Origin of the sequence: Rathayibacter sp. AY1E6, assembly GCF_002931115.1 — a bacterium.
Lineage (GTDB): Bacteria > Actinomycetota > Actinomycetes > Actinomycetales > Microbacteriaceae > Rathayibacter.
Genome location: NZ_PSVK01000002.1, coordinates 114,177 through 342,437 on the forward strand (window position 1 = coordinate 114,177; position 228,261 = coordinate 342,437).

A 228,261-nucleotide genomic window follows, 5' to 3' on the forward strand; every position below is an offset into this window, starting at 1 on the left:
CGGAGGGCCTGGTCGAGGTCGGCGCGGAGGTCGTCGACGTTCTCGAGTCCCACCGACAGGCGCACCAGGCCCGGAGTGACGCCGGCGGTCAGCTGCTGCTCGGGCGAGAGCTGCGAGTGCGTGGTCGACGCGGGGTGGATGACGAGCGAGCGGACGTCGCCGATGTTGGCCAGGTGCGAGAACAGCTCCAGCGAGTCGACGAAGGCCCGGCCGGCGTCCACTCCGCCCTTGAGCTCGAACGAGAGCACCGCGCCCACGCCCTTCGGCGCGTAGCGGTTGGCCGCGGCGTACCAGGGCGAGGTGGGCAGGCCCGAGTAGTTCACCGAGGCGATGTCGGAGTGGTTCTCGAGGTACTCCGCGATCTCCTGCGCGTTCTGCACGTGGCGCTCGATCCGGAGCGAGAGGGTCTCGATGCCCTGGATGAGCTGCCAGGCGCTCGCCGGGGCGATCGAGGCGCCGAGGTCGCGCAGCAGCTGCACGCGGGCCTTGATGATGTAGGCGAGGGAGTCGCCGACCGCGGCGGTGTAGACGGCGCCGTGGTACGACTCGTCCGGCGTGGTGAGGCCGGGGAAGCGCTCAGCGTTCGCGGTCCACGAGAAGCGGCCGCCGTCGACGATCGCTCCGCCGATGACCGTGCCGTGGCCGCCGAGGAACTTCGTCGCCGAGTGCACGATGATGTCCGCGCCGTGCTCGAAGGGGCGGATCAGGTAGGGCGTCGCGATGGTGTTGTCGACGATCAGGGGCACGCCGGCGTCGTGCGCGACATCGGCCACGGTGCGGATGTCGAGGATGTTGATCTTGGGGTTGCCGACGGTCTCGGCGAAGAACAGCTTCGTGTTCGGACGGACGGCGCGGCGCCACTCCTCGCGGTCGTCCTGGTTCTCGACGAAGGTCGTCTCGATGCCGAGCTTGGCGAGGGTGTACTTGAAGAGGTTGTAGGTGCCGCCGTAGATCGAGGACGACGAGACGATGTGGTCGCCGGCCTGGGCGATGTTCAGCACTGCCGCGGTCTCGGCGGCCTGGCCCGAGGCGAGCAGCAGGGCGCCGGAGCCGCCCTCGAGGGCGGTGAGCCGCTCCTCCACGACCGCCTGCGTCGGGTTCTGGATGCGGGTGTAGATGTTCCCGAACTCGGCCAGCGCGAACAGGTTCTGGGCGTGCTCCGCGTTGTCGAAGACGTAGGAGGTGGTCTGGTAGATCGGCGTCGCGCGGGCCTTGGTCACCGGGTCCGGCGCGGCGCCCGAGTGGATCTGCTTGGTCTCGAACTGCCACTTCTCGGAGTCGGTCATGGTGCTTCCCATCGGATCGTCGGGGTCGGGGACGGGGCCGTTCTCCGTCGCGACGAGCGTACGCGGGGGCCCGCCGGGCGGCCAGGACCGCCGACACACGGGGTAACGGCCGTCAGCGCCGCTCGGGCTGCCGGTCGCGCTTGGCGCCCGTGGGGTCGGCACGGTCCGGGCGCCGGGGCCTCTCGTCGGCCGCCGGGGCGAAGAGCCAGACCGCGCGGGGCTCGACCAGCCGGTGGAAGACGGTGCGGGTCCAGCCCAGTGAGAGCGCGACCGAGACCGCGATGCAGAACACGATCATCAGCGCGAGGGCGAGCGTGCTCTCCGTCTGCGAGAGGATCCCGGACTCCCGCAGCGGATAGAGGACGAAGCTGTGGAGGAGGTAGACGTACATCGTCGACTGCCCCCAGGCGGTGAGCGGGGTGCGGCGGCGGGGCACCAGCGCGAAGAGCGCGAGCGAGAGCACGACCGCTCCGGCCATCAGGGCCAGCCGCACCAGCCCGGCCCACCACTGGGTCTCGCCGAGGGCGTCGTAGGGGCGGTCGTAGAAGAACCAGTAGCGCAGGTCCGCCGCTCGGAACGCCTCGATGTTGACGGTCATGACGACCGCCGTGATCGCGAAGAGGACGACGGCGAGGATCCGGGCGAGGAGCACCCGCGACGGCGGCTGATCGAGCCAGCGGTCGACGGCGGAGCGGCCGCCGGGGGCGAAGCCGCGCAGGCGCCAGCCGAACACGAAGAACGGCAGGATCCCGATCGCGCGTGCGAGCGAGAAGGTCGAGTCGATGTTGTCGTAGTAGCTGACCCCGACCGCGAGCACCACGCTGATCAGCAGCGGCCAGCGCAGCAGCGCCAGGTAGGGGAGGACGAGGCGGAAGATGCCCAGCGCGAGCAGGAACCACAGCGTCCAGCTCGGCTTCGTCGGGTTGAACTCCTGCTTCCCCTCGACCAGGAACTGCACCAGGGTCCAGATCGTCTCCATGATCAGGTAGGGCAGGAGGATGTCGGTCAGCACCCGCCGCATCGCGCGCCCGCTCGGGGCGCCGCTCTTGGAGAAGTAGCCCGAGATGATCGCGAACGCCGGCATGTGGAAGGCGTAGATCGTCAGGTAGACGATGAGCGAGGTGTCGGAGTTGGCCGTCAGCCTCTGGACGCCGTGCCCGATCACGACGAGGGTCACGCAGACGAAGCGCGCGTTGTCCCAGAGGGGAACGCGGCGCTTCGGGGTGACGGCTGTCCCGGCGGTCGCGGGAACCGGGTCGGCGGGCGGCACGCGGCCAGACTAGCGTTGGGCTGCGACGACGGAGTCGAGGGTGTCCGAGGCTTGACGGAAGGGGACGGGCGTGGATCGACGCGTTGTCGTGACAGGAGCGAGTTCAGGGATCGGGGCGGCCACGGTCCGCCTGTTCCGCGAGCACGGCTGGGAGGTCGTCGCCGTCGCGCGCCGGCGCGACCGGCTGGAGGCGCTCGCCGCCGAGACCGGCGCCGGGTACTTCGCCGCCGACCTCACCGACGCCGCCCAGGTCGACGCTCTGCGCGACCACCTCGCCTCCTCCGGGCCCGTGCACGCCCTCGTGAACAACGCGGGCGGCGCGCTCGGACTCGACTCGGTCGAGAGGTCCGACCCCGAGGACTGGCGCCGCATGTTCGAGATCAACGTGCTCTCGGTGAAGCTCGTGACCAGCGCGCTGCTCCCGCTGCTGCGCGCCGGGATCCGGGGGAGCGGCACCTCCGCGGACATCGTGACGGTCACCTCGATCGCCGGCCACGTCGCCTACGAGGGCGGAGGCGGGTACAACGCCGCCAAGCACGCCGCGCACGCGCTGGTCGCCGTGCTGCGGCTCGAGCTGGCCGGCGAGCCGATCCGCGTGATCGAGATCGCGCCGGGGATGGTGCACACGGACGAGTTCTCGCTGGTCCGCTTCGGCGGCGACCGGGAGCGCGCCGACGCGGTCTACGCCGAGGTCCCCGACCCGCTCGTCGCGGAGGACGTCGCCGCTGCGATCGTCTCCTCGGTGGAGCTCCCCGCCCACGTCAACCTCGACCTGGTGACCATCAAGCCGGTCGCGCAGGCGGCCCCGCACAAGGTCGCGAAGGGACCCCTGGCCGCGCGCGCCTGACCGATGTGACGCGGAGGCCCGCGACGGCCTAGCCTGTCCCTCATGGTTTCCGACGCCGACGACTCCGCCGCCCTCCTCGCCGCCACGGAGAAGGAGGTGCTCGGCTGGCTCGAGTTCGGCGACGCCGCTCGGCACCTGGCCGACGACGTGGTCGCGTCGGGCTACCGGCCGGAGCTGGTCGTCGCCATCGCGCGCGGCGGTCTGCTCCTCGCGGGCGCCGTGGCCTACGCGCTCGGCATCAAGAGCTGCGGCGCGCTGAACGTCGAGTTCTACACCGGCGTCGAGGCGCGCCTGGCGGAGCCCGTGGTGCTGCCGCCGCTGCTCGACGAGGCGTCCGTGCGCGGCAAGCGCATCCTCCTGGTCGACGACGTCTCCGACTCCGGCCACACCCTCGCCCTCTCGGTGAAGCTCATCCGCGCGATGGGTGCCGAGGTGCGCACCGTGACCCTCTACACGAAGCCGCGCACGGTGCTCGAGCCCGATTTCTTCTGGCGCCGCACCCCGCGCTGGATCGTCTTCCCCTGGTCGGCTCTGCCCCCGGTGGACGGAGCCCTCGCCGAGGACGACGAGTGAGCGTCCACCTCATCGGCGGCGGAGGCGGCGTCGAGCACGACCAGCAGCTGTACGGGGCGTTCCTCGCGGAGGCGCGCGCCCACGCGGTCGACGCCGGCCGGATCGAGGGCCCGCGCATCGCGATCGTCGTCGTCCACGACGGGCTGGGCCCCGAGGCCTACGCCGGCTACGCGGCACTGCTCGCGACGGTCGGCCCACTCGACGCGTTCGCCGTGATGAAGCCGGAGGGCGGCCGGATCGATCCCGCGGTCTTCGACGACGTCGACGGGATCTTCGTCGGCGGAGGCCTGACCCCGGCCTACCGCGACGCGCTCGAGGCCTGCTTCCCGCGGCTGCGCGATCTCGTCTCCTCCGGGGTGCCGTACGCCGGCTACTCGGCGGGAGCCGCCGTCGCGGCCGATCGCGCCCTCGTCGGCGGCCACCGGATCGGCGGCGTCGCCGTCGTCCCTGAGGGTGCGGCGGAGGAGCTCGACGAGGTCACGGTGCTCGAGGGCATCGGCCTCATCGACGTGACGGTCGACGTGCATGCGGCGCAGTGGGGGACCCTCGGCCGCCTGGTCGCGGCCGTCGAGGCGGGCCTGGTCGACGGCGGCGTCGCGCTCGACGAGTCCACCGTGCTGATCGTCGGGACCGGCGCGCTCCGCGTCGGCGGCGCCGGCTCGGTGTGGCGCGTGAGCGGCAGCGACGCCGGAGTCGTCGTCGCGACGCTCGCGGCGGGCTGACCGGGTGGACCTCGCGGAGCTCGCGGCCTCGGGACTGATCGACAGGGGCTGGGCGGAGGCGCTCACCCCCGTCGCCGGGGACATCGCCGCGATGGGCGACTTCCTCCGCGGCGAGGTCGCGGCCGGCCGGCCCTACCTCCCCGCGGGCCGCGACGTGCTCCGCGCCTTCGCCGCACCGCTCGCGGACGTGCGCGTCCTCATCGTCGGACAGGACCCGTACCCGACGCCCGGGCACCCGATCGGGCTGTCCTTCGCGGTCGAGCGCCACGTGCGCCCGCTGCCGAGGAGCCTGCAGAACATCCACCGCGAGCTCCGGGACGACCTCGGCGTCGAGCCGCCCGAGCACGGCGACCTCAGCGGCTGGACCTCGAGCGGCGTGATGCTGCTCAACCGGGTCCTCACCGTCGCCCCCGGCTCTCCCGCCTCGCACCGCGGGAAGGGCTGGGAGGCGGTCACCGAGCACGCGATCCGCACGCTGGCCGCCCGGGACGCGCCTCTCGTCGCGATCCTCTGGGGCCGCGACGCCGCGTCGCTCCGCCCGATGCTGGGGGAGGCCGGAGTGATCGAGAGCGCGCACCCCAGCCCGCTGTCGGCCTCGCGCGGCTTCTTCGGCTCCCGGCCGTTCAGCCGCGCCAACGCCCTCCTGGAGGAGCGCGGCGCGGAGCCGGTCGACTGGAGCGCTCTCGCGTGACCGGGCGCTCGCCCGCGGGGCGGCTACGCTGGCCCGGATCGATGGGCGGAGCCGAAGGGGAGCCGGATGCTTGAGGAAGAGTACGAGAGCCGGCGCGTCCTGCCGCCGCACCTGCGGAAGGCGCCGCCTCCCGAGCCCGGCTTCTCGTTCGAGATCCGCGACGCCCGCGACGCCGACCTCCCGGACATCCGCGAGATCTACAACCACTACGTGCGCAACACGGTGGTGACCTTCGACGAGGACGACTCGACGCTGAAGGAGTGGCGGACGAAGTTCTCCCGCAACCAGAAGCTCGGGCTGCCCTTCATCGTGGCCGTCTCGCCGTCGGGCCAGATCCTCGGCTACGCGATGGTGTCGCCGTGGTCCTCCAAGCGGGCGTACCGCTTCACCGTGGAGAACTCGATCTACCTGCGGGCGGCCTCCACCGGCAAGGGCCTCGGCCGGGCGCTGATGGCCGAGCTCCTCGAGCGCGCGAAGGCCGTGGGGATCCGTCAGATCATGGCCGTCATCGCCGACAAGGGCGCGGAGGCGTCGTTGGCGATGCACGCGCAGTTCGGATTCGTCGAGGTCGGCCGGATGGGCCGCGTCGGCTTCAAGTTCGAGCGCTGGCTCAGCACCGTCCTGCTGCAGAAGACCCTCAAGTAGGGCCGACCCGCCCCTGCGAATGCGCCTCATCGACAGGTGCCGGGGAGCGCGCCGTCCCTACACTGGACGGCATGGAATGGCTCGTCCCGCTCATCGTCGTCGTCGCGCTCGTCGTCATCCTCGGGGTCTACCTCTGGGCGACGTACAACTCGCTGGTCACCCTCAACGTCCGCGTGGACGAGGCGTGGAGCGACATCACCGTCCAGCTGAAGCGCCGCGCGGATCTGATCCCCAACGTGATCGACTCCGTGAAGGGCTACGCCTCGCACGAGCGCCAGGTCTTCGAGTCGGTGACGCAGGCTCGCGCCGAGACGCTGCAGGCCCAGGGCCCGGCGGAGGCGTCGGTCGCCGAGGACCACATGCAGAGCGCGCTGAAGTCGATCTTCGCGGTCGCGGAGGCGTACCCCCAGCTGCAGGCGAGCCAGAACTTCCTCCAGCTGCAGGGCGAGCTGGTCGACACCGAGGACAAGATCCAGTCGGCCCGGCGCTTCTACAACGGCGGCGTGCGCGAGATGAACACCAAGGTGAAGGTCTTCCCGAACACGCTCTTCTCGCGTCGGCTCGGCTTCTCGGAGCGCGAGTTCTTCGAGGTCGGCGATCTCGCCGCGATCTCGGAGCCCCCGCGCGTCCAGTTCTAGGCAGCCGCCGTGTACAGCGCGATCGCCCGCAACAAGCGCAACACGGTCCTGATCCTCGTCCTGTTCCTGGCGATCATCGGCGGCCTGGGCGCCCTGGCTGCAGCGGTCTACCGCAGCACGACGATCGTCGTGGTGGTGCTCGTGATCGCCGCCGGGTACGCGTTCTTCCAGTACTTCTTCGCCGCTCGCCAGGCGGTCGCGCTCAGCGGCGGCGTGGCGGTGGAGAAGGCGGACGAGCCGAGGCTGTTCCGCATCGTCGAGAACCTCTCGATCGCGACGGGCACGCCGATGCCGAAGGTGTACCTGATCGACGACCCGGCGCCGAACGCGTTCGCGACCGGCCGTGACCCCGAGCACGCCGTCGTGGCTGCGACGACGGGCCTGCTCGCGATCATGGACGACGCCGAGCTGGAGGGCGTGATGGCCCACGAGCTGGGCCACGTCCGCAACTACGACATCCGCGTCTCGATGATCGTCTTCGGTCTCGTCGTCGCGGTGGGCTTCCTCTCGGACGCCTTCCTCCGCCTGGCCTTCTTCGGGCGGGGCGGCAACGGCAACGGCGGGGGCAACCCGGCGCTCCTGATCGTCGGGCTGGTGTCGATGGTCCTCGCGCCGATCGTCGCCTCGGTCGTGCAGCTCTCGATCTCCCGCCAGCGCGAGTACCTCGCCGACGCCACCGGTGCGCTGACGACCCGCCACCCCGACGCCCTCGCCCGCGCCCTGCTGAAGCTCGAGTCCGCGGGCCGGCCGATGCAGCGGCAGAACAGCTCGATGGCGCACCTCTGGATCGCCGACCCGTCGAAGCCGGGAGTGGTCGCGCGCCTCTTCGCGACCCATCCGCCGATCGCGGACCGCGTCGCCCGCCTCTCCGAGATGGGCTCGCGCTTCTAGCAGGCCGATCCGGCCGACGCCCCGTCGACGATCGCCGCCCGCCCGGATCCCGCCCCTGGCAGCGGGGCACGCGCCACCGCGCCTGACGGGACGTCATCCGGTCGGAGCCGCGAGCGGACCGCCGTCGACGGTCGTCAGGTACTCGGCGAAGACCGGCGCCGGGTCGATGCCGCTCGCGGCCGCGTCGACCAGCGCCCGCCGGACCAGGGCGAGGACGACGGTGGCCAGGACGGCCGCCCGGTGCGGGGATGTGCGGCCGAGCCCCATCCGCTCCGCGAGGAACGGCGTCAGCGCCTCCTCGCCGTCGTGCAGCGACTGCGCCCAGACGGCGCGCATCGCCGAGGTCTCGGTGAGCAGGGGGATCAGCCGGAGGGTGCGGTCGAGCTGGGGACCGGAGGCCGCCGCGGCGAAGGCGTGTCCGAGCGCCGCGTTCAGCGGCTCGGCGGCCGGGCGCTCGAGGAGGGCGCGTCCCATCGCGGCGATCGCGGCGGCGAGCACCGGGCGCACGCAGTCCTCCTTCCCGCCGAGGTACCGGTGGAAGGTCCGGAGGGAGACGCCGGCCGCGTGGGCGAGCTCGCCCGTGCCGACCCCGACGACGCTCCCGCGCTCGAGCAGACGGGCGACGCAGCGCTCCGAGAGCGCCAGCGCCAGGACGCCGCCGGGCGCGCTCACGCGATCCTCCTCAGTGCTGCGGCGAGGGCGGCCGCGAGGTCGCCGCGACCGACGACCTCGACGGCGTCGAGGCCCTGCCAGGCCGCCGCCTCGACCAGCAGTGCGGCGAGCCGCTCCGGCGTGTCGGCCGGGGCCCCCGGCTCGAGCCAGGCGGCCTGCACGAGGAGGACCCGGCGCTTGCGCTCGCTCTTGAGGTCGACCCGGGCAGCGATCACGTCGTCGAGGAGCACGGGGAGGACGTAGTAGCCGTGGACCCGCTGCTCGGCCGGGGTGTAGATCTCGATCCGGTAGCGGAAGCCGAAGAACAGCTCGGCCCTCGGCCGGTGCCAGACCACGGGGTCGAACGGCGAGAGGAGCGCGTCCGCCCGGAGCGTGCGGGGGCGTCGGGCGTCGACGTGCCGCCAGAGCGGCACGGATCGCCCGCCCCGCTCCCAGCCGCGCACCTCGACGCGCTCGAGCTCGCCCGCCTCGACCAGCTCGTCGATCGCGACGCGCGTGGGGGACTGGAGCAGCCGGTGGTAGTCGGCCAGGTCGCCGAGGGTGCCGATCCCGTGGGCCCGGGCCGCCCGGCGCACGAGCTCGCGGACGGCGTCGGGGAGGGGCACGTCGGCATCGAGCACCGCGCTCGGGAGGAGCCGCTCGGCGAGACCGTAGGAGCGCTCGAAGCGCGTGCGCCCCGCCGTCACCACCTCGCCCCAGCGGAACAGGACCTCGAGGCCGCGCTTGATGTCGGACCAGCCCCACCAGGGGCCCGTGCGGACGTTGGCCTCGTGCTCGATCTCGGAGGCGCGGAGGGGACCGTCGGCGAGCGCGGCGCGGAGCCAGTCGAGGGTGGCGCGGTTCTCGTGGGCCCAGCCCTCGTGCTCGGGCAGGCGGACCCGGCGGTAGTGCTCCATCCGCCAGCGGTAGAGCGGGAGATCCTCGCGGCGGACGAGGGCGGCCTCGTGTGCCCAGTACTCGACGTAGGGGCCGTCGGGGGAGAAGGCCGCGGCGTCGAGGAGGGAGCGCTCGTAGGGGCCGAGCCGCGCGAGCAGCGGCAGGTAGTGGCTCCGCTCGAAGACGTTCACCGAGTCGAGCTGGAGCGGGCGGATCCGGTCCACGGCGGCGCGCACCCGGCGCGCGTCGACCCGGGACGGACGGGGGCCGAACCCCTGCGCCGCCAGGGCGATGCGGCGCGCCAGCGCGGGGGAGAGCTGCTCGGTCATGGTCCGCCCACGCTAGCGAACGCCCCCGACATCGCCGTCCCCGATTCGCCCCCGGCGTTCGCCCGGCATTCACCGCCGCGCTCCCTCGCCGACTCGCGGCGCTCCTACCGTGCCCGAGGCCGTCCCACCGGGGCGGCCCACCCGACTCCTGGAGGACCCTTGACCATTCAGCGCCTGTCGCGCACCGCCGCGGTCGCCGCCGCCGGCACCGCCCTCGTCTTCACACTCTCGGCCTGCTCCGGCGGCGCCACCGCCTCGTCCGACGGCGGCGGCGCGGACGCGGCGTCCGCCACGTCCGCCGCGGACCTCGGCGGGCTGGACGCCCTGGTCGAGGCCGCGAAGGCCGAGGGCGAGCTCAACGTCATCGCCCTGCCCGACACCTGGGCGAACTACGGCGAGCTGATCAGCGGCTTCGAGGACGAGTACGGCATCACCGTGAACTCCGCCGACCCCGACGTCTCCTCCGCGGAGGAGATCAGCACGGCGGAGAACCTCGCCGGGCAGGACACCGCTCCCGACGTGTTCGACCTCGGGCCGGCCGTCGCTCTGGCGAACACGGACGTGTTCGCGCCGTACAAGGTCGAGTCCTGGGACGACATCCCCGAGGGGAACAAGGAGGAGTCGGGCCTCTGGGTCAACGACTACACCGGCCTGATGTCGATCGGGTTCGACGCGGCCGCGGTGCCTGCGCCCACGTCGCTCGAGGACCTCCTCGGCGCCGACTACCGCGGCTCGGTTGCGATCAACGGCGACCCGACCCAGGCGGGAGCCGCCGCGGCCGCAGTGCAGCTCGCGGCTCTCCAGTCCGGCGGCTCCGCCGACGACGTCCAGGCGGGGATCGACTTCTTCGAGAAGCTGAACGACGCCGCCAACTTCCTGCCGCTGGACCCGACCGACGCCACCATCGCCTCGGGCGAGACCCCGGTCGTCTTCGACTGGAGCTACAACAACCTCGCCGCCGGGAAGGCGAACGAGGGCACCCGCGAGTGGACGACGACCGTCCTCCCGGGCTCCGCCGTCGGCAGCTACTACAACCAGGCGGTCAACGCCGACGCTCCGCACCCCGCGGCCGCGCGGCTCTGGCAGGAGTACCTCTACTCCGACGCCGCGCAGAACCTCTACCTCGCCGCCGGCGCCTACCCGGTGCGCCTGGCCGCGATGACCGAGGCCGGCACGGTCGACCACGACGCGCTCGACGCCGTCGGCGCCGCTCCCTCCGACCTCGTCCAGTTCACGGAGGAGCAGACCGAGGCGGCCTCGTCGCTCCTCGCCGAGAAGTGGGCCGCGGCGATCCAGTGACCACCGCTCCCGCCGAGGCCGTCTCCGGGGCGTCCGCGCCCCGGGGACGGCGCGGCACCCCGGCCGTGCTGGGCGTCGCCCCCTTCGCGCTCTACGTCCTGCTGTTCCTGGCCGTCCCCACGGTCCTCGCCGTGGCGACCGGATTCACGGACGGAGACGGCCGCTTCACCACGGCTAACGTGCTCGCGCTCGGGGATCCCGTCGTGCTGTCCGCCTTCGGCGCGTCGCTCGGGCTCTCGGCCGTGACCGCCGTCGTCGGCGCGGTGCTGGGCGCGGTCGTGTGCCTGGCCCTGCTCGGCTCCGATCCGCGCGGGGCGCTCCGGACCGTCGTCGATGCGGCGGCGAGCGTCCTCGCGCAGTTCGGCGGTGTGATGCTCGCGTTCGCCTTCATCGCGACGATCGGCGTGCAGGGGCTGGTGACCACCCTCCTCGCGGGAGCGGGCGTCGACCTCTACGCCGACGGCGTGTGGCTCTACCAGCTTCCCGGGCTCGTTCTCCCCTACCTCTACTTCCAGGTGCCCCTGATGGTGCTCACGTTCCTGCCCGCGCTCGAGGGTCTGCGCCCGGAGTGGGCCGAGGCGAACGCCGTGCTCGGCGGGGGCCGGCTCGGCTACTGGCTGCACGTCGCCCTCCCGGTGCTGGCGCCGTCGTTCTTCGGCTGCGTGCTGCTGCTGTTCGCGAACGCGTTCTCCTCCTTCGCCACCGCGGCGGCGCTGATCAGCCAGGGCGCGCAGATCGTCCCGCTGCAGATCCGCGCCGCGCTGGTCAGCGAGACGGTGCTGGGCCGCGAGAACCTCGCGGGCGCCCTCGCGCTCGGGATGCTCGCGGTGATGGTGGTCCTGATGTCCGGGTACGCGCTGCTGCAGCGCCGGGCCCGGCGGTGGCAGCGATGAGGCCCGCGCGGCTCCTGTCCGGGGCGGTGCTCGTGATCACCGGGCTGGTGTTCGCCGTTCCGATCGTCGCGATGGCGGAGTTCACGCTCCGCGGCGCCGGCGGCCACGACCTCTCGCACTGGACGGCGATCCTCGACCCGGAGAACGAGCGCGCCTACCGCTCGCTGTTCCAGGGGATCGGAAACTCACTGGTCCTCGCCGTCGTCACCGCCCTCATCGTCCTGGTCCTGCTGGTGCCGACGATGCTGCTCGTCGAGATCCGGCTCCCGCGCCTGCGCCGGGCTCTGGAGCTGGTCTGCCTGCTCCCGCTGACCGTGCCCGCCATCGTCCTCGTCGTCGGCCTCGCGCCGGTCTACTCCGTGGTCACCGAGCTCGCCGGCTCCGCGCCGTGGACGCTCGCTCTCGCCTACGGGGTGCTGGTCCTGCCCTACGCCTACCGCGCCTTGGCGGCGGACCTCGCCGGTCTCGACGCCGTGACGCTCTCGGAGGCGGCCCGCTCGCTCGGCGCGGGCCCGCTCGCGGTGCTCGGGAGGGTCCTCCTGCCGAACCTGCGCCGGGGCCTGGTCGCGGCCGCGCTGATCACCGTCGCAGTCGTTCTCGGCGAGTACACGATCGCCTCGCTCCTCAGCCGCACCACCCTCCAGACCGGCCTGGTGCAGGTGTCGAAGTCCGACGCCTACGTCGCCGTGATCTTCTCGCTGCTCTCGCTCCTCTTCGCCTTCGCCCTCCTGCTCGGGATCGGCCGCCTCGCGCGGATCGGCCTGCCGACGGGCCGGGCGCGCTCCTCGAAAGGCTCCTCGTGACCGCTCCCACCCTTCCCGGCGCCCGCGTGCGCTTCGTCGACGTGGAGCGGCACTACGGCTCCGCGCGAGCGCTCGACGGCGTCTCGTTCGACGTGGCCCCGGGTGAGTTCATCGCGCTGCTCGGCCCCTCCGGCTGCGGCAAGACCACAGCCCTGCGCGCCCTCAGCGGTCTCGAGCGGATCGACGCGGGGCGGATCCTCGTCGACGAGGAGGACGTCGCCCACGTCCCCGTCGCGAAGCGCGACATGGGCATGGTCTTCCAGTCGTACTCGCTCTTCCCGCACCTGCGGGCGCGCGAGAACGTCGAGTTCGGGTTGCGCGCCCGGGGAGTCGGGGCGCGCGAGCGCCGAGCGGCCGCGGGGGAGGCGCTGGAGGTCGTGGGCCTCGGCGCCCTCGGCGACCGCTACGCGCACGAGCTCTCCGGCGGCCAGCAGCAGCGGGTGGCGCTCGCGCGCGCCCTCGTCACGCGGCCGCGGGTGCTGCTGCTGGACGAGCCTCTGTCGGCCCTGGACGCGAAGGTCCGCGTCCAGCTGCGCGACGAGATCAAGCGCCTGCAGTCCGAGATCGGCATCACCACGTTCTTCGTCACGCACGATCAGGAGGAGGCGCTCGCCGTCGCCGACCGCGTCGCGGTGATGAACGCCGGGCGGATCGAGCAGCTGGGTGCACCGGAGGACCTCTACGCGCGCCCGGCGACCGCCTTCACGGCCCGCTTCGTCGGCCTCTCGACGGTGGTCGCGGGGACGGTCTCGTCGGGATCGGTCCTCGCGCTCGGCGTGCGCCTGCCGCTCGTCGACGCGGCGGCGGCCGACGGTCCCGTGTCGGTGTTCCTCCGCCCCGAGGACCTCGCCGTCGTGGCCGACGGCGCTCCCGACTCCCTGCCCGGAGTCGTCCTCGCCTCGAGCTTCCTGGGGCCGGTGCGGCGCTCGACCGTCCGGCTGTCGACGGGCGAGGAGGTCACCGTCCAGCACGCGTCGGGGCACCGCCTCGAGCCGGGGGAGCGGGTCGGCGTGCTGCCCGCGCGGCGCCCGGTCGCGGTCGGTCCGGCACCGGAGCAGGCGGCGGTCGGCGCCGCCGCATGAGCACTCCCCGGGGATACCGCGCGGGGTATGCGCCGGGGCCTAGTCTGGGCAGATGAGACTCGGCAGGTCCCGCCGCACCTCCGGCCCGCGCGCCGTCCAGCCCGCCGCGCCCGTCGCCCCGGCCGCCCCCTCCCGGCCCGCTCCCGTCGCCGATTCGGCCTTCGTGAGCGACGGGATGCGCATCGCCGGCGCCTGGGCCTGGCGCGTCCTCGTCGTGGTCGCGGCGCTCGCGGTGCTGGTGCTGCTCGTCATCGAGCTGCGGCTGATCGTCATCCCGCTCCTGCTCGCGATCGTGATCGCCGCCCTGCTCGTGCCGTTCTCGAGCTTCCTCCAGCGCCACCGCTGGCCCAAGTGGGCCGCCGTCGTCCTGGCGGAGCTGGGGATCGTCGTGGTGATCGGCGGGCTCCTCTTCCTCGTCGTCACCCAGGTCTACTCCGGCTTCGACGATCTCAGCCGGCAGACGGTGCAGTCCTACGACGACTTCAAGGCCTTCCTCCTCGAGTCGCCGCTCCACCTCACCGAGACCGACATCAACCAGTACGCGCAGCAGGCGCTCACGGCCCTGCAGCAGGACTCGGGGATGCTGGTCAGCGGCGCGCTCAGCGTCGGCTCGACCGTCGGCCACCTGCTGACGGGCGTGCTGCTCACCCTCTTCTCGACGCTGTTCATCCTCATCGACGGGCCGAACATCTGGAGCTGGGTCGTCCGCCTCTTCCCGCGCCGCGCCCGCGGAGCCGTCGACGGCGCCGGTCGCGCAGGGTGGGTGACGCTGACCAACTTCGTGAAGGTGCAGATCCTGGTCGCCTTCGTCGACGCGGTCGGCATCGGCCTCGGCTCCTTCCTCCTCGGCGTCCCGCTGGCCATCCCGATCGGCGTGCTCGTCTTCCTCGGCTCCTTCGTGCCGGTCATCGGCGCCGTGGTGACCGGGGCGCTGGCCGTCTTCATCGCGCTGGTCTACAACGGACCGCTGATCGCGCTCTTCCTGCTGATCGTCGTCCTCGCGGTGCAGCAGCTCGAGGGCCACATCCTCCAGCCGCTGATCATGGGGTCGGCGGTCAAGGTCCACCCGCTGGCCGTCGTGCTCGCGGTGGCAGGAGGCTCGATCATCGGCGGCATCGCCGGCGCCTTCTTCGCGGTGCCCGTCGTGGCCACGCTCAACGTCATGGTCAAGTACGTCGCGAGCGGAGCCTGGCGCTCGCCGACCCGAACCCCCGAGAGAGTTGCCGCAGAGCATGCAGACTAGCCGCGTCGTCGGACCCGCCCTCCACGAGTTCGAGGCGGCCCGCGCCGTCCTCGCCCCCGTCATCGCCGCCACCCCCATGGAGACGAGCACCTTCCTCGCGCAGGTCCTCGGCTCGCCCGTGTTCCTCAAGTGCGAGAACCTCCAGCGCACCGGCTCCTACAAGATCCGCGGAGCGGTGTTCCGGATGTCGCGGCTCACCCCGGAGGAGCGGGCCCGCGGAGTCGTGGCGGCCTCGGCCGGCAACCACGCGCAGGGCGTCGCCTACGCGGCACGGGAGCTGGGGATCAAGGCCACGATCTTCATGCCGATCGGCGTCGCGCTGCCCAAGCTCGCGGCCACCCGTGACTACGGCGCTGACGTGGTGCTGAGCGGGCACATCTTCAACGAGGCGCTCGCGGCGGCGGCGGAGTTCGCCGAGCGCACCGGCGCGGTCTTCGTTCCTCCCTACGACCACCCCGACGTGATCACCGGGCAGGGCACGGTCGGCCTCGAGATCCTCGAGCAGGCCCCCGCCGTCGAGACCATCGTGGTGCCCATCGGCGGCGGCGGCCTCATCGCCGGGGTCGCATCGGCGGCCAAGCAGAAGGCGGCCGAGGAGGGGCGCACGCTCCGCGTCATCGGCGTGCAGGCGGCCAACGCGGCGCCGTACCCCCTCTCGCTCGCGAGCGGCGAGCCGACCGCGATCACGATCTCTCCGACGATCGCCGACGGCATCGCCGTGGCGAAGCCGGGGCAGCTGAACTTCGCGATCGTCCGCGAGATGGTGGACGAGGTCGTCACCGTCGAGGACGACGACATCGCCCGGGCTCTGCTGGTGCTGCTGGAGCGGGCGAAGCTCGTGGTGGAGCCCGCGGGCGCGGTGGGCATCGCGGCGATCCTGACGGGGAAGATCCGCAACGCCGGAGCGACCGCGGTCATCCTGTCGGGCGGCAACATCGATCCGCTGATGATGGAGCGGGTGATCAGCCGGGGCCTGGCCGCGTCGGAGCGCTACCTCAAGATGAGCATCGGGCTGCCGGATCGTCCGGGGCAGCTGTCGCGCATCGCGGAGCTCATCTCGGAGGCGAACGCGAACGTGGTCGAGGTTCTGCACACCCGGCACGGCCGGGGCCTGCAGATCAGCGAGGTCGAGATCGAGATCAGCGTCGAGACCCGCGGCCCCGAACACGCCGACCGCGTCATCCAGGTCCTCACCGACGCCGGCTACGCCCCCCGCATCTCCCGCAACTGACCGCCTGAGGGCGCCGCGGTTTTCTCCGCAGAGCGGAGGACAAAGCCGGTACCGGCGATCTCGCGCCCTCGCCGTCGCCGCGAAGCCTGCGCGGCGCTCCCGTTCGGAGAGGGCTGATCATGCGTCGCGGCGTTCTCCGCAAGGCGGAGGAGGAAGCGGTACCGGCGGTGTCGCGCCCGACGCTGTCGCCGCGAAGCCGGCGCCCCCGTCTGGAGAGGGCTGATCGTGTGTCGCGGCGTTCTCCGCAAGGCGGAGGAGGAAGCGGTACCGGCGGTGTCGCGCCCGACGCTGTCGCCGCGAAGCCGGCGCCCCCCCGTCTGGAGAGGGCTGATCGTGCGTCGCGGCGTTCTCCGCAAGGCGGAGGAGGAAGCGATACCGGCGGTATCGCGCCCGACGACAACGCCGCGGAGAGCGCCGCGACGTGCGATCAGTGGCCGGACCAGGTCTCGACGTTGGCGACGCGGACCTCGATCTCCCGCCCGTTGGGTGCCGTGAAGCGGGCGGTGTCGCCGACGTTCAGGCCCATGATCGCCGATCCGAGGGGGCTCTGGGGGCTGTAGACGTCGAGGTCGCTCTCGCCCGCCATCTCGCGGTTGCCGAGGAGGAAGCGGGACTCGTCGCCGGCGATCTCGGCGGTGATGATGGTGCCGGCCTCGACGACTCCGTGGCTCTCGGGGGGCGTGCCGATCTCGGCTTCGCGGAGGAGCGAGGTCAGCTGGCGGATGCGGGCCTCGATCTTGCCCTGCTCGTCCTTCGCGGCGTGGTAGCCGCCGTTCTCCTTCAGGTCGCCCTCCTCGCGGGCGACCTCGATGCGCTTGGCGATCTCCTCGCGTCCGTTGGTGGACAGCTCGGTGAGCTCCGCCTCGAGGCGGTCGTACGACTCCTGGGTCATCCAGGTCACCTGTGACTGGTCGGCCATGGTGGGCTCCTGCTCTGCGGGCCGCGCTCGCGGCGCCCGGCAGCACCGTGCGGAGGTGTCCGCGTCCGGCGGTGGGGACGGCCGGCGTCAGGCGGCGGTGGGAATGGCGAGGCCCCGACGAGTCCGTCAGGGCTTCGGGCAAGCCTACGGGAGCCAGCAGGAGGAGATCAAACCTGTGTTCGCGAGCTCGGTGGTGCGGACGGTCTCCGTGTAGGAGCGGAAGCGCTCCGTCGAGGCGGGGTACTCCACGACCAGCCAGCCGACCACGGCGGACTGCTCGTTGAGGGCCTGGACCGCGCAAGCGACCTCGCGGCCGACGGGCGCGGTGAGGTCGAAGGAGACGGTGACGGTGCGGTCGTCGACGACCTGGTGCGCGGTGTCCTGGACGTCCACTCCGCCGCGTGCTCCGTCGAGGCCGGCCCAGACGACCCAGGCGGCGAAGACGGCGACGAAGGCGAGCGCGACACCGCCGAAGAGCCAGCGGTTCCCGCGGCGGGTGCGCGTCGTGCGGCCGTAGCGGGTGGCGAGGGGTCCGGCGGCGCGGACGGCGTCCGGATCGAGCGCGGGCGCGGCGGCTCCCTCGACGCTCTCGGACGTGCGGGCGGCCACGGAACTCCCTGGGTGATGCGTCTACTCTGGACGGGTGGCGCGCGTCCTCCGCGGACGGGAGCGCCGATCCCATTAAACCCCGAGGAATCGAGCGATCGTGTCCCAGGCCGTCGAGGTCTCCGTCGATTCGGAGGTGCCGGACACTCCGCGCCTTCTCGCCGTGCACGCCCATCCTGACGACGAGTCGAGCAAGGGCGCGGCGACGCTGGCCGCCTACGCCTCGCGGGGCGCCGAGGTCATGGTCGTCTCCTGCACCGGAGGCGAGGCCGGCTCCGTGCTGAACGAGGGCCTCGAGGCCCGCGCGCACGCCGAGCGCGACATCGGCGGCCTCCGCCGGTACGAGATGGCGGCCGCTCGCGAGGCGCTCGGCGTCGAGCACGCCTGGCTCGGCTTCGTCGACTCCGGCATGCCCGAGGACGGGAAGGTCGACGCCGCCTCGTTCGCGGGCCTGCCGCTCGCCACGGCCGCCGCTCCGCTCGTGCGCCTGGTCCGCCGGTTCCGGCCGCACGTGATCATCAGCTACGACGAGAACGGCGGCTACCCGCACCCCGACCACATCCGCGCCCACCAGGTCGCCGTCGAGGCGTACGGCGCGGCGGGCCTCGCCGAGGAGTACCGGGGCACGGGCGCTCCGTGGTCGATCTCGAAGCTGTACTACGACCGCGTCTTCAGCGGCCAGAAGCTGCGGGCGATCGCCGAGCACCTGCGCTCGATCGACCCGGAGGACCCGCGCCTGTCGGTCTTCGAGGAGATGAAGCGCTGGAACGAGGACACCCCGTACCTCGCGACCACGCGGGTCGTGATCTCCGGCTTCCACGATCGTCGCGATGCGGCCCTGCTGGCCCACGCCAGCCAGGTCGCTCCGGACAACGCCTTCTTCTTCCTCCCGCACGAGGCGATCGACGCCGCCTGGCCGACCGACGACTTCCAGCTCGTCGAGAGCCGGGTCGACGCGCCGACGCCCGAGACGGATCTCTTCGCCGGTCTCGACCTGGCCGAGCTCGCCCCGGGCCCGACCGCGGTCGTCCCGCCGATCGCTCCCGACCCCGAGCCCTCGGGGGACGCCCCGGTGTCCCCGGAGCCCGACGGCTCCGGCGTCGTCGTCGCCGACGAGGTGCGCGCGTGATCGCCGGGCTGCTCGAGGGCGCCCAGCGCGCCGTCGTCCTCGCCTCCACGACGGTGCCGACCCCGGGTCCCGAGTTCAACGAGGACACGGTCACGCCGGGCCTCTTCGGCTTCATCACGATGCTCGTGATCGCTCTGGCCGCCGTCCTCCTCGCGCTCGACATGGTCCGGCGCGTGCGGCGCACCACCTACACCGCCCAGGTGAAGGAGCGGCTCGACGCCGAGGAGGCGGAGCGCAGCGAGGGCTGAGCCCGGCCCGCACCGGTGGGCCCGGGTCCCGCTAGGCGTTGTAGGCGGGGTGGAGCGAGACGATCAGCGCCGCCGTCCAGTGGCAGAGGAACGCCACGGCCGTGAGCGCGTGGAAGATCTCGTGGAAGCCGAAGACGCCCGGGACCGGGTTGGGCTTCTTGATCCCGTAGATCACGGCGCCCGCGGAGTAGCAGAGCCCGCCGACGAGGACGAGCACCATCATCGTCGCGCTGGCCTCGAAGAGCGGTCCGAGGTACATCACGGCCGCCCAGCCCAGCAGCAGGTAGAGCGGCACGTAGAGCCAGCGCGGTGCGCCGATCCAGAAGACGCGGAAGCCGATCCCGAGCAGCGCCCCCGCCCAGACCAGGACCAGCAGGAGCGTGCCCTGCGCGGGCGGCAGGGCGAGCACCGCCAGCGGCGTGTAGGTGCCGGCGATCAGCAGGAAGATGTTGGCGTGGTCGATCCGCTTGAGGATCATCTTCGTCCGCGGCTTCCAGTCGAAGCGGTGGTACAGAGCGGAGTTGCCGAAGAGCAGGAGCGACGTGGTCGCGAACACCGCGGCCGCCCACTTCGCCGCGGTCCCCTCCGCGACCACGATCAGCACCACTCCGGCGACGATCGCGAGCGGGAAGAGGCCGGCGTGGATCCAGCCGCGCCAGGTGGGCCGGACCTCCGCCGAGGAGTCGTGCTCGATCGCGTCCTCGACGAGGGGGAGGGCGGGCAGGTCCGGGCCGTCCGCTCCGACGGCGTCTCCGCCGCGGACAGTGCGGACGCGGGGATCGGACGGGGGAGGCGTCGGCCGCTGGCTCATGCCGGACAGACTACGACGCCGTCGCGGGCCGACGCCGAGCGCCGCCGGGCTTCGAGGAGCGCCCCGGGTCGACTACCGTGTCACTGTGCCGAAGCCGAGACTGCCTGTGGGAAGGGACCTCCTCTACGGCGTCTACAAGAAGCGCCTCCGCTCGAGCCTTCCCCCCGACTCCCTGCCGAACCACGTCGCGATGATCATCGACGGCAACCGGCGCTGGGCGCGGCAGCGGGCCCTCGAGACCGCCGCGCACGGCCACCGGGCCGGCGCCGCCAAGGTGCACGAGTTCCTGCAGTGGTGCGACGAGCTCGGCGTGCGCCACGTCACCCTCTACCTGCTCTCGCAGGACAACCTCGTCGGCCGCGACAGCAGCGAGCTGACCGAGCTGATCGCGATCATCGCCGACCTCGCCGAGGAGGTCTCCCAGCAGCCCGACTGGCGCGTGCAGCACGTCGGCTCCGACGAGGGCCTCCCGCCCTCGCTCGTGGCCGCGCTCGACACGGCGGAGGCGCGCACCGCCTCCCACACGGGCCTGCACGTCAATCTTGCGGTCGGCTACGGCGGGCGGCACGAGATCGCCCAGGCCGTGCGGAGCATCCTGGAGGAGCACGGCAAGCGCGGCTCCTCCATCGAGGACGTCGCGGGCCTGCTGACCCCGGAGCTCATCGGCGAGCACCTGTACACCAGCGGGCAGCCCGACCCCGATCTGGTCATCCGCACCTCGGGGGAGCAGCGCCTCTCCGACTTCATGCTCTGGCAGAGCGCGCACAGCGAGTTCTACTTCATGGAGGCGCTCGGCCCCGACATCCGCGAGGTCGACTTCCTCCGCGCGCTCCGCGACTACGCCGGACGGCACCGCCGCTTCGGCAGCTGACCTCGCGGCTCCTGCCGCACCACCGACCGGAAGGGCCGGCATGAGCTCGAACGAGGCCACCTCCACCACGACCGCGGACTACCTCGCCGGCTTCGGCGAGGAGACCGGGTACCTCGACTTCGGCCGGGTGGGCCCGCTCTCGGCGACCGTCGCCGCCGAGCAGGAGGCGGCCGTCGAGCTGCTGGTGCGCGCGCGCAGCGGCACCCTCGACGAGCTGTTCCGGCAGGACGAGCGCGTCCGGGAGGCGGCGGCGGCGCTCGTGCGCGTCCCCGCCGACCGCGTCGTCTTCCAGCCCAACACCTCGACCGGCCTCCTGCACGCGCTGTTCGGCGCCTCGGGCGCGGTGCTGCTGTCGGCCGCGGAGTTCCCGAGCCTGCCGTTCGCGGCGGTGCGCTCGGCGCAGGCTCTCGGCTCGGTGGAGCCCCGCTGGCTGCGGACCGAGCAGGGACGGGTGACGCCGGAGGCCGTCCGCGAGCAGCTCACGGACGACGTGACGACCGTCGCGGTGAGCCTGGTCGACTCCCGCACCGGCTACCTCGCGGACGTCGCGGCGATCCGCGACGTGATCGGCGACCGGATGCTCGTCCTCGACGCGATCCAGGGCTTCGGCGTCGTCGACGCGCCCTACGAGCTGGCGGACGTGGTCGTCACCGGCGGCCAGAAGTGGCTCCGCGCCGGCTGGGGGACGGGCTTCCTCGCGCTCAGCGAGCGGGCGCTGTCGCGGCTGACCCCGGTGCTCTCCGGCTGGACGGGATCGGAGCAGGCGGAGCCGTGGGACGAGGTGGCTCCGCCGCGCGGCGACGCCCGCGCCTTCAGCATCAGCAACCCGGACCCGATCGCCCAGGCCCGGCTCGCGTCGGCGCTGGAGGAGGTCGCCGCGGTCGGGCAGTCGACGATCGCCGCGCTCGTGGCGGAGCGGGTCAGCGCGATCGTCGACCTCGCGGACGAGTTCGGACTGGCGGTCGCGGGCTCCCGCGGCGAGCACGAGCGCGCAGGCATCGTGGTCGTCGAGCCGGAGCCGGAGGAACTGGCCCCGCTGGCAGCCTCCCTCGCCGCGCACGGCGTGACCGCGCGCCTGCGTCCGAGCACCGTCCGCTTCAGCGCGCACGCCGGCACCACCGACGCGACCCTCGCGCTGCTCCGCGCCGCCCTGATCTCGTCGGCCACGAGCATCGACTACTAGGCCGGATTCCGCGCGTTCACACACTGGTTACACATTCGTAGCGGTGAGAAGCACACGGATGTCATTCGCCGGGTTAGGTTCGAGTCATCAGGTACAGCGCCTGGTCGAGACGGCCACAGAAGTACGGCTCGACATCGCGCAGACGCCGAAGGGACACTGCGCGGTGCACGACACGCACCGATGAGGCCGGCTCGAGGACATGAGCCGGGGGCTCCGGCCCCCGGAGTGTGGAGAGTCGTCGTGACAGTTCCCCAGGGCATGGATCCGCAGACCGGGACGCAGGGCGGCGTCCACCGCCGTGTCCAGCACGGCTCCTCGGATCCGGCCGATCAGCTCCTCCGCACCTACGTCCTGGACACCTCGGTGCTGCTGTCGGATCCGTCCTCGATGTTCCGGTTCGCGGAGCACGCCGTCGTGCTGCCGATCGTCGTCGTCAGCGAGCTCGAGGGCAAGCGCAACGATCCCGAGATCGGCTACTTCGCCCGGCAGGCCCTGCGCCGCCTCGACGAGCTGCGCGTGCAGCACGAGCGCCTCGACTTCCCCATCGCCGTCGGCCGCGGCGGCACGCTCCGCGTCGAGCTCAACCACTCGAACATGTCGGTGCTGCCGAGCGGGCTCCAGATGGGCGACAACGACGCGAGAATCCTCGCCGTCGCGCTCAACCTGCAGAGCGAGGGCGCCGTGGTCACCGTCGTGTCCAAGGACATGCCGATGCGCGTGAAGGCCGCCTCCATCGGCCTCGCCGCGGAGGAGTACCTGGCCGAGCAGGCCCCCGAGTCCGGTTGGACCGGCATGGACGACGTGACGCTCGGCGGCGACGCGATGAGCGAGCTCTACGACCGCGAGCGGCTCTTCACGGACGTCGTGGCCGACATCCCGGTCAACACCGGGCTCGTCGTCCACTCCGACCGCGGCTCCGCTCTCGCGAGGGTCACCGGCAAGCGGCAGATCACGCTGGTCCGCGGCGACAAGGACGTGTTCGGCCTGCACGGGCGGTCGGCGGAGCAGCGGCTCGCGATCGACCTGCTGCTCGACCCGGAGGTCGGCATCGTCTCGCTCGGCGGCCGGGCCGGAACCGGCAAGTCGGCGCTGGCGCTCTGCGCGGGCCTGGAGGCGGTGCTGGAGAAGCGCCAGCACAAGAAGATCATGGTCTTCCGGCCGCTCTACGCGGTGGGCGGCCAGGACCTCGGCTTCCTGCCCGGCGACGCGGCCGAGAAGATGAACCCCTGGGCGCAGGCGGTCTTCGACACGCTCGGGGCGCTGGTGTCGCAGAACGTGCTCGACGAGGTGATCGAGCGCGGGATGCTCGAGGTGCTGCCGCTCACGCACATCCGCGGGCGCTCGCTGCACGACGCGTTCGTGATCGTCGACGAGGCGCAGTCGCTGGAGCGGAACGTCCTGCTCACGGTGCTCTCGCGGGTCGGGCAGAACTCCCGGGTGGTGCTGACCCACGACGTGGCGCAGCGCGACAACCTCCGGGTCGGCCGGCACGACGGGGTCGCCTCCGTGATCGAGACGCTGAAAGGCCACCCGCTGTTCGCGCACGTCACGCTGACCCGCTCCGAGCGCTCGGCGATCGCCGCTCTGGTCACCGAGATGCTGGAGTCGAACGAGCTCGCCTGACGGGCTCGCCGTGCGTCCGGCCCGTGGGATCCGAGGATCCCCTGGCCGGGCGCGTCCCTGCAGGGCACCGGGGCGTAGCGTGGACGGGTGAGCATCCTCGACGATGCGCTCCTCGAGCGCTTCCGCACCCGCGCGGCCGACTACGACGAGCGCAACGCGTTCTGCGCGGACGACCTGGAGGAGCTGCGCTCGATCGGGTACCTGGCGCTGCTCGTCCCCGAGAAGCTCGGCGGTGCCGGCCTCGGCCTGGAGCAGGCGGCCGCCGAGCAGACGCGCCTCGCGACCGCCGCGCCCGCGACCGCGCTCGCCGTCAACATGCACCTGGTCTGGACCGGGATCGCGCGACTCCTGCTCGAGCGGGGCGACGACTCCCTCCGCTCGGTCCTCGTCGACGCCGCGGCGGGTCACGTCTTCGCCTTCGGCAACAGCGAGGCGGGCAACGACCTGGTGCTCTCGGACTCGCTGACGCGGGCGGAGCCGCTCGGGGACGGCGGCTACCGCTTCACCGGCACGAAGGTCTTCACCTCCCTCGCGCCCGCTTGGACGCGGCTCGGCGTGTTCGGCCGCGACGACAGCGGGTCGGAGCCGCGGCTCGTGCACGGCTTCGTGCACCGTGAGCGCCCGGACTCGCCGGTCGCCGGGCTCGAGGTCCGCGACGACTGGGACACGCTCGGCATGCGGGCGACCCAGAGCCGCACGACGGTGCTCGACGGCGTCGTCGTCCCGGCCGAGCGGATGATCCGCTCGCTGCCCGTCGGACCGACCGCCGACCCCTTCGTCTTCGCCGTCTTCGCGGCCTTCGAGCTGCTGATCTCCTCGGTCTACCTCGGTGTCGCGCAGCGCGCGCTCGAGCTCGCCGTCGCCTCCGTCCGCCGACGGACCTCCCTCCGGGCGGGAGGGCGGCCACTGGCGGAGGACCCCGAGGTGCGGCACCGGGTGGCTGAGGCCGGGATGCTGCTCGACGGGCTCGAGGCGCCCCTGCGCACGGCGGCGGCCGACGTGGACGCGCTCGTCGACCGCGGTGCGCGCTGGTTCCCCTCGCTGGTCGGGGTGAAGATCCGCACCACGGAGGGAGCGCTCCGCGTGGTCGAGAGCGCCGTCCGGATCGCGGGCGGGTCGGCGTACCAGCGCAGGTCGGAGCTCGGTCGCCTCTACCGCGACGTGCTCGCCGGGCAGTTCCACCCCTCCGACGACGCGTCGGCGCACGGCGCCTGGGCGTCGCTCCTGCTGGGACCGCTGCCGCCGCACGACTGAGGCCGGGATGGGACCCGCCGCCGCCCGAGCACGCCGGCGGGCCGCCCTGTGGAGAACTCCGACACCCCGAGGGCGTCGCCCCCTAGTCTCGGCGGATGCTCCGCGGATCTCTGCTCGACCGGGCCGCCCTGCTCCTCGGCACCCTGGTGCTCCTCCTGATCGGGGCCCCGCACCTGGGTCGGGCGCCCGGCCTCGTCCCGGTGGCGCTCGCGAGCGTGCCGCTGGTGCTGGCGGACGTGCGCGGGCGCCGGCTCCCGAACGCGGTCACGCTCCCGCTGCTGGTGGTCGGAGCCGTCCTCGCGCCCACGGCGGGGACGCTTCTCGCCGTCCTCGCGACGGTGCTGTGCCTGGGCGTGCTGCATGCGGCGGGCGGGCTGGGCCTCGGCGACGTGAAGCTCCAGGCGGCCCTCGCACCGCCGCTCGCGGCTCTCGGACCCGAGCAGGTCGTCGCCGCGCCCACTGTCGGCTTCGCGGTGGCGGGGCTGTGGGTGCTCGTGCTGCGCGTCCGCGGACGGGTCGCGTTCGGACCGTTCCTGCTCACGGGGTTCTGGCTGGTGCTCTGACGGCCCGCCTCCGCGCCGAGCGCAGGGACGGGCCGTCGGAGGGCCGGGCTCAGCCGGGGTGGGTCATCGACATGACGTCGAGGGCGCTGTCGAGCTGCTCCTCCGTCACCTCGCCGCGCTCGACGAAGCCGAGGTCCACGACCGACTCTCGGACGGTGATCCCCTTGGCGACCGAGTTCTTCGCGACCTTGGCGGCGGCCTCGTAGCCGATCACCTTGTTGAGCGGCGTGACGATCGAGGGGGAGGACTCGGCGAGGGCGCGGGCGTGCTCGACGTCGGCCTCGAGGCCGTCGACGGTCTTGTCGGCGAGCAGCACGGCGGAGTTCGCGAGCAGGCGGATCGACTCCAGCAGCGCCGTCCCCATGACGGGGATCGCGACGTTGAGCTCGAAGGCACCCGAGGCGCCGGCCCAGGCGATGGTGGCGTCGTTGCCGATCACGCGCGCGCAGACCATGAGGACGGCCTCCGGGATCACCGGGTTCACCTTGCCGGGCATGATCGAGGATCCGGGCTGGAGGTCGGGGATCCGCAGCTCTCCGAGGCCGGTGTTGGGGCCGGAGCCCATCCAGCGGAGGTCGTTGTTGATCTTGGTCAGGCTCACCGCGAGCACGCGCAGCGCTCCGGAGGCCTCGACCAGCGAGTCCCGCGCGCCCTGGGCCTCGAAGTGGTTGCGGGCCTCGGTGACGGGAAGGCCCGTCTCCTCCGCGAGACGCGCGATGACCTTCTGCGGGAAGCCGGCGGGGGTGTTGATCCCGGTGCCGACCGCGGTGCCGCCGAGCGGGACCTCGGCGACGCGGGGGAGCGCCGACTGCACGCGCTCGATGCCGAGGCGGATCTGCGCGGCGTAGCCGCCGAACTCCTGGCCGAGCGTGACCGGGGTGGCGTCCATCAGGTGGGTGCGGCCGGCCTTGACGACCTCGGCCCACTGCTCCGCCTTGACCTCGAGCGACTCGGCGAGCTGCTCGAGCGAGGGGATCAGCGACTCGATCAGCGCGCCGGTGACGGCGACGTGGACCGAGGTGGGGAACACGTCGTTGGAGGACTGCGAGGCGTTGACGTGGTCGTTCGGGTGCACGGTGCGTCCGAGGGCCGTGGTCGCCAGCGAGCCCAGCACCTCGTTCATGTTCATGTTGGAGGACGTGCCCGAGCCGGTCTGGTAGACGTCGATCGGGAAGTGTGCGTCGTAGCCGCCCCCGACGACGAGGTCGGCCGCGTCGGCGATCGCCGTGGCGATGTCGGCGTCGAGCACGCCCAGCTCGGCGTTGGCCAGCGCCGCCGCCTTCTTGATGCGGGCGAGGGCCGCGATCTGGGCAGGCTCGAGGCCCGCACCGGAGATCGGGAAGTTCTCGACCGCCCGCTGGGTCTGCGCGGCGTAGAGGGCGTCGCGGGGGACCCGCACCTCGCCCATCGTGTCGTGCTCGATGCGGAAGTCGCCGGAGTCGTCGGTCGGGGAGTGATCCACCACGCTGTGTTCGTCCTTGTCTGATCGGTTGGTGCTGTGCTGTCCGGAGCCGCTCACGCGGGATCCGATCCCACCGCGCTCGGAGCGGCGGCGGAGGAGGCCGAGCCGGAGTCGCGCTCCAGCTCGGAGACGTAGGGGCTGAGCTCGGGCGGATCGATGCCGAGCACGACATCGGACATCACGGTGCCGTCCGAGAGCCGGTAGTTGGCGCCGACGAGAGCGAGCCGCCCGGTCGCGACAGCGTCGGCGATCAGCGGGGAGCGCTGGAGCAGCTCGGCGACCGTGTCGCGCAGGTGCTCGCGGCCGACGGCCAGCGCGTCGGTCGCCGACGGGTCGACGAGCACGCGGCCGTCCGGCTGAGCACCCACGAGGCGGCGCACCGCGGGGATGATCGGCTCGATCAGGTGCTCGATGTGCGGGGGGAGCCGCTCGGCGCCGGGCGCCTGCGACTGGATCGCTGCCCGGACCGCTCCGCACTCGTCGTGGCCGAGCACGAGCAGCACCTTCACGCCGAGGACGGCGACGCCGTACTCCAGCGAGCCGATGATGGAGTCCGCGATCACCTGGCCGGCGTTGCGGACGACGAAGAGGTCGCCGAGCCCCAGGTCGAAGATGATCTCGGCCGCGAGGCGGGAGTCGCTGCAGCCGAAGAGCGCAGCGAGCGGGGCCTGCGCGGCGGCGAGCTCGGCGCGGCGCTCGACGTCCTGGCGGGGGTGGCGGGGCTCGCCGGCGACGAAGCGCTGGTTGCCGCGGAGCATCTCCTTCCAGACCCACGCCGGCGGGCGGGACTCGCGGGGGACGGTGCTGCTGGTTCCGAGGCTCATCGGGACTCCTCCTGGCCGATCTGCGGGGTGATGGCGTCCACGACCAGGCGGATCTCGTCCGTCGGGGCCGTGCCGTAGACGAGGTAGGTGCTGGAGCCCTCCGTCGTCTCGAGTGCGTAGGGCGTGTTGCCGGTGTCGTCGCCGGAGTCGCGGTGGTCGTAGACGGTCCAGTCGCGGCCGTCGATCGTCTCGACGCCGGTCGCCGCCCGGCGGTCGAGCTGCGTCGCGACCCAGGCCGCGTCCGCGTCGAGCCCCTGGCTCAGGCCGATGTAGCCCGCCTTCGGGGTGATCAGGCCGACGTACCAGTAGTCGGTGCCGTTCTCGCGGCGGAGCTCGGCCGCGTTGGCCTTCCAGCCCTCGGGCAGGGAGGGCACGGCGAGCGTCTGCTCCTCGCCCAGCTGGACCTGCGCGGCGACGCGGGGGACGTCGACCGAGGAGAGCTCCACGGTGTCGCCGCGGGGGACGAGCAGGACGATGAGCGCTACCGCGCCGACGGTCGCGAGCAGTGAGAAGACGAGGTTGTTGACCGTCTTGCGCTGACGGTAGAGCCGGGAGTTCTCGGCCTTGCGGGCGGCCGTCTCGGCGGCCGTCTCCGGGCGCCCGAGCTCGGCGACGACCCGCGCAGGCTTCGCGCGGCTCATCCGGCGGCCGCCCCTCCGGAGCGGGCCGCGTCCAGTCGGGCGCGTGCTCCGATCAGCCACTCCTCGCAGCGGGCGGCGAGGGCCTCGCCGCGCTCCCACAGGGCGAGCGAGCGCTCGAGGGTGGAGCTGCCCTGCTCGAGCTCGGACACGACGCGGACGAGCTCGTCGCGCGCCTGCTCGTAGGAGAATCCCGAGACGTCGGAGTCGGTCGCCGGGGCGTCGGGGGAGTCGGGCATGGGTCTGATCCTATCGATCGGGGCTGAGGGGGGACGGGTGGCGCGGCGGGCTCAGGACCGGCCAGCGGGATCGCCGGTGGGCCCCTCGGAGCGGGCGCCGACGGCCCCCTCCGCGAGCGTGAGGACGAGTGCGCCGCCGGCCGGCGCGTCGCCGGGTGCCCGGACGACGTGCCCGGCCGCGTTCTGGACGATCGCGTAGCCGCGGTCGAGGGTGTGCTGGGGGGAGAGGGCGCGCAGGTGGCCGCGCAGGCGCTCGACCTCGAGGTGCGCGCGCTCGAGGCGGCGGTCCACCAGCTCGGCGCCGCGCGCGACCCAGCGGGTCAGCTCCTCGGAGTGCCGGTCGACCAGCACGTGCGGCTGGGCGAGCACCGGCCGCGAGCGCAGCTGCGAGAGCCGGTCGATCTCGTGCGAGACGAGCCCGCTCACGCGGCCGGTCATCCGCAGCCGGGCCTGCTGCACGCGCAGCAGCTCGTCGGAGACGTCGGGCACGACCCTCTTCGCGGCGTCGGTGGGAGTGGAGGCGCGCAGGTCGGCGACGTCGTCGAGCAGCGGGCGGTCGGCCTCGTGGCCGATCGCGCTGACGACCGGAGTGGAGCAGGCGGCGACGGCGCGCACGAGCGCCTCGTCGCTGAAGCCGAGCAGGTTCTGGAAGTCGCCGCCTCCGCGGGCGATCACGATCACGTCGATGCTGTCGTCGGCCTCGAGGGTCCGCAGGGCCGAGAGCACCTCCGGGACCGTCCGGTCGCCCTGCACGGCCGAGTGGACCACCCGGAAGCGCACCGCCGGCCAGCGCAGCTGCGCGTTCCGCAGCACGTCCTTCTCGGCGTCCGAGTCCTTGCCGGTGATGAGGCCCACGCCGTGCGGGAGGAACGGCAGCGGCTTCTTGCGGGAGGCGTCGAACAGCCCCTCCGACGCCAGCTGCCGGCGGAGCCGCTCGAGCTTCTCGAGCAGATCGCCCAGGCCGACGTGGCGCATCTCGAAGACCTGCATCGAGAGCGTGCCGCCCTTGACCCAGTAGTTGGGCTTCACCAGCGCGATGACCCGATCGCCCTGCTTGAGGTCGGCCGGGAGGCGGCTCCTCACCGACGACCAGACGGTGAAGCCGACCGTCGCGTCTCCGGACAGGTCCTTCAGCTTCCCGTAGACGTTGCCGCCGGACGCGCCCCACTGGGTGATCTCGCCCTCGACCCACGCGGTGCCGAGGCGCTCGATCCAGCCCTTGATCTTGCTGGCGAGCAGGCCGACCGGCCAGGGTGCGTCGGCGGTGGGTGGGGCGTCGGTCATCGCTGCCTCTGCTCGGAGGGACGGGGGAGCGGGAGTGCCCTCCCGCGACGACAACGGTACGGGACGGGTCCGACACCGGGACGGCCCGGGCACAGGATGCACCACGTAGAATCAGGGGGTGAGCCAAGTCCCGATCAGCCTGCCCATGCCGCGCATGCCCCGCGCCACAGGGCGTCTGCGCGACGTCCCCGTCGAGGGCCGCAAGCGCGTCCTCCTCGCCGCGCCCCGCGGCTACTGCGCCGGAGTCGACCGCGCGGTCGTCGCCGTCGAGAAGGCCATCGAGCACTACGGTGCCCCGGTCTACGTGCGCAAGCAGATCGTGCACAACGTGCACGTCGTCTCCACGCTCGAGAGCCAGGGCGCCATCTTCGTCGACGAGGTCGACGAGGTGCCCGAGGGATCGCACATCGTCTTCAGCGCGCACGGCGTCTCACCGGCCGTCGTCCAGGGCGCGGCCGACCGCGGTCTCCAGGCGATCGACGCGACCTGCCCCCTGGTGACGAAGGTGCACCGCGAGGCCGTCCGCTTCGCGCGCGACGACTTCGAGATCCTCCTCATCGGCCACGAGGGCCACGAGGAGGTCGAGGGCACCGCGGGCGAGGCTCCCGATCACGTCACCCTCGTCGGCAGCCCCGACGACGTGCCGAACATCGTCGTGAAGGACCCGGACAAGGTCGTCTGGCTCTCGCAGACGACGCTCTCGGTCGACGAGACGATGGAGACGGTGCGCCGCCTCCGCGAGCGCTTCCCCAACCTGCAGGACCCGCCGAGCGACGACATCTGCTACGCCACGCAGAACCGCCAGGTCGCGATCAAGAAGGTCGCCGCGGGCGCCGAGCTGGTCATCGTCGTCGGCTCCGCGAACTCCTCCAACTCCGTGCGCCTCGTCGAGGTCGCCCTCGAGTACGGCGCGAAGGCCGCCTACCGGGTCGACTACGCCAGCGAGATCAAGCAGGAGTGGCTCGAGGGCATCCGCACCGTCGGCGTCACCAGCGGCGCCTCGGTGCCCGAGGTGCTCGTCCAGGAGGTCCTCGACGACCTCGCCGCCGCCGGGTACGGCGACGTCGAGGAGGTCAAGACGGCGGAGGAGGACCTGATGTTCTCGCTCCCCAAGGAGCTGCGCAAGGACGTCGCCGGCAAGCGCGACGCCCGCGGCGTCGGTGGACGCATCAGCGCGGGAGCGGGCGCCTAGAGCGTTCCGGCCCGGACACGGAAGAGGCCGCCCTCCCTCGGGAGCGGCGGCCTCTTCCGTGTGCGGTGGAACGGGGATCGACGCTAGACGTCGGTGCCGGCGCCGCCCTGCGAGCCCGACATGCGCGTGACGTACTCCGCGAACGTCGGGTCGCCCAGGATGGCGATCGCCGCGACGATCAGGGAGAGCAGCACGGTCGCCGCGATCCCGAGGATCGGGACGAGCACGGCGCGCTTGCCGGCGCGGAGCCGCCGGATCGAGATCCACACCGCGAAGGCGACGATCAGCGACTGCGCGAGCGCCACCACGACGCCGAGGATCCGTGCGAGCTCCGGCGACGCGTAGGTGCCGATGCCCTGGGAGCGGTAGAGCTCCTGGAGGGTCGTCGCGAAGCTCGAGGGATCGAGCAGCGTCGGCACGGCGAAGAACACGCCGAGCGCGAGCAGCACGATCGTGAGCAGGCGGTCGACGGGATGCGCGACGGGCTTCGCGGCCGGAGCGGTCGCGGGCCTCGGATCGGTCTCCGACCCCCTCGGGTCGGGGACGACCACGGCGTCCTCCGGCGGCTGCCACGACCAGCCGGGCGGCGCGTACTCGCCGTACTGCGGCTCCGGACGCCTGTCGCCCGGCTGATCGTGTGCGTTCGTCACGGAGCGGTGCCCTACTTCCCGGAGTTCCCGGCCGAGCCGAGCTGACGGGTCGCCTCGGCGACGCGCGCGGCCATCGCGGTCTCGGCGATCTTGCCCCACGAGCGCGGGTCGTAGACCTTCTTGTTGCCGACCTCGCCGTCGACCTTGAGGAAGCCGTCGTAGTTCTTCAGCACGGTGTCCGCGACGGAGCGGCTGAACGCGTACTGCGTGTCGGTGTCGATGTTCATCTTGACGACGCCGTTGCGGACCGCCTCGGCGATCTCCTCGTCGGTCGAGCCCGAGCCGCCGTGGAAGACGAGGTCGAGGGGGAGCGCGCCGGTGCCGTACTTCGCCTGCAGGCCGTCCTGGATCTCGCGGAGCAGCTCCGGGCGCAGGCGGACGTTGCCCGGCTTGTAGACGCCGTGGACGTTGCCGAAGGTCAGGGCGGCCATGTAGCGGCCCTGCTCGCCGAAGCCGAGGGCCTCGACGGTCGCGATCGCGTCGTCGAGCGTGGTGTAGAGGTGCTCGTTGATGTCGTGCGAGACGCCGTCCTCCTCGCCGCCGACGACGCCGATCTCGACCTCGAGGATGGCGTTGATGTTCTTGACGCGCGGGAGGATCTCCTTCGCGATGGCGAGGTTCTCGTCGAGCGGGATCGCGGAGCCGTCCCACATGTGCGACTGGAACAGCGGCTCGCGACCGGCCTTGACCTCCTCCTCGGAGGCGGCGATCAGCGGGTAGACGAAGCCCTCGAGCGCGTTCTGCGGGCAGTGGTCGGTGTGGAGCGCGACCGTGACCGGGTAGTTCTTGGCGACCTCGGTCGCGAACCTCGCGAAGGCGATCGCGCCTGCCGCGCGGTTCTTCACGGTGTGGCCGGCGAAGTAGTCCGCGCCTCCGGTGGTGACCTGGATGATGCCGTCCGAGCCCGCCTCGGTGAGGCCCTGGAGGACCGCGTTGATCGTCTGCGACGACGAGACGTTGAACGCCGGGTAGGCGAAGCCGCCCGCCTTCGCCTTGTCGAGCATCTCTGCGTACTGGTCCGGGGTAGCGACGGGCATGGCATCTCCTTTGACGGATGAACGAAGGGGGGTCGGGCGAGGCCCGCGTCGCGGACGAGTCTAGCGAGGCGCCCCTCCGCGGTCCCTCCGCTCGTGGAGGGCCCTGGACTAGGCTTCGGGCAGGGATGGGGATCCGCTCCGCGGGTCCTGCGACGACGTGCACGAACTCGACGACGAAGGACTCCGCTCTGTGATCGACAACGACTCGCTCTACCTCCACCCCGACCGCAACCTCGGCATGGAGCTCGTCCGCGCCACCGAGGCCGCCGCGATCCGCGCCGTGCCCTTCATCGGCAAGGGCGACAAGAACGCCGCCGACGGCGCAGCGGTCGACGCCATGCGCACCTTCCTCGGGACCGTGAACTTCGACGGAGTCGTCGTGATCGGCGAGGGCGAGAAGGACAACGCGCCCATGCTCTTCAACGGCGAGCACGTCGGCAACGGCTCGGGGCCCGCCGCCGACATCGCCGTCGACCCGATCGACGGCACCTCGCTGACCGCGGCCGGGCGCCAGAACGCGCTCTCGATGATCGCCGTCGCCGACCGCGGCGCGATGTTCGACCCCTCCGCCGTGTTCTACATGGAGAAGATCGTCACCGGGCCCGAGGGCGTCGGGATCATCGACATCCAGCGCCCGATCGGCGAGAACATCCGCGCCCTGGCCCGCGCCAAGCGCAAGCCCGTCGAGGAGATGCGCATCGCGGTGCTGGACCGCCCGCGCCACGCTCAGCTGATCGAGGACATCCGCGCGGCCGGAGCCGGCACGCGCCTCCTGCTCGACGGCGACGTCGCGGGCGGCATCAACGCCGCTCGCCACGACTCCCGACTCGACATGTGCGTCGGCACCGGAGGCACGCCCGAGGGCATCATCACGGCCTGCGCCATCCGCGCGCTCGGCGGAGTGATCCAGGGCATCCTCCGCCCGAAGGACGACGACGAGCGCCAGCGCGCCATCGACGCCGGCCACGACGTCGATCGCGTCCTCCACGCCAACGACCTCGTCCGCAGCGACAACACCTACTTCGTCGCGACCGGAGTGACGAACGGCGGGCTCGTGAAGGGCGTGCGCAAGGAGGGCCACGTCATCACGACGGAGTCCATCGTGCTGCGCTCCCGCTCGGGCACCATCCGCCGCGTGACCGCCCAGCACCTCGCGGAGAAGTGGGTCTAGGCCGTCACGCTCTCTCAGAGACGCCGCACTGCTGCCGAGGCGCCGCCCCGCTGACGGCGCACTCGCCGAGTGCGGCGGCGTCTCGGCGTGCAGGACGCGGAAGGACACCGGCCCCGGTCACCGAGGCGAGCGGGCGGGGCCGCGGCGGGTCTCGAGACGGCTCGCGGGCGCTCCTCCGCCGAGCCGCGGAGGCGGAGCGCCGTCGCGAGCTGCGGTCGTCCGGGTGTCGAGCCGGATGGACGGCGCCGCTCGCGCGCGGCCTGCGCGCCCCCGGTGATCGCTCAGCGTGGGACCGGGGACCCTACGCGCTCCGCTCGGACTCGTCCTCCGCGGCGAGCAGCTCGACGGCGGTGAGGCGGCGCGGCGAGGAGGCGACTCCTCCGACCGGGGTGATGACGCGCGACTCGTCGAGGGAGTCGAACTGGCGCGCGGTGACCAGCACGCGGCTCTCGAGCGAGCCGGCGAAGGCGTTGTAGGAGTCGACCGTCTTCTCGAGCGAGCGGCGCAGGCCCTCGGCGTGGTCGGCGAGGGTGCCGAGACGGGCGTAGAGCGTCTTGCCGAGGTCGAGCAGGCGCTTGGCGTCGTCGGTGAGCACGTCCTGCTGCCAGGTGTAGGCGACGGTCTTCAGCACCGACCACAGGGTCACGGGCGAGGCGAGGGCGACGCGTTTGCGGAACGCGTACTCGAGCAGGCTCGGGTCGGCGTCGAGCGCGCTCGCGAGCAGCGGCTCGCTCGGCACGAACGCGATGACGAACTCGGGGCTCGCCGGGAGCCCGGTCCAGTAGGAGCGGGCGGCCAGCGCGTCCACGTGGCCGCGGAGGGCGCGGACGTGCGCGCGCAGGAGCCCCGCGCGCCGCGCCTCCTCCTCTCCGCCGGCGCCCGCGGGGATCGCGCTCGCCTCCAGGTACGCGTCGAACGGCACTTTGGCGTCCACCGCGATCGCCTTGCCGCCGGGCAGGCGGACCACCATGTCGGCGCGGCCGCGGCCCGCCTCGCCCTCGAGGCCGAACTGCACGTCGAAGTCGACCCGCTGGGTGAGCCCGGCGGCCTCGACGACGTTCCGCAGCTGCGTCTCGCCCCAGGCGCCGCGGCTCGTGGTGGAGCGGAGCGCGGAGGCGAGGGTCTCGGTCGTCGAGCGCAGCTGCTCGCCCGCCGCCCGCTGTCCCTCGAGCTGCTCGGTGATCGCCCCGAACTGGGCGGCGCGCTCGCGCTCGAGCCGGCCGACCGCCTCCTGCATGCCGCGCAGGCTCTCGGCGACGGGGGAGAGGGTCTGCAGGATGCGCGCGTCGTGCCGCTCGCGCTCGGCGACGACGCGCAGCTGCTCCTGGAGCTCGCGGATCTGGTCGCGGGCGGAGCCGAGGTGCTCGCGGTGCTGCTCGACGACGGCCTCGTGCCGCTCCTCCAGGCCCTCCGCGCGGGCGCGGGCCGTCGCGAGGTCGAGGGCGAGGGCGGCGTCGGGCGTGCGGGAGCGGGCGAGGAGGACGGCCACGACTCCCGCGAGGAGCGCGCCGACCACCAGGCCGAGGACGAAGGAGAGATCCATGCCGCCGATGACACCACGCACCTCCGACATCGAGCGATCGACGCGCCACGACCACCGAACGAGGGCCAGGACGCCCTGCGACCGCCTCGTAGACTTCGCGATCATGGGGAATCACCACCGCTCATCGCGCCTGCTCACGGTCGCGCTCGCTCTCGCCGTCGGGCTCGGCACCGCCCTCGTCCCGATCACCTCCGCCTCGGCCGCCGAGGACGCGCCGTCGACCGTCTCGGTCGAGACCGGCGCTCTCGACGCGTCCCTCGACCGCGCCGACCTCGGCGTCCCGGACCAGTCGACGCAGTACAGCGCCGAGGAGACGAAGAGCTTCCGCGCCGGCTTCATCGTCAGCGACGCCCAGTTCTTCGACGGCGACGCGCTGAGCACCGGTCAGGTGCAGTCGCTCCTGAACGAGAAGGGCAGCCGGTGCTCCACCGCCGGCACCGCCCCCTGCCTCAAGAACTTCTCGCAGGCGACGCCGTCCAAGGCGGCGGACGCGATGTGCAGCGCCTACCAGGGCTCCGGCAGCGAGTCGTCGGCCTCGATCTTCGCGCGCGTCGGCCTGGCCTGCGGCATCAACCCGCTCGCCCTGGTCGTGCTCGTGCAGAAGGAGCGGAGCCTCGTCACCGACACGACGCCGAGCCCCGAGGACTACGCCAAGGCGACCGGCTACAACTGCCCGGACACCGCGGCGTGCGACCCCGGCTCGGCGGGCTTCTTCACGCAGGTCTACAGCGCGGCCCGCCAGTTCAAGCGCTACGCCAACCCGCCCGGCTCCGGCTCGAACTTCACCACCTACGCTCCGGGCACGACGCCGAACGTCGCCTACTACCCGAGCACCGCGTGCGGCTCCTCGCCGGTCACCATCCGCAACCAGGCCACGGCCGACCTCTACTACTACACGCCGTACCAGCCCAACGACTACGCGCTCACCGGCTCCGGCAACGCGGCCTGCGCGACCTACGGCAACATCAACTTCTGGTACCTCTTCAGCGACTGGAACCCGAACGGCACCCTGGCCAACGCCGGGATCGCCCCCGCGGGACGCGTCGACGCCCCGCGCATCTCGGGCAGCACCCTGAGCGTGTCCGGCTGGGCCGTCGATCCGACGACGCAGCAGGCCGCGCTGACCACGACGGTCACGGTGACGGGCCCCGACGGCACCCGCACGGTCCGCACGCAGACCGCGAACGGCGACCGCGGTGACATCCCGGGCGAGTACTCCGTCGCCGGCCGCGCCCACGGCTTCGGCGCCACCACGCCCGTCTCGGCACCCGGCACCTACCAGGTCTGCGTCTCCGCCGACTCCGTCGACTGGAACCGCTGGCTCGGCACGGGCGACTCCCGGGGCCCCGGCCGGAAGGATCTCGGCTGCTCGTCCGTGAGCACGTCGGCCGGGATCGACGTCTCGCGCCTGGCCGGCACGGACCGCCAGGGCACCGCCGTCGCGATCTCGAAGGCCGTCTTCCGCACGAACGTCCCGGTCGTCTACATCGCGACCGGCGCCAACTTCCCCGACGCCCTGAGCGCCGCCCCTGCCGCGGCCAAGCAGGGCGGTCCGCTGCTCCTGGTCGACCGGGACTCGATGTCGCAGCCCGTTCGCGACGAGCTCAGCCGGCTCAAGCCGGCGAGGATCGTCGTGGTCGGCTCCGCACTGAGCGTCGGCGACGGCCTGCTGAACCAGCTGAGGTCCTACTCGCCGACGGTGGACCGCATCGGAGGGAAGGACCGCTACGACACGTCCAGGCTCATCATCCAGAGCGCGTTCTCGGGCGGCTCGACGCGGGCCTGGCTCGCCACGGGCGAGAAGTTCCCCGACGCGCTCGGCGCGAGCGCCGCGGCCGGCTCCGTCGACGCGCCCGTCGTCCTCGTGAACGGCACCGGCAGCACGGCCGACGCCGTGACGAAGGGCATCCTCTCGAAGCTCAAGGTGCAGAACCTCACCATCGCGGGCAGCCCCCTGTCGGTGAGCGAGGGGATCAAGAACTCGCTTCCGGTGCCGACGATCACCCGCATCGGCGGAGTCGACCGCTACGACACCTCGGAGCAGCTGAACCGGGCAGCCTTCTCGAGGGCCGAGACCGTGTTCCTGGCGACGGGCGAGAACTTCCCCGACGCCCTCGCCGGAGCCACGGCGGCGGGCTACTCGAACAGCCCGCTGTTCGCCGTGCCGACGAACTGCGTGCCCCGCGCCGTCCTGACCGACATCGCGAAGTCGGGAGCTCAGCGGGTCGTCCTCCTCGGCGGTCCCACCACCCTCTCGGAGGACGTCGCGCGCCTCACCCCCTGCGGCTGATCGCCCGCGGCCCCGCCACTAGCGTGGAGGGATGACCCCGACCGCACCGTCCCCGACCGGCGTCCGACGCCGGCGGGGCGGTGCGGTCGTCGTCGGGGCGCTGGTGGCGCTCCTGCTGGGAGGGTCCGTCGACGGCACGCGCCTCGCCGCGGTGCCGTCCGAGCCGCAGATCGTCCGGCTGTGGACCTTCCTCCAGCCGGGCCCCGTCGCGGCCGACTTCGACCCGGGCGACCTGATCTCCGACGAGGTCTTCTTCGCCGGCGACGCGCTCGGACCGCTCACGGTGCAGGCGTTCCTCGACGCCCGCGTCCCCGACTGCGCGGGCGGGCCGGTGCCGTGCCTGCGCGACTACGCCGAGGACACCGCGGCGATCACGGCCGACGAGCAGTGCGATGCGCTGCCCGCCGGACGCGACGTCCCGGCCGCGGAGATCATCACCTCGGTCGCCGGCGCGTGCGGCGTGAATCCGGCCGTCCTCCTGGTGCTGCTGCAGAAGGAGCAGTCGCTCGTGACCGATCCGGAGCCGAGCGAGCGGCAGTTCCGCAGCGCCACGGGCTACGGCTGCCCGGACACCGCGGACTGCGACACGGACTCCTACGGCTTCGCCGCGCAGGTGTACGGAGCGGCGTGGCAGTTCCAGCGCTACCGGAATCCGGACTCGAGCTTCGACTGGTACCCGGTCGGCGCGGCCGGCGACGTCCGCTACTCCCCGGACGAGTCCTGCGGTACCGCCCCGGTGACGATCGCCAACGCGGCCACGGCGGGTCTCTACTACTACACGCCGTACCAGCCGAACGCGGCGGCGCTCGCGAACCTCTACGGCGAGGGCGACGACTGCTCGGCCTACGGGAACCGGAACTTCTGGCGCATCTTCAGCACCTGGTTCGGCGACCCCCGCGGCTGAGCCGATCGTCTCGAGCCGGCTCGGCATGACGGACGTCAGGCGGCGACGGGGGCCTTCGGGCGCAGGCGCTTCACGGAGACGCCGGCCAGCTCGCCGAGCTCGGCCATGCTCGCGGCGCCGTGCCGCCGGGCCGCGTGCACGACGATCGCGGCGCACGCCTCGGCGTCGGCCGACGCGTCGTGGTGGCGGAAGTCCTCGAAGCCCGCGGCCATGGCGACGACGGGGAGGCGGTAGGAGTCGAGCTCGTACGTCTTGCGGGCGAGCTGCAGCGAGCAGAGGTAGTCGTACTCGGGGTGCTCGAGGGAGGTCGCCGCGCAGGCTGCGCGGATGACGCCCATGTCGAAGCCGGCGTTGTGCGCGACGAACACGTCCTCGCCGGCGAAGGCCGCCAGGTCGGCGAACTGGTCGACCCAGGAGGCGGCGGCGTGCACGTCGTGCTTGCGGATGCCGTGGATCCGCGTGTTCCACTCGAGGAAGTCGTCGTACCCCAACGGCGGGCGGATGAGCCAGCCGGCGCGGTCGACGACGCGGCCGTCGCGGACCTTGACGAGCCCGACGGAGCAGGCGGAGGCCCCGTGCGAGTTGGCGGTCTCGAAGTCGATGGCGGTGAAGTCGATGGGCACGCTCCAGCCTCTCACGCACCTCCGACGCCGCCGGGAGCGTCGCGCGCGCGTCGCCCCGAGCGGGCGGGAGCACCCGCCGGCCGCGGGCGGGCGCCTCCCGTTCCTCCGCGCCCCGCCCGCCCGGCCCTTCCGCCGCCACGCCGTAGGATGGATGCCCGTGGCTCTCACTATCGCAATCGTCGGTCTCCCCAACGTCGGCAAGTCGACGCTCTTCAACGCACTGACCAAGAACACGGTGCTCGCGGCGAACTACCCGTTCGCGACGATCGAGCCGAACGTGGGTGTGGTGAACCTGCCCGACTCCCGCCTCGAGGTGCTCGCCGGGATCTTCGGCTCCGAGCGCATCCTCCCGGCGCCCGTCTCCTTCGTCGACATCGCCGGCATCGTGCGCGGCGCGTCCGAGGGCGAGGGCCTGGGCAACAAGTTCCTCGCGAACATCCGCGAGGCCGACGCGATCGCGCAGGTCATCCGCGGCTTCGAGGACTCCGACGTCGTCCACGTCGACGGCAAGGTCGACGCCGCCAGCGACATGGAGACGATCAACACCGAGCTGGTCCTCGCCGATCTCCAGACCCTCGAGAAGGCCGAGGCCCGCTACGAGAAGGAGCTCAAGGGGAGGAAGATCGAGCCGATCGTGGTCGAGACCGCGAAGAAGGCGCGCGAGTTCCTCGACCAGGGCAAGCCGCTGTCGGCCTCCTCGATCGATCTGGAGCCGATCCGCGAGCTGGGCCTGCTGACCGCCAAGCCCTTCATCTACGTCTTCAACGTCGACGAGGCCGTACTGACCGACGACGCCCGGAAGGCCGAGCTCGCGGCCCTGGTCGCGCCGGCGAAGGCGATCTTCCTCGACGCGAAGATCGAGTCCGAGCTGATCGACCTCGACGAGGCCGACGCCGCCGAGATGCTCGAGTCGACCGGCCAGACGGAGTCGGGCCTCAACCAGCTCGCGACCATCGGCTTCGACACCCTGGGCCTGCAGACGTACCTCACGGCAGGCCCGAAGGAGACGCGCGCCTGGACCATCGGGAAGGGCTGGACCGCGCCCCAGGCCGCCGGTGTCATCCACACCGACTTCCAGAAGGGCTTCATCAAGGCCGAGATCATCTCGTTCGACGACCTCGTCGAGACCGGCTCGATCGCCGAGGCCCGCGCGAAGGGCAAGGCCCGCATCGAGGGCAAGGACTACGTCATGCAGGACGGCGACGTCGTGGAATTCCGCTTCAACGTGTAGGAAGACCGAGCTCGGCTCGTGGCGCCCGGTTCGCTCGGATCCCCGGATCCGCGAGCCGGGCGCTTCTGCACGGAGGTGCGGGATCGCCGACCCCGGGGGTCCGACACGAGGCCGGTCACGTCCCCGGACGTCCGCTCCGCCCGTCAGTTCAGCACGTCGCCGATCAGCCAGCTCGACAGCCCGACGAGGGTGCAGACGCCGACGACCACCCAGGCGACGGTCCGGCGGACCGAGCGGGAGACCGCCTCCGAGCTGCGGGGAGTGGGACGCAGCGGCGGCGTGTACGCGGGCGGTACGGAGTAGGTCTGAGCCGGCGGGAGGAGTCGGGGGAGGGTGACCGGACGGCCGTCGACCCACTCGGCGGGCAGCTCCGCGGCCTTCGCGGCCTGCAGCGTGAGCTCGACCTTCAGCGGGGATCCGCGGAGGGAGGCGTAGGCGGCGGGGGTGAGGCCGAGGCTCGCGAGGTGGCGGAGGGTCGGGGTGAAATCCGCCGAGAGGGTCGGGGAGAGCTCGCCCACCCGCTCGCCGTCGAGACGGAGCTCGACGAGGTCGCCCGCCGGGTGCAGGGTCACCAGCAGCAGGCCGCGGCCGCTCGCCGGAACGACCGACGAGAGGCGGGCGAAGTGCTCGTCCTCGCGCAGGACCGGCAGGCCCCGCGACCAGGGGAGGATCGAGTGGCGCTCGACGGGCGGCTCGTTGAGCGGCACGAGCAGCTCGGGGGCGACGAGGGCGACGCGGAGGACGGCCCGCAGGCCCTCCTCGCCGCGCTCGACCCGGAGGCGCGCGGTCGTGACCGGGACAGCTCCGCTCGCCACGACCCGGTCGAGAGCGGCCCGGTGGGCGGAGGCGTTCGGCAGGTAGCCGAGGACGCGGCCGCCGACCCGGACCGAGACGGCGTCGAGGCCGGTGGGGTGGTCGGGCTCGGGGATCAGGTCGACCTCGAGGGTCCGCTCGTCGATCTCGCCCTGCTCGAGCGTGCGGCCGATCAGATCGGCGATCTCCTCGATCCGCTCGGCCTCGGCGAGGGCGTCGACGCTCGGGGCGCCGTCGGCGTTCGGGAGGCGGTAGACGACGCGCTCCGTGACGGGGGTGACGGGTGCGTCCCGCACCATCGCGGCACTGTACTGCGCGGAGCGGCGCGCCCCGGTGAACCGCCTGCCGTCCCACCAGCGCATCTCGGCCGCACCGGCCTCGTCGCGGTACCAGCCCGCCGGCGCACCCTCGTCCATCGACCCCCCCCGTTCCTCCGGCGAACGAGTCTACGAGGAGGGCGGGAGCGTCAGAGACCCGGGTCCGTGGCGGCGGGATCCTCGGGGGCGAGCGCGGCCGCGGGCTCTCCCGAAGCGGGGCCGCTCCACGCACCGGACTCGTGCGCTCGAGGGCCGGCGATCCACTCCAGAGCCTCGCGGACGAGCATCCGGACGTGACGCGCGTGGCCGATGGTGACGGGGGCGGGATCCTCGAGAACCTCGAGCAGGCGGTGCAGCACGGCACGGCTCTGCAGTCGTGTCATGGGCCTCACGGTAGGGGCCCGGTCGCTCGGACGGTAGTGCCGATCCGCGACAGCGCACCCGTCTAGGCTCGCCACATGATTCGTCTCGACGGTGCCGTCGTCCTCGTCCTCGGAGCCTCGGGCGGCCTCGGCCGCCTCCTGGCCGATTCGCTGGAGGCGCGCGGTGCCGTCGCGGTGCGCTCGGGGCGCGACTCCGCGGCGCTCGGCGAGGCACCCCTGGTCGCCGACCTGCGCGGGGAGGACGAGCCCCGGCGCGTGGTCGCCGAGGTGCTCGAGCGGCACGGGCGCCTCGACGGCGTCGTCGTGGCCGCGGGCGTCGTGGCCTTCGGGCCGTCCGCCGAGCTCGATCCGGCCGTTCTGGAGGAGCTCGTCGAGGTGAACGCGCTGGCGCCGATCCGGGTGCTGACCGCCGCGCTGCCGTCGCTCGTCGCGTCGGCGGGCGAGGGGCGCGAGCCGTTCGCGCTGACCATCAGCGGCGTGGTGGCGGAGGCTCCGACCGCGGGCCTCGCCGCGTACTCCGCCTCGAAGGCGGCACTGCACTCCTTCGTGAAGGCCTCGGCCCGCGAGTACAAGCGGGCGGGCGTCCTCCTGCTCGACGCGCGCCCCGGCCACACCGAGACCGAGCTGTCCCGGCACCCTCTCGCGGGAGACGCGCCCCGCTTCGGCGCGGGTCTGGCGCCGCAGGACGTGGTCGACCGGCTGCTCGACGCGGTCGAGGGCGGCGAGACCGACCTGCCTCCTGCGGCGTTCACCGGCTGACGCCGTCCCGAGACGAGGCGGAGCCGGTCGATCCTCGCGGGAACGCACCGGATCGAGCACTGCAGCCTCGGTCGCGTACAGCCGTCGTGGTCAGCCTGCGCGTCCGGCGGCCGGGTCCGCGATCGGCGCGGCAGCCTGTCCGACCGTCCTCCCCGCAGACGCGGGGATACCCGCCGTTCACCGGAGCGTCGCACGGGCGCACTAGCGTCCCTCCGTGCCCGACACCGCCGATGACGCCCTCCGTCCCACTCCCGAGCTGCTCCGCACGCTCACGCCCGCCGACGCGCGGGACCTCGTCGTGCTGGACGAGGACGACGACGATCCGGTGCTCCTGCGCCGCGACGGCACGCAGGTCGACACCTGGCGCGAGGGCTACCCCTACGACGAGCGGATGTCGCGCGAGGAGTACGAGGCGGGCAAGCGCCTCCTCCAGATCGAGCTGCTGAAGCTGCAGAACTGGATCAAGAAGCACGGGCGCCGACTCGTGGTCGTGTTCGAGGGGCGCGACGCCGCGGGCAAGGGCGGCACCATCAAGCGCTTCACCGAGCACCTCAACCCGCGCGGAGCCCGCGTGGTCGCGCTCGAGAAGCCGACCGAGCGCGAGGCCGGTCAGTGGTACTTCCAGCGCTACGTCTCGCACCTGCCGGCCGCCGGCGAGATCGTCCTCTTCGACCGCTCCTGGTACAACCGGGCCGGCGTGGAGCGCGTGATGGGCTTCTGCACGCCGGCGCAGTACGACGAGTTCATCCGCCAGACGCCGCTGTTCGAGCGGATGCTCGTCGGCGACGGCACCGACCTGGTGAAGCTGTGGTTCTCGGTCTCGGCGGAGGAGCAGCGCACCCGGTTCACGATCCGCATGATCGACCCCGTGCGCCAGTGGAAGCTCTCGCCGATGGACCTCGCCTCGCTCGACAAGTGGGGCGACTACACCGCGGCCAAGGAGGCGATGATGGCGGCGACCGACACCGCCGACGCTCCCTGGACCATCGTGAAGAGCAACGACAAGAAGCGCGCCCGGCTCGAGGCCATGCGCTACGTCCTGAGCCTCTACGACTACGACGGACGCGACGAGGAGGTCGTGGGCCCGCTGGGTCCGGACCCGCTGATCGTCGGATCGGCCGCGGACGTGTACGAGCGCGGCGAGCACGCCGCGACGAGCTGACCGGGGGGACGGACATGGGGGAGTCGGGGATCGGCGCGGAGCTGCCGGGGGTGCACCTGCGCTGGCTGGCGCTCGACGAGCAGACGCTGGACGCCGAGCGGCTGCTGCCGCTGCTGAGCGACGAGGAGCGCGAGCGCTACGCCGGCACGGTCGCCGCGTCGGCGGCCGAGCGCTTCGTCTTCGGGCGGGTGCTCCTGCGGATGCTCGCGGCCGAGCTCACGGGGACGCGCGCGTCGGAGGTCCGGGTCGTCGCGTGCTGCCCGCGCTGCGGGGGCGCGCATGGCCGGCCGCGGCTGGAGGGACGCGGGATCGCGCTCGAGCTGCTGTCGGTGAGCATCGCGCACTGCGCGGGCGCCGTCGTGGTCGCGGCGAGCAGCGCCGGTGCGGTCGGCGTCGATGTGGAGCCGACGCTGGGCACGCCCGAGCGCGGGGAGCGGATCACGCGCATCGCCGGGGCGCCCTTCGCCACGGGCGGGATGCGCCCCGCCGACCCCGTCCTGCACTGGACCCGGATCGAGGCCGCACTGAAGGCGGACGGTCGCGGGCTCGAGCTCGACCCGCGCCGGGTGCACGTGCACGAGTCGCACCACGCGGCGGAGGCGCGGATCGACGGCGTCCGCTTCCGGCTGGCCGAGCCGCAGCTGGACCCCGCGCTGCGGGTCAGCGTCGCCCTCGGGCCGATGGGGGACGCGGGCGCCGGGCCCATCATCGGCTGGCGGCGCGAGCACGGCGACGCGCTCGCGGACTCGCTGGTGTCAGCGCCGGGACGGTAGCGGCGGCAGCTCCTCGTCGAGGAGCCAGGCGTCGAGCAGGTCGTCCACGCCCTCGCCGAGGACCTCGGTGCAGAGCTCGCGGAACTCCTCGTCGGTGACGGCGGCGGAGGCGTAGCGGGACGTCCACTCCCGCAGCAGCCGGAGGAAGGGCTCGTCGCCGACGGTGAGCCGCAGCGCGTGCAGGGTGAGCGCGCCGCGCTTGTAGACGCGGTCGTCGAAGAGCGCGACCGGCCCCGGATCGGCGAGCACGAGATCCTGCGCCGCAGCCCGCAGCACCGCGTGGTGGCGGCGGGCGCAGGCGTCGGCGGTGGCGCGGCCCGACTCCTCCGACCACAGCCACTCCGCGTAGCAGGCGAACCCCTCGTTGAGCCAGATGTGGCGCCACCGGGCGATGCCCACGCTGTTGCCGAACCACTGGTGCGCGAGCTCGTGCGCGATGAGGCGCTCCGAGCCGCCGCGGCCGTCGGCGTGGTTGGCGCCGAACACCGCCATCGCCTGCGCCTCGAGCGGGATCTCCAGCTCGTCCGCCGTGACGACGACGCAGTAGCGGGCGAAGGGGTAGGGCCCGAACAGCCGCGTGAACAGGGCGAGCATGCGCTCGAGCGGAGCGAAGTCGTGCGCGACCCGAGCGGCCAGGGCGGCGGGGCGGGCGAGGGTCACCGCGACGCCGGCGAGCACGCGCTCCTCGATCGCGTAGCGGCCGATCTGCACCGAGGCGAGGTACGCGGCGCTGGGCTCGCGCTGCTCGTAGAGCCAGGTGCGGCGGCCGGAGCGGGCGCTCGAGTCGATGAGCACCCCGTTCGCGAGCACGGCGTAGCCCTCCTCGGCGGTGACGCGCAGGCGGTAGGGAGCCTTCTCGGCGACGTCGTCGTTGCAGGGGAACCAGGTGGAGGAGCCGGAGGGCTGCGAGGCGACGAGCACCCCGTCCTCCAGCTCCTCCCAGCCGAGCTCGCCCCAGTGGGTGGCGCGGGGGGCGGGGTGGCCGCTGTACTCGATCTCGACGTCGACGCTCTCGCCGGCGGCCAGCGGCTCGGCGGGGGACACCCGCAGCTTGTGCGGCGCCTGCTCGTGGCGGGCGCGGCGTCCGTCGATCCGGACGCGGGACACGCGGAGCCGGGAGAGGTCGAGGGAGAACCGCCGGAGCGGCTGCAGCGCGACGATCCGCAGCACGGCCCGGCCGGCCAGGCGGTTGGAGGCGACGCGGTAGTCGAGGTCGAGGTCGTAGGCCTCGACGCGGTAGCCGGTGTTCCCGATACCGGGGACGTAGGGGTCGCCGGCGGTCTCGAGCCCGGTCAGCGCGGGGCTCACGCGACGGGCGCGTGGTAGTCGGCGACGCGCACCTCGCGCCACGGGCCGATCGGGTTGCCGCTCCAGCGGCTGCCCGCGGGCACGAGCTCCCCCCGCATGACGAGCGAGGCCGGGCCGACCGTGCCGTGCTCGGCGATCCGCGCGGCGGGGAGGATCACGCTGTGCGGGCCCAGGGTGGCGCCGGCGTCGAGGCTCACGAGATCCATGCTCATGATTCGATCATGGAACAGGTGCGTCTGCACGACGCAGCCCCGGTTCACGGTCGCTCCGTCGCCGAGCGAGATCAGATCGGCCTCGGGGAGCCAGTAGCTCTCGCACCAGACGCCGCGTCCGATCCGGGCGCCGAGGCTCCGCAGCCACCAGACCAGCGCGGGAGTGCCCGCGGCGGCGTGGGCGAACCAGGGCGCGGCGACCATCTCGGTGAAGGCGTCGGCCAGCTCGCTCCGCCAGACGAACGAGGACCACAGCGGCTGCTCGCTCGGCTCGACCCGCTGGATCAGGATCCACTTCGCGGCGGTGGAGACGGCCGCGGCGACCGCCCCGGCGGCCAGCAGCACGACGCCTCCCACGAGCGCGGCGAGCACCGCCCCGAGCGTCTGGATCAGCGCGAGCAGTCCGGCTACCACGCCGAGGCCGATCGCGACCGAGACGACCACCGGGACGAAGCGGCCGAGCTCCCACGCGATGCGGGCCGCGCGGAGTCGGCGGGCCGGGCGGAAGGTGCGCGCCGACTCCGCCTCGACGACGGTGCGCCGCAGCCGCACGGGCGGTGAGCCCAGCCACGACGAGCCCGCCTTCGACTTGCGGGGCGCGGAGGAGAGGACGGCGACGAGTCCGCCGGCGGGCACGGTGTGGCCGGGCGCGGCCATGCCGGAGTTGCCGAGGAACGCGCGCTCGCCGATCTCGGCGCGGGCGAGCCGCATCCAGCCGCCGCCGAGCGCGTAGGAGGCGACGAGCGTGTCGTCGGCGAGGAACGCGCCGTCGCGGATGGTCGTCATCGCGGGCAGGAGCAGCACCGTCGAGGCCTCGACGTCGCGTCCGACCTTCGCGCCGAGGAGCCGCAGCCAGACCGGGGTGAACAGGCCCGAGTAGAGCGGGAAGAGCAGGACCCGCGCGGAGTCGAGCAGCCGCTCCGTCGACCAGACCTGCCAGCCGATCCGACCGCGCACGGGGTGGGTGCCGGGCTCGACGCCCCGGCCGAGCAGGCGTACCAGGACGACGACGAGAGCGGCGAGGACGACTCCGGAGACGGCGACGGCGGGCACGAGGGCGGCGAGAGCGGGCCCGAGCGCGGCGCCGAGGCCGGCCGAGCCGCGCACGGCGGCGGTCACGACGGCGAGCCCGGCCGCGAGGGCGAGGACCGGGACCGCCGCGAGGCCGACCGCGGACGCTCCGTACGCCCAGACCCAGCCCGGGCGGCGCGCCGGGCGCTCCGAGGGGAACCCGGCGTTCGCCCTGCCGAGCCGCTGGGCGGGGGATCCTCCCCAGCGCTGCCCGGCCGGCACCCGCCCGAAGACGGCCGATCCCGGCTCGATCTGCGCGTGCTTGCCGATCCGGGCGCCGGGGAGGAGCGTGCTGCGCGCGCCCACCGTGCTGCCGGCGCCGACCCGGACGGCACCGACGCGCAGGACGTCGCCGTCGATCCAGTAGCCGGAGAGGTCGACCTCGGGCTCGATCGCGGCGCCGCGCCCGAGCGTGAGCATCCCGGTCAGCGGAGGGAGGGAGTGCAGGTCGACGTCGTCGGCGATGCGGGCGCCGAGCGCGCGGGCGTAGTAGGCGACCCAGGGCGCGCCCGCGAGGCTCACGGCCTTGAGCTGGAACGCGATCTGCTCGGCCAGCCAGAGCCGGAGGTGCACGCTCCCGCCGCGCGGGTGGTCTCCGGCTCGGATCCCGCGCAGCAGGGTGCGCGCGGCGAGGACGGTGAGCCCCATCCGCCCGAACGGCGTGAGGAAGAGCGCGAACGCGGGGATCAGCGCGGCGAGCGGAGCGGTGGGCAGCCAGCCGAACCCCGGCACCAGGTCGAGCACCGCGGTGACGGTGAGGATCGCAGTGACCCAGCGGGCGCTGCCGACCACGAGCAGCGGTGCGCCGAGGAGGGTCTGCAGCACGCGCATCCTGAGGGGGACCGGCGCGATGCGGTGAGCGGACACCTCCGCAGTGCCGGTCGAGCGGCTCTGGATCTCGGCGGCCATCGCCGCGAGACGCGGGTGGGCGTAGACGTCGGCGACCGTGAACTCGGGGTCGCGCTCGCGGATCCGCGCGACCAGCTGGGCGGCGGCGAGGGAGCCGCCGCCGAGGTCGAAGAAGTTCGCCCGCTCGTCGACCGGCACGCCGAGCACGTCGCGCCAGAGGGCGGCGAGCCACGCCTCCTCGGGGTCGAGGGAGGCGTCCTCGGTCGTGCCCACGGCGAGCGGCCAGGGGAGTGCGGCGCGGTCGACCTTGCCGGAGACGCGGGTCGGCAGCTCCTCGACCACGGCCAGCAGCGGCACGAGGGATGCGGGCAGCTCCTCACGCAGGCGGGCGAGCGCCGCGTCGCGGTCGAGCTCCCGGCCGCCGGCGAGGGCCAGGTAGCCGACGAGGACCTGGTTGCCGGCCGCCGTGGTGCGGACCGCGGCCGCCGCCCCCGAGACTCCGGGGAGCGCCTGCAGCGCCGCCTCGACCTCGCCGAGCTCGATCCGCCGACCGCCGAGCTTCACCTGGTCGTCCGCGCGCCCCTGGAAGATCAGGCCGGCGCTCTCGAAGCGCACCAGGTCGCCGGAGCGGTAGGCCCGCTCCCAGCCCAGGAGCGGTGCCGGCGCGTACTTCTCGGCGTCCTTGACCGGGTCGAGGTAGCGCGCGAGCCCGACCCCGCCGATGACCAGCTCGCCGACCTCGCCCTCGCCGACCCGCTGCCCGTCCGCGTCCACGACGGCGAGCCGCCAGCCGTCCAGCGGCAGCCCGATGCGCACCGGGGGAGGCCCGCCGAGGGGCGCGGCGCAGGCGACGACGGTGGCCTCGGTCGGCCCGTAGGTGTTCCAGACCTCGCGGCCCTCGACGGCCAGGCGCTCGCCGAGCTCCGGCGGGCACGCCTCGCCGCCGAAGATCAGCAGGCGGACGTTCTCGAGCGACTCCGCGGGCCAGAGCGCCGCGAGGGTCGGCACGGTCGAGACCACGGTGATGCCGTGCGTGGTCAGCCAGGGGCCGAGGTCCATGCCGCTGCGGACCAGCGAGCGGGGAGCGGGGACGAGGCAGGCGCCGTGCCGCCAGGCGAGCCACATCTCCTCGCAGGACGCGTCGAACGCGACCGAGAGACCGGCCAGCACCCGGTCCCCGGGGCCGAGCGGCTCCGCCTGGAGGAACAGGCGCGCCTCGGCGTCGACGAAGGCGGCGGCGGAGCGGTGGCTGACCGCCACTCCCTTGGGGGTTCCGGTGGAGCCGGAGGTGAAGATGATCCAGGCGTCGTCCTCGAGCGAGGGCGGCTGCAGCAGAGGGATCGACGCCGTGCTCGGGTGCGGCGCGCTCGCGGTGAACAGGCGCGCGGCCGGCTCGTCGGCGCCGGTGCGCTCGAAGCGGCCGGAGCCGGTGATCACGCCGCGGACGGCGGCCTCGCCGAAGACGAGGCGCGCCCGCTCCTCGGGGTCGTCCGCGTCCACCGGGACGTACGCGGCTCCCGCGGCGAGGACGGCCAGGATCGCGAGGTAGAGCTCGCGGGAGCCGCTGGGCATGCGGATCCCGACGCGGTCGCCGCGTCGGACCCCTGCGGTGGTGAGCTCGCCCGCGAGCTGCACCGTGCGGGCCAACAGCTCCCGGTAGCTGAGCGCTCCGGCCGGGTCCTCCAGCGCGGAGGCGTCCGGGTGGCGCTCCGCGGTGTCGCGGAGGACATCGACCAGCGTGCGGGGAGGAGGGGTGGCCGCTCCGGCGTCGAGCACGTCCTGGGGGCCGGCCGTCTCGGTCACGTCTCGTCTCCGTCCCGGCCGCGCGATCGGGAGCGCGGCGGCCGGGGCGACACCGTAGGGAGGCGGGGTGACGCGGAGGTGAACAGGCGGGGTCGGCCCGCCCGGCTCAGTGCGCCATCGGGAGCGGCGCGTCCGACTCCGCCGGGCGGCGGACGAAGAACGCGGCCACGATCGCGACCGTCGCGATCGACGCGCCCCACAGGAACGCGGAGTGGATGCCGCCGGCGTAGGAGGCGACCTCGTCGGCTCCGCCCTGCGCGAGCTCCGCCGACCGGATCGAGAGGACGGTGACGAACAGCGCCGTGCCCGCCGCGCCGCCCAGCTGCTGCACGGTGCCGATGATCGCGCTGCCGTGCGAGTAGAGCGAGGGGCGCACCGAGCCGAGGCCGGCGGTGAACAGCGGCGTGAAGACGAAGGCGAGGCCCAGGCTGAGGGTGACGTGCAGCGAGAGGACGAACCAGGGCGACGAGTCCGCCGCGAGCAGGGTGTACCCCCACAGTGCGCCGGCGACGACGATCGAGCCGGGCACGAGCAGCACGCGCGGGCCGAAGCGGTCGTAGCCGCGGCCGACGAACGGCGCGAGCAGGCCCATCAGCAGGCCGCCGGGGAGCAGGAGCAGCCCGGTCTCCAGCGGAGTGAGGCCCAGCACGTTCTGCGTGTAGAGGGGCAGCAGGATCAGGGTGCCGAAGAGCGCCGACATGCTGACCGCCATCATCGCGATGACGATGGTGAAGTTCGCGGAGGAGAAGGTCCGGAGGTCCAGCAGGGCCCGGTCGGTGCGCTGCAGCAGCAGCTGGCGCGCGATGAAGCCCGCGAGGCCGAGGCCCGCGACGACGAACGGGATCCACGGCGCGACGACCGCGGCTCCGCCCTCGCCGAGGCTCGACAGGCCGTAGACGAGGCCGCCGAAGCCGAAGACCGAGAGGACGACCGAGAGCGAGTCGATCGGGATGGAGCGGGGCTCGGTGACGTTCTCGACCTTGCGCAGGCCCAGGAGCAGCGCGCCGATCGCGATCGGCAGCACGATCCAGAACATCCAGCGCCAGCCGAGGAAGTTGAGGATGACGCCCGAGATCGTCGGTCCGACGGCCGGAGCCACCGAGATGACGATCGAGATGTTGCCCATCATCCGGCCGCGGATCGCCGGGGGCACCAGCGTCATCACGGTCGTCATCAGCAGCGGCATCATGATGGCCGTGCCGCCGGCCTGCACCACGCGGGCCGCCAGGAGGACCGCGAAGGTCGGGGCGAGCGCGGCGGTGAGCGTGCCGAGGCTGAAGAGGATCATCGCGGCGGCGAAGAGCGTGCGGGTGTGCAGCCGCTGGATCAGGTAGCCCGTGATCGGGATGACGACGGCCATCGTGAGCATGAAGGCGGTCGAGAGCCACTGGCCCACGTGCGCCTCGACGTCGAAGTCGCGCATGAGGTCGGGCAGCGCCACGCTCATGATCGTCTCGTTGAGGATCACGACGAACGCCGACACCAGCAGGAGGCTGATGACCAGGCGGCTGCGCGGCTCGAGGGTCGTGGCGGCGGCGGGTGCGGCGGGCCGCGCGGCGGGAAGGGTGCTGCGCTCGGTCACAGGTGTTCTCCGGTCGTGAGGGGGATCGGTGTGAGGGGCGCATCGACGGCTCGACTCGCGGGCGCGGATGCGGGGTACGGAGGCAGAACAGCGGCGGACGCCCCGGACATTCCCGATCGACGGGGATCCGCTGCGAGAGGTCTCAGGCGAGGGCCGTGGAGAGCGCGGAGGACGCGGCCTCGGCCTCCTCGAGCGTGGCGCCCTCGCCGAAGCTGAACCGCACGGCGGTCCGGGCGACGTCGGGGTCGAGGCCGAGGGCCAGCAGCGCGGGCGAGGGCTCGTCGCGCCCGGCGGCGCACGCCGAGCCGCTCGAGACGACGACGCCGCGCTCCTCCAGCTCGAGGAGCGTCGACTCGCCGCTGCGCCCGGGGACGGCGTACGCGGCGATCGAGGGGAGCCGGTGCGCCGCTGAGCCCAGCGGCACGGCCCGGGGCGCCAGGGCCGCGACCCGCTCGGCGAACGCGTCCCGGACCGCTCCGACCCGCGCCGCGCGGTCCGGATCGAGCAGGCGCACCGCGGTGCCGAGCGCGACCGCGAAGGCCACGTTCTCGGTGCCCGAGCGCCGCTCCCGCTCCTGGCCGCCGCCGTGCAGCAGGGGCTCGAACGGGAGCCGGCTGCGCAGCAGCAGCGCCCCCACGCCCTTCGGCGCCCCGAGCTTGTGCCCGGAGACCGAGACCGCGTCGGCGCCCCAGCCCGCGACGTCCAGCCAGCCGGCGGCCTGGACGGCGTCCACGTGCAGCGGCACGCCCCGCGATCGGCAGAGCGCCGCGATCGCCGGAACGTCCTGCACCGTCCCGATCTCGTTGCTCGCCGCGATCACCGAGACCAGCGCGGTGTCCGGCCGGACCAGCGCGGCGAGCGCGTCGAGGTCGAGCAGGCCGGTCGCGTCGACGGGGGCCGTCGACACCTCGAAGCCGTGCAGGCGCCGGAGGTGGTCGGCCGACTCGACGGTCGCCTCGTGCTCGAGCGCCGAGATCACCAGGTGCCGTCCGCGCGGCGACCCCAGCGCGAGGCCCTTGACCGCCGTGTTGATCGACTCCGTGCCGCCGGAGGTGAAGAGCGTCTCGGAGGCGCGGCCGCCGAGGAAGCGGGCCACGTGAGCGCGCGCCGTCTCCAGCGCGCGCGCCGCGGCGTCGCCGAGCGAGTGGCTGCTCGACGGGTTGCCGTACTCGGCGGTGAGGAACGGCCACATGGCCTCCAGCACCTCGCGGCGCACGGGCGAGGTCGCGGCGTGGTCGAGGTAGATCACTCGACCGCGATGTCCAGGCCGAGGTCGAGCGAGCGGACGCTGTGGGTGAGCGCGCCGACGGAGATCACGTCGACTCCCGCCTCCGCGATCGCGCGCACGGTCGTGAGGTCGACGCCGCCGCTCGCCTCGACCACGGCCCGCCCGCCGATGAGGGCGACGCCCTGGCGGAGCAGCTCGGGGGTGAAGTTGTCGAGCATGATCGTGTCCGCGCCTCCCGCCAGCGCGGGCTCGATCTGGTCGAGCCGGTCGACCTCGACCTCGAGGTGCGCCGTGTGCGGGATCGAGGCGCGCGCGGCCCGCAGGGCCGCGGTCAGGTCGATCCCGCGCGCGGCGAGCACCGCGAGGTGGTTGTCCTTCGCCAGCACCGCGTCCGAGAGCGAGAAGCGGTGGTTGCGGCCGCCGCCGCTGCGGACGGCGTGCCTCTCGAGCGCGCGCAGGCCCGGCGTGGTCTTGCGGGTGTCGACGATGCGGGCGCGCGTCCCCTCCACCGCGGCGACGTACTGCGCCGTCAGGGTGGCGATGCCGCTCATCCGCTGCACGAGGTTGAGCGCGACCCGCTCGCCGCGGAGCACGCCGCCCGCGGGGCCCTCGATCCGGGCGAGGGTCTGCCCGGCCTCGAAGACCGCGCCGTCCTCCACGAGCACCGAGCAGCGGATCCGGGAGTCGACCTGCCGCATCGTGCCGACGAGGACGGCGCCGCCGCTGAGGACGCCGGGCTCGCGGGCCACGAGGGCGGCGCTCGCGGTGGCGTCCGCGGGGAGGAGGGTGTCGGAGGTCAGGTCGCCCCAGGGCGCGTCCTCCTCGAGGGCGAGGGTGACGACGCGGTCGATGCTCTGGCGGGTCAGCACGGAAGGGCCGCCTCTCTGGTGGGGGCGGCGGCGCTCGCCGTCGCGGGGTCGGGGGAGTCGGTGCGGTGGTGGGCGCCGACGGAGTGCGTGCGCGCGAGCGCGGCGTCGATGAGAGCGAGGGCGCAGGTCAGCAGGTTCGCGTCCTCGAGCGTCCTCAGTCCGAGCGGAGCGGGCGAGGCGGAGGCGACGAGCGCGTCGCGCGCCGCTGTGAGCCCCGCCGCGTCCCGGGAGAGGCCGGCTCCCGCCCACATCGCGTCCTGGAGAGCGGTGCGGTCGAGCGTCATCGGGACGACGGCGCGGGGAGGGGCGACCGGGCCGCCGCTCCAGGAGAGGGAGTCGAGGGCGAGCGCCGCGCGGCGCGCGAACACGACGCCCTCGAGCAGGCTGTTGGAGGCGAGGCGGTTCGCGCCGTGGACGCCGGTGCGGGCGACCTCGCCGACCGCGAGCAGCCCGGGGAGGCTGGTGCGCCCGTCCAGGTCGGTCGCGATCCCGCCCATCCAGTAGTGCGCGGCCGGAGTCACGGGCAGCAGGTCGTCGGCGAGCGAGAGCCCGTTCTCGCGGCAGGCCGCCGAGATCGTCGGGAACCTCTTCGCCAGCACCTCGGAGTCGATCGCCCGGGCGTCCAGGTGCACGGGCAGTCCGCCCTGCAGCCGCATCCGCTCCGCGATCGCGCGCGCCACGACGTCGCGCGGCGCCAGCTCGGCCTCGGGGTGCACCCCGGCCAGGAACCGCTCGCCCGCGGCGTCGCGCAGCACCGCGCCCTCGCCGCGCACCGCCTCCGAGACGAGGAAGCCGCCCGGCAGCGCGAGCGTGGTCGGGTGGAACTGGTAGAACTCCAGGTCCGCCGTCTCCGCTCCCGCCCGCAGGGCGGCGGCGAGCCCGTCCCCGGTCGCGACGGACGGATTGGTGGTGTGCCGGTAGAGCTGCCCGGCGCCTCCGGTGGCCAGCACGACCGCGTCGGCCGCCAGGCGCTCGAGCACGCCGTCGTGCAGGACGTCGGCGCCCGTGACCGAGCCGCCCTCCCGCACCAGGTCGACCAGGGCGGCGTGCTCGCGCACCTCGACCGACGAGGCCCGCACCGCCGCCACGAGAGCGGCCTCGATCGCGGCGCCCGTCGCGTCGCCGCCGGCGTGCAGGATCCGCGGACGCGAGTGGGCGCCCTCGAGTCCCCGCGCCAGCTCGCCGCCCTCGCGGTCGAAGCCGACGCCCCACTCCTGCAGCACCGCGACCGCCTCCGGCCCCTCGGCGCAGAGCACCTCGACCGCCGAGCGCACGGCGAGGCCCGCACCGGCGGTGAGCGTGTCCTCCACGTGCAGCGCCACGGAGTCGCCCGGCGCCGTGACCGCGGCGATCCCGCCCTGCGCGGCGCGCGTCGACGACTCCGCCAGCGCGCCCTTAGTGACGAGCAGCACCTCGTGGCGGTGCTGCGCCGTCAGCGCGGCGACCAGCCCGGCGATGCCGCTGCCGACGACGACGACCCGCGCCATGTCAGACCGCCGCCGGCCCGGCGGGCGGAACGGCCGCGAGCATCCGCTCGAGGGCGATGCGCGCCTCGGCCTGCACCGACTCCGCGACCTCGATCCGGTTGAGCACCGTCCCCGCGACCAGTCCCTCGAGCACCCAGGCGAGGTAGCCGGGGTGGATGCGGTACATGGTCGAGCAGGGGCAGACCACGTCGTCGAGGCAGAAGATCGTGTGCTGCGGGTACTGGACGGCGAGGCGCTGCACCAGGTTGATCTCGGTGCCGATCGCGAAGGTCGATCCCGCGGGTGCCGCCTGGATCGCCTTCACGATGTAGTCGGTCGAGCCGTACTCGTCGGCCGCGTCGACGACCGCCATCGGGCACTCCGGGTGCACGATCACGCGCACGCCCGGGTGCTCGGCGCGCGCCTTCGCGATCTGGGCCGTCGTGAAGCGCTTGTGCACCGAGCAGAAGCCGTGCCAGAGGATCACCTGCGCGTCCAGGAGCGTCGCGGTGTCGGAGCCGCCCTGCGGCTTCCGCGGGTTCCACATCGGCATCCGCTCCAGCGGCACGCCCATCGCCTTGGCGGTGTTGCGGCCGAGGTGCTGGTCGGGGAAGAACAGCACCCGCTGCCCGCGCGCGAACGCGTCCTCGAGCACGGTCGCCGCGTTCGAGGAGGTGCAGACCACGCCTCCGTTGCGGCCGCAGAACGCCTTCAGCGCGGCGGAGGAGTTCATGTACGTGACCGGGACGAGCGGCACGCGGCCGCCGGCGTCCGGCTCGGTGCCGTAGAGCTCGGTGAGCTCGGCCCACGCGTCCTCGACGGAGTCGATGTCGGCCATGTCCGCCATCGAGCAGCCGGCCGCCAGGTTCGGGAGGATCACGGCCTGCTCCGGACCGGAGAGGATGTCGGCCGTCTCCGCCATGAAGTGCACGCCGCAGAAGACGATCGCCTCGGCGTCGGGCCGGCTCGTCGCCGCCTTCGCCAGCTGGAACGAGTCGCCCACGTAGTCGGCGTACTGCACCACCTCGTCCCGCTGGTAGAAGTGACCGAGCACGACGACCCGCTCGCCGAGCGTCTCCTTCGCCGCGAGGATGCGGTGGTGCAGCTCGTCGGCGCTCGCCGTCGTGTACTCCTCCGGCAGACGTCCCTGGACCGGGGCGTCGGCCGGGATCGGGTCGGCCTGGGAGGCGCCGGGCCCGTAGGCGGGCAGGCCGAGGTCGAACGACCAGGGGGCCTCCGCGAGCTCGGGCGCGCAGGTGGCGCCGGGCGCGGAGCCGCCCTCGATGAGCCGGATGGTGCTGTCGACGGATGTCACGGTGTTCTCCTCGTGAGGCGGGTGGGGGAGTCGGGCGGCGCGCTCAGACGGGCAGCGGGCCGTTGTCGACGAGCGCCGCCGACTCGTCGTAGCGGTAGAGGCGCGGGGGACGGTGGCGGGTGCCCGTCAGGCGCTCCCCGGTGGGCACCACGGTGCCGGAGCTCTCGATCGTCCGGCGGAAGTTGGCCGGGTCGAGGGGCTTCTGCAGGACGGCCTCGTGGACCTCCCGCAGCTGGGACAGGGTGAAGGCGCCGCCGAGGAAGGCCTGCGCGATGCGGGAGTGCTCCATCTTGTTGCGCAGGCGCCAGAGGGCGTAGTCGACGATCAGTCCGTGGTCGAAGGCGAGCTCGAGCGGCAGATCGGTGCAGAGCCAGGCGACGTTCTCTCCCACGATGGCCTCGTCGGCCTCGGCGGAGCGCACGAGCGCCCAGTAGACGATCGACACGACGCGGTCCTCACCGGGGGAGCGGTCGGTGCCGCCGACGGCGTAGAGCTGCTCGAGGTAGCGCGGAGCCAGGCCCGTGGTCTCGCGGAGAGTGCGGCGGGCCGACTCGGCGAGGTCCTCGTCCGGGTGCAGCGGTCCGCCGGGCAGTGCCCAGAGTCCCTCGAACGGCTCGCGGATGCGCCGGACGACGGGGATCCAGACGGTGCTCGCTCTGGTCTCCGGGTGCGGCCGCAGGGCGAAGATCACCGTCGACACGGCGAGCTGCACGTCCGGCATCCGATGTCCCTACTAAGAGTCGCACCGACTGTAAGTGCTGGGATCACCTTAGTGTCACGAACACCTGAACACCTAGCGGAAGAGGCGACACGCCGCGCAGGGTCCGCCCTCACCGCTAGGCTGACCGCACAACCGAATACCGGGCCGCAATACGCGACGCGGGAGAGCCGACTCCGGTCGGCACCGAAGGAGCAAGCCTCCCCGCCAATCTCTCAGGTCTTGTACCGCGTCGAACTGGCCACTCTGGAAAGCGATCCGCTCGGATCCGCCCATGGTGAAAGCGCTCGACCCCTCGGGGCGGCGCGAATCTCTCAGGCTCCACGACAGAGGGGGAGTTCCCACGGCACTGCTGTGCTCTGCCGCGAACGCGGCGCGAGTCCAGCACTGCGACGAAATGGAGAACTCATGTCCGAGACCCCGACGACCAGCCCCGAAGCCCGCTACTCGCCCCTGCACGAGGTGCACGTCGCCGCCGGCGCGTCCTTCACCGACTTCGCCGGGTGGCAGATGCCGGTCCGCTACTCCGGCGATCTCGCCGAGCACCACGCCGTGCGCACCGCCGCCGGCCTCTTCGACCTCTCGCACATGGCCGAGATCCTCGTCGTCGGCCCCGAGGCGGTCGACGCCCTCGACTACGCGCTGGCGAGCGACATCTCGGCCGTCGCCGCCGGCCGCGCGAAGTACACCCTTCTCCTGGAGCGCACGGGCGGCGTGATCGACGACCTCGTCGTCTACCGCACGGGCGAGGACCGCTTCATGGTCGTCGCGAACGCGGCCAACCGGCACATCGTCGTCGAGACGCTCCGCGACCGCACCGCGATGTTCGAGTGCGAGCTGTTCGACGAGAGCGACGACGTCGCCCTCATCGCGCTGCAGGGCCCGCGCTCGCTCGAGATCCTGCAGAACGTCCAGGGCCTCGCCGTCGAGACCGAGCGGGGAGCGGAGTCGGTGCTCGACACGGACGACGCCGCCCGCCTGCTCGCGGAGCTGCGCTACTACCGCGCCGTGCCCGCGACCTTCGAGGCGCACCCGATCCTGATCGCGCGCACCGGGTACACAGGCGAGGACGGCTTCGAGATCTACGTCTCGCCCGACTCCGCTCCCACGCTCTGGCAGGCTCTCGCCGAGACCGGCGCCGGAGCGGGCCTCGTCCCCGCCGGCCTCGCCGCCCGCGACACCCTCCGCCTCGAGGCGGGCATGCCGCTCTACGGCCACGAACTCTCCCGCGACGTCTTCCCCGCACAGGCCGGCCTCGGCCGCGTCGTCGCCTTCGGGAAGCCGATCGACTTCGTCGGCCGCGCGGCCAGCGAGGAGGGTCCCTCCGGAGACGCTCCTGTGCTCGTCGGGCTCGTCGGCGAGGGCCGCCGCGCCGCCCGTGCCGACTACACCGTCCTCTCCGGCGACGACGAGGTCGGAGTGGTCACCAGCGGCGTCCTCTCGCCGACCCTGGGCGTCCCGATCGCGATGGCCTACGTCGCCCCCGCCTCCGCGCAGCCCGGGACGGCGCTCGCCGTCGACATCCGCGGCACGCGCCTCCCGATGACCGTCACCGAGCTCCCCTTCTACTCGAGAAAGAAGAACTGACATGGCCGTGCCCACCGAGCTGCAGTACACCTCCGACCACGAGTGGATCCGGGTCGACGGAGAGGTCGCGACCGTCGGCATCACCGCCTACGCCGCGGACAAGCTGGGCGACGTCGTCTTCGTCGAGCTCCCCGAGGCGGGAGCCCGCGTCGAGGGCGGCAGCGTCGTCGGCGAGATCGAGTCGACCAAGTCGGTGGGCGAGCTGTTCGCCCCCGTCGACGGCGAGGTCCTCGAGACCAACACGGCCGTCGTCGACAGCCCCGAGCTCGTCAACTCCGACCCGTTCGGCGAGGGGTGGCTGATCCGGGTCCGCTTCGACGCCCTGCCCGACGGCCTCCTCGACTCCGCCGCCTACACCGAGCTGGTCGGCGAGTAGATGGCGGCCACCAGGACCCCCGGCGCCTTCGAGTCCCGCCACATCGGGACCGACGCCGACGCGCAGCGCACCATGCTCGCGGCTCTCGGCTACGACTCCGTGGAGGAGCTCGTCACCGCCGCCGTCCCCGAGTCGATCCACGTCCGCGACCTCCCGCAGGTGCTGCCCGCTCCGGCCACCGAGACGGGGGCGCTCGCCGAGCTGCGCGCCCTCGCCGCGAAGAACACGGTGCGTCGGCCGATGATCGGCCTCGGCTACTACGGCACGCACACCCCCGCCGTGATCAAGCGCAACGTGCTCGAGAACCCCAGCTGGTACACGGCCTACACCCCGTACCAGCCCGAGATCTCGCAGGGGCGCCTGGAGGCGCTGATCAACTTCCAGACGATGGTCTCCGACCTCACCGGCCTCGACACGGCCGGCGCGTCGATGCTCGACGAGGGCACGGCCGTCGTCGAGGCGATGCTGCTCGCGCGCCGCGCCTCGAAGGCGCGCACCGACGTCTTCGTCGTCGACTCCGACGCTCTCCCGCAGACCCTCGCGCTGCTGCGCGGCCGGGCGGAGGCCGTCGGCATCCGCATCGTCGAGCTCCCGCTCTCGCGCACCGCCGCGGAGGAGGTGCCGGAGTGCTTCGGCGCCCTCGTGCAGTACCCCGGCGCGTCCGGGCACCTCTGGGACCCGTCGGCGGTGCTCGCCGCGGTGAAGGCCCACGGCGGCCTGGCCGTCGTCGCCGCCGACCTGCTCGCGCTGACCCTGGTGCGCTCGCCGGGCGAGCTCGGCGCGGACGTCGCGGTCGGCACCACGCAGCGCTTCGGCGTCCCGCTGGGCTTCGGAGGACCGCACGCCGGCTACCTCGCCGTCCGCAAGGGACTCGAGCGCCAGCTGCCCGGCCGCCTCGTCGGCGTCAGCCAGGACGCGGACGGCCACCCCGCCTACCGCCTGTCCCTCCAGGCCCGCGAGCAGCACATCCGCCGCGAGAAGGCGACCTCGAACATCTGCACCGCGCAGGTCCTCCTGGCGGTCATGGCGGCGATGTACGCGGTCTACCACGGGCCGGACGGGCTCGCCGCGATCGCCGAGCGCGTGCACGGCCGGGCCGCGCTCCTCGCGCGCCTTCTCCTCGACCGGGGCCACTCCCTCCGGCACGCCGACTTCTTCGACACCGTCTCGGTCGTCGTGCCCGGCGGCGCGGAGGCGGCGGTCTCCCGCGCCCACCAGGCCGGCTTCGACGTGCGCCTGGTCGACGCCGACACGGTCTCGGTGTCGATCGACGAGACGGTCACCGACCTCGAGGTGATCGCCGTCGCGACCGCCGTCGGGCAGCTGGACTCGTCGTTCGGCTTCCTCGGCGGCTCCGCGCGGAGCATCCCCGCCGAGCTCGACCGCCGCACGCCGTTCCTCGTGCACCCGGTCTTCAGCAGCCACCACAGCGAGACCTCGATGATGCGCTACCTCAAGCGCCTCGCCGACTCGGACTACGCGCTGGACCGCGGCATGATCCCGCTCGGCTCCTGCACCATGAAGCTCAACGCCGCCACCGAGATGGAGGCGGTCAGCTGGCCCGAGTTCGCGGACCTGCACCCGTTCGCCCCCGAGGCGGACGTGCAGGGCTCGCTGGCGCTGATCGACCAGCTGGAGGGGTGGCTCGCCCACCTCACGGGCTACGACTCCGTGTCGCTCCAGCCCAACGCCGGCTCGCAGGGCGAGCTCGCGGGCCTGCTGGCGATCCGCGGCTGGCACCGGTCGAACGGCGACGAGGACCGCACGGTCTGCCTGATCCCCTCGAGCGCCCACGGCACCAACGCCGCGAGCGCGGTCCTCGCCGGCATGCGCGTCGTCGTCGTGGCCTGCGACGAGCTCGGCAACGTCGACCTGGACGACCTCCGGGCGAAGATCGCCGAGCACGCGGGCTCCCTCGCCGCGCTGATGATCACCTACCCGTCGACCCACGGCGTCTACGAGCACGAGGTCGCCGAGATCTGCCGCCTCGTCCACGAGGCCGGCGGACAGGTGTACGTGGACGGCGCGAACCTCAACGCGCTTCTGGGCTTCGCCCGCTTCGGAGACTTCGGCGGCGACGTCTCGCACCTCAACCTGCACAAGACGTTCTGCATCCCGCACGGCGGAGGCGGTCCCGGCGTCGGTCCCGTCGCCGCGAAGGCGCACCTCGCGCCGTTCCTGCCCGGCCACCCGCTCGCGCAGCGGCTCGAGCACGGCGTGGGCACGCAGGGCGAGCGGATCGTCCACGGCGGCGCACCGGTGTCGGCAGCGCCCTACGGCAGCCCCGGCATCCTGCCGATCTCGTGGGCGTACGCCCGGATGATGGGCGAGGAGGGCCTGCGGGCCGCGACCGGGGCGGCCGTCCTCTCGGCCAACTACGTCGCCGCGCGCCTCCGCGAGCACTACCCGGTGCTCTACACGGGGGACAACGGGCTCGTCGCCCACGAGTGCATCCTCGACATCCGTCCGCTGACGGCGGCGACCGGAGTGACCGTGGACGACGTCGCCAAGCGCCTCGTCGACTACGGCTTCCACGCCCCGACCATGAGCTTCCCCGTCGCCGGGACCCTGATGGTCGAGCCGACGGAGAGCGAGGACCTCGCCGAGATCGACCGCTTCATCGACGCGATGATCGGGATCCGGGCCGAGGCCGACCGCGTCGGCGCGGGGGAGTGGCCGGTGGATGACAACCCGCTGCGCGGCGCCCCGCACACCGCGGAGTGCCTGACGGCCGAGGAGTGGACGCACCCCTACAGCCGCGAGCAGGCCGTCTACCCGGTCCGCTCGCTGGTGCGCGGCAAGTACTGGCCGCCGGTCCGCCGGATCGACCAGGCCTACGGCGACCGCAACCTCGTCTGCGCCTGCCCGCCCATCGAGGCCTTCGCCTGATCCGCCCGCACGCGCTCGTCCGCAACCGAGGGTGAGAGAGCAGGAACGGAGCCCCGAGCCCGTCCTGTCATCTCCCACCCTCGGTTGCGGATACCGGTGGTCCCGCACAGGCGCGGAGTGGGGCGCAGTCCTCCCGATCCGGGGGGAACGGCGCACGGCGACTCCGATGCACGAGGGAGCCCGACCGTGGGGAACGCGTGGTGGAGGTGCCGGCACGGCTCGACGGAGTCGCGACGAGCGAGCAGCTCCACCGTGCGGGTGTCACGCCCCGGCAGTGGAGAGCCGCGGCGCGGTCCTGCGGCTCCTCGGATGCGATCGGTCCGACGTCACGTCCGCGGAGCCGGCGGCGCGAACAGCTCGGGCCAGAGGGCGACGGCCAGCGGGTACCCGACGAACGAGACGATGTCGATGATCGAGTGGGCGATCACCAGAGGCAGGGTGCGGCCGAAGCGCTGGTAGAACAGTCCGAACACCAGGCCCATGACCACGTTCCCGATGAAGGGCCCGATGCCCTGGTACAGGTGGTAGCTGCCCCGGAGCAGCGCACTGGTCACCAGGATCCGCCACCGCCCCCAGCCCAGATCGCCCAGGCGGGCGAAGAGGTACCCGATCACGACGACCTCCTCCTGCACTCCCGCCCGGATCGCGGAGAGCACGAGCACCGGCACCGTCCACCAGTACGCGTCCAGCGGCGAGGCCACCACCGCCACGGTGATGCCCAGCGCGCGTCCGACGGCGTACAGCGCGATGCCCGGCGCGCCGATCGCCACCGCGAGGACGGTCCCGGTCCCCAGGTCCGCGAACGGCCGGCGCAGGTCGAGCCCCAGGCGCCCGAGCGGACGGCCCGAGCTCTGCCAGAGCAGGAACGCGCAGAGGGCCACCGGCACCAGGTCGAAGAAGAGCGCGAGCAGCTGGTAGACGAGGTCGAAGCCCGGGCGGTCGCTGAGGGCGCCGTTGATCGTCGCGGTCTGGTCGGCCAGTGCGGTCGAGCGGGTGAGCCGGTTGGCGATGGAGACCACCGAGTAGACCGCGGAGGCACCCAGCGAGAGCCCGAGGACCAGCAGGATCTCGATGCGGATCCGGCGCCGTCCGGGCGCGGATCCTGACAGGTCGGTGGACACTCCGTGCGTCTCCTCTGAAGTCGATGTGTTGCGCGACGGCCGCCCGGTACGCACGTTTCGTGCAGAACAGCGCAAGGATTCCACCTCCCGGTTACCGCTGTGTAACGGTTGCCACATGCTTTTGTGCAGATAGCGGGCGAATACATAGTCTCGTTGAAGGCATCCGCGCGACGGCCACCAGTCTCGTGCGCCGCCGCCGTCGCCACGCGCACGGCACTCCACGCGTCAGGGAAACCACTTCTCGCGCGCCCCCACATCACTGGAGGAATAGTGAACATCAGACGTTACGGATTCGGGGCTCTGGCGCTCGTCGCCGCGAGCACGCTGGTCCTGGCCGGCTGCAGCAGCTCGAACGACTCGGGCGGAGGTGCATCGGGAGGCGACGCCGCCGCGATCATCTCCACGAACGGCTCCGAGCCGCAGAACCCGCTGATCCCGACGAACACCAACGAGGTGGGCGGCGGCAAGATCCTCGACGAGATCTTCGCGGGCCTGGTCTACTACGACGCCAAGGGCGCCCCCGAGAACGACGTCGCCGAGTCCATCGAGTCGGACGACGCGCAGAACTACACGATCACGATCAAGTCGGGCCTGACCTTCACGAACGGCGACCCGGTCACCTCCAGCTCGTTCATCGACGCCTGGAACTACGGCGCCAAGCTGTCGAACAACCAGCTCAGCGCGTCGTTCTTCTCGAACTTCGAGGGCTTCAGCGACACCGAGGACAGCGAGCTCACCGGCCTCAAGGCCGTGGACGACACCACCTTCACCGTCGCGCTCAAGTCCCCGCAGTCGGACTTCCCGATCAGCCTCGGCTACTCGGCGTACTACCCGCTGCCCGCCGCCGCGTTCGACGACATGGCCGCCTTCGGTGAGAACCCGATCGGCAACGGCCCGTACAAGCTCGACGGCGACGACGCGTGGCAGCACGACGTCCAGATCGAGCTCGTCAAGAACGACGAGTACACCGGCCCCCGCGAGGCCCAGAACGGCGGCCTGAAGATCGTCTTCTACGCCACCCAGGACGCCTCCTACGCCGACCTCCTCGGCGGCAACGTCGACGTGATCGACCAGATCCCGGACTCCGCCTTCGGCACCTTCGAGAGCGACCTCGGCGACCGCGCCGTGAACCAGCCCTCGGCCGTGTTCCAGTCCTTCACCATCCCGGGCCGTCTTCCGCACTTCGACGGCGAGGAGGGCCAGCTCCGCCGCCAGGCGATCTCGATGTCCTTCGACCGCAAGGAGATCACCGACGTGATCTTCGAGGGCACCCGCACCCCGGCCTCCGACTTCACCTCCCCGGTGATCGACGGCTACAGCGACGCCCTCTCCGGCGCCGACGTGCTCGAGTACAACCCCGACGAGGCCAAGGCGCTGTGGGCTCAGGCCGACGCGATCAGCCCCTGGGACGGCACCTTCAAGATCGCCTACAACGCCGACGGCGGCCACCAGGGCTGGGTCGACGCGGTGACCAACTCGATCAAGAACACGCTGGGCATCGACGCCGAGGGCGACGCGTACCCGACCTTCGCCGAGGCGCGCACCAAGATCGTCGACCGCTCGATCGAGACCGCGTTCCGGACCGGATGGCAGGCCGACTACCCGAGCCTCTACAACTTCCTCGGACCGCTCTACGTGACCGGCGCCTCGTCCAACGACGGCGACTACTCGAACCCCGAGTTCGACACCCTGCTCCAGCAGGGCCTGTCGGACGCCGACGCCGACGCTGCGAACAAGACGTTCCAGCAGGCCCAGGAGATCCTCCTGAAGGACCTCCCGTCGCTGCCCCTGTGGTACGCGAACGTGACCGGCGGCTACGGCGAGGGCGTGGCGAACGTCGAGTTCGGCTGGAACTCGGTGCCGCTCTACTACGAGATCACCAAGAACTAAGCTCGAACCACTGGGGCGCTTCGCCCGTGCCGTCGGCCACCAGGTCACGGCACGGGCGGAGCGCCCTGTTTCGGTCACAATCGAATGAGGTCCCCATCCATGCGACTCCGGAACCGGCTGGGCTGACATGCTCGCCTACATCGTCCGACGCATCCTGCAAGCCGTCCCCGTGCTCATCGGCACCACGTTCCTCATCTACTTCATGGTCTTCTCCATGCCGGGGAACCCGCTCCTGTCGCTCTTCGGCGACAAGACGCCGAGCCCCGCACTCCTCGCCCGCCTCGAGGAGCAGTACCACCTGAACGAGCCCTTCTTCGTCCAGTACCTGTACTACCTGGGAGGCGTCGTCCGCGGCGACTTCGGCATCTCGTTCTCCGGCCAGTCCGTCAACGAGATCCTCGCCCGCACCTTCCCGGTCACCCTGACGCTCGCCATGATGGCGATCGTCATCGAGATCGTCGTCGCGCTGACCATCGGTCTCATCAGCGGTCTGCGCAAGGGCAGCTTCTTCGACGCGAGCGCGCTGGTCGTCAGCCTCCTGCTCGTGTCGGTGCCGATCTTCGTGCTCTGCTTCATCGCGCAGTCCTTCTTCGCGATCCAGCTGGGATGGTTCCCTCCGACCGTCGGAGCCGACGCGTCGTTCCAGAGGCTGCTGCTGCCCGCGATCGTGCTCGCCCTCTTCGTGGTCGCCTCGGCCATCCGCCTCACGCGCGGCTCGGTCATCGAGACGGCCGGCTCGGACTTCGTCCGCACCGCGTACAGCAAGGGGCTCTCGCGACGCCGCGTCATCCCCGTGCACGTCCTGCGCAACTCGCTCATCCCGGTCACGACGCAGTTCGGAGCCGACTTCGGCCTCCTGATCGTCGGCGCGACCGTGACCGAGGGCATCTTCAACGTTCCCGGAGTCGGGAACACGCTCTATCAGGCGATCATCCGAGGTGAGCGGCCGACCGTCGTCTCCTTCGTCACGGTCATGGTGCTGTTCTACCTCGTGGTGAACATCCTCGTCGACCTGCTCTACGCCGTACTCGACCCGAGGATCCGCTATGCCAAATGAGTCCACCGGCGGCGCGCAGAAGGCCCGCCGCATCGACCACTTCGTGGCCCCGCTCGAGGAGACGCCGATCGCGTCGGTCGACGCCGTCAGCCTCGACGAGAAGCCCAGCAACCTCTGGACCGACGCGTGGCGCGACCTGCGCAAGCGGCCCATGTTCTGGATCTCGGGCGTCCTGATCCTCGTCATCATCGCCGTCGCGCTGTTCCCGGGCCTGTTCACCTCGGTGGACCCCCGCCAGTGCGCGCTCTCGTTCAGCAACCAGGGCCCCGGCGACGGCAGCCTGCTCGGCTACACCAAGCAGGGGTGCGACGTCTTCTCGCGGATCATCCACGGCACGTCCACGTCGCTGACCGTCGGCCTCATCGTGATCGTGATCACGACGGTCTCCGGCGTCATCGGCGGCGCTCTGGCCGGCTTCTTCGGCGGCTGGGTCGACACCGTGATCATGCGCCTCGGCGACATCTTCTTCTCGATCCCCTACATCCTCGCCGCGGTCGTCATCATGTCCGTCTTCTCGGCATACCGGAACGTGTTCGTCATCGCCCTGGCGATCGGCGCGTTCGCCTGGCCGACGACGGCGCGCGTCCTGCGCTCCGAGGTCCTCCGCGTGAAGCAGGCCGACTTCGTCGGCGCCGCCACCGCGACCGGCCTCTCCCGCATGGCGATCCTGTTCCGGCACGTGCTGCCGAACTCGATCGCTCCCGTCATCGTCGTCACGACGATCTCGCTCGGCGCGGCCATCACCGCGGAGGCGACGCTGTCGTTCCTCGGCGTCGGCCTTCCCGGCTCGGTCATGTCGTGGGGCAACGACATCAGCCAGGCCCAGCGCGATCTGCGCACCAACCCGCAGACGCTGATCTACCCGTCGATCGCCCTGACGGTCACGGTGCTGAGCTTCATCCTCCTCGGCGAATCGCTCCGCGACGCGCTCGACCCGAAGGCGAGGGCCCTCCGATGACCGCCACGACACCGAACGCACCGCACGGGCCGCTGCTCGAGGTCACCGACCTCGAGGTCGGCTTCCAGACCGGCAGCGGACTGGTCCCCGCCCTCCGCGGCGTGAGCCTCACGATCGAGCACGGCCAGACCGTCGCGATCGTGGGGGAGTCGGGCTCCGGCAAGTCGACGACCGCCGCCGCGATCATCGGCCTGCTCCCCGGCACCGGCCAGGTCACCGCCGGCTCCGTGCTGTTCGACGGCAAGGACCTCGCGAAGGCGACGAGGACCGAGCTCGAGGACATCCGCGGCCGCCGGATCGGCTACGTCCCGCAGGACCCGATGTCGAACCTGAACCCCGTGTGGTCGGTCGGCTTCCAGGTCGAGGAGACCATCAAGGCCAACGGCCTCGCGACCGGTCGCAAGGAGGTGCGCGCCAAGGCGATCGAGGTCCTGCAGAACGCGGGCCTCGCCGACGCGGAGAAGCGCCTCAAGCAGTTCCCGCACCAGTTCTCGGGCGGCATGCGCCAGCGCGTGCTGATCGGCATCGGCCTGGCCGCGGCTCCCCAGCTGCTGATCGCCGACGAGCCCACCTCGGCGCTCGATGTCACGGTCCAGCGCCGGATCCTCGACCACCTCGAGACGCTGACGAAGACCGACGGCACCGCGCTGCTCTTCATCACGCACGACCTGGGCCTCGCCGCCGAGCGCGCCGAGAAGCTCATCGTCATGTACAAGGGCCGCATCGTCGAGTCCGGCGCCTCGGTGGAGGTGCTGCAGAACCCGCAGCACCCCTACACGCAGCGCCTGATCGCGGCGGCGCCCAGCCTCGCGTCGCGCCGCATCCAGTCGACGGCCGGCCGGGCCGTGGAGTCGGTCCCCGGCGAGTCGGAGGCCGTCCGCGAGGTCGACCTGGTCGGCGCGGGCGCCGCGCACCACGCCGGCGCGGTCGCCTCGGGCGCCCCGATGATCGAGGTCGACGGCCTCACCAAGGTCTTCAAGATCCGCCGCGGCGGCCTGAAGGCCGAGGACTTCACCGCCGTCGACAACGTGTCGTTCTCGATCCCGAAGGGCACCACCACGGCGCTCGTGGGCGAGTCCGGATCGGGCAAGTCGACGATCGCCCGCCTGGTGCTGGGCCTCGAGACGGCGACGTCCGGAGCGATCTCGATCGCCGGCCGACGGACCGAGAAGCTCAAGGGCCGCGACATGCTGGCGCTCCGGCGCTCCATGCAGCCGGTGTTCCAGGACCCGTACGGCTCGCTCGACCCGCTGCACAACATCGGCAACACCATCTCGGAGCCGCTCCGGGTGCACAAGGTCGGCGACCGGACGTCGCAGCGCGAGCGCGTCCTCGAGCTGCTCGACCAGGTGTCCCTCCCGCGCGTGATCGCGAGCCGGTACCCGAACGAGCTCTCCGGCGGCCAGCGCCAGCGCGTGGCGATCGCCCGCGCGCTCGCGCTGAAGCCGGAGATCGTGGTGCTCGACGAGGCCGTGTCGGCTCTGGACGTCCTCGTCCAGGCGCAGATCCTCCGCCTCCTCGCCGACCTGCAGGCCGAGCTCGGGCTGACCTACCTGTTCATCACGCACGACCTGGCGGTGGTCCGCGTGATCGCCGACGACGTCTGCGTGATGCAGAAGGGCAGGATCGTCGAGCACGCCCCGACGGACACCGTGTTCGACTCGCCGCAGCAGGAGTACACCCGCGAGCTGCTCGACGCCATCCCCGGCGCCGGCATCGAGTTCGCGGTCTGACCGACCGTCACCAGGGCCCCGGCCCCGCCTGGAGCGCTCCTCGGAGCCCTCCGGAGCGGGGATCCGGGGCCCTTCGCCGTGCGGACGCCTCGCTGCGGTACGATGGATGGTCCCCCTTTTGCACGAGAACACGAGACGAGTCCGTATCCATGGCAAGTGCCACCCGCTCCGACCTGCGCAACGTCGCGATCGTCGCCCACGTCGACCATGGCAAGACCACGCTGGTCGACGCCATGCTCAAGCAGACGAACTCCTTCGACGCGCACGCCCACGTGGACGAGCGCGCGATGGACTCCAACGAGCTCGAGCGCGAGAAGGGCATCACGATCCTCGCGAAGAACACCGCTGTCTCGTACAGCGGCAAGCACGCGAGCGACGGTCCCATCACCATCAACGTCATCGACACCCCGGGCCACGCCGACTTCGGCGGCGAGGTCGAGCGCGGCCTGTCGATGGTCGACGGCGTCTGCCTCCTCGTCGACGCGTCCGAGGGCCCGCTGCCCCAGACCCGCTTCGTGCTGCGCAAGGCGCTCGAGGCGAAGCTCCCCGTCATCCTCCTGGTCAACAAGACCGACCGCCCCGACGCGCGCATCGACGAGGTCGTCGCCGAGAGCCAGGACCTGCTCCTCGGCCTCGCCTCGGACATGGCCGACGACGTGCCGGACCTCGACCTCGACGCGATCCTCGACGTCCCCGTGGTCTACGCCTCCGGCAAGGCCGGTCGCGCCTCGGCGAACAAGCCCGAGGACGGCACGCTGCCGGACGCCGAGGACCTGGAGCCGCTGTTCGAGGCGATCCTCAAGCACATCCCCGCGCCGACCTACGACGACGACGCGCCCCTCCAGGCCCACGTCACCAACCTCGACGCGTCGCCGTTCCTCGGCCGCCTCGCCCTCCTCCGCGTCTTCAACGGCACGATCAAGAAGGGGCAGACGGTCGCCTGGGTCCACCACGACGGCACCCACACCAACGCGCGCATCACCGAGCTGCTGATCACCAGGGCGCTCGACCGCTACCCGGCCGAGTCCGCGGGCCCCGGCGACATCGTCGCGATCGCGGGCTTCCCCGAGATCACCATCGGCGAGACCATCGCCGACCCCGAGGACATCCGCCCGCTGCCGGCCATCACGGTCGACGACCCGGCGATCTCGATGACGATCGGCACCAACACCTCGCCGCTCGTCGGCAAGGTCAAGGGCCACAAGCTCACGGCGCGCATGGTCAAGGACCGCCTCGACCGCGAGCTCATCGGAAACGTGTCGCTCAAGATCGTCGACATCGGACGCCCCGACTCGTGGGAGGTCCAGGGCCGCGGCGAGCTCGCGCTGGCCATCCTCGTCGAGCAGATGCGCCGCGAGGGCTACGAGCTGACCGTCGGCAAGCCCCAGGTGGTCACCCGCCAGGTCGACGGCAAGACGCACGAGCCCTTCGAGCACCTGACGATCGACGCTCCGGAGGAGTACCTCGGCGCGATCACGCAACTCCTCGCCGCCCGCAAGGGCCGCATGGACGGCATGTCGAACCACGGCACCGGCTGGGTCCGCATGGAGTTCATCGTCCCGTCGCGCGGCCTGATCGGCTTCCGCACCGAGTTCCTCACCACCACCCGCGGCACCGGCATCGCGAACGCGATCCTGCACGGCTACGAGCCGTGGGCCGGCGCGATCGTCACCCGCAACAACGGGTCGATCGTCGCGGACCGCAACGGCGTCGTGACCCCGTTCGCCATCATCGCGCTCCAGGAGCGGATGACCTTCTTCGTGAACCCCACCGAGGAGGTCTACGAGGGCATGGTGATCGGCGAGAACTCGCGCAACGACGACATGGACGTCAACATCACCAAGGAGAAGAAGCTGACCAACATGCGTCAGTCCACCTCCGACACCTTCGAGTCGATGACGCCGTCGCGTCAGCTGACGCTCGAGGAGTGCCTCGAGTTCGCCCGCGAGGACGAGTGCGTCGAGGTCACCCCCGAGGTCGTCCGCATCCGCAAGGTGGAGCTCGATGCGAACGCCCGCGCGCGCATGACGAGCCGCCTCAAGAAGCAGGGCTGAGCCCCGGGCGCCTCGGCGCCCGCCCACGACGAGACCGGCCGGAGCGATGCTCCGGCCGGTCTCGTCGTCTCCGCCCCGGTGCTGCAGCGTGCAGCGCCGATCCCGTCCCTCGCGGTCCGGATCAGCCCGCCGGACTCGGAGAGGGAGAGGGGGTCGAGGACTCCGCCTCGAGCGTCGAGGTGACGAAGGAGACGAACGCCGCCGCGTCGTCCGGCTTCCCCGTGTACTGCTCGCCGTTCACCAGCACGGTGGGCGTCGACTCGAGCTTCGGCAGCGAGGAGTTCGCGAGGGGGAGCGAGGTGGCCCGCTCGGTCGCGGCCTTCACCCAGGGCCGGAACTCGCCCCCGGTCATGCAGGCGAGGACGTCGTCGTTGGTGACGCCCGCTCCGGTCGCCAGCGCCCGCAGAGCGTCGTCGTCGAGGCCCGTCGTCCCCTCCGCCGGCTGCTGCGCGAAGAGCGCCGCGTTCACGGCGAGGAAGCGGTCCGGATCCTCGTCGGCGACGCACGCCGCGGCGTTCGCGGCCCGGCTGGAGTACTCGGAGCCGGCCGAGGAGGAGTCGAGGATCGCCACCGGGTGGATCTCGAGCGTGATCGCCCCCTTCGTCAGCCACGACTGCAGCTGCTCGGCGTTCGCCTTCTCGAACTGCCCGCAGTACGGGCAGAGGTAGTCGACGTAGAGGTCGACGGCGACGACTCCGCCCGCCCGCGTGGCGCTCTCATCGGTCGGGACGGGGGATGCTCCCGGAGCGATCGCCGCGCTCGTCGTCGCCGTCACGGCCGAGCCGTCGCCCGCGAGGACGATGCCGTCGCTGAGCATGTTCGCCGGGCCGGCGCTCGCGACCTCCTGCTGCGACCAGACGTTCCAGCAGACCAGGGCCACGACCGCGAGGAGCCCGACGACCGCTCCGCCCTGCCCGAGCAGCCGGTTCCGGCGCCGCCGGCGCCTCTCGGCTTCGCGGCGCTCCCGCGCCTGCGCTCGGGCGAGCTCCTGGCGCTCGCGCTTGGTCAGGCCGCTTCTCGCACTGTTCCCGGACATCGCCGACGACGCTACGGTCGGAGGCTCCGGCGCGCCGTGGAGTGAGCCCGCCGGATCCTGGGACGGAGTGCGGGTCCTCTCAGGGATCAGGCGAAGAGGCCGGAGCCGAGGAAGTCGGTCTCGTCGCGGGCACCGGGCGGCACCGCGAACACGGCCGAGCCGACGTGCTTCACGTACTCGTTCAGTGCGTCCGTCGCGAGGTTCCGCTGCACGGTGACGAACTGCTCCGGGGAGCGCTGGAACGAGAGGAAGAACAGCCCCGCGTTCAGGCGTCCGAGCTCGTCGTTGCCGTCGACGAAGTTGTAGCCGCGGCGCAGGAGCCGCACCCCGTTGTTCACGCTCGGGTGCGCGAGGCGCACGTGCGACTCCTGATCGATCAGCGGGGCACCCGTGGCGCCGGCCGCTGCGAAGTCGGGCTCCGTGGACTCCGTGCCGCCCGAGAGCGGGGCTCCGGACCCCTTGCTGCGGCCGATGACCCGCTCCTGCTCGCCCAGCTGGCTGCGGTCCCACGTCTCGATGATCATCCGGATCTTCCGCGCGACCAGGTAGCTGCCGCCGACCATCCACGCGGGGCCGTCGGAGGAGGGGACCCAGACGTGCTCCTGGACGGCGTCGGCCTCCTCGGACTTCACGTTCGCCGTGCCGTCCTTGAAGCCGAACAGGTTGCGCGGAGTCGCCTGGGCGGTGGACGTCGAGGAGGTGCGGCCGAAGCCGAGCTGCGACCAGCGGAGCGAGGCCCGGCCGAACGCGATCCGGCTCAGGTTGCGGATGGCGTGCACGGCGACCTGCGGATCGTCGGCGCAGGCCTGGATGCAGAGGTCTCCGCCGCCGGCCGACGGGACGAGCGCGTCGCCGCGGAAGCGGGGCAGGGCCTGCAGCTGCGGAGGCCGGCGGTCGGCGAGGCCGAAGCGGTCGGCGCCGGACTCGTCCGTGAAGAGGGTGGGTCCGAAGCCGACCGTGACGGTGAGCGACGCGGCGTCGAGCCCGAGCGCCTCCCCGGTGTCCTCCGGGGGAGCCGTGTCCGGCCCGTCCACCGCGCCGTTCTCGCCGACCTCGAGGCCCTGGGTCATCCGGGAGGCGGCGAGCGTCCAGTCCTTCAGGAGCTCGACGAGGTCCTCGCGCGTGGTGCCCGCGGCGAGGTCGAACGCGGCGAAGTGCAGCCGGTCCTGCGCGGCGGTGGTGATGCCCGCCTGGTTCGCGCCGAAGAACGGCACGGTGCGCGGGGCGGAGGAGGCCGTCGCGCTCGCGGACGATGTGACGGCCACCGTGCCGCCCACTCCGGCGGCCAGCCCGGCCGTCCCCGCCGAGACGAGGCCGAGCAGCCCGCGCCGCGAGAGGCGGCGGGGTTCGTCGGCGGGCTGCTCGGACTCCGTCGGCCGGGCTCCCTCGTGCTGCTCGGCGTCCACTATGCGGTCGGCTCCTCGACGCCCAGCACCGTGTGGGTCAGCTGCGAGAGCGGCTCGGAGAGAGCGTTGACCGCGTCCGAGAGCTCCTTCTTCTGCTCCGCGGTGAGAGTGGAGTACGCGGCGAAGCCGGAGTCGATCGAGCCGTACTGCGCGAGCAGAGCGTCGAGCTCGGAGAACCGCTGCGTGATCCGTCCGGTGAGGTCGGCGCCCTCGTCGCCGCTGGCGGTCGCGATCGGCTCGACGTTGCCGAACGCCACCTCCGCGCCCTGGACGTTCGCGGCGAAGTCGGTGAGGTCAGTGCTCGACCACCAGTCCTCCTCGCCCGTGATCTTGCCGGCCGCGACCTCGTCGAGCAGGCCGATGGCGCCGTTCGAGATGTCGCCCACCGACACGGTGAAGCCGGGCGCGTTCACGAGGTCGGCCAGGCTCTGCACGTCGTCGACGAGGCCCTGGCCGAACTGGGCGCGCTGCTCGGGGGTGGAGGGCGCCCAGTCGAGGAGCGCGCTCGTGCCGTCGGAGTTGAGGGCACCCTCCGCGGGGGCCCACAGGTCCTTCTCGATGCGGTGGAAGCCGGTCCAGTCCAGGCCCTCGGCGACGGCGTCGACCTCGCGGTAGTCGATGCGCGGGTCGAGGTCGCCGAACGCCTCCGCGGTCGGCTCGATCCGCTCGTAGAAGACGCGGGTCGACGCGAAGAGGCCGCGCGCCTTCTCGTCGTCGCCTGCCTCGTAGGCCTGCGCGAACTCGGCGACCGCGGGGAGCAGCTCGCCCACCTGCGACTTCACGTACGCCACGTAGTTGGTGACCGCCGCCTCCGTCGCCGCCTTCTCGTCCGCCGACTGCGCGGTGGCCTCACCGGTCACGGTGAACTCGCTCAGCCCGACCGGGGCGCCGACCTGCTGGAACTTGCAGGCGGTGTAGTAGGTGCCCGGCTCGAGCTGAGCGACGTAGGAGACGCTCTGGCCCGGGGTCACGTTCTCCTTCTCGCCCACGATCCGCAGCTTGTCCTCGGCCAGGATCTCGAACTCGTTGACGTCCGAGCCGCCGTTGGTCAGTGAGAACGTCACCGCTCCCGCCTCGGCGGTCGCCGTCGACACCTCGCAGGCGTCGTCCCTGATCGCGACGTCGAGCGCGGCGGAGGAGGAGGACGCGGGAGTGTTCGGCACGCAGCCCGCGAGGATCAGCGCCAGGGCGCCGGCGCCGGCGAGGCCGAGGGTGACGCGGGGGAGGGTGGGACGAGCGCGCGAGGACATGCTTCTCCTGGATCGTGGCGAGTGCGCCGGCGGTGCCGGAGCGGGTCAGACGGAGGTGGGAGCGGGAGCGGCGACCGGGGCCGCGCTGCCCCGTCGCGGACCGCGCAGGCGGACCTGGCGGACGAACAGGGCGCCGACGACGACGAGGTAGAGCAGCCAGGCGGCGAACTGCAGAGCGGTCGGCTCGGGCGTGTAGTTGAAGAGGCCGCCGACCACGGCGGTCACGGGCGGCGGGAGGATCGGGCCGAGCGAGAACAGCGGGGTGCCCCAGCCGGGCAGGAGCGACGCCTCCTGCAGGTCGCCGACACCGTAGGAGAGGACGCCGGCCGCGACGAGGATGAGGAAGCCGCCCGTCCAGGTGAAGAAGCGCCCGAGGTCGATCCGGACGAAGCCCCGGAAGATCAGGTACGCGATGACGACCGAGCTGAGGATGCCCAGCATCGCGCCGACCGTGCCGACCCACGCGCTGGATCCCGACCCCGCAGTGCTCGAGGACACGCTCGCCCAGACGAAGAGCGCCGTCTCGATGCCCTCGCGGCCGACGCTGATGAAGCCGAGGACCACGATGCCGAGGGCCGACCCCGCGACGGCGCCGTCGAGCCGGGACTCGAGGTCGCCCTTCATGCTGCGGGCGTTCGCGCCCATCCAGAAGATCATCCAGGTGACCAGGCCGACCGCGAGGATCGAGAGGCCGCCGCCGATGAGCTCCTGAGCCTGGAACGACAGGGTCGAGGGGCCCCAGGTGAGGATCGCACCGGTGACGAGCGAGATCGCGATCGCGGCGGCGATACCGGTCCAGAGCCGCGGCAGCACGTCGCGCCGGCCGAGCTTGGTCAGGTAGGCCACGAGGATGCCGACCACGAGGCCGGCTTCGAGGCCTTCGCGGAGGCCGATGAGGTAGTTTGCGAGCACGCGTGTTCTCTTGGTCGATGGTGGACGAGGAGGGGGCGACTCCCGCCCCGAGTCGATCCGGTCGGCGGGGCTCCGTTGTTCGGTAAGCCTTGCCTAACCCGGGTCGACTGTAGTCCGCTGCCCGGTCGCTGTCCAGAAGCGCCCGCAGCGGAGGCCGCGCAGGACGAGAGGCGGAGAGTGGACGCGGGCCGGGACGCAGCAGCGGAGCGGGTGGTGGCGGTGCACGCCCACCCCGACGACGAGACGATCACCATGGGCGGGACCCTGGCGCGGCTGGTGGCGCAGGGCGCCTCCGTCACCGTCGTCACCGCCACGCGGGGCGAGTGCGGCGAGGTCATCCCCGAGGACCTCGCTCCGCTCGAGGGCTCGGCCGAGCTGGCCGCGCACCGGACGACCGAGCTCGTCGTCGCCCTGACGGCCCTCGGCGTCGCCGACCACCGCTTCCTCGGCGAGGCGGGCGCCCGCGCACCCGGCCTCGCTCCGCGCGTCTACCGGGACTCCGGCATGCAGTGGGGGCCCGGCCGCGTCCCGGTGCCGCTCGAGCCGGTGCATCCCGCGTCCTTCACCGCCGCGCCCGAGGACGAGGAGGTGGCGGATCTCGTCGCCGTCCTCCGGCAGGTCGACGCGGGCGTCGTGCTGTCCTACGACGCGGGCGGCGGCTACGGCCACCCGGACCACGTCCGCACCGCCCGGGTCGCCGAGCGCGCCGCCGAGCTGCTGGGCCTGCGCTTCCTCGCCGTCCTCCCCGACGCGGCCCCGCCCCTCCCCGGGGACGTCGTGATCGAGCTGTCCGCCGAGGACCACGCCCGCAAGCGCGCGGCCCTCGAGGCGCACGCGACGCAGCTGGTGGTCGAGGGCGACGAGGCCCGCCTCTCGAGCGGTCCGCCGTTCACCATCGGCCGCATCGAGCGCTTCCGCCCGGTCGCGCAGGCGGGGCGTCCGGCGCCGCTGCCGGAGGAGCGTCCGACGCTGGGATCGCGGGTGCTGTCGGGCGTCGCCGGAGTCCTGGTCGGCGCGGTGGTCGGAGCGATCACGACCGTCGCCCATCAGAGCACCGTGTCGGTCGGCGGTGTCGTCCTCCCGGTCGGCCTGGCCGCCTCCCTCGCCGGCGTGCTGCTGCTCCTGCTCGGGCTGCGCCTCGTGCTCATCGACCGGTTCGTCGCGTTCTGCACCGCGATGGGCCTGCTCGGGATGATCGGGCTGCTCGCCCTGCGCAGCACCGGCGGATCCGTCCTCGTCCCGGCGAACGGCCTCGGCGTGGCCTGGACCTTCCTCCCCGCCCTCATCGCCCTCGTCGTGATCGCCTGGCCACGGCTGCGGGCGGCCGCTCCCGCCGCCGCCCCGCGGCCCGCGGACGCCGACGCCCCGTCGGCCCCCGTACGATAGAGACACTGTTCGAAGGGACCTGGAGCACCGTGACCTACGTGATCGCACTTCCGTGCGTCGATGTCAAAGACCGCGCCTGCATCGACGAGTGCCCGGTCGACTGCATCTACGAAGGCGAGCGCTCGCTCTACATCCACCCGGACGAGTGCGTGGACTGCGGTGCCTGCGAGCCGGTCTGCCCCGTCGAGGCGATCTACTACGAGGACGACCTCCCCGAGGAGTGGTCCGACTACTACAAGGCCAACGTCGAGTTCTTCGACGAGATCGGCTCCCCGGGCGGAGCCGCCAAGGTCGGCGTGATCGCGAAGGACCACCCGGTCATCGCGGCGCTGCCTCCGCAGAGCCACTGAGGCCGCTCCCGTGGCCCTCGGCGCGCTGCCCGACTACCCCTGGGACCTGATGGCGCCCTTCGCCCGCACGGCGGCGGAGCACCCCGGCGGGATCGTCGACCTGTCGATCGGCTCGCCGGTGGACCCGACGCCCGCCCCGATCCGCGACGCGCTCGCCCGCGCGACGGACTCGCACGCGTACCCCACGACCGTGGGCACCCCCGCTCTGCGCGAGGCGATCGCCGCCTGGTACACGCGGCGGCGCGGAGTCGAGGGCCTCGGGATCGACGAGGTCCTGCCGACGATCGGCTCCAAGGAGCTCGTCGCCTGGCTGCCCTTCCTCCTCGGACTCGGGGAGGGGGACGTGGTCGTGCATCCGCGCGCCGCCTACCCGACGTACGCGATGGGCGCGGCGATCGCCGGCGCCGAGGCGCTCGCCTCCGACGACCCGGCCGAATGGCCCGCGACGACCCGCCTGGTCTGGCTCAACTCTCCCGGCAACCCCGACGGCGCCGTGCTCGACGTGCCAGCCCTGCAGCGCGCCGTCGCGCGTGCCCGTGAGCTGGGGGCCGTGATCGCGGGGGACGAGTGCTACGCCGAGCTCGGCTGGGACGGCCGCTGGGCCGACGAGCCGATCCCGAGCGTCCTCGACCCGCGCGTGGTGGGGGAGGACCGCACCGGGGTCCTCGGCGTCTATTCGTTGAGCAAGCAGTCGAACCTCGCCGGCTACCGCGCCGCCTTCGTCGCCGGGGACCCGGCCCTGATCGCGCGCCTGGTGACCGTCCGCAAGCACGCGGGCATGATCGTGCCCGGTCCGCTGCAGGAGGCGATGATCGTCGCCCTCGCCGACGACGAGCACGTCGCCGCGCAGAAGGAGCGCTACCGCTCCCGCCGAGACCGCCTCCGGCCCGCCCTCGAGTCCGCGGGCTTCCGGATCGACCGCAGCGAGGCCGGACTCTACCTGTGGGCGACCGAGGGCCGCCCGGCCTGGGAGTCCATCGACCGCCTCGCCCGCCTCGGCGTCCTCGCGGGCCCCGGCGTCTTCTACGGGGAGGGCTTCCCCGAGCACGTGCGCCTCTCGCTGACGGCCTCCGACGAGCGGATCGACGCGGCCGTCGAGCGCCTGTCCGGGGGCCTCTGAGGCGTTCGACCCGGCCGATCCTGGCGGGTTCCGACAAGGCCCCGGCCCCAGCGCTGGGCGATGTCACAGTGCCCCCGCTTTGCCCATAGGCTGTATGTGGTTCGGTCGACGGTGCCTCACGAGGCCCCGGCTGCACCACGATCCAGACCCGGCGCCGCCCGCTCCGCGCGAGCGCTTCCGGGGTGCGACCGCGACGACCTGGGAGGCGTTGTGACCGAATCCGGCACGCAGAGCGACGGAACCGCGACGGTGGGCTCCACGGAGCCCGCGACCGGGAGCGCCACGACGCCGCCTCCCGCGCCGGCGGAGCAGGAGCTCCCCGAGAAGGTCACGCTCACCTTCGGCGACCGCACCGCGGACTTCCCGGTCCTGCGCAGCGTCGACGGCTCCTCGAGCATCGACTTCTCGACCCTGTCGAAGCAGACCGGCTTCATGTCGCTCGACTACGGCTTCGTGAACACGGCGGCGACCAAGTCGCAGATCACCTACATCGACGGCGACCAGGGGATCCTCCGCTACCGCGGCTACCCGATCGAGGAGGTGGCCACCAACGCGACCTACCTCGAGGTGGCCTGGCTCCTCATCTACGGCGAGCTGCCGACGGCCGACGAGCTCGCGGGCTTCGACGAGCGCATCCGCCGCCACACGCTCCTCCACGAGGACCTCAAGCGCTTCTTCGACGCGCTCCCGCACAGCGCGCACCCCATGTCGGTGCTCTCGGCCGGGGTCTCGGCTCTGTCGACGTACTACGAGGACAGCTCCAACCCGAAGGATCCGGAGGCGGTGGAGCTCACCACGATCCGCCTCCTGGCGAAGCTGCCCGTGATGGCGGCGTACGCCCACAAGAAGGCGATCGGCCAGGCGTTCCTCTACCCGGACAACTCGCTGAGCTTCGTCGACAACTTCCTCCGCCTCAACTTCGGAACGATGGCCGAGCAGTACCAGGTCGACCCGGTGCTCTCGAAGGCGCTCGACCGCCTCCTGATCCTCCACGAGGACCACGAGCAGAACGCGTCGACGTCGACCGTCCGCCTCGTCGGCTCCACCGAGGCGAACCTCTACGCCTCCGTCTCGGCCGGCATCAACGCCCTGTTCGGCCCTCTGCACGGCGGAGCGAACGAGGCGGTGCTCACCATGCTCGGCCGGATCCGCGAGTCGGGCGAGAGCGTGTCGACGTTCGTCGAGCGGGTGAAGAACAAGGAGGAGGGCGTGCGCCTGATGGGCTTCGGCCACCGGGTGTACAAGAACTACGACCCGCGCGCGAAGCTGGTCAAGGAGAGCGCCTCCGAGGTCCTGCAGGCCCTCGGCGTGAAGGACCCGCTGCTCGACATCGCGATGGAGCTCGAGGCCCTCGCTCTCGAGGACGATTACTTCAAGGAGCGGCGCCTCTACCCGAACGTCGACTTCTACACGGGCGTCATCTACAAGGCGATGGGCTTCCCGACCCGGATGTTCACCGTGCTCTTCGCGATCGGCCGCCTGCCCGGCTGGATCGCCCACTGGCGCGAGATGAACACCGACAAGCAGACCAAGATCGGCCGCCCGCAGCAGCTCTACATGGGGTCACCCGAGCGCCACTGGCCGACCGACCGCTGACCGGTCCCCGAGAGCCCGTCCCCGCCGGGGGCGGGCTCTCGCCGTGCGGCGCACCCGCCTCTCGTCAGCCGTCCGAGGCTCGAACCGCTTCTTCGAGGCGGGACGCAGAGCGGCGTGGTCGCCGCGGACTCGATCAGCACGGGTCGTCCCGGGGTGCCGCCTGCGGGGCCCGGCGGCGCCGGACGCTCGCCCTCAGGCGTGCAGAGCGGCGTTCAGCTCGATGCCGGCGCCGGTGCGGGGGAGGACCTCGACGGCCCCGGTGAGGGAGTTGCGGCGGAAGAGCAGGTTCGGCACGCCCGAGAGCTGCACGGCCTTCACGGTCTGCGGGGCGCCGTCGGCGCGCGGCGCTCCGCCGACCACGACGACCTTGGTGCCGGCGGTCACGTAGAGGCCGGCCTCGACGACGGTGTCGTCGCCGAGGGAGATGCCGATGCCTGAGTTCGCACCCAGCAGCGCCCGCGCGCCGATCGAGACGCGCTGCACTCCTCCGCCCGAGAGGGTGCCCATGATGGAGGCGCCGCCGCCGATGTCCGAGCCGTCGCCGACCACGACGCCCTGCGAGATGCGCCCCTCGACCATCGAGCTGCCGAGGGTCCCGGCGTTGAAGTTGACGAAGCCCTCGTGCATCACCGTCGTGCCGGGTGCCAGGTGCGCGCCGAGGCGGACGCGCGAGGTGTCTGCGATGCGCACCTTCGCGGGGGTGACGTAGTCGGTCAGCCGCGGGAACTTGTCGATGCCGGTGGCCTGGATGCCGTGGCGCCGGAGCGAGGGGCGCAGGCGGGTGAACGACTCCGGCGAGACCGGACCGGCGTTCGTCCACACCACTTTCGGCAGGTGGGCGAAGACGCCGTCGAGGTTCACCTCGTTCGGGCGGACCAGGAGGTGCGAGAGCAGGTGCAGCCGCAGGTAGGCGTCGGACGTGGAGGCGGGCGGCGCCTGCACGTCGATCTGCAGCGTGACCACGTCGATGCGGACCTCGCGGCGCGGATCCTCGCCGGCCTGCTCCTCGAACTCCGCCGGCACGATCCAGGGGTCGCGGCCGGCCGGGATGGTGCCGAGGCGCGGCTCCGGGAACCAGGTGTCGAGGACGGTGCCGTCGGCGGCCACGGTGGCGAGCCCGTATCCCCAGGCGGAGGCGGGCGCGGAGGAGTCTGCGGAGTGCTCGAGGGTCATGCCGATCAGGGTAGCGCGGAGCGTCCGGCCGCTACCCTGGGGCGCATGGCCGATCCGACCACCGCCCCTCCGCTCGACCTGCGCACCGATCCGGTCGCACTGACGCGGATCCTCTGCGACATCCCGTCCGTCTCGGGCGACGAGCTCGAGATCGCGGACGCGGTGCAGTGGGCGCTCGAGCAGTACGACCACCTCGAGGTCATCCGCGACGGCCACACCGTCGTGGCGCGGACGAACCTCGGCCTCGCCCAGCGCGTCGTGATCGCCGGGCACCTCGACACGGTGCCGGTCAACGGCAACCTGCCCGTCGTCGCCGAGACGATCGACGGCGTCGAGCACCTGGTCGGCCGCGGGACCGTCGACATGAAGGCCGGAGTGGCGGTGCAGCTCGTCCTCGCCGCCGAGCTCTCCGATCCGGCCGTCGACATCACCTGGATGTGGTACGACAACGAGGAGGTCGCAGCGGACCTCAACGGCCTCGGCCGTCTCTCCCGGCACCGCCCCGACCTCTTCTCCGCCGACTTCGCCGTGCTCGGCGAGCCGACCAGCGGAGCAGTGGAGGGCGGCTGCAACGGGACGCTCCGGGTCGACGTGGTCACCCGCGGCGTCCGCGCCCACTCCGCCCGCAGCTGGGTCGGCGAGAACGCGATCCACGCGGCGGCGCCGATCCTCGACCGCCTCGCCGCCTACGTACCGCGCGAGGTCGAGGTCGAGGGCCTCGTGTACCGCGAGGGCGTCAACGCCGTGCGCGTCACCGGCGGGGTCGCGGGCAACGTGATCCCGGACCTCTGCACGGTGCAGGTCAACTACCGCTTCGCCCCCGACCGGTCCGGGGAGGAGGCGCTCGCCCACCTCGAGGAGCTCTTCGAGGGGTTCGAGGTGACGGTGGACGATCTGGCCGAGGGCGCCCGCCCGGGGCTGGACGCACCTCTGGCCCAGGCCTTCCTCGCGGCCGTCGGAGCCGAGGCGAAGCCCAAGTACGGCTGGACCGACGTCGCGCGGTTCTCCGCCATGGGCATCCCGGCTGTCAACTACGGACCGGGCGACCCGCTCCGGGCCCACGCCGACGACGAGCGCGTGGCGGTGCGCGAGATCACCGAGTGCGCCGAGGGCCTCCGCCGCTGGCTGACCGCGTCCTCGTGAGCGCGAGCGCCACGGCCGTCCCCGTCCGACTCCGCCTCCGCCTGCGCCTGGTCCCGTGGTGGGCGCGGGTCCTCCTGGTGTACATCGCGACCCGCGTGGTCACGACGGTGATCCTGTTGCAGTTCGCCGCGCACCAGCTCGCGAACCCGTGGACCGGACCCTCCCCGTCCTACTCGGCCTTCGCGTCGATGTGGGACGGCCGCTGGTACGAGATCATCGCGGCCACCGGGTACCCCGGCTTCCTGCCGATCACGCAGGACGGCCACGTGGGAGAGAACGCCTGGGCCTTCATGCCGCTCTACCCGGGCGTCGTGAAGGCGCTGATGGCGCTCACCGGCCTCACCTGGGCTCCGGCCGCCGTGACCGTCTCCGTCCTGTGCGGAGCCGGAGCCTGCCTCGTCCTGTACCGCCTCTTCCGGCACTCCCTCGGCGAGTCGCAGTCGCTGACGGCGGTGCTGCTGTTCTGCGTGGCGCCGACCTCGCCGCTGATGCAGCTCGCCTACGCGGAGTCGATGGCGATGCTGCTGACCGCGGTCACGCTCCTCCTCCTGGTGCGGCGGCGCTGGCTCGCGGTCGTGCCCGTCGTGCTGCTGCTGGGCCTGACGCGGCCGAGCGGGCTCGCCTTCGCCGCCGCGCTCGGCCTGTACGTCGTCTACCGGTTCGTCCGGCGCCGCACGGAGCCGTTCCCGCGGTCGGAGTGGCTGCCGGCCGTGGGCCTGACGGCGTGGGGGCTCGTGGTCGGCTTCCTCTGGCCCGCCGTGGCGTGGGCCGTCACCGGGTCGATGACCGCGTACACCGACACCGAGCTGGCGTGGCGTGCGGTCTACATCGGCTACCAGGAGCTGCTCCCGCTGACCCCGTGGTTCCAGGGCGGCGCCTGGTGGGGCTCGTGGTGGTTCGGGGCTCCGGCCGTCGGCGTCGTGCTGGTGGTGCTCCTCCTGGCGGCGTTCGTCGGGATCCTCGCCGCACCGTGGACACGGAGGCTGGATCTCTTCAGCCGGGCCTGGGTCGCCGGGTACGGCGTCTACCTGCTGGCGTTCTTCTTCCCGCAGTCGAGCACCTTCCGGCTGCTGGGCCCGATGTTCCCGCTCGTCGGAGCGCTGGCGGTGCCGCGCTCGCCGGTCTTCCGGGTCGCGCTGGTCCTGCTCGGGATCGGCGGCCAGATCGTCTGGATCTCGATCTGCTGGGCCGTCGCCGGATCGGACTGGACTCCGCCGTGATCGTGCCGCGCGCCCGCCCGGCGCGGTGCTCCTCCGGGGACTCCCGACTCCCGCACGGGTATGCTCGTCGGAATGTCTCCCCTCACGCCAGCCGGTGAGCCGCGACACGCGTCGCCCCTCCTCCGGCCGACCCGCCGGCGAGCCGCGGCGACACCCGCCCGCTCCCCGCTGACGACCGCCTCCGCCTCCTCGACGGACCGCGGGCCTCTCGCGTGAGCGCCACCGCGATCGCGCCGGAGACGGAGGACGCCTCTCCGTCCCGCTCCCGCTGGGGTCTGCTCCGGAGGATCCCGTGGTGGATCCAGGTGCTCCTGGTCTTCGCCGTGTCCCGCGTCGTCACGACCGTGATCATGCTCCGTGTCGGCGCCGTGCGTCAGGGCGTCGAGTGGACGGGACTCCGCGACACCTACGTCCGATTCGCGACGACGTGGGACGGCGGCTGGTACGAGCGGATCGGGATGACGGGGTACCCGTCGGTCCTGCCGCTCTCGCCGTCCGGAGCCGTGGAGCAGAACCCCTGGGCGTTCATGCCCGTCTACCCGTTCACCGTCCGCGGCCTGATGAACATCACCGGGCTCGACTGGGCGAATGCGGCGGTGCTCGTCGCCCTGGTCTGCAGTGCAGCGGCGTGCCTGGTGATCTACCGGCTGTTCCGCGTCTCGCTCAGCGAGGGCCAGGCGCTGATGGGGATCGTCTTCTTCTGCGTCGCTCCGACGTCCCCGATCCTGCAGATCGGCTACGCGGAGTCCGGCGGCATCCTCCTGACGGCCGTGCTGCTCCTCCTGCTGGTGCGCCGCAAGTGGATCTGGACGTTCCCCGTCGTGCTGGTCGTGGGGCTCCTGCGCCCGAGCGGTCTCGCGATCGCGGCGATGACGGGCCTCTACTTCCTCTACCGCGTCTGGCGGCACGTGCGCGGCACCGAGCCGTTCGCCCGCCGGGAGTTCGCCTTCACGGTCTCCCTCACGGTCTGGTCCCTCGCGGTGGGGTTCGCCTGGCTGCTCATCGCCTGGGCCGTGACCGGCTCCTTCACCGCCTACACCGACACCGAGCTCGCCTGGCGCAGCGTCTTCATCGGCGAGGGCGAGCTCATCCCCTTCACCTCCTGGTTCGCCGGTGGAGGCTGGTGGGGAGGCCTCTGGTTCGGCTCGCCGATCACGGGCATGGGCATCACCGTCGTGGTGGTGCTCGGATTCCTGGCGATCCTGTTCTCGCGGGCCACGCGCAGCCTCGACGTCTTCTCGCGGCTCTGGGTCGGCGGCTACGCGATCTACCTCTTCGCGTTCTTCTACCCGCAGTCGAGCACGTTCCGCATCCTGATGCCGATGTTCCCGCTGGCCGGGGCGCTCGCGGTGCCGCGGTCGACTCTCCTGAGGGTGTTCGTGGTGGCCGCATCGATCGTCGGGCAGATCGTCTGGGTGCTGCTGTGCTGGGTGTTCACCCCGGGCGACTGGTCCCCGCCGTGATCGGCTGACGCCCGACTTCCGGGCGCGGTTCGGAACACCCCCGCGGATGCACGATAATAGGGGGATACGTCACGAAAGGGGAACTCTATGGCGGCCATGAAGCCGAGGACCGGAGACGGACCGATGGAGGCTGTTAAGGAGGGCCGACTCATCGTCGTGCGCGTTCCGCTCGAAGGAGGCGGACGCCTCGTCGTCTCGGTCAACGATGCAGAGGCGAAAGAGCTGCACGACGCGCTCGCGTCGGTGGTGTCTCCCGCCTGATCCGCACCGTCGTGAACGCCCGTCGCACACCGTGCGGCGGGCGTTCCGTCTTTCCTCGGTCGGCCGCGCTCGTCAGGCGCGGCGCTTGTTGGCCTGCAGCAGGCCGTCGCCGATCGGCGAGAGCACGCTGACCACGGCGGGGGAGGCGCAGACCTCGGCCACCAGCGTGCGGAACGCCGTCGCGATCTCGTCGCGCTGCGCGGGGTTGGCCACGCGTCCGCGCCAGAGCGCGTGGGGGACGAGGACCGTCCCGCCCGGACGGACGAGCCGCAGCGCGTGCTCGACGTTCTCGATGACCTGCAGCGGATCGCCGTCGACGAAGACGATGTCGTAGGAGTTCTCGTTCATCCGGGGCAGCACCTCGAGGGCGCGGCCCGGGATGAGCCGCAGCCGGTTGGGCGAGATGCCCGCCTCGTGGAACTGGGCGCGCGCGTGCTGCTGGTGCACGGCCTCGGAGTCGATCGAGGTGAGCATCGCCTCGGGGGCGCCGTCGAGCAGCCACAGGCCGCTCACTCCGGTGCCGGTGCCGATCTCGATGATGGAGGTCGCGCGCGCCGCGGCGGCGACCAGCGCGGCCTGCGCTCCGATCGAGGGGGAGACGGCGTCGATGCCCAGCTCGACCGAGAGCCGGCGGGCCGAGGCGATGGCCTCCGACTCGACGACCGCGTCCTCGGCGTACTTCCAGTTGGCATCCTTGTCGGACACGGGGGCGCTCCTCTGATCGGTGCACCGAGCGGATCGCGCCCGGGCATCGTCAGGGTACGGTGGCGCGCGGGCTCCGCGAGGGAGGCGCGGCGGGTTAGTGTTGTCCTCGTGTTCGGTCTGACGTTCGACAAGCTCCTCATCATCGGGGTCATCGCTGTCTTCGTGCTGGGTCCCGACCGCCTCCCGCACTACGCCGCCCAGCTCGGGCAGCTCGTGCGCAAGGTGCGCGGATTCGCCACGCAGGCCCGGGAGCGCGTCAAGGACGAGATGGGCGACGAGTTCAACGACGTCGACTGGAAGAAGCTCGACCCGCGCCAGTACGATCCCCGCCGCATCATCCGCGACGCCCTGCTCGAGGACGATCCGGCCCCCACCGTGAAGCCGCCCACCGCTGTCGCCGCTCCGGTCGTGCCGGGCGGCACCGGCTCCGCGCAGGACAGCTACTACACGACGATGCAGCGCTCCGTCTCGTCCGGCACGCTCTCGAGCGTCGCGCCGCCGCCGATCGACTCCGAGGCCACCTGAGCCCTGCTCCGCGAGGAGCGTCGGGCGGGCGTCTCGACCGACGCCGCCCGCACGAAGCCGCGCGGAGGCGTCAGCCGACGGCGAGCGGAAGACGACGGCCGGTCAGTCCCCGCGGCCGCGCGGCGAGCGTCGCCGCCAGGGCGTCGATCGCCCGGGCGGCAGGATCCTCCGGATCGCCGACGACGACGGGCACGCCCTCGTCGCCCCCTGCCCGCAGCGCCACGGAGATCGGCAGCGACGCGAGCAGCGGCACCTCGTCGCCCGTCGCAGTGAGCCGACGCGCGACCTCGGCCCCGCCTCCGCTGCCGAAGAGCTCCAGCACCGAGCCGTCGGGCTGCGGAAGCCCCGACATGTTCTCGACCACTCCGACGATGCGCTGACCCGATTGGCGGGCGAGCGCGCCGCTGCGCTCGGCCACGTCGGCGGCCGCCGGCTGCGGGGTGGTGACGATGAGGACCTCCGCATGCGGGAGCAGCTGCCCGATGGAGATCGCCACATCCCCCGTGCCGGGAGGCAGGTCGAGCAGGAGCACGTCGAGGTCGCCGAAGTACACGTCGGTGAGGAACTGGGAGATGGTGCGGTGCAGCATGGGTCCGCGCCAGGAGACGGCCGCCCCCCGGGTGTCGCCCTCGAGGAACATCCCGATCGAGATGACCTTCACGCCGTGCGCCACCGGCGGCAGCATCAGCTCGCCGACGCGGGTGGGCCCCGCGACGCGCCCGTCGTGCATCAGGCCGAGCAGGCCGGGGATGGAGAAGCCGTGCACGTCGGCGTCCACGAGGCCGACCGCGAGCCCCCGCTGAGCGAGGGCGACCGCGAGGTTGGCGGTGACGGTCGACTTGCCGACACCGCCCTTGCCGCTGGTGACCGCGTACACGCGGGTGAGCGAGTCCGGGCCGAAGGGCATGCTCCGGCGGCCGCCCTGGAGGCGCTCGGTGAGGGCGGTGCGCTGCGCCGACGTCATGACTCCGACCACGACGTCGACCGCCGTGACTCCGGGAGCCGAGGTCGCGGCCTCGCGCACGTCGCGCTCGATCGCGGAGGCGGCCGGACAGCCGACGATGGTCAGCCGGATCGCGACGCGGACCGCTCCGTCGGCCCCCGCCTCGACCGACTCGAGCATGTCGAGCTCGGTGATGGGCTTCCGGATCTCCGGATCGACGACGCGGGCCAGCGCCGTCCTGACGGCGGTCTCGATGGCGGCGACGTCAGGCATCGCGCCGCTCGGGCTCCTGCGCCCGATCCTTCTCGAGCTCCTCGAGCAGGCCGCGCAGCTCCGAGCGGATGAAGTCCTTGCTCGCCATGTCGCGGATCGCCAGGCGCAGGGCCACGACCTCGCGCGCGAGGTACTCGGTGTCCGCGAGGTTGCGCTCGGCCCGCTGACGGTCCTGCTCGATCTGCACGCGGTCGCGGTCGTCCTGGCGGTTCTGCGCGAGCAGCAGCAGCGGCGCGGCGTAGGAGGCCTGCAGCGAGAGGATCAGCGTCAGCACCGTGAAGCCGAGGGCCTGCGAGTCGAAGCGCGCGTCCGCGGGCCCGTAGGTGTTGAACATCAGCCAGAAGACGCAGAAGATCGTCATCCCGACCAGGAACCACGGCGTGCCCATGCCGCGGGCGAACGACTCGGTCAGGCGGCCGAAGCGGTCGCTGCTCGGGCGGTTCCGCCGGGAGAGGACGCGGGTGCGCAAGCCCTTCGGAGCGTCCAGGCGCCGGTCCTGCTTGGTGTCCCTAGCCACGCGCGCCCCTCCGTCCCCGTCGTGTCCTGCCTGTCGCCGCGGGTGCCGGCGGCACGAGCGGGACGCCCTGCGTCGCCGTCGTCACCGGCTTCCTCGGTTCGTCGTCGTCGCCGTGGCTGCGCCAGTCGTCGGGGAGGAGGTAGTCGAGGACGTCGTCGATGGTCACGACGCCGACGAGGCGGTGGGACGCGTCGACGACGGGCACCGAGACGAGGTTGTAGCTGGCCAGGATCCGGGCGACCTCGGCCGCCGAGGTCTCGGGCGTGATCGGGTCCATGCTCTGGTCGAGCAGGGTGCCGAGGCGCTCGTGCGGCGGGTAGCGGAGCATCCGCTGGAAGTGCACCATGCCGAGGAAGCGGCCGGTCGGCGGCTCGTAGGGCGGCAGTGTGACGCAGACGGCGGCGCCGAGGGCCGGGGCGAGCTCGTGGCGGCGGATGAGGGCGAGACCCTCGGCGACGGTCGCCTCGGAGGAGACGATGATCGGCTCCGTGGTCATCAGACCGCCGGCGGACTCCGGGGCGTAGGTGAGGAGCATGCGGACGTCGTCCGCCTCCTCGGGCTCCATCAGCTCCAGGAGCGCCTCGCCGCGCTCCTCCGAGAGCTGGGCGATCAGGTCGGCCGCGTCGTCCGGCTGCATCTGGTCGAGGACGTCGGCGGCGCGGTCGTCGTCGAGCCGGCCGAGGATCTCGACCTGCTCGCTCTCGGGCATCTCCTCGAGCACGTCCGCGAGGCGGTCGTCCGAGAGCTCGCCGGCGACCTCGAGCATCCGCTGCTGCGGCAGGTCGAGGAGCGTGCTGGCGAGGTCGGCGGGCTTGAGCTCGGAGAGGCTGGCGACGTACTGCTCGGCGGACTGCGCCTCGGTCGAGACGCTCTCGCGGACCTCGCGCCAGCCGGCGAAGGCGGTCGCGCCCTTGGCGAAGGGGGAGGGGCTGGTCTTGGGCCGGCGGACGAAGAGCTGCGCGAGCTCCCACTCGCCGGGAGCGGCCTCCTCGATCGCGACGTCCTCGACGACCGCGTCACCGGAGCCGTCCACGAAGCTCACCCGGCGGCCGAGGAGCTCGGCGATGACGCGGACCTCGCCGCCCCGCTGCTCGAAGCGGCGCACGTTGATCAGCCCGGTGGTGATGATCTGGCCGCTGCCGATGCTGGTGACCCGGCCGATCGACACGAAGACGCGACGGCGCCCGGGGATCTCGACCACCAGGCCGACCACCCGCGGGGCGTCGTTCTGCCGGTAGACCAGGAGCACGTCGCGGACCTTGCCGACGCGATCGCCGGCCGGGTCGAAGACACTGCATCCGGCCAAGCGCGCGACGAAGACTCTGGCGGAACTCACGGCTACAAACCTAGTCCCGTGCAGCCGGGCGGACGCCGAGCGTTCCCGGCTCGCCCTCGGCCGGTTCTCCGAATCCGTTCAGAGACCTTCAAGTGGCCTGTGCGATTCTGTCCGGGTGACTCAGCAGACGCCGTTCAGCGGCCGAGGGCCGGCCTTCCCCACGATCCCGCGCGGGGAGATCCTCGCCACGTTCGACACGTACCAGGAGGCGCAGGCCGCCGTCGACGTGCTCGCCCGCGCCGACTTCCCGGTGCGCCAGCTCGCCATCATCGGCAATGAGCTCAAGAGCGTCGAGCGGGTGACCGGCAAGCTCACCTGGGGCCGCGTCGCTCTCGCCGGAGCGGCCTCCGGCGCCTGGCTCGGCGTCTTCCTGGGCCTCCTGCTCATCATCTTCTCGCCGACGACGGAGCTCTCCTTCCTCATCGCGGCGGTCCTCCTCGGCGCCGGCTTCGGGATGCTCTTCGGGCTCGCCTCCTACGCCGTGAACCGCCGCCGTCGCGACTTCACCTCGACCATGCAGGTGATCGCGACCAGCTACTCCGTGCTCGTGGACCCCGAGGTGGTCAACCGCGCGCGCAACCTGCTCGACGGCGGCACCTCCCCGGCGGAGGCGCCGCAGACGGCCTGGGCTCCGCCGCCCGCCGCGGTCGGCGACCCGCAGCCGCAGCCCGTCCGCCCCGAGGACGACCCGCGCTGACGATCCTCCACGAAAGCCCCCGGTCCGCCGGGGGCCTTCGTCGTTCCGGGGGCGGGGCGGCTCAGGCGGAGCCGACGGGCGGGAGGACGATGTCGACCGCGAGACCCCGGGGGGAGCGGTTGACCAGGGCGACCGTCCCGCCGGCCGAGAGCACGGTGGTGTGCACCAGGGCCAGTCCGAGACCGCTGCCGCCGGAGGCGAGGGTCCGGGAGTCGTCCGGGCGGGAGAAGCGGTCGAAGGCGACCGGGATGAAGGCGTCGGGCATCCCCGGTCCGTCGTCCGAGACGCTGAGCATCAGGCGCCCGTCCGACTGCGAGAGGGAGGCGACGATCATGCCGCCGCCGTTCATCGCCTGGATCGCGTTCCTCACGAGGTTGTCGATCACCCGGCCTAAGTCCTGGGACGCGACCGCGTAGAGCCGGGCCGGCTCGCGCTCGTCGATCTCGTAGTCGATCTCCACCCCCGACTCCGAGGCGAGCAGACGGGTGCGGTCGACGGCGCCCACCAGCTCGTCGACGAGCTCGGCGAAGGGAGCGGTCGGGCGGACGGTGCGGCTCTCGATGCGCGAGATGTCGAGCAGGGCGGACGCGAGGCGCACGAGCCGGTCGACGCTCTTCTGCGCATCGAGGATGACCCGGTCGACCGCGACCGGATCGTCGACGCGGTGGTGGGCGATCTCGAGCTGCGCGGAGAGCGCGGCGAGGGGAGTGCGGAGCTCGTGGCTCGCATCCGACACCATCTGCTTCTCCCGGGCCAGCGACGCGGTCTGCTTGGTCAGGAACGCGTTCAGCGTCACCGCGAGCTCGTCGATCTCGTCGCGCGTGCCGACGACCGGGAGCTGGTCGCCCTGCCCGGGCTCGGCGGCGATCTGATCCGCGCGCGCCCGCATCCGGCGCACCGGGGCGAGGGCCGCGCCCGTCAGGATCCACGAGGCGAGCCCGAACGTGACGACGAGGAAGATCGCGGCGTAGACGAGCACGTGGGCGAAGTCGTCGAGGACGAGCTGCGACGCGGCCTGATCGCGGGCGGAGGCGACCTGCCAGACGCCGCGATCGCTCTCGATGGCCGTGAAGCGGACCAGGTAGCTGCCGTTCGCCGTCGTCACGTCGGCGTACCGGGGCGAGGTGTCGGCGGGCTCCTCCGCCAGAGCGCTGAGCACCTCGCCGCTCAGGCGCGAGGGCATGGTCGAGGTGCTGACGCTTCCGTCGGGAGCGAGAGCGAGGAACAGCTGGCCCGTCGACGAGCCCTGCGTGCGCGGGACGTTGCCCGCCGAGATGTCGCGGCGCACCTCGTCCTCGATCGACATCAGGATCGTCCGCTCGCTGCGGTCGACGATGCCGGTGACCACCTGGTAGAAGAGCAGCGCCGCGAGCGCGAAGAGGGCGGTCGCCACAGCGACCGTTCCCACGGTGATCCTCGCGCGGATCGAGAGCGCGCCGACCCTGCGGCGTGCCGTGCTCATCCGCGACACGGGCTACTCGACCGGGCGGAGGAAGTAGCCCTTGCCGCGGACGGTCACGATGCTGACGCCCGTGTCCTCGGTCGGGAGCTTCTTGCGCAGGTAGCTGACGTACTGGTCGACGATGTTGTTGTCGACGATCTCGCCGCCGCCCCAGATCTCGGAGAGGATCCGCTGGCGGGTCACGACGGAGCCGACGGGAGTGATGAGGAGCTTGAGGAGCTCGAGCTCCTTCGGGCTGACGTGGATGCGTGAGCCGTCGGCGGTGCGCCGGATGCTCGATCCGTCCACGGTGATGCGTCCGACGTCGATCGAGGTGGACATCAGCGACGGGCTGCGGCGCAGGAGGGCCCGGAGGCGCGCGTTGAGCTCGGTGAACGCGAACGGCTTGGTCAGGTAGTCGTCCGCTCCGGCGTCGAGCCCGAAGACGCGGTCCTCGATCGCGTCCCGCGCGGTCAGCAGCATGATCGGCGTGGGCCGGCCGAGCTCGCGGATCCGGCGGCAGATCTCGAAGCCCGACATCGCCGGCAGCATGACGTCCACGATGGCGGCCGAGAACTCGGCGTTGCTGAACGCGACGAGCGCGTCGATGCCGTTCGTGGTCAGCACGGCCTCGTAGCCGGCGTCTTCGAGGCCGCCGACGAGGGCCTCACCCATGGCTGGATCGTCTTCGACGACAAGGATCTTCACGCGCTCACCCTACGGCCCGGCTCCCAGGAGGACGCACTGCGCGGGCCGTGTGTCGATCGGATGCGGGATCGACCCATCCGATCGGCGCTGGGCGACGAATGAGGAGCAACAGACCGCTCGGGGGCGTGGCGGGAGAGGCGCGATCAGTGGCGCATTTCTACTCTTCTCTCCCCGTCGGCCCGATGATCCTGTTCGCGAAGTTCACCTCTACCGTCACCCGAAGGCGGCACAAAATGCTCAATATTCTTTCCATCTGGGCGCGTCTCGCGCTGTCGGTCCTCCTGTGGATCGTCCTTCTTCCCGTCATGCTCGTCCTGCTGTCGTTCCGCACGGGCAGGAGCGCCTCGCTCCCCGCCCTGCGACCGGTGCCGGTTCCCGCACCGACGGTGGCGATCGACACCCGGAGCACCAGCGGCGCGTACCAGGCCCACTTCCCGGTCGTTCCGGGCTCGACGCCCCGCTCCCATGAGCTCCGGCGTCGTCCGCCCACCGATCCCCGACGCCCGAACAGCCTGCCCCTCTCCGCCAGGAGGGGGCGCGGCTGTTCGTCGTTCCCCGGGTCGATCCCGACTGACCGACAGATGTCGATTTCGGCTCCTCTCGATCGCGAGCCGCGTCAAGCCCTTCGCAGAATCTCAGGGACTGGCAATACAGTGCTCGCACATGGTTCACCGATCGGAAGGAACGCGGATGCTCCGCGCCACGCTCGACACCGCTGGGATCCAGCTCGATTCGACCACGGGATCCCCCGTGCGCCCCGACACCCCGGTCTCGGTGGTCGCGTCGGCGCCTCAGAGCCTGATCTCGCGGATGCTCGGACGCCGCCGCTGCGAAGCCTGCGGAGCGGCCTCGGCCCGTCGCCGCGACGGCTTCTGCTCGGCCGACTGCGCCGGCACCTTCCACCTCTACGAGTGAGCCCGACCGGCCGAGTGCCGGTGGTGAACGTCCCGAAGGCCCGTGATCGACGATCGCGGGCCTTCGTGCTGTCTCGGGAGTGTCGGAGCGCCGGCTGAGGAGCGCCACGGTCGGACTCGGTCGCCCACCGGGTGACGCCGCTCGGTCCGTGATGGAGGGGTGCGCCTCGAGGGGCGTCGAGCACCGGAGCTGAGCGCCCATGTGCGAGGAAGGAGAGCGGAGGACCGCGGGTGTGCCCCCAGTAGGATTCGAACCTACGCCCCTGCCTCCGGAGGGCAGTGCTCTATCCCCTGAGCTATGGGGGCCAGGAGTGCCTGACCACATTAGCACCCGGGCGGGGCGGGCCCCGACGCCGGGAGCGGTCCTCGCGCATGCCACGATGGAGCCATGCTGCGCACCGTCTCCGCCTCGCTGGATCTGCGTCTGAACGGCCCGACCGACCTGATCTTCCTGGTGGCGGCGACGCCCACGGGCGACTCGTTCGAGGACTCCTTCACCGTCCGGCTCGACGGGCAGGAAGTGCCGGTGCGGGAGTTCCCGGCGCGGCACGGCGCCCGCGTGCACCGCGTCGCGGGGAACGAGGGCGACCTGCGGGTCGAGTACCGGGCGCGGGTCGCCGGCCACGGCGCTCCGGACGAGCCGAGCGAGCTCGAACTCGTCGAGTACCTGCGGCCGAGCCGGTACGCCGAGGCGGACGTGCTCGGCGGGATCGCCCGGCGCGAATTCGGGCGGGCCCGGGGCTTCGAGGCGCTGACGGCCGTCGAGGAATGGGTGCACGGCCATGTGTCGTACGTCTACGGGTCGACGGTCGGCACCGGGGGAGCGGCGCAGGTCATCGAGAGCGGCCAGGGCGTGTGCCGGGACTTCGCGCACACGGTCGCCGGGCTGCTCCGCGCTCTCGACATCCCCGCCCGGGTGACGGCGGTCTACGCGCCGGGCCTCGAGCCACGCGACTTCCACGCGGTCACGGAGGCCTGGGTCGGCGGCGCCTGGCACGTCGTGGACGCGACCCGGCTGGCTCCGCGCGGGTCGATGCTGCGCATCTCGTCCGGCCGGGACACGGCCGACACCGCGTTCCTCAGCAGCTACCTGACGGATCTGCGCCTGACCGGGATGAGCGTGGAGGCCTACTGCGACGCGGCGCTCGTCGACGACCACGTCTCGCCGGTGCGCCTGGGCTGACGCCGGGGCTCAGCCGGCGAGGACGCCGATCGCCGACCGCACGAGCGGCTCGGGGTCCCCCGGCTCGACGAAGGAGGCGCTGGACGCCTCGATCCAGTACTCGCCGACGAAGGCGTCCGCGACGCCCCGCCCCTCGGTCACCTGGTAGTAGCCCTCGATCTCCGGCGGCTTGCCGTAGGTGGGGACGGCCTTGCTGGTGGTGAAGAACTCGTTCTTGAGCGCCTCGATCACCGCGGGGTCGAGGTGGGCCACGGCCAGCTGCAGCTCGGCGCCCGAATCGTCGGACCATCCGCAGACCAGGCCGTCGTACTGGGCGATCTCCTCGGAGACGGCAGTGGTCCCGATGCCGTCGTCCGGGGAGAATCCGCCCCACAGGCCCGCGAGCGCCGAGGCCGGGACCAGCTGCTCGCAGGCGAGGGGGATCGGCGTGCCGCTGACGGCGCCGCTCGCGCTCGGCTCCGGGTCGGCCGCGGGGGAGCAGCCGGAGAGGGCCGCCGCGGCGAGGGCGACGAGGAGGAGGGCGGCGGGACGGCGCATGCGTCGCACCCTAGCAACGCCGCCCTGCCGAGCGGCCCAGCGGTGCAGGAGGGACGGGGGGCGCGGGCGCGGCGGCCGGTAGAATCGCTCCCCGTGACTCCCGAACAGCTCGCCGCCTCCCTGCACGCCCTCGTCCTCGACGCCGTGCAGCGACGGGGGAGCGATGCGGGCGTCGAGCTCTCGGACGTCGTGCTGGAGCGCCCGAAGAACCGCGACCACGGCGACTGGGCCTCGAACATCGCGATGAAGCTCGCGAAGCGGGTCGGCGCGAACCCGCGCGAGCTCGCCGCCGAGCTGGCCGAGGGGCTGGGCGCGGTCGAGGGCGTCGCCACGGTCGAGGTCGCCGGTCCCGGCTTCCTCAACGTCCGGCTCCAGGCCGCGGCCGCGGGCGCCCTTGCCGGCGCGATCGTCGAGGCGGGCGAGGCCTACGGCACCGGGTCCGCCTACGCCGGCGTCCGGATGAACCTCGAGTTCGTCTCCGCCAACCCCACCGGCCCCATCCACATCGGCGGGACGCGCTGGGCGGCGGTCGGCGACAGCCTGGCCCGGATGCTCCTCTCGCAGGGCGCCGAGGTGACCCGGGAGTACTACTTCAACGACCACGGCGCGCAGATCGACCGCTTCACGCGGAGCCTCCTCGCCGCCCACCGCGGCGAGCCGACCCCGGAGGACGGCTACGGCGGCGCCTACATCGGCGACATCGCCGAGCGCGTCGCGGCCGCCTACCCGGGCGACCTCGCCGTCCTGCCCGAGGAAGAGCTCGCCGAGACCTTCCGCTCGATCGGCGTCGAGCTGATGTTCGGCGAGATCAAGCAGAGCCTGCACGAGTTCGGCGTCGACTTCGACGTGTACTTCCACGAGAACTCCCTGCACGAGTCGCGTGCCGTCGACCGCGCGATCGAGCGCCTCCGCGAGCTCGGGCACATCTTCGAGGCGGACGGCGCCACCTGGCTGCGGACCACCTCGTTCGGCGACGACCGCGACCGCGTCATCATCAAGAGCGACGGGGAGGCGGCCTACATCGCGGGCGACCTCGCCTACTACCTCGACAAGCGCGAGCGCGGCTTCGATCGGGCGATCATCATGCTCGGCGCCGACCACCACGGCTACATCGGCCGGATGATGGCGATGTGCGCGGCGTTCGGCGACACCCCGGGCGTGAACCTCGAGATCCTGATCGGCCAGCTGGTCAACCTGCTCCGCGACGGCGAGGCGGTCCGGATGTCCAAGCGGGCGGGGACCGTCGTCACGATGGAGGACCTCACGGAGGCCGTCGGCGTGGACGCCGCGCGCTACTCGCTGGTGCGCTCCTCGGCCGACTCGACCCTCGACATCGACCTCGACCTGCTGACCAAGCGGAGCAACGACAACCCCGTCTACTACGTGCAGTACGCCCACGCGCGCACCCGCCAGGTCGCGGCGAAGGCCGCGGCGTCGGGCGTCCCCGTCGAGCCGTTCGCGCCCGAGACGCTGGTGCATCCGACCGAGTCGGCGCTGCTCGGCGGCCTGCAGGAGTTCCCGCGCATCGTGGCGCACGCCGCGGAGCTGCGCGAGCCGCACCGCGTCGCGAGGTACCTCGAGGAGGTCGCCGGCCTCTACCACCGCTGGTACGACAACTGCCGGGTCGTGCCGCAGGGCGAGGACCCGGTCGAGGCCGTGCACTCGACCCGGCTGCGCCTGAACGAGGCGACCGGGCAGGTGCTCCGCAACGGGCTCTCCCTGCTGGGCGTCACGGCCCCGGACCGGATGTGAGCGCGTCGGGGGCGGCGCCGCGGCGCCGGCGCGGGGGACGCGCGGCCGTGGTGGTCGTCGTGGTGCTGGTGCTGCTCGTGGTCGCGGCGGTGGTGGGCGACTCGCTCGCCCGCCGCGCCGTTGCGGACCGCGCCGCCGCGAGCCTCCGCGAGGCGCTCGCACTGCCCGCGGACCGGGCGGTGGACGTCGACGTCGCCGGCTGGGCCGTTCTCCCGCAGCTCGTCTCAGGGCGGCTGGACCGGCTCGACCTGCGCAGCTCGGACGTGACGTTCGGCGAGCTCGACGGCGACGTCGCCGCGACCCTGATCGGGGTGCCGGTGAGCGGCGTCGGAGCGGTCGAGTCGGGCAGCACGACGGTCGCGATCGACGCGGCCTCGGTCTCGCGGCTCGTCACCGAGCGCAGCACCGTTCCTGTCGACGAGGTGACCCTGGACGCTCCGCTCGTGCGCGTGACCGCCTCCGTCGAGGTGCTGGGCCTCCGGCTCGGCGCGGGCGTGGGGATGGAGCTCGCCGCCGTGGACGGCGCCATCCGGCTGACCCCGGCCGAGGTCTCCGCCGCCGGTGCGACCTTCTCGGCGACCGACTTCCGCGACCGCTTCGGCGCCGTCTCCGGCGACCTGCTCGCTCCGTCGTCCGTGTGCATCGCGGACTCGGTACCGCGCGGACTGACGCTGACCGGGGTCGAGGTCGCCGACGAGTCGCTGAACGCGAGCTTCGCGCTCTCTCCGACGTTCCTCAGCGACCCCGCGGAGCAGGAACCGGGCACGTGCGCCTGAGCCCGCGCGGCGCCGCCGCCCCGGACCGGTAGGATCGGAGCCCTGTGCCGGCGTCTTCCGCGGGCCGAACACTGACATCGCTGGCTTCAGGGGTCAATCCGGACCCGCTCGCCCCGCAGTGACGCTCCCACTCTCTCCTGTGAGGTCTCACCCGTGGACACCGTCGACGCCCGCGCCCGCGCCCCCCGGCATCCGCTCGCGCCTGAGTGGCTGCACACGCCCGCCGACCCGAACGCCCTGGCCGACGGCGTGTGGCCGGACAGCGCCGAGCGCGGCGAGGACGGCGGGATCCGGATCGCCGGAGTGCCCGTCGCCGAGCTGGTGCGCGAGCACGGCACTCCTCTCTACGTGGTGGACGAGGCCGACGCCCGCCGCCGGGCCGTCGAGATGCGTGAGGTCTTCGCCCGCGAGCTCGGCCGGATCGGCACCGGCGTCACGGTCTACTACGCGGGCAAGGCGTTCCTCTCGACCGAGGTCGCCCGCTGGATGCGCGACGAGGGCCTGAACCTCGACCTCTCCAGCGGCGGCGAGATGGCAGTGGCCCTCGCCGCCGGGATCGAGCCCGAGCGCTTCGGCCTCCACGGCAACAACAAGTCGCTCCGCGAGATCGACAGGGCCGTCGAGGTGGGCGCGGGCACGATCGTGCTCGACAGCCTCGTCGAGATCGAGCGCGTCGCAGCCGCGGCCGAGCGGCACGGCCGCGTGCAGGCGGTGCGCCTCCGGGTCAACAGCGGAGTGCACGCGCACACCCACGAGTTCCTCGCCACGGCGCACGAGGACCAGAAGTTCGGCCTCGCGCTCGCCGACTGCCCGGCCGCGGTCGCCCGCATCCGCTCCTTCTCCTCCCTGCGGTTCCTCGGGCTGCACTGCCACATCGGATCCCAGATCTTCGGCTCCGCCGGGTTCGCGGAGTCGGCGTCGCGCCTGCTCGACGTCCACGCGGCACTGCTCGCGGACGGGCCCGTGCCGGAGCTCAACCTCGGCGGCGGCTTCGGCATCGCGTACACCAGTGCCGACGACCCGACCCCGATCGCCGAGATCGCGGCCGCCGTCGCCGACGCGGTCGCCGAGCAGTGCTCCGCCCGCGGCGTCCCGGTGCCGCACATCGCGATCGAGCCCGGCCGCTCGCTGATCGGGCCCGCCGGCGTCACCCTCTACGAGGTGGGCACCGTGAAGGACGTGACGGTCGGCTCCGAGGGCTCGACCGCGGTCCGCCGCTACGTCAGCGTCGACGGCGGCATGAGCGACAACGCCCGTCCGGCGCTCTACGGCGCCGACTACACGGCGCGGATCGCCGACCGCTCCTCCTCGGCCGAGCCCGCCCTCGTGCGGGTGGCCGGGAAGCACTGCGAGTCGGGCGACATCGTCGTCCACGACGACTTCCTGCCCGCGGACGTGCGGCCGGGCGACCTGCTCGCCGTCGCCGCGACCGGCGCCTACTGCTGGTCGCTCGCCAGCAACTACAACTACCTCGGGCGCCCCCCGGTGGTCGCCGTCCGCGACGGGCGCTCGCGCGTCCTCGTGCGCGGCGAGACCGAGGAGGACCTCCTCCGCCGCGACGCCGGCATCGAACGAAAGGCCACCTCCCGATGATCGAGTACCGCAGCCTCCGCGTCGCCCTGCTGGGCGCCGGGTCCGTCGGTGCCCAGGTGGCGCGCCTCCTGCTCGACCACGGCGACGAGCTCGCCCAGCGCGTGGGGGCGCCGCTGGAGCTCGTGGGCGTGGCCGTCAGGGACGTGGACGCGCCCCGCACCGCCGACATCCCGAAGCACCTGCTCACCACCGACGCCGAGTCGCTGATCCTGGGCGCCGACATCGTGGTCGAGCTGATCGGCGGGCTCGAGCCCGCCCGCAGCCACATCCTCACGGCGATCTCGTCGGGCGCGGACGTGATCACGGCCAACAAGGCGCTGCTCGCCGCCCACGGCAACGAGCTCTTCGAGGCCGCCGACCAGGTGGGCGCCCAGCTCAACTACGAGGCGGCCGTCGCCGGCGCGATCCCGATCATCCGGCCGCTGCGCGACAGCCTCGCCGGCGACCGGGTCCACCGCATCCTCGGCATCGTCAACGGCACGACCAACTACATCCTCGACCGGATGGACACCGAGCACGCGAGCCTCGAGGACGCGCTCGCCCGCGCGACCGAGCTCGGCTACGCCGAGTCCGACCCGACCGCCGACATCGAGGGCTACGACGCGGCGCAGAAGGCGGCGATCCTCGCCCGCCTCGCGTTCCACACCGACGTCCCGGTCACCCTGGTGCACCGCGAGGGGATCACCGGCATCACGAAGGCGCAGGTCGACCAGGCCCGCGACTCCGGCTATGTGATCAAGCTGCTCGCGATCTGCGAGCGGCTGACCGACGCCAAGACCGGCGTGGAGGGCGTGTCCGCGCGGGTCTACCCCGCGCTCGTGCACCGCTCCCACCCGCTCGCGGCCGTGCACGGGGCCAACAACGCGGTCTTCGTCGAGGCGGAGGCGGCCGGCGACCTGATGTTCTACGGCGCCGGCGCCGGCGGGATCGAGACGGCCTCCGCCGTCCTCGGCGACGTCGTGTCGGCCGCCCGCCGTCACGTCGTCGGCGGCCCCGGCCTGGTGACCAGCGCGAGCTCCGGACTCGCGGTCCTCCCGATCGGACACGTCACGACCCGATACCAGGTCACCCTCGAGGTGCTCGACCGCCCCGGCGTGCTCGCGCAGATCGCGGGCGTCTTCGCCGACCACGGCGTCTCGGTCGAGACCCTGGTGCAGACCCCGCCCAGTGCCGACCCGCTGGAGGAGCAGGGCGGTGCGGAGCGGCGCGAGCCGACCGCTACCCTGGTCATCGGCACGCACGCCGCGGCGGAATCCGATCTGGCGGCCACCGTCACCGCCCTCCATTCGCATGGTTTCGTCGGCGCCGTGACGTCCGTTCTACGAGTTGAAGGAGCCTGAGATGGCCAAGCAGTGGCGCGGAGTCCTGCACGAGTACGCGGACCGCCTCGATGTCACCGAGGCGACCCCGGTCATCACTCTCGGCGAGGGCGGCACGCCGCTCATCCCCGCAGCGGCCCTCTCGGCGCGCACGGGCGCGAAGGTGTGGGTCAAGTACGAGGGCATGAACCCGACCGGCTCCTTCAAGGACCGCGGCATGACCATGGCGATCTCGAAGGCCGTCGAGCACGGCGCGAAGGCCGTCATCTGCGCCTCGACCGGCAACACCTCCGCGTCGGCCGCCGCCTACGCGACGCACGCCGGCATCACCGCGGCCGTCCTGGTGCCGGAGGGCAAGATCGCCCTGGGCAAGCTCAGCCAGGCGATCGCGCACAACGCGCAGCTGCTGCAGGTGCAGGGCAACTTCGACGACTGCCTCGACATCGCCCGCGACCTCGCGAAGAACTACCCGGTCCACCTGGTCAACTCGGTGAACCCGGACCGCATCGCCGGCCAGAAGACCGCGGCCTTCGAGGTCGTCGAGGTGCTGGGCGACGCGCCGGACTTCCACATCGTCCCGGTCGGCAACGCGGGCAACTACACCGCCTACTTCCGCGGCTACTCGGAGGAGCTGGAGCGCGGCGAGTCGACCCGCCTCCCGCGCATGTTCGGCTTCCAGGCCGAGGGCTCCGCTCCGATCGTGCACGGCGCCCCGGTCCGCCACCCCGAGACGATCGCCAGCGCGATCCGGATCGGCAACCCGGCCTCGTGGGAGCTCGCCCTGAACGCGCGCACCGTCAGCGACGGCTACTTCGGCGCGATCAGCGACGAGAAGATCCTCGAGGCGTACCGCATCCTCGCGGGCGAGGTCGGCGTCTTCGTCGAGCCGGCGTCGGCGATCAGCGTCGCGGGGCTCCTCGAGCGCGCCGAGGCCGGAGCGATCCCGAAGGACGCGACCGTCGTCCTGACGGTCACCGGCCACGGGCTCAAGGACCCGCAGTGGGCGCTCCGCACGGCCGACGGCGCGGACATCACGCCGACCGTCGTCCCGGTCGACACCGCCGCGATCGCCGACGTGCTGGGGCTGGCCGGCGCATGACCTCGGCGGTTCCCGTCGGCCGCACCGTCCACGTCAAGGTCCCCGCCACCTCGGCGAACCTGGGCCCCGGCTTCGACACGCTCGGCCTGGCGCTCTCGTTCTACGACGAGCTCGACGTGACGGCCGTCGCGGCCACGGGTGCGCGGGTCACCGTGCACGGGGTCGGCGAGGGAGAGGTGGCGACCGACGAGACGAACCTCGTCGTGCAGGCCATCGCGTACACGTTCGCCGACCAGCGGCAGGAGATGCCCGGCATCGAGGTGATCGCCCGCAACATCATCCCGCACGGCCGCGGGATGGGCTCGTCCGGCGCCGCGATCGTCTCCGGCATCATGGCCGCGAAGGGCCTGCTCGAGGGCGTCGTCGAGCTCGACTCGGACGACCTCCTCCGCATCGCCACCGAGATGGAGGGGCACCCCGACAACGTGGCGCCCGCACTGTTCGGCGGCCTCACCATCGCCTGGGTCGAGCCGCACGCCTCCGGCGCCGACGACTCGCCGCTGCGACCGCGCTCCAAGAAGCTCATGGTCCACCGCGGCGTGTCCCCGGTCGTCTTCGTGCCCGAGCACACCATGTCGACGCGGCTGGCACGCTCGCTGCAGCCGCAGAGCGTGCCGCACGAGGACGCGGTGTTCAACGTCTCGCGCTCCTCGCTCCTGATCGCCGCCCTCATCCAGAGCCCGGAGCTGCTGTTCGCGGCGACCGAGGACAAGCTGCACCAGAACTACCGCGCGGCCGCCATGCCCGAGACCTCAGCGCTGATCGCGCTGCTGCGCTCGAACGGCTACGCCGCCGTCGTCTCGGGTGCCGGACCGAGCGTCCTGGTGCTCTGCAGCGACCCCGCCCAGCGCCTCGCCGCCGCGGATCTGGTGGAGCGGGAGGCCCCCACGCCGTGGCGCGCGCACATGCTGGCCGTCGACTTCAAGGGTGCTACAGTGGGGACCGCATCCCGAGGAACCGCGTAACGAGCGGAATCTGTCCGACGGATCGTCCCGACAACCACGGCCATCACATCGTGTGAAGGGCGCCCCTGCTCCTCTTGCAGACCGGCGCCTGGTCTCCGGGCCCTCTCCTCGCTCTCTGCGGCAGTCGGTCCCGGCGGCCGAGAGCATCGCGTGGATCAGAACACGCGATGGCACCGCACGGTCGATGAGCTCTCCCGGTGAGCACTCGTTCCCGGGGGGAAGGAACCCTCTCCAGTGACAGACGTCAACACCCACGGCTCGACCGTGGACCTCACCGCCGACCTCTCCGGTCTGCGCGTCGCCGAGCTCCAGGCTCTCGCGACGCGGCTCGGCCTCGGCGGCGCCTCCAAGCTCCGCAAGGGCGAGCTGGTCCAGGCCATCTCGGATCTGCGCGCCGCCTCCGCCGAGGACGCGCCCGCCGCGATCGCCGACGCGGTCGCTCCGGACGACGCAGCGGTCGCCCCGGACGTCGACGCCACCGGCGTCGAGGCCGAGCCGGCCGATGTGGCCGAGCAGTCCGCTCCGCAGCCCGGGGCGCCGGCGGAGCTGCCGACGCCCGTCGAGAGCACCGAGGCCGACACGGCCGACGTCCTCGAGCAGGCCGCGCCCACCGTCGACGAGCCCTCCGCGACGGCCGCCGAGTCGGCCCCCGTCGAGCTCGAGCTCCCCGCGGCGGCCGAGCCGGTCGCCGAGCCCGCCGAGCGCGCGCCCCGCCGACGCAGCTCGCGCCGCGCCTCCAGCGGCACCGTCGCCGCCGGCGAGCACCTCAACATCCCCGGCGGGACCGGCGTCGAGTCGCTGATCCCCGACCTCCCCGTCATCGAGCAGGACCGCGACGCCGACCAGGCCGCGAAGCCCGTCATCGACATCGAGCTGCCCAACGCGCCGGAGTCGGACGACTCCTCCCGCGAGGGCGGCCAGCGCGAGCGCCGCGGACGCCGCCGCAGCCGCGGGGGCGCCTCCGAGCAGAGCGAGCAGGCCGAGCAGGCGCCCGCCGAGAACGACGCCGACTCCTCCGACTCCGGCGACCAGCAGGAGCAGCAGGGCGGCGACCAGCAGCAGAACGGCGACCAGCAGGGCACCGGCCGCGGTCGCAACCGCCGCAACCGGAACCGCAACCGCGGGGACGACCGCCAGAACGACGCTCAGCAGAGCCCCGCCGCGCAGTCCCAGCCGCAGAACGGTCAGGGCGCGCGCGCCGCGCAGTCCGAGGGCCAGCAGGCTCCTCAGCAGAACGGCTCCGGACAGCCCCAGAACGGCCAGCAGGCCGAGGGCGAGGACGGCCGCCGCAGCCGCTACCGCGACCGCAAGCGCCGCGGCGGAGCGATCGGCGACGACTTCGAGCCCGAGATCGGCGAGGACGACGTCCTCATTCCGGTCGCCGGCATCCTCGACGTCCTCGACAACTACGCCTTCGTGCGCACCACCGGGTACCTGCCCGGCGTCAGCGACGTCTACGTCTCCCTCGGACAGGTCAAGAAGTACAACCTGCGCAAGGGCGACGCGGTCGTCGGCGCCATCCGCCAGCCCCGCGAGGGCGAGGGCGGCGGCCGCCAGAAGTACAACGCGATCGTCCGCGTCGACTCGATCAACGGCCAGACCGTCGAGGAGGCCGCTGCGCGCGTCGAGTTCCAGAAGCTCACGCCGCTCTACCCGACCGAGCGCCTGCGCCTCGAGACGGAGCCCGGCAAGCTGACCCAGCGGATCATCGACCTGGTCGCCCCGATCGGCAAGGGACAGCGCGGCCTGATCGTCGCGCCGCCCAAGGCCGGCAAGACCATCGTCCTGCAGCAGATCGCCAACGCGATCGTGCAGAACAACCCCGAGGTCCACCTGATGGTCGTCCTGGTCGACGAGCGTCCGGAGGAGGTCACCGACATGCAGCGCACCGTGCGCGGCGAGGTCGTCGCCTCCACCTTCGACCGCCCGGCCGAGGACCACACGACCGTCGCCGAGCTCGCGATCGAGCGCGCGAAGCGCCTGGTCGAGCTGGGCCACGACGTGGTCGTGCTGCTCGACTCCATCACCCGTCTCGGCCGCGCCTACAACGTGACCGCTCCTCCCTCGGGCCGCGTGCTCTCGGGCGGCGTGGACGCCTCGGCGCTGTACCCGCCGAAGAAGTTCTTCGGAGCGGCGCGCAACATCGAGAACGGCGGCTCGCTCACCATCCTCGCGACGGCGCTCATCGAGACCGGCTCGAAGATGGACGAGGTGATCTTCGAGGAGTTCAAGGGCACCGGCAACATGGAGCTCCGCCTCTCCCGTCACCTCGCCGACAAGAGGATCTTCCCCGCCGTCGACGTGAACGCCTCCGGCACGCGCCGCGAGGAGATGCTGCTCAGCGCCGACGAGGTCAAGATCACCTGGAAGCTGCGCCGCGCCCTCGCCGGGCTCGACCAGCAGCAGGCGCTGGAGATCATCCTGTCGCGCCTGAAGGAGACCTCGTCCAACGTCGAGTTCCTCATGCAGGTCTCGAAGTCGGCCGTCGGCCCGGCCACCGCCGGCCACGGCAACGGCCACCACTAGCGCCCCGACGTCCGCGGTCGCCCCTGTCACCGGGGGCGGCCGCGGGCGTTTTCGCGTCCCCGGGCGATGAGCCCGACCCCGACCACCTCCGGAAGCCAGGACCCCATGTTCGAATCCGTCAGCGTCCTCCTCGCCGAGCACGAGGACCTGCAGACGCAGCTCTCCGACCCGGCCCTCCACGCCGATGCCGCCCGCGCCAAGAAGGTCAACCGGCGCTACGCGGAGCTGAGCCAGATCAAGTCGGCCCACTCCGCCTGGATCCAGGCCGGCGAGGACCTCGAGGCCGCGCGCGAGCTCGCCCGCGAGGACGAGGCCTTCGCGGAGGAGGTCCCCGAGCTGGAGGAGTCGCTGCGGGTGGCGCAGGAGAAGCTGCGGCGCCTGCTCATCCCGCGCGACCCCGACGACGGCCGCGACGTCATCATGGAGATCAAGGGCGGCGAGGGCGGAGCCGAGAGCGCGCTGTTCGCAGCCGACCTCCTCCGGATGTACCTCCACTACGCCGAGGCGAAGGGCTGGAAGACGGAGATCCTGGACCGCGACGAGTCCGACCTCGGCGGCTACAAGAACGTGCAGGTCGCGATCAAGAGCAACGCCACCGATCCCTCGCAGGGCGTGTGGGCGCACCTCAAGTACGAGGGCGGCGTGCACCGGGTGCAGCGCGTCCCCGTGACCGAGTCGCAGGGGCGGATCCACACCTCGACCACGGGCGTGCTCGTGTTCCCCGAGGTGGACGCGCCCGAGGAGGTCGCGATCAATCAGAACGACCTGAAGATCGACGTCTACCGCTCCTCCGGTCCCGGCGGGCAGTCCGTCAACACGACCGACTCCGCCGTGCGGATCACCCACCTCCCGACCGGCATCGTCGTGTCGATGCAGAACGAGAAGAGCCAGCTGCAGAACCGCGAGGCGGGCATGCGCGTGCTCCGCGCTCGCATCCTGGCCCGCCAGCAGGAGGAGATCGCCGCGGCGGCTTCGGACGCGCGCAAGACGCAGATCCGCACGATGGACCGCTCCGAGCGCATCCGGACCTACAACTTCCCCGAGAACCGCATCGCCGACCACCGCACCGGCTACAAGGCGTACAACCTCGACGGCGTGATGAACGGCGCGCTCGACCCGGTGGTGGAGAGCGCCATCCAGGCCGACGAGGAGGCCCGCCTGGCCGACATCGGCTCCGAGGAGGCGTGACCCTCGTGACCACCGGCGTCGACGCGCGCACCCTCCTCGCGGACGCGGTCGCCCGCCTCGCCGCCGCCCGCGTCCCCACGCCGGACGTCGATGCGGAGCTGCTTCTCGGGCACCTGCTCGGGCTCGGCCGCGGCCGGCTGCAGGCGCGCCTCATCACGGGGCTGACCGTCGACGACGAGCACGCCGCGGCGTTCGCGAGCGCGATCGAGCGCCGGTCGGCTCGCGAGCCGCTGCAGCACATCACCGGGATCGCGCCGTTCCGCTCGCTCGAGCTCGCGGTCGGACCCGGCGTGTTCGTCCCGCGACCCGAGACCGAGGGCGTCGCGCAGATCGCGATCGACGCGCTCCGTGCGGTCGTCGATCCGGAGCCGATCGCCGTCGACCTCGGCACGGGCAGCGGAGCCCTGGCGCTCGCGCTCGCGCACGAGGTGCCGCACGCGCGCGTGATCGGCGTGGAGAACGCTCCCGAGGCGTTCATCTGGGCCCGCGGCAACCGCGAGCGGCTCGGGCTCGAGAACGCCCGCATCGTCTTCGACGACCTCGCCCGGGCACTTCCCGAGCTGGACGGCACCGTCTCCGTCGTCGTCTCCAACCCGCCCTACATCCCGGCCGCCGCCGTCCCGCGCGACCCGGAGGTGCGCCTGTTCGACCCGCCCTCGGCGCTCTACGGCGGCGAGGACGGCCTGGACGTCGTCCGCTCGCTCTCGGCGACCGCCCTCCGCCTGCTCCGCTCCGGGGGAGTGCTGGTGATGGAGCACGGCGAGCTGCAGGGCGCCGATATCCGCGCCCTGCTCACTGCCGACGGCTGGCGCGGAGCGACCACGCAGCGCGACCTCACCGGCCGCGACCGCGCGACGGTGGCGGTGCGCTGAGGCGCCGCGGAGCTCTGCTAGCCTCAGCGGCGATCCGGTGGCCGCACCGGGCAGGCAGGCTCGGGAGGCTCGCATCGCCGCCGCACGCGATCGGCCGCGCCATGGGCTCCGCCGCCCGCTGCTGATCTTCCTGGCCGTCGTGGTGGTCGCGGCCCTCGTCGTAGTCGCCGTGCGGCTCCTCGAGCGGAGCGACGGAACTGCTCCCGTGGCCTGCGCGCCGTCGTCCGTTTCCGCGTCGCCCGCGCCTGCCATCGGCTCGGTCGACGACTACCTGGGCGGCCGGTCCTACCTCCGCGGCGTCAACGTGTTCGATCTGCAGTCGCGCGTCGACGTCGGAGTCGACTGCACCGCCGGGAATCCGGCCGAGAGCTACGAGTTCCTGGCGGACCGCGGGCTCACCCTGGTCCGGCTCGCGGTGCCCTGGTCGCTCCTGCAGCCGCAGGCCGACGGGGAGAGCACCGACGACGCTCTGGCGAAGGGGCTCGATCCGGCGGCGGTCGCGCTGCTCCGGACCGAGATCGCCGCCATCGGCGCCGCCGGCATGCGGGTCGTGCTCGACCTGCACAACAACGGCACTTATCCGGCGAGCCAGGGCGATCTGCCCGAGGGGACCGTCTGGTTCGGATCCGGGCTCTCGGTATCCCAGGCGCAGAGGGTCTGGACCCTGCTCGCGGCGGAGTTCCAGAACGACGGACGCATCGCCGCCTACGACCTCTTCAACGAGGTGAAGCGGTCGCTGGTCCCCGTCGAGACCTACAAGGCCTACACGCAGGCCGTGGTGTCGGCCGTCCGGGGAACCGGCGATCGGCACACGATCTGGGTCGAGGGGATGCGGGAGGCGACGACGGGCACGGTCGCCGCGATCGCACCCGACGGGCCGTGGATCCAGGACCCGCTGGACCGGACCGTGTACTCGCAGCACTTCTACCCCGGCGGCACGGGCACGACCCTGCGCTCGGACAAGCAGGGCGGCACCGACGAGCATGTCTTCGTGGCGGCGGTGACGACCTTCGGGCAGTGGTGCCGGCGGTACGGGGTGCACTGCTCGGTCGGGGAGGTCGGCTGGCCCAGCGATCAGAGCCTCTCTCTCACCGCGGGCGGCGCGGGCTCCTGGACGGACGTCGGCGAAGCCTTCTACACAGCACCGACTGGCTGTTCCCGCTGATCGAGAACGACGAGCCTCTGGTGGTGGTCGCCGTGGGCGGCACGCCGGAGTCCTCGGCCAAAGCGGCGGAGGCGGTCGCCGCCCGCACGTCCCGGATGACCTGGCTCGCGTACGACGGATTCGACCAGCAGTGGCACGGCATCGGCGAGGAGCGGCCGCTCGCCGAGTCGCTCGCCCGTGCCGATCTCGTCCTGGTCGGGATGGGCATGCCCCGCCAGGAGCGCTGGATCCTGGAGAACCGGGACCTCGCCCCGCGGGCGGCGTTCGCGAACGTGGGGGGGGCTGCCTCGACTACATCGCCGGCACGCAGGCGCTCGCCCCGCGGTGGATGGGCGCCCTGGGCGTGGAGTGGCTGTTCCGCCTGGCGCGCGACCCGCGCCGGCTCGCGGCCCGCTACCTCCTCGAGCCGCTGCAGCTGCTCCGCATCGTCCTGTCCGGCCGGTCCCGCGCGAAGCGGACGCCCGGCCCGTGCGACTCTCCGCGGCCCTCCGGCCGGGTGTCGACCGGAGTCGGTCCGCACTGATCCCCGCCGGCGGGCCGCCTCAGGCCTGAGCGGAGTACTTCTCCTCGGTGGCGGCCTTCGCGGGGCGCCACCAGTCCTCGTTGGCGCGGTACCAGTCGATGGTGGCGGCGAGTCCGGCGTCGAAGTCGGTGTAGCGGGGGCGCCAGTCGAGTTCGGTGCGCAGGCGGGTGGAGTCGATGGCGTAGCGGAGGTCGTGTCCGGCGCGGTCGGTGACGTGGTCGAAGGCGTCCTCGGGCTGTCCGAAGGCGGTGAGGATTCGGATGACGACGTCGAGGTTGCTCTTCTCGCCGTCGGCGCCGATGAGGTAGGTCTCGCCGATCTCGCCGCGGTCGATGATGGCCCAGACGCCGGTGTTGTGGTCGTCGACGTGGATCCAGTCGCGGACGTTGGCGCCGGTGCCGTAGAGCTTGGGGCGGATGCCGTCGATGGCGTTGGTGATCTGGCGGGGGATGAACTTCTCGACGTGCTGGTAGGGGCCGTAGTTGTTGGAGCAGTTGGAGATCGTGGCGCGCACGCCGAAGGAGCGCACCCAGGCGCGCACGAGGAGGTCGCTGGCTGCCTTGGTCGAGGAGTAGGGGCTGGAGGGGTTGTAGGGGGTGTGCTCGGTGAAGCGCGCGGGGTCCTCGAGCTCGAGGTCGCCGTACACCTCGTCCGTCGAGATGTGGTGGTACCGCACGTCGTGCGCGCGCACCGCCTGCAGGAGCGCGAAGGTGCCGATGACGTTCGTCGCGAGGAAGGGCGTCGGGTCGTGCAGCGAGTTGTCGTTGTGCGACTCCGCGGCGAAGTGGACCACCAGATCCGCATCGGCGACCAGCCGGTCCACCAGCTCGGCGTCGGCGACGTCGCCCTCGACCAGCCGCACGCGGTCGGCGACGGGGGCGAGGGAGTCGCGGCTGCCCGCATAGGTGAGCTTGTCGAGCACGGTGATCCGCGCGTCGGGACGCTCGCGCAGGGTGAGGTGGACGAAGTTGCTGCCGATGAAGCCGGCACCGCCGGTGACGAGGATCCGCACGGGTTCTCCTGGAGGTCGGGAAGGTCGGGGGAGGCCGGGCTCAGCGGCCCGCGTTCACGCCTTCGAGGCTGAGCAGGCGGTGGAGGTAGGCGCCGTATCCGCTCTTGACCAGCGGTGCGGCGAGCTCGGCGAGGCGGGCGTCGTCGATCCAGGAGTTGCGCCAGGCGATCTCCTCGATGCAGCCGATCTTGAACCCCTGCCTCTGCTCGATCACGCGCACGAACTCCGTCGCCTCGATCATGGAATCGAAGGTCCCGGTGTCGAGCCAGGCCGTTCCCCGGTCGAGCACCTGGACGTTCAGCCGCCCCGCCTCGAGGTAGCGCTCGTTGATCGTCGAGATCTCGAGCTCGCCGCGGGCCGAGGGCGTGATCGTCTTCGCGATCGCCACGACGTCGTTGTCGTAGAAGTAGAGGCCGGGCACGGCGTAGTTGCTGCGCGGCTGCTCGGGCTTCTCCTCGATGGAGACGGCTCGGAAGTGCTCGTCGAACTCGACGACCCCGTAGGCGCGCGGGTCGGCGACCTGGTAGGCGAAGATGACGGCGCCCTCGATCGTGGTGTTCGCCGCGAGGGCGGTGCCCAGGGCGGTGCCGTGGAAGATGTTGTCGCCCAGGACCAGGGCGACCGACTCGTCGCCGATGAACTCCTCGCCGATCAGGAACGCCTGCGCGAGCCCGTCGGGGGAGGGCTGCACGGCGTACTCGATCCGCATGCCCAGGCTCGACCCGTCGCCCAGCAGGGCGCGGAACTGGTCGTTGTACTCGGGGGTCGTGATCACGAGGACCTCGTCGATCCCGGCCATCATCAGCGTCGACAGTGGGTAGTAGATCATCGGCTTGTCGTAGATCGGCATCAGCTGCTTCGAGATGCCCTTGGTGATCGGCCACAACCGCGACCCCGAACCACCCGCGAGGACGATGCCCCTCATCGGAGCAGCCCCGGGTGAGGAGCTGCGGCGGGGGTCCGCTGCACCGCCGAGGGGAGCGTGAAGATCTGCGGGGAGAGGGTCACGGAGCCGACTCTATCGGCGGCGCCGCGGTGCCTCCGCATGCCGGTGCGGCGGGCGCGGAACCCGTGGCGGGGACTGACGGTCGAGCGACCGCTGCCGACGCGATCCGACTCCGTGAGCGGCGCGCACGCCGCCCCCGCCTCCGTATCGCGCCTCCCACTCGGAGGCCGCCGGGCACGGGGATAACTTCTCCGACGTCCGCGGCTCCGCCTGCCGCGACGGAGAGAGGTACCGCCCTGTGCACGAGGTCATCGACCAGCGGGACTCCGCGCTCCTCCCGTCTCCCGGTCCCTGCCGCCGATCCCCCCTGACGGGGGGAGTCCGCCCGTGCTGACCATCGGGATCGTCGCCCTCGACGCCTGGCACGCGGCTCCGCTCGAGCGCGCCTGGCGCCGCCAGGGACACCGCGTGGTCGTGGTGACCGGTGACCCGGAGGGGTTCAGCGGGGCGGAGCTCCGCCCCAGCGTGCTCGCCCGCTTCCTCGAGCCCGCCGGCCGGAGGGGCGCCGGGTCCGTCGGGCTCGCCGTCGTCACGCGCCGGGCCCGCCGACTGCTCGCCCCGGAGCGGCCCGACCTCGTGGTGGCTCTCCCTGGGACGGCCGTGGAGCTCGCCGGGCTCGCTCCGACGACCGTCCTCCTGGCCGACGACCTCCCGGCGCTCCCGCGCCTCCGGTTCGAGGAGGAGCGCCGCGGTGCTGTCGTCGTCACCCCGACGGAGCGGCTCGCGTCCGCCCTCGCGGGAACGGTCGTGACCCTGGGCCTGCCGGACGCGTCGTTCCCGACACCGTCCGCCCCCGACGGGCCCCTCCGCTTCGCCGCCGTGGGAGCCTCCGGTCTCGACCGGGGCGCCGAGCGGCTCGATCTCCTCGCCCGGCTGGACGGCACCGAGTACGTCACCGTGATCGACGACGGCGGCGGGATCGCCGACGACCTCGCATCGGGGCTGCGCTCCGTCGGCGAGCAGGACCACGACGGCGTCGTCGAGGTGCTCCGCCACTCCCACGCGTACGCCCATCTGACGCCGTCGACGACCGGCGCGGCCGCCGGACTCGACGCGCTGGCGAGCGGGCTGCCGGTCCTCGCGATCGAGTCGAGCGTCCTGGCCGATCTCTGCGCGGCGGGGGCGGGCGTGGTCCTCTCCGACGACGCGACGCGCGAGGAGTACGAGGACGCCCTCCACCGGCTCCGACGCGAGTGGACGGCTCTCTCCCGGGGGGCCGCCGAGCTCGCGCGGGAGCGCCCGTGGTCCGTCGCGGCCGAGGAGATCCTCGCCCTCGCGGAGGGACGCGTCCGTGTCGCCTGAACCGGTCCCGGCTGTCGGCGCCTCCGCCGACGCGATGCTGCCGAACGCCGTCGCCCTGCGCCTGGCCGCCGTGCTGGTGCAGTACACCCTGCGGACGCACGGCGTCCGCAGCCTCGTGGTGAAGGGCGAGGGTCTGCACCGCCAGGGGATCCGCGCGCCGATGACGTCGGCCGACGTCGACCTCTGGGTCGACCCCGAGCGCTTCGACGAGGCTCTCGGGCTGCTCGCCTCGATGGGCTGGCGCCGCCGCGCCGAGGCTCTCAGCTGGACGCTCTTCGTCGACCACTCGATCACGCTCGTCCACCCCTCGTGGCCGTGCGACGTCGACGTCCACCGCTCCTTCCCGGGTGCCTTCGAGGAGGAGCGGATCGTCTTCGACCGCCTCTGGGCGGCCGCCGAGGATCTGCCGCTGAGCGACGAGACCCTGCGGATCCCCGGGCGCGCGCACCACCTCGTGCTGCACGCCCTGCACCAGCTGCGCAGCGCGCGCTCCGCCTCGGCGACCACGGCGCTGGCGGTTCTGAAGGCGCACGGCGCCGGCCTTCCGAGCGAGGAGCGCGAGGCGATCCGCGACGCGGCCGTCGAGCTCGGCGCGCAGACGCCGATGACGGAGCTCCTCACCTCCTGGGGAGTCCCCGCCGCGCCTGAGGAGCGCTACCGGCACGCCCAGACTCTCTGGGACGTGCGCCGCAGCTCCGACCGGCACACCTTCAACTGGCTGCACGCCGTGGCGTCCGCTCCCTGGCGCCTGAAGGGAGGCCTGCTGCTGAGAGCCGCCTTCCCCACCCGCGCGGATCTCGAGGCGAGCCATCCCGAGGCGACGACGATCCGACGTCGGCTCCGGCTCCGGGGGGAGCGGACCCTGCGGGCGCTCCGAGGCCTCCCCTCCGCCCTCACCGGTTTCGCCAGGGTGGCGCTGAGCGGCCGCAGCGAGGAGCAGGGCCCGGCGTCCTCGTTCGATGCGATCGCGGCGACCACGGCGCCGGTGAGCGACCTCCCGGCCTCGTCCGATCCCGCGGCGAGCGCCGTGCATCCGGTGGAGGCCTCCGCCGGGGCGCAGGGTGGCAGCGCGCCGCCGGCCCAGCGCTTCGCCGTCGAGCGCACGGACCGTCAGGTCTACGTGCTCGACCTGTCCCGCCCGTCGGTGCCCCCGATCGTGCTCTCGCTGAGCGCCGCCTCGGTCTTCGAGGCCGTGATCCGGCAGCGCCGACCCCGGGACGAGGTCGTCGACCTCCTCGCCGATCACTACGATGTCGACCGCGGGACGATGGGCCGCGACGTCGACGCCGTCCTGGCCGAACTCGACGTCCGCTTCCCGGGCGCGGTTCCCGACGGGGCGCTCTCATGAGGGCCGCCCGTTCCCGATCCCTGCGGATCCTGCACGTCCTCGACTCCTTCGAGGACGGCGGAGCGCAGCGTGTGGCCCTCTCCCTGGGCGCGTGGAGCCGCGAGCACGGCTGCGAGACCGCCTACTGGGGGCGTCCCGGGCCGCTCAGCGACCGCGCCGCGCAGGAGTCGCCCGTCTTCGTGGTGCCGAGACCGAGACAGGGCTTCGCCGCCGATTTCCGCGGCCTCGCTCTCGCCGTCCGCCGGTTCCGCCCGCACATCCTGCACGCCCACCAGCGCCGCGAGGCTCTGCTGGCCCTCCTCATCGGCGCCGCGCTCGGTGTCCCCGTGGTCGAGCACGCGCACACCGAGCTGCCCGGGATCGACAGGCGAGCGCTCTCCTTCCGCTCCCGGCGGGTGTTCGCCGTCTCCGCCTCCGTGGGGCGGATGGTCGTCGAGGGCTACGGCCGCCCGCAGGATCGCGTCGTGGTCACCGGCAACGCCCCGGCGAACGTCACCGCGGAGCCCGCGAGCGCGCCGGAACTCGCCGAGCCGGTCGTCCGCGTCCTCGGCATCGGGCGGCTCGCGGAGCAGAAGGACCCGGTCCGCTTCCTCGCGGCCGTCGAGGCCCTCGCCCGGGTCCGGCCCGTCACCGGCACCTGGCTCGGCGACGGTCCGATGCTGCCGGTGCTGCGCGAGCGCGCCCGGGGAGCCGGAGTGGTCGACTTCGCCGGTCCGTCGGCGGACGTGACCGGAGCGCTGGACGCGGCGCACCTCCTCCTGTCGACCTCGCGGTGGGAGGGGACTCCGCTCGTGATGCTGGAGGCGATGGCCCGCCGTCGCCCGGTCGTGGCGACCGACGTCGGCGGTGTGGGTGAGCTGCTCGCCGACGGTCGGGGCCTCCTGCTCCCCGCCGACGCCGACGGGGAGCGGATCGCCGAGCTCCTCGCCGCCGCTCTGGAGCGACCCGAGGGGCTCCTGATGCAGGCCGACCGCGCGAAGGCGTGGGTGGACGAGGCCGCCTCGCCCGACGCCGTCTTCGGACCCGTCGTCGCCGCCTACCGCGAGCTCGGGGGCCGACGGTGAGCGGGGGCGTGCACTCGGTGACCGTCGTGGCTCCCTGCTATAACGCAATCGCCCGGCTCGACGGCTTCCTCGCGCGGCTCGCACTCACTCTCGGACCGGGGACGCGGGTCGTCCTCGTCGACGACGCGTCCTCGGACGGCACGGCGGAGGTGCTCGAGAAGTGGGCCGAGGGACGCGAGGACGCCCGGGTCCTGCTCCTCGAGCAGAACGGCGGCGTCGCTGCCGCCCGGAACCGCGCCCTCGACGGCATCGACTCCGAGTTCGTCTGGTTCGTGGACGTCGACGACGAGTGGGACACGGAGATCCTTCGGACCCTCACCGCCGAGGCCGAGCGGACGGCGGCCGACGTCGTCGTCTGCCGGGCGCTCTACCGCACCCGGCAGTCGACCTCCGGACGCGTGATCGACGGGCTCGACCGGCGCGAACTGGTCTCGTCCGAACTCGCTCTCGAGCGGATGGCGTCCGGGCGCCTGCACGGCTTCCTCTGGAACAAGCTCTTCCGCCGCGCCGTCCTGCAGGAGGAGCTCTTCCCGCGCTTGAGCTCCCAGTCCGACTTCGTCGGCGTGCTGCGGGCGGTCCAGGCGTCGGAACGGGTGCTCTTCGTGCCGGAGATCCTCTACTCCTACGTCCACACGGCGTCCTCGATCACCCGTCGGCGCGACCCGGACCTCCGGAACCTCCTGGTCTGCGCCGAGGAGATGCGCGCGGCGCTCGCCCGAACGTTCGAGGAGGTGCCGCGCCCGCTGTCGGACTGGTTCACGACCTGGTTCTACGCCGTCCCCGTCGCGCTCACCCCGATCCGCCAGAACTCCGACGCGGCGCTCGTCGAGACCGGCGTCCGGCTCGGGTCCGAGGCGCTGCGCGACGTCCGCGTGCTCCGCTCCGCGCGGTCGCCGCGGCTGCTCGTCCTGGGGCTGGTGCTCAAGCACGTCCCCGCCGCCTTCACGGCGCTCAGCCGGATCCTCTACGCCGTGCACGACACCCGCCGCCGGCTCTCCGATCGGAGGAGCACCCGGTGGACGACGTGACCGTCCCCGTGCAGGCGGCCGCGACCGGCCCCTTCCGCACACCAGCTCCGTTCCCTCCCTCCCGCACCGACCCCCGAGGAGCACCGGCATGACCTCCTACATCACCGGCCGCATCGAGCGGATGCCGGCCAGCATCACCACGCTCGACGAGGCGGCGGAGGCCGTGCTCGAGCTGTCCCGGAGCGGCCGCGACGAGCTGGTCGTCACGCCGAACACCGACCACTTCGTGCGCTGGAAGCACTCCGGCGAGTTCCGGCGGTACTACGGCCGGGCGTCCCTCGTGGTGCTCGACGGGGCGCCTCTGGTCTGGCTGGCCCGCTCGTACGGTCACCGCACGGCGAGCCGCGTGACGGGCATCGACCTCTTCACCGAGGTCTGCCGTCGCGCGGCGCTCGAGGGCGCGCCGATCGCTCTCATCGGCGGACGCCCCGGAGTCGGCGATCGCGCAGCCGCCGAGCTGCAGCAGCGCTTCGCCGGGCTCCAGGTTCCGGTCGTCGTCTCGCCGGAGCCGGCCGAGCTCGCGGACGACGCCTACCTCGCCCGCCTCTCCTCGACTCTGCGCACGGCCGACGTCCGCATCGTCGCGCTCTGCCTCGGCTCCCCCAAGCAGGAGGAGGTTCGCGAGCGCCTGCTCGCCGTCGGCGGCACGGGAGCGGTGTGCCTCGGCGTCGGCGCCGCCGTGGACTTCCTCGCCGGCGAGATCCCGCGGGCGCCGCTCGTGGTGCAGCGCCTCGGCCTCGAGTGGGCGCACCGGCTCAGCCGGGAGCCCGGCAGGCTCTGGCGGCGCTATCTGGGCGACGCCGTGCGGGTGCTGCCGAGCGTGGTCGCGGCCCTCCGCTACCGGGTGCGCCGTGCCGTCCGCTGAGCACGCGGGCGGCGTCGCCGGCGAGAGGCCGCTGGTCCTGGTCTGGAAGCGCGCGTGGCTGCAGGACTCCGAGACGTTCGTCCGCAATCAGATGCACGGACTCGCGCGCTGGCGCGCCCTCGGAGTGGGCCTCGAGCGCACCGGCTCGGGCGTCCTCCACGACCGCACGGACATCGTCCTGCACGATCCGATCACCCCTCGCGGGCGGCGGTCCCTCCTCCTGCGGTGGCTCGGAGTGTCACGACGGCTCGACGCGATCGTCGATGAGCACCGGCCCGCCCTCATCCATGCGCACTTCCTCATCGACGCCGTCTTCATCGCGCGGTACGCACGGAGGAGGCGCCTCCCGCTCGTCGTGACGGGGCACGGCTACGACGTGACCAGCTGGCCGCTCGCGACCGGAGCTCCGCGCCTGCTCCGCCCCCTCGCCCGAGCTCACCGCGCCCTCGAGGCCCGCGCCGTCTTCCGCACCGCGCTCGCGGTGATCGGGGTCTCCCGCTTCATCACCGACGGGCTCCTGCGCCTGGGGGCGGACCCGCGGCGCACCGGAGTGGGCTACATCGGCGTCCCGACCTCCCGCCCCGAGGCCGCACCGGCTGCGGAGCGCGCGGGAATCGTCTTCGTCGGACGCCTCACCGACAAGAAGGGCGTTCCGGATCTGCTCGAGGCGGTCGCCGCCCTCCCCGGACCAATCCGCGACGTCCCCCTGACCGTCGTCGGCGACGGCCACCTGCGGGGGGCGCTCGTCGAGCAGGCGGCGCGGCTGGGCCTGCAGGTGACCTTCACCGGCTCCCTGCCCCCCGCCGAGGTCGCCCGCATCCTCGCCGGCGCCGCGGTCTTCTGCGCACCGTCGCGGACCGCGGCGACAGGCGACTCCGAGGGCTTCGGCATGGTCTTCCTCGAGGCCGCGCTCGCAGGCGTCCCTGTCGTCTCGTACCGCCACGGCGGCGTCCCGGAGGCGGTCCAGGACGGCGTCACCGGGCTGCTCGTCCCGGAGGGGGACGTGCCCGGCCTGACCGGGGCGCTCACCGCCCTGCTCCGGGACCCGGACCGCGCGGAGCGGATGGGCGCGGCCGGGCGGGAGCGCGTGCTCGCCTCGTTCGACCTCGCCGAGCGGATCCGCGACCTCGAGGACCTCTACGACCGGGCGGCCGGCCGATCGATGCCGACGACGACGGACGGAGATCGCGGATGAGCCGCGCCGAGCACCGCGCCGACGATCCGCGACCGGGCCTCCGTCCGGCCTCCGCCGGGCGGGAGAGGTGAGCCTGCGCCGGAGCACCGTCGACGCGACCGCCTGGACGGCGGTCTCGTTCGCCGTCGCGCTCGTCGTGCAGCTCGGGCAGTTCGCGCTCCTGGCGAGACTGCTGGACCCCTCCGAGATGGGGATCATCGCGATCGTCGCCCTGCTCAACGCGTTCGTCGACATCTTCCTCGGAATGGGGGTCGCCCAGGCGATCATCCAGCGCCGGCGGGCGACCAGCTTCGAGCTCTCGTCGGTCTTCTGGCTCAACCTCTCCGTCGGGCTCCTGGTCACCGTCGCCGTCCTCCTGGGCGCCGCACCGATCGCCTCCCTGCTCGGGTCCGCCGCCGCGGCGCCTGTCCTCACCGTCGCCTCGCTCGTGTTCGTGGGCAGCGCAGCCGGGCAGGTGCCGAGAGCGGTGCTCGAGAAGGGGATCCGGTTCCGAGCGGTCGCCGTGTCCGAGACGATCGCTCTCGTCGGCGGCTTCGCCGTGACGGTCTGCCTCGCGGTCTCGGGCGCGGGGGCGCTCTCCTATGCGTGGGGGCTCGTCGCGACCGCGGCTCTGCGCTCCGTGCTCGCCCTCGTGCAGGCCCGCCGCTGGTTCCGGCTGCGGTTCCGGTTCCGGATCCGCGAGACCGCCCGCTTCCTCTCCTTCGGCGTCTTCCAGACCCTCGACGGCATCGTCAACTACCTGGGCTCGAACGCCGGCTCGCTCGCGATCGGCCGCCTGCTCGGACCGGCCCAGCTGGGCGGGTACACCCTGGGATACAACCTCGCCGTGAACCTCCCCGCGAGGGTCAACCCGATCGTGACGCGGGTGATGTTCCCGGTGTTCTCCTCGATCCAGCACGACCGTGAGCGCGTCGCGCGGAACCACCTCCGCGTCACCGCGGTGCTCAGCATGGCGAGCATCCCGCCGCTGATGCTGGTGGCGCTGCGCTCCGAGGAGATCGTGCGGCTGTTCTACGGACCCGGCTGGGGCTGGATCGCGGGCATGACGAGCGCACTGACGGTGGTGGGCGCGGTGCGGGCGATCGGCAATCCGGTCGGCTTCATCCTGATGGCGATGGACCGGGTGCGGTTCGGGCTGGTCGTGAACATCGTGAAGACCGCGATCACGGTCCCGATGATCGTCGGCGGGGGAGTGCTGTTCGGACTCGACGGCTTGATCGGCGGGCTGCTGCTCTCGAGCGCTCTCGGCTTCGCCGTCACCTGCGCCGTGCTGCGGGTGGTGCTCGGAGTGCGCCTCGGCGCGTTCCTGCGCGCGTGCGCCGCGGGGCCGCTGCTCGCCGCACCGATGGCGATCGTGCTGCTCCTGCTCCGCCTGCTCCCCGAGGGCGCGCCCCTGCGGCTGCTCCCGGTGGAGCTGGCGCTCGCGGGCCTTGTGCTGGGAGCGACCGCCCTCCTGGCGCCGGGGCGCGACATCGCCGAGGCGCGATCGCTCGTCCTGTCGCGACTGCCCGCCCGGCTCCGGCTCGGCTCCGCCGCCCCGGTCGAGGTCGCCGTGGTGCTGGCCGCCGAGGAGCGCTTCGACGGCAGCGGGGGAGCCGTGGCGACCTGGGTCCGCGAGACGGTGTCCCGCTCCTCGCTCCGGATCGCCGTGCACGCGCCGTGGTCGTCGGCGTCACCGGGCGTGGACGTCAGGCCCCATCGTCTGTACCGGCGGATCTACGCGGTTCAGCGGCGCGCGGCACTCCTCCTGGCGCATCGGCGCGACAGCGACCCGGGCGCCGAGCTGCGCCGGCTGTCCTTCGGCGGGCGCTTCTGGCTGCTGGTGCTCGCTCCGTCGCTGCGCCGTGTCCCGACGGTCTGGATCCACAACCGCCCCCGCTACGCCGTGCGCCTGCGCCGCCTGGGCTACCGGGGGCGGATCGTCGCACACCTGCACAACGACCTGCTCGATCACCTGCCACCCGATCCCGCCGCCGCCCGGCGCTACCTCGACGCGGTCGACGAGTGGATCTTCTGCAGCGAGTTCCTGCGCGCCCGGGCGGTCGACCGGTACGGCCTGATCGCCACAGCCGTCCTGTACAACGGGGTCGTCCCTCCGCCCGAGGTCCCGCCGGCGCCGCTCGGCGGTACTGCGGAGGCGGTCTTCGCCGGGAGGCTGGTGGCCGAGAAGGGAGCCCGCGAGGCCGTCGAGATCGTGAGGCGGATGCGGACCGAGCACGGCGCCGATCTGCGGCTGGTCATCGCCGGCGCATCGGGCCTCGGGGACGACGCGACGCCCACCCCGTACGTCCGAGCGCTCGACGAGGCGGTCGCCACCCTGCCCGGCGCCGTGCGCCGGCTCCCGTTCCTCCGGCACGAGGACCTGCTGGAGCTGTTCGGCTCCTCGGCGCTCCTGCTCTACCCCTGCCGCTGGAACGAGCCGTTCGGGATGGTGGTGGTGGAGGCGCTCTCGCGGGGGATCCCCGTCGTGACGGTCGAGCGCGGAGGCCTCCCCGAGATCCTGCGCACCTCCGACGGAGTGGTCGACGGATCCGTCCTCGTCCCGCCGGGCACGGAGGAGGAGGTCGCGGACGCCGTCCTCGCGGAGCTCCCCGCCCTCATCGCCTCGCTGCGCGATCCCCGGCGGCGCGCGGAGGTCGCTGCGGCGTCGCGGCGTCGGGCGGAGGACTTCGGCTGGCCGGGCATCGCCCGCCGCGCGGACGAGCTGCTGGCCCACCCCCGCGGCTGACGCGCGGGACCGCCGCGCGCACGCGGATCGACGTTCCGCGCCAAGCCCGTCGAGGCTCGTGCCGCGCGATTAGTGTCGGCGCGACATGCCACCTGCATCCCCTCTCCCGCCCGCGTCCGCCGACGCCACCGCCTCTCCCGTGCTGCTCGATCCGCCTCCCGCTCCGGACCGGCGACCGCGGACGACCCTTCCGCCGCGAGAGGTCGGCCCGTCGTCCCGGAATCGGCGCGCCGCTCCTCCGCTCCGCCAGACGGAGGCCGCCACCGGCACCTCCGCGGAACGGCTCTGACATGGGCCGCCACGCCGACGACGCCCTCCTCCGCCGCCGGACCGCCTCTCATCCCTCCGTCATCGCCGCGACCCGCGTCACCGACGCTCCGAAGACCCGCGGGCTGCCGTCGCGCGCGTCGGCGGATCCCGCTCAGCGGCGGCACGAGCGGATCGTCCTCGTCTTCCTCGCGGTGCTCCTGGCGCTGAGCGTCGTGCAGCTCTACACCCTGGGCCCCGTCACCGCTCCGGTCGCCTGGAGCCTGCTCTTCCTCCCGTACTCCGTCGCGCGGCTGCGCGGCGGGCGGATCGACCGGTTCGTGGTCGTGGTCCTCCTCGTGATCGCCGGCACCCTCTTCGCGCTCACCTACTCCGGAGCACGCGCGGCCGCGCTGCGCGACGTGGTCTCCGTCGTCTCCTTCCTCACTCCGTACCTGGCCGTCCGCGGGCTCGGCGACGGCGCCTGGCGTGTCGTCGGCCGCGCCCTCGGCTGGGCGGCGCCCGTGTTCCTCCTCCAGGTGACGCTCACGATCCTCTTCCAGCTCGATCCCGTGCAGGAGACCGCCTACCTCCGGTGGCCGGACGCGGTGCTGTTCTCCGACATCTACGTGCGGGACATCTTCACGACGTCCTTCAACAACGTCCTGCAGGAGAAGTCGGGAGGGTTCTTCCTCAACGGCAACATCGCCTCGATGTACATGGCCACGACCGGCGCGCTGGCCTTCGCCGTCTGGAGACGGCAGCGGGGGAGGCTCCTCCTGCTCGTCGCCGTCGCCGGGCTGGTCGGCGCCCTCTTCACGCTGTCCAAGACCGCGATCGTCCTCGCGATCGTCCTGCCCCTGCTGGTCGCCGCTATCCGCGGACTCAAGGGACGCAGCCTCGGTCCGGTCGCCTGGATGATCACCATCCCCTCCGGGATCACGGCCGTGTACGCCGTCGCCGTGTCCTTTCCGCAGCTGGCGGAGGCGGGCCTGCTCACGCTCGGGGCCCGCGGCGACTTCCTGCGCCTGGCTGCGAGCGCGTTCCCCGACAACTGGCTGCTGGGGCTGGGGTACGGCGGATGGCAGGAGCTGTGGCTGGCGCGCGGGTCGCAGTTCACCCAGCACAGCGAGCCGCGCCCGCCTCACAACCTCCTCGTCACCGCGTGGACCAACGGCGGGCTCCTGATCGCGCTCCCCGTCCTCGCGTTCCTCCTCCTCGCCACCGTCGCCGTCGTGCGCCTGCTCCTCCGGGTCGCCCGGAACGAGGCCGTCGCCGTCGGGGCGCTCGCCGTCGCCGTCCTCTGGACGTTCCTGCACGGGATGGCCGACAACACCACCTGGTTCGGCGATCAGCACTCGCTCGCGACGCTCGCCGTCTCCGTGGCGCTCGTGGGCGTCCTGTCGGCGGAGGTCCCCGCGCCGGGCCGAGTGCCTCACGGAAGCGCTCCGGCGGCCTCGGCCGGCACGGGTCGGGCGCCGCTGCGACGGCCGCCGAGCCCCGGCCTCGGGCGGCGCTGACGCGACCGCCGCGCCGCAGCCGGTCCGGACACGGACCGCGCCGGTATCATCGACCCGTTATGGCACGCATCTACGACTGCTCCGTCGACACGGACCTCCTGACCGGCACCCGTCTCGCGCGGACGGCCATCGGCCGCGGCGAGCTCGTGGTGATCCCCACCGACACCGTCTACGGCGTCGCGGCCAACGCGTTCGACGCCGCCGCGGTCCAGCGCCTGCTCGACGCGAAGGGACGGACGAGGCAGTCACCGCCGCCCGTCCTGATCGGGGACGTGGCCGCCCTCGACGCCCTCGCCGAGAACGTGCCGGAGGCGGTGCGCGACCTCGCGCGCGAGTTCTGGCCCGGCGGGCTCACCATCGTCCTGCACGCCCAGCCCTCCCTGGTCTGGGACCTGGGCGAGACGCGCGGGACCGTGGCGCTGCGCATGCCGGACAACCCGGTGACGATCGAGCTCCTCGCCGAGACCGGCCCGCTGGCGGTCTCCTCCGCCAATCGCACGGGGCAGCCCTCGGCCACGACCGCACAGGAGGCGTTCGACCAGCTCGGCGACTCCGTCGACGTCTATCTCGACGCCGGCGCTGCCGGATCGCGCTACAGCGACCGCCCCGCGGGCGCCAGCGAGTCCTCGACGATCATCGACGCGACAGCGCTGAGCTTCGAGGGCGGCACCCTGCGCATCCTGCGCCAGGGCGTCGTGTCGGCCGAGCGGATCCGCGAGGTCGTCGGAGACCTGCTGCCGGATCCGGACGCGCCTCGTGCCGAGACGTCGGAGCCCGACGCCTCCACGGCCGGCGCGGCGCAGGCCGGGTACCAGCAGGAGCCCGCCGAGACCGCGACCGGCAGCGACCCGTACGCCTTCGAGCGGACCCCGACCGCGCGCCCCGACTGGGCCTCCGGCGCCCGCCTGCAGGACGACGCCGCGCCCGGCGACGCCGCGCCCGGCGACTCCGCGCCCGTCGATTCCGCTGATGCGCCGGACACGGGCTCGTCGAGCACGAACGCGCCGACGCCCGGCACCGGCGCCGCCCGCACCGACTCCGCTCCGGGTGAGTAACCGGTGATCACCTTCGCCCTCGTCTCGCTCGCGGTCGCGCTCGTGACCGGAGCGCTGTCGTGGGTCATCTGGAAGCTGAGCCTGAAGTACCGGCTCTACCCGAAGATCCGCGTCAGGGACATGCACACGCGGCCGACCCCCCGCCTGGGCGGCATCGCGATGTTCCTCGGGATCCTCGTCGGCTTCGGCATCGCCTCCCAGCTGCCCTACTTCCGGCTGGTGTTCGCCAATCCCGAGCCGATCCTCGCGATCCTCGGCGCGAGCCTGCTCATCGTCCTCATCGGCGTCGCCGACGACATCTGGGACCTGGACTGGACCACGAAGCTGGCCGGTCAGCTGATCGCCGCCGGCCTGATCGCCTGGAAGGGCGTGCAGATCGTCTCCCTGCCGATCGGCGGCCTGACCGTCGGCTCGCCGTGGATGTCGCTGATCATCACCGTGCTCGCGATCGTCCTGGTCACCAACGCTCTCAACTTCATCGACGGCCTCGACGGCCTCGTGGCGGGCGTCGCCCTGATCGCCAACGGGGTCTTCTTCCTCTACAGCTACCTGCTGGTGCAGCAGACCTCGCCCACCGACTACTTCAACCTGGCCTCGCTCATCGCGGTCCTGCTCGTCGGCGCCTGCGCCGGATTCCTCCCCATCAACTGGCGTCCGGCGCGGATGTTCATGGGCGACAGCGGCGCACTGCTGATCGGGATGCTGATGGCCACCTCCGCGATCGCGGTCACCGGCCAGATCGACCCGGCCCAGCTCGCGGCGAAGGAGCTCCTGCCCGCGTTCATCCCGATCATCCTGCCGTTCGCGATCCTCGTGGTGCCGCTGATGGACTTCGGCCTCGCTGTGATCAGGCGCCTGCGCGCGGGAAAGTCGCCGTTCAGCGCCGACCGGAAGCACCTGCACCACCGCCTGCTCGACATGGGGCACTCCCACCTGCACGCCGTGCTGATCTTCTACGCGTGGACCGCCGTCGTCGCCGTCAGCTGCCTGCTGATGTTCGTGGTCGACGTGCTGTGGGTCCCGCTCGTCTTCCTCGGAGTCGGTCTGCTGGTCTGCACCGTCGTCACGCTCGCCCCGCTCAGCCGCCGCAAGCGGCTCGAGGCGGCGGCGCAGTCCGCGGAGGCCTCACCCGTCCTCGACCCCCTCGACCGCGCGTCCTCGACGGAGCTGCTCCGTCCGCCGGCCGGACTCCCGATCGACCGGGACACGACAGCGCCGACCACGGCGCGGAAGGAAGCATCATGACCGGAGCCTCCCCGGCCACCCCCCGTCCGCAGCCCGCGTCCGTCCCCGTCCTGCGCCGCGCGCTGGTCGTGGGCGGCCTCTTCGTGCTCGCCCTGGCCGTTCTCGGCACCGTCGTCGGCGGGATCGCCGCCGGGGAAGAGGGCGCGATCGGAGCCCTCCTCGGCGCGATCGTCGGCGGCGTGATGGTGCTCCTCACCGCCGCGAGCATCCTCGTCGCCAACCGCCTCGACATCGGCGGATTCTTCGCCGTCGTCCTCGGCACGTGGCTCGCCAAGTTCGTGCTGTTCGTGATCGCCGCCCTGGTCCTGCGCGATCAGCCGTGGCTGAACAGCACCGCGATGTTCGTCACGATCATCGTCGCCGTCCTGGGGTCCCTGGTGATCGACGTCCTCGTCGTCTCGCGCTCGCGCATGCCGAACGTCAGCGACATCGCTCGATGAGGACGAGCCGAACGGTTCCTGAGAGGACCACGATTCGGCTCTCAGGCCGTTCTGTTGCTACAGTAGGGACGAATCCCGCAGGCGAACGTGTCCTCAGATCGTCTCATCGTTGATGGCGGTCGTCGAGCACGATCGCCGTCCGAGCGGAAAACCCCACCTTTCGTCGTCGCGAGAGCGTTGCGTCCGAATGATTCGATTCGGTCGGCTGCAACGTGCCACGCCCCGAATTCCAGGAGCTAGCGCTGTTTGCTAACGCTGTGACCCTGTTGGTCTCGTCCTCGACCGGTGAGAGTGACTTCCACACCCCGTCGATCTCCGAGTTCTTCCCGCCCGGTTTCCTCTTCGAGGGAACCCCTTTCGAGATCAACCGCGTCATGCTGGTCCGCTTCATCGCGGTCATCGCACTGATGCTGTTCTTCTGGCTCGGGACGCGCAAGCTGCGCCTCGTCCCCGGCCGCTTCCAGAACGTCGTCGAGCTCGCGTTCGACTTCGTCCGCGTCACCATCGCCAAGGACATCCTCGGCGAGAAGGACGCGCGCCGGTTCCTCCCGATCCTCGTGACGATCTTCTTCGCGATCATCTCGATGAACCTGACCGGCATCGTCCCGTTCCTGAACATCGCGGGGACCTCCGTGGTGGGCATGCCGCTCTTCCTCGGCCTGGTCGCCTACGTGACGTTCATCTACGCGGGCATCAAGGACCGGGGGATGGGCTTCTTCAAGAACGCCCTGTTCCCGCCCGGAGCGCCGTTCCTGATCTACTTCATCCTCACGCCGATCGAGCTGCTGCAGACGTTCATCATCCGTCCGCTCTCGCTCGCACTGCGGCTCGTGATGAACATGATCGTCGGCCACCTCCTGCTGGTGCTGTGCTTCTCGGCCACGCAGTTCTTCCTCTTCAGCTCCCAGATCGACCCGGGCTTCAAGCTCTTCGGCGTCGTGACCTTCGCCTTCGGCGGTGCGTTCACGCTCTTCGAGCTCCTCGTCGCCGTGCTGCAGGCCTACATCTTCACCCTCCTCGCTGCGGTCTACATCCAGTTGGCCGTCGCCGAGGAGCACTGACCCCACTACTCACGGGCTCCCGCCCGTTCTCACGATCACCCCACTGAAAGGACCCACTCGTGGACTCAGTCACCGTTCTCGCCGAACTCACCGGCAACATCGCGACGGTCGGTTACGGCCTCGCAGCGATCGGCCCCGGCATCGGTGTCGGCATCGTCGCGGGCAAGACCGTCGAGGCCATGGCGCGCCAGCCCGAGATGGCCGGCCGCCTCCAGACCACGATGTTCCTCGGCATCGCGTTCACCGAGGTGCTCGCGCTCATCGGCCTCGCCACCTACTTCATCTTCGCGGCGTAGTCGTGTTCAGCACCGCTGTGAACATCGCTGCGGAAGAAGGTGACGTCCCCGCGGTCATTCTGATCCCGGAGTTCTACGACTTCTTCTGGTCGGGGGTGATCTTCCTCATCCTGCTGTTCTTCTTCTGGAGGCTGGTCCTGCCGCGCCTGCAGAAGATGCTCGACGTGCGCTCCGCCGCGATCGAGGGGAACATCGCGAAGGCCGACGAGGCCCAGCGACAGGCCGAGGCCGCCCTCGAGAAGTACACCGCTCAGCTGGCCGAGGCCCGCGCCGAGGCCGGAGTGATCCGTGAGAAGGCGAACGCCGACGGCAACGCGATCGTGGCGGCGAAGAAGGAGCAGGCGCAGGTCGAGGCCGAGCGCATCCTCCACAACGCGCACGCCCAGATCGAGGCGGACCGTCAGGCCGCCGTGGTCTCGCTCCGCTCCGAAGTCGGAACCCTCGCCATCGACCTCGCCTCCGGCGTGATCGGCGAGAGCCTCAACGACGACGCGAAGGCGTCCGCGATCGTGGACCGCTTCCTCGCCGACCTCGAGGCCTCGGAGAAGGCGAACAACTGATGGGCAGCGCGTCCAGGCAGGCACTCGCATCGGCGAAGGCGGAGCTCTCCGCCCTCGCCGGTCAGGCGTCCCTCGACACGGCCCAGCAGCTCTTCGAGGCCGCACGGGTCATCGACGGCCAGGCGCAGCTGCGCGCGGCCCTCGCCGACCCGAGCGCCGACTCGAGCAGCAAGCAGGCTCTCGTCGCCCGCGTGTTCGGTCCCTTCGGCGAGCCGGCCAAGCGCCTGCTCACCGTGATCGTCGGCCACCGCTGGTCGAGCCCGAGCGACATGGTCGCCGGGGTCGAGGAGGTCGGGGTCCGCGCGATCGCGTCCTCCGCTCCGGAGGGCGTCAACCTCGAGAAGGAGCTCCACTCCTTCGGCGAGGTCGTCGCCTCCGACGCCCAGCTCGAGCTCGCGCTCGGCAGCAAGCTCGCCGCCGCCGACTCGAAGGTCGCGCTCGTGCAGCGCCTCCTCGAGGGCAAGGCCGCGGCCGAGACGCTGGCGATCCTCCGGCAGCTGATCGCGCACCCGCGCGGTCGCCGCATCCCGGAGCTCGTCCGCTTCGCAGCAAGCGTGGTCGCCGACCAGGGCGGGTTCATCCTCGCCACGGTCTCGGTCGCCGCACCGATCGCCCCCGAGCAGCTCGACCGGCTCCGCTCGGCGCTCACGCGCCAGTACAGCCGACCGGTCTCCGTCAACGTCGTGGTCGATCCCTCCCTCCTGGGCGGGATGCGCCTGCACGTCGGCGACGAGGTCATCGACGGAACCGTCTCCGCACGGCTGTCCGACCTGAAGCTCCAGCTCGCGTCCTGACGGGCGCACGTATCCTCAGAGGGCACTGCCCTCGACCCCCGCACCATCCAGGTCAGGCCCCGACGACCTCTTCGGCTCGCACGGACCCAACGAATAGGAATTCCCATGGCAGATATCACCATCAGCCCGGATGAGATCCGCGACGCGCTGAAGGACTTCGTCTCGTCGTACGAGCCGGGCAAGGCCTCCACCACCGAGGTCGGCTACGTCATCGACGCCGCCGACGGCATCGCCCACGTCGAGGGCCTCCCCGGCGTCATGGCCAACGAGCTCATCCGCTTCTCCAACGGCGTCCTGGGCCTGGCCCAGAACCTCGACGAGAACGAGATCGGCGTCGTCGTCCTCGGCGAGTTCTCCGGCATCGAGGAGGGCATGGAGGTCACCCGCACCGGCGAGGTCCTCTCGGTCCCCGTCGGCGACGGCTACCTCGGGCGCGTCGTCGACCCGCTCGGCAACCCGATCGACGGACTCGGCGAGATCGCCTCCGAGGGCCGCCGCGCCCTCGAGCTCCAGGCTCCCGGCGTCATGTCGCGCAAGTCGGTCCACGAGCCGCTGCAGACCGGCATCAAGGCCATCGACGCGATGATCCCGGTCGGCCGCGGCCAGCGCCAGCTCATCATCGGCGACCGCCAGACCGGCAAGACGGCCATCGCGATCGACACGATCATCAACCAGAAGGCCAACTGGGAGTCGGGCGACACGAACAAGCAGGTCCGCTGCATCTACGTCGCGATCGGCCAGAAGGGCTCGACCATCGCCTCGGTGAAGGGCGCGCTCGAGGACGCCGGAGCGATGGAGTACACGACCATCGTCGCGTCCCCGGCCTCCGACCCCGCCGGCTTCAAGTACCTCGCCCCCTACACCGGCTCGGCCATCGGCCAGCACTGGATGTACGGCGGCAAGCACGTCCTGATCATCTTCGACGACCTGTCGAAGCAGGCCGAGGCCTACCGCGCCGTGTCGCTCCTCCTGCGCCGCCCGCCGGGACGCGAGGCGTACCCGGGTGACGTCTTCTACCTGCACTCCCGTCTGCTGGAGCGCTGCGCGAAGCTGTCCGACGAGCTCGGCGCCGGCTCGATGACCGGTCTCCCGATCATCGAGACCAAGGCCAACGACGTCTCGGCCTACATCCCGACCAACGTGATCTCGATCACCGACGGCCAGATCTTCCTCCAGTCCGACCTCTTCAACGCCAACCAGCGTCCCGCGGTCGACGTGGGCATCTCGGTCTCGCGGGTCGGCGGCGACGCGCAGGTCAAGTCGATCAAGAAGGTCTCCGGCACGCTGAAGCTCGAGCTGGCGCAGTACCGCTCGCTCGAGGCCTTCGCGATGTTCGCCTCCGACCTCGACGCCGCCTCGCGCCGTCAGCTCGCCCGCGGCGCCCGCCTGACCGAGCTGCTCAAGCAGCCGCAGTACTCGCCGTACCCCGTCGAGGAGCAGGTCGTCTCGATCTGGGCCGGAACGAACGGCAAGCTCGACGAGGTCCCGGTCCCCGACGTGCTGCGCTTCGAGCGCGAGCTCCTGGACTACCTGGGCCGCAACACCCAGGTGCTGAACACCCTCCGCGACACCAACGTGCTCTCCGACGACACCGTCGCCGAGCTCAACCGTGCCGTCGACGGCTTCAAGCTGGAGTTCCAGACCGGTGAGGGCAAGCCGCTCGCCTCGGTCGGGCGCGAGGAGCACCAGGCCATCGCGTCCGACGAGGTCGGCCAGGAGAAGATCGTCAAGGGCCGTCGCTGACCAGCGGCACCCCGTCGATTCGCCACTTTTAGGACAACAGGAGACACATGGGAGCGCAACTCCGGGTCTACCGGTCGAAGATCCGCTCGGCCCAGACGACCAAGAAGATCACTCGGGCCATGGAGCTGATCTCGGCCTCGCGCATCCAGAAGGCGCAGAACCGCGTCGCTGCCGCGGCGCCGTACTCGAACGCGATCACGCGCGCCGTGTCCGCTGTCGCGACCTACTCGAACGTGGAGCACCCGCTCACGACCGAGCGCGAGAAGCTGGACACGGCCGCGATCGTGATCTTCACCTCCGACCGCGGCCTCGCCGGCGCGTTCTCCTCGAGCGTGCTCAAGGAGGCCGAGGAGCTGGCCGCGCTGCTGCGCAGCGAGGGCAAGGAGGTCGTCTTCTACCTGGTCGGCCGCAAGGCGAACGCGTACTTCTCGTTCCGGAAGCGGGCCAGCGTCCGCGTCTGGACGGGCGGCACCGACCAGCCCGTGTTCGAGACGGCGAAGGAGATCGCGGACGCGGTCGTCGAGTCGTACAACCTCGATGACGAGGAGGGCGGCGTGGACGAGATCCACCTCGTCTACAACCGCTTCGTCAGCATGGTCACCCAGCAGCCGACCGTCGTCCGGCTGCTGCCGCTCGAGGTCGTCGAGGGCGCCGAGGAGCAGAACAGCGAGCTGTACCCGCTCTACGAGTTCGAGCCCGACCCCGAGACGGTCCTCGACCGCCTCCTGCCCGTGTACGTCGAGAGCCGCATCTTCAACGCGATGCTGCAGTCGGCGGCCTCGGAGCACGCGGCACGCCAGAAGGCCATGAAGTCGGCGAGCGACAACGCGGACACGCTGATCAAGACCTACACGCGTCTCGCCAACAACGCCCGCCAGACCGAGATCACGCAGCAGATCGCCGAGATCGTCGGCGGCGCCGACGCCCTGTCCTCCTCCAAGTAAGAGGGCTCCGCTCCACACAGTTTCGACTCCGCCCTCCGGGAGCGGTGAGACCACAGAAGGAAGTAGCAATGACACTGACCGCACCTGAGGCGGCGACCGGGACGTCGGGCGGGGCCATCGGCCGCATCGCCCGCGTCACCGGCCCCGTCGTTGACATCGAGTTCCCCCACGACGCGATCCCCGAGGTCTACAACGCGCTCTACACGCACGTCGAGGTCGAGGGCGTCTCGAGCAAGCTGACCTTCGAGGTCGCGCAGCACCTGGGCGACGACCTCGTCCGGGCCATCTCCCTGAACCCCACCGACGGACTCGTCCGCGGCCAGGAGGTCCACGACACCGGCCTGCCGATCTCGGTCCCGGTCGGCGACGTGACCAAGGGCAAGGTCTTCAACGTGATCGGCGAGGTGCTCAACGCCGACGCCGACGGGAAGATCAACGGCGAGTCGTTCGAGATCACCGAGCGCTGGCCCATCCACCGCAAGCCCCCGCAGTTCGATCAGCTCGAGTCCAAGACCGAGCTGTTCGAGACCGGCATCAAGGTCATCGACCTGCTCACTCCGTACGTGCAGGGCGGCAAGATCGGCCTGTTCGGCGGCGCGGGCGTCGGCAAGACCGTCCTCATCCAGGAGATGATCCAGCGCGTCGCGCAGGACCACGGTGGAGTGTCCGTGTTCGCCGGCGTCGGCGAGCGCACCCGTGAGGGCAACGACCTCATCGCCGAGATGGAGGAGGCGGGCGTCTTCGACAAGACCGCGCTCGTCTTCGGCCAGATGGACGAGCCGCCGGGAACGCGTCTGCGCGTCGCCCTGTCGGCACTGACCATGGCGGAGTACTTCCGCGATGTGCAGAAGCAGGACGTGCTGCTCTTCATCGACAACATCTTCCGCTTCACGCAGGCCGGCTCGGAGGTGTCGACCCTCCTGGGCCGCATGCCCTCCGCGGTGGGCTACCAGCCGAACCTCGCCGACGAGATGGGTGTGCTCCAGGAGCGCATCACCTCGACGCGCGGACACTCGATCACCTCGCTGCAGGCGATCTACGTCCCCGCCGACGACTACACCGACCCGGCGCCGGCGACCACCTTCGCCCACCTCGACGCGACCACCGAGCTCTCCCGTGAGATCGCGTCGAAGGGCCTCTACCCGGCCGTCGACCCGCTCACGTCCACCTCGCGCATCCTCGACCCCCGCTACCTGGGCGCCGACCACTACCGCGTGGCGACGAACGTGAAGCAGATCCTGCAGAAGAACAAGGAGCTGCAGGAGATCATCGCGATCCTCGGTGTCGACGAGCTGTCGGAGGAGGACAAGATCACGGTGTCGCGTGCGCGCCGCATCCAGCAGTTCCTCTCGCAGAACACCTACATGGCGAAGAAGTTCACCGGTGTCGAGGGATCGACCGTCCCGCTGAAGGACACGATCGAGTCGTTCGACGCGATCACCAAGGGCGAGTTCGACCACGTGGCCGAGCAGGCGTTCTTCAACGTCGGCTCGATCTCGGACGTCGAGGAGAAGTGGACCCAGATCCAGAAGGAGAACGGCTGATCATGGCCGGGACCCTGAAGGTCAGCGTCGTGTCCGCGAACGCCGAGGTGTGGTCCGGAGAGGCGAAGCAGCTCACGGCTCGCACGGTCGAGGGCGAGATCGGCATCCTCGCCGGCCACGAGCCGATGCTCGCGATCCTCGCCACCGGCGAGGTGCGCGTCACGGCCCTGGACGGCACGCGTCTCACCGCGCAGGCCGACGACGGCTTCCTGTCCGTCGAGAACGACGTGGTGACCGTGGTCGCCCGTCAGGCATCGCTGGTCTAGTACACCGCCGCTCACCGCGGCACGGAGGGGCCGGACGATCATCGCGATCGTCCGGCCCCTTCGTCGTGCCGCCCGTCCCTCTTCTCCGAAGGAGTCCTGTGCACGTCCTGCTGCCACCGTCCGAGACGAAGCGCGACGGCGGCGACGAGCCGTTCGTGCTCGAGTCGCTCGCCTTCCCCGAGCTCCACGCGAAGCGGCGCGAGTTGGCGGAGGCGCTGATCGCGCTGGCCGGGGACCGCGAGCTCTCTGCCTGGGCGCTGAAGCTCGGTCCGCGTCAGCTCGGCGAGATCGATCGCAACGCGGGGCTCGCGACCGCGGCAGGCCTCCCCGCGGTCGACCGCTTCGACGGGGTGCTCTTCGATGCGCTCGACGCGCGCAGCCTCGATTCCGGTGCACGGGCGGTGCTCGGTCGGACGGCGATCGTGCAGTCCGCGCTCTGGGGGCCGATCCGCGCCCTCGACCTGATCCCTGCCTACCGTCTGTCCCACGACTCCCCTGTGCCGGGGAGGCCGCTCAAGCGCTGGTGGGCGGCGGAGGCCGGGCGGGTGCTGAGCGCGCTCGACGGGCTCGTCCTCGATCTGCGGAGCGAGGCGTACGCGGCCCTCGGACCGGTTCCTGCGGGCGAGGGGCGGTTCTTCGTCCGCGTCCGCTCGCGCGGGGCCGACGGCGTCCTCCGGTCGCTGAACCACTTCAACAAGCAGGGCAAGGGACGCTTCGTCAGGGCGCTGGCGGACGACCGGGTGGCGACGGAGTCGCTCGGCGAGCTCTCGGCGTGGGCGGCCGGGCGCGGGTTCCTGCTCGCCGAGAACCGGCACACGGGAGAGCTCGACCTCGTCGTGCCGGAGTCGTAGGCGTCAGCGTCGGCGCCAGCAGCCGGTGAGGTGGTCGTCGACGACTCCGGCCGTCTGCATCAGCGCGTACGCGGTGGTCGGTCCGACGAAGCGGAGCCCAGCGGCCTTCAGCGCTCGCGCGAGCGCCGTCGACCCGGGCGTCGTCGCAGGGACGTCGGCGGCTCGGACCACCCGGTCCTCGACGTCCGGATCGTGGAAGGACCACACGAGCTCGTCGAGCGCGCCCTCGCCTCTCTGCTCCAGGAGCGCGAGCACGGCCCGGGCGTTGTCCCGGGTGGCGATGATCTTCGCGCGGTTCCGGATGATGCCGCTGTCCTCCATCAGCCGCTCGACATCGGTGTCGTCGTACCGGGCGACGCGGGCCGGATCGAAGCCGTCGAAGGCCTCGCGGAACCTCGGCCGCTTGCGGAGGATCGTGATCCAGGAGAGGCCGGACTGGAACGCCTCGAGGGAGATCTTCTCGAACAGCAGGCGATCTCCGTGCAGCGGGGTGCCCCATTCCTCGTCGTGGTAGCGGCGGTACTCCGGATCCGCGCCGCTCCAGGCGCAGCGGACCAGGCCGTCCTCTCCCTCGACGAGTCCGTCGGCCGTGCTCATCGGTGGGGGATCCCCTCGTGATCGAGAAGCCAGGCTTTCGTGGCGACGCCCTCGCCCGCGCTGAAGCCGGTGATCCGTCCGTCGCTCGCGAGGACGCGGTGGCAGCCCACGATGATCGGCACCGGGTTCGCACCTACCGCTCCGCCGATCGGCCGGCCCGCCCGGGGGCGACCGGCGGCCGTGCCCAGTGCGCCGTAGGAGGTGATCTCCCCGAAGCCCAGAGCCTGGAGCCGCTGCCAGATCTCGAGCTGGAAGGGCGTGCCGCGCAGAGCGACCGGCAGATCGAAAGAGCGGCGGGTCCCGTCGAAGTACTCGTCCAGTTGCTCGACGGCCCGCAGGAGCACCGGGAGGTCCGACTCCGGGAGGTGCTCGTGCGGGAGCAGACCGGCCTGCTCGATGGCGAGCGAGACGATCGCATCGCCGTCGCTGCCCACCTCGATGCGGCCGAGGGGGCTCGTCGTCCGTCGGACGTGAAGGGGAGTCGTTCTCATGCGTCGAGAGTATCCGCGGGACTCCCCACCGACCGGCGGGAATCGGACACCGGTGCAGAACTCGGCCGATCGGTCCCTGTGGAGGGATTCCTGGCCGGAGGGCGCCATCCGAGCGCCGGCGATTCGGTGTCGATGGGACCTCTCCCTCCACAGGCGGCGATCTCGAGATCCTTCCGATGATCCCGAGGGCCGTCGCTCCCGGCGGGTGCGAGGGTCGGCAGGATCGCAGCATGACCTCCTCAGCGATCTTCCTCCACCCCGCTCCCGCCTCGCGTGTCCCGGCCTCACCCGACGACGCCGCCCTGTTCCATGCCGCTCACGGATCCCGGCGGGGTGCGGCGGAGGCGAGCCTCGTGCTCGTCCCGTTCCGGGCCGGCGCGCCGAGCGGCTCGCTCCGCTTCGAGCTGTCGGGTGCGGATCCGTCCCTGATCGCGCGGGCCTGCCTCGGTGCGCTCGGCCGGTTCGGGCGGGTGCGGCGAGCACTCGCGCTGGTGCATCCCGGCGAGGCGGGTCCGGAGTCGTGCGAGGGACTCGTCGCCGCCCTCGAGGAGCGTGCGCGCCGGCTCCCCGGCCTCGCCCTCCGCGTCGCCGTGCTCCCGTCCTCCGGCGGCGACGACGGGCTCGAGGCCGGCGACCGGGACGACCCGCGAGCGGTGGCCGCCGCGGTCGACCGTCTCCTCGACCGCCACCCGCGGGCCGAACTGCCCGACGTGCTGTTGCGCGGTGTCGACGACCTCGTCCGGCGAGCTCTCGCCGGTCCCGATCCCGAGGTCCGGCCGGCGGGCCTGGCTGCGCTCGTCGTGGCCGTGCAGCGCAGCCGCGGTGCGGACCGCGTGTTGCGGTCGGCGCGGAGCGGTGACCCCGGCGCGGCGGGAGCGCTCGCCCCGCTGCTCCGCCGTGCCGCCGTCGTCGCACCCCCGAGTGAGCGAGCCGGAGTGCTCGTCCTCCTCGCCCGGATCCTGGCCGGTGAGGGCCGTGCCGACGAGGCCGGACGGCTCGCCGACGAGGCTGTCGCTCTCGATCCGCACCACGCAGGTGCGCGCCGAGTCGCGGCCGCACTCGCCGCCGATCGTCGGGAGCGCGCCGCGTGAGGGCGCTAGAGCCGCGACCAGGCCTCGGTGAGCACGCTCCGGAGGATCTGCTCGATCTCGTCGAACTCGCGCGGACCGATGGTGAGCGGCGGCGCGAGCTGCACGACGGGATCGCCGCGGTCGTCCGCCCGGCAGTACAGCCCCGCGTCGAAGAGCCCCTTCGAGAGGAATCCGCGCAGCAGCCGCTCCGACTCGTCCTCGTCGAACGTCTCCTTCGTCGCCTTGTCCTTCACCAGCTCGATGCCGAAGAAGTAGCCGTCGCCCCGGACGTCGCCGACGATCGGCAGGTCGAGCAGCTTCTCGAGCGTGGACCGGAAGACGGGCGAGTTCTCTCGCACGCGCTCGTTCAGGCCCTCCTCCTCGAAGATGTCGAGGTTCTCGAGCGCGACCGCGGCCGAGACGGGGTGGCCGCCGAAGGTGTAGCCGTGCGGGAAGACGACCTGACCGTGGCGGAAGGGCTCGTAGATCCGATCGCTGACGATCGTCGCTCCGATGGGGGAGTAGCCGCTGGTCATCCCCTTCGCGCAGGTGATCATGTCCGGCACGTAGCCGTACTCGTCGCAGGCGAACATGTGCCCGATACGGCCGAACGCGCAGATCACCTCATCGGACACCAGCAGCACGTCGTGCTTGTCGCAGATCTCGCGGACCCTCTGGAAGTACCCGGGAGGGGGCGGGAAGCAGCCGCCCGAGTTCTGCACGGGTTCCAGGAACACGGCGGCCACCGTGTCCGGCCCCTCGAACTCGATCATCTCCTCGATGCGGTTCGCCGCCCACAGGCCGAACGCCTCCAGGTCGTCGCCGTGCTCGGGAGCCCGGTAGAAGTTGGTGTTGGGGACACGGAAGCCGCCCGGCACGAGCGGTTCGAACATCGACTTCATCCCGGGGATGCCCGTGATCGCGAGCGCTCCCTGGGGAGTGCCGTGATACGCGACCGAGCGCGAGACGACCTTGTGCTTGCCCGGCTTGCCCTGCAGCTTCCAGTAGTGCTTGGCGAGCTTGAACGCCGTCTCCACGGCCTCGCCGCCGCCGGTCGAGAAGAAGACCCGGTTGAGGTCGCCCGGCGCGTGGTCGGCGAGCCGGTCGGCCAGCTCGATCGCCGAGGGGGTCGCGTAGGACCAGAGCGGGAAGAAGGAGAGCTCGGACGCCTGCTTCGCCGCGGCCTCCGCCAGTCGGCGCCGCCCGTGTCCCGCATTGACGACGAACAGGCCGGACAGGCCGTCGAAGTACTTGCGCCCGGTGCTGTCCCAGATGTGGTGTCCCTCGCCGCGCGTGATGATCGGCACGCCCGCGCCGGAGTCCATAGTCGACTGACGGGTGAAGTGCATCCAGAGGTGGTCCTTCGCCTTCTTCTGCAGGGAGGCGTCGTCGATCCCCCCAGGCGCGTCGGTCCCGCGGACGGGATCGCCCGACTCGAGGCCGGAGGTCGAGAAGGCTGTCTCGGTGGTCATCTTTTACCGCGTTCCCCAGTTGTAGAACTGCTTGTGGAGCTTCAGATAGACGAAGGTCTCGGTCGAGAGCACGCCGGGAAGCGACCGGATCTCCTGGTTGAGCAGGGCGATCAGATCGTCGTCGTTCTCGCACACGACCTCGGCGAGGATGTCGAAGGAGCCGGCCGTCAGCACGACGTAGTCGACGGCGGGGATGGAGGCGAGCCGGTCCGCGACGTCGCGGGTGTCGCCGGTGACGCGCACACCGATCATCGCCTGGCGGTAGAAGCCGAGCTGCATCGGATCCGTCACCGCGACGATCTGCATGACGCCCGACTCGGTGAGCTTCTGCACCCGCTGCCGGACGGCCGCCTCGCTCAGGCCCACGGCCTTGCCGATCTCGGCGTACGAGCGCCGACCGTCGGCCTGCAGCTGCTCGATGATCGCCTTCGACACCTCGTCGAGCTGGACAGGACGCTGAGAGGGCGGGCGAGACGGGGCCATGCGGCGATTCTGGCAGTCCACGAGTGCCCGGGCAAGTGGATCCGCACGTCGGAGCTCGATCCGGCATCGGATCCGGTGGTCTGAGCGTCGACCCGTCTGCGCGACGGACATCGGGCGACAGCGATGGCGGCCGGCTCGGCGGAGGGCCGTCAGCGACTACCATCGGGAGGCGGCCGGGCACCCCTGGAGCCGGCGGTCACGGGCCGTCGGACCGGACGGCCGCAGGCCACGGGGATGCGAGGAGCAGCGATGACGCAGATCGGCCGCAGCCGCGCGTCCGTCACCGTCCCCGTCTCCGCCTGGAGCTCCGACGCACCCTCGGCCGAAGTCACCCTCGGCTGGGCCGCGCGCACCGAGACCGGCCACGTGCGCAGCGCGAACGAGGACAGCTACCTCGCCAAGAGCCCGCTCTTCGCTGTCGCCGACGGGATGGGCGGGCACGCGGCAGGAGAGGTCGCCAGCGACGCGGTCGTGTCGCGCCTGTCCACCGCGGCGCTCGGCGCGACCGTCGGAGCGGAGGAGATCGACCGGGCGCTTCGGGAGGCGGTAGGGGACATCGCCCGGCAGTCGCACACGGCCGACGTCGGCACCGGGACCACGGTCACTGGGATCGCGCTCACGGTGGTCGGGGGAGAGCCCTACTGGTCCGTCTTCAACATCGGCGACTCGCGCGTGTACCTGAGCGTCGCCGGGACCCTCGTGCAGCTCACCGTGGACCACTCCATCGTCCAGGAGCTGGTCGACGCGGGCCTGATCTCCCGCGACGAGGCCGACGTGCATCCGCACAGCAACGTGATCACCCGCGCGGTCGGCTTCCACGAAGCGCCCGTCCCCGACTACCGGCTCGTGCCCGTCCTCGCCGGATCGCGTCTGCTGATCTGCTCGGACGGACTCACGAAGGAGCTGACCGATGCCGGCGTCGGCCACCTGCTCAGCGGCACCGGCTCCGCTCAGGAGGCGGCCGACGCCCTGGTCGACGCCGCGCTGGACAACGGCGGGCGCGACAACGTCACCGTGATCGTCGTCGACGTCCTCGCGGTCACCGGCGACGAGGAGGCCGGCGCGCCGGTCTGACGAGCAGCGCTCCGGCACGGGACGGCCGCGGTGGCGGTGCCGCCGGACCGCCCGCACGCGCCGAACGGCCGTACGACGGTCCTGCGCCTGCCGGTTCGCGTCGGGTTCGGCCGGCTCGGGGCTCCCCGCGCCGGCGCTGGGTACGATGGTGAGTGGAAGGGCGTTCTCGGTGATCTGCAGCACGTGTGGCTCCAACCTCGCTCCCGGGGCGATCCTCTGCGGCGAGTGCGGTTCGTCGGTGGCGGCGCATGCCACGACGGGTGCGTCCCGCCCCTCGTCCTCCGGCGACACGACGGTCCTCGACCCGTCCCGCCGTGCCTGGCTGCCGGGCCTGGCCCCCGGCCGGCACCGGCGTCCCGCCCCCGGCGCTCCGATGGCGCCGCCCTCGCAGGGGCTCGTGCGCCTCAGCTTCGCGACCGGGCAGCACGCGATCGTGACCGGCAACGGCCTGATCGGACGCCAGCCGCTCCCGGACCCCAACGAGACGTTCCGGCACATCCTCGCGATCCCGGATCCGTCGCGATCCCTCTCCAAGACCCACCTCGAGTTCGGCTTCGACGAGGGCGGGCTCTGGGTCAGGGACCGCTGGTCGGCCAACGGGTCCGTGCTGGTCGCGCCGACCCAGGCGCCACTCCCGCTCGAGGCCGGCCGCCGCTACCGCGCGAAGCTCGGCAGCCGGATCCTGCTCTCCTCCGTCGAGATGGCGGTCGAGCGCGTCGACGGGTCCGCCGGCGGCTCGGGACGCCCGCCCCTCACCCGCTGACGGCACGGCCTCCGGGGACCGAATCGGCGGTCGACACGGCCTCCGGGTGCGGAATTCGTGACGATCATGTTTCCGGATGAGCGTTCTCCTCCGTTCGCCGTGACAGGCGGATGAGCGCTGTGCCAGTATTTCCCCACGTTCGGCCCCCGAGGCACGAGCCCCGACGCAGTCAGGAGCCCCCGCCATGACCCGTCCCCTCCCGAGGGATCCCGTCCTCCGCCGGGCCGTCGCCGCGGCACGCTCGCACGAGCGCGAGCGCCGGGCGGTCCTCTCGCGTCGGGCGGTCCTCGGCGGGATCGGCCTCGGAGCGGGTGCCCTCGCCCTGGCCGCCTGCGCCCCGCAGACCCGTGCCGCTCCGACCGCCGCCGCCGACGGATCGGCCGGCGACCCGCGCCTGGTGTGGGACAACTGGCCCGCCTACATGGACGAGGACGACGACGGGAACTACCCCACGCTCCAGGGCTTCGAGGAGCAGACGGGCATCGCGGTGACCTACAACGTCGCCGTCGACGACAACAACTCGTACTACGGCAAGGTGAAGGATCAGCTCGCGCTCGGGCAGTACATCGGCGCCGACACGGTCTGCCTGACGGAGTGGATGGTCTCGCGCCTGGTCCGCCGCGGCTACGTGCAGGAGCTCGACCACGCGAACATCCCGAACATCGCCAACCTCACGCCCTCGCTGGCGAACCCCGACTTCGATCCGGGCCGCCGGCTCTCCCTCCCGTACCAGGCGGGGTTCTCGGGCATCTGCTGGAACAGGGAGAAGCTGCCGAAGGGCCTCTCGAGCATCGAGGAGCTGTGGGATCCGTCGCTCCGCGGCCGCGTCGGCGTGCTGAGCGAGATGCGCGACACGATCGGGCTCATCATGCTCGCTCAGGGGACGGACATCGCCGGCTCCTGGGGCGACGACGAGTACATGAACGCGATCGACGTCTTCCGCGAGCAGGTCGACGCCGGACAGATCCGCAACATCAAGGGGAACGCGTACCTCAACGACCTGCAGAACGAGGACACCCTCGCGGCGATCTGCTGGTCCGGCGACATCACCCTGATCAACGCCGAGGCCGGCGACAAGTGGGAGTTCGCCTTCCCCGACTCGGGCGGCGCGCTCTGGAACGACACCTTCGTGGTCCCGATGGGCTCCGAGCGCAAGGCCAACGCCGAGGCCCTGATGAACTACTACTACGAGCCCGAGGTCGCCGCCGAGGTGGCCGCCTGGGTCAACTACATCACCCCCGTGGATGGAGCGAAGGACGTCATGGAGAGCATCGATCCGGAGCTGGCCGAGAACCAGCTGATCTTCCCCGACGAGGACACGCTCGCGCACGCGCACGTGTTCCGGACCCTGACCGCCGCGGAGGAGAAGGAGTACCAGGCCGAGTTCCAGAAGGTGCTCCTGGGCATCTGATGGCGATCGGGACCTTCGCCGAGAGCGGCGCCGACCTCCAGCTGGTCGGGATCAGCAAGCAGTACCCGGGCTTCACGGCCATCGACTCCCTGGACCTCACCATCCCGGCGGGCTCCTTCTTCGCCCTGCTAGGCCCCTCGGGCTGCGGCAAGACGACGACGCTGCGCTTGGTCGCCGGGCTCGAGGAGCCCTCCGCCGGCCGGATCCTCATCGGCGGGCGGGACGTCACCGAGACGAAGACGTACCAGCGGCCCGTCAACACCGTGTTCCAGTCGTACGCGCTGTTCCCGCACATGTCGATCCTCGAGAACGTCGCCTTCGGCCTGAAGCGGCGGAGGATCGCCGACCCCGTCGGCAAGGCGCACGAGGCGCTCCGCCTGGTCGAGCTCGACCACCTCGCCCAGCGCCGCCCCGCGCAGCTCTCCGGTGGTCAGCAGCAGCGGGTCGCCCTCGCGCGCGCCCTCGTCAACCGGCCCGCCCTGCTCCTGCTCGACGAGCCGCTCGGCGCCCTCGACCTCAAGCTCCGCCGGCAGATGCAGCTGGAGCTCAAGTCGATCCAGGAGGAGGTGGGCCTCACCTTCCTCCACGTCACGCACGACCAGGAGGAGGCCATGACGATGGCCGACACCGTCGCGGTGATGAACAAGGGCAGGATCGAGCAGATGGGCGCGCCGGAGGAGCTCTACGAGCTCCCGCGCACCGCGTTCGTCGCGAACTTCCTCGGCCAGTCCAACCTCTTCACGGGCGAGGTGGTCGGCAGCACCGACCGCGCACTCACCGTCGACGCGGGCGGGCACCGGATCGTCGTGCCCGTCGCCCGCTGCGCCCGCACGAGCGGGGAGATCACGGTCGGCGTCCGCCCCGAGAAGCTCCTGCTGCTGACGCAGGAGCCGTCGGCGGACTCCGGCCGGAACGTGCTCGGGCCCGGCCGCGTGGTCGACGTCTCCTTCAGCGGGGTCAGCACCCAGTACACGATCCGGATGCCGGGCCTGGGCCCGGTGGTCGTCTTCGCGCAGAACATGGTCTTCGGGCCGGTCGTCGGCGAGGGAGCGGAGGTGTGGGTCGGCTTCAGCACCGAGCACGGCTTCGGACTCGCGGACGAACCGGGCTCGGTCCCGCGCTTCGAGGCGGACGACTCCACCAGCGCCATCGCCGTGCAGCGCCGGGGGCTCCTGGCCGGTCGCAGCGGGGGAGCGTAGGCATGGCCTTCGCCGCCTTCGCCACGGGGCAGGCGGATCCTCAGGACGCTCCGGTCCGCCGGCGGTCGACGATCGCGCTGGTCCTGCTGCTGCCGGGCATCGCCTACATGCTGCTGTTCTTCCTGGCGCCGCTGATCTCGCTCGTGCTCACGTCCTTCCAGGCCGAGGTGCCGGACGGGGACATCGGCGAGTACGCCCCCGGGTTCGCCTGGCAGAACTACCTCGTGGTGATGGGCGACTACTGGCCGCACGTGCTCCGCTCCTTCGGCTACGCGCTGATCGCGACGGTGCTCGCGCTGGTGATCAGCTACCCGCTGGCCTACTTCATCGGAGTGAAAGCGCGGCCCTGGCCGCTGCTGCAGAACCTGCTCCTCACGCTGGTGATCGCGCCCTTCTTCATCAGCTTCCTGCTCCGGACGCTGGCGTGGAAGCAGATCCTCGCGGACGAGAGCCCGCTCGTGCAGGCGCTCAAGGCCGTGGCGGTCCTGCCGAGCGACGGCCACCTCACGGGGACGCCGATCGCCGTGATCTTCGGCATCACCTACAACTTCATCCCGTTCATGACGCTGCCGCTGTACACGACGCTCGAGCGCCTCGACGTGCGCTTCCTGGAGGCCGGGTCGGATCTCTACGCGCACCCCGCCTCCGTGTTCTGGAGCGTGACCGTCCCCCTGTCGATGCCGGGCATCGTCTCGGGCACGCTGCTGACGTTCATCCCCGCGGCGGGCGACTACATCAACGCGAGCCGGGACTTCCTCGGCTCGTCGCAGACCTCGATGGTGGGCAACGCGATCGAGGCGAACTTCCTCACGCTCGAGAACTACCCGGCGGCCGCCGCGCTCTCGATCGTGCTGATGGCCGTGATCCTGGTCATCGTCGGCTTCTACGTGAAGCGCAGTGGAACGGAGGACCTCCTGTGACCGCGACGGCCGACCGTCCGCTCGCGAGCGCCCAGGAGGCGCTCGGCGCGCCGCCCCCCGCCCCGATCCGGGGCCGCCGCCGCTTCCGGGGCCTCGGGCTCGGCGTCTACACGGCGCTGGCGCTGCTCTTCCTGCTCATCCCTATCGGTTACACCTTCGTCTTCTCCTTCAACGACTCGGGGAAGAGCAACCTCGCCTGGCGCGGGTTCACCCTCGACAAGTGGGTGTCGGCCTGGACCAGCGAGGAGGTGATGACCGCCTTCGGGAACAGCCTGCTGGTCGGTGTGATCGCCACCGTGCTGGCCACTGCGCTCGGCACCATGATCGCCATCGCGCTCGTGCGGTTCCGCTTCCGGTTCCGGTCGGCGATCAGCCTGCTGCTGTTCCTCCCCATGGCGACTCCGGAGGTGGTGCTCGGAGCCGGCCTCGCCGCGCAGTTCCTCAGCGTGGGCGCCGAGAAGGGGCTGGTCACGATCGTGCTGGCGCACACGATGTTCTGCATCAGCTTCGTCGTGGTCACCGTGAAGGCGCGGGTGGCGAGCCTGGACCCGAAGCTGGAGGAGGCGGGACGCGACCTCTACGCGTCGCCGAACCAGGTCTTCTGGCGGATCACCTTCCCGCTGCTGCTGCCCGGCATCCTCGCCGCGGCGCTGCTCTCGTTCGCGCTGAGCTTCGACGACTTCATCATCACGAACTTCAACTCCGGATCGGTCACCACGTTCCCGAAGTACATCTACATCGCGGCGGCGCGCGGCATCCCGGCGGAGGCGAACGTCATCGCATCGGCGGTGTTCGTCCTGGCGATCCTCGTGGTGGTGATCACGCAGGTCTCCGCGGCGGCCCGGGCGAAGCGCCTCGCGCGCGAGCAGTAGCTCAGGGCGTGCCGGGACGTGCGGTCAGACGTAGGAGGCGCGGATCGCGCCGACCGGGCGCCCGCCGCCCGACACGACCGGGTTCAGCCGCACCAGCACGTCGTTCGCCGCGGTCCGGTCCACCGCGTCCGCCTCGACCAGGAGCTTCAGCGCGACCACGGTCGCGGCGCGGAGGCTCCCGTCGAGGATCTTCAGGGCGACGGTGGTGCCGTCGGGCGAGGCCATCACGAGCACGCCCTCGGCGCCGAGCTTGGCGACCAGGCCCAGGCGCTCGATCACGACGGTGTTGTCCCGGCCCGGGCCGTCGATCGCCCACGCGTTCTCGAGGATCGCGGCCGTGAGGACGCCGGCCTGGCGGTAGAGGCCGAACGGTGAGGCGGGGGAGGAGGACACGATCCGTGAGACGCCCTTCGCCAGCGCGGTCAGAGGAAGGGCGTGCACGGGAGCTCCGCAGCCGTCGATCCCCGAGGCCACGACGCGCTCGCCGGTGAGGCGCTCGATCGTGTCGACGATGTGCTGCTGCAGCGGGTGCGTCCGCTCGAGGTAGTCCTCGGTGCTCCAGCCGTTCTGCACGCAGGCCAGCAGCATCGCCGCGTGCTTGCCCGAGCAGTTCATGTAGAGCGGGTCCGGAGTCGCGCCCGCCCGCAGCAGCTGAGCGCGGGTCCCGGAGTCGCCGGGCCAGTCGGCCGGGCACTGCAGGGCGGTGTGGTCCAGGCCGGCGCGGAAGAGCAGGTTCTGCACCAGCGCCACGTGCTGGGGGATGCCGGCGTGGCTCGCGGTGGCGATGACCGCCTCCCCGCCGTTCAGCTCGACTCCGGCGGTCATCACCGCGAGGGCCTGGAACGGCTTGAGGCAGGAGCGGGGGAAGACGGGAGCCGTCGGGGTGCCGAGGCTGCGGGCGACGCGGCCCTCGGAGTCGAGGAGGACGGCGGAGCCGGCGTGGCGCGACTCGACGAACCCGGATCGCTCGACGACGGCCAGCTCGACGGACTCGGCGACGGTGAAGGTTCCTGCTGGCATCCCCCCATCCTGCCCGATGCGTGGACCGGTCCCGCGTTCCCGGAGACGCCGAAGGCCACCGGGGAGCGCCTCGGCGCCCGCGGTGGCCTTCGGAGGATCGCGCCTAGAGGGTGGCGAACGCGTCGGCGATGACCGACACGGCGTCGTCGAGCAGCTCGTCGGTGAGGGCGAGGCTCGGCAGGAAGCGGACCACGTTGCCGTAGGTGCCGGCGCTCAGCACGAGGACCCCGTGCTGGGCGGCGTAGTCGATGATCGCCTGGACCGCGACGGCGTTCGGCTCCTTCGTGGTGCCGGCGGTGCCGGGCTGCACGAGCTCCATCGCCATCATCGCGCCGATGCCGCGGACGTCGCCGATGATGTCGTAGCGCTCCTGCAGGCCTCGCAGCGCCGCGCCCAGGCGTGCGCCGATCCGATCGGCCTCGGCGAGGAGGCCCTCGCGCTCGATGCGCTCGAAGACCGCGACGGCGGCGGCGGCGGCGACGGGGTTCCCGCCGAAGGTGCCGCCCAGTCCGCCGGCCTGCGCCGAGTCCATGATCTCGGCGCGGCCCGTCACGCCCGCGAGCGGCAGGCCGCCGGCGATGCCCTTGGCCGAGAGGACGAGGTCGGGGACGAGGCCGAGGTGCTCGCTGGCGAACCAGGCGCCGGTGCGGGCCATGCCCGACTGGATCTCGTCGGCGACGAAGACGATGCCGTTGGCCGTGCACCACTCCTGCAGTGCCGGGAGGAAGCCGTCGGCGGGGACCATGAAGCCGCCCTCGCCCTGGATGGGCTCGGCGACGAGGCAGGCCAGGGCGGACGCGCCGACGGTCTTCTCGAGGTACGAGATCGCGCGCTGGGCGGCCTCGGCTCCCGACAGGCCGTCGTGGTACGGGTACGAGCTCGGCGCACGGTGGACGTCGCTGGCGAAGGGTCCGAAGCCCAGGCCGTAGGGCAGCGCCTTGAAGTTCATGGCCATCGTGAGGTTCGTGCGTCCGTGGTACGCGTGGTCGAGCACCGCGACGCCGGGGCGGCCGGTGTGCTTGCGCGCGATCTTGACGGCGTTCTCGACCGCCTCGGCACCGGAGTTGACCAGGACGGTCTTCTTGGCGAAGTCGCCGGGGGTGTGCTGGGCCAGCAGCTCCGCGACGCGGATGTAGGGCTCGTACGGAGTGACGGTGAAGAGGGTGTGCGTGAGGCGCGCGAGCTGCTCCGCGGCGGCCGCGACGACGGAGTCGTCGGTGTGCCCGATCGTCGTCACGCCGATGCCGGCGCCGAGGTCGATGAAGCTGTTGCCGTCGACGTCGACCAGGATCGCGCCGTGCGCGCGGTCGATGTAGACGGGGAGCGCGGTGCCGACGCCGGTGGGCACGACGGCGAGGCGGCGCTCGTGCAGGGCCCGGGATCGCGGCCCGGGGATCTCGGTCGCGACGCGCCGCTCCTGGGGGACTGCGGACGTGGGAACCTGGGGGGCGAGCGTGTCTGTCATGGTCCTCGGAGTCTACCCGCGGGGGTTCCGCGTCCAGAGGTCCAGACCGGCGCGACCGGCCTGATCCACCGCCGTCGAGGAGGAGCCCGATGAAGTCCGAGCACGAGTACGCGGTGTCCGTCGTCTGGGAGGGCGACCGGGGCACCGGCACGAGCGGCTACCGCGAGTACGGGCGCCAGCTGACCGTCACGGCGGAGGGCCCGGCGCCCATCCTCGCCTCGGCCGACACGCCCTTCCGGGGCGACGCCGACCGCTGGAACCCGGAGCAGCTGCTCCTCGCGGCGCTCGCGCAGTGCCACCTCCTCTCCTACCTGCACGTGGCGGTCAAGAACGGAGTCGTCGTCACCGGCTACACGGACGACGCGGTGGGCTCGATGCTGCAGGAGGGGGAGAGCGGCCGCTTCACCTCGGTGACCCTCCGGCCCCGCGTCACTGTCGCCGAGGAGTCGATGGTGGCGATCGCCCAGACGCTGCACGCCGAGGCCTCCCGGCTCTGCTTCATCGCCAACTCCGTGAACTTCCCCGTCGCCCACGAGCCGGAGGCGTCCGCGCGCTGAGGCTCAGCGGCGCTCGTGCGGGAGCGCCCGACGGATGCGCTCGACCGTGGTCGTCGGCGGCGACTCGTTGTACGCACCGGCGAGCTCCTGTCCGGAGAGCGCGTGGACGGCCGCCATCATCTCGTCGGTGGCGTGGCGTCGGGCGCGGCCGGAGTCGGCGGAGCCGTGCCGCGAGAGGTCCAGCGGAGCCCCGAAGCGGACCGTGATCCGGTGCAGGCGCGGCACCCTCGTGCCCACCGGCTGGAGCTCCTGCGTGCCGATCATGCCGACGGGGACCACCGGCGCGCCCGTGGTGAGGGCGAGCCATGCCACTCCGGTGCGGCCCTTGTAGAGGCGCCCGTCGCGGGAGCGGGTGCCCTCGGGGTAGACGGCGAACGCCTCGTCCCGCTCGAGGATCGCCCGGCCGAGGTCCAGCGCCTCCTGAGCGGCCTGGCCGGCGCCGCGCTCGACCGCGACGGCTCCGACGCTCGTGAAGAAGGCGCGAGAGAGGGCGCCCCGCACGCCGGTCCCCGTGAAGTAGTCCGACTTGGCCAGGAACTGCACCGGCCGCGGGGCGAGCAGCGTCAGCACCGGGGAGTCGATGAACGAGAGGTGGTTGGCCGCCAGGATCACGCGTCCCTCGGCCGGGACGTTGTCGCGCCCCTCCACGATCGGCCGGTAGACCAGCCGGCCGACGCCGCCGATGGACAGGCGCGCCAGACGCGCGGAGAGGCCGATCCCCGGGGGAGTCGGCCTCTCCTGGTCGTCGTCGATCCGCATTCCGACGAAGCTACCGGGGCGTCCATGCCGCTCCGGTCATGCGGCGGATCAGCCGAACTGGGCGAGCGCCTCCTCGATGACCGTCGCGGCGTCGTCGATGAGCTCCTCGCTGATGACCACGCTCGGCATGATCCGCAGCACGCTGTCCCAGCTGCCCGCGTCGAGGACGATCACGCCGTTCGTGGTGGCGTGCTTCAGGATCGCGGTGAGCGCCTCCGGGTACTGCTTCTTCGTGCCCGGGTGGACGAGCTCGACGCCCCACATGGCGCCCTTGCCGCGGACCTCGCCCACGACCGCGAAGCGCTCGGCCCAGTCGCCGATCCGCGCCTGCAGCAGGCGCTCGACCCGCTGCGCCTCCTCCAGCAGGCCCTCGGACTCGATCGCCTCGAACGTCGCGAGCGCCGCGGCGGTGGAGACGGGGTTGCCGCCGAACGTGCCGCCGATGCCGCCGGGCTGCACGGCGTCCATGATCTCGGCGCGGCCGGTGACGGCGGCGAGCGGGAAGCCGCCGGCGATGCCCTTGGCCGTCGTGATGAGGTCCGGGACCACGCCGTGGTGCTCGATGGAGTACCAGGTGCCGGTGCGGGCGATGCCGGCCTGGATCTCGTCCGCGACGAAGACGATGCCGTTCTCGGTGCAGAACTCGGACAGGCGGCGGAAGTAGCCCGGCGCCGGGATGATGATGCCGCCGTCGCCCTGGATCGGCTCGACGAAGAGCGCGGCCAGCTCCTGCGCGCCGATGTGGGTGGTGATGTAGTCGATGGTGCGCTCGGCAGCCTCCTCGCCCGTCATGCCCTCGGGGTCGCGGAACGGGTAGCTGATCGGGAGGCTGTAGATCTCTCCCGGGAAGGGGCCCATGCCCGCGCGCTCCGGCCAGGGGCGGTAGGTCATCGCCATCGTGAGGTTGGTGCGGCCGTGGAAGGCGTGGTCGAGCGTCGCGATGGCGCGGCGGCCGGTGAACTTCCGCGCGATCTTGACGGCGTTCTCGACCGCCTCCGCGCCGGAGTTGACCAGGATCGAGTGCTTCTCGAAGTCCCCGGGGGTGATCTCGGCGAGCTTCTCGGCGACCCGGACGTAGTTCTCGTACGGAGTGACGGTGAAGAGGGTGTGCGTCAGCTTCTCGGCCTGCGCGGCGGCCGCCGCGGCGACCGCGGGGTGCGCGTGGCCGATGGTGGTCACTCCGATGCCGCAGCCGAGGTCGATCAGGCGGTTGCCGTCGACGTCGACCAGGACCGCGCCCGACGCGTGGTCCATGTAGATGTTCGCGAGCGTCCCGGCGCCGCGGGAGACGCTGGCGACGCGGCGCTCCTGGAGGGCGACGGAGCGCGGGCCGGGGAGCTCGGTGACGAGCTCTCGGGACTGGGGGACCGAGAATTCACGCATGCCCCGATGGTAGGCCTGGGACCGTTCGAGGACCCGCACTCAGCGCGTTGCGAGGCGCGCCGTGCAGGATGGAGGCGATCCCCGAACGTCCACCGGCCGCCGCCGGTCACGAAAGGTGCCCCTGTGCGCAGAACCCTCGCGATCCTCGCCGTCCTCGGCGCCTCCCTGAGCCTGGCGGCCTGCACCCCCGGGGAGCCGGATGCAGCGCCGTCCGCCTCCGCCACCCCGCTCGGCTGCGCGACCGAGGGCGAGGCGACCGCCGCGGTGCAGACCAGCGGCGACTTCGCCACCAAGCCGGTCACCGTGTTCCCCAGCCCGGTCAGCGTGGACGTCACCGAGCGCTCGGTCGCGATCGAGGGCACCGGCGAGGAGGTCGCCGAGGGCGACACCGTGCTGGTCGACTACACGCTCTACAACGGGACGAGCGGTGCCGAGTTCTCGGCGAGCAGCTACGCGTCCGGTGGCCGCGCGGCCTTCGAGGTCGACACCGACCAGTACCTCGCCGGCCTCGTGAAGGCCGTCAACTGCGCGACCGTCGGCTCGCGCGTCGTCGCCGTCGTTCCCCCGGCCGACGCGTTCGGCGACGCCGGGCAGAGCCAGTTCGGCATCGCCGCGACCGACTCGATCGTCATGGTGATCGACGTCGAGCAGATCGTGCCGACCGCCGCCGACGGCGAGCCGCAGCCCCCGGTCGACGGCCTGCCGACGGTGGCGCTCGCCGAGGACGGGGCGCCCACCGTCACCATCCCCTCGACCGACCCGCCCGCCGACCTGCAGCTCGCCGTCCTCAAGAAGGGGAGCGGCGCGACCGTGGCCGACGGCGATCAGCTGATCGTGCAGTACCAGGGCGTGGTCTGGGGCACCGGCGAGGTGTTCGACCAGAGCTGGGGGAAGCCCGCTCCCGCCGCCTTCGGCACCGGCGACGTGATCGAGGGCTTCAAGGAGGCCGTGGTCGGCCAGACCGTCGGCTCGCAGGTGCTCGTCACCATCCCGCCGTCGAAGGGCTACGGCGACCAGGGCAACCAGAACGCGGGAATCAGCGGGACCGACACCCTCGTCTTCGTGGTCGACATCCTCGCCATCAGCTGACCGGGAGGCGCTGGGTGCTCCGTGCCAGGATGGGCGGATGCGCAGGGTCATCATCCTCGGCTCGACCGGGTCCATCGGCACGCAGGCTCTCGACGTCATCGGCGCGAACCGCGAGCGGTTCGAGGTCGTCGGCCTCGCCGCCGGCTCGAACCGGGCGGCGGTCGCCGAGCAGGCGTCCGCGTTCGGCGTCGAGCACACGGCGTTCGGTGCGGAGGAGGCCGAGCAGCTGATCCGCTCGGTCGACGCGGACGTCGTGCTGAACGGGATCACCGGCTCGGTGGGGCTCGGCCCGACGCTCGCGGCGCTCGAGGAGGGCAGGACGCTCGCTCTCGCCAACAAGGAGTCGCTGATCGTCGGCGGCGAGCTCGTCACCTCGCTCGCCGGTCCCGGCCAGATCGTGCCGGTCGACTCCGAGCACTCCGCGATCGCCCAGGCCCTCCTCGCGGGCGAGCACCGCGAGGTCCGCCGCCTGGTGCTGACCGCGTCCGGCGGGCCGTTCCGGGGACGCGACCGCGCCTCCCTCCGCGACGTCACCCCGGCGCAGGCGCTCGCGCACCCGACCTGGGACATGGGCCTGGTCGTCACGACCAACTCCTCCACCCTGGTCAACAAGGGGCTCGAGGTGATCGAGGCGCACCTGCTCTTCGACGTCCCCTACGACCGGATCGACGTCACCGTGCACCCGCAGTCGGTGATCCACTCGATGGTCGAGTACGTCGACGGCTCGACGATCGCCCAGGCCTCGCCGCCGGACATGCGGCTCCCGATCTCGCTCGGCCTCGACTGGCCGCACCGCGTCGCCGGGGTCGGCGTCCCGCTCGACTGGACCCGCTCCCACTCCTGGACGTTCGAGCCGCTGGACGAGGAGGCGTTCCCCTCGGTCCGGCTCGCGAAGCGCGTCGGGGAGGCGGGCGCCTCCTACCCGGCCGTGTTCAACGCGGCGAACGAGCAGGCCGTGCAGGCGTTCCACGCGGGGCGGATCGGCTACCTCGACATCCTCGAGACGGTGGAGGCGGTGGTCGACGCGCACAGCGTCGACGGCGTGCTGACCCGCGAGTCGCTGGCCGCGGCGGAAGAGTGGGCGCGCCGCACGGCGGACGAGCGGATCGCCGGAGTCTGACCAGGGGTCATCCGGACGGGCTCCGTCCCCGCGGATCCGTGTCGGCGGACGTCGCGCCGCTGATCCGCTCGGCCGCGGAGTTCATCGGATCCGTGCAGGCGCACCCCAGCGTGGACGGGCGGGCCCGGCCTACAGTGTGTCGGTGGAATCCGTGCTGCTCTTCGTCCTCGGCGTCGTCATCATCGCCGTCGGCGTCGCCCTCTCCATCGCCCTGCACGAGGTCGGGCACCTCCTCCCCGCCAAGCTGTTCGGGGTCAAGGTCACGCAGTACATGATCGGGTTCGGGCCGACCCTCTTCTCCCGGCGACGCGGCGAGACGGAGTACGGCGTCAAGGCGATCCCGCTCGGCGGCTACATCGCCATGATCGGCATGTACCCGCCGAAGCACCCGGGGGACCGGCCCACGGAGTCGAGCACAGGCTTCTTCAACGGCCTGGCGTCCTCCGAGGCCCAGCTCGAGGAGCCCCGGCGCGGCGCCTACGCCACGATGATCGACGAGGCCCGTGCCGCCAGCGCCGAGACGATCGGCGACGGCGAGGACCATCGCGCGTTCTACCGGCTCCCCGTGTGGAAGCGCGTGATCGTCATGGCCGGCGGCCCCTTCATGAACCTCGTGATCGCCACGGTCCTCTTCACCGTCCTCCTCTGCGGCATCGGGATCCCGCAGAGCACCAGCACCCTCGCCGCGGTCTCGCAGTGCGTGGTCCCGGAGTCGCAGCGCGCGACCGCGACCTGCACCGCCGACGACCCGCTGGCACCCGGAGCCGCGGCCGGCCTGCTGCCGGGCGACACGATCACGGCGATCGACGGCACTCCGGTGAGCACCTGGAACGACCTGACCCCGATCATCCAGCGCTCCGCGGGCGTCCCGCTCAGCGTGTCCGTCCAGCGCGACGGCGCGCCGCTGACCCTCACGATCACCCCCGCCGAGAACGAGGTCGCGGTGACCGACGCGAACGGCGCCCCCGTCACCGACGCCTCCGGTGCGATCGAGACGCAGACGGTCGGCTTCATCGGCATCTCGCCCACATCGGCCCTCGCGCAGCAGCCGATCACCGCGGTGCCCGAGACGGTCTGGTCGAACATCACCAGCGTCGCCCACGTCATCCTCAACCTGCCGCAGCGCCTCATCGACGTCGCCCAGGCGGCGTTCGGCTCGGAGGCGCGCGACGCCAACGGCCCGATCAGCGTCGTCGGAGTGGGCCGGATCGCGGGCGAGATCGCCGCCTCCGACCAGCTCCCCGTCGTGTCGAAGGTGCAGACGATGGTCGGCGTCCTCGCCTCGCTCAACGTCGCCCTCCTCGTCTTCAACCTGGTGCCGCTGCTCCCCATGGACGGCGGCCACATCGCCGGCGCCCTCTGGGAGGGCCTGCGCCGCCGGATCGCCAAACTCTTCGGACGCCGCGACCCCGGCTCCGTCGACATCGCCCGCCTGCTCCCGCTCACCTACGTCGTCGTCCTCGTCCTCGGCGGCATGAGCGCCCTCCTCATCTACGCCGACATCGTCAAGCCGATCACGCTGTTCTGAGTTGGATTCCACGCCGGTCCTCGCCCGGCGTGGCGCGGTCGGCTTCTCGGGGTGGGGGCGTGGGTGGAGCGGGGTGCGGACGGCTGGAGCCGGTCGCTCGGACGGGATCGGCGGTTCGGCTCGGGAGCGAGGCGACCGCGGATCGTCGTGCGGTCTCGGGCTGAGAGCAGGTGCGGTGGACGGGTTCCGAGGCGCGCAGGAGGGGCGGCGGCTGGGAAGGTGCGGCGAGCGGACGAGGGGTCCCGCGGCGCGCGTACGATGGGGCGCGTGCCAGCAGTGAATCTGGGTCTTCCCAAGGTCCCCATGACCCTCGCCCCCCGCCGCAAGTCCCGCCAGATCAAGGTGGGCAAGGTGCTCGTGGGCGGTGACGCGCAGGTCAGCGTCCAGTCGATGTGCACCACACCGACGACGAACATCAACGCGACCCTCCAGCAGATCGCCGAGCTCACCGCGTCCGGCTGCGACATCGTCCGCGTCGCGGTGCCGAGCCGCGACGACGCGGAGGCGCTGCCGATCATCGCCAAGAAGAGCCAGATCCCGGTCATCGCCGACATCCACTTCCAGCCCAACTACGTCTACGCCGCGATCGACGCCGGCTGCGCCGCGGTCCGCGTGAACCCCGGCAACATCCGCAAGTTCGACGACCAGGTCGGCAAGATCGCCGCCGCCGCGAAGGCCGCCGGCGTCTCGATCCGCATCGGCGTCAACGCCGGCTCGCTCGAGCCGAGCATCCTGCAGAAGTACGGCAAGCCCACCCCCGAGGCCCTCGTCGAGAGCGCCGTCTGGGAGGCCAGCCTCTTCGAGGAGCACGACTTCCACGACTTCAAGATCTCGGTCAAGCACAACGACCCCGTCGTCATGGTGAAGGCCTACCGCCAGCTCGCCGAGCGCGGCGACTGGCCCCTCCACCTCGGCGTCACCGAGGCCGGCCCCGAGTTCCAGGGGACGATCAAGTCCGCCACCGCCTTCGGCATCCTCCTCGGCGAGGGCATCGGCGACACCATCCGCGTGTCCCTCTCGGCCCCGCCCGCGCAGGAGGTCAAGGTCGGCCTGCAGATCCTCCAGTCGCTGAACCTCCGCGAGCGCAAGCTCGAGATCGTCTCCTGCCCCAGCTGCGGCCGCGCGCAGGTCGACGTCTACACGCTCGCCAACGACGTCACCGCCGGCCTCGAGGGCATGAGCGTCCCGCTGCGCGTCGCCGTCATGGGCTGCGTCGTCAACGGACCCGGCGAGGCCCGCGAGGCCGACCTGGGCGTCGCCTCCGGCAACGGCAAGGGCCAGATCTTCGTCAAGGGCGAGGTCATCAAGACCGTCCCCGAGGCCGAGATCGTCCAGACCCTCATCGAGGAGGCCAACCGCCTGGCCGCCGAGATGCCGGCCGACGACACCTCGACCGGAGCCCCGGTCGTCACCGTCGGCGCGAACTGACGACGCGGGGCGGATCGACGTGGTCCGCCCCGCACTGCGCCTCGCGCTCGTGGTCGTCGCCGCCGCGCTCCTCGCCTCCGGTGTCGCCGCGCTCCGCAGCGGCCCGTCCTCCGAGGCCGGCGAGTGCATCGACAGCCGCACCCCGCAGGACCCCTTCGGCTGCGACCGCTGGGTGCTGACCGCGGCAGAGGGGGAGACCCCGTACACGGCCTGGGTCGAGGACGCCCGCGTCCGCCTCCGCTCCGAGAGCGTCGGGGGTGCGCCGACCCTGGTCGTCGGCACCGGCTGCCTCGTGGTCAGCGCCGCCTACCGGATCGACGACGGCGTGCTGATCCCGGGCGACGACGTGACCGGCTCCGACACCTGCTCCGACACGCCGAGCCCCGAGGCCATCCGGCTCCGGGCGCTCCTCTCCGGCCCGATGACGATCGGCGGCACCCCCGACGACGTGCTGCTGGACGGCACGGGCGGAGCGGTCGTCTTCTCGCGGATCCCCGACTGAGGCTCCCGGCGCCCTCGCGAGCCGGGGGAGCGCAGCGGATAGGATCGTCCCTCGTGGTCACCCGTCTCTCGCATCTGTTCGTCCGCACGCTCCGGGAGGATCCCGCCGACGCCGAGGTCGCGGGCCACCGCCTCCTCGTCCGCGCGGGCTACATCCGCCGTCAGGCGCCCGGCGTCTTCGCCTGGCTGCCGCTGGGCCTGCGCGTCAAGCGCCGCATCGAGCGGATCATCCACGAGGAGATGGAGGCGGCCGGCGCCCAGGAGGTGCACTTCCCCGCGCTCCTGCCCCGCGAGCCCTACGAGCTCTCGGGCCGCTGGACCGAGTACGGCGACGGCGTGTTCCGCCTGAAGGACCGCAAGGACGCCGACTACATGCTGGCTCCCACGCACGAGGAGTTCTTCACGCTGCTCGTGAAGGACCTCTACTCCTCCTACAAGGACCTGCCCCTGTCGATCTACCAGATCCAGGACAAGTACCGGGACGAGGCGCGGCCCCGCGCGGGCCTCCTGCGCGGCCGCGAGTTCACGATGAAGGACGCGTACTCCTTCGACTACACCGACGCCGGCCTCGACGCGAGCTACCAGCGCCAGCGCGACGCCTACGAGCGGATCTTCGCCCGCCTGGGCCTGGAGTACGTGATCGTGCAGGCCGACGCCGGAGCGATGGGCGGCTCCCGGAGCGAGGAGTTCCTGCACCCCACCCCCGTCGGCGAGGACACCTTCGTCCGGTCGGCGGGAGGGTACGCGGCGAACGTCGAGGCGTACCGCACGCCCGTCCCCGCGGCGCTGCCCGTCGAGGGCCTGCCCGAGGCGCGCGTCTTCGACTCGCCCGACACCCCGACCATCCAGACCCTGGTCGACCTGGCGAACGCGACGCAGCCCCGCCCCGACGGCCGCGCCTGGACCGCCGCCGACACCCTGAAGAACGTCGTCCTCGCGCTCACCGCGCTCGACGGCACCCGCGAGCTCGTGATCATCGGCCTGCCCGGCGACCGCGACGTCGACCTCAAGCGCGCCGAGGTGGCCTTCGCCCCGGCCGAGGTCGAGGCCGCCACCGCGGAGGACTTCGCGAAGCACCCCGGACTGGTCAAGGGCTACATCGGACCCTGGTCGGCCGAGGGAGCCGTCCTGGGCGAGGAGTCGGCGACCGGCGTCCGCTACCTGCTCGACCCGCGCGTGGTCGACGGCACCGCCTGGATCACCGGGGCCAACGTCTCCGGGCAGCACGTCCTCGACCTGGTCGCCGGCCGCGACTTCCACGGCGACGCCACCGTCGAGGTCGCGGACGTCCGCACCGGCGACGAGGCGCCCGACGGCTCGGGCCCGATCGAGACCGCCCGCGGCATGGAGATCGGCCACGTCTTCCAGCTCGGCCGCAAGTACGCCGACGTCCTCGGGCTGAAGGTGCTCGACGAGAACGGGAAGCTGGTCACCGTCACGATGGGCTCCTACGGCATCGGCGTGACCCGCATCCTCGCCATCATCGCCGAGGCCACCCACGACGACCGCGGACTGCTGTGGCCCGCGAACGTCGCGCCGTTCGACCTGCACGTCATCGCGACCGGCAAGGACGCGGCGGCTCTCGAGCTCGCCGAGTCGGTCGGCGCCTCCCTCGAGGCCGCCGGCCGCGACGTGCTGATCGACGACCGCCCGAAGGTCTCGCCCGGCGTCAAGTTCGGCGACGCCGAGCTGATCGGGGTGCCCGTGATCGTCATCGCGGGGCGAGGAGCGGCAGACGGGATCGTCGAGCTGTGGGACCGCCGGTCCGGCGAGCGCGAGCAGCTCCCGGTCGCCGAGGCGCTCGCCCGGCTGGGCGCCTAGACCCGACACGCCGAGGGCCCCGCCACCGCTTCCCGCGGCAGGCGGGGCCCTCCGTGCCTCGGCAGGAACCGCGGGTGGAACCCCGGGCCGCGTCGGGTACCCTTGAGGGCTGATCCGGGTGAGAGCCCGGCAGGCGAACGACCGCGGTCACCACCGCGGCATCCAAGTGAATAGAGAGAAAGGCCCGCCCGTGGACATCGACCTGAGCGTTCTGCGACTCATGGAGCGCGAGCGCGAGATCCCCTTCGAGGAACTCGTGCAGATCATCGAGCAGGCGATCCTGACCGCCTACCTCAAGCACATCGGCCAGGCCGACGACGCCGACAAGGCCACCGCCGTCGACGCGCGCGTGCACCTCGACCGCAAGACCGGTCACGTCTCGGTCTTCGTGCCCGAGCTCGACGAGGAGGGCGCCGTCGTGGGCGAGGCCGAGGACTCCCCGCGCGACTTCGGCCGCATCGCCGCCTTCGCCGCGAAGCAGGTCATCAACCAGCGCCTGCGCGACATCGCCGACGAGCACGTGCTCGGCGAGTTCAAGGGCCGCGAGGGCGACATCGTCGCCGGCGTCATCCAGCAGGGCCCCAATCCGCGGATGATCCACGTCGACCTCGGCTCCATCGAGGCGATCCTCTCGCCCGAGGAGCAGGTGCCCGGCGAGGACTACAGCCACGGACGCCGCATCCGCGTCTACGTCACGAGCGTCGGCCGCGGACCCAAGGGCCCGTCGGTCCAGGTGTCCCGCACCCACCCGTCGCTGGTGCGCAAGCTGTTCGCCCTCGAGGTCCCCGAGATCGCGTCCGGCGTGGTGGAGATCGTCTCCCTCGCCCGCGAGGCGGGCCACCGCACCAAGATCGCGGTGCGCGCGACCGAGCCCGGCGTGAACGCCAAGGGCGCCTGCATCGGCGAGCTCGGCCAGCGCGTGCGCGCGGTGACCGCCGAGCTCAACAACGAGAAGATCGACATCGTCGACTACTCCTCCGACCTGCCGACCTTCGTCGCCAGCGCGCTCTCGCCCGCCAAGGTGACCAGCGCGTTCGTGATCGACCAGAGCCTCAAGGCCGTCCGCGCGCTCGTCCCCGACTACCAGCTCTCGCTCGCCATCGGCAAGGAGGGCCAGAACGCCCGCCTCGCCGCCAAGCTGACCGGCGCGAAGATCGACATCCAGCCCGATTCGGTGATGGACGGGGAGTGATCCCCGAGCATCGGCCGTGCGGGGGAGCGGTCCCGGAGGGGAGGGAGTAGAGTGGAAGCCGTCAGAACGTGCGTCGGCTGCCGTCTGCGCGCCCCCCGGGCCTCTCTTCTGAGGCTGGTCCTCCACTCGAACGTCCTCGCGGTAGACCCGCGTGCCGTCCGTCCTGGTCGGGGAGCGTGGCTCCACGACACAGCCGACTGCTACGAGCTCGCGGTCAAGCGCCGCGCGTTCGGAAGAGCGTTCCGGACACGCGAGAGCGTGGACGCGAGCGAGCTGGAGCAGTACATCGCACGATCCGACCGGCTCGGCCCCTCGACCGGAGGGGCCGGAGCAGCGCACGATCACACCATAGAGAACAGGCAGAACGGCCCGTGAACTGATCATGAGCGAAGACTGATGAGCGGCTCGAAATGAGACCCGTCCGTTCGTGACGCCTGCCCCCGTCTTGGGTGCAGGCCCAAGACAGGAGAGAAGTGGCAAAACCACGCGTACACGAGATCGCATCCGAACTGGGTGTCGATAGCAAGGTCGCACTTGCGAAGTTGAAGGAGCTCGGCGAGTTCGTCAAGGGCCCGTCCTCGAGCATCGAACCCCCGGTGGCGCGCAAGCTCCGCCAGGCCCTCCAGGGCCAGGGCGGTTCCTCCGCGGGAGCGTCGGCGACCCCGGCCGCCCCCGCCGCCGGCGCCCGTCCCGGGGCCCCGCGCCCCTCCGGCGCGCGTCCGTCCGCGCCCACGCCCGGACCGGCCAAGCCGCCCGCTCCGGCGCCGGCACCGCCGATGTCGGTCGCCGAGCGCCAGGCCCAGGCTCAGGCCGCCCAGGAGGCCGCGGCCGCTCAGCGCGCTCAGGCAGCCAAGGACGCGCCCGCCGAGGCCGCCGCTCCGGCTCCGACCGAGGCCCCCGCGGCTCCGGCCGCCGCCGAGAAGCCGGCGTCCGGCGCGACCCCCGGCGGACCCAAGCCCGTGACCCCGCGTCCGGCTCCCGCCGCGAACACCCCGCGCCCCGGCGGCGCCTCGGGCGGCTCCAACCGCCCCGGCGGCACCCCGCGCCCGGGCAACAACCCGTTCGCCAGCAACCAGGGCATGGGACAGCGTCCCGCCGCCCCGCGCCCCGGCAACAACCCCTTCGCCAGCTCGCAGGGCATGGGATCGCGTCCGACCCCGGGCAACATCCCCCGCCCCGCTGCTCCGCGCCCCGGCGCGCCCCGACCCGGCGGACCCGGCATGGGCCAGCGCCCCGCCGGCTTCGGCCAGCGTCCCGGCGGACCCGGCGGCGGAGCAGGACGTCCCGGCGGTGCCGGTCGTCCGGCCGGCGGCGGCTTCCAGCGCCCCGGCGGCGCTCCCGGTGCCGGTGGCGGCTTCGCCCCGCGTCCCGGTGGCGGCGGCGGCGGTCGCGGTCGCGGCCCCGGCGGTGGAACCGCAGGAGCCTTCGGTCGCGGCGGCGGCAAGAGCAAGGCCCGGAAGTCCAAGCGCACGAAGCGTCAGGAGTTCGAGCTCAGGGAGGCCCCGTCGCTCGGCGGCGTCAGCGTCCCCCGCGGCGACGGCAGGACGGTCATCCGTCTGCGCCGCGGCGCGTCGATCTCGGACTTCGCCGACAAGATCGAGGCCATGACCGGCGTGCCGGTGCCCCCCGGCAACCTGGTCACCGTCCTCTTCGCCCTCGGCGAGATGGCGACGGCGACCGAGTCGCTCGACGAGGCCACCTTCGAGGTGCTCGGCTCCGAGCTCGGCTTCAAGATCCAGGTCGTCTCGCCCGAGGACGAGGACAAGGAGCTCCTCGAGGGCTTCGGTCTCGACCTCGAGCAGGAGCTCGACGACGAGACGGACGAGGACCTCGAGATCCGTCCGCCGGTCGTCACCGTCATGGGTCACGTCGACCACGGAAAGACGCGCCTGCTCGACGCGATCCGCAACGCCAACGTCGTCGCCGGCGAGGCGGGCGGCATCACGCAGCACATCGGTGCGTACCAGGTCGTCGCGGAGCACGAGGGCATCGAGCGCCCGATCACCTTCATCGACACCCCGGGTCACGAGGCGTTCACCGCCATGCGAGCCCGCGGTGCCCAGGTCACGGACATCGCGATCCTCGTGGTCGCGGCGGACGACGGCATCATGCCGCAGACCATCGAGGCGCTGAACCACGCCCAGGCGGCCAACGTGCCGATCGTGGTCGCGGTGAACAAGGTGGACAAGCCCGACGCCAACCCGGCCAAGGTGCGCCAGCAGCTCACCGAGTTCGGGCTCGTCGCCGAGGAGTACGGCGGAGACGTCATGTTCGTCGACGTGTCGGCTCGCGCGGGCACCGGCATCCAGGACCTCCTGGACGCCGTGCTGCTCACCGCGGACGCCGGTCTCGACCTGCGCGCCAACCCCAACAAGGAGGCGCGCGGAGTCGCGATCGAGGCGAAGCTCGACAAGGGACGCGGTGCGGTCGCGACCGTGCTCATCCAGTCGGGAACGCTGCGCGTCGGAGACGCGATCGTCGCCGGAACCGCCTACGGCCGCGTCCGTGCGATGGCGGACGAGAACGGCAACGCCGTCCTCGAAGCCGTGCCGTCGCGTCCGGTGCAGGTGCAGGGACTCTCGTCCGTGCCCCGCGCCGGCGACACCTTCCTCGTCACCGAGGAGGACCGCACGGCCCGTCAGATCGCCGAGAAGCGCGAAGCCGCTCAGCGCAACGCCCTGCTGGCCAAGGCCCGCAAGCGCATCTCGCTCGAGGACTTCACCCGTGCTCTCGAGGAGGGCAAGGTCGAGTCGCTCAACCTCATCATCAAGGGCGACGTGTCCGGTGCCGTCGAGGCGCTGGAGGAGTCGCTCGTCAAGATCGAGGTCGACGACTCGGTGCAGCTGCGCATCATCCACCGCGGTGTCGGTGCGATCACGGAGTCGGACGTCAACCTCGCGACGATCGACAACGCGATCATCGTGGGCTTCAACGTCCGCCCCGACCCGAAGGCCCGCGAGCGCGCTGCTCGAGAAGGAGTGGACATCCGCTTCTACTCGGTCATCTACAACGCGATCGAAGAGGTCGAGAACTCGCTCACGGGCATGCTCAAGCCCGAGTTCGAGGAGGTCCAGTCCGGTGTCGCCGAGATCCGCGAGGTGTTCCGCTCCTCCAAGTTCGGCAACATCGCGGGTGTCATCGTCCGCTCCGGCACGATCACCCGCAACTCGAAGGCGCGCGTCATCCGTGACGGCGTCGTGGTCGGGGACAACCTGGCCATCGAGTCGCTGCGTCGCTTCAAGGACGACGTCACGGAGGTCCGTACGGACTACGAGGCCGGTATCGGACTCGGAAAGTACAACGACATCCAGATCGGCGACGAGATCGAGACGATCGAGATGAAGGAGAAGCCGCGAGGCTGATCCGCTCCACTGGAAGGCCCGGGTCCGCCCGGGCCTTCCGGCGTCTCACGGCGCTGTTCGTGCGGGATCGGGAGGGGACTCTCGTCCTCTCGCGCCCTGCGGGAGGAATCGGGGGCCGCCCGTGTCCCGGAGGTGCGCACCCTCCAGCGTGCGCTTCCGCACCCCCGGGTGCGGGAGACCGACCCCGATCAGGCGCTCCTGTCTCGGTGGGTGCGCCCGCTGAACGAGCAGCTCGCGAGCAGCGCGCCTGCGGGCGACGTCCGGCTCCCGATCCAGCACCTGAGCCTTCCCACCCCGGTCCCCGAGGATCCGGGGGGGCGGACCCGCACCCCCTCCGATCGCGGGCACGGGTGGGGTGCCTCCTCGCGGCTCCTGGCCGGGCCTGGCGGGCGGGCCGCAGGCCCGCGGGAGGGAGCCGCGAGGAGGCACCCCACCCGCGCCGTCGCAGACGCGCAGTCGAGGGGCATCACGCCCCAGAAGCAAGGCCCCCTCGGACGCGACCGGTCGTCCGGGCGGAGAGTGGTTGAATGGCGAGCTGAACGGTTCGCCGAGAGAGATGTGAGGACCAGCCATGGCAGATCCGGCCCGGGCGAGGAAGCTCGCCGAACGTATCCAGGTGATCGTCGCGAAGCGGCTCGAGCGCGGTCTCCGCGACCCGCGCCTCGGCTTCGTCACCATCACCGATGTCCAGGTGACCGGCGACCTGCAGCACGCCTCGGTGTTCTACACGGTCTACGGCACCGACGAGGAGCGCGCCGATTCGGCCGCGGCCCTCAAGGCCGCCACCGGAATGCTCCGCACCGAGGTGGGCAGGAACATCACGTCCCGGCTCACGCCGTCGCTCGAGTTCATCCTCGACGCGGTGCCCGAGAACGCGAAGCACATCGAGGACCTGCTCGCCGCCGCGCGCAGCCAGGACTCGCAGGTGCAGTCGCTCGCCGCTCAGGCGGACTACGCCGGCGAGGCCGACCCCTATGTGAAGCCCCGCGAGGACGACGAGGACTAGGCGCCGAGCCCGAACACCGCGGAGCCCGTGGCGACGTCGACCGATTCCAGGACGACGACGACACGGGCTCCCGGCGTGAGCGGGGCCGGGACGTCGACGGTGATCTCCGGGTCGAGCAGCTGGACCGAGGAGCGGGTGCGCGCCGAGGAGACGACGATCCCGCTGAAGGAGGCTCCTTCGCGGCCGCGGAGGACGGCGGCCTCGACGATCGCGGTCGCCGCACGGGAGGCGGCTCCGGCCCGGCGGTCGCTCGCGGCGAGGAGCGGCGGGAGCAGGGGCAGCGCCTCGCGCAGCTGCGACGGGATCGTTCCGCCCCGGGACACCGCGAGGCAGACGGCGAGGCCGAACCGGTCGACCAGGCGCCGCAGCGGCGCGGTGACGTGCGCGTACGGCGCGGCGAGGGCCGCCTGCGCGGGATGCTCCGGCGGGGCGCCGTCGAAGGCGGTGTAGCCGGCGCCGCGGAACAGGCTCGCCGCGGCGTACATGATGGCGAGCTGGGCGGGGTCGTCGGTGTCGAGGCGGCGCAGGTAGGCGCCGTAGGCCTCCTCCTCGGGCCACGGGACGCCGAGCGCCGCGGCTCGGGAGCGGAAGGCCGCGACGGTGGCGGGGTCGGCCTCGGGCATGGTCCGGAGGATGCCCACCCCCGCGTCGAGCATCATCGTCGCCGCCGCCATGCCGGTCAGCAGCGAGACCTGGGCGTTCCAGCCCTCGACGGCCAGGGGAGCGCGGCGCTCGACCCGGTAGCCGCCGTCGGCGGCGACGATCTCCTCCTCGGGCAGCGTCAGGCTCGCTCCTCCGCGCTCGGCCTCGCGCGCCAGGCGCTCGCGTCCGAACCAGGGGAGGAGGGCGAGGGAGGGGTGCGGATCGCCCGCGTCGACGCTGCGCTGCACGCCCTCGTAGTCGAGCCGGGCCACGCTGCGGACGAGCGCCCGCTCGAGGTGCACCGAGCGCGGCTCCGCCCGCTCGTCGAGGGTCAGCGTCCAGACCAGCGCTCGGCGCGTCTCGTCCGGCAGGAGCGACGCGGTCCCCTCGGAGAGGACCGCGGGGTGCAGCGGGACGCGGCCGTCCGGGAGGTAGTAGGTCTGGCCGCGGCGGCGCGTCTCGGCGTCGAGCGCTCCGCCGGTGCGGACGACCGCGGGCACGTCCGCGATGGCGTAGCGGAGGACGACGCCCTCCGACGTGCGCTCCAGGTGGAGGGCCTGGTCCAGGTCGAGCGCGCCGGGCGGGTCGATCGTCACGAAGGGGAGGTCCGTCCGGTCGACGCGGTCCTCGTCGTCCGCTCCGGCGTCCGCGTGCTCGGCCTCGGCCAGCGCGGCCGGCGGGAACGGGCCGGGCAGGTCGTTCTCGACGCGGACCGCGGCGAGGGCGCGCTGGACGTCCTGGGCGAGGTCGACGTCGAGGGCGCGCTCGACGGCGGCGTCGGGGCGGGGGAGGCGGAGGCGGCGACCGGTCACGGCGCCGACCCTACCCGCCTCCTCCGACGCGGACGGCGGTCGACGGGCCCTCAGGAGCCGGGGAGGAGGTAGCCGTCCTCCGGGCCGCCCGTCGCCAGGCCGTCGGCGAGGAGCCCGGCCAGGGCGCGACCGCGCTGGTCGGCGTCCGGCCAGAGAGACTCCACCTCGGCCGCGGTGACCGGGCCGTGCGCGGCGCGCAGCTCGGCGAGGATGAGGCCGCGGACCTGGCGGTCCGAGCCCTCGAACCGCTTCTGCTTCGCCTTCACGGGCCCGGTGTGCTCGGGGTACCCCTCCGCCCGCCAGCGGCAGAGGTCGCGGATCGGGCACTCGTCGCAGCGCGGAGCGCGGGCGGTGCAGACGATCGCCCCCAGCTCCATCGCGCCCGCGTTGAAGGCCGCCGCCTCGGAGAGCGACTCGGGCAGCAGCGCCGACATCGCAGCGAGGTCGGCCCTCGCGCGGGGCGGGCCGGGCTCCGCCGCTCCGTCGACCGCGCGCGCGAGGACCCGGCGGACGTTGGTGTCGACCACGGGGTGCCGCCTCCCGTAGGCGAACACGGCGATGGCGCGGGCGGTGTAGTCGCCGATGCCGGGCAGCGCGAGGAGGGTCTCGACGTCGTCGGGGACCACGTCGCCGTGCTCCTCGGCGATCGCCACGGCACAGGCGTGCAGGCGCAGGGCCCGCCGCGGATAGCCCAGGGACTGCCAGGCGCGCACCGCCTCGCCGGGAGGGACGGCGGCGAGAGCGGAGGGTGTCGGCCAGCGCTCCAGCCACTCCGCCAGACGCGGGACGACGCGGACCACCGGGGTCTGCTGCAGCATGAACTCGCTGACGAGCGTGCCCCAGGCGGGGAAGCCCTCGCGGCGCCACGGCAGGTCGCGGGCGCTCGTGCGGAACCAGGCGGTGATCGCGTCGGCGAGAGGGTCGGAGGGCATCAGCCCACACTAGGCGGCGGCGCGTATCGTGGGCGGATGACCAGGTGGGCTCCGCAGAAGGCCGATGTGCTCGACGCTCTCGCGGCGGAGGTGCTGCACAACTACGGGCGCGGACGGGTCAAGGTCGGGATCGACGGCGACGACCCCGCGGTGAGCGCGGCGTTCGCGCTCGACCTCGCGGAGGCGCTCCGCCGGGCCGGCAAGGACGCGATCGTCGCGCACCTCGCCGACTTCCGACGTCCCCGCGCCGATCGGGACGACCCCGCCGTGCCCGAGGAGCAGCGCTCCTACGCGGCCGGGTACGACTACGAGCTCCTGCGCCGCGTGCTGCTCGATCCGTTCACCCTCGGCGGCAGCACCGGGTTCGTGCTCGCGGGCTTCGACGCAGTGCGCGACGAGGCGCGGCAGGCGCGCTGGCGGACCGCCGGCCGCGACGCGGTGCTGCTCGTCGACGGCGAGTTCGCCCTCCGGCCGGAGCTGCGCGGAGCGTGGAGCACCAGCATCCGCCTCGACACGCAGGAGCCGCCGGTGGACGCGGCGTACCGCGCCACGACGGACCCGCGCCGGCTGGCGGGGATCCTCGTCGACGTCCGCGATCCGGAGCAGCCCCGGCGCCTCTTCGCCGACTCCTGCTGAGCCTCGGGACGGAGGCCGCCGCCGCGGGCGGCGTCCGTCCGACAGGGCCGCGGGCTCAGACCAGGGCGGCGCGGCGCACGACCTCCGCCGGCGGCACGAAGGCGCCCGCCCGCTCTACCTCGTGCACCAGGTCGACCAGCAGCTGGTTGACCGGTGCCTCGCGCCCGCCGCGGTGAGCGGTGCGGACCACGGCCCCGGCCAGGTGGTCGATCTCGCTCGGCACTCCGCGGCGGACGCTCTGCAGCGTCGACCCGGGGTTCGGCACCTCGCCCATCCGCGCGGCCATCCGGCGGGGGAGCAGCTCGACCAGGGGCAGGGGAGCGGCGGCCAGGGCGCGGACGGACGTGTTCGAGAGTCCCTGCAGCGAGCCGAAGCGGACGCCAGACGCGAAGCCCGTCCGGGCGGCCTCGCGCATCGACCGGGCGAGGACGCGCCGCAGCCCCGGATCGTCGATCGTCTCCTGGACCGAGAGCCCGGTGATCGCGGGCAGGGCGTTGACCTCGTTGATCAGCAGCTTCGTCCACTGCGCCCCGGTGAAGTCGTCGGTGACGGCGGTGGGGACCGCCTCGCCGAGCACGGCGGCGGCCCGTCGCACGTCGTCGTCGGCCGGGCGGCCGGGGACGCCGAGCGTGGTCGTGGCAGGAGCCGTGACGGTGACGCGGCCGGGTTCGAGGTGGCTCGCGGCGAAGAGGGCGAGAGCACCCACGAGCCGGGCGTCGCGCACCTGCCGGGCCGCCGCGGTGAGTCCGTCCAGTCCGTTCTGGACGACGACGACGAGGGTGCCGTCGACCGTGCGGCGGTTGGTGCGCAACGCGTCCTCGGCGTCCTGCGCTTTCGTGCAGACGAAGGCGAGATCGGGCACCAGGTCGAGGGACTCGCCGCAGCGGACCCAGGCGGTGTGCTCGCCCCACGCCCCGTCGAGCCGGATCCCCGACCGGCGGATCGCGGTGAGGTGGTCGCCTCGGGCGGTGACCTCGACGTCGTGCCCGGCGCGGTCGAGAAGGGCGGCGATGGTGCCGCCGACGGCGCCTGCTCCGAGTACTGCGATCCTCATCCGGACAGCCTAGGACGGGCGGGCGAGGGCTCCGGCTCCACCCCGGGGGTACTCCCGATCCGTCCGTGTATCCTCGCACCCGTGCTCGAGACCCCCGCCCCGGCTCCGAACGGGATCCTCCTGCTGGACAAGCCCGGCGGCATCACCAGCCACGACCTCGTCTCGCGGACCCGCCGCCGTGCGGGGACCCGCAAGGTCGGCCACGCCGGGACGCTCGATCCGATGGCGACCGGGCTGATGATCCTCGGTCTCGGCCCCTCGACGCGCCTGCTCACCTACCTCGTCGGCCTCGACAAGCAGTACGAGGCGACGATCCGGCTGGGCTCCTCCACCACCACCGACGACCAGGAGGGCGAGGTGCTCGCCTCGGCGGAGCCCGCCCTCGTCGCGGCCCTCGCCCCGGAGTCGGTGTCCGACGCGATCGCGGCCCTCACCGGAGCGATCGAGCAGGTCCCGAGCACGGTCAGCGCGATCAAGGTGGACGGCCGCCGCGCCTACGCCCGCGCCCGCGACGGCGAGGAGGTCGTGCTCGCCTCCCGCCCCGTGACCGTCTCGGAGTTCGCCGTCCTGGCGAGCCGCCCGGTCGAGGGGTTCCTCGACCTGGACGTGCGCGTCACCTGCTCCTCCGGCACCTACATCCGCGCGCTCGCCCGCGACCTGGGCGCGTCCCTCGGAGTCGGCGGCCACCTGACCGCGCTGCGGCGCACCGCGGTCGGCCCCTTCTCCGTGGCCCAGGCCGGCGAGATCGACGAGCTCGACGTCCCCGCCGCGCTCCTGCCGCCGACGCTCGTGGCGGGCGAGCTGTTCCCCCTGCTGCGCCTCGACGCCCAGGAGGCGGGCGATCTCGCGAACGGCAAGCGCATCCCGGCCCCGGAGGCGGTGGCGGGCGCGAAGGGCCTCCTCGCCGCGGTCGGCCCGGGGGAGCGGCTGATCGGCCTCGCCGAGCGGCGCGGCACCCAGCTCAAGAGCGTCGTCAACTTCCCGACCGAGGACCTGCGGACGGCCGCCTCGTGATCGAGTGGTTCACGATCCTCCAGGTGGGGATCGCCGTCGCGGCCGGCCTGCTCTGCCTCGTGCTCGGGCTGCTCGCCCGCCGTCCCTCGGACGTCTCGGTCGGCGCGACGGCGATCGTCGAGCTGCTGCTGATCGTCCAGCTGGCGGTCGCGATCGTGTCGCCGCTGGTCGGCAACCGCCCGTCGGGGAGCCTGCCGGAGTACTACATCTACCTGATCTCGGCGCTGCTCCTGCCGCTCGCTGCCGGGTTCTGGGCGCTCATCGAGCGGAGCCGCTGGAGCACCGTGATCCTGGGCGTCGCCTGCCTCTCGATCGCGGTCATGGTCTACCGGATGCACCAGATCTGGTTCTTCCAGAGCGCCTGATCGGGCCCGCCACCGGGCCCGGCCCGGCGAGCGCCTAGCATGGACGTGCGATGTCGAAACCAGCCAGCGATGCGTCCGGACGGGCCGCTCACGACCCCTCAGTCCCCTCGGCCCCCGGGAGCGGAGAGCCGAACCGTTCCGCCCGCTCGCGCGGGATCGGCAGCCTCCTGGTCGTGGTCTACGGGATCCTCGCGCTCGCCGCGACGGGGCGCTCCGTCTTCCAGATCATCGACCGGTTCGACGAGGCGCCGCTGGCGTTCTCGCTCTCGGCGCTCTCGGCCGTCGTGTACATCGTCGCGACGGTCGCCCTGATCGTCCCGGGCCGCGCTTGGCAGCGGGTCGCGTGGGTGACGATCACCTTCGAGCTGGTGGGCGTGCTCGTGGTCGGCGCGCTCAGCCTCCTCGCTCCGCAGCTCCTCGGGCTCGCGAGCGCCGACCCGTTCGGGCGCCAGTCGACGGTGTGGGCGGCCTTCGGCGCCGGCTACCTGCTGATCCCGCTCGTCCTGCCCGTGCTCGGCCTCTGGTGGCTCCGCGTGCAGGGGCGGCGCGCGGCCCGGGCGGCCGCCTGATGCGCGTCGAGACCCGCCCCGGCGACCTGGCCGGGATCGGACCCTCCGCCGTCACGATCGGCAAGTTCGACGGCGTCCACTCCGGGCATCGGGCCGTCATCGGCCGGCTGCACGAGCGGGCCCGCGAGCAGGGGCTCGCCGCCGTCGTCGTCACCTTCGACCGCAATCCGCTCAGCGTGATCGCGCCGGAGAAGTGCCCGCCCGTCCTGGTCGGCAACGAGCAGAAGCTCGAGCTCCTCGCGGGGACCGGCGTGGACGCGACGCTGCTGCTCACCTTCGACGAGGCGTTCCGGGCGCTCTCGCCCGAGCAGTTCGTCGAGCAGGTGCTGGTGGAGGCGCTCGAGGCCCGCGTGGTCCTCGTCGGCTCCGACTTCCGCTTCGGCGCCCGGGGAGCGGGCGACGTCGACCTGCTGCGCGTGCTCGGCGGGCAGCACGGATTCGAGGTGGAGCTGATCGACGACGTGCGGCCCGAGGACGGGCGCCGCGTCTCCTCCACCTGGATCCGCGAGCTGCTGGCCGAGGGCGACGTGGAGCACGCGACGCGCCTGCTCGGGCACGAGCCCGTCGTCCGCGGCGTGGTCGTGCACGGAGCGAAGCGCGGCCGCGAGCTGGGCTTCCCGACCGCGAACCTCTCGCCGCAGTCGCAGGGCCTGATCCCGGCCGACGGCGTCTACGCGGGCCGGCTCACCACCGACGGCGTCACGCATCCCGCCGCGATCTCGGTCGGCAGCAACCCGACCTTCGTCGGAGTGCCGCCCAAGCAGGTCGAGGCGTACGTGCTCGATCAGACGCTCGACACCCTCGACCTCTACGACCGCGTGGTCGACGTGGCGTTCGTCGGCCGGATCCGCGGCCAGGTCGCCTACGAGGGCGTCGAGCCCCTCATCCGCCAGATGAACCACGACGTGGTGCAGGTCCGCGAGGTCCTCGGCATCGACTGAGCGGGATGCCGGCCGCCGCCTAGCAGGGGCCGCGGGCCCGCACCAGCGGGAGAGGTCCCGGGGCCATCGGCGTACCGTGGCCGCATGAGCGAAACCCCCTCCGACTCGGCGCGCCCCCTCGCGCTCGTCACCGGCGCGACCGGCTACATCGGCGGCCGGCTGACGCCGCGCCTCCTCGAGGCGGGCTTCCGGGTGCGCGTCCTGGTGCGCGACCCGCGCAAGCTGGTCGACGTGCCGTGGGCGGAGGAGGTCGAGGTCGCCCAGGGCGATCTCGGCGATCCGGAGTCGCTGGAGGCCGCGGTCGAGGGCGTCGACGTCCTCTACTACCTCGTCCACTCGATGGGCTCGGGCAACGACCACGCCCACTTCGAGGAGGTCGAGAGCCGCGCCGCGCAGAACGTCGCCACGGCCGCGAGGTCGGCCGGCGTCGGCCGCATCGTCTACCTCGGCGGCCTGCACCCCGAGGGCCAGGAGCTCTCGAAGCACCTCCGCTCGCGCGCTGAGGTGGGCCGGATCCTGATGGAGTCGGGAGTGCCGACGATCGCCCTGCAGGCGGGCGTGATCATCGGCTCCGGGTCGACCTCGTTCGAGATGGTGCGCCACCTCACCGACGTGCTGCCGTACATGCCCGCGCCGCAGTGGGTGCGCAACTTCATCCAGCCGATCGCCGTGCGCGACGTGCTGCACTACCTGATCGGCTCCGCGTCGCTCGAGGACGCCACGCTCAACCGCACCTTCGACATCGGCGGGCCCGACGTGCTCCGCTACGGCCAGATGATGAACGGCTACGCGGTCGAGGCCGGACTCCCGCAGCGGCCGATCGCGTCCCTGCCGGTGTTCACCCCGTGGCTGGCCTCGCAGTGGGTCAACCTGGTCACGCCGATCCCGCGCTCGCTCGCGGTGCCCATCATCGCCTCGCTGCAGTACGACTGCGTCGTGCACGAGCAGGACATCCGCGCGCTCATCCCCGACCCCGAGGGCGGGCTGACCTCCTACCGCCGCGCCGTCCGGCTCGCGCTGGGAAAGATGCAGGCGGGCGAGATCGAGACGAGCTGGCAGAACGCGGAGGTCGTCGGCGCTCCCAGCGATCCGCTGCCGAGCGACCCGGAGTGGGCCGGCCACACGGTCTACGTGGACCTCAAGGAGCGCCGCACCCCGGCCGACCCGGCCAAGCTCTGGCGCGTCATCGAGGGCATCGGCGGCACCAACGGCTGGTACTCCTTCCCGCTCGCGTGGGTGATCCGCGGCTGGATGGACCGCCTCGTCGGGGGAGTGGGCCTGCAGCGCGGGCGCCGCGACTCCGCGCGCCTGCACGCCGGCGACGCCCTCGACTTCTGGCGCGTCGAGGAGATCGAGCGGCCGAAGCTCCTGCGCCTGCGCGCCGAGATGAAGGTGCCCGGCGGGGCCTGGCTCGAGATGCGCGCCGAGCCCTCCGGAGACGGCGGCTCGGTCTACACGCAGCGCGCGGTGTTCTTCCCGCAGGGCCTCGCGGGCAGGCTCTACTGGTTCGCGATCCTGCCCTTCCACGGCATCATCTTCAACGGCATGGCCAACCGCATCACGGCCACCGCGGCCGACCTGCCGGACTCCGGCGACGAGCGCTCCCCTGGCGGGCGCCGGGTGCAGCGGTGACAATGGAGGGGTCCGGCGGCGGCGAGGCCGCCCGGGACGCCGACGAGAGGAGCACGATGAGCGAACGGTCGAGTACGGACGCGGGGCGCGGACTCCAGCTGGGGAAGGTCCTCTTCATCGGGGACAGCATCATCCAGGCGGGAGCCTGGGGCGAGTGGCTGACGGAGTCGACGGTCGTCGACGAGGGAGTCGGAGGGGCCACCACGGCGGACGTCGTCGCGCGGCTCGCCGAGCTGGTCGCGCAGGAGCCGGACACGGTGGTGCTGCTGATCGGCACCAACGACCTCGCCTGGCACCGCACGACGGAGCACGTCGTGCGCAACATCGAGACGATCGTCGCGACGTTCCGGCGCGACCTCCCGGACGTGCGCATCCTGGTGACCTCGGTCCTGCCGCGCGGACACGAGTTCGCGCCGCAGATCCGCGAGATCAACCGCCACCTGTGGCAGTTCGCGCCCACGGCGCACGCGGGCTACCTCGACCTGTGGCCGGTGCTCGCGGGCGAGGACGGCGGACTGCTCGAGCAGTACTCGCCGGACGGCCTGCACCTCAACGAGGACGGCTACCGCGCCTGGCGCGAGGCTCTGGGCCCGGCGCTCGAGGCGGTCGTGCGGATGCCTCCGCGGACCCGCCCGATCACGCTGCCCTACGACGAGTTCGCGCGGCCGAAGACGGCCTAGCGCAGCACAGTGGAGGGGGAGTCGACCGCAGGGTCGGCTCCCCTTCCGTCATTCCGCGGCCAGGGCGGCCTCGAAGGCCGCGAGGGCGTCCGCGGAGAAGAGGACGAACCGGACCTCGTCGAGTGCGCCGTCCGCGGTCGCCTCGCGGACCGTCTCCACCGCGATGCGCGCCGCGTCGTCCATCGGCCAGCCGTAGACGCCCGCCGAGACGGCCGGGAAGGCGAGCGTCCGCGCACCGAGACCGACGGCGGTGCGCACAGACTCGCGGTAGGCCGAGGCGAGGACGGCGCTGCGGTCCTCCGACCGCGAGTGGACGGGACCGACGGTGTGCACGACCCAGCGGGCGGGGAGGCGGCCGGCGGTCGTGGCGACCGCGGAGCCGGCGGGCAGGCCGTCCGGCAGCTCGGTCCCGCGGAGCCGGCGGCACTCGGCGAGGATCTCCGGTCCGCCCGCGCGGTGGATCGCGCCGTCGACGCCGCCGCCGCCGAGGAGCGACGAGTTCGCCGCGTTCACGATCGCGTCGACGTGCTCGCGGGTGAGGTCGCCGCGCACGGCTCTCAGGGTGGTCACGACTCCTCCTCCAGGCTTCGTCCGAGGGCAGCGATCGCCGCAGGTCCCACGCGGCAGCAGCCGCCGATCAGATCCGCTCCCGCGGCGCGCCAGGAGGCGACCAGCGCGGGGTCGAAGGCCGCGTCGCCTGCCCAGCGACGCTCGACGGCGTCCCACTCCTCGCCGCTGTTCGGGTACACGACGACCAGCTTGCCGGTGACGGAGCGGGCGATGCGGACCGCCTCGGCGACGTCGCCGGGCGGGCAGCAGTTCACTCCCACGCCGACCACCTCCTCGGAGGCGGCGGCGACGGCGAACGCCTCGGCCAGGGGCTCGCCGGCCGCGGTGCGGCCCGAACGGCCGCTCACGCAGATCCAGGCGGGGACCGAGGAGCCCGCGAGGGCCTCCACGACGGCCCGCACCTCCCGCACCGACGGGATGGTCTCGACGGCGAGCAGGTCGGGCCCGGCCGCGGCCAGGGCCTCCAGGCGCGGCCGGTGCCAGGCGGCGAGCTCGCCGACGGTGAGGCCGTCGTCTCCGCGGTACTCGGAGCCGTCGCCGAGGCTCGCACCGAAAGGGCCGACGGAGGCGGCGACCCAGCCGCTCTGCGCGCGCCGGGCCAGGTCGACGCTCTCCCGGAGGGCGCGCTCGGCGAGGCCCGGGGCCAGCCCCGCGGCTGCGAATCCGCTCGCGGACACCTGGTAGCTCGCGGTCACCGCGACCCGGGCGCCCGCCTCGGCGAAGGCGCGGTGCGCGGCGACGACCCGGCCGGGCTCCTCCAGCAGGACCCGGGCGCTCCAGAGAGAGGAGTCCACCCCGGCCCCCTGCTCCTCCAGCTCCGTGCCCAGGCCCCCGTCGAGCAGCAGCGGGCGCACCCGCGCCGCGGCGACGAGGCCGGCGGTCACGAGCGGTTGTTGGAGAGCTCGAAGATCTTCACGAGCTCGGCGATCGCCGCCTCGCGGGCGTCTCCGCCCTCCTCGAACATCGCGGTGATGTGCGTGCGGAGGTGGTTCTCGACGATGAGCTTGTTGAGCGAGCCGAGCGACTTCTGGATCGCGAGGGACTGCGTGACGATGTCGACGCAGTAGTCCTCGTTCTCGATCATCCGCTCGAGGCCGCGCATCTGGCCGCCCAGGATCCGGGCACGGTGCAGCGAGCGCTTCTTGAGGTCCTCGATCACTCCTCCAGCCTACGCGCCGCAGGCGGTACCCGGGCGGGGTATGCGCGCCTACGATCGAGGGGTGAGCACCCGCAAGCCGTCCCGCGCGACCGCCGCCCGCTACCCCTCGCGCGACCGCGCCCGCATGGCGCTCGCGCCCGGGATCCTCGGCGCGATCGTGCTGCTGGCCGGGCTCGCCCTCGTCGGCTCCGACGCCTACGACTTCATCCGCTACCCGGTCGCGATCCTCGCGGCGGTCATCGGCTGGTTCGCGATCCAGGCGCGCGCACTCCTCTGGCTGATCGGGCTCGTCCCCGTGCTCGTGCTGTGGAACCCGGTGCTGCCGTTCGCGTTCCCGGACGCGATCTGGTTCTCGCTGAGCCTCGCCGCGGTCGGCGTCTTCGTGGCGGCGGGTCTCGTGATCCGCGTCCCGACCCCGGAATGACGACGAGCGCGACCGTCCGCGCGGCGGAGCGCCGACCGGACCGCCCCGAGGAGTACACTGGCGCCGCACCCGCACGCCGGGGATGCTGCGACCGGGTCCCAGACCCGTTGCTCGGAGCTCCCGACGGCCACCGGATGCACCGACGCCCGACGCCTCCCCGGAGGCGATCCGGCGGATGCACGGCGACGGCAGCGCGCGGGAACCCCTCCTCCGCCCCCCGTCACACATCGAGGAGGAGCATGGCTCGCAGCGGCCAGCGTCAGTCCGGTCAGACGCGACGAGCGTCGAACGCCGCCGGGAGCCGACCCCGATCGCGCTCGCGCGGCGTGGACAACGCGGGGATCATCCCGATCCTCGCCCGCCGCGTCCGCGAGGTGGAGGCGAAGGCCCAGACCGGCAAGGTCGGGCCGACCAACCGGACGAAGTTCCTGGTGATCGCCCTCCTGATGCGCGAGGAGCGCAAGCGGGTCAAGGTCGATCCCTCGCTCAGCGACGCGCAGCGCGCCGAGGAGATGAAGCGCCTCGACGGCATCGCCACGATCCTGGCCAAGACGGCCGCCCGCGACACCAGCCTGATCGCGCTGCTCGAATCGGAGGCCGGCGTCACGGCGGCCGCGCAGAAGCTCCGCCGCGACTGGCTGCTCGAGGCGGGCGCGGAGCTCAGCCCCGACGAGCTGCTCATCGTGACCGAGCCAGAGCCCAAGCCCGAGGTGCCGGTCAACCAGGTCGTGCCGCAGTCGGTGCGCGCCCGCCAGCTGGCGAACCCCTTCCTTCCGCCGGACTTCTCGATCGCCGAGGCCTCGGCTCCGGCGCCGCGCCGCAGGCTCGACGACTGGGAGCTGCTCGGGCCGCTCTTCAAGGCGTTCGAGTACGGAGCGGGCGGACGGGCCGCGAGCATGGAGCTCCCGGAGCCGCCGAAGCTCGACCGGGTCTCGCCGCGCGGCCGCGAGCTGATGCCGCACCAGGCGCGCTTCATCGAGAGCGCCCGCGAGGGGCACCGCAGCTTCCTGCTCGCCGACGAGCCGGGTCTGGGCAAGACCGCGCAGAGCCTCCTCGCCGCCTCGGTGGTCGGGGCGTACCCGCTGCTCGCGGTGGTGCCGAACGTGGTCAAGATGAACTGGGCGCGCGAGGTCGAGCACTGGACCCCGCAGCGGCGCGCCACGGTCATCCACGGAGACGGCGGCACGCTCGACGCGTTCGCCGACGTGGTCATCGTCAACTACGACATCCTCGACCGGCACATCGGCTGGCTCGGGAGCCTGGGCTTCCGCGGCATGGTCGTCGACGAGGCGCACTTCATCAAGAACCTCCGCTCGCAGCGCTCGCAGAGCGTGCTCGCGCTGGCGTCGAGGATCCGCGAGACCACTCCGGGGCACGATCCGCTGATGATCGCGCTGACCGGCACCCCGCTGATCAACGACGTCGACGACTTCCGCGCCATCTGGCGCTTCCTCGGCTGGATCGACGAGACCAAGCCGGGGCCGGAGCTGATGGGCCGCCTCGAGGAGACGGGCCTCACCCCCGCCGACACGGGCTTCTACCCGGAGGCGCGCGAGGCCGTGATCGACCTCGGCATCGTCCGGCGCAAGAAGATCGACGTCGCCGCCGACCTGCCGTCGAAGCGGATCGTCGATCTGCCCGTCGAGCTGGACGACGACCTCGGCCGCTCCATCCAGAAGGCCGAGCGCGAGCTCGGCGCCCGCATGCTGCAGCGCTTCAGGGCGGTCACCTCCTCGATCACGCACGAGCTCGACGACGACGAGCGCGAGCGGTTCATCCGCATCGTGGCGCAGAGCGAGCTCGAGGAGTCGAAGTCGGCCAAGACCGGCGAGAACGTCTTCACCATGGTGCGCCGGATCGGCCAGGCCAAGGCGGCGCTGGCCGCCGACTACGCCTCGCAGCTGGCCCGCTCGGTGGGCAAGGTCGTCTTCTTCGCGAAGCACATCGACGTGATGGACCAGGCGGAGGACACCTTCGAGAAGCGCGAGCTGACGTCCGTCTCCATCCGCGGCGACCAGACCGCGGCGTTCCGCCAGACGCAGATCGACGCCTTCAACGAGGACCCCGACGTCTCGGTCGCCGTCTGCTCGCTCACCGCGGCGGGAGTCGGCGTGAACCTGCAGGCGTCGTCCAACGTGGTGCTCGCCGAGCTGTCGTGGACCTCGGCCGAGCAGACGCAGGCGATCGACCGCGTGCACCGCATCGGCCAGGAGGAGCCGGTGACGGCGTGGCGGATCATCGCGGCGCACACGATCGACGCGAAGATCGCCGAGCTCATCGACGCCAAGGCCGGTCTCGCCGCCCGCGCGCTCGACGGCGCGGACGCCGAGACGGCCTCGGCCGACACGGTGCAGCTGGACGCCCTCATGCACGTCCTGCGCGAGGCGATCGGCTGAGCGCACCCGGCCGGGCCGGCTGAGAGCTCAGCCGGTCCGGGCGAGCGGTGCGGCGAAGAAGTCCTTCTCGAACGAACTCGACCGCAGGAACGCGTCCCTCATCGCGGCGCGCTCCCTCGGTGAGGCGTCGCGGGCAGCCTGCTCCGTGAACTCGATCGCCCGCTCGGTGGCCGTCGCGAAGACCGGGTCGCCGTAGGTGAGCAGCCAGTCCGCGTAGGGGTGCTCGGGGTGCCCGGAGGCGGCGAGGCGCGACCCGACGTCGGCGTAGAGCCAGAAGCAGGGGAGCAGGGCGGCGACGATCTCGCCGTAGCCGCCGCCCGCGGCGACCGCGAGCAGGTGGTCGGTGTAGCCGCGGGTCACGGGCGCGGGAGCCGCGTCCCGGGTCCCGAGCCGGTCGCGGTGCAGCTGCGCCTCCGCCGCGAGGGCGGACGCCGAGCCCTCGGCCCAGAAGACCTGCTCGGCGGTGGTCGGCGCGCGCTGCGCCGCCACGGCCAGGACGCGGGCGTACTCGGTGAGGTAGAGAGCGTCCTGCTCGAGGTACCACTCGAAGTCCTCCCGCCCGAGGGAGCCGTCGCCGAGGGCCCGCACGAACGGGAGCGCGTCGATCTCGTCGCGGAGGGTCCGGGTCCGCTCCCAGACGTCCGCGCAGAACTCCGGAGGACGTTGCCGGTGGAAGTGGTCGATCGGGCCGTTGCCGGTGCCGACCTCCAGGGCGTCGGCGGCGCGCAGGGCGCCGGTCAGCCACTCCTTGGCCTCCGTCAGCGCCTCGACCAGGGCGTCGGAGGAGGCGTCGCGCCCGGCCAGGAGCGTCGCCATCGCGGACGAGAGCGAGCACCCGGTGCCGTGCGTGTTCGAGGTGGCGACGCGCTCGCCGGGGACCTCGCGCACGAGGCCGTCGGGGGTGACGATCGCGTCCGGGGTGGCGGGGCCGTCGAGGTGGCCGCCCTTCACCAGCACGGCGGCGTCGAGGGCGCGGGCGAGTGCCGCTCCCTGCGCGAGCGCGGCCGGCCAGTCGGAGGCGGTCGGCTCTCCGGCCAGCACGCCCAGCTCGGGGAGGTTCGGCGTCACCAGGTCGGCGCGGCGGAGCAGGTCGCGCACGGCGTCCTCGGCTTCGGGAGCGAGCAGCCGGTGACCGCTGGTCGCGACCATCACCGGATCCACGATCACGACGGGCGGGCGGACCTCGTCGAGCCACTCGGCGACGACTCCGGCGTACTCGGCCGTGGCGAGCATCCCGATCTTCACCGCGTCGATCGTGACGTCGTCGCTCACCGCGTCGAGCTGCTCGCGGAGGAACGCGGCGGGCGGCAGGTGCACGGAGCGGACCCCGTGCGTGTTCTGCGCGACGAGCGCGGTGACGACCGCCATGCCGTAGCCGCCGAGCGCGCTGATCGACTTGAGGTCGGCCTGGACGCCGGCACCGCCGGTCGGATCGGTGCCGGCGATGCTGAGGACACGGGGGACGCGGGCGCCGGTGGTCACCGGTCCCACTCCGCTCGGATCAGGCGGGCGGCCGCTGCTGGGTCGGCGGCCGTGCAGAGCGCCGACACGACCGCGAACCCGGCCGCACCGGCGAGGCGGAGTGGCCCCGCGTCCGCGGCTCCGACTCCGCCGATGGCGACGCAGGGCAGCGCCGTGGCCGCGGCGAGGGCGGCGAACCCGTCGACACCGAGGGGAGCGGGGTGGTCGGGCTTGGTCGCGGTGGGCCGGATGACGCCGACGCCGAGGTAGTCGACCGATCCCGCGGGCAGGGCGCGGACGGCGGCGAGGTGCTCGGGGGTGTTCGCGGTGAGCCCGATCACCGCGTCGGGACCGAGCAGCGAGCGGGCGGCGGTGACGGGGAGGTCGGACTGCCCGAGGTGGACGCCGTGGACGCGGGCGCCCGCGAGGCGGGCGGCGAGGGCGACGTCGACGCGGTCGTCGACCAGCAGGGTCGTGCGCTCGTCGAGGACGGCGGCGACGGCCCGGGTCAGGGCGACGAGCTCGGCGGCGGAGGCGTCGTGATCGCGGATCTGCACGGTCGTGACTCCGCCCCGGACGGCGGCGGCGACCACGGCAGGCACGCCGCGCGGACCGCACTGAGCGGTGTCCGTGACGAGGTGGAGCGAGAGGTCGAGGCTCATGCGATCCGCGCCCCGGCCTCGGCGTCGGCCGGCTGGAGGGCAGCGAGGGCGTCGAGGAGGCCGACGGCGAAGGACCCGGGACCGCTGCTCGCTACGGCGGCCCGCTCGGCGGCGAGGCCCCAGACCGCGGAAGCGCTGACGGCCGCGTCGAGCGGGCGGGCGCCCGCGCCGAGGAACGCCGCCATCACGGCGCCGAGCGCGCAGCCGCCGCCGGTCACGCGGGTCAGCAGCGGGTGGCCCCCGGTGACCCGGACGATCCGCTCGCCGTCGGTGACGAGGTCGACCGCTCCCGAGACGGCGACCACGCCGCCGGTGCGGCGGGCGAGGACGCAAGCGGAGTCGAGCGCCTGCTCGGCGGTGTCGACGGCGTCCACGCCGCGGCCGCCCGCACCGGCTCCCGCGAGGGCGAGGATCTCGGAGGCGTTGCCGCGGATGATCGCGGGCCGCGCCTCGAGCAGCTCCACCGCCAGAGCGGTGCGGACGGGCAGAGGGCCGACGGCGACCGGATCGAGCACCCAGGGGGTGTCGGCGCGTCCGGCCGCGGCGACCGCCTCGCGAGCACCCTCGCGCTGCTCCGCTCCGGGCGTGCCGAGGTTGACGAGCACGGCGGAGGCGAGGCCCGCGAAGACGCCCGCCTCGCCGGGCAGGTCGCACATCGCCGGGCTGGCGCCGAGGGCCAGGAGGCTGTTGGCGGTGAAGCCGGTGACGACCGCGTTCGTGATGCACTGCACCAGGGGCCCGGCGGCGCGGAGCTCGGCGAGATCGCGACCCACGGACGCCGGGTCGGGCGCCGTGTCGGCGGGGAGGGTCGGGTGGACAGGCGTGCGAATGCTCATTCGCGACATCCCTTCGCTAGTACGAACTAGATCAGGTTCAACGGGTCTTCTCTCAGCCCTGGCGGGCACCCCGTGTCACTGCGCACGACCCTAGCAGCGGGCGCGGGCGCGCTCGCTGCTGCAGTGCGAGAGGAGCCAGCGGGCCGTCGTCGCCCCTTCGCCCGGGAGCGGCCGCTCAGCCGGTGAGGATCGTCGAGTCGCCGCGCGGCCCCACCGCGACGCGGAGGCCGATCGGCAGCCGCTCGCGCATCGCGTCGACGTGGCTGATCAGGCCGATCGTCCGACCGCCCGACCGCAGCTCGTCGAGCGTGCTGAGCGCCGTCTCGAGCGTCTCGGCATCGAGCGAGCCGAAGCCCTCGTCGATGAACATGGTCTCGAGCGAGATGCCGCCGGACTGCGCCGTCACCACGTCGGCGAGGCCGAGGGCGAGGGCGAGCGAGGCGAGGAACGTCTCGCCGCCGGAGAGCGAGGCGGGCTGCCGGCGGACGCCGGTGAAGGCGTCGAGCACGTCGATCCCGAGGCCGGAGGCGGCACCGCGGTAGGCGAGCGAGTCGTCGTGGGCGAGCGCGTAGCGGCCGCTGGTCATCGCGTCGAGGCGGAGGTTCGCCGCGGTCACGATCTCCTCCAGGCGTCCGGCGAGGGCGAAGGCCTCGAGGTCCATCCGGCGCGTGTTCTGCCCCCGGCCGGAGACGGTCTCGGCCAGCGCGCGCAGCTCCTCGTGGCGGTGGAGGCGCTCACCCAGCACCGCGAGGCGGCCCGCGGCCGTCGCGGTGAGCTCGGCCAGGCGCTCCGAGCGGTGCTCGAGCACGGAGAGGCCGGCTCGCGCCTCGTCGCGACGGGCGGAGGCCTCGCGCGAGCGCCCCTCGGCGTCGGCGAGGTCGACGGCCGTGCCCGGCAGTCCGCGGAGCTCCGGGTCGGCGAGCACCGCCTCCGTCGCGCTCCGCCGTCGCTCGTGCTCGGCGACGACGGCCTCGGCCCGCGCCCGGTCCCCGCTGGCCAGCGCGGCCGACTCGGCCTCCTCGGCGGTCGTGAAGCCGCGCTCGGCGAGGACCTCGGCGAGCTCCTCCCGGGCGGCGGCGGCGGCCTCGGACCGCGAGACGGCGGCCTCCTCGGCCTCGACCAGGGCGACGGCACGACGGCGCTGGGCGTTCAGCTGCTCGACGCGCGAGGCGACGCTCGTCGCGCCGTCGCGGAAGGCCTCGACGCGCTCCCGCAGCAGCCGCAGCGCTTCAGCGGCGAGGGCGGACTCGTCGGCGCGGGCGCGGTGCTCCTCACGAGCGGCGTCCCGCCCGGTCGTGAGAGCGTCGATCCGGGTGCGCAGCCGGATGCGCTCGCGCCGCAGCTCCTCCATGCGGGCGGCGGCGCGGCGCGCCGAGGCGAGCCGCTCCTCGTGCGCCGGGCGGAGCGACTCCGGATCCGCGTCCTCGCCCACGCGCTCCTCGAGCGCCGCGAGAGCCCGAGCCGCGGCTCCCTCGCGCTCGCGGGCGCCGTCGAGGGCGGCGGCGGCGCGCTCCACCGCGACGCGGGCCCGGTCGAGGTCGTCGGTGCCGACCGTCGTCGGGCCGTCGTGCTCGGCCGGGCGGGGGTGCTCGCACGAGCCGCAGACGGGGCAGGGCTCGCCCGGCTCCAGCCGCTCGGCGAGCTCCCCGGCGAACCCGGCGAACCGGCGCGCGATCAGGGCGGCCTGCTCCGCGGCGCGCTCGCCGTGGACGCGCGCCGCGTCGGCGTAGGCCGTGCCGAGCCGCTGCAGACCCGCCGCAGTGAGATCGCGCTCGAGGGCCGCGGCGATCCTCCGCTCGAGCGCGGCGAGCTCGTCGACGCGCGTGGGGACAACGGCGGCCTCCCCGGCCAGGGACTCCTCCTCGGCGGCGAGCGCGTCGACTCGAGCGGGCAGCTCGCGCAGCTCCGCCTCGATCCCGGCGAGCGCGGTCGCCGCCGCCTGCTCGGCGCGTGCAGACCGCTCGGTGACGCGCTCCGCGTCGGGGAGCCGGCGCTCCTCGGCCAGCGCCTCGGCGAGGGCGCCGAGGACAGCGGCGAGCCGTTCGGCCGTCTCGGCGGCCGGGCCCCCGGACGCGTCCCCGTAGGCGTCGGCCGAGAGGTTGCGCTGGTGCCGGGCGGCCCGCTCCTTCTCGGCGGCTGCCCGGGCGGAGCGGAGCAGCGGCAGCACGCCGTCGGCCCGGCGCGCGCGCTCGATCGCGGCCCGCTGCTGCTCGACGTGCGCCTCGGCGACCACGAGCTCCTCCGCCTCGATGAGGGCGCGCCGGCGCCGCTCCTGGCCCCGGGCGGTGCGCCGGGCCTCGTCGAGAGCGGCGCCTGCGGCCTCGTGCGCCGCGTCGGCCGCGGCGGAGCCGGCCCGGGCCGCCTCGAGCGGAGCGGCGAGCCGCGCCGGCAGCCCGGCGAACCAGGCGGCGTCCGGCAGAGGCGGCTCGGCTCCGTCATCGAGGAGCCGGACGGCCTCGTCCGCGAGCGCCGTCACGGCCGCGCGCTCCTCCTCGAGCCCGACGGCGCTCGCATCGCGCTGCTCGAGCAGTCGGCGGCGGAGCAGATCGAAGCGCTCGGTCGCGAAGAGCGTGCGCAGGAGCCGTTGCCGGTCGTCGTTCTTCGCGAGCAGGAACTCGTGGAAGCGGTTCTGCGCCAGCAGGATCACCTGGAGGAACTGGTCCTTCGTCAGGCCGACGATCCGGCCGATGTCGGCGCCCACCTCCTTCGCGCTCGACGAGAGCCCGACCCAGGTGCCGTCGACCTGCTCCAGCAGCTCGACCTTCGCAGGCTGGGTCGTGGTGCCGGTGCCGCGCCGCTTCGGCCGCTCGTACTCGGGCGAGCGCCGGACGCTGTAGACGCGCCCCGCCGCCTCGAACTCGAGCTCGGCGAAGGTCTCGTCCTCGGGGCCGCTGTGGTCGCTCCGGAGGCGCGAGGCGGTGCCGTCGAAGCGGGGGACCGAGCCGTAGAGCGCGAACGCGATCGCGTCGAGGATCGTCGACTTGCCCGCTCCGGTGCGCCCGGCGATGAGGTACACGCCCACGTCCTCGAGCCGGTCGAAGTCGACGCACTGCTCGGCGCGGAACGGTCCGAGCCCGGCGAAGGCGAGCCGGCGGATCCTCACCGCAGAGCCTCGGCCTCGACGGCAGCGAGCGCGTCGAGGGTGAGGGCGCGCTCGGTGTCCGTGGCGCCGTGGCCGCCGCGGACGTGGGCGAGGAAGTCGTCGACGACCTCGACGTCGCTCCGCCCGCGGATCCGCTCGGCGTACGCGCGCGGCTCGGCCGCGGCGTGCGGCGGCCGGTGCTCGAGCGTCGCGCAGCCGGGGAAGCGCGACTGCAGGCGCGCCATCGCGTCGAGCGGGCGCACGGGATCGGTGAGCACAGCCGAGACCCAGTCGCCCTCCACCTCGGCCAGGGAGGGATCGCGCAGCAGCTGCTCGAGCTCGCCCTCGATCACGCTGAGCCTCCTCGGCACGGGGAGCGGCGACCACTCGACGCCCTCGAGCCCCTCGGGCCCGATCGTCACCAGCCAGGCGCCGCGCGGCTTCGACGCCTCGCCGAACGAGTAGTGCAGCGGCGCTCCGGAGTAGCGCACTCCCGGCAGCAGCTCGGCGCGTCCGTGGATGTGCCCGAGCGCCGCGTAGTCGGCCGCGGCGAAGTGCTCGACCGAGACGTAGTCGAGCCCGCCCGCCGTGATGTCGCGCTCGAGGACCGCGGCCGGGGCTCCGACCGCGAAGCAGTGCGCGAGCACGACCCAGGGACGGCCCGCCGCCTCGGCGGCGGCGCGCACCCGCGCCATCGCGAAGGCGAGCACGTCCTCGTGGCGGCGCAGCTGCTCCTCCGGGTGCCGGTGGCGGTAGAGGGCGGGCTCGAGGAAGGGGATGCCGTGGACGCCGACCTCGAGCCCGGACGCGTCGCGCAGCACGACCGGCTCGGCGTACGCCTCGGGGTCGGTGAGGACGTGGACGCCCGCTCCGCGAAGGAGCCCCGCCTGGAAGCCGAGCCGGGCGGGGGAGTCGTGGTTGCCGCTGGTGAGGACGACCTCGGCGCCGGCCGCGCGGATCGCCTCGAGGGTGCGGGTGAGGAGGGTGTAGTGCTCCGCGGCGGGCACGGCGGAGTCGAAGACGTCGCCGGCGATCAGCACCGCGTCCACGCGCTCGGCCCGCACCGTCTCGACCAGGGCCTCGAGCACGGTCGCGAGCGCCGCCGTCGTGGAGTGCCCGTGGAAGGAGCGGCCGATGTGCCAGTCCGAGGTGTGCAGCAGCTTCACGGTCGTCCTTCCTCTGCGTCGTCCGGGGGAGCGACTCCAGGCTAGTGAGGCCCTCCGACACCGGCGGCGCAGCGGACACCTCCCGTTCACCGGGAGGTGCACAATAGGGCGTCGGTCGAGCAGAGGAGATGGTCGTGAAGCTGCCCCGCGTCCCCGCGACGATCCTGGGTCTGGGCTCGCGCACCCGCGCCGCCGCCGAGGACACCGCTCCCATCCAGCGTCTGCGCCCGGACGACGAGCCGGCCCGCACCAGCACGGTCGACAACGCGATCTACCAGGACGGCCGCCGGGTCGTCTCTCCCGGCAGCATCCCGGAGGCGCTCGCCGCCCTGCAGAAGCTGCCCGACGCGATGGCGTGGATCGGGCTGTACCGGCCGAACGCGGCCGAGCTCGCCGCGCTCGAGGACGAGTTCTCGATGCACCCGCTCGCCCTCGAGGACGCGATCAGCGCGCACCAGAGGCCCAAGCTCGAGCGGTACGGCAGCGACATGTTCGTGGTGCTGCGCGCCGCCAGCTACTCCGACCAGCGCGAGGAGGTCGACTTCGGCGAGCTCCACCTGTTCGTGGGGTCGAACTTCGTCGTCACGGTCCGCCACTCCGAGAAGCCCGACCTCTCGCTGGTGCGGCGGCGGATGGAGGCCGATCCGGAGCTGCTGCGCGTCGGCCCGGTCGCCGTGCTGTACGCGATCCTCGACGCCGTCGTGGATCAGTACTCGCCCGTCGTCGCCGGTCTCGAGAACGACATCGACGAGATCGAGGCGCAGGTCTTCGAGGGCGACCCGGCGGTGTCCCGACGCATCTACGAGCTCAGCCAGGAGGTGCTGGACTTCCAGCGTGCGGTCGCTCCGCTGACCGGCATGCTCGGGCGGCTCGTCACCGACTTCGAGGTGTTCCAGTCGGATGTGGAGCTGCGCCGCTACATCCGCGACGTCGCCGACCACGTCGCGCTCGTCACCGAGCGGGTCGACGGCTTCCGCACCACGCTGCGGGAGATCCTGGCGGTGAACGCGACCCTCGTCGCCCAGCGCCAGAACGAGGACATGAAGAAGCTCGCGGAGGTGGGCAACCAGCAGAACGACGAGGTCAAGCGGATCTCCGCCTGGGCGGCCATCTTCTTCGCGCCGACCATGATCTCGAGCATCTACGGCATGAACTTCGACGTGATGCCCGAGCTGCACGTGGCGTGGGGGTACCCAGCGGCGCTCGCGGCGATGCTCGCCTCGAGCGTGGTGCTGCACCGGCTCTTCAAGCGGTGGGGCTGGCTCTGAGCCCGCGTCCCGCGACGTGTCAACACCGTGACGGTCCCGGAGGCTCCGCGTAGCGTCGCTCGCGGGCCGTCCGGCCCCTGAACGGAGGGACTCCCGATGACTCCGGAGGACACGACCACGACGGCCCCGCGGCCCCGCTCCCTCTGGCGGGCGGGCGCGGCTCCGATCCCCTCCGACGAGTTCGTGCCGGGCGCGCACTACGACGACGTCGTGGTCGGCGCCGGGCTCACCGGGCTGGTCACCGCGCTCCTCCTGCAGCGGACCGGCCGGCGCGTGCTGGTGCTGGAGGCGCGGGAGGTCGGCGCCGTCACGACCGGGAACACGACGGCGAAGCTCAGCCTCCTGCAGGGAGCGCACCTCTCCCGGATCGCGGAGCGCAACATCCCCGCGGTGACCGAGGCCTACGTCGCGGCGAACCTCGCGGGCTTCCGCTGGCTGCTCGACTACTGCGAGGGCGCGGGCGTGCCGGTGCAGAGGCGCACCGCCTACAGCTACGCGCAGACGCCCGAGGGCGTGGACGCCGTCCTGAAGGAGCACACGACCGCGCGCCGCTTCGGCCTCGCGACCCGCCTCGTCGGCGAGCTCGACGTGCCGTTCCCCAGCACGGCGGCCGTCGCCCTCGACGACCAGGCCCAGTTCGACCCGATGGACGTCCTCACGGCGCTCGCCGCCGACTTCCGCGCCGCCGGGGGCACCCTGGTGCAGGGCGTCCGGGCCCTCGGGATGCGAGCGACCGCTCCCGTCCGGGTCCGCACCAGCGCGGGCCCGGTGACCGGGGACCGGGCCTACCTGCTCACGGGGGCGCCGATCCTCGACCGCGGCCTGTACTTCGCCAAGATCGCCGCGCTGCGCTCGTACGCGGTCGCGTTCCGCACCGACGCGCCGATCCCCGACGGCATGTACCTCTCGGTCGACGAGCCGACCCGCTCGGTGCGCGACGCCGAGCGCGACGGCGAGCGGCTCCTCCTGATCGGCGGCAACGGCCACCCCGTGGGGCGCAGGCCCGTCACCTCGGAGGCGGTGGACGACCTGGTCGCCTGGACGCGGCGGTCCTTCCCGGGGGCGGAGCCGGTCGCGCAGTGGAGCGCCCAGGACTACGAGCCGTTCCACCGTGTGCCGTTCGTGGGCTGGCTGCCGCGGGGCCGCGGACGGATCTTCCTGGCGACCGGCTACGACAAGTGGGGGATGACCAACGCGGTGCAGGCCGCGCTGACGCTCGTCGCCGACCTCGAGGGCGGGACGCCGGCCTGGGCGAGGACGCTGCACCGCCGGCCCACGCTGCCGCGGGTGATGGCGGAGGGGCTCGGCGCCGGGCTGGCGGTGGGCGCCTGGTACGCCCGCGGGTGGTCGGCAGCGCTCCGCGCGCCCCGCTCGGCCGGGGTGGTGCCGGCGGAGGGCCAGGGCTCGCTCGCCCGCGACGGCCTGCAGCCCGTCGCGGTCTCCACCGTGGAGGGGCGGCGCTGCGCGGTGTCGGCGGTGTGCCCGCACCTGGGCGGGATCGTCACCTGGAACGACTCGGAGCGCAGCTGGGACTGCCCGCTGCATGGCTCCCGCTTCGCAGCCGACGGGACGGTGCTGGAGGGGCCGGCGGTCGAGCCGCTCGCCCCGCTGGGCTAGGACGGCCGCCGGCTCAGCGGAGCCGACGGCCGAGGCAGGCCCCGCGGAGCAGGCGGCTCAGTCCTCGTCCGCTCCGGGCTCCGCGACCTCGTCGCCGTCCGCGCCCGAGGCGTCGCCGGTCGTGTGCAGATCGGTGTCGCCCGGGATGCTGAAGTCGCTCAGCGGGTCCAGGGGCTTCTTGTCGTCGGTGTCGTCGCTCATGCCTGCCACCCTACGAGCGTCCGGCGAGGCGCTGCACCGCGGCGACCGGGATCGACAGCCACTCCGGCCGGTTGCGCGCCTCGTAGATCGCCTCGTAGACGGCCTTGTCGAGCTCGAACGCGTCGAGCACCGCCCGGTGCGCGGTGACCGCGTCGCCCGCCTGCTCGGCGTAGCCCTCGAGGAACGCGGCACGGCTCGCCGCCGCCCACGCCGCCCTCGAGGCGCCCGGCTCGGCCTGCTCGTGCGCACCCGCCGCGTAGTCGAAGGAGCGCAGCATCCCCGCCACGTCGCGCAGCGCCACGTCGGGAAGACGGCGCTCGTGCATGGGCCGCAGCGGCTCGCCCTCGAAGTCGAGGAGCACCCAGCCGCGATCGGGCACGGACAGGACCTGCCCGAGGTGGTAGTCGCCGTGGATGCGCTGGAGCCTCGGCCACGGCGCGGTCTCGGCGGCGCGGAACACGGCCTCGATCGCCTCCGAGTCCTCCGCGATCACGGGGACCTCGGCCGAGGCGATGCGCAGGCGACGGCGCATGGTCGCGACCATTCGCTCGACGACCTCGGACGTGGTGTCCTCTGTCGGCATGACCTCCGCCAGCGTCGCGTGCACCTCGGCGGTGGCGCGGCCCAGCTCGCGGGCGGGTCCGGTGAAGTCGGAGTCGGCGGCGACCGCCTCGAGGGCGACGCGCCACGCGTCCTGGACCCCGGGGAGGAACTCCTGCGCGAAGGCGAGGTGCCCGAAGGCGCGGCCCGTCTCCTCGCCCTCGTCGTCCCACTCGCCGGTCACGTTGCCGAGCACGGGCGGGACGAGGGCGCTCCCGGCGGCGTTGAGCGCCGACTGCACCGTCACGTCCGGGTTGTCGCCGTGGTGGAGGGCGCGGAAGACCTTGACGATCACCGGGGTCGCGTCGGATCCGTCGTCGGCGGTGGTGCGGACGATCACCGAGGTGTTCGACTGCTCGCCGCTGAGCACCTTCGAGGACGCGAACGCCCCGATCGCGGCACCCGGTTGCCGGTGGCCCTCGGCGCGGGCGCCGCCCTGGGCGCCGTCCTCGTCGGAGCGGCCGCCGTCGGCGATCATCCCGAGCAGGGCGCGGGCGAACACCGGGTCGCGCGGAGCGTCGTACACGTAGTGCGAGTCGTCGGAGTAGACGAGGGCGTCCTCGAGCCCGGGCACCGGAGCCGCGTGGACGGTCACCGGCACCTGGTACAGCACCGGGCTCGTGCCTGCCCGGTCGATGAAGAGGTGGTCCACCACCTCCGCCTCTCCGGGGTGCAGCGACCAGGCGCCGCGGACCTCCAGCTCGGGGCGCCGCCCCTTGCTCGCGTACCACCTCTGGTCCGCCACCCATGCGGCGATGCGGTCGATCGACAGGCCTGCGCTCATGCTCTTCCCTCCGTCGGCACCCCGAACCCTACTGGCCGCGGGCGACGGGCGGAGGGGCTTGCGGCGGGGCGCTCAGGCCAGCTCGAGCACGTCCAGCGTCCAGGCGTACTCGAACGCGATCTCGCGCCAGCGCTCGTAGCGTCCGCTCACTCCGCCGTGTCCCGCGGTCATCTCGGTGCGCAGCAGCGCGGGAGCGCCGACCTCGCGGAGCCTGGCCACCCACTTCGCCGGCTCCACGTAGAGCACCCGGGTGTCGTTGAGGCTCGTCGTCGCGAGGATCCGGGGGTACTGCACGCCCTCGCGGACGTTCTCGTAGGGCGAGTACGACTTCATGTAGGCGTAGACCTCGGCGTCGTGCAGCGGGTCGCCCCACTCGTCCCACTCGATCACCGTGAGCGGGAGCGACGGGTCGAGGATCGAGGTGAGCGCGTCGACGAACGGGACCTGCGCGAGGACGCCGGCGAACGCCTCCGGGGCGAGGTTCGCGACCGCGCCCATCAGCAGGCCGCCGGCCGACCCTCCCTGCGCGACCAGGCGGTCCGGAGTGGTGAAGCCCGCGTCGACCAGATGCCGCGCCGCGGAGACGAAGTCGGTGAAGGTCGTCCGCTTCGCCAGCGTCTTCCCGTTCTCGTACCAGGAGCGGCCCATCTCCCCGCCGCCGCGGACGTGCGCGACGGCGAAGACGACGCCGCGGTCGAGCAGCGAGAGGCGCGCGATCGAGAAGCCCGGGTCGATGCTCGCCTCGTACGAGCCGTAGCCGTAGAGGAGGAGCGGCGCGGGGGCCGAGTCCGGATCGGCGGCGTCGCGGCGCCAGACGAGCGAGAGGGGCACCCGCGTGCCGTCCTCCGCCACGGCCCACTCCCTCCGCTGCACGTAGAGCGCGGGGTCGTAGTCGCCGAGCACCGGCTGCTGCTTGAGCACCGTGCGCTCGCCCGTCGCGACGTCGAGCGCGAGCACGGTCGAGGGGGTGACGAACGAGGTGTAGGCGAGGCGGAGGGAGGGCTGCTCCCACTCCGGGTTCCCCGCCAGGCCCGCGTCGTAGAGCGGCTCGTCGAAGACGATCTCCTCGAGGCGCGCTCCGGCGCCGTCCTCGCGGAGGAGCCCGAGCCGGGTGGCTCCGTCCGCCCGGTAGGAGACGACGACGTGCCCGGCGAAGGCGTCGACGCCCTCGATCCGGCGGCCCTCGCGGTGCGGCACCACCACGCGGCGCTCGCGGGCCCGGGCGTCGGCGTCGAGCGACAGGTCGGCCGGCTCCTCGACGATCTCGAAGTCGAGGGCGCCGTCGTTGTGCACGATCAGCAGGCGGTCGCGTCCGTCGACGACGGCGTGCTCGACCTCGTACTCCACGCCCTCGCGTCGCGGCCACACCGAGCGGAAGGAGCCGGTCGGGTCGGACGCGTCCAGCAGCAGGCACTCGCTCGTGATCTTGCTGCCGATCTCGATGACGAGGAAGCGGCGGCTGCGGGTGAGGCCCACGCCGATCCAGTAGCGCTCGTCGGGCTCGGCGAAGACGACCTCGTCCGGGGTCCCGGCGCCGACCTCGTGCCGCCAGATCGTGTCGGGGCGCCAGGACTCGTCGACGGTCGGGTAGAAGACGAAGCGCGGGTCCGCGCCGAAGGTCGCTCCGCCGCCGGTGCCCTCGATGACGTCCGGCAGGTCCTCGCCGGTCTCGAGGTCGCGGATGCGGAGGGTGTAGCGCTCGTCGCCCTCGACATCGGTGCCGAAGAGCAGCCGTCGGCCGTCGGCCGAGACGTCGAAGCTGCCGAGCGAGAAGAAGTCGTGCCCCTCCGCCTCCGCGTTGCCGTCCAGGACGACCTGCTCGCCCTCGAGCGGACCGCCCTCGGCGATCGACGGCGGCGTCCAGTCGTCCGGCCCGCTGATCGGCGCTCGGCAGTGCACGGCGTACTGGCGGCCCTCGTAGGAGCGCGAGAAGTACCACCAGGAGCCCTCCCGGACGGGGACCGAGAGGTCGGTCTCCTTCGTCCGCGAGCGGATCTCCTCGAACAGGCGCTCGCGCAGCGGAGCGAGAGGAGCCAGCACCGCCTCGGTGTACGCGTTCTCGGCCTCGAGGTGCGCGATCACCTCGGGGCTCTCCTTCTCGCGCAGCCACTCGTAGTGGTCGACCACCACGTCGCCGTGGTGGCGGCGCTCGAGGGGGACGCGGCGGGCGACGGGCGGAACGGGCGCGGTCATCGCTCCAGCCTAGGGCGAGGGCGCCCCTGGCCGCCCCGGGGTGCCGCAGCGGCGCCGGGCGTGATCACAATGGAGCATGGCCAGCGGTGCGGAGAACGAGTCGGCGACGTCCCGGGCGGGCGGTGCGCGGAGAGTGCAGACCGAGGTCGAGCGCAAGTACGACGTCGACGCGGGCACCCGGCTGCCCGACCTGACCGGCACCGGGAGCGTCGCGAGCGTCCGCACCGAGGAGCCGGTGACCCTCCGCGCCGAGTACTTCGACACCGCCGAGCGCGCTCTGTCCCGGGCGCGGATCACGCTGCGCCGCCGCGAGGGCGGATCCGACCAGGGCTGGCACGTCAAGCTGCCCGGCTCCTCCGGCCGCACCGAGATCCACGCGGAGCTCACGGCCTCGCGCACGGTCCCGTCCGCCGTCCGCGAGCCGGTGCTCGGGCAGGTGGGGCGCGCGCCGCTCGAGCCGCTGGCGCTGCTCGAGACGGTCCGCTCGATCACCCGCGCCCTCGACTCCCACGGGCGGGAGCTCGCCGAGATCGCCGACGACCTGGTGACCGCGCGCGACCAGCGCACCGGCCGCGAGCGGCGCTGGAGGGAGTGGGAGGTCGAGCTCGTCGACGTCCCGGGCGACGAGGGCGAGCGGGTCCTCGACGCGATCGAGCAGCGCCTCCTCGCCGCGGGCGCCCGCCCGGCCGCCAGCGCCTCCAAGCTCGCCCGGGCCACCGGCGGCCCGATCGAGGAGACGGTCCCGGATCCGCGGAACGGCGGGGAGGCGGCGCTCGCCGCGGTCCGCTCGCTCCTGCGAGAGCTGCGCGCCGTCGACCCGCGGGTGCGCCTCGAGGCCGACGACGCCCTGCACCGGATGCGCGTGCTCGCGCGCCGGCTCCGGTCCGTCCTCGCCGCCTCCCGCTCCGTGCTCGACCGTGCGGCGACCGACCCCGTGCGGGACGAGCTGCGCTGGCTGGGAGGGGTCCTCGGCGCGGCCCGCGACCAGGAGGTGCTCGCCGAGCGGTTCCGCACCTCCCTGGCGGCCGTCGAGGGCGCCCCGAGCACCCCCACCGCCCTGCTGGAGGAGATCGAGCACCGGCACGCCTCGGCGCTGCGCCGCGTCGACCGCACTCTGCGCGGCGGCCGCTACCTCGCGCTCCTCGCCTCGCTCGACGCCCTGCTCGCGGATCCGCCCCGCACCGCGCGGGCGGGCTCGAGCGCGACGGCGCTGGTGCGCCGCTCCGTCGCGAAGGACCTCGCGCGCATCTCCGCGGCGGGCTCCGCAGCGGCCGGCGGCTCGCTCGAGGCTCGTCACGACCTGCGGAAGGCGGCGAAGCGGCTCCGCTACACCGTGGAGGCGTGGCGGGCGGTCGTCCCCGAGGCCGTCGGCGCCCGGCGCCGCTCGCTCGCCGAGGCGGGAGAGGACCTCGCCGACGCCCTGGGGGAGGAGCGCGACGCGCTCGCCGCCCGTGCGCTGATCCTGGAGGAGGCCGATCGCAGCGGGGAGGGAGCCTTCGCGCTGGGGGTCGTCGCCGCCGAGGAGCGGCACCGCGCCAGGCGGGCCGCGAAGGCCGCGGAGAAGGCGGGGGACCGTCTGGGGTCGCTCTCGCGCTGACCGTGCGGCCCCGCGGTCGCTGTCAAGCCGACGGCCCGGTCACACGGACGAAATCCACGGCGGATAATGTGAATCATGCCTTCCGTCCGTGCTCTTCCGTCACCGCTCCTGCGCCCGCGCCACTTCGACCGCGACGACGTCGTGGTCCATGCCGGCCTGTTCTCGCTGGTGAACTCGAGTACGACGCCCCGTGCGGCCTGGACCGAGGATCTGATCGCCATCGGCGAGGTCCTCGACGCCGCCGAATTCCCCTACCGCCTCATCCGCGGCACCGACGGCTCGCCCTTCCTCGCGGTGGACCGCGTGCTCGGCGCCGAGCTGGCGACGCTGCTGGCGCGCGCCTTCGCGACCGAGCCCTTCTACGCCAAGACGGTCGACAAGCGGGGCACCCCGCCGCAGCTCCTGGCCGAGGGCGTGCTCGCGCCGTATCCGCGCGCCTCCGTCTTCAAGCTCTTCCGCCCGCGCGTCTCCTCCACGGGATCGCTGCGCTACGGCGCCCGTAGCGGCGTCCGCCTCGAGCTGTGGAAGGTGGGCGAGGAGGAGATCATCACTCCCGCCGAGAACGCGCTCATGCGCAACAGCCTCCCCGTCGCCGAAGCCATCGACGCCCACGTCGAGGCGTACGGCCGCACCTGGCCGACGTTCGAGGGCATGTTCGAGCCGCTCGTCAGCGACATCCGCTTCGAGGTCGACATCGTCTTCTCGTGGGTCGACGGCACCGACCTGGAGTTCCAGCGCGCCCGTGCGGCCCGCATGGCGAGCTACGTGGTGGGCGAGGGCGACGACGCTCCGGCGCGCTTCCGTCAGATCGACGAGCTCAAGTACGCCCTGCGCAGCGTCTACATGTACGCGCCGTGGATCCGGCACATCTACATCGTCACCGACTCCCCGCGCCCGCGCTGGCTGGACGAGCACCCGGACGTCACCCTCGTGCGCAGCGAGGACCACTTCCGCGACCTCTCGGTACTGCCGACGCACAACTCCCACGCGGTCGAGAGCCAGTTGCACCGCATCCCGGGGCTGGCGGAGCACTTCCTCTACTCCAACGACGACATGTTCTTCGGGCGCCCGGTCGATCCGTCGATCTTCTTCTCGCCCGGGGGCATCACGAAGTTCATCGAGGCGACGACGCGCATCGGCATGGGCGACTCCAACGCCTCCCGCAGCGGCTTCGAGAACGCGGCCCGCGTCAACCGGCGCCTGCTCCGCGAGCGCTTCGGCGCGATGACGACCCGTCACCTCGAGCACGCCGCCACGCCGCTCCGCAAGACCGTGATGGCCGAGCTCGAGGCCGAGTTCGAGCCGGAGTTCACCGCGACCGCCGCGAGCCGCTTCCGCTCCGCGAGCGACGTCTCCGTCACCAACTCGCTCTACCACTACTACGCGCTGATGACCGGGCGCGCGGTCGTGCAGGAGAACGCCTCGGTGAAGTACGTCGACACGACGATGCACCAGGGGCTGAAGGACATGCGCAAGCTCCTCAAGAACCGCGGAGTCGACTTCTTCTGCCTCAACGACGGCAGCTTCCCCGAGATCTCGGCGGAGGCGCGCACCAAGGCCGTCATCGGGTTCCTCGAGGAGTACTACCCGATCCCGGCTCCGTGGGAGCGCGAGGTCTGACCGTGGGCTGGGCCGTCGGGGGAGCGGTGGCCGGGCTGCTTCTCGGCCTGGCGAGCTCGCTCGTGTTCCCGGGCATCGGAGTGGGAGCGGGCGTCGGCGTGGGCGTCGCGCTGGCCGCGGCGCTGGCGTTCGCCGGATGGCTGTTCGCGCGGGACCGCGCCGGCGGGCGCTGATACCGCCGGCCGTGTCCGAGGACGCGGTCGACGCGGCGCCCGGAGGCGTCAGGGCGACCCCGACGCCCCGTCGCGTCGCTACGCGCTGACGCCCACCCGCTCCACGAGCGGCGGGTAGAGCTCCTCGTCCCGGGCGACCGGAGCCGCCGTCGCCGCGGCGATCTCGACGCCGTGGTCCGCGAGGATCCGCTGCGTCTCGTTCGCCGAGACGTAGGACACCTCGGTCGAGGCGCCGATCGGCACCACCGAGTGCAGCACCGTGCCGTCGTAGACGTGGATCAGGTTGAACGCCTGGGCGCCGTTGCGGGCGCGGGTCGCTCCCACCGGCACGTTGAGGTCCTGGGTGTAGCAGGTGGCCGACGCGACCGAGACCGGGATGCCGGCGAACATCGCCGTCGACGAGTAGTGCAGGTGGCCCGCGATGATGCTGCGGACGTCGGAGCCCTCGAGCACCTCCGCGAGGGCGGGCTGGTCGCGCAGCTCCACGAGGACCGACAGGTCGAGCACGCTCGGCACCGGCGGGTGGTGCAGCGCGAGGATCGTGCCGTGCGGGGCCGGGCTGGAGAGCTCCTCCGCCAGCCAGTCGAGCTGCGCGTCCGAGATCTCCCCGTAGTGGGCGCCGGGCACGGTGGAGTCCAGCGCGATGATCCGCAGCCCGTTCACGTCGTGCACGCGGTCGACCGGCTGCGTGGTCGGGAGCTGGTCGAGCAGCCCCGAGCGGAACGCGCCGCGGTCGTCGTGGTTGCCCATCACCCAGATCACCTCGGCGCCGAGGCGTGCGGCCGCGGGCTCGACGACGGCGCGCAGCTTCGCGTACGCCTCCGGCTCGCCCTTGTCCGCCAGGTCGCCGGTGACGACGATCGCCTCCGGACGTCCGCCGGACGCCTCCAGCTCGTCGAACAGGAGCCGCAGCTGGGCCTCGCTGTCGACGTCGGAGCCGTACAGGCCGCCGTCTCCGGCGATGAAGTGGGTGTCGCTCAGGTGAAGGATGAAGTGGTTGGGCCGGGGGTACTCGGCCTGGCGGAGGGACATGATCCTCGGGTTCCACGATCGGCGGGAGCCGGATCACGCGACCCGGCGTCGGCACTTGCGCACTGCTCCAGCGGAGGCGACCCCGCTGCGATCAGTCCATCATCGCGGGGTGAACTCCGGGCCAACACCGGTCGGCGCGTCATCGAACGGTTCTCCCAGGTTGCCGGTCGCTGCGCGGTCCTCCCGGACCCCGGAGGATCGCCGCGATCAGAGTCGGGCGAGCAGCCGCGCGTAGAACTCGATGGCGCGCTCGAACTGGTCGGCCTCGACCGACTCGTCGACCCCGTGGATCCCGAGCTGCTGCCGCGGGCTGATCTCGAACGGGATGAAGCGGTAGACGTGGTCGCTGATCGCGTGGAAGTGCCGCGCGTCGCTGCCGCCGGTCTGCACGTACGGAGCGACGACCGCCTCCGGGAACGACTCCTGCACGACCGCGCGGAGCAGGTCGTAGGGTCCGCCGTCGCCGCGCTCGCCGGTGGGCGAGACGGGGGAGGGCTCGTGGGCGACCTTCACCTCGACCTCGACCTCGGGGTCGTCGATCACGGCGCGGATGCGCTCGACCACGCCCGCCACCGTGCCTCCGGGGTTGATCCGCACGTTCGCCGTCGCGCTGGCGCTGGAGGCGAGGACGTTCGCGCCGGTGCTGCCGCGCAGCTCGGTGATCGCGACGGTCGTCCGCAGCATCGCGGCCGAGCGGTTGGAGTGGGCGGCGAGCGCGCCGATGACGGCGTCCGGATGCTCGTGGGGCCGGCTGTACCAGACGGCGTGGGCTGCGTCCGCGTGGTCGGCCGCCGCGCGCACCAGCTGGGCGATCGGCTCCGGGAGGGTCGAGGGGAACGGGTTCTCGGTCAGGCGGTGGATCGCCCTCGCGAGCCGCTGGGTGGCGAGCAGCCCGGGCGGGGGCGGCGGAGCGGAGGCGTGGCCGCCGACGTCGCGGCAGGTCAGCTCGAGGTTCATGATCCCGCGCTCGGTGACGCCGATCACGGCGATCGGGGTGGTGACGCCGGGCAGGATGCCGCGCCGCACGTTCCCGCCCTCGTCGAGCACCAGGCGGGGCCGCACCCCGCGCGCGCCCAGCAGGGCGACGACCGAGGGGGCGCCGTCGCCCGCCGTCTCCTCGTTGTGGGTGGAGAGGAGGTACACGTCGTACCGTGGCCGCTCGCCCCGCAGGACGGCCGCCTCGACCGCCTCGAGGAGGGCGACGAGGGAGCCCTTGTCGTCGAGGGCGCCGCGCGCCACGACGGAGGTGCGGCCGTCCGCGGCGACGATCGTCTCGGCCGCGAACGGGTCGTGCGACCACTCCGCCGCCGTCACGCTGACCACGTCGTAGTGGGCCATCAGCACGGCCGACTCGCCCGGCTCCTCACCGCGCCAGCGCCAGAGGAGGGAGTGGCCGGCGACTGTCTCGAAGTCCAGGGCCGCGTGCAGTGCCGGGTAGAGCTCGGCGACGAGCGTGCGGAACGCCTCGAAGCGGCTCCAATCGGTGGCCGTCTCGTCCGAGTGGGACACCGTCTCGACGCGCAGCAGGGCTTGGAAGCGCTCGAGCGCGGTCGTCGTCACGGGGCTAGCCTACGACGGCGGTGCCGGGCTCCCGGCCCCGGCGAGCGGAGGTGCGCGGTGGGACTGCCCGAGGTGTGCGTCGTCTACGTCCTCCGCGAGGGCCCGCGGGGCGCGGAGGTGCTGCTCGGCCGGAAGCGCCGCGGCCTCGGCGAGGGGCGCGTGGTCGCTCCCGGCGGCAAGCTCGAGCCCGGCGAGTCGCCCGTCGCCGCCGCCGTCCGCGAACTGCAGGAGGAGGCCGGGCTCGTCGCCCGAGCGGCCGATCTGGAGCCGCGCGGCGTGCTCGACTACTCCTTCCCGCACCGGCCGGCCTGGAGCCAGCGCTCGCACGTCTTCCTCTGCCGCCGCGTCACCGGCGAGGTCACCGAGTCGAGCGAGCTCGCCGCCGCCTTCGTCCCGGTCGAGGAGGTGCCGTTCGAGCGGATGTGGGATGACGCCCGCCTCTGGCTGCCGGGCGTGCTGCGCGGGGGCGCGCCCGTGCGCCTCCGGGTCGAGTTCGGCGCCGACCTCGCGAGCGTGGCCTCGTGGGGGCCGGCCGACGCTCAGACGAACGTTCCCGCCACCAGCAGCGCCAGCAGCGAGATCACCGAGGCGATCGAGAGCGTCAGCGAGTAGGCGGTGAACGTGCCCCGCACGGTGAGGCCGAGCACGGACTTGAAGAGCCAGAACGCGTTGGCGTTGACCATCCCGAGGAAGAGCGCGCCGGAGCCGGCGGCCAGGGCGATCAGCGCCGGGTTCACGTCGAGCACGGGGATCAGCGGGGCGACGATGCCGACCGCGGTGATCGCGGCCGTCGAGACCGAGCCGATCGCCGCGTGCAGCACGGCCGCGACGACCCAGGTGAGCAGGATCGGCGAGAGGGCCCGCCCGTCGAAGGCGCCGGCGAGCGCGTCGCCGACCCCGGTTCCTCCGACCACGGCGGCGAGGCTGCCGCTGACCCCGGTCAGGACGACGATCGGGCCGCTGCGGGTCAGTGCTCCGCCCAGTGCCGTGGCCACGGCGCCCTTCGGGAGCGTCCGCAGTGCCGTCGCGTAGGCCAGCACCAAGCCGGCCAGCAGCGCGATGTGCGCGTCGCCGAGGAACCGCAGGAGGGGGACGTCGAGCTCGGCCAGCTGGGTGAGCGAGTTCGCGGCGATCAGCACGATGGTGAGGGCGATCGGAGCGACGGCCAGCGCGAGCGGCACCCGCCGCGTCGCGAGCGCCGTGCCTCCCGTGGCCGCGCCCGCCTCGGGCTCGAGAGCGGGCCCCGGGACCGCCCCGCCCTCGAGGTCGCGCTCGTCCCGCCAGCCGCCGCGCTTCACCAGGGCGCTGTACACCAGCACGGTCAGCACGATGGTGACGATGCCCAGCGGGGCGCCGATGGCGACCATCGACGGCAGGGGAGCGCCCGCGATGCCTGCCGTGGCCAGCGCGGCGGCTCCGGGGACGACGAAGACCACGCCCACGATCATCCCGACGATGGAGGAGCCGGCCAGCAGCCCGTAGCCACCGGCACCGAGCCCCCGCGAGGCCAGACGAGTCAGCGGTGCGCTCATCACGACCAGCACGTCGGAGTAGATCGAGGGGAAGGCGACGCCCAGGGTCAGCGCGTAGGCGACCGGGAGCGCGCGCCGACCGAAGCGCTTCACGAGCCAGCGGGCGAGCAGCGGGGCCACGCCCAGCGCCTCCAGGAGCGATCCGAGCAGCAGGCCGAGCGCGATCAGCAGGCCGATGTCGCCGAGGACCGCGCCGAATCCGGACGTCATCGCGGTCACCGTCCCCTCGCCGCCCTGCCCCGAGACGAGGCCGAGCCCGAGGGCCGAGACGAGGAGGGCGATCACCGGCTCGACCTTCAGCACGACGATCAGGACCACGACGGCCACGATCGTGAGCAGGATGAGGAGCGCGGGCCAGTAGTCGGTCATGGGCGGTCCTTCTGTCGAGGAGCGGGAGGGCCCGGAGACCGGGTCGCCGCGAGCCGTCCAGCCCCGGCCGTGGTGCGCCGCCAGACGGACGATCGCGCGGATCCGCGGAGCCGGGAGAACGCCGCGGAGATGCGGCGCGTCAGCGGAACATACCGATCCCCGACCCTGCTCCCCGACGTCGACGACTTCTTTCGTCATGCAGCGTCGCGAACACGAAGGGGCCGGATGCGCACCGTGCTACTTTCACCGGGCAGACGTCCTCGGGGGGAGGACGCAGCCGCATCTCTCCTCCGTGGTCACCCGCATCCGGATGGCCTCCGCCGTCCGACCCGCCAGGCGCCCTCCGTGGGGCGCCGCCGTCAGCGGGCCACACGACAGCGACGCGATCCGGCCCCGCCCGGACGCGCCCGAGCGCAGCAGGAGCACGACCCATGACGGCACAGATCATCGACGCGACCGATCTCGACGAGCTCCGGCGCGTCGGGCAGGAGCTCCGCGAGGGCGCGACCGTCATCGCGCAGACCGACACGAACTACGGCGTGTTCGCCAGCCCCTTCTCGCGCAGCGCCTGCTTCCGCCTCTACGACATGAAGAAGCGGGACGGCGCGAAGCCGCTCACCCTCTTCGTCTCCGCGCCCCGCGACTGGGCGACCTGGGCCTTCGCCCCGGAGACGGCCGACATGGACGCGCTCGTCGCAGCGTTCTGGCCGGGGCCGCTGAACGTCATCCTGCGCCGCAAGCCCGTCGTCCCGGACTGGGTCACCTCGGGCCAGGACACGGTGTCGGTCGTGCACAACCTCAGCGCCCCGATCAACCTGCTCTCGATATTCGCGGGCCTGCCGCTCGCGGCCACCTCCGCCAACATCAGCGGCACGGTGTCGACCGGACTCGTCGACTTCGACCTCGCCGCGGAGCACCTCGGCGGCGACAGCGACTACCTGATCCGCAGCACCACCGCCCCCGACTCCACGATGAGCAGCACGATCGTCTCCCTCGTGGGCGGCGCGTCGATCGTCCGTCAGGGCGACGTGGGCGCCGACGCACTGCGCGTCGTCGTGCCCTCCCTTGTCTGACCTCGGGCGCGGGGACGCCCCGCGCGGCCGCAGCGCCGCCGGGCTGATCACGGTCTACCGGATCGTCTCGCGCGCCTACTTCCACCTGCCCGTGGTCGCGGTGTTCCTGCTGGCGCGGGGCTACCCGATCCTGGCCGTGGCGCTGCTGCTGGCGCTCTACGGAGTGGTGGCGGCGCTCGCCGACGGCCCGCTCTCGCCGCTCACACGCCGCCTGTCCTCGGCGGGCGCGCTCGTCGTCGGCGAGGGCGTGAAGGCACTGGGCCTCGTCGTGATCGTGCTGGACGCGGATCCGGTCGCCGTCGTGATCAGCCAGCTGCTCGCCGGCTGCGGCTTCTCGCTGACGGCCGGGCGGGACGCCGCGCTGGCCTCCTCGCTGCGCGCCGGAGCCGATGCTCGCCGCCAGGAGACGCGGGTGCAGAGCGGAATGTTCCTCGCCTCCTTCGGCGCGGGAGTGCTCGGGGCCGCCTCGCTCGCGCTCTGGGACCGGCTGCCGTTCCTCCTCAGCGCGCTCGTGTCGTGCGCCGCGCTGGCCGTGGTGCTCCTTGCCCGCCTGCCGCTCGGCGCGAGCGCCGCCTCGGGAGTGGCGGCGCGCGCCGTGCGGCCGGCCGTCCTGCCCGCCGCGGTGCGCTTCTGGTCCCTCTACTACTCCGTGAACCGCGCCGTCCTGCTCGCCGCTTACACCTTCGTGATCCCGCTGCTGCTGTTCCAGGAGCTGCGTCTGACGCTGCCCGCGTTCGGCCTGGTGCTCGGCCTCTACACGCTCGCCGGCCTGGCCGCCGCCCGGCTCTCGCCGCTCATCGCCGGCACGCCCCTGGTCTTCCGGCTGACGGCGCTCACCCAGGTGCTGGGCCTCGCCCTGACCACCCTCGGGGTGCTCGGCGCCGCGATCGCCGGCCTGGCCCTGCTCGGGATCGCGGGCGGCTTCGTGCGGCCCGCGACGATGATCGCCCTGGCGCCGGCGATGAACGGGCTCGAGGACGGCGCCCGGGTCGCGGTGATGCGCGGACTGGAGCGCAACCAGGGGATCCTCCAGGCCGTCCTGCTCGTCGGCGCCGGGATACTCGTCCCCCTCACGGGAGGGACCGCGCCGACCCTCATCGTCCTCGTCGTCCTCGCGGTCCTCGCGCAGACGATCGGGGCCGTCTCGATGCGACGACAGGAGAGGAGGGCCGTCACCGCGGAAGCGGAGTGACAGAGGAAGTCCGGGACGAGCCCGCCGGCGGCATCCCTCATCCACGTGCAAGGAGTGAAGCAATGCAGCCCATCTACACGTTCTCCGATTCCGACAGATCGACCCTCCAGCAGTCGCTGCTGGCGGTCGCCATCGACCCCTACAAGGACTACGACCGCTTCCGCGACGCGATCGCCGCGCTGATCGACAGCGGCGACGTCCCGCAGGGCTTCGTCGACGCGCTCGCCCGCATCCGGCGCGAGCGCGACGAGAAGATCACCTACGCGCACCTGATCTCGAACAACCCGGTCGACGACGAGATCCCCTGGCTCGACCAGGACGACGCGCTCGAGGACAAGTACCGCAAGAAGCTGACGTTCGTCGGCGAGGGCCTGCTCGAGCTGCAGTCGCAGTACCTCGGCTCGCCGCTGCTCGCGTACGCCACCCGCAACAACGGCGACTTCTTCCAGGACGTCTACGCCGACAACCGCTTCTCGAACACCCAGACGCAGAAGACCGACGGCGAGCTGTACTGGCACAACGAGCGGACCGCGCACCCGGTGCGCGCCGACTTCATCTCGCTCCTGGGACTGCGCACGCCCGAGACCGACCTCGTCTACACGAAGTACGTCGACGGCCGCGAGATCCTGCGCTTCATCTCACCCGAGAACCAGGCGCTCCTGCGCGAGGCGGTCTACATCACCCCGTTCGACGAGCTCTCGCGCGCCCAGAACAAGAACCAGATCGTGTCGGACCAGCACGCTCTGCTCGAGAACGAGCACAGCTTCCGCTACTACGACACCCGGACGGTGCCGGCCGACCCGGACGACCTGCCGCACCTGTGGGCGCTCTGGCAGTTCCGCGATGCGCTCTCGAAGGTCAGCGAGCAGTACCACCGGATCCGCGACGCGGACCTGCTGATCATCGCGAACCAGGACGGCCTGCACAGCCGTCAGCTCGTCGACGTTCAGGACCGCGACAAGACCCGCTTCCGCTGGCTGCTGAAGACGTACTCGTTCCGCGACGCGGCGACCGCGGACCGCCACTCCGACTACTGGCTCGACGGCGTCCGCGGCCGAGTCACCGACTGAGAGAGAAGGAGAACGACATGACCGATCTGACCAGGAGCACGCCCCCGCACCCGCTCGACTTCCTGCCCGCGACGGCGCCCCTGGAGGTGTCCAGCGACGACGTGACCGACGGCGAGCGGCTCGCCGAGGCCCAGGGGAGCGGCGACACCAGCCCGTCCCTGCGCTGGAGCGCCGGCCCCGAGGGCACGCAGTCGTACGCCGTGACCGTGTTCGACCCCGATGCGCCGACCCTCGGCGGCATCCACCACTGGGTCCTGGTCGACATCCCGAAGGAGGTCACCGAGCTGGCCGCCGGCTCGACGGAAGTGGGGCGCCCGGCGCTCAACGACCTCGGGTCGCTCGCCTACGCCGGTGCGGCCCCGCCGCCCGGTGACCGCCCGCACCGCTACCTCTTCACGGTGCACGCGCTCGGAGTGCCGACGCTGCCGGTCGACGAGTCGACTCCGGCCTCGCTGGTCGGCTTCCATCTGACCGTCAACACGCTCGCGCGAGGCTCGCTCACGGCCCTCGCCTGAGCCGTCCCGTCGGCGCGCGCGGCGCGGACGGGCGCGCACCGGGCACCGGAGTCGATCCGGAGCCCGGTGCGCGTCCGTTCGCGGCATCACCGCCGCGGACGACGGGAGGCGATCCGCTAGGCTTCCGCTCGGCCGGGGCCCCGCCCATGGCGTCTCTGGACACCACGAAAGGGAAAGAATGACCAGCACGACGGTGATCGAATGGCGTGAGCAGGCTCCTGCGGAAGCGGTGGACGCGCTCTACGCCCCCGGTGGACTGGTCGTCTGCGCGACCAAGGTCGGCTACATCCTGATGACGACCGACGGAGCGGGCCTCGAGCGCAAGTTCTCGGCCAAGCAGCGCAACCGCAACAAGCCGGGCGTCGTGCTCTGCTCCAGCATCGAGCAGCTCACCGAGCTCGCCGAGCTCAACGAGGAGGTCCTCGCCTTCTACCAGAAGCACTGGGACCAGGACGTCCTGCTCGGCTGCATCCTCCCGTGGAAGGCCGAGGCCGTCGACCTGATCGACGAGGACGCCCGCGAGCTGGTCCGCGACGGACGGGGCACCAGCTGCTTCGTCATCCGCTTCGGCCGCCCGGCCGAGCAGCTGGTCGCCACCATGTGGGAGCGCGACCGCACCCTCACCTTCGCCAGCTCGGCCAACCCCTCGGGCGTGGGCAACCGCGGCCGCGTCGCGAACATCGGCGAGCGGATCGAGAACGAGGCCGACGTCATCGTCTCGGCCGACTCCTACGTCTCCTCGATCCAGCCGGACAAGGACGAGGACTCCCGCCACGAGCAGGGCGTCATGGTCTCGATGGTGGACGCCTCGGGCGCCCTCATCCCCGTGCAGGGCGGCGAGCGCTCGATCACCCCGGGCCCCGTGCTGATCCGCCGCGGCCTCGACTACGAGCGCATCATGCTGAACCTCGCCGAGCAGTTCAACTCCTGGGACTACCGCCAGGGCGAGTACTACTGATCCGGTGAGGGATCGGATCGACGGCCGGGCCGGGGCGCGCCCCCGGCCCGGCCGTCGTCGTTGCACCGCCAGGACTCCAGCAGGCCGTGAGGGGTCGTCGACCCCTCGCTTCACCGGCGGCCGACGCTCGCCGGCCCCCTCGAGGACCTCGTGATCGACGTCTCCGATGGCGCGGAGCCCCGCGCGCTGCGCGTTCTCGGGTGGGCCGCAGCCGTCTCCCTCCTCCCGATCGGCGTGACGGCGGCGCTGGCGGGACTCGGAGCGCTCGTGGAACCCGGCTTCGCCTCCCTCCTCCTCTTCCTCGCGGCGGTCGGGCTCCTTCCTGGAGCGCTCGTCTTCGTCCTCCCGTGTGCGGCGCTGGCACTTCGGCGATCGACGTCGACACCGTCGCTCGCTCCGGCCCTCGTCCTGGTTCCAGCGTGGCTGGCAGCCCTAATCGTCGTGTCGCCGTCGATAGCGCTCGTGGTCGGCGTGGCCGACGGGCAGCCGAGCGCGAGCAGTGTCCTGCAGGCGGTCGCTCCGGGCCCGGCGCTCCTCGTCGCCGTCCCGCCGAGCATCCTCGCTCTGGGCCTCTCCCTGCTGCTTCTCGCGCTCGGGCGACGGCGGCTCCGCCGGTCCGGTGAGCCACGGCACGAGGAGCGGGCGCCTGGATGGTACGAGTGATCGCGGGCGAGTCCCGCCGTCAGAGCTCCAGCACGTCGCCCGGCTCGAGGGCGTGGTACTCGCCGCCGCCCTCGCGCACCGCCCAGCCGAGCCGGTCGTGGCCGAGCGAGCGCCCCGCCTCCGAGAGCACCTGCTCGTGGGTCGCGAAGGCGTGCCGCGGGGCGAGCTCGAGCACGTAGTCCATCGCCTCAGCGATCTTCATCCACGGTGCTCCCGAGGGAGCAGCGAGGATCTCGACATCGACGCCCTCCGGCACTGTGAACGAGTCGCCGGCGTAGTAGACCCGGCCGTTCACCAGGACGCCCACGTTGTCGATCACGGGGATGCTGCGGTGGATCACCGCGTGACGGGAGCCGAAGAAGCGCAGCTCGAACGGGCCCACCGTCACGACATCGCCGTCGGCGACCGTCTCGACGTCGAAGCCCTCGGCGGCGGCGGCGACCCCGGCCGGGCCGAGGATCCGCAGCGACGGGGCCGCGTCGCGCAGGCGCTGCAGCTGCTCCGGGGTCCAGTGGTCGGCGTGCTCGTGGGTGAGCACCACGGCGACGGTGTCGGTCGTCCCCTCGACGGGCCGGGTGAAGGACCCCGGATCGATCACCAGCCGGGCGCCGTCCTCCTCGATCAGGACGGCGGCGTGCTCGAGTTTCGTCAGTCTCATGCCCCGAGCCAATCGCGTCGGCGAGCGGCGGGCAAGGGCCTGCGGGTCGGCGAGCGGATCGGCGGGCCGCTCGATTTGCACGGATGCTGATCCGTGTGCAACACTCTTCGAGTTGCAAAAACGCGGCCCCATCGTTTAGCGGCCTAGGACGTCGCCCTCTCACGGCGGTAACGCGGGTTCAAATCCCGCTGGGGTCACCACGGCAACACGAGAAGAACCCCCGGTCATCCCGGGGGTTCTTCTCGTTTAACGCTCCGGTGTCCACCCCGGTCCGGCTTTCCCGCCCGCGGCGGTGCCCGGCCGGATCGGCGCTAGGATCGCATCCGCGAAGGGGAGTATCCCGACCTTTCCGCTCCCGTCAGTACGCACCGCCCCTGCGCGGCGCCGGGGCGGGACGGGTGACGCGGACCGACACGGCCGTCCGCTCCCCGGGGAGAGACTTTCGGCCCCTCATCCACTCGGAAGGCCCCCATGCTCGATCTGCCCGTCTGGTTCGTGATCGGCTCGTTCGTCGTCCTGAGCCTGATTCTCGCCGCCGACCTGCTGCTGGTCTACAAGCGCCCGCACGTGCCGAGCCTGAAGGAGTCGGGGCTGTGGGTCGGCTTCTACGTGTCGCTGGCGCTCGTGTTCGCGCTGCTGATGCTGATCCTCGGCGGCGGCGAGCTGGCCGGCCAGTTCGTCGCAGGCTGGCTGACCGAGTACAGCCTCTCGGTCGACAACCTGTTCGTCTTCGTCATCATCATGGGCCGCTTCGCGGTGCCGGCGAAGCTCCAGCAGGAGGTGCTGATGGTGGGCATCATCATCGCGCTGGTCTTCCGCGGCGTCTTCATCCTGCTCGGCGCGCAGCTCATCGAGAGCTTCAGCTGGATCTTCTACCTCTTCGGCGCGTTCCTGGTCTACACGGCCTGGAACCAGGCGTTCGGCGCGGAGGACGAGGACGAGGGCACCGACAACCTGCTCATCCGGCTCCTGCGCCGCCGCGTCAAGATCTCGGACTCGTTCGACGGCTCCAGGATCCGCACCACGATCGACGGCACGCGCCACTTCACGCCGATGCTGATCGTGTTCCTCGCGATCGGCTCGACCGACCTGCTCTTCGCGCTCGACTCGATCCCGGCGATCTTCGGCATCACCGAGAGCCCCTTCATCGTGTTCACCGCGAACGTCTTCGCGCTGATGGGGCTCCGCCAGCTCTACTTCCTGCTCGGCGGGCTGATCGACAAGCTCGAGTACCTCAAGTACGGGATCGCGTTCATCCTCGCCTTCATCGGCGTGAAGCTCGTCCTGCACGCCCTGCACGAGAACGACCTGCCCTTCCTCAACGGGGGCGAGCCGGTGCCGGTGTGGGACATCGACACGATCACCTCGCTCGTGGTCATCGTGCTGAGCATGACCGTGGCGACGCTGGCGAGCCTGGCGAAGATGCGCCGCGAGCACCGCCACATCCAGCTGCACGACGGGCACCCCGAGGTCGTCGCGGACGACGCCCGGTCCTCCGCCGAGGAGAAGTGATCCCGCGATGACGACGACCACGGTCGACCTGCCCCAGGGGGCGCTGCGGCTCGCCGTCAGCAGCAGCACCGACGTCGGCGCCGTCCGCCGCGTCAACGAGGACGCCCTCCTCGCCGACGAGCTGCTCCTGGCAGTCGCGGACGGGATGGGCGGGCACGCACGAGGGGACCTCGCGAGCGCAGCCGCCGTCGAGGCGCTGCGCGAGAACCGGCCGACGAGCCTGGGTCCGGTGGACGCGGTGTTCGACCTGGTGGAGGGCGCCAACACGGCCGTGCGCGCGCTCGACGTGGGCGGTGCGCTCTGCGGCACGACGCTGACCGGGCTGATGCTCGTGCTCCCCGAGCCCGCGGGCCCGGCCCGCTGGGCGCTGTTCAACGTCGGGGACTCCCGCGTCTACCGCTGGGACGGTGCCGAACTCCAGCAGCTGACGGTGGACCACTCCGCCGTGCAGGAGCTCGTCTCGGCCGGCCTGCTCACCCCCGAGTCGGCGGAGTCGCATCCCGACCGCAACATCGTCACCCGCGCCCTCGGCGCCGACGAGGAGGTCGAGACGGACGTCTGGACGCTGCCCGTCGTGCCGCGCGCCAGCTACCTGCTCTGCTCCGACGGGCTGACGAAGGAGCTCTCCGACCAGCGGATCGCCGCCCTGTTCGCCCGCCGCGACTCCGGCGACCCTGCCGACCTCGCTCAGGCGCTCGTGCGTGCGGCGGTCGAGGCCGGCGGACGGGACAACGTCACCGTCGTCGTCGTCGACGCCGTGCTCGACGCCCGCGCCTGAGCCGGGCGACTCCGTGCCGCGCCCGCCCGGGAGGCGGGGGAGCGCGGTGCTATTCTCGGTCCATGCTGAGTGGCCCGCACCTCCTTCCGTGCCGCGACGAGACCTCGAACTGACGGCCTCCCTCGTCGCGGTGCCTCGCCCGGCCGAGCAGCGACTCCAGGAGGAGAAGGAACCGTCATGATCGAGACCACACCCGGCACAGCCGCGCCCGCGTCGAGTGGAGCAGGGACCGGCAGGAGAGCCGAGAAGCCGCGCACCCTCGCCGAGAAGGTCTGGGACGACCACGTCGTCGTCGCGGGCGAGAACGGCGCTCCCGACCTGCTCTACATCGACCTGCACCTGCTGCACGAGGTGACCAGCCCGCAGCCGTTCGACGGCCTGCGTGCCGCGGGGCGCCCGCTGCGCCGGCCGGACCTCACCATCGCCACCGAGGACCACAACACGCCGACCCTCGAGATCGGACGCCCCATCGAGGATCCGATCAGCCGCACCCAGATCGACGCGCTGCGCCGCAACGCCGGCGAGTTCGGCGTCCGCCTGCACTCCCTGGGCGACGTCGAGCAGGGCATCGTGCATGTCGTCGGCCCCCAGTTGGGCCTGACGATGCCCGGCGTCACGGTGGTCTGCGGCGACTCGCACACCTCCACGCACGGCGCGTTCGGCGCGATCGCCTTCGGCATCGGCACGAGCGAGGTCGAGCACGTGATGGCGACGCAGACGCTGCCGCTGCAACCCTTCAAGACGATGGCGATCACGGTCGAGGGCACGCTGAAGGAGGGGGTGACGGCCAAGGACATCATCCTCGCGGTCATCGCCCGCATCGGCACCGGCGGCGGCCAGGGCTACATCCTCGAGTACCGCGGCTCCGCGATCCGCGCGCTCTCGATGGAGGGCCGGATGACGATCTGCAACATGTCGATCGAGGCGGGTGCGCGGGCCGGCATGGTCGCGCCGGACGAGACGACCTTCGCCTACCTGCACGGCCGCCCGCACGCTCCGGCGGGCGAGGACTGGGACGCCGCGGTCGCCTACTGGCGGACGCTGCCGAGCGACGAGGGCGCCGTGTTCGACGCCGAGGTCGTGATCGACGCCGACGCGCTCGAGCCGTTCGTCACCTGGGGCACGAACCCCGGCCAGGGCGTCTCGCTCTCGCAGGCGGTACCGGACCCTGACGTCCTCGACGATCCGAACGAGCGCGCCAGCGCTCTGCGAGCGCTGGAGTACATGGCGCTGGAGCCCGGCACGCCGATGAAGGAGATCCCGGTCGACGTGGTCTTCATGGGCTCCTGCACCAACTCGCGGATCGAGGACCTGCGGGCCTTCGCTGCCGTCGTCGAGGGGCGCACCAAGGCCCCCGGCGTCCGCGTGATGGTCGTCCCCGGCTCCGCCCGGGTGCGGCTCGAGGCCGAGGCCGAGGGGATCGACCGGATCGTCACCGCGTTCGGCGCGGAGTGGCGCTTCGCCGGCTGCTCGATGTGCCTCGGGATGAACACCGACCAGCTCGTCCTGGGGGAGCGCGTGGCCTCCACGTCCAACCGCAACTTCGAGGGTCGTCAGGGCAAGGGGGCGAAGACCCACCTCGTCTCGCCCCTCGTCGCCGCGGCCACGGCCGTGCGCGGCACCCTCTCCAGTCCCTCCGATCTGGAGCCGGTCCGCGAGAGAGCAGGAGTCTGAGCGTGCAGAAGTTCGAGACCGTCACCGCGATCGCCGCGCCCCTGAAGCGCGCCAACGTCGACACCGACCAGATCCTCCCCGGCATCTACCTCCGCCGCATCACGAAGACCGGCTTCGAGGACGCGCTCTTCCACGGCTGGCGGCAGGACGCGGACTTCGTCCTCAACCAGGAGCGCTACCGCGGCGCCGGCATCCTCGTCGCCGGCCCCGACTTCGCCATCGGCTCCAGCCGCGAGCACGCCGTCTGGGCGCTGCGCGACTTCGGCTTCCGGGTCGTCATCTCCCCCCGCTTCGGCGACATCTTCCGGGGCAACGCCGGCAAGCAGGGACTGCTCGCGGCCGTCGTCTCGGAGCCCGACGTCGAGCGGCTGTGGGAGATCATCGAGGGCACCCCGGGAATAGAACCGACGGTGGATCTGGTTGCGCGTACGGTCACCGCCGGTGGCGAGACCTTCGACTTCGAGATCGACGACTACACTCGATGGCGCCTGATCGAGGGCCTGGACGACATCGGCCTGACCCTGCGCGACGAAGCGCTCATTTCCGAATTCGAGACCCGCCGCGAGAGCTGGCGGCCCAAGACATTGCCGGTGAAATAGCGTGAACACACTTCTTCAGGACGCCAAGGCCCTGCAGGACGCCAAGGCGTCGGGAGCACGGGTGGGAATGACGACCGAGCGGATCACCATCAACGGCGGGCGACCGCTGGTGGGCCGGATCGAGCTCAAGGGGGCCAAGAACCTGGTCACCAAGGCGATGGTCGCGGCGCTGCTCGGCGAGACCGCCTCCACCCTCCGCGACGTGCCCGACATCAGCGACGTCCGCGTCGTGAAGGGCCTGCTCGAAGTCCACGGCGTCAAGGTGAAGCAGGGCGCCGAGGTGGGCGAGCTGATCCTCGACCCCTCCAACGTCGAGTCCGCGCACTTCGCCGACATCGACGCGCACGCCGGCTCCAGCCGCATCCCGATCCTCTTCTGCGGCCCGCTGCTGCACCGCCTGGGCGAGGCGTTCATCCCCGACCTCGGCGGCTGCCGCATCGGCGACCGCCCGATCGACTACCACCTCGAGGTCCTCCGCAACTTCGGCGCGGTGATCGAGAAGCTGCCCTCCGGCATCCGGATGTCGGCCCCCGAGGGCCTGCACGGCGCCAAGGTGTCGTTGCCCTACCCGAGCGTCGGAGCGACCGAGCAGGTCCTCCTGACCGCGGTGCGCGCCTCCGGCATCACCGAGCTCTCGGGCGCGGCGATCGAGCCCGAGATCATGGACCTGATCAACATCCTGCAGAAGATGGGCGCCATCATCTCGGTCGACACCGACCGGGTGATCCGCATCGAGGGCGTGGACCGGCTCACCGGCTACTCCCACCGCGCGCTCTTCGACCGCAACGAGGCGGCCTCCTGGGCGGCCGCGGCCCTCGCGACCGACGGCGACATCTTCGTCGGCGGCGCCCGCCAGCAGGAGATGACCACCTTCCTCAACGTCTTCCGCAAGGTCGGCGGCGCGTTCGAGATCGCCGAGGACGGCATCCGCTTCTACCACCCGGGCGGCGAGCTCAAGCCGGTCATCATCGAGACCGACGTGCACCCCGGCTTCATGACGGACTGGCAGCAGCCGCTGGTCGTGGCGCTCACGAAGGCCAAGGGCGTCTCGATCGTGCACGAGACCGTCTACGAGCAGCGCTTCGGCTTCGTCGACGCGCTCGTCGAGATGGGCGCGACCATCCAGATCCACCGCGAGTGCCTCGGCGGGCAGGCCTGCCGCTTCGGGCAGCGCAACTTCATGCACTCGGCCGTGATCTCGGGACCCTCGAAGCTGCACGGCGCCGACATCGTCGTGCCGGATCTGCGCGGCGGCTTCTCGCACCTGATCGCGGCGCTCTCGGCCGAGGGCACCTCGACGGTCTCGAACGTCGGCATCATCAGCCGCGGCTACGAGAACTTCCTCACCAAGCTCGAGCTGCTGGGCGCCGACTTCTCGCTCGACGCGTAGCCGCCCACCGGGACCCCGGTGCCGCGGAGGACGACCGTCCTCAGCGGCCCGGGGTCCTGTCGCGCCCGGGCGCGCCCCACGCGGGCGGTTCCACGTCCTCCTCCAGGCGTCCCCGGATCCGCTTCTCGAGGAGCGCGAGCGTCGTCTCCGGCGCGGGCCGCAGGCCCAGCGGTCCGGGCGACTCGACCAGGACCAGCGTCAGGCGTCCGCGCCGCGTGCCGGCCAGGACGACCTCGAGGGCCTCGCGCGGACGCAGGCCCACCAGCACCCACCGCCGCTCCAGCCGCGCGATCCGCGCCCAGGGCACGACGACGCCCCAGTCGCCGAAGGAGACGGTCAGTCCCCGGCGGCGCGGCACGACCACCGCGTAGGGCCGCAGCGTCGGCAGCGGGAACCGCGGCTCGATACGACGGAGGCCCGCCCCGAGCCGGCCGCGTCCGAGGACCGCGACGCCGCCGGTCGCCTCCGCCTCGACGTGGGCGAGCGGTGCCACCGCCACGCGCCAGAGGGCGTCGACCCCGCCGATCACGAGGGCGACGGCCGCCGAGCCGCCGACGAGGACCGCGAGCGTCAGCAGGAGGCCGTCGCCGAGCGCAGCCGCGTCGCGTCCGGCCTGCGTGGCGAGCAGCACGACTCCCCACACGATCAGGAGCACCAGGCCGGACAGCGCGATCGGCGAGTCGGCGAGTCGGCCGAGCGCTCGGCCGACGGCGTCCCACGGCGACGGGCGGCGACGCGGACGGGGCGTGCCGGTACCGTACCCGGCGGCCGGGCGGCTCCTCCCACCGCGGGGCCCCGCTGCTCCCGGGCGTGGGGACGCGGCCCCTCCGATGCGGGATGCGAGGATGGGCGGGTGTCTGAGCGAAGCCGTCCGTCCATCTTCTGGTTCCTCGCGGCGGCGGTGATCCCCGTGATGACCGCCTCGGTCGACCTGCGGATCCGGAACGGCGACAAGATCCCGAGCACCGGAGCCTTCGTGTTCGCGCCGAACCACTACAGCGAGATCGACCCGATCATCACGGGCTGGACCCTGTGGCGCGCCGGCCGCGCACCGCGCTTCCTCGCCAAGGCCTCGCTGTTCTCGGTGCCCGTGCTCGGCTCGATCCTGCGCGGCTCCGGGCAGATCCCCGTCGAGCGCTCGGGCTCGGTCCGCGGCAGCGAGCCGCTGAAGACCGCCAAGGCTCTCGTGGACGAGGGCCGCTCGGTCATCATCTACCCCGAGGGCACCCTCACCCGCGACCCCGAGCTCTGGCCGATGCGCGGCAAGACGGGAGCGGTGCGGATGGCGCTGCAGTACGGCCTGCCTGTCGTCCCGGTCGCGCACTGGGGCGCGCAGCAGCTGATGGGCCGCTACTCCAAGCGGATCACCCTCTTCCGCCGCAAGCGCGTCGACGTGATCGTCGGCGACCCCGTCGACCTGTCCGCCTTCCGCGGACGCAGCCTCGACTCCGCCACCCTCAACGAGGCCTCCGCGGTCGTGATGGCGGCGATCACCGCCCTGCTCGAGGAGCTGCGCGGCGAGGCGGCGCCCGAGAAGCGCTGGAACCCCTCCGAGCACAACCAGAAGGGCACGGGTCGCTTTGAGTCCGAGAAGTAGGAAGGCGCCCATCCCCGTGCCCCGCCGCGTCGCCGTCCTCGGCGCCGGCAGCTGGGGCACCACGTTCGCGAAGATCCTCGCCGACGGCGGCTCCGACGTCGTGATGTGGGCGCGCCGCGCCGAGCTGGCCCGCGAGATCACCGAGGCCAAGCGCAACAGCGACTACCTCCCCGGCATCAACCTCCCGCGCAACATCCGGGCCACGCCGCGCATCGAGGAGGCGCTGGAGGGCGCGGACCACGTCTACCTCTCCATCCCGTCGCAGTCGCTGCGGAGCAACCTCGAGGCGATCACGCCGTTCCTCACCGAGCGCACGGTGCTGGTGAGCCTGATGAAGGGCGTCGAGAAGGGCACCGGCCAGCGGATGAGCGAGGTGATCGCGCAGATGCTGCCGGTCTCTCTCGACCGGATCGCCGTCGCCTCCGGGCCCAACCTCGCCCTCGAGATCGCCAAGGAGCAGCCGACCGCGGCGGTCATCGCCTCCGAGAGCCTCGTCACCGCGCAGGAGGTGGCTCTCGCGGCGACCAACCGCTACTTCCGCTCCTACGTCAACACCGACGTGATCGGCACCGAGTTCGGCGGCGTGCTGAAGAACCTCATCGCCGTGGCGATCGGCATCGTCGACGGCGTCGGCTACGGCGAGAACACGAAGGCATCGATCATCACGCGCGGTCTCGCCGAGATGACCGACTTCGCGGTCGCGTACGGCGGACGGGCCGAGACGATGGCCGGACTCGCTGGGCTCGGCGACCTCATCGCGACGTCGAGCTCGTCCCTCTCGCGCAACAACACGGCCGGGCGCCTGCTCGGCCAGGGCTACAGCTTCACCGACGTGGTGAAGTCGATGCAGCAGACGGCGGAGGGGCTCGCCTCCGTCGCGCCGGTCCTCGAGCTGGCGCGCGCCAGGGGAGTCGACATGCCCATCGTCGAGCAGGTGTCGCAGGTGCTCGCCGGTACGCTCGATCCGAAGGACATCGCGCCGCACCTGACCACGGATTCGGACGAGCCACAGGGTGAGAGGAACCTCGATGACCAGCAAGCTCCGCGTGGCCGTTCTGTTCGGGGGGCGCTCCAGCGAGCACTCGATCAGCTGCGCAACGGCGGCCGGGGTGCTGCGGGCGATCGACCGTGACCGCTTCGAGGTGATCCCCGTCGGGATCACCTCCGACGGCGCCTTCGTGCTCGAGGAGGACCGTCCTGAGAAGTTCGCTCTCGATGCCGCGTCGCTGCCCCGCGTCGAGGACGACGGCTCCCGTGTGCGCTGGCCGGAGTCGGCCCTCTCGCGTGAGCTCACCGTGACGACCGAGGACGGCGCGACGCGCTCGCTCGGCGAGGTCGACGTGGTTCTGCCGATCCTGCACGGCCCGTGGGGCGAGGACGGCACCGTCCAGGGGATGCTCGAGCTCGTCGGGCTGCCCTACGTCGGCTCGGGCGTGCTCGCGTCGGCGCTCGGCATGGACAAGCACTTCACCAAGACGGTGCTGCGGGCCGCAGGCCTCGCGGTGGCGCCCTGGTACCTCGTGACCGAGGCGGAGTGGCGCGCCGACCCGGGCGACGCCTCCTCGGCCCTCGACGAGCTGGGCCTGCCCGCGTTCGTGAAGCCGGCGCGGGCCGGCTCGAGCGTGGGCGTCAGCCGGATCGACGAGCGCGAGCAGCTCGAGGCCGCGCTGGAGGAGGCGTTCGCGCACGACTCGCGGGTGCTGATCGAGTCGGGCATCGTCGGCCGCGAGGTAGAGATCGGCGTGCTCGGCGGCCGCCGCGGTGCTCCGGCCCGCGCCTCCGTCGCCGGCGAGGTGGTCGTCACCGGCCGCGGCTTCTACGACTTCGAGGCGAAGTACCTCGGGGCGTCCGGCATCGAGCTGGTCTGCCCGGCCGATCTCACCGACGGCGAGCTCTCCGAGATGCGGTCCCTCGCGATCCGCGCCTTCGACGCGATCGGAGCCGAGGGCCTCGCCCGGGTCGACTTCTTCCTCACCGCCGACGGCTTCGTCGTCAACGAGATCAACACCATGCCCGGCTTCACGCCGGTCTCGATGTTCCCGCGCATGTGGGGCGCGAGCGGCGTGGACTACCCGGACCTGATCAGCGAGCTGCTCGACTCGGCGCTCGACCGCGTCCCGGTCGCCGCCCGATGACGTCGGCGCTCGCGCTCCGCGTCGAGGCGGGCGCGGCCGCGGCGCCCTTCGAGCAGATCCGTGAGCAGATCACCGCTCTGATCGCCGCGGGCGAGCTGCCGGTCGGCACGCGGCTGCCGCCGGTGCGCGCGCTGGCCGAGACGCTGGGCGTCGCCGCGGGGACGGTCGCCCGCTCCTACCGGGAGCTGGAGTCGGCGGGCCTGGTCGAGACGCGCGGCCGTGCGGGCACGGTCGTCGCGGGAGGCGTGGACGCGCTGGAGCGCGAGCTGCAGGCCGCGGCCGCCGTGTTCGCGTCCCGCGCGCGCGAGCTGGGGGCGACCTCCGATGGTGCGCTCACCGCAGCGAGTCGAGCCCTCGGCGTCTGACGCTGAAGCTCAGCCGGTGGGCGTGTCCGTCGGATCGAGGGTGTCGGCGTCCGAGACGTCGGTGCACTCGCGCGTCTGCGGGACGTAGGAGACGGCGTTCGCCAGGTCGAGCGCGGCGGAGGATCCGGACGCGCGGCTCTGGTCGACGGTGATCTCCACCGCGGGATCGCGACCGTAGGTGGTCAGCGTGTAGATGTCCTCGTCCTTCTGCGTCTCGTCGATGATCCAGTCGACTCCGCTGACGTTCACGCAGAGGTCCGTCGTCGGGCCGGGCACCTCGACTCCGCAGTGGAGGATGACGGCGGCCGGGGTGCCCCAGGCGGCGGTGCCCTGAGCGTTCGTCTCGCGCTCGGGCTGCTCCGCGACCACGTCGGGCAGGCGCACCGAGACCTCCGCGCAGCCGGTGCTCGTCGCATCGGCGGCGGGCTCGAGGGCGACGCTGGCCGAGCAGCCCGAGAGCAGCAGGACGGCGGCGGCGGCGAGAAGGGGGGAGCGGAGTCGGCGGGGGGACATCGCCGTCAACGCTAGCGTGTGAACCATGGCAGAGGATCGGAGTCCCACCCTGGCCGAGCTCAGCGAGGGCGAGGTGCTCGCGAGGGTGCTGGCCCGGCTCGGCGGCCCGGGCGCGGAGACCCTGGTCGGGCCCGGCGACGACTGCGCGGTGCTGCGCGCTCCCGACGGCCGCTTCGTGGTGACCACGGACATGATGGTGCACGGCCCCGACTTCCGGCTGGCCTGGTCGCGCCCGGCGGACCTGGGCTGGAAGGCGGCGGCCTCGAACCTCGCCGACGTCGCGGCGATGGGGGCCCGTCCCACCGGGCTCGTCGTCGCGCTCGCGGCACCCCAGTCGCTGGGCGTCGACGTGCTGGAGGGGATCGCGGGCGGCCTCGCCGCCGGCTGCGCCGCGATGGCGCCGGGATGCGGAGTCGTCGGGGGAGACCTGTCCGCCTCCGCGACGCTGACGCTCTCGATCACGGCGTTCGGCTCGCTCGACGGACGACCGCCGGTGCTCCGCAGCGGTGCGAGGCCGGGGGACGTGCTCGCCGTGGCCGGTCCGCTGGGACGAGCGGGGCTCGGGCTGCGCCTGCTGTTCGAGCAGGCGCGGCGGGACGGGGAGCCGTCGGCCGACCTCGCCGCCCGGCTCCGCGAGCGGCATCCGTCCCTCCTCGAGGCGCAGCTGCGCCCGACCGCGCCGATCTCCGCGGGCGAGGCCGCGGGCGGGACCGCCACCGCGATGATGGACGTCTCGGACGGCGTGGTGCTCGACGCCCGTCGGATGGCGCGTGCGAGCGGAGTGGCGATCGACCTCGATGCCGCGGCGGTCGACGTGCACGCGCGCGGGCTCACGGGCGTGGAGGGCGTGGACCTCGACCTGGCGAGGGCGCTGGTGCTGGGAGGCGGCGAGGACCACGCGATGCTCGCGTGCTTCCCGCCCGCCGCGGCGCTGCCGGAGGGCTTCGTCCCGCTCGGGGTCGTCCGCGAGGGGGACCCGGAGGTGCGCCTGGGCGGGGTCGCGCTCGAGGGGCGCGGGGGCTGGGACCCGTACCTCGGCTGGGACGGCGCGGCGGGCTGAGGCCGGTCAGCCGGCCGCGGAGGAAGCGGGCGAGACGGGCGACGCCGGTGAAGCCCACCAGATCGTGGTCTCGCCGTAGTCCTTCCTCCGCTCCCGCTCCAGACCCGCGGGCCAGCGCGGCTCCGGGCTGCGGGAGCTCCGCTCCACGACGACCACCGCGTCCTCGCGCAGCAGCGGCAGCACGCCGGCGAGATCGGCGGCGAGGTCGTCCTCGCCGAGGTCGTAGGGCGGGTCGAGGAACACCGTGTCCGTGTTGAGGGCCGGGGACCCGTCGAGGAAGGAGCGGACCGAGCCGGTCACCACCTCGATCCGCGGGGCGGGCCGCTTGTTCTTGGCAGCCGCGGTCACGATCGCCCGTGCGTTCTCGCCCGCGGTCCGGGCGGCCTTCGGGTCGCGCTCGACCAGGACGACCGCGCTCGCTCCGCGGCTGGCCGACTCGAGCCCGAGGGCGCCGGAGCCCGCGTAGAGGTCGACCACCGTCGCGCCGTCGAGGGCGTCCCGGGCCTCGAGGGCCGAGAAGACGGCCTCGCGCACGCGGTCGCTGGTGGGGCGGGTGCCCGCGCGCGGGACCCGGAGGGTGAGCGAGCCGGCGAATCCGGCGATGATCCTGGTCACCGGATCGAGCATAGGGCGGCACCCCTGCCCACGGCGTCCGGCGGCCGCCGCGCGCTCCCGCCTGGCGGCACACTGCGAACTCTCGGAACCTGGACCCTTTTCCCGTCAGGACTGCGACAATCCCTAGCTATGACGTCGCTCGAAGACACCCGCTCCGCTGTCGGCCGCCGAGCGGCTCCCGAGACGCCCCTGACCCGCGAGGAGTTCACGGCGCACTGCGGCGCCGTCCTCGGGAACCTCACCCGCGTGATCGACGGCAAGTCGGCCGAGGTCTCGATGGCGCTGACGGTGTTCCTCGCCGGTGGGCACCTCCTGATGGAGGACGTCCCCGGCACCGGCAAGACGGTCCTGGCGAAGTCGCTGGCGGCCTCGGTCGGCGGCAGCGTCGCGCGCATCCAGTTCACGCCCGACCTGCTCCCCTCCGACGTCACGGGGGTCTCGGTCTACAACCAGGCGACCCGCGACTTCGAGTTCAAGCCGGGCCCGGTCTTCGCGAACATCCTGATCGGCGACGAGATCAACCGGGCCTCGCCCAAGACGCAGTCGGCGCTGCTGGAGTGCATGGAGGAGCGCCAGGTCTCGGTCGACGGCACCACCCACCTCCTCCCGCGCCCCTTCGCCGTGATCGCGACGCAGAACCCGGTCGAGATGGAGGGCACCTACTCGCTGCCCGAGGCCCAGCGCGACCGCTTCATGGCCCGCCTCTCGCTCGGCTACCCCGATGAGCGCGCCGAGCTCGAGATGATCCGCACCCGCGACTCGGCCAGCCCGCTCGAGGAGCTGCGGCCCGTCGTGGGCCTCGCCGAGCTCGAGCGGATGATGGCCTACGTGCGCTCCGTGTACGTCGCACCACCCGTGCAGGAGTACGTGGTGGCGATCATGCAGGCCACGCGGGTCGACCCCGAGCTGCGGCTCGGGGGGAGCCCGCGCGCCACGCTCCAGCTGATCGCCGCCGCGAAGGCTCTCGCCGCCCTCAGCGACCGCGACTTCGTGGTGCCGGACGACGTCGACGCGCTCGCCGTCCCCGTGCTCGGCCACCGCCTCCTGCCCGCCACGCGCCTCCCCGGCCGCTCCGGCGCCGGATCCTCGCACTCGGTCACCGAGATCGTGCAGCGCATCGTCGCGGCCACCCCCGTCCCCTTCGGCAACCGTGGCGACTGAGGCCCGCGCCGCCGAGACGCCGTCGTCCCGTCTCGGCGGTCTGCCCGCGCTCCGCGGGGTCGCGCTGACGCTGCGCGGCTGGGCGCTCGTTCTGCTGGGCGTCGCGGGAGTGGTGATCGCGCCGCTGACAGAGTTCCGCGAGCTGCTGTTCGTCGGCCTGGTGCTGCTGGGCCTGCCCCTGGGCGCGCTCGTCTCCCTGCTCCTGGCGCCGGCGTCGTTCCGAGTGCAGCGCCGCTTCGCTCCCCAGACCGTCGCGGCCGGCGACGTGGTGGAGGTCGACGTGCTGCTCGAGAACCGCGGCCGCGCCGTCCGCAGCGGGGCGCGCGCCCACGACCGGCTCGAGCGCGTGGAGCGCGGGGTCGTCGTCGGCCGGCCGGTCGCCGAGGGCGTCTTCGGGCTGCCGGGCGTCCCGTCGGGCGGCCGCGTGCGCGCCCGCTACCGTCTGCCCGCCGAGCGGCGCGGGATCCACCGCATCGGCCCGCTGCGCCTGGTGCGCGGCGACGGCCTCGGGCTCGCGCTCCGCGAGAGCGTCGTGGGGGCTGCGCAGCCGTTCGTCGTGACTCCGCGGGTCGTGCCGCTCCAGAGCGACGTCCTGGACGCGCACGGAGCAGGCGGATCGAGCCCGGTCGCGCACGCGACGGCCGGCGCCGGCACGGACGACGTGATCCCGCGCGACTACCGCCCGGGGGACGCCATGCGCCGGGTGCACTGGCGGGCGAGCGCCCGCTCCGGTGAGCTCATGGTCCGCCAGGACGAGCAGAACACCGATCCGCACGCGTGGATCCTCCTCGAGACCCGGGCCGAGCGCGTGCTCGAGCGGCGCGGCGACGACCGGCTCGAGTGGGCGGTGTCGATGACGGCCTCCCTCGCCGTGCACCTGCTCGACCGCGGCTTCGAGACCCACCTCGTCGAGACGGGTGCGGACGGCGAGCCGGAGCACTCGGAGGACGAGCGCGAGGTGGCGCACGACGTGCTGCTGCGCCTGGCCGAGCTGGCGCCCTCGCGCGAGTCGGTCGACGCGGTGACCCGGATCTCGGCCGACATGCGCGACACCGGGGGAGTGCGACCGGTCTTCGCCGTCCTCACCCGACTCCTCGAGTCGGACCTCGACGCCCTCGGCTCCCTGGCCGCGCAGTCGCGCCCCGCGATCGCCTTCGTCGTCGCCGGCACCGCTGAGGAGGAGGCGGCTCTCGCCTCGCTCGGCTGGTACGCGGTGTCCGTCGACCCGAGTGCCTCCGTCGAGGAGGCGTGGGCGCAGGCCCTCGCTCTGCGGGTGGTGGCGTGAGCCGCCGCGTCGAGAGCGATCCGCGCGCCGGGTCGGCTCCTCTGAGCGGTCTGCTCTTCCTCGCGATCACGGCCGCCGCCGCCGGGATCGGGCGGCTCCTCGTCGGCGTCGACTGGCTGGTGCTCCTCGCGAGCGCGGTCGCCGTGGTGCTCGGCGTCCCGGCCGCCGCCCGGGCTCTGCGCGTGCACCCCGTCGTCCCGCCGATCCTCGGCACGCTGACGATGGTCGGCGTGCTGACCGCGATGTTCGTGCCCGGTCGGGCCCTGCTGTTCGTGATCCCCACGCCCGGCGCCGTCGCGCAGGCGGAGGCGCTCGCGCAGGGCGGCTTCCAGTCCATCGCCCAGCAGGGGCTCCCGGCCATCGCCGACGACGGCATCTCGTTCCTCCTGATCGGCGGGGTGGTCGTGCTCGCCTGGGCGGCCGACCTGTTCGCCTTCTCCGTCCGCCTCCCCGCCCTGGCCGGTCTGTTCCCTGCGGCGCTGCTCGCGGTGCCGGCGATCGTGGACCCCTCCGAGGTGTCCTGGGCGAGCCTCGTCGTCACTGCGCTCGCCTACGCGGGCGTGCTCGCCGCCACGGCCGCCCCTCGCCGCCCGAGCGGCCCGAGCGCGGCCGCGGCCGTGCTGCCCGCCTTCGCGGCCGTGACCGTCGTCGTCCTGGGCGCGGGAGTCGTCGCCGGGTCGGCGGCAGGCTACGCGCGCACCACCGCCCCCTCGGGCGTCTCCGGCAGCCTCTTCAACGGCGCGATCGACCCGGTGGTCGCTCTCGGCGCGGACCTGCGCCGCCCGAACCCCGTGACCGTGCTGCGCTACGCCACCGACTCCGACCTGCCCGTCTACCTCCGCGTGCTGACCGTCTCGGACTTCGACGGTGACGACTGGGCGCCGAGCGAGACGGAGCAGACCGCTCCGATCGAGGCGCCGATCGCGCCCGAGGGGCTCTCCGAGAGCGTGCCGCGCGAGGCGGAGGAGGTCGACGTCTCGGTGGAGACGCTGCGGAGCCAGTGGCTCCCCGTGCCGTATCCGGTCTCGTCGCTGACGGGCGTCGGCGACGGCTGGCTCCAGGACGTGCAGGACGGCTCGATCCGCGGCGACGCGACGACCCGCTCCGGAGACGACTACCAGGTGCAGGCGCTGCGGCTCGAGCCCGACCCGCAGCAGCTGCTCGCCGCGCCCGCGCCGTCCGGCGTCGACCGGTACCTCTCGCTCCCCGACGACGTGCCCGAGATCGTCCGCACCACCGCCGAGGAGGTCACGGCGGAGGCTCCGACCGCCTACGACCGGGCGCGCGCGCTGCAGACGTACTTCCGCTCGTCTGAGTTCCGCTACTCCGAGGACACCCCCGCGGAGGAGGGCTACGACGGCGACGGAGTCGGCGTGCTCTCGGCGTTCCTGACGACGAAGGAGGGCTACTGCGTCCACTTCGCCTCGGCGATGGCGGTGATGGCGCGCGAGCTCGGGATCCCGTCGCGGCTCGCCATCGGCTACCAGCCCGGCTCCGTCGTGCCCTCCGGCGGCAGCGACCTGACCACCTACCGCGTCCTCTCCTCCGACCTGCACGCCTGGCCCGAGCTGTACTTCGAGGGAGTCGGCTGGCTGCCCTTCGAGCCGACGCCCAGCCGCGGCGCTCCGGCCTCCTACACCCTGCCGAGCGCGACGGCGTCCTCGGGCCCCACCGCCCCGGGCTCGACCGCGACCACCGCGCCCGGTGCGACCAGCGCTCCCGCCGCGACACCCACTCCGACGGCCGCGTCGGCGACGCCGACCCCCGGTGCCGTCGGCGCCTCGAGCACCACGGCGGCTCCCGCGGCCACGCTCTGGGTGCTGCTCCTGCTGCTCGTGCTCGTCCCCTGGCTGATGCGCGCCGTCCAGCGCGCGCTGCGGCGCCGGTCCGCGCGCTCCGGCTCCGTCGAGGCCGCGTGGGCCGAGCTGCTGGCGACCGCCCGCGACCTGGGCGTCCCCGTGGAGGGCACGGAGTCTCCGCGCGCGCAGGAGGCCCGCATGGCTCCCGCCCTCGACCCCGGAGCGGCGGCACGTCTGCAGGGGCTCCGGGAGCGCGTCGAGCGCCGGCGCTACTCGCCGTCCGCGAGCGAGTCGGAGGCGTGGGACGACGCGACCGCCGTGGCCGCCGCGCTCCGCGGCTCCGCGGGTGCCGGTCGTCGGGTGCTCGCGTCGGTCGTGCCGCGCTCGGCGCTGGACCCGGTCGCTCGGCTCGCGCGTCCGAGGTCCGACCTATGATCGCTAGGTGATCCCGGACCCCCTCGACGCCTCGCTCGCGCCGCTGATCGGGCCGCGCACGGCGACCGCGGTCGAGAAGGCCTTCGGGTACCGCACGGTCGGCGAGCTCCTGGGCCACTACCCGCGCCGCTACGCGAAGCGGGGCGAGCTGACGGCGCTCTCGCGTCTCCCCGTGGGAGAGAGCGTGACGATCGTGGCGGAGGTGCGCGAGGTGCGCGAGCGGCCGATGCGCAACCGGCGCGGCACCCTGCTCGAGGTCGTCATCTCGGACGGCTCGGGCACGCTCTCGCTGACGTTCTTCGGACAGCCCTGGCGCGCGGCGAAGCTCCACCGCGGCGTGCGCGGGATCTTCGCGGGCACGGTCTCGATGTTCCGCGACACCCCGCAGCTCACGCATCCCGACTACCGCCTGTTCGACGACGAGGAGGCCGCCGCGACGGAGACGGGAGGCGGTGAGCTCGCGAAGGACTGGGCCGAGCGGCCGATCCCGATCTACCCGGCGACCAGCGCGATCTCGAGCTGGCAGCTCCAGGCCGCGATCGGCGTGCTGCTGGACGGCCTGCGCGACGTGCCCGACCCGATGCCCGAGCAGGTGCGCGCCGGCCGCTCGCTGCTGGGCCTCGGCGAGGCGCTGGAGCTGATCCACCGCCCGCAGCGGGAGGGCGAGGAGGCGCAGGCGCGCGAGACGCTCCGCTTCCACGAGGCGTTCCTCCTGCAGCTCGCCCTGCTCGAGCGCCGGGCCTCGGCGCGCAGCAGCCCCGCGACCGCCCGCGTGCCCGGCCCCGGCGGGCTGCTCGAGCGCTTCGACGCCGCGCTGCCCTTCGCCCTCACCGGCGACCAGACCGCGGTGGGGCACGAGATCGCCGCCGATCTGGCTGCCGAGAGCCCGATGACCCGGCTGGTGCAGGGCGAGGTCGGCTCCGGCAAGACCCTCGTCGCGCTCCGGGCGATGCTCGCCACGGCCGAGAGCGGCGGGCAGGCGGCGCTGCTCGCTCCCACCGAGGTGCTCGCGGGGCAGCACCTCCGCTCGATCGCGAGGACCCTCGGCCCGGAGCTCGCGGCCGAGCTGGTGCCGACCCTCCTCACCGGCGGGCTGGGGGCGGCGCAGCGCCGCGCGGCCCTCCTCCGGATCGTCTCGGGCACGGCGAAGATCGTCGTCGGCACGCACGCCCTCCTCGGCGACGCGGTCTCCTTCTACGACCTGGGCCTCGTCGTGATCGACGAGCAGCACCGCTTCGGCGTGGACCAGCGGGACGCCCTGCGCCGGAAGGGCGCCACCCCGCCGCACGTGCTGGTGCTGACGGCCACGCCCATCCCGCGGACCGTCGCCATGACGGTCTTCGGCGATCTCGACACCTCGACCATCCGCGAGCTGCCCGCCGGGCGCCCCGGCATCACGAGCCACGTGGTCCCGCTCGCCGACCACCCCGCGTGGATCGCGCGGGCGTGGGAGCGCGCCGAGGAGGAGATCCGCTCGGGCCACCAGGTCTACCTCGTCTGCCCGGCGATCGAGCCGGGGGAGCCCGCCGAGGGCGCGCAGCCGCCCGAGGAGGACGCCGCCGCGCCGCTCACGACCGTCGCGGCCACGCTGGAGGGTGCGCGCGCGCATCCGCTGCTCGGGAAGCGGCGGTCGGCCGCGCTGCACGGGCGGATGACGACGGAGGAGAAGGACGCCGTGATGCGCTCCTTCGCCGCGGGGGAGATCGACGTCCTGGTGTCGACGACGGTCATCGAGGTCGGCGTGGACGTGCCGAACGCCTCGATGATGGTCGTGCTCGACGCGGAGCGGTTCGGGGTCTCGCAGCTGCACCAGCTCCGCGGGCGCATCGGGCGCGGCGGCGTCGCGGGGGTGTGCCTGTTCGTGACGGCGGCGGAGGCGGGGACGGTCGCGCGCGAGCGGGTGGAGGCGGTCGCCGCGACGCTCGACGGCTTCGCGCTCGCCGAGGTCGACCTCGAGCTGCGCCGCGAGGGCGACGTGCTGGGCGACTCGCAGTCCGGCGGGCGCTCGTCGCTCCGCCTGCTGCGGGTGGTGCAGGACGCCGACGTGATCGTGGAGGCGCGGGCGCTGGCCGAGCGGCTCCTCGCGGAGGACCCGTCGCTCGCCGCGCACGACCGGCTCCGTGCCGCGCTCGCGCGCCGCGTGCAGGACCGCGACCGGGAGTTCCTCGCCAAGAGCTAGGCGGTGCCCGCCCGCTACTCTGTCGGCATGGCCCGCATCGCCGTCGTCCCCGGCTCCTTCGACCCCGTGACCCTCGGTCATCTCGACGTGATCGAGCGGGCCGCGCGCCTGGTCGACGAGCTGCACGTCGTAGTGGTGCACAACCCCGCCAAGACCGCGCTGCTGCCGATCGCCCAGCGCGTCTCGCTCATCGAGCAGTCGATCGCGGAGGCGGGCGTCGAGGGACGGATCGTCGTCGCGTCGTGGAGCATGGGCCTGCTCGTCGACTACTGCACCGACGTCGGCGCGAGCATCCTGGTGAAGGGCATCCGCTCGCAGGTCGACGTGGCGTACGAGACCCCCATGGCGATCGTGAACCGCAACCTCGCGCACGTCGAGACGGTGTTCCTCCTGCCCGATCCCGCGCACGCCCACGTGTCGAGCTCGCTGGTGAGGCAGGTCTCCTCCCTCGGCGGCGACGTCGCCCCCTACGTGCCGCCCGCGGTCGCCGCGTACCTCGCCGCCGGCTGAGGCGCCGCCGATCGTCCACCCGGGCGATCCCGGGCCGTGGACCCGTGCGCCCGCGGCAGCCGGGAGAATGGACCGGTGAGCGAGACGCGCGTGCAGGCCTGGGCCCTCGACGGCATCCCGGAGGTGACTCCCGGTGACGACCTGCTCGAGCTGATCCTCGCGGCCGTCGCCGCCGCCGCCGAGGAGGACCGGCCCGCGGACGGCGACATCCTCGTGGTCACGAGCAAGATCGTCTCGAAGGCGGAGGGGCGCGTCGTCGCCGCGGCCGACCGCGAGGACGCGATCACGGCCGAGACCGTCCGCGTCGTCGCCACCCGGGCGCACGGCTCCGGCGTCACCCGCATCGTGGAGAACCGCCTCGGGATCGTGCAGGCGGCGGCCGGAGTCGATGCCAGCAACGTCGCGGAGGGGACGGTCCTCCTCCTCCCCGTCGACCCGGACGCCTCGGCGCGGGCCCTCTGCGCGGGCCTCCGGGAGCGGCTCGGCGTGGAGGTGGGCGTGCTCGTCAGCGACACCCTGGGCCGCGCCTGGCGCGTCGGACAGACCGACGCGGCCATCGGAGCCGCGGGCGTCCTCGTGATCGACGACCTCCGCGGCGGGGTCGATGCCCTGGGGCGCACGCTCGGAGTGACCATGCCGGCCGTGGCGGACGAGATCGCCGCGCTCGGCGACCTGGTGAAGGGCAAGGCGAGCGGTCGCCCCGTCGCCGTCGTCCGCGGGCTCGCCCGCCTGGTGACGGGAGTCGAGAGCCCGGGCGCCCGCACGCTGACCCGCACGGGCCCCGACGACATGTTCCGCCTCGGCGCCGACGAGGCCTTCGCCGAGGGCTTCGCGGCCGGAGCCGCCTCGCGCGAGGAGCGCGCGTGACCGGCTGGAGCGCGGTCGTCGTGTTCAAGGGCCGCGGCGGCTCGAAGACGCGCCTCGACGTGCCGGGCCGCGCGGCGCTGGCCGAGGCGTTCCTCCTGGACACGCTCGCCGCCGTGGCCGCCGCGGAGCCGGTGGCGAGCCTTCTCCTGGTCACCTCCGACGCCGGTGCGGCCGACCGCGCACGGGCGGAGCACCCGCAGCTGGTGGTGGTGCCCGACCCGGGGACCCTCGACGCCGCCGTGTCCGGGGGAGCCGAGGCCGCCCTCCACCGCCGGCCGGGCGCCCCGGTTATCGTGCTGACCGGGGACCTGCCCGCCCTGCTGCCGTCGGACCTCTCCGAGGCGCTCGCGACGCGGTCGCTCCCGGCCGTCGTCCCGGACCGCGAGGGGAGCGGCACCACGGCGCTCCTGCTGGCGGCCGGAGCCCTCGTCGCTCCGGCGTTCGGCCCGGGCTCTCTGGCCCGGCACCGCGACGCGGGCTGCGCCGTCGTCGTGCTGCCAGGCTCGTCGACGCTGAGGCTGGACGTCGACACGCTCGCCGATCTCGGAGACGCGGAGGAGGCCGGCGTCGGCCCGCACACCTCCCGAGCGCTGGCCGCAGCGGCCTGACGCGCAGGGAGTCCGAGCCGCGGACGCGATCAGCCGGCGAGCAGCCCCGCCTCGAACGCCGCCGTCAGGCCCGCGTCGATCGCGAGCGGTGCGCCGTCGACCGAGCGGACGGGGATCGCCCGCCGGGTGCTCGACACCAGCCACGCCGCATCGGCACCGGTGAGCGCCGAGACCGGAAGCTCGCGGCGCGACGACGCGAGCCCGCGGCGCTCGCCCAGCGCGAGGACCCGCTCGACCGTCGTGCCGGCGAGCACGCTGCCCGAGAGCGGCGTCGCGAGCACCCCGTCGCCGAGGAGCACCAGGCTCGACGTCGCCCCCTCGAGGAGCAGCCCGTCGCTCGTGCGCCAGACCACGTCGTCGGCGCACCGGGACGCCGCCTCGCGCAGTGCCGCCCGGGTGACGGCGCCCGACGTGGTCTTGACGCCCGGGAGCAGCCACGGCGCGAGCGGACCGCTCGCGTACCCGCGGTCCAGCACGACGACGGCCGCGCCCTTCTCCCGGAGAGCGCTCGAGTCGGGAGTCGGAGCCGCGCGCACGGTGCACCGGGCGGAGTCGCCCGAGCCGTGGGCGGCGATGAAGCGGACCGTCAGGTCGTCGACCCGATCGTGCTCCGCCACGGCGAGGTCGACCGCTCGGGACCAGAGGGGCGCCTCCGGGATCGTCAGCCCGACGGCCCGGGCCGATCCGGCCAGCCTCTCGAGGTGCTCGCCGAGCGCGCGGGGACGTCCGTCGAGGACCGCGACGGTCTCGAAGACCCCGTCGCCGCGGAGGTAGCCCGCCTCGTCGACGCGGACGAGCGGACCCTCCGGGTCGCGGAGGACGACGGCGCCGGAGGTGATCTCGACCAGGACGGGGGTGCTCATCCGCCCATCCTGCCCCCGGCGGAGCCTCAGCGGGGGAGGAGGCCGCTCGCCACGTCGGACGGCTCGACGATCTCGCGCCACGGCTCCGGCCGGAGTCCTGCCGAGCCGAGCACGTCGGCCCCGGCGAGGAGGTCCACGTCGAGACCTGTCAGCTCGCCGATCGCGGCGACCGGCAGCTGGAACGTCCTGAAGCCGCCGAGCGGCACCAGGCCCTCGCGCACGCGCTCCACGAGCTCGCTCTGGTCGAGCAGGTACGCGCTCGTCGCGAGCGTCGATCCGTCCGGGCTCCACGCCGCGATCTTCCAGAAGCGGCGGGGGATGCCCGTACCGCGGTAGACCGGGTCGTCGTCCGCGAGCACGGGCCCGGTGAAGACGCTCAGGCGCGTGCGCCAGGTCTGCGCGTACTCGAGCACCAGGGTCTCGAGCCCGAGCCACAGCTCCTGCGACTGGTTGAAGCCGCTCGCCTGGGGCGCGGCGTTCGTGTAGCAGAAGCTGTCGCGGTTGGCCGCGGCGGCCTCGTCCCGGTCGCCCCAGACGGGGTCGCGGCGGCGGACGAGGTGGCCCCGGTCGAGGTCGTTGCGGGCGTACACCTCCGGCCCGGTCTGCTCGGAGGCGGGGATGCGGTCGTCGAGGTGCCAGTCGTCGCCGCGGCCGAGCTCGACCAGGCGCGCGCCGTCGATGTTCACGGCCGTCGAGACGGCCAGGCGCCGCTCCGGATCCAGCAGCACCTCGAAGTGCGTGTACGGCAGGAGCCGCACCGGGCGCTCGACCCTCAGGCGCGGCGCACCCGCGGGGACGCCGAGGAAGTCCGCGTCGAAGCTCACTCCTCGACCTCCGCCGTCGGAGTCGCCGTGGCTGTCGCTGTCGGGGTCGCCGTGGGCGTCGCCGGGGGAGCCTCGGTCGCGGGGACTCCCGTGCCGGTCGGAGCCGGAGCCGGTGCCTGGGTGGCGGGAGCCGGGACCTGCGAGCCGTTGCTGATCAGCAGGGCGATGTCGGAGTAGCGCGCGACGGTCGTGCCCGCGGCCGGGTCGGTGCCCGCCACCACGCCGGCCGGGAGCGACGAGTCGATGGTCGCCCCCTCCTCGACGTCGAAGCCGAGGTCCTCCAGCGCCTCCGTGGCGTCGTCGACCGAGCGGCCGGAGACGGTCGGCACGGCGATCTGGCGGCCGTTCAGCAGGGCGCTGCTGGGCTCCTCGAAGTCGTCTCCGCCGTACTTCTGGTCGGCGCGGGTCATCACCGAGTTCCAGATGTAGTGGCGGATGTTGGAGGCGTACGGGCGGCTCTCGAGCTCCGAGTTCGGGAAGCGGACCTCGCGCATCGAGGTGTGGCCGTCGATGTTGCCCACCCAGACCACGGTCGCGACGCGCGAGCTCGCGCCGTCCATCCAGGTCGACTCCGCGTTGTCGGTGGTGCCCGTCTTGCCGATGTGCTCGATGCCGTCGTCCGGGTCGGACTGGGCGGCCGTGCCGCCGGTGACGACGCGCTGCAGGGCGTAGTTCGCGACCGCCGTCAGCTCGGGGCTGAGGGCCTGGTTGCAGGTGGAGGTCGGCGGCTGGACGGCGGCGCCGGTCGCGTCGGTGATCGCGTCGATGGCGATCGCGGAGCAGGCGGTGCCGTTGTTGGCGAAGCCGGCGAAGGCGGTGACCATCGAGAGGGGGGAGATGAGCGTGTCCGAGCCGAGGACGGCGGACGGCTTGTAGTCGACCTCGCCGCCGTCGGCCGCCTTCACGCCGAAGCCGACCGCGCGGTCGCGGATCGCGCAGAGGTCGAGCTGCTGCGCCATCGAGACGTAGACGGTGTTGATCGACTGCATCGTGCCGGTCAGCACGCTGTAGCTGCCGTTCTCGCTGTCGTCGTTGTTGACCTCGTAGGAGGTGTCGAGCTCGCCGCCCGGCGCGCAGCTGGCGGGGAAGCCCGAGAAGGTGCGCTCGCGGCCGTTGATCGTCTCGTTCAGGGTGCGTCCGCTCGCGAGCCACTGCGCGAGCGTGAACACCTTGTAGGTCGATCCGACCTGGAACCCGGCGGAGCCGCCGTAGGCCGTGTCGGTATTGAAGTTGACGGCGGAGAAGTTCGCGCCGTTCACGGCGCCGGCCGCGTCGTAGTCCTTGTTCTGCACCATCGCCAGGATCCGGCCGGTGCCGACCTCCATCGAGACGGTCGCGCTGCCGATGTTGGTGTCGAGGGTGGGGACCTTGGGGACGGCGTTGTTCGTCGCGTTGGCCGCGGTGTCCTGCAGGTCGCGGTCGAGCGTCGTGTAGATCTTGTAGCCGCCGCGCTGGAAGTTCGCGAGGCGGGTGTCCGCGTCGTCGCCGAACGCCGGGTCGTTCTGGACGACGCGGGTGATGTAGTCGCAGAAGAAGGCCGCGTTGCCGGCGGTCTGGCAGCCCGTGGGCGTCTGAGTGATCGCGGGGACGACCTCCTCGGCGACGGCGGCGTCGTGGTCGGCCTGCGAGATCTTCCCCTCCTGCAGCATCTGGTCGAGGACGTAGTCGCGGCGGATCTTGTTGTCCGGGATGTTCTCGGGCTGGTCGATCCTGAGGCCGTTGGGGTTGTTGACCGTGGCGATCAGGCTCGCGGCCTGCGCCAGGCTCAGGTCGGCCGCGGTGGTCGAGAAGTAGTACTCGGCCGCCGCCTGGATGCCGTAGACCTGGCCGCCGAAGCCCGCGATGTTGAGGTAGCCGAGGAGGATGTCGTCCTTGCTGTACTTCTTCTCGAGGTCGACGGCGAGCTTCATCTCCTTGAGCTTGCGGCTCGGAGTGGTCGCGGTCGCCTCCTCGTAGGCGGCCTCGGAGGCCGCCTCGTCGGTCGCGCTCAGCGACTCCGCCTTCTGCACGAGGACGTTCTTGACGTACTGCTGAGTGATGGAGGATCCGCCCTGGAGGTCCCCGCCGACGATGTTGCTGAGCACCGCGCGGATCGTGCCCTGCAGGTCGACGCCGCCGTGGTCGTAGAAGCGCGGGTCCTCGGTCGAGACCGCCGCGTCCTTCACGGACTGGCTGACCTGGTCGAAGGCCACCTCCTCGCGGTTCTGCGCGTAGAAGGAGGCGAGCAGCTCGTCCGAGCCGTCGGTGCGCTTGGCGTAGATCTCGGTCTTCTGGGCCAGCTGGCCGAGCTCGAGGTACTCGGGCACCGTCTCGAACAGCCCGATCGGGTTGTTCTCGGCGAGACCGGTGACGGCGAGGGCGGGAGTGACCCCGACCGTGATCAGCAGGCCCCCGGCGAGGCTGGCTCCGACGATCCCGAGGACCCGGGCGAGCACGCCGCCGCGGGCGGTTCCTTGCGCAGACATGGCTACGAGAGTAGGCGACGAGTCTGGATCCGTCGTGCGGCCGCGCTCGGGGGCCCTGATGCCCGCCCTCCCGGCTCCGGGAGCGGCGGCCGCCGGTACGGTGAGCGGGTGACCAGAGCCCGAGCATGACCGCCTCCGCCGACCCCGCCGAGACGCGCCGCCGCGCGGTGC

The 228,261-nt window shown here is 72.7% G+C and carries 208 protein-coding genes, 2 tRNA genes, 2 pseudogenes and 2 riboswitches (2 of these 214 running past the window's edge); of the genes and pseudogenes, 138 read left to right on the plus strand and 74 right to left on the minus strand.

The features are described 5' to 3' along the window. Together C5C46_RS02270 and C5C46_RS02275 are read right to left on the minus strand one after the other, a co-directional pair. On the minus strand, positions 1 to 1,286 hold the 5' portion of the coding sequence (locus C5C46_RS02270) for a bifunctional o-acetylhomoserine/o-acetylserine sulfhydrylase (RefSeq protein WP_104225507.1). 43 nt of this gene lie to the left of the window's left edge; 1,286 of the gene's 1,329 nt are visible here — the first part of the coding sequence; the start codon lies at positions 1,284 to 1,286; its stop codon lies off the left edge, out of view. A gap of 112 nt (positions 1,287 to 1,398) precedes the next feature. Then, positions 1,399 to 2,556 carry an acyltransferase family protein gene (locus tag C5C46_RS02275; RefSeq protein WP_104225508.1) on the minus strand — a complete coding sequence of 386 codons (1,158 nt, stop codon included), beginning with the start codon at positions 2,554 to 2,556 and terminating at the stop codon, positions 1,399 to 1,401. Positions 2,557 to 2,626: 70 nt separating this feature from the next. Here C5C46_RS02275 and C5C46_RS02280 point away from each other — a divergent pair, with 70 nt between their 5' ends. The 7 genes from C5C46_RS02280 (at position 2,627) to C5C46_RS02310 (ending at position 7,563) form a co-directional block, all read left to right on the plus strand. Further along, a complete protein-coding gene (locus tag C5C46_RS02280) occupies positions 2,627 to 3,403 on the plus strand; it encodes an SDR family NAD(P)-dependent oxidoreductase (RefSeq protein ID WP_258059262.1) in 777 nt (258 codons plus the stop codon). Positions 3,404 to 3,445: 42 nt separating this feature from the next. Beyond that, positions 3,446 to 3,976: a phosphoribosyltransferase gene (locus C5C46_RS02285; RefSeq protein ID WP_104224441.1), complete on the plus strand. Its 531-nt coding sequence runs from the start codon at positions 3,446 to 3,448 to the stop codon at positions 3,974 to 3,976. Next, entirely contained in the window at positions 3,973 to 4,698 is a 726-nt protein-coding gene (locus tag C5C46_RS02290; RefSeq protein WP_104224440.1) for a peptidase S51, read from the plus strand. The genes C5C46_RS02285 and C5C46_RS02290 overlap by 4 nt, the downstream gene beginning before the upstream one ends. A 4-nt stretch (positions 4,699 to 4,702) precedes the next feature. Continuing rightward, complete coding sequence (locus C5C46_RS02295; RefSeq protein ID WP_104225510.1) at positions 4,703 to 5,389, plus strand: uracil-DNA glycosylase; 687 nt, start codon at positions 4,703 to 4,705, stop codon at positions 5,387 to 5,389. A 66-nt stretch (positions 5,390 to 5,455) separates the two neighbouring features. Beyond that, positions 5,456 to 6,034, plus strand: a complete 579-nt coding sequence (locus C5C46_RS02300) for a GNAT family N-acetyltransferase (RefSeq protein WP_104224438.1) — start codon at positions 5,456 to 5,458, stop codon at positions 6,032 to 6,034. A gap of 71 nt (positions 6,035 to 6,105) precedes the next feature. Beyond that, entirely contained in the window at positions 6,106 to 6,672 is a 567-nt protein-coding gene (locus C5C46_RS02305) for a LemA family protein (RefSeq protein WP_104225511.1), read from the plus strand. 9 nt (positions 6,673 to 6,681) lie between these two features. Beyond that, complete coding sequence (locus tag C5C46_RS02310; RefSeq protein ID WP_104225512.1) at positions 6,682 to 7,563, plus strand: M48 family metalloprotease; 882 nt, start codon at positions 6,682 to 6,684, stop codon at positions 7,561 to 7,563. Between the two features lie 93 nt (positions 7,564 to 7,656). Here C5C46_RS02310 and C5C46_RS02315 read toward each other — a convergent pair whose 3' ends face one another. Both C5C46_RS02315 and C5C46_RS02320 read right to left on the minus strand, forming a co-directional pair. Next, a complete protein-coding gene (locus C5C46_RS02315) occupies positions 7,657 to 8,235 on the minus strand; it encodes a TetR/AcrR family transcriptional regulator (RefSeq protein WP_104224435.1) in 579 nt (192 codons plus the stop codon). Further along, a complete protein-coding gene (locus C5C46_RS02320; protein ID WP_104225513.1) occupies positions 8,232 to 9,440 on the minus strand; it encodes a winged helix-turn-helix domain-containing protein in 1,209 nt (402 codons plus the stop codon). Before C5C46_RS02320 ends, C5C46_RS02315 begins: the two co-directional genes overlap by 4 nt. A gap of 159 nt (positions 9,441 to 9,599) precedes the next feature. Here C5C46_RS02320 and C5C46_RS02325 point away from each other — a divergent pair, with 159 nt between their 5' ends. From C5C46_RS02325 to ilvA, 6 genes are read left to right on the plus strand one after another with little or no spacing between them, the layout of a single operon-like run. Next, on the plus strand, positions 9,600 to 10,739 hold the full coding sequence (locus tag C5C46_RS02325) for an ABC transporter substrate-binding protein (RefSeq protein WP_104225514.1): 1,140 nt from the start codon (positions 9,600 to 9,602) through the stop codon (positions 10,737 to 10,739). Next, positions 10,736 to 11,632, plus strand: coding sequence for an ABC transporter permease subunit (locus tag C5C46_RS02330; protein WP_104225657.1), 897 nt, complete (start codon positions 10,736 to 10,738; stop codon positions 11,630 to 11,632). Before C5C46_RS02325 ends, C5C46_RS02330 begins: the two co-directional genes overlap by 4 nt. Then, positions 11,629 to 12,435, plus strand: coding sequence for an ABC transporter permease (locus C5C46_RS02335; protein WP_104225515.1), 807 nt, complete (start codon positions 11,629 to 11,631; stop codon positions 12,433 to 12,435). The genes C5C46_RS02330 and C5C46_RS02335 overlap by 4 nt, the downstream gene beginning before the upstream one ends. After that, positions 12,432 to 13,517: an ABC transporter ATP-binding protein gene (locus C5C46_RS02340; RefSeq protein ID WP_104225516.1), complete on the plus strand. Its 1,086-nt coding sequence runs from the start codon at positions 12,432 to 12,434 to the stop codon at positions 13,515 to 13,517. The genes C5C46_RS02335 and C5C46_RS02340 overlap by 4 nt, the downstream gene beginning before the upstream one ends. A gap of 52 nt (positions 13,518 to 13,569) precedes the next feature. Continuing rightward, a complete protein-coding gene (locus tag C5C46_RS02345) occupies positions 13,570 to 14,760 on the plus strand; it encodes an AI-2E family transporter (RefSeq protein WP_104225517.1) in 1,191 nt (396 codons plus the stop codon). Continuing rightward, the gene (gene ilvA, locus C5C46_RS02350) at positions 14,750 to 15,991 is read left to right on the plus strand and encodes a threonine ammonia-lyase (protein WP_104225518.1); all 1,242 of its coding nucleotides are present in this window, start codon (positions 14,750 to 14,752) and stop codon (positions 15,989 to 15,991) included. Before C5C46_RS02345 ends, ilvA begins: the two co-directional genes overlap by 11 nt. Before the next feature lie 427 nt (positions 15,992 to 16,418). On the opposite strand, the gene greA is transcribed toward ilvA, so the two are convergent. Both greA and C5C46_RS02360 read right to left on the minus strand, forming a co-directional pair. Further along, positions 16,419 to 16,910 carry a transcription elongation factor GreA gene (greA, locus tag C5C46_RS02355; protein ID WP_104225519.1) on the minus strand — a complete coding sequence of 164 codons (492 nt, stop codon included), beginning with the start codon at positions 16,908 to 16,910 and terminating at the stop codon, positions 16,419 to 16,421. Positions 16,911 to 17,054: 144 nt separating this feature from the next. Continuing rightward, entirely contained in the window at positions 17,055 to 17,519 is a 465-nt protein-coding gene (locus tag C5C46_RS02360) for a DUF4307 domain-containing protein (protein WP_104224427.1), read from the minus strand. A gap of 97 nt (positions 17,520 to 17,616) precedes the next feature. On the opposite strand from C5C46_RS02360, the gene mca reads away from it, so the two are divergent. Together mca and C5C46_RS02370 are read left to right on the plus strand one after the other, a co-directional pair. Further along, a complete protein-coding gene (mca, locus tag C5C46_RS02365) occupies positions 17,617 to 18,645 on the plus strand; it encodes a mycothiol conjugate amidase Mca (RefSeq protein ID WP_258059264.1) in 1,029 nt (342 codons plus the stop codon). Further along, the gene (locus C5C46_RS02370; protein WP_244230611.1) at positions 18,642 to 18,893 is read left to right on the plus strand and encodes a hypothetical protein; all 252 of its coding nucleotides are present in this window, start codon (positions 18,642 to 18,644) and stop codon (positions 18,891 to 18,893) included. Before mca ends, C5C46_RS02370 begins: the two co-directional genes overlap by 4 nt. A 31-nt stretch (positions 18,894 to 18,924) precedes the next feature. Here C5C46_RS02370 and C5C46_RS02375 read toward each other — a convergent pair whose 3' ends face one another. Further along, complete coding sequence (locus C5C46_RS02375; protein WP_104225520.1) at positions 18,925 to 19,704, minus strand: hemolysin III family protein; 780 nt, start codon at positions 19,702 to 19,704, stop codon at positions 18,925 to 18,927. A gap of 106 nt (positions 19,705 to 19,810) precedes the next feature. Between C5C46_RS02375 and C5C46_RS02380 the strand changes: the two genes are divergently transcribed. From C5C46_RS02380 to C5C46_RS02400, 5 genes are all read left to right on the plus strand, one after another. Further along, entirely contained in the window at positions 19,811 to 20,575 is a 765-nt protein-coding gene (locus C5C46_RS02380; protein ID WP_279630826.1) for an isoprenyl transferase, read from the plus strand. Positions 20,576 to 20,615: 40 nt separating this feature from the next. Beyond that, the gene (locus tag C5C46_RS02385) at positions 20,616 to 21,758 is read left to right on the plus strand and encodes an aminotransferase class V-fold PLP-dependent enzyme (RefSeq protein ID WP_104225521.1); all 1,143 of its coding nucleotides are present in this window, start codon (positions 20,616 to 20,618) and stop codon (positions 21,756 to 21,758) included. Between the two features lie 258 nt (positions 21,759 to 22,016). Further along, a complete protein-coding gene (locus C5C46_RS02390) occupies positions 22,017 to 23,381 on the plus strand; it encodes a PhoH family protein (protein WP_104225522.1) in 1,365 nt (454 codons plus the stop codon). Positions 23,382 to 23,468: 87 nt separating this feature from the next. After that, entirely contained in the window at positions 23,469 to 24,635 is a 1,167-nt protein-coding gene (locus tag C5C46_RS02395) for an acyl-CoA dehydrogenase family protein (protein ID WP_104225523.1), read from the plus strand. Positions 24,636 to 24,730: 95 nt separating this feature from the next. After that, entirely contained in the window at positions 24,731 to 25,198 is a 468-nt protein-coding gene (locus tag C5C46_RS02400; protein WP_104225524.1) for a prepilin peptidase, read from the plus strand. Positions 25,199 to 25,247: 49 nt separating this feature from the next. On the opposite strand, the gene C5C46_RS02405 is transcribed toward C5C46_RS02400, so the two are convergent. From C5C46_RS02405 to xseA, 5 genes are read right to left on the minus strand one after another with little or no spacing between them, the layout of a single operon-like run. Continuing rightward, on the minus strand, positions 25,248 to 26,663 hold the full coding sequence (locus C5C46_RS02405; protein WP_104224420.1) for an aspartate ammonia-lyase: 1,416 nt from the start codon (positions 26,661 to 26,663) through the stop codon (positions 25,248 to 25,250). A gap of 50 nt (positions 26,664 to 26,713) precedes the next feature. Continuing rightward, on the minus strand, positions 26,714 to 27,484 hold the full coding sequence (locus C5C46_RS02410; RefSeq protein ID WP_208543312.1) for a carbonic anhydrase: 771 nt from the start codon (positions 27,482 to 27,484) through the stop codon (positions 26,714 to 26,716). Further along, complete coding sequence (locus C5C46_RS02415) at positions 27,481 to 28,125, minus strand: DUF4245 domain-containing protein (protein WP_104225525.1); 645 nt, start codon at positions 28,123 to 28,125, stop codon at positions 27,481 to 27,483. The genes C5C46_RS02410 and C5C46_RS02415 overlap by 4 nt, the downstream gene beginning before the upstream one ends. Next, positions 28,122 to 28,361, minus strand: coding sequence for an exodeoxyribonuclease VII small subunit (locus C5C46_RS02420; RefSeq protein WP_104224418.1), 240 nt, complete (start codon positions 28,359 to 28,361; stop codon positions 28,122 to 28,124). The genes C5C46_RS02415 and C5C46_RS02420 overlap by 4 nt, the downstream gene beginning before the upstream one ends. Positions 28,362 to 28,412: 51 nt before the next feature. Continuing rightward, a complete protein-coding gene (xseA, locus tag C5C46_RS02425; protein WP_104225526.1) occupies positions 28,413 to 29,645 on the minus strand; it encodes an exodeoxyribonuclease VII large subunit in 1,233 nt (410 codons plus the stop codon). A 145-nt stretch (positions 29,646 to 29,790) separates the two neighbouring features. Here xseA and C5C46_RS02430 point away from each other — a divergent pair, with 145 nt between their 5' ends. Continuing rightward, entirely contained in the window at positions 29,791 to 30,837 is a 1,047-nt protein-coding gene (locus tag C5C46_RS02430) for a 4-hydroxy-3-methylbut-2-enyl diphosphate reductase (protein WP_104225527.1), read from the plus strand. 83 nt (positions 30,838 to 30,920) lie between these two features. Here the strand turns inward: C5C46_RS02430 and C5C46_RS02435 are convergent, their stop codons facing one another. Together C5C46_RS02435 and fbaA are read right to left on the minus strand one after the other, a co-directional pair. Continuing rightward, positions 30,921 to 31,487 carry a DUF6264 family protein gene (locus tag C5C46_RS02435; protein ID WP_104224415.1) on the minus strand — a complete coding sequence of 189 codons (567 nt, stop codon included), beginning with the start codon at positions 31,485 to 31,487 and terminating at the stop codon, positions 30,921 to 30,923. A gap of 11 nt (positions 31,488 to 31,498) precedes the next feature. Then, positions 31,499 to 32,524, minus strand: coding sequence for a class II fructose-bisphosphate aldolase (fbaA, locus tag C5C46_RS02440; RefSeq protein WP_104224414.1), 1,026 nt, complete (start codon positions 32,522 to 32,524; stop codon positions 31,499 to 31,501). Positions 32,525 to 32,762: 238 nt separating this feature from the next. Between fbaA and glpX the strand changes: the two genes are divergently transcribed. Continuing rightward, positions 32,763 to 33,695: a class II fructose-bisphosphatase gene (glpX, locus tag C5C46_RS02445; protein WP_104225661.1), complete on the plus strand. Its 933-nt coding sequence runs from the start codon at positions 32,763 to 32,765 to the stop codon at positions 33,693 to 33,695. A 301-nt stretch (positions 33,696 to 33,996) separates the two neighbouring features. Here the strand turns inward: glpX and C5C46_RS02450 are convergent, their stop codons facing one another. Beyond that, the gene (locus tag C5C46_RS02450; RefSeq protein WP_219812256.1) at positions 33,997 to 35,238 is read right to left on the minus strand and encodes a DNA recombination protein RmuC; all 1,242 of its coding nucleotides are present in this window, start codon (positions 35,236 to 35,238) and stop codon (positions 33,997 to 33,999) included. 103 nt (positions 35,239 to 35,341) lie between these two features. Here C5C46_RS02450 and C5C46_RS02455 point away from each other — a divergent pair, with 103 nt between their 5' ends. After that, positions 35,342 to 37,528 carry a cell wall-binding repeat-containing protein gene (locus C5C46_RS02455; RefSeq protein WP_104225529.1) on the plus strand — a complete coding sequence of 729 codons (2,187 nt, stop codon included), beginning with the start codon at positions 35,342 to 35,344 and terminating at the stop codon, positions 37,526 to 37,528. 31 nt (positions 37,529 to 37,559) lie between these two features. Beyond that, positions 37,560 to 38,432, plus strand: a complete 873-nt coding sequence (locus tag C5C46_RS02460; protein ID WP_104225530.1) for a hemagglutinin — start codon at positions 37,560 to 37,562, stop codon at positions 38,430 to 38,432. Between the two features lie 35 nt (positions 38,433 to 38,467). On the opposite strand, the gene C5C46_RS02465 is transcribed toward C5C46_RS02460, so the two are convergent. Next, on the minus strand, positions 38,468 to 39,055 hold the full coding sequence (locus C5C46_RS02465) for an exonuclease domain-containing protein (RefSeq protein ID WP_104224410.1): 588 nt from the start codon (positions 39,053 to 39,055) through the stop codon (positions 38,468 to 38,470). Positions 39,056 to 39,212: 157 nt separating this feature from the next. Between C5C46_RS02465 and ychF the strand changes: the two genes are divergently transcribed. Then, positions 39,213 to 40,286: a redox-regulated ATPase YchF gene (ychF, locus tag C5C46_RS02470; RefSeq protein ID WP_104222958.1), complete on the plus strand. Its 1,074-nt coding sequence runs from the start codon at positions 39,213 to 39,215 to the stop codon at positions 40,284 to 40,286. Positions 40,287 to 40,429: 143 nt separating this feature from the next. Here the strand turns inward: ychF and C5C46_RS02475 are convergent, their stop codons facing one another. After that, complete coding sequence (locus C5C46_RS02475) at positions 40,430 to 41,515, minus strand: DUF2510 domain-containing protein (RefSeq protein WP_104225531.1); 1,086 nt, start codon at positions 41,513 to 41,515, stop codon at positions 40,430 to 40,432. 50 nt (positions 41,516 to 41,565) lie between these two features. Beyond that, positions 41,566 to 41,799 (minus strand): hypothetical protein, encoded by a 234-nt coding sequence (locus C5C46_RS02480; RefSeq protein WP_104222960.1) that lies wholly within the window; start codon positions 41,797 to 41,799, stop codon positions 41,566 to 41,568. Between the two features lie 75 nt (positions 41,800 to 41,874). On the opposite strand from C5C46_RS02480, the gene C5C46_RS02485 reads away from it, so the two are divergent. The 3 genes from C5C46_RS02485 to C5C46_RS02495 all read left to right on the plus strand — a co-directional run bounded on the left by C5C46_RS02485 (position 41,875) and on the right by C5C46_RS02495 (position 44,493). Then, complete coding sequence (locus C5C46_RS02485; protein ID WP_104225533.1) at positions 41,875 to 42,558, plus strand: SDR family oxidoreductase; 684 nt, start codon at positions 41,875 to 41,877, stop codon at positions 42,556 to 42,558. Between the two features lie 301 nt (positions 42,559 to 42,859). Continuing rightward, positions 42,860 to 43,720, plus strand: coding sequence for a polyphosphate kinase 2 (gene ppk2 / locus C5C46_RS02490; protein WP_258059302.1), 861 nt, complete (start codon positions 42,860 to 42,862; stop codon positions 43,718 to 43,720). Positions 43,721 to 43,734: 14 nt separating this feature from the next. Then, positions 43,735 to 44,493, plus strand: coding sequence for a 4'-phosphopantetheinyl transferase superfamily protein (locus C5C46_RS02495; RefSeq protein ID WP_104222962.1), 759 nt, complete (start codon positions 43,735 to 43,737; stop codon positions 44,491 to 44,493). Here C5C46_RS02495 and C5C46_RS02500 read toward each other — a convergent pair. The 8 genes from C5C46_RS02500 to C5C46_RS02535 all read right to left on the minus strand — a co-directional run bounded on the left by C5C46_RS02500 (position 44,476) and on the right by C5C46_RS02535 (position 56,917). Next, a complete protein-coding gene (locus C5C46_RS02500; RefSeq protein WP_258059266.1) occupies positions 44,476 to 45,801 on the minus strand; it encodes a M1 family metallopeptidase in 1,326 nt (441 codons plus the stop codon). The two genes, C5C46_RS02495 and C5C46_RS02500, sit on opposite strands and share 18 nt — an antisense overlap. Further along, positions 45,798 to 49,736 (minus strand): Pls/PosA family non-ribosomal peptide synthetase, encoded by a 3,939-nt coding sequence (locus C5C46_RS02505; protein ID WP_258059267.1) that lies wholly within the window; start codon positions 49,734 to 49,736, stop codon positions 45,798 to 45,800. The genes C5C46_RS02500 and C5C46_RS02505 overlap by 4 nt, the downstream gene beginning before the upstream one ends. Positions 49,737 to 49,842: 106 nt before the next feature. Further along, complete coding sequence (locus C5C46_RS02510; RefSeq protein WP_104222964.1) at positions 49,843 to 51,318, minus strand: DHA2 family efflux MFS transporter permease subunit; 1,476 nt, start codon at positions 51,316 to 51,318, stop codon at positions 49,843 to 49,845. 142 nt (positions 51,319 to 51,460) lie between these two features. After that, complete coding sequence (locus tag C5C46_RS02515) at positions 51,461 to 52,567, minus strand: cysteine desulfurase family protein (protein WP_104225535.1); 1,107 nt, start codon at positions 52,565 to 52,567, stop codon at positions 51,461 to 51,463. Beyond that, a complete protein-coding gene (gene nadC / locus C5C46_RS02520; protein ID WP_104225536.1) occupies positions 52,564 to 53,415 on the minus strand; it encodes a carboxylating nicotinate-nucleotide diphosphorylase in 852 nt (283 codons plus the stop codon). The genes C5C46_RS02515 and nadC overlap by 4 nt, the downstream gene beginning before the upstream one ends. Then, a complete protein-coding gene (gene nadB / locus C5C46_RS02525) occupies positions 53,409 to 54,902 on the minus strand; it encodes an L-aspartate oxidase (RefSeq protein ID WP_104225537.1) in 1,494 nt (497 codons plus the stop codon). The genes nadC and nadB overlap by 7 nt, the downstream gene beginning before the upstream one ends. A 1-nt stretch (position 54,903) precedes the next feature. Next, positions 54,904 to 56,196 carry a quinolinate synthase NadA gene (nadA, locus tag C5C46_RS02530; RefSeq protein ID WP_104225538.1) on the minus strand — a complete coding sequence of 431 codons (1,293 nt, stop codon included), beginning with the start codon at positions 56,194 to 56,196 and terminating at the stop codon, positions 54,904 to 54,906. A 43-nt stretch (positions 56,197 to 56,239) separates the two neighbouring features. Continuing rightward, positions 56,240 to 56,917 (minus strand): NUDIX domain-containing protein, encoded by a 678-nt coding sequence (locus tag C5C46_RS02535; RefSeq protein WP_104225539.1) that lies wholly within the window; start codon positions 56,915 to 56,917, stop codon positions 56,240 to 56,242. Positions 56,918 to 57,066: 149 nt separating this feature from the next. Continuing rightward, positions 57,067 to 57,154, plus strand: a riboswitch (glycine riboswitch). Between the two features lie 168 nt (positions 57,155 to 57,322). Between C5C46_RS02535 and gcvT the strand changes: the two genes are divergently transcribed. The 3 genes from gcvT to gcvP are packed head-to-tail and all read left to right on the plus strand — an operon-like array spanning position 57,323 to position 61,766. Next, positions 57,323 to 58,501: a glycine cleavage system aminomethyltransferase GcvT gene (gene gcvT / locus C5C46_RS02540; RefSeq protein ID WP_104222970.1), complete on the plus strand. Its 1,179-nt coding sequence runs from the start codon at positions 57,323 to 57,325 to the stop codon at positions 58,499 to 58,501. Position 58,502: 1 nt separating this feature from the next. Next, positions 58,503 to 58,877 (plus strand): glycine cleavage system protein GcvH, encoded by a 375-nt coding sequence (gene gcvH / locus C5C46_RS02545; protein ID WP_104225540.1) that lies wholly within the window; start codon positions 58,503 to 58,505, stop codon positions 58,875 to 58,877. Continuing rightward, entirely contained in the window at positions 58,878 to 61,766 is a 2,889-nt protein-coding gene (gene gcvP / locus C5C46_RS02550; RefSeq protein WP_104225541.1) for an aminomethyl-transferring glycine dehydrogenase, read from the plus strand. A 326-nt stretch (positions 61,767 to 62,092) separates the two neighbouring features. On the opposite strand, the gene C5C46_RS02555 is transcribed toward gcvP, so the two are convergent. Then, entirely contained in the window at positions 62,093 to 62,887 is a 795-nt protein-coding gene (locus tag C5C46_RS02555; protein ID WP_258059269.1) for a CPBP family intramembrane glutamic endopeptidase, read from the minus strand. A 270-nt stretch (positions 62,888 to 63,157) separates the two neighbouring features. Between C5C46_RS02555 and C5C46_RS02560 the strand changes: the two genes are divergently transcribed. The 5 genes from C5C46_RS02560 (at position 63,158) to typA (ending at position 70,579) form a co-directional block, all read left to right on the plus strand. Continuing rightward, positions 63,158 to 64,777 (plus strand): ABC transporter substrate-binding protein, encoded by a 1,620-nt coding sequence (locus C5C46_RS02560; RefSeq protein WP_104225542.1) that lies wholly within the window; start codon positions 63,158 to 63,160, stop codon positions 64,775 to 64,777. A 127-nt stretch (positions 64,778 to 64,904) separates the two neighbouring features. Beyond that, positions 64,905 to 65,834: an ABC transporter permease gene (locus C5C46_RS02565; protein ID WP_104222975.1), complete on the plus strand. Its 930-nt coding sequence runs from the start codon at positions 64,905 to 64,907 to the stop codon at positions 65,832 to 65,834. Then, a complete protein-coding gene (locus C5C46_RS02570) occupies positions 65,824 to 66,792 on the plus strand; it encodes an ABC transporter permease (RefSeq protein ID WP_104222976.1) in 969 nt (322 codons plus the stop codon). Before C5C46_RS02565 ends, C5C46_RS02570 begins: the two co-directional genes overlap by 11 nt. After that, on the plus strand, positions 66,789 to 68,525 hold the full coding sequence (locus C5C46_RS02575; protein WP_104225543.1) for an ABC transporter ATP-binding protein: 1,737 nt from the start codon (positions 66,789 to 66,791) through the stop codon (positions 68,523 to 68,525). Before C5C46_RS02570 ends, C5C46_RS02575 begins: the two co-directional genes overlap by 4 nt. A gap of 149 nt (positions 68,526 to 68,674) precedes the next feature. Then, on the plus strand, positions 68,675 to 70,579 hold the full coding sequence (typA, locus tag C5C46_RS02580) for a translational GTPase TypA (protein WP_104225544.1): 1,905 nt from the start codon (positions 68,675 to 68,677) through the stop codon (positions 70,577 to 70,579). A gap of 121 nt (positions 70,580 to 70,700) precedes the next feature. On the opposite strand, the gene C5C46_RS02585 is transcribed toward typA, so the two are convergent. From C5C46_RS02585 to efeU, 4 genes are all read right to left on the minus strand, one after another. After that, positions 70,701 to 71,615, minus strand: coding sequence for a thioredoxin domain-containing protein (locus C5C46_RS02585; protein WP_104225545.1), 915 nt, complete (start codon positions 71,613 to 71,615; stop codon positions 70,701 to 70,703). An 86-nt stretch (positions 71,616 to 71,701) separates the two neighbouring features. After that, the gene (gene efeB, locus C5C46_RS02590) at positions 71,702 to 73,021 is read right to left on the minus strand and encodes an iron uptake transporter deferrochelatase/peroxidase subunit (RefSeq protein WP_104225546.1); all 1,320 of its coding nucleotides are present in this window, start codon (positions 73,019 to 73,021) and stop codon (positions 71,702 to 71,704) included. Further along, the gene (gene efeO, locus C5C46_RS02595) at positions 73,021 to 74,271 is read right to left on the minus strand and encodes an iron uptake system protein EfeO (RefSeq protein WP_104225547.1); all 1,251 of its coding nucleotides are present in this window, start codon (positions 74,269 to 74,271) and stop codon (positions 73,021 to 73,023) included. Before efeO ends, efeB begins: the two co-directional genes overlap by 1 nt. A gap of 45 nt (positions 74,272 to 74,316) precedes the next feature. Next, positions 74,317 to 75,183, minus strand: a complete 867-nt coding sequence (efeU, locus tag C5C46_RS02600; protein WP_104225548.1) for an iron uptake transporter permease EfeU — start codon at positions 75,181 to 75,183, stop codon at positions 74,317 to 74,319. 177 nt (positions 75,184 to 75,360) lie between these two features. Here efeU and C5C46_RS02605 point away from each other — a divergent pair, with 177 nt between their 5' ends. From C5C46_RS02605 to C5C46_RS02620, 4 genes are all read left to right on the plus strand, one after another. Next, positions 75,361 to 76,569 (plus strand): PIG-L family deacetylase, encoded by a 1,209-nt coding sequence (locus C5C46_RS02605; RefSeq protein ID WP_146078922.1) that lies wholly within the window; start codon positions 75,361 to 75,363, stop codon positions 76,567 to 76,569. A gap of 29 nt (positions 76,570 to 76,598) precedes the next feature. After that, a complete protein-coding gene (fdxA, locus tag C5C46_RS02610; protein WP_104222984.1) occupies positions 76,599 to 76,919 on the plus strand; it encodes a ferredoxin in 321 nt (106 codons plus the stop codon). Positions 76,920 to 76,929: 10 nt separating this feature from the next. Then, positions 76,930 to 78,039: a succinyldiaminopimelate transaminase gene (gene dapC, locus C5C46_RS02615; RefSeq protein ID WP_104225550.1), complete on the plus strand. Its 1,110-nt coding sequence runs from the start codon at positions 76,930 to 76,932 to the stop codon at positions 78,037 to 78,039. A 210-nt stretch (positions 78,040 to 78,249) separates the two neighbouring features. Next, positions 78,250 to 79,635 (plus strand): citrate synthase, encoded by a 1,386-nt coding sequence (locus C5C46_RS02620; RefSeq protein ID WP_258059270.1) that lies wholly within the window; start codon positions 78,250 to 78,252, stop codon positions 79,633 to 79,635. A gap of 192 nt (positions 79,636 to 79,827) precedes the next feature. Here the strand turns inward: C5C46_RS02620 and dapD are convergent, their stop codons facing one another. Further along, positions 79,828 to 80,808, minus strand: a complete 981-nt coding sequence (dapD, locus tag C5C46_RS02625) for a 2,3,4,5-tetrahydropyridine-2,6-dicarboxylate N-succinyltransferase (RefSeq protein ID WP_104225551.1) — start codon at positions 80,806 to 80,808, stop codon at positions 79,828 to 79,830. Between the two features lie 45 nt (positions 80,809 to 80,853). Here dapD and dapE point away from each other — a divergent pair, with 45 nt between their 5' ends. The 4 genes from dapE to C5C46_RS02645 all read left to right on the plus strand — a co-directional run bounded on the left by dapE (position 80,854) and on the right by C5C46_RS02645 (position 84,895). Continuing rightward, positions 80,854 to 81,951, plus strand: coding sequence for a succinyl-diaminopimelate desuccinylase (dapE, locus tag C5C46_RS02630; RefSeq protein WP_104225552.1), 1,098 nt, complete (start codon positions 80,854 to 80,856; stop codon positions 81,949 to 81,951). Further along, positions 81,948 to 83,171 carry a hypothetical protein gene (locus tag C5C46_RS02635; protein WP_258059271.1) on the plus strand — a complete coding sequence of 408 codons (1,224 nt, stop codon included), beginning with the start codon at positions 81,948 to 81,950 and terminating at the stop codon, positions 83,169 to 83,171. The genes dapE and C5C46_RS02635 overlap by 4 nt, the downstream gene beginning before the upstream one ends. A 212-nt stretch (positions 83,172 to 83,383) precedes the next feature. Next, positions 83,384 to 84,634, plus strand: coding sequence for a hypothetical protein (locus C5C46_RS02640; RefSeq protein ID WP_104222988.1), 1,251 nt, complete (start codon positions 83,384 to 83,386; stop codon positions 84,632 to 84,634). A gap of 87 nt (positions 84,635 to 84,721) precedes the next feature. Continuing rightward, a complete protein-coding gene (locus C5C46_RS02645) occupies positions 84,722 to 84,895 on the plus strand; it encodes a DUF3117 domain-containing protein (RefSeq protein ID WP_068208299.1) in 174 nt (57 codons plus the stop codon). 72 nt (positions 84,896 to 84,967) lie between these two features. Here the strand turns inward: C5C46_RS02645 and C5C46_RS02650 are convergent, their stop codons facing one another. After that, on the minus strand, positions 84,968 to 85,600 hold the full coding sequence (locus C5C46_RS02650; RefSeq protein ID WP_104222989.1) for an O-methyltransferase: 633 nt from the start codon (positions 85,598 to 85,600) through the stop codon (positions 84,968 to 84,970). Positions 85,601 to 85,708: 108 nt separating this feature from the next. Between C5C46_RS02650 and C5C46_RS02655 the strand changes: the two genes are divergently transcribed. Further along, the gene (locus C5C46_RS02655) at positions 85,709 to 86,125 is read left to right on the plus strand and encodes a twin-arginine translocase TatA/TatE family subunit (RefSeq protein ID WP_146076468.1); all 417 of its coding nucleotides are present in this window, start codon (positions 85,709 to 85,711) and stop codon (positions 86,123 to 86,125) included. 70 nt (positions 86,126 to 86,195) lie between these two features. Here the strand turns inward: C5C46_RS02655 and C5C46_RS02660 are convergent, their stop codons facing one another. The 3 genes from C5C46_RS02660 to C5C46_RS02670 are packed head-to-tail and all read right to left on the minus strand — an operon-like array spanning position 86,196 to position 89,194. Further along, entirely contained in the window at positions 86,196 to 87,341 is a 1,146-nt protein-coding gene (locus C5C46_RS02660) for an Mrp/NBP35 family ATP-binding protein (protein ID WP_104225553.1), read from the minus strand. Continuing rightward, a complete protein-coding gene (locus C5C46_RS02665) occupies positions 87,334 to 87,858 on the minus strand; it encodes a DUF1003 domain-containing protein (RefSeq protein ID WP_104222991.1) in 525 nt (174 codons plus the stop codon). Before C5C46_RS02665 ends, C5C46_RS02660 begins: the two co-directional genes overlap by 8 nt. Next, positions 87,851 to 89,194: a magnesium transporter MgtE N-terminal domain-containing protein gene (locus C5C46_RS02670; protein WP_104225554.1), complete on the minus strand. Its 1,344-nt coding sequence runs from the start codon at positions 89,192 to 89,194 to the stop codon at positions 87,851 to 87,853. The genes C5C46_RS02665 and C5C46_RS02670 overlap by 8 nt, the downstream gene beginning before the upstream one ends. Before the next feature lie 115 nt (positions 89,195 to 89,309). On the opposite strand from C5C46_RS02670, the gene C5C46_RS02675 reads away from it, so the two are divergent. Beyond that, a complete protein-coding gene (locus tag C5C46_RS02675) occupies positions 89,310 to 89,891 on the plus strand; it encodes a general stress protein (RefSeq protein WP_258059272.1) in 582 nt (193 codons plus the stop codon). Positions 89,892 to 89,952: 61 nt separating this feature from the next. Here C5C46_RS02675 and C5C46_RS02680 read toward each other — a convergent pair whose 3' ends face one another. Both C5C46_RS02680 and C5C46_RS02685 read right to left on the minus strand, forming a co-directional pair. Beyond that, complete coding sequence (locus tag C5C46_RS02680) at positions 89,953 to 91,353, minus strand: cell wall metabolism sensor histidine kinase WalK (protein WP_146078923.1); 1,401 nt, start codon at positions 91,351 to 91,353, stop codon at positions 89,953 to 89,955. Positions 91,354 to 91,365: 12 nt separating this feature from the next. After that, positions 91,366 to 92,040, minus strand: a complete 675-nt coding sequence (locus tag C5C46_RS02685; RefSeq protein ID WP_258059273.1) for a response regulator transcription factor — start codon at positions 92,038 to 92,040, stop codon at positions 91,366 to 91,368. A 690-nt stretch (positions 92,041 to 92,730) separates the two neighbouring features. Between C5C46_RS02685 and C5C46_RS02695 the strand changes: the two genes are divergently transcribed. Beyond that, positions 92,731 to 92,955 carry a hypothetical protein gene (locus C5C46_RS02695; protein ID WP_104222996.1) on the plus strand — a complete coding sequence of 75 codons (225 nt, stop codon included), beginning with the start codon at positions 92,731 to 92,733 and terminating at the stop codon, positions 92,953 to 92,955. Between the two features lie 233 nt (positions 92,956 to 93,188). On the opposite strand, the gene C5C46_RS02700 is transcribed toward C5C46_RS02695, so the two are convergent. After that, positions 93,189 to 93,260 (minus strand) — tRNA-Arg (locus C5C46_RS02700). An 82-nt stretch (positions 93,261 to 93,342) separates the two neighbouring features. On the opposite strand from C5C46_RS02700, the gene C5C46_RS02705 reads away from it, so the two are divergent. After that, the gene (locus C5C46_RS02705; protein WP_104225557.1) at positions 93,343 to 94,137 is read left to right on the plus strand and encodes a transglutaminase family protein; all 795 of its coding nucleotides are present in this window, start codon (positions 93,343 to 93,345) and stop codon (positions 94,135 to 94,137) included. 9 nt (positions 94,138 to 94,146) lie between these two features. Here the strand turns inward: C5C46_RS02705 and C5C46_RS02710 are convergent, their stop codons facing one another. Next, entirely contained in the window at positions 94,147 to 94,674 is a 528-nt protein-coding gene (locus C5C46_RS02710; protein WP_104225558.1) for a hypothetical protein, read from the minus strand. A 93-nt stretch (positions 94,675 to 94,767) separates the two neighbouring features. On the opposite strand from C5C46_RS02710, the gene argS reads away from it, so the two are divergent. The 12 genes and pseudogenes from argS (at position 94,768) to C5C46_RS02765 (ending at position 108,452) form a co-directional block, all read left to right on the plus strand. Then, complete coding sequence (gene argS, locus C5C46_RS02715) at positions 94,768 to 96,426, plus strand: arginine--tRNA ligase (protein ID WP_104225559.1); 1,659 nt, start codon at positions 94,768 to 94,770, stop codon at positions 96,424 to 96,426. Between the two features lie 47 nt (positions 96,427 to 96,473). Then, positions 96,474 to 97,202 carry an LmeA family phospholipid-binding protein gene (locus C5C46_RS02720; protein ID WP_104262485.1) on the plus strand — a complete coding sequence of 243 codons (729 nt, stop codon included), beginning with the start codon at positions 96,474 to 96,476 and terminating at the stop codon, positions 97,200 to 97,202. Positions 97,203 to 97,355: 153 nt separating this feature from the next. Further along, positions 97,356 to 98,795, plus strand: a complete 1,440-nt coding sequence (gene lysA, locus C5C46_RS02725; protein ID WP_104225560.1) for a diaminopimelate decarboxylase — start codon at positions 97,356 to 97,358, stop codon at positions 98,793 to 98,795. Next, entirely contained in the window at positions 98,792 to 100,135 is a 1,344-nt protein-coding gene (locus C5C46_RS02730) for a homoserine dehydrogenase (protein WP_104225561.1), read from the plus strand. The genes lysA and C5C46_RS02730 overlap by 4 nt, the downstream gene beginning before the upstream one ends. Position 100,136: 1 nt before the next feature. Further along, the gene (thrC, locus tag C5C46_RS02735; RefSeq protein WP_104223003.1) at positions 100,137 to 101,213 is read left to right on the plus strand and encodes a threonine synthase; all 1,077 of its coding nucleotides are present in this window, start codon (positions 100,137 to 100,139) and stop codon (positions 101,211 to 101,213) included. Beyond that, the gene (gene thrB / locus C5C46_RS02740; protein ID WP_104225562.1) at positions 101,210 to 102,178 is read left to right on the plus strand and encodes a homoserine kinase; all 969 of its coding nucleotides are present in this window, start codon (positions 101,210 to 101,212) and stop codon (positions 102,176 to 102,178) included. The genes thrC and thrB overlap by 4 nt, the downstream gene beginning before the upstream one ends. Before the next feature lie 234 nt (positions 102,179 to 102,412). After that, positions 102,413 to 104,704 (plus strand): transcription termination factor Rho, encoded by a 2,292-nt coding sequence (gene rho / locus C5C46_RS02745; protein ID WP_104225563.1) that lies wholly within the window; start codon positions 102,413 to 102,415, stop codon positions 104,702 to 104,704. 105 nt (positions 104,705 to 104,809) lie between these two features. Continuing rightward, the gene (gene prfA / locus C5C46_RS02750) at positions 104,810 to 105,892 is read left to right on the plus strand and encodes a peptide chain release factor 1 (protein WP_104225564.1); all 1,083 of its coding nucleotides are present in this window, start codon (positions 104,810 to 104,812) and stop codon (positions 105,890 to 105,892) included. Next, positions 105,889 to 106,764: a peptide chain release factor N(5)-glutamine methyltransferase gene (gene prmC, locus C5C46_RS02755; RefSeq protein ID WP_104225565.1), complete on the plus strand. Its 876-nt coding sequence runs from the start codon at positions 105,889 to 105,891 to the stop codon at positions 106,762 to 106,764. Before prfA ends, prmC begins: the two co-directional genes overlap by 4 nt. A gap of 37 nt (positions 106,765 to 106,801) precedes the next feature. Further along, complete coding sequence (locus tag C5C46_RS02760; RefSeq protein ID WP_104225566.1) at positions 106,802 to 107,929, plus strand: glycoside hydrolase family 5 protein; 1,128 nt, start codon at positions 106,802 to 106,804, stop codon at positions 107,927 to 107,929. A gap of 32 nt (positions 107,930 to 107,961) precedes the next feature. Further along, positions 107,962 to 108,144 (plus strand): annotated as a pseudogene (locus C5C46_RS17405) (hypothetical protein); the annotation flags it as partial. Then, a complete protein-coding gene (locus tag C5C46_RS02765; RefSeq protein WP_219812257.1) occupies positions 108,060 to 108,452 on the plus strand; it encodes a WecB/TagA/CpsF family glycosyltransferase in 393 nt (130 codons plus the stop codon). The pseudogene C5C46_RS17405 and the gene C5C46_RS02765, both read left to right, overlap by 85 nt. A gap of 19 nt (positions 108,453 to 108,471) precedes the next feature. Here the strand turns inward: C5C46_RS02765 and rfbB are convergent, their stop codons facing one another. Next, positions 108,472 to 109,464 (minus strand): dTDP-glucose 4,6-dehydratase, encoded by a 993-nt coding sequence (gene rfbB / locus C5C46_RS02770; protein ID WP_104225567.1) that lies wholly within the window; start codon positions 109,462 to 109,464, stop codon positions 108,472 to 108,474. 40 nt (positions 109,465 to 109,504) lie between these two features. Further along, on the minus strand, positions 109,505 to 110,389 hold the full coding sequence (rfbA, locus tag C5C46_RS02775; protein WP_104223010.1) for a glucose-1-phosphate thymidylyltransferase RfbA: 885 nt from the start codon (positions 110,387 to 110,389) through the stop codon (positions 109,505 to 109,507). A 408-nt stretch (positions 110,390 to 110,797) separates the two neighbouring features. Between rfbA and C5C46_RS02780 the strand changes: the two genes are divergently transcribed. The 20 genes and pseudogenes from C5C46_RS02780 (at position 110,798) to C5C46_RS02875 (ending at position 132,565) form a co-directional block, all read left to right on the plus strand. Continuing rightward, positions 110,798 to 111,772, plus strand: coding sequence for a hypothetical protein (locus tag C5C46_RS02780; RefSeq protein WP_104225568.1), 975 nt, complete (start codon positions 110,798 to 110,800; stop codon positions 111,770 to 111,772). Next, on the plus strand, positions 111,762 to 113,120 hold the full coding sequence (locus C5C46_RS02785) for a PqqD family peptide modification chaperone (RefSeq protein WP_104225569.1): 1,359 nt from the start codon (positions 111,762 to 111,764) through the stop codon (positions 113,118 to 113,120). Before C5C46_RS02780 ends, C5C46_RS02785 begins: the two co-directional genes overlap by 11 nt. Next, on the plus strand, positions 113,117 to 114,184 hold the full coding sequence (locus tag C5C46_RS02790; RefSeq protein WP_104225570.1) for a glycosyltransferase family 4 protein: 1,068 nt from the start codon (positions 113,117 to 113,119) through the stop codon (positions 114,182 to 114,184). Before C5C46_RS02785 ends, C5C46_RS02790 begins: the two co-directional genes overlap by 4 nt. Before the next feature lie 26 nt (positions 114,185 to 114,210). After that, a complete protein-coding gene (locus C5C46_RS02795; RefSeq protein ID WP_181136481.1) occupies positions 114,211 to 115,212 on the plus strand; it encodes a glycosyltransferase family 2 protein in 1,002 nt (333 codons plus the stop codon). 88 nt (positions 115,213 to 115,300) lie between these two features. Beyond that, positions 115,301 to 116,077 carry a WecB/TagA/CpsF family glycosyltransferase gene (locus C5C46_RS02800; RefSeq protein WP_104225572.1) on the plus strand — a complete coding sequence of 259 codons (777 nt, stop codon included), beginning with the start codon at positions 115,301 to 115,303 and terminating at the stop codon, positions 116,075 to 116,077. Next, positions 116,064 to 117,272 (plus strand): glycosyltransferase, encoded by a 1,209-nt coding sequence (locus C5C46_RS02805; RefSeq protein WP_104225573.1) that lies wholly within the window; start codon positions 116,064 to 116,066, stop codon positions 117,270 to 117,272. The genes C5C46_RS02800 and C5C46_RS02805 overlap by 14 nt, the downstream gene beginning before the upstream one ends. Before the next feature lie 67 nt (positions 117,273 to 117,339). Continuing rightward, a complete protein-coding gene (locus C5C46_RS02810; RefSeq protein WP_104225574.1) occupies positions 117,340 to 120,000 on the plus strand; it encodes an MOP flippase family protein in 2,661 nt (886 codons plus the stop codon). Between the two features lie 290 nt (positions 120,001 to 120,290). Then, a complete protein-coding gene (locus C5C46_RS02815; protein WP_104225575.1) occupies positions 120,291 to 121,766 on the plus strand; it encodes an O-antigen ligase in 1,476 nt (491 codons plus the stop codon). Positions 121,767 to 121,825: 59 nt separating this feature from the next. Beyond that, positions 121,826 to 122,506: pseudogene (locus C5C46_RS02820) on the plus strand (L-threonylcarbamoyladenylate synthase); the annotation flags it as partial. Positions 122,507 to 122,824: 318 nt separating this feature from the next. Then, positions 122,825 to 124,066 carry an MraY family glycosyltransferase gene (locus C5C46_RS02825; RefSeq protein WP_181065442.1) on the plus strand — a complete coding sequence of 414 codons (1,242 nt, stop codon included), beginning with the start codon at positions 122,825 to 122,827 and terminating at the stop codon, positions 124,064 to 124,066. Further along, positions 124,063 to 124,506, plus strand: a complete 444-nt coding sequence (locus C5C46_RS02830) for a hypothetical protein (protein ID WP_104225577.1) — start codon at positions 124,063 to 124,065, stop codon at positions 124,504 to 124,506. Before C5C46_RS02825 ends, C5C46_RS02830 begins: the two co-directional genes overlap by 4 nt. A 257-nt stretch (positions 124,507 to 124,763) precedes the next feature. Next, positions 124,764 to 125,567, plus strand: coding sequence for a F0F1 ATP synthase subunit A (gene atpB, locus C5C46_RS02835; protein ID WP_068254016.1), 804 nt, complete (start codon positions 124,764 to 124,766; stop codon positions 125,565 to 125,567). Positions 125,568 to 125,626: 59 nt separating this feature from the next. Beyond that, on the plus strand, positions 125,627 to 125,863 hold the full coding sequence (locus C5C46_RS02840) for an ATP synthase F0 subunit C (protein WP_055794702.1): 237 nt from the start codon (positions 125,627 to 125,629) through the stop codon (positions 125,861 to 125,863). A gap of 2 nt (positions 125,864 to 125,865) precedes the next feature. Continuing rightward, positions 125,866 to 126,423: a F0F1 ATP synthase subunit B gene (locus C5C46_RS02845; RefSeq protein WP_258059276.1), complete on the plus strand. Its 558-nt coding sequence runs from the start codon at positions 125,866 to 125,868 to the stop codon at positions 126,421 to 126,423. Further along, positions 126,423 to 127,217 carry a F0F1 ATP synthase subunit delta gene (locus C5C46_RS02850; protein ID WP_104225578.1) on the plus strand — a complete coding sequence of 265 codons (795 nt, stop codon included), beginning with the start codon at positions 126,423 to 126,425 and terminating at the stop codon, positions 127,215 to 127,217. The genes C5C46_RS02845 and C5C46_RS02850 overlap by 1 nt, the downstream gene beginning before the upstream one ends. A 105-nt stretch (positions 127,218 to 127,322) precedes the next feature. Beyond that, on the plus strand, positions 127,323 to 128,960 hold the full coding sequence (gene atpA / locus C5C46_RS02855; RefSeq protein WP_104225579.1) for a F0F1 ATP synthase subunit alpha: 1,638 nt from the start codon (positions 127,323 to 127,325) through the stop codon (positions 128,958 to 128,960). 47 nt (positions 128,961 to 129,007) lie between these two features. After that, on the plus strand, positions 129,008 to 129,904 hold the full coding sequence (locus C5C46_RS02860) for a F0F1 ATP synthase subunit gamma (RefSeq protein ID WP_104223024.1): 897 nt from the start codon (positions 129,008 to 129,010) through the stop codon (positions 129,902 to 129,904). 68 nt (positions 129,905 to 129,972) lie between these two features. Further along, the gene (atpD, locus tag C5C46_RS02865) at positions 129,973 to 131,448 is read left to right on the plus strand and encodes a F0F1 ATP synthase subunit beta (RefSeq protein WP_104223025.1); all 1,476 of its coding nucleotides are present in this window, start codon (positions 129,973 to 129,975) and stop codon (positions 131,446 to 131,448) included. A gap of 2 nt (positions 131,449 to 131,450) precedes the next feature. Continuing rightward, positions 131,451 to 131,714 carry a F0F1 ATP synthase subunit epsilon gene (locus C5C46_RS02870; RefSeq protein ID WP_104223026.1) on the plus strand — a complete coding sequence of 88 codons (264 nt, stop codon included), beginning with the start codon at positions 131,451 to 131,453 and terminating at the stop codon, positions 131,712 to 131,714. Positions 131,715 to 131,812: 98 nt separating this feature from the next. Next, positions 131,813 to 132,565, plus strand: a complete 753-nt coding sequence (locus C5C46_RS02875; RefSeq protein WP_104225580.1) for a YaaA family protein — start codon at positions 131,813 to 131,815, stop codon at positions 132,563 to 132,565. Between the two features lie 3 nt (positions 132,566 to 132,568). Here the strand turns inward: C5C46_RS02875 and C5C46_RS02880 are convergent, their stop codons facing one another. After that, entirely contained in the window at positions 132,569 to 133,162 is a 594-nt protein-coding gene (locus C5C46_RS02880; protein ID WP_104225581.1) for a DNA-3-methyladenine glycosylase I, read from the minus strand. Next, on the minus strand, positions 133,159 to 133,653 hold the full coding sequence (locus C5C46_RS02885) for a methylated-DNA--[protein]-cysteine S-methyltransferase (protein ID WP_104223029.1): 495 nt from the start codon (positions 133,651 to 133,653) through the stop codon (positions 133,159 to 133,161). The genes C5C46_RS02880 and C5C46_RS02885 overlap by 4 nt, the downstream gene beginning before the upstream one ends. Positions 133,654 to 133,883: 230 nt before the next feature. Here C5C46_RS02885 and C5C46_RS16530 point away from each other — a divergent pair, with 230 nt between their 5' ends. Next, complete coding sequence (locus tag C5C46_RS16530) at positions 133,884 to 134,744, plus strand: hypothetical protein (RefSeq protein ID WP_104246582.1); 861 nt, start codon at positions 133,884 to 133,886, stop codon at positions 134,742 to 134,744. 5 nt (positions 134,745 to 134,749) lie between these two features. On the opposite strand, the gene C5C46_RS02895 is transcribed toward C5C46_RS16530, so the two are convergent. Beyond that, entirely contained in the window at positions 134,750 to 136,195 is a 1,446-nt protein-coding gene (locus C5C46_RS02895; protein ID WP_104223031.1) for an aspartate aminotransferase family protein, read from the minus strand. Between the two features lie 3 nt (positions 136,196 to 136,198). Further along, positions 136,199 to 136,678: an Lrp/AsnC family transcriptional regulator gene (locus C5C46_RS02900; RefSeq protein WP_104223032.1), complete on the minus strand. Its 480-nt coding sequence runs from the start codon at positions 136,676 to 136,678 to the stop codon at positions 136,199 to 136,201. 249 nt (positions 136,679 to 136,927) lie between these two features. Between C5C46_RS02900 and C5C46_RS02905 the strand changes: the two genes are divergently transcribed. The 6 genes from C5C46_RS02905 (at position 136,928) to C5C46_RS02930 (ending at position 142,917) form a co-directional block, all read left to right on the plus strand. Further along, positions 136,928 to 137,752, plus strand: a complete 825-nt coding sequence (locus tag C5C46_RS02905; protein WP_104225583.1) for a PP2C family serine/threonine-protein phosphatase — start codon at positions 136,928 to 136,930, stop codon at positions 137,750 to 137,752. 238 nt (positions 137,753 to 137,990) lie between these two features. Continuing rightward, positions 137,991 to 138,515 carry a hypothetical protein gene (locus C5C46_RS02910; RefSeq protein ID WP_104223034.1) on the plus strand — a complete coding sequence of 175 codons (525 nt, stop codon included), beginning with the start codon at positions 137,991 to 137,993 and terminating at the stop codon, positions 138,513 to 138,515. A gap of 184 nt (positions 138,516 to 138,699) precedes the next feature. Further along, positions 138,700 to 139,926, plus strand: coding sequence for a PotD/PotF family extracellular solute-binding protein (locus C5C46_RS02915; RefSeq protein ID WP_104225584.1), 1,227 nt, complete (start codon positions 138,700 to 138,702; stop codon positions 139,924 to 139,926). Further along, entirely contained in the window at positions 139,926 to 141,125 is a 1,200-nt protein-coding gene (locus C5C46_RS02920; RefSeq protein ID WP_104225585.1) for an ABC transporter ATP-binding protein, read from the plus strand. Before C5C46_RS02915 ends, C5C46_RS02920 begins: the two co-directional genes overlap by 1 nt. A 2-nt stretch (positions 141,126 to 141,127) precedes the next feature. Then, complete coding sequence (locus tag C5C46_RS02925; RefSeq protein ID WP_104223037.1) at positions 141,128 to 142,045, plus strand: ABC transporter permease; 918 nt, start codon at positions 141,128 to 141,130, stop codon at positions 142,043 to 142,045. Between the two features lie 65 nt (positions 142,046 to 142,110). After that, complete coding sequence (locus tag C5C46_RS02930) at positions 142,111 to 142,917, plus strand: ABC transporter permease (protein ID WP_181027101.1); 807 nt, start codon at positions 142,111 to 142,113, stop codon at positions 142,915 to 142,917. 24 nt (positions 142,918 to 142,941) lie between these two features. Here C5C46_RS02930 and C5C46_RS02935 read toward each other — a convergent pair whose 3' ends face one another. Both C5C46_RS02935 and gabT read right to left on the minus strand, forming a co-directional pair. Next, positions 142,942 to 143,937, minus strand: coding sequence for an asparaginase (locus C5C46_RS02935; RefSeq protein ID WP_104225587.1), 996 nt, complete (start codon positions 143,935 to 143,937; stop codon positions 142,942 to 142,944). A gap of 103 nt (positions 143,938 to 144,040) precedes the next feature. Beyond that, a complete protein-coding gene (gabT, locus tag C5C46_RS02940; RefSeq protein ID WP_104223040.1) occupies positions 144,041 to 145,402 on the minus strand; it encodes a 4-aminobutyrate--2-oxoglutarate transaminase in 1,362 nt (453 codons plus the stop codon). An 89-nt stretch (positions 145,403 to 145,491) separates the two neighbouring features. Between gabT and C5C46_RS02945 the strand changes: the two genes are divergently transcribed. Then, the gene (locus C5C46_RS02945) at positions 145,492 to 145,959 is read left to right on the plus strand and encodes an OsmC family protein (RefSeq protein ID WP_104223041.1); all 468 of its coding nucleotides are present in this window, start codon (positions 145,492 to 145,494) and stop codon (positions 145,957 to 145,959) included. A 3-nt stretch (positions 145,960 to 145,962) separates the two neighbouring features. On the opposite strand, the gene C5C46_RS02950 is transcribed toward C5C46_RS02945, so the two are convergent. Together C5C46_RS02950 and C5C46_RS02955 are read right to left on the minus strand one after the other, a co-directional pair. Next, complete coding sequence (locus tag C5C46_RS02950) at positions 145,963 to 146,718, minus strand: 1-acyl-sn-glycerol-3-phosphate acyltransferase (RefSeq protein WP_104225588.1); 756 nt, start codon at positions 146,716 to 146,718, stop codon at positions 145,963 to 145,965. Between the two features lie 48 nt (positions 146,719 to 146,766). Further along, entirely contained in the window at positions 146,767 to 148,101 is a 1,335-nt protein-coding gene (locus tag C5C46_RS02955; RefSeq protein ID WP_104223043.1) for an aminotransferase class III-fold pyridoxal phosphate-dependent enzyme, read from the minus strand. A 123-nt stretch (positions 148,102 to 148,224) separates the two neighbouring features. Here C5C46_RS02955 and C5C46_RS02960 point away from each other — a divergent pair, with 123 nt between their 5' ends. The 10 genes from C5C46_RS02960 (at position 148,225) to rbfA (ending at position 161,148) form a co-directional block, all read left to right on the plus strand. After that, positions 148,225 to 149,190, plus strand: a complete 966-nt coding sequence (locus tag C5C46_RS02960) for an FKBP-type peptidyl-prolyl cis-trans isomerase (protein WP_181067725.1) — start codon at positions 148,225 to 148,227, stop codon at positions 149,188 to 149,190. A gap of 37 nt (positions 149,191 to 149,227) precedes the next feature. Continuing rightward, positions 149,228 to 150,310, plus strand: coding sequence for a 1-deoxy-D-xylulose-5-phosphate reductoisomerase (gene dxr, locus C5C46_RS02965; RefSeq protein WP_104225590.1), 1,083 nt, complete (start codon positions 149,228 to 149,230; stop codon positions 150,308 to 150,310). A gap of 142 nt (positions 150,311 to 150,452) precedes the next feature. Then, positions 150,453 to 151,838 (plus strand): RIP metalloprotease, encoded by a 1,386-nt coding sequence (locus C5C46_RS02970; RefSeq protein WP_258059286.1) that lies wholly within the window; start codon positions 150,453 to 150,455, stop codon positions 151,836 to 151,838. Between the two features lie 267 nt (positions 151,839 to 152,105). Continuing rightward, positions 152,106 to 153,266: a flavodoxin-dependent (E)-4-hydroxy-3-methylbut-2-enyl-diphosphate synthase gene (ispG, locus tag C5C46_RS02975; RefSeq protein ID WP_173244694.1), complete on the plus strand. Its 1,161-nt coding sequence runs from the start codon at positions 152,106 to 152,108 to the stop codon at positions 153,264 to 153,266. 19 nt (positions 153,267 to 153,285) lie between these two features. Beyond that, complete coding sequence (locus tag C5C46_RS02980; RefSeq protein WP_104225591.1) at positions 153,286 to 153,768, plus strand: hypothetical protein; 483 nt, start codon at positions 153,286 to 153,288, stop codon at positions 153,766 to 153,768. A gap of 53 nt (positions 153,769 to 153,821) precedes the next feature. Then, the gene (locus C5C46_RS02985) at positions 153,822 to 155,588 is read left to right on the plus strand and encodes a proline--tRNA ligase (RefSeq protein WP_104225592.1); all 1,767 of its coding nucleotides are present in this window, start codon (positions 153,822 to 153,824) and stop codon (positions 155,586 to 155,588) included. Between the two features lie 190 nt (positions 155,589 to 155,778). Next, positions 155,779 to 156,780 (plus strand): transcription termination factor NusA, encoded by a 1,002-nt coding sequence (gene nusA / locus C5C46_RS02990; protein ID WP_104225180.1) that lies wholly within the window; start codon positions 155,779 to 155,781, stop codon positions 156,778 to 156,780. A gap of 51 nt (positions 156,781 to 156,831) precedes the next feature. Continuing rightward, positions 156,832 to 157,155 carry a YlxR family protein gene (locus tag C5C46_RS02995; protein ID WP_104225593.1) on the plus strand — a complete coding sequence of 108 codons (324 nt, stop codon included), beginning with the start codon at positions 156,832 to 156,834 and terminating at the stop codon, positions 157,153 to 157,155. A gap of 98 nt (positions 157,156 to 157,253) precedes the next feature. Continuing rightward, positions 157,254 to 160,142: a translation initiation factor IF-2 gene (infB, locus tag C5C46_RS03000; protein WP_104225594.1), complete on the plus strand. Its 2,889-nt coding sequence runs from the start codon at positions 157,254 to 157,256 to the stop codon at positions 160,140 to 160,142. Positions 160,143 to 160,713: 571 nt separating this feature from the next. Further along, complete coding sequence (rbfA, locus tag C5C46_RS03005; protein ID WP_104223052.1) at positions 160,714 to 161,148, plus strand: 30S ribosome-binding factor RbfA; 435 nt, start codon at positions 160,714 to 160,716, stop codon at positions 161,146 to 161,148. On the opposite strand, the gene C5C46_RS03010 is transcribed toward rbfA, so the two are convergent. Together C5C46_RS03010 and C5C46_RS03015 are read right to left on the minus strand one after the other, a co-directional pair. Beyond that, positions 161,145 to 162,602, minus strand: a complete 1,458-nt coding sequence (locus C5C46_RS03010) for a ribonuclease catalytic domain-containing protein (RefSeq protein WP_104225595.1) — start codon at positions 162,600 to 162,602, stop codon at positions 161,145 to 161,147. The two genes, rbfA and C5C46_RS03010, sit on opposite strands and share 4 nt — an antisense overlap. 50 nt (positions 162,603 to 162,652) lie before the next feature. After that, positions 162,653 to 163,534 carry an A/G-specific adenine glycosylase gene (locus C5C46_RS03015; protein WP_104225596.1) on the minus strand — a complete coding sequence of 294 codons (882 nt, stop codon included), beginning with the start codon at positions 163,532 to 163,534 and terminating at the stop codon, positions 162,653 to 162,655. A 36-nt stretch (positions 163,535 to 163,570) separates the two neighbouring features. On the opposite strand from C5C46_RS03015, the gene C5C46_RS03020 reads away from it, so the two are divergent. Continuing rightward, the gene (locus tag C5C46_RS03020; protein ID WP_146078924.1) at positions 163,571 to 164,170 is read left to right on the plus strand and encodes a hypothetical protein; all 600 of its coding nucleotides are present in this window, start codon (positions 163,571 to 163,573) and stop codon (positions 164,168 to 164,170) included. Positions 164,171 to 164,225: 55 nt separating this feature from the next. Here C5C46_RS03020 and C5C46_RS03025 read toward each other — a convergent pair whose 3' ends face one another. After that, on the minus strand, positions 164,226 to 165,224 hold the full coding sequence (locus C5C46_RS03025) for a ketopantoate reductase family protein (protein ID WP_104225598.1): 999 nt from the start codon (positions 165,222 to 165,224) through the stop codon (positions 164,226 to 164,228). An 81-nt stretch (positions 165,225 to 165,305) separates the two neighbouring features. On the opposite strand from C5C46_RS03025, the gene truB reads away from it, so the two are divergent. The 6 genes from truB (at position 165,306) to C5C46_RS03055 (ending at position 170,425) form a co-directional block, all read left to right on the plus strand. Further along, positions 165,306 to 166,238, plus strand: coding sequence for a tRNA pseudouridine(55) synthase TruB (gene truB / locus C5C46_RS03030; protein ID WP_104223057.1), 933 nt, complete (start codon positions 165,306 to 165,308; stop codon positions 166,236 to 166,238). After that, on the plus strand, positions 166,235 to 166,603 hold the full coding sequence (locus C5C46_RS03035; RefSeq protein ID WP_104223058.1) for a hypothetical protein: 369 nt from the start codon (positions 166,235 to 166,237) through the stop codon (positions 166,601 to 166,603). The genes truB and C5C46_RS03035 overlap by 4 nt, the downstream gene beginning before the upstream one ends. 50 nt (positions 166,604 to 166,653) lie before the next feature. Beyond that, complete coding sequence (locus C5C46_RS03040) at positions 166,654 to 167,172, plus strand: hypothetical protein (protein WP_258059289.1); 519 nt, start codon at positions 166,654 to 166,656, stop codon at positions 167,170 to 167,172. Continuing rightward, positions 167,172 to 168,113: a bifunctional riboflavin kinase/FAD synthetase gene (locus tag C5C46_RS03045; protein ID WP_104225670.1), complete on the plus strand. Its 942-nt coding sequence runs from the start codon at positions 167,172 to 167,174 to the stop codon at positions 168,111 to 168,113. Before C5C46_RS03040 ends, C5C46_RS03045 begins: the two co-directional genes overlap by 1 nt. Before the next feature lie 84 nt (positions 168,114 to 168,197). Beyond that, entirely contained in the window at positions 168,198 to 169,745 is a 1,548-nt protein-coding gene (locus C5C46_RS03050; protein WP_104225599.1) for an SDR family oxidoreductase, read from the plus strand. Positions 169,746 to 169,801: 56 nt separating this feature from the next. Beyond that, on the plus strand, positions 169,802 to 170,425 hold the full coding sequence (locus tag C5C46_RS03055; RefSeq protein ID WP_104225671.1) for a GDSL-type esterase/lipase family protein: 624 nt from the start codon (positions 169,802 to 169,804) through the stop codon (positions 170,423 to 170,425). Between the two features lie 48 nt (positions 170,426 to 170,473). Here the strand turns inward: C5C46_RS03055 and C5C46_RS03060 are convergent, their stop codons facing one another. Genes C5C46_RS03060 through C5C46_RS03070 form a run of 3 tightly spaced genes read right to left on the minus strand, consistent with a single transcriptional unit; the run spans position 170,474 to position 172,154 of the window. Next, positions 170,474 to 170,995, minus strand: coding sequence for an O-acetyl-ADP-ribose deacetylase (locus tag C5C46_RS03060; protein ID WP_104225600.1), 522 nt, complete (start codon positions 170,993 to 170,995; stop codon positions 170,474 to 170,476). Beyond that, on the minus strand, positions 170,992 to 171,879 hold the full coding sequence (mmuM, locus tag C5C46_RS03065; protein WP_104225601.1) for a homocysteine S-methyltransferase: 888 nt from the start codon (positions 171,877 to 171,879) through the stop codon (positions 170,992 to 170,994). Before mmuM ends, C5C46_RS03060 begins: the two co-directional genes overlap by 4 nt. Continuing rightward, entirely contained in the window at positions 171,876 to 172,154 is a 279-nt protein-coding gene (locus C5C46_RS03070) for a metal-sensitive transcriptional regulator (RefSeq protein WP_104223062.1), read from the minus strand. The genes mmuM and C5C46_RS03070 overlap by 4 nt, the downstream gene beginning before the upstream one ends. 61 nt (positions 172,155 to 172,215) lie before the next feature. Here C5C46_RS03070 and C5C46_RS03075 point away from each other — a divergent pair, with 61 nt between their 5' ends. Further along, positions 172,216 to 172,578, plus strand: coding sequence for a DUF6804 family protein (locus C5C46_RS03075; protein WP_258059290.1), 363 nt, complete (start codon positions 172,216 to 172,218; stop codon positions 172,576 to 172,578). A 239-nt stretch (positions 172,579 to 172,817) separates the two neighbouring features. After that, on the plus strand, positions 172,818 to 174,974 hold the full coding sequence (locus C5C46_RS03080) for a DEAD/DEAH box helicase (protein WP_104225603.1): 2,157 nt from the start codon (positions 172,818 to 172,820) through the stop codon (positions 174,972 to 174,974). 27 nt (positions 174,975 to 175,001) lie between these two features. Here the strand turns inward: C5C46_RS03080 and thiD are convergent, their stop codons facing one another. From thiD to C5C46_RS03105, 5 genes are all read right to left on the minus strand, one after another. Next, the gene (gene thiD, locus C5C46_RS03085) at positions 175,002 to 176,456 is read right to left on the minus strand and encodes a bifunctional hydroxymethylpyrimidine kinase/phosphomethylpyrimidine kinase (protein ID WP_104225672.1); all 1,455 of its coding nucleotides are present in this window, start codon (positions 176,454 to 176,456) and stop codon (positions 175,002 to 175,004) included. Continuing rightward, positions 176,453 to 177,097 (minus strand): thiamine phosphate synthase, encoded by a 645-nt coding sequence (gene thiE, locus C5C46_RS03090; protein ID WP_104225604.1) that lies wholly within the window; start codon positions 177,095 to 177,097, stop codon positions 176,453 to 176,455. The genes thiD and thiE overlap by 4 nt, the downstream gene beginning before the upstream one ends. Then, positions 177,094 to 177,933, minus strand: a complete 840-nt coding sequence (gene thiM / locus C5C46_RS03095) for a hydroxyethylthiazole kinase (RefSeq protein WP_104225605.1) — start codon at positions 177,931 to 177,933, stop codon at positions 177,094 to 177,096. Before thiM ends, thiE begins: the two co-directional genes overlap by 4 nt. Beyond that, a riboswitch (TPP riboswitch) is annotated at positions 177,925 to 178,016 on the minus strand. (Overlaps the previous gene by 9 nt.) Positions 178,017 to 178,108: 92 nt before the next feature. Further along, positions 178,109 to 181,036, minus strand: coding sequence for an AAA family ATPase (locus tag C5C46_RS03100; protein ID WP_104225606.1), 2,928 nt, complete (start codon positions 181,034 to 181,036; stop codon positions 178,109 to 178,111). Next, the gene (locus tag C5C46_RS03105) at positions 181,033 to 182,181 is read right to left on the minus strand and encodes an exonuclease SbcCD subunit D (protein ID WP_104225607.1); all 1,149 of its coding nucleotides are present in this window, start codon (positions 182,179 to 182,181) and stop codon (positions 181,033 to 181,035) included. The genes C5C46_RS03100 and C5C46_RS03105 overlap by 4 nt, the downstream gene beginning before the upstream one ends. 128 nt (positions 182,182 to 182,309) lie before the next feature. Here C5C46_RS03105 and C5C46_RS03110 point away from each other — a divergent pair, with 128 nt between their 5' ends. Together C5C46_RS03110 and C5C46_RS03115 are read left to right on the plus strand one after the other, a co-directional pair. After that, positions 182,310 to 183,449, plus strand: a complete 1,140-nt coding sequence (locus C5C46_RS03110) for a magnesium and cobalt transport protein CorA (RefSeq protein WP_104223070.1) — start codon at positions 182,310 to 182,312, stop codon at positions 183,447 to 183,449. 96 nt (positions 183,450 to 183,545) lie between these two features. Beyond that, positions 183,546 to 185,066, plus strand: a complete 1,521-nt coding sequence (locus tag C5C46_RS03115) for an FAD-dependent oxidoreductase (protein WP_104225608.1) — start codon at positions 183,546 to 183,548, stop codon at positions 185,064 to 185,066. Positions 185,067 to 185,123: 57 nt separating this feature from the next. Here C5C46_RS03115 and C5C46_RS16725 read toward each other — a convergent pair whose 3' ends face one another. The 3 genes from C5C46_RS16725 to C5C46_RS03125 all read right to left on the minus strand — a co-directional run bounded on the left by C5C46_RS16725 (position 185,124) and on the right by C5C46_RS03125 (position 188,844). Then, on the minus strand, positions 185,124 to 185,267 hold the full coding sequence (locus tag C5C46_RS16725; RefSeq protein ID WP_159914626.1) for a hypothetical protein: 144 nt from the start codon (positions 185,265 to 185,267) through the stop codon (positions 185,124 to 185,126). Between the two features lie 10 nt (positions 185,268 to 185,277). Beyond that, positions 185,278 to 186,651, minus strand: coding sequence for a phosphotransferase (locus C5C46_RS03120; RefSeq protein WP_104225609.1), 1,374 nt, complete (start codon positions 186,649 to 186,651; stop codon positions 185,278 to 185,280). 72 nt (positions 186,652 to 186,723) lie between these two features. Next, positions 186,724 to 188,844, minus strand: coding sequence for a S9 family peptidase (locus C5C46_RS03125; protein WP_104225610.1), 2,121 nt, complete (start codon positions 188,842 to 188,844; stop codon positions 186,724 to 186,726). Positions 188,845 to 188,920: 76 nt separating this feature from the next. Between C5C46_RS03125 and C5C46_RS03130 the strand changes: the two genes are divergently transcribed. The 3 genes from C5C46_RS03130 to C5C46_RS16730 all read left to right on the plus strand — a co-directional run bounded on the left by C5C46_RS03130 (position 188,921) and on the right by C5C46_RS16730 (position 192,234). Beyond that, positions 188,921 to 190,441, plus strand: coding sequence for a CYTH and CHAD domain-containing protein (locus tag C5C46_RS03130; RefSeq protein ID WP_104225611.1), 1,521 nt, complete (start codon positions 188,921 to 188,923; stop codon positions 190,439 to 190,441). A 75-nt stretch (positions 190,442 to 190,516) separates the two neighbouring features. Then, the gene (locus C5C46_RS03135; protein ID WP_104225612.1) at positions 190,517 to 192,061 is read left to right on the plus strand and encodes a stealth family protein; all 1,545 of its coding nucleotides are present in this window, start codon (positions 190,517 to 190,519) and stop codon (positions 192,059 to 192,061) included. Between the two features lie 2 nt (positions 192,062 to 192,063). Next, a complete protein-coding gene (locus C5C46_RS16730) occupies positions 192,064 to 192,234 on the plus strand; it encodes a hypothetical protein (protein ID WP_159939285.1) in 171 nt (56 codons plus the stop codon). Between the two features lie 78 nt (positions 192,235 to 192,312). On the opposite strand, the gene C5C46_RS03140 is transcribed toward C5C46_RS16730, so the two are convergent. Beyond that, positions 192,313 to 193,266, minus strand: coding sequence for a phosphodiesterase (locus tag C5C46_RS03140; protein ID WP_104225613.1), 954 nt, complete (start codon positions 193,264 to 193,266; stop codon positions 192,313 to 192,315). Positions 193,267 to 193,473: 207 nt separating this feature from the next. Beyond that, positions 193,474 to 194,826: a M20/M25/M40 family metallo-hydrolase gene (locus tag C5C46_RS03145; RefSeq protein WP_104225614.1), complete on the minus strand. Its 1,353-nt coding sequence runs from the start codon at positions 194,824 to 194,826 to the stop codon at positions 193,474 to 193,476. 57 nt (positions 194,827 to 194,883) lie between these two features. Between C5C46_RS03145 and C5C46_RS16735 the strand changes: the two genes are divergently transcribed. Beyond that, complete coding sequence (locus C5C46_RS16735) at positions 194,884 to 195,438, plus strand: 8-oxo-dGTP diphosphatase (RefSeq protein ID WP_181065444.1); 555 nt, start codon at positions 194,884 to 194,886, stop codon at positions 195,436 to 195,438. Here C5C46_RS16735 and C5C46_RS03155 read toward each other — a convergent pair. Then, entirely contained in the window at positions 195,366 to 196,727 is a 1,362-nt protein-coding gene (locus tag C5C46_RS03155) for a GntP family permease (protein ID WP_104225615.1), read from the minus strand. The two genes, C5C46_RS16735 and C5C46_RS03155, sit on opposite strands and share 73 nt — an antisense overlap. A 431-nt stretch (positions 196,728 to 197,158) precedes the next feature. Here C5C46_RS03155 and C5C46_RS03160 point away from each other — a divergent pair, with 431 nt between their 5' ends. From C5C46_RS03160 to C5C46_RS03185, 6 genes are all read left to right on the plus strand, one after another. After that, positions 197,159 to 197,800 carry an L-threonylcarbamoyladenylate synthase gene (locus tag C5C46_RS03160; RefSeq protein ID WP_104225616.1) on the plus strand — a complete coding sequence of 214 codons (642 nt, stop codon included), beginning with the start codon at positions 197,159 to 197,161 and terminating at the stop codon, positions 197,798 to 197,800. After that, positions 197,793 to 198,992 (plus strand): hypothetical protein, encoded by a 1,200-nt coding sequence (locus C5C46_RS03165; protein WP_104225617.1) that lies wholly within the window; start codon positions 197,793 to 197,795, stop codon positions 198,990 to 198,992. Before C5C46_RS03160 ends, C5C46_RS03165 begins: the two co-directional genes overlap by 8 nt. A 62-nt stretch (positions 198,993 to 199,054) precedes the next feature. Next, positions 199,055 to 200,062: a TauD/TfdA family dioxygenase gene (locus tag C5C46_RS03170; protein WP_104223082.1), complete on the plus strand. Its 1,008-nt coding sequence runs from the start codon at positions 199,055 to 199,057 to the stop codon at positions 200,060 to 200,062. Positions 200,063 to 200,079: 17 nt separating this feature from the next. Next, positions 200,080 to 200,577 carry a YbhB/YbcL family Raf kinase inhibitor-like protein gene (locus C5C46_RS03175; RefSeq protein WP_104223083.1) on the plus strand — a complete coding sequence of 166 codons (498 nt, stop codon included), beginning with the start codon at positions 200,080 to 200,082 and terminating at the stop codon, positions 200,575 to 200,577. A gap of 178 nt (positions 200,578 to 200,755) precedes the next feature. Beyond that, on the plus strand, positions 200,756 to 201,535 hold the full coding sequence (locus C5C46_RS03180) for an L-threonylcarbamoyladenylate synthase (RefSeq protein ID WP_104223084.1): 780 nt from the start codon (positions 200,756 to 200,758) through the stop codon (positions 201,533 to 201,535). Positions 201,536 to 201,685: 150 nt separating this feature from the next. Continuing rightward, the gene (locus C5C46_RS03185; protein ID WP_104225618.1) at positions 201,686 to 202,198 is read left to right on the plus strand and encodes a hypothetical protein; all 513 of its coding nucleotides are present in this window, start codon (positions 201,686 to 201,688) and stop codon (positions 202,196 to 202,198) included. Positions 202,199 to 202,217: 19 nt separating this feature from the next. On the opposite strand, the gene C5C46_RS03190 is transcribed toward C5C46_RS03185, so the two are convergent. After that, complete coding sequence (locus C5C46_RS03190) at positions 202,218 to 202,856, minus strand: MBL fold metallo-hydrolase (protein ID WP_104225619.1); 639 nt, start codon at positions 202,854 to 202,856, stop codon at positions 202,218 to 202,220. Between the two features lie 124 nt (positions 202,857 to 202,980). Here C5C46_RS03190 and C5C46_RS03195 point away from each other — a divergent pair. From C5C46_RS03195 to murA, 6 genes are all read left to right on the plus strand, one after another. Further along, positions 202,981 to 203,056: transfer RNA gene (locus tag C5C46_RS03195), tRNA-Glu, on the plus strand. Between the two features lie 271 nt (positions 203,057 to 203,327). Then, on the plus strand, positions 203,328 to 204,368 hold the full coding sequence (locus C5C46_RS03200; RefSeq protein WP_104223086.1) for a TerC family protein: 1,041 nt from the start codon (positions 203,328 to 203,330) through the stop codon (positions 204,366 to 204,368). Between the two features lie 7 nt (positions 204,369 to 204,375). Then, on the plus strand, positions 204,376 to 205,146 hold the full coding sequence (locus tag C5C46_RS03205; protein WP_104223087.1) for a PP2C family serine/threonine-protein phosphatase: 771 nt from the start codon (positions 204,376 to 204,378) through the stop codon (positions 205,144 to 205,146). 177 nt (positions 205,147 to 205,323) lie between these two features. Further along, positions 205,324 to 206,820 carry a 3-isopropylmalate dehydratase large subunit gene (gene leuC, locus C5C46_RS03210; protein WP_104223088.1) on the plus strand — a complete coding sequence of 499 codons (1,497 nt, stop codon included), beginning with the start codon at positions 205,324 to 205,326 and terminating at the stop codon, positions 206,818 to 206,820. A gap of 2 nt (positions 206,821 to 206,822) precedes the next feature. Then, positions 206,823 to 207,419: a 3-isopropylmalate dehydratase small subunit gene (leuD, locus tag C5C46_RS03215; RefSeq protein WP_104223089.1), complete on the plus strand. Its 597-nt coding sequence runs from the start codon at positions 206,823 to 206,825 to the stop codon at positions 207,417 to 207,419. Between the two features lie 67 nt (positions 207,420 to 207,486). Continuing rightward, complete coding sequence (gene murA / locus C5C46_RS03220) at positions 207,487 to 208,809, plus strand: UDP-N-acetylglucosamine 1-carboxyvinyltransferase (protein ID WP_181027099.1); 1,323 nt, start codon at positions 207,487 to 207,489, stop codon at positions 208,807 to 208,809. 40 nt (positions 208,810 to 208,849) lie between these two features. Here murA and C5C46_RS03225 read toward each other — a convergent pair whose 3' ends face one another. Further along, a complete protein-coding gene (locus C5C46_RS03225) occupies positions 208,850 to 209,464 on the minus strand; it encodes a hypothetical protein (RefSeq protein WP_104225621.1) in 615 nt (204 codons plus the stop codon). Between the two features lie 198 nt (positions 209,465 to 209,662). Between C5C46_RS03225 and C5C46_RS03230 the strand changes: the two genes are divergently transcribed. Genes C5C46_RS03230 through C5C46_RS03245 form a run of 4 tightly spaced genes read left to right on the plus strand, consistent with a single transcriptional unit; the run spans position 209,663 to position 212,906 of the window. Beyond that, the gene (locus tag C5C46_RS03230) at positions 209,663 to 210,406 is read left to right on the plus strand and encodes a 1-acyl-sn-glycerol-3-phosphate acyltransferase (protein ID WP_258059294.1); all 744 of its coding nucleotides are present in this window, start codon (positions 209,663 to 209,665) and stop codon (positions 210,404 to 210,406) included. A gap of 16 nt (positions 210,407 to 210,422) precedes the next feature. After that, positions 210,423 to 211,538, plus strand: coding sequence for an NAD(P)H-dependent glycerol-3-phosphate dehydrogenase (locus C5C46_RS03235; protein ID WP_181027083.1), 1,116 nt, complete (start codon positions 210,423 to 210,425; stop codon positions 211,536 to 211,538). Further along, complete coding sequence (locus C5C46_RS03240; RefSeq protein WP_104223094.1) at positions 211,435 to 212,541, plus strand: D-alanine--D-alanine ligase family protein; 1,107 nt, start codon at positions 211,435 to 211,437, stop codon at positions 212,539 to 212,541. The genes C5C46_RS03235 and C5C46_RS03240 overlap by 104 nt, the downstream gene beginning before the upstream one ends. Further along, positions 212,538 to 212,906 carry a GntR family transcriptional regulator gene (locus C5C46_RS03245; protein WP_104223095.1) on the plus strand — a complete coding sequence of 123 codons (369 nt, stop codon included), beginning with the start codon at positions 212,538 to 212,540 and terminating at the stop codon, positions 212,904 to 212,906. The genes C5C46_RS03240 and C5C46_RS03245 overlap by 4 nt, the downstream gene beginning before the upstream one ends. Positions 212,907 to 212,915: 9 nt before the next feature. On the opposite strand, the gene C5C46_RS03250 is transcribed toward C5C46_RS03245, so the two are convergent. Further along, positions 212,916 to 213,419, minus strand: coding sequence for a DUF3515 family protein (locus tag C5C46_RS03250; RefSeq protein WP_104223096.1), 504 nt, complete (start codon positions 213,417 to 213,419; stop codon positions 212,916 to 212,918). Positions 213,420 to 213,444: 25 nt separating this feature from the next. Between C5C46_RS03250 and thiL the strand changes: the two genes are divergently transcribed. Next, positions 213,445 to 214,479 (plus strand): thiamine-phosphate kinase, encoded by a 1,035-nt coding sequence (gene thiL, locus C5C46_RS03255; RefSeq protein ID WP_104225623.1) that lies wholly within the window; start codon positions 213,445 to 213,447, stop codon positions 214,477 to 214,479. 6 nt (positions 214,480 to 214,485) lie between these two features. On the opposite strand, the gene C5C46_RS03260 is transcribed toward thiL, so the two are convergent. Further along, a complete protein-coding gene (locus tag C5C46_RS03260) occupies positions 214,486 to 215,094 on the minus strand; it encodes an RsmD family RNA methyltransferase (RefSeq protein ID WP_104223136.1) in 609 nt (202 codons plus the stop codon). A gap of 129 nt (positions 215,095 to 215,223) precedes the next feature. Here C5C46_RS03260 and C5C46_RS03265 point away from each other — a divergent pair, with 129 nt between their 5' ends. The 7 genes from C5C46_RS03265 to cofC all read left to right on the plus strand — a co-directional run bounded on the left by C5C46_RS03265 (position 215,224) and on the right by cofC (position 223,938). Then, entirely contained in the window at positions 215,224 to 216,255 is a 1,032-nt protein-coding gene (locus tag C5C46_RS03265) for a MoxR family ATPase (RefSeq protein ID WP_104225624.1), read from the plus strand. Then, positions 216,245 to 217,540, plus strand: coding sequence for a DUF58 domain-containing protein (locus tag C5C46_RS03270; protein WP_104223099.1), 1,296 nt, complete (start codon positions 216,245 to 216,247; stop codon positions 217,538 to 217,540). The genes C5C46_RS03265 and C5C46_RS03270 overlap by 11 nt, the downstream gene beginning before the upstream one ends. Then, positions 217,537 to 219,774 carry a DUF3488 and transglutaminase-like domain-containing protein gene (locus C5C46_RS03275; RefSeq protein WP_104225625.1) on the plus strand — a complete coding sequence of 746 codons (2,238 nt, stop codon included), beginning with the start codon at positions 217,537 to 217,539 and terminating at the stop codon, positions 219,772 to 219,774. Before C5C46_RS03270 ends, C5C46_RS03275 begins: the two co-directional genes overlap by 4 nt. A 7-nt stretch (positions 219,775 to 219,781) precedes the next feature. Beyond that, the gene (locus tag C5C46_RS03280) at positions 219,782 to 221,953 is read left to right on the plus strand and encodes an ATP-dependent DNA helicase RecG (RefSeq protein ID WP_374953787.1); all 2,172 of its coding nucleotides are present in this window, start codon (positions 219,782 to 219,784) and stop codon (positions 221,951 to 221,953) included. A 27-nt stretch (positions 221,954 to 221,980) separates the two neighbouring features. After that, a complete protein-coding gene (gene coaD, locus C5C46_RS03285) occupies positions 221,981 to 222,463 on the plus strand; it encodes a pantetheine-phosphate adenylyltransferase (protein ID WP_104223138.1) in 483 nt (160 codons plus the stop codon). Positions 222,464 to 222,538: 75 nt separating this feature from the next. Beyond that, the gene (locus tag C5C46_RS03290; protein ID WP_258059296.1) at positions 222,539 to 223,330 is read left to right on the plus strand and encodes a coenzyme F420-0:L-glutamate ligase; all 792 of its coding nucleotides are present in this window, start codon (positions 222,539 to 222,541) and stop codon (positions 223,328 to 223,330) included. After that, entirely contained in the window at positions 223,327 to 223,938 is a 612-nt protein-coding gene (gene cofC / locus C5C46_RS03295) for a 2-phospho-L-lactate guanylyltransferase (protein WP_104225626.1), read from the plus strand. Before C5C46_RS03290 ends, cofC begins: the two co-directional genes overlap by 4 nt. A gap of 29 nt (positions 223,939 to 223,967) precedes the next feature. Here the strand turns inward: cofC and C5C46_RS03300 are convergent, their stop codons facing one another. The 3 genes from C5C46_RS03300 to C5C46_RS03310 are packed head-to-tail and all read right to left on the minus strand — an operon-like array spanning position 223,968 to position 228,090. Beyond that, the gene (locus C5C46_RS03300; protein WP_104225627.1) at positions 223,968 to 224,801 is read right to left on the minus strand and encodes an aminotransferase class IV; all 834 of its coding nucleotides are present in this window, start codon (positions 224,799 to 224,801) and stop codon (positions 223,968 to 223,970) included. A gap of 26 nt (positions 224,802 to 224,827) precedes the next feature. Beyond that, positions 224,828 to 225,625 carry a DNA/RNA non-specific endonuclease gene (locus C5C46_RS03305; RefSeq protein ID WP_244230625.1) on the minus strand — a complete coding sequence of 266 codons (798 nt, stop codon included), beginning with the start codon at positions 225,623 to 225,625 and terminating at the stop codon, positions 224,828 to 224,830. Beyond that, positions 225,622 to 228,090, minus strand: coding sequence for a transglycosylase domain-containing protein (locus tag C5C46_RS03310; RefSeq protein ID WP_104225628.1), 2,469 nt, complete (start codon positions 228,088 to 228,090; stop codon positions 225,622 to 225,624). Before C5C46_RS03310 ends, C5C46_RS03305 begins: the two co-directional genes overlap by 4 nt. Positions 228,091 to 228,215: 125 nt before the next feature. On the opposite strand from C5C46_RS03310, the gene C5C46_RS03315 reads away from it, so the two are divergent. Next, positions 228,216 to 228,261, plus strand: partial view of a DHA2 family efflux MFS transporter permease subunit gene (locus C5C46_RS03315; protein ID WP_104225629.1) — the 5' portion only. It continues 1,328 nt past the right edge of the window; the window shows 46 of its 1,374 coding nt (coding positions 1-46); its start codon is at positions 228,216 to 228,218; its stop codon lies off the right edge, out of view.

Coding starts and splice junctions, on each gene's coding strand:
- C5C46_RS02415 (WP_104225525.1), bottom strand. CDS start 28,125: ATGAGCCGCGCGAAGCCTGCGCGGGTCGTCGCCGAGCTCGGGCGCCCG.
- C5C46_RS02790 (WP_104225570.1), top strand. CDS start 113,117: ATGAGGGCCGCCCGTTCCCGATCCCTGCGGATCCTGCACGTCCTCGAC.
- C5C46_RS02880 (WP_104225581.1), bottom strand. CDS start 133,162: ATGAGCACGGCCGACGGACTCGTCGAGGGAGAGGACGGCCTGGTCCGC.
- C5C46_RS02800 (WP_104225572.1), top strand. CDS start 115,301: ATGACCTCCTACATCACCGGCCGCATCGAGCGGATGCCGGCCAGCATC.
- C5C46_RS02485 (WP_104225533.1), top strand. CDS start 41,875: ATGATTCGTCTCGACGGTGCCGTCGTCCTCGTCCTCGGAGCCTCGGGC.
- C5C46_RS03135 (WP_104225612.1), top strand. CDS start 190,517: ATGCCTTCCGTCCGTGCTCTTCCGTCACCGCTCCTGCGCCCGCGCCAC.
- gcvH (WP_104225540.1), top strand. CDS start 58,503: ATGGCCGTGCCCACCGAGCTGCAGTACACCTCCGACCACGAGTGGATC.
- glpX (WP_104225661.1), top strand. CDS start 32,763: ATGGAGCTCGTCCGCGCCACCGAGGCCGCCGCGATCCGCGCCGTGCCC.
- C5C46_RS03300 (WP_104225627.1), bottom strand. CDS start 224,801: ATGAGCACCCCCGTCCTGGTCGAGATCACCTCCGGCGCCGTCGTCCTC.
- C5C46_RS02850 (WP_104225578.1), top strand. CDS start 126,423: ATGGGCAGCGCGTCCAGGCAGGCACTCGCATCGGCGAAGGCGGAGCTC.
- C5C46_RS03200 (WP_104223086.1), top strand. CDS start 203,328: ATGCTCGATCTGCCCGTCTGGTTCGTGATCGGCTCGTTCGTCGTCCTG.
- prfA (WP_104225564.1), top strand. CDS start 104,810: ATGTTCGAATCCGTCAGCGTCCTCCTCGCCGAGCACGAGGACCTGCAG.
- C5C46_RS02870 (WP_104223026.1), top strand. CDS start 131,451: ATGGCCGGGACCCTGAAGGTCAGCGTCGTGTCCGCGAACGCCGAGGTG.
- C5C46_RS02645 (WP_068208299.1), top strand. CDS start 84,722: ATGGCGGCCATGAAGCCGAGGACCGGAGACGGACCGATGGAGGCTGTT.
- C5C46_RS02920 (WP_104225585.1), top strand. CDS start 139,926: ATGGCGATCGGGACCTTCGCCGAGAGCGGCGCCGACCTCCAGCTGGTC.
- C5C46_RS02925 (WP_104223037.1), top strand. CDS start 141,128: ATGGCCTTCGCCGCCTTCGCCACGGGGCAGGCGGATCCTCAGGACGCT.
- C5C46_RS03310 (WP_104225628.1), bottom strand. CDS start 228,090: ATGTCTGCGCAAGGAACCGCCCGCGGCGGCGTGCTCGCCCGGGTCCTC.
- C5C46_RS02475 (WP_104225531.1), bottom strand. CDS start 41,515: ATGGACGAGGGTGCGCCGGCGGGCTGGTACCGCGACGAGGCCGGTGCG.
- C5C46_RS02460 (WP_104225530.1), top strand. CDS start 37,560: ATGACCCCGACCGCACCGTCCCCGACCGGCGTCCGACGCCGGCGGGGC.
- C5C46_RS02570 (WP_104222976.1), top strand. CDS start 65,824: ATGCCAAATGAGTCCACCGGCGGCGCGCAGAAGGCCCGCCGCATCGAC.
- thrC (WP_104223003.1), top strand. CDS start 100,137: ATGGCCAAGCAGTGGCGCGGAGTCCTGCACGAGTACGCGGACCGCCTC.
- C5C46_RS02660 (WP_104225553.1), bottom strand. CDS start 87,341: ATGCCTGACGTCGCCGCCATCGAGACCGCCGTCAGGACGGCGCTGGCC.
- dapE (WP_104225552.1), top strand. CDS start 80,854: ATGGCCGATCCGACCACCGCCCCTCCGCTCGACCTGCGCACCGATCCG.
- C5C46_RS02375 (WP_104225520.1), bottom strand. CDS start 19,704: ATGAGCCAGCGGCCGACGCCTCCCCCGTCCGATCCCCGCGTCCGCACT.
- C5C46_RS02950 (WP_104225588.1), bottom strand. CDS start 146,718: ATGCGGATCGACGACGACCAGGAGAGGCCGACTCCCCCGGGGATCGGC.
- C5C46_RS03020 (WP_146078924.1), top strand. CDS start 163,571: ATGACCAGGTGGGCTCCGCAGAAGGCCGATGTGCTCGACGCTCTCGCG.
- C5C46_RS02335 (WP_104225515.1), top strand. CDS start 11,629: ATGAGGCCCGCGCGGCTCCTGTCCGGGGCGGTGCTCGTGATCACCGGG.
- gabT (WP_104223040.1), bottom strand. CDS start 145,402: ATGACAGACACGCTCGCCCCCCAGGTTCCCACGTCCGCAGTCCCCCAG.
- C5C46_RS02400 (WP_104225524.1), top strand. CDS start 24,731: ATGCTCCGCGGATCTCTGCTCGACCGGGCCGCCCTGCTCCTCGGCACC.
- gcvP (WP_104225541.1), top strand. CDS start 58,878: ATGGCGGCCACCAGGACCCCCGGCGCCTTCGAGTCCCGCCACATCGGG.
- C5C46_RS03040 (WP_258059289.1), top strand. CDS start 166,654: ATGTCGAAACCAGCCAGCGATGCGTCCGGACGGGCCGCTCACGACCCC.
- C5C46_RS03250 (WP_104223096.1), bottom strand. CDS start 213,419: ATGTCCCCCCGCCGACTCCGCTCCCCCCTTCTCGCCGCCGCCGCCGTC.
- C5C46_RS03015 (WP_104225596.1), bottom strand. CDS start 163,534: ATGCCCTCCGACCCTCTCGCCGACGCGATCACCGCCTGGTTCCGCACG.
- C5C46_RS03055 (WP_104225671.1), top strand. CDS start 169,802: ATGAGCGAACGGTCGAGTACGGACGCGGGGCGCGGACTCCAGCTGGGG.
- nadB (WP_104225537.1), bottom strand. CDS start 54,902: ATGGCGCGGGTCGTCGTCGTCGGCAGCGGCATCGCCGGGCTGGTCGCC.
- C5C46_RS02390 (WP_104225522.1), top strand. CDS start 22,017: ATGGATCCGCAGACCGGGACGCAGGGCGGCGTCCACCGCCGTGTCCAG.
- C5C46_RS03110 (WP_104223070.1), top strand. CDS start 182,310: ATGGTCGTGAAGCTGCCCCGCGTCCCCGCGACGATCCTGGGTCTGGGC.
- coaD (WP_104223138.1), top strand. CDS start 221,981: ATGGCCCGCATCGCCGTCGTCCCCGGCTCCTTCGACCCCGTGACCCTC.
- thiL (WP_104225623.1), top strand. CDS start 213,445: ATGGCAGAGGATCGGAGTCCCACCCTGGCCGAGCTCAGCGAGGGCGAG.
- C5C46_RS02695 (WP_104222996.1), top strand. CDS start 92,731: ATGCTCCGCGCCACGCTCGACACCGCTGGGATCCAGCTCGATTCGACC.
- thrB (WP_104225562.1), top strand. CDS start 101,210: ATGACCTCGGCGGTTCCCGTCGGCCGCACCGTCCACGTCAAGGTCCCC.
- rfbA (WP_104223010.1), bottom strand. CDS start 110,389: ATGAGGGGCATCGTCCTCGCGGGTGGTTCGGGGTCGCGGTTGTGGCCG.
- C5C46_RS02710 (WP_104225558.1), bottom strand. CDS start 94,674: ATGCGCCGTCCCGCCGCCCTCCTCCTCGTCGCCCTCGCCGCGGCGGCC.
- atpA (WP_104225579.1), top strand. CDS start 127,323: ATGGCAGATATCACCATCAGCCCGGATGAGATCCGCGACGCGCTGAAG.
- C5C46_RS02285 (WP_104224441.1), top strand. CDS start 3,446: ATGGTTTCCGACGCCGACGACTCCGCCGCCCTCCTCGCCGCCACGGAG.
- C5C46_RS02535 (WP_104225539.1), bottom strand. CDS start 56,917: ATGCCGGACGTGCAGCTCGCCGTGTCGACGGTGATCTTCGCCCTGCGG.
- C5C46_RS03160 (WP_104225616.1), top strand. CDS start 197,159: ATGACGGCACAGATCATCGACGCGACCGATCTCGACGAGCTCCGGCGC.
- C5C46_RS02300 (WP_104224438.1), top strand. CDS start 5,456: ATGCTTGAGGAAGAGTACGAGAGCCGGCGCGTCCTGCCGCCGCACCTG.
- C5C46_RS02410 (WP_208543312.1), bottom strand. CDS start 27,484: ATGAGCCTCGGAACCAGCAGCACCGTCCCCCGCGAGTCCCGCCCGCCG.
- C5C46_RS03080 (WP_104225603.1), top strand. CDS start 172,818: ATGGCTCGCAGCGGCCAGCGTCAGTCCGGTCAGACGCGACGAGCGTCG.
- typA (WP_104225544.1), top strand. CDS start 68,675: ATGGCAAGTGCCACCCGCTCCGACCTGCGCAACGTCGCGATCGTCGCC.
- C5C46_RS03120 (WP_104225609.1), bottom strand. CDS start 186,651: ATGAGCGCAGGCCTGTCGATCGACCGCATCGCCGCATGGGTGGCGGAC.
- thiM (WP_104225605.1), bottom strand. CDS start 177,933: ATGAGCATTCGCACGCCTGTCCACCCGACCCTCCCCGCCGACACGGCG.
- C5C46_RS02480 (WP_104222960.1), bottom strand. CDS start 41,799: ATGACACGACTGCAGAGCCGTGCCGTGCTGCACCGCCTGCTCGAGGTT.
- C5C46_RS02935 (WP_104225587.1), bottom strand. CDS start 143,937: ATGCCAGCAGGAACCTTCACCGTCGCCGAGTCCGTCGAGCTGGCCGTC.
- C5C46_RS02905 (WP_104225583.1), top strand. CDS start 136,928: ATGACGCAGATCGGCCGCAGCCGCGCGTCCGTCACCGTCCCCGTCTCC.
- C5C46_RS02955 (WP_104223043.1), bottom strand. CDS start 148,101: ATGCGTGAATTCTCGGTCCCCCAGTCCCGAGAGCTCGTCACCGAGCTC.
- atpD (WP_104223025.1), top strand. CDS start 129,973: ATGACACTGACCGCACCTGAGGCGGCGACCGGGACGTCGGGCGGGGCC.
- C5C46_RS03245 (WP_104223095.1), top strand. CDS start 212,538: ATGACGTCGGCGCTCGCGCTCCGCGTCGAGGCGGGCGCGGCCGCGGCG.
- C5C46_RS02885 (WP_104223029.1), bottom strand. CDS start 133,653: ATGAGAACGACTCCCCTTCACGTCCGACGGACGACGAGCCCCCTCGGC.
- leuC (WP_104223088.1), top strand. CDS start 205,324: ATGATCGAGACCACACCCGGCACAGCCGCGCCCGCGTCGAGTGGAGCA.
- C5C46_RS02575 (WP_104225543.1), top strand. CDS start 66,789: ATGACCGCCACGACACCGAACGCACCGCACGGGCCGCTGCTCGAGGTC.
- C5C46_RS03140 (WP_104225613.1), bottom strand. CDS start 193,266: ATGTCCCTCCGCCAGGCCGAGTACCCCCGGCCCAACCACTTCATCCTT.
- xseA (WP_104225526.1), bottom strand. CDS start 29,645: ATGACCGACGCCCCACCCACCGCCGACGCACCCTGGCCGGTCGGCCTG.
- C5C46_RS02705 (WP_104225557.1), top strand. CDS start 93,343: ATGCTGCGCACCGTCTCCGCCTCGCTGGATCTGCGTCTGAACGGCCCG.
- C5C46_RS03190 (WP_104225619.1), bottom strand. CDS start 202,856: ATGAGACTGACGAAACTCGAGCACGCCGCCGTCCTGATCGAGGAGGAC.
- greA (WP_104225519.1), bottom strand. CDS start 16,910: ATGGCCGACCAGTCACAGGTGACCTGGATGACCCAGGAGTCGTACGAC.
- gcvT (WP_104222970.1), top strand. CDS start 57,323: ATGTCCGAGACCCCGACGACCAGCCCCGAAGCCCGCTACTCGCCCCTG.
- C5C46_RS03130 (WP_104225611.1), top strand. CDS start 188,921: ATGGCCAGCGGTGCGGAGAACGAGTCGGCGACGTCCCGGGCGGGCGGT.
- C5C46_RS03175 (WP_104223083.1), top strand. CDS start 200,080: ATGACCGATCTGACCAGGAGCACGCCCCCGCACCCGCTCGACTTCCTG.
- C5C46_RS03180 (WP_104223084.1), top strand. CDS start 200,756: ATGACCAGCACGACGGTGATCGAATGGCGTGAGCAGGCTCCTGCGGAA.
- C5C46_RS02345 (WP_104225517.1), top strand. CDS start 13,570: ATGAGACTCGGCAGGTCCCGCCGCACCTCCGGCCCGCGCGCCGTCCAG.
- C5C46_RS16725 (WP_159914626.1), bottom strand. CDS start 185,267: ATGAGCGACGACACCGACGACAAGAAGCCCCTGGACCCGCTGAGCGAC.
- C5C46_RS16530 (WP_104246582.1), top strand. CDS start 133,884: ATGACCTCCTCAGCGATCTTCCTCCACCCCGCTCCCGCCTCGCGTGTC.
- C5C46_RS03170 (WP_104223082.1), top strand. CDS start 199,055: ATGCAGCCCATCTACACGTTCTCCGATTCCGACAGATCGACCCTCCAG.
- C5C46_RS02420 (WP_104224418.1), bottom strand. CDS start 28,361: ATGCCCGACTCCCCCGACGCCCCGGCGACCGACTCCGACGTCTCGGGA.
- dxr (WP_104225590.1), top strand. CDS start 149,228: ATGCGCAGGGTCATCATCCTCGGCTCGACCGGGTCCATCGGCACGCAG.
- C5C46_RS03240 (WP_104223094.1), top strand. CDS start 211,435: ATGACCAGCAAGCTCCGCGTGGCCGTTCTGTTCGGGGGGCGCTCCAGC.
- ilvA (WP_104225518.1), top strand. CDS start 14,750: ATGCAGACTAGCCGCGTCGTCGGACCCGCCCTCCACGAGTTCGAGGCG.
- C5C46_RS02450 (WP_219812256.1), bottom strand. CDS start 35,238: ATGGATCTCTCCTTCGTCCTCGGCCTGGTGGTCGGCGCGCTCCTCGCG.
- C5C46_RS02945 (WP_104223041.1), top strand. CDS start 145,492: ATGAAGTCCGAGCACGAGTACGCGGTGTCCGTCGTCTGGGAGGGCGAC.
- C5C46_RS02455 (WP_104225529.1), top strand. CDS start 35,342: ATGGGGAATCACCACCGCTCATCGCGCCTGCTCACGGTCGCGCTCGCT.
- C5C46_RS02385 (WP_104225521.1), top strand. CDS start 20,616: ATGAGCTCGAACGAGGCCACCTCCACCACGACCGCGGACTACCTCGCC.
- C5C46_RS02565 (WP_104222975.1), top strand. CDS start 64,905: ATGCTCGCCTACATCGTCCGACGCATCCTGCAAGCCGTCCCCGTGCTC.
- thiE (WP_104225604.1), bottom strand. CDS start 177,097: ATGAGCCTCGACCTCTCGCTCCACCTCGTCACGGACACCGCTCAGTGC.
- C5C46_RS02680 (WP_146078923.1), bottom strand. CDS start 91,353: ATGAGCACGGCACGCCGCAGGGTCGGCGCGCTCTCGATCCGCGCGAGG.
- C5C46_RS03115 (WP_104225608.1), top strand. CDS start 183,546: ATGACTCCGGAGGACACGACCACGACGGCCCCGCGGCCCCGCTCCCTC.
- C5C46_RS03265 (WP_104225624.1), top strand. CDS start 215,224: ATGACGTCGCTCGAAGACACCCGCTCCGCTGTCGGCCGCCGAGCGGCT.
- C5C46_RS03050 (WP_104225599.1), top strand. CDS start 168,198: ATGAGCGAAACCCCCTCCGACTCGGCGCGCCCCCTCGCGCTCGTCACC.
- C5C46_RS02305 (WP_104225511.1), top strand. CDS start 6,106: ATGGAATGGCTCGTCCCGCTCATCGTCGTCGTCGCGCTCGTCGTCATC.
- C5C46_RS02320 (WP_104225513.1), bottom strand. CDS start 9,440: ATGACCGAGCAGCTCTCCCCCGCGCTGGCGCGCCGCATCGCCCTGGCG.
- C5C46_RS02730 (WP_104225561.1), top strand. CDS start 98,792: ATGATCGAGTACCGCAGCCTCCGCGTCGCCCTGCTGGGCGCCGGGTCC.
- C5C46_RS02430 (WP_104225527.1), top strand. CDS start 29,791: ATGCCGCGCATGCCCCGCGCCACAGGGCGTCTGCGCGACGTCCCCGTC.
- C5C46_RS03125 (WP_104225610.1), bottom strand. CDS start 188,844: ATGACCGCGCCCGTTCCGCCCGTCGCCCGCCGCGTCCCCCTCGAGCGC.
- C5C46_RS02915 (WP_104225584.1), top strand. CDS start 138,700: ATGACCCGTCCCCTCCCGAGGGATCCCGTCCTCCGCCGGGCCGTCGCC.
- C5C46_RS03025 (WP_104225598.1), bottom strand. CDS start 165,224: ATGAGGATCGCAGTACTCGGAGCAGGCGCCGTCGGCGGCACCATCGCC.
- dapD (WP_104225551.1), bottom strand. CDS start 80,808: ATGACCCTCGAGCACTCCGCAGACTCCTCCGCGCCCGCCTCCGCCTGG.
- C5C46_RS03205 (WP_104223087.1), top strand. CDS start 204,376: ATGACGACGACCACGGTCGACCTGCCCCAGGGGGCGCTGCGGCTCGCC.
- efeO (WP_104225547.1), bottom strand. CDS start 74,271: ATGTCCTCGCGCGCTCGTCCCACCCTCCCCCGCGTCACCCTCGGCCTC.
- C5C46_RS03155 (WP_104225615.1), bottom strand. CDS start 196,727: ATGACCGACTACTGGCCCGCGCTCCTCATCCTGCTCACGATCGTGGCC.
- fbaA (WP_104224414.1), bottom strand. CDS start 32,524: ATGCCCGTCGCTACCCCGGACCAGTACGCAGAGATGCTCGACAAGGCG.
- C5C46_RS02860 (WP_104223024.1), top strand. CDS start 129,008: ATGGGAGCGCAACTCCGGGTCTACCGGTCGAAGATCCGCTCGGCCCAG.
- C5C46_RS02815 (WP_104225575.1), top strand. CDS start 120,291: ATGGGCCGCCACGCCGACGACGCCCTCCTCCGCCGCCGGACCGCCTCT.
- murA (WP_181027099.1), top strand. CDS start 207,487: ATGACGACCGAGCGGATCACCATCAACGGCGGGCGACCGCTGGTGGGC.
- C5C46_RS02830 (WP_104225577.1), top strand. CDS start 124,063: ATGACCGGAGCCTCCCCGGCCACCCCCCGTCCGCAGCCCGCGTCCGTC.
- C5C46_RS03045 (WP_104225670.1), top strand. CDS start 167,172: ATGCGCGTCGAGACCCGCCCCGGCGACCTGGCCGGGATCGGACCCTCC.
- C5C46_RS02895 (WP_104223031.1), bottom strand. CDS start 136,195: ATGACCACCGAGACAGCCTTCTCGACCTCCGGCCTCGAGTCGGGCGAT.
- rbfA (WP_104223052.1), top strand. CDS start 160,714: ATGGCAGATCCGGCCCGGGCGAGGAAGCTCGCCGAACGTATCCAGGTG.
- C5C46_RS02495 (WP_104222962.1), top strand. CDS start 43,735: ATGGGGGAGTCGGGGATCGGCGCGGAGCTGCCGGGGGTGCACCTGCGC.
- C5C46_RS02900 (WP_104223032.1), bottom strand. CDS start 136,678: ATGGCCCCGTCTCGCCCGCCCTCTCAGCGTCCTGTCCAGCTCGACGAG.
- C5C46_RS02585 (WP_104225545.1), bottom strand. CDS start 71,615: ATGTCCGGGAACAGTGCGAGAAGCGGCCTGACCAAGCGCGAGCGCCAG.